This window comes from Dinoroseobacter sp. S124A (assembly GCF_049801015.1).
Lineage (GTDB): Bacteria > Pseudomonadota > Alphaproteobacteria > Rhodobacterales > Rhodobacteraceae > Dinoroseobacter.
The window spans coordinates 282997-506339 of the sequence record NZ_JBNAGD010000003.1 but is presented as its reverse complement, the minus strand read 5'-3'; the positions used below and the strand labels follow the sequence as shown (position 1 = coordinate 506339).

Below are 223343 nucleotides of genomic sequence, written 5' to 3'. Positions count from 1 at the left end.
CAGGCCGGTCGCGCCGATGAAACACAGGTCCGGCCGATAGCGATCCAGCCATTCGATCGTGGCGGCACCGCTTGTCACGATGGAATGGCGCAGAAGTCGACCGCCCACGATCTCCACCTCGAGATGCGTGTGGTTCAAAAGCTCCATGACCACATTCGGGCTATGGGTGATGACCGTCGCGTTCAGGGCATGTGGCAGGTGTCGGGCCAGCTGAAGTGCCGTTGTCCCACCATCGATGAACACCACATGGCCCGGCTCAACCATGGCCGCGGCATGCCGCCCGATCTCGATCTTCTCGGGCGTTGCCAACCCGATCCGGCGCGGAAAGGGCGCGTTTGCCGGTGCCACCGGGACAGCGCCCCCATGCACGCGCTTGAGGCGGCCCTCCTTCGCCAGCTCGCGCAGATCGCGCCGGATCGTATCCTCCGACACCCCGAGATCGCGGCTCACATCCCTCGCCACAAGACGGCCCTGTGACGCGAGAAGGGAGAGCAGGTGGGTCTTCCGTTCATGGCTCAGCATTGCACGACTTTTCTTGACTCTGCACGTTTTTGCACGATAACGGCAGGGCACAAAAGGATCAAGGTGATGCACACAGCAGACTGGTTTCGCCCCATTTCCCAAGAAATCCTCTCAGATGACTGGGGGGTTCTGACCAAACACGCATTTGAACTGCGGCGGCGGGATGGCCAGTGGCAGCGCCAGACACGCGAGACCTATGACCGAGGCAATGGCGCGACCTGCCTGCTCTATAATGCCGGGACGGACACCGTGCTGCTCACCCGGCAGTTCCGGCTGCCTGTCTTTGTCAACACGGGGCTGGAGGCTCTGATCGAGACCCCGGCGGGCTTGCTCGAAGGGGAAGGGGCCGAGGATCGAATGCGCGCGGAACTCTTTGAGGAAACCGGCTACCGGGTCCAGACGCTAACGCATCTGTTCGACGTTTTCATGAGCCCCGGATCCGTGACGGAATACCTCGCCTTCTTCATGGGGACCTATACCGCCTCGGATCAGGTGAGCGATGGCGGCGGCGCGTTCGACGAGGGCGAAGACATCGAGGTGTCCGAGATCCCCTTGGGCAAGGCGATGGAGATGATCGAGACCGGTGACATCCGGGATGCCAAGACGATCATCCTGCTACAAAGGCTCTGGATCGAGCGGCTGACGGCGCAGGCCGCAGGGTAGCGTCCCTCTGGTTTCCCCCTTGGAACAGGCGTTGCCGACCCACACCGCGCCCTACCCCGCAGGCGCGTCCTCGAGCGCATCCGCGACACGATTGAGAAGCCGCGACACGATCAGTTTGTGGGCTGGCCCGACGGGCAGCATGTAGAGGCGCCCGAATGCATTATGGGTCCGGACCGAAGAGGTGATCGCGAGGTTGCGACCCGTGCAGGACAGACAGGTCAGCACGTCGAGATGCCGGTCCCGAGCGGTCAAGCAGAGGCATGTGTCCGAGACATGCTCCACCAGAAAGAAATCCAGCTGGTCCCCCACCGCCACCTCGGACGACCGCGTGCCACTGAACCCGCCAATGGGCGCGACCCCGGAGGGCGCGCAAATTGCATCGCGGATCCGAAAGGCCAAGGGCAACAGGGGCAGCGGACGCTCCGTCGTCAGGTTCCAGGCTTCCAACGGCGTGACTGAACGCGGTAGCAGGATCGCACGGGTGTCGAAATAGTCCAGCGCCTCCATCGGGGCGAGGAGCAGCGCGTTGGCCTCGCCCAGAGGCACGAAGGTGGAGCCGGTCTCGGTCATGGGAACGTCCCTTTGTGACAGCGCGCCGCGCGCGGGGTCTGGGCACGTGCTTAGGGCAGGATCCGCTCCGAGGCGACTGTGCCTTGCACCCCGAACGGTTCCCCCCGGTTTGGCTCTCTCTGCGCCCTCACCCCCGCGTTTGCGTTCAGTGGCGCCGCCCTTAGCGCGGCGTGCAGATGGCCCCGTATTCCTGCGGTTCGCGATGCTTCTGAAAGTCGAAGATATTGGCCCGGATCTCCGTGCAGCGATCGAGATCGACCTCTGCCGTGAACACCTCGTCCCCCGCCGTTGCGGCACGTGCCACCACCTCGCCGGTCGGCGCGACGATCAGGCTGCCCGCGATCAGCTCGCAGCCTTCTTCCTGCCCGGCCTTGGCGACCCCCACCGCCCAGAGCCCGTTCTGATAGCAGCCCGCCTGCAGGGACAGATCGTTGTGGAAGTACTGCAGATGATCGTGTTCCGGCGCGGGCGGATAGTGGAGCGGCGTGTTATAGCCAAGCACCACCATCTCGGCCCCGCCCAGCCCGAGCATCCGCCAGGTTTCCGGCCAGCGTCGGTCGTTGCAGATGCACATGCCGAGCTTGCCACCCAGCGCGTCAAAGACCGGAAAGCCGAGATCGCCGGTCTCGAAATAGCGTTTCTCCAGATGCTGGAAGGGTCGCCAGGGCTCATGCTGATCATGGCCCGGCAGGTGGATCTTGCGGTACTTGCCGACAATCGCCCCTGTCTCATCCACAAGGATCGCCGTGTTGAAGTAGCGCCCATCCGGGGTTTTCTCGGCATAGCCCAGGTGAAACCCGATGCCGAGCTCGGCCGCGAGTTCAAAAAGCGGTCGGGTCTCGGCCGAGGGCATCTCGGTCTCGAACCACGCGTCCAGCGCGGGGCCCGGCTCCTGAAACCAGCGCGGAAAGAAGGTCGTCAGGGCAAGCTCCGGAAAGACCACCAGCCGTGCGCCCCGACCATGGGCTGCGCGCATGAGGGCCGCCATGCGGGCGACGGCGGAACTGCGCGGTTCGTCCCGGGCGATGGGCCCGAGCTGCGCTCCGGCCACGACGAATTTCCTGCTCATGCAACCGCTCCTGCGAGATCGAGGACAACATCGAGGAGGACCTGCGCCCCCGCAACGAGATCCGCCTCATCCGTATGTTCGTGAACATTGTGGCTCAGCCCCCCTGCGGAGGGCACAAAGACCATGGCCGCAGGGCAATTCGGGGCAAACATCTGCGCGTCATGCCCGGCCCCGGATGGCATCCGGCGCACCGTCAAATCCCGCGCCCTGGCCGCTGCCGCGATCCTGTCGACCAGCGCGGGGTCAAAGGTGACCGGACCGAACCGGGCGAGGCGGCGCGCAGTCAGCGCACAGCCCTCGGCCTCTGCCGCGGCCTCGGCAGCCGCCATCAGCCGCGCTTCGGAGGCGGCCAGCTGAGCCTCCTCCGTGTGACGCAGATCCACGGTCAGCCGGGCTTCGGCAGGCACGACATTGACGAGACCCGGCGTCAGTTCCAGCACGCCGACCGTCGCGACCTGGGGCGGCCCCGCATCCCCGGCAACGCGGCGCGCAGCAATGGCGATCTCTGCCGCGACAACCCCGGCGTCCCGCCGCATGGACATGGGCGTGGTGCCCGCATGGTTGGACTGCCCAGTGATGGTGAACTCGGTCCAGGAGATGCCCTGAACCCCGGTGACCGCCCCGATGGCCACGCCCTCGGCTTCGAGCACGGGTCCCTGTTCCACATGAAGCTCCAGATAGGCGCGCGGCGTCATCGAGGCCGCCGGGACGGGTCCGGCATAGCCGATCCGGTCAAGCTCGTCGCCGAGCACGGCGCTCCCATCCGTGGCGCGGGTTGCGCGCATCTCGGCCAGATCCAGCGCGCCCTGATGGACGCCGGACCCCATCATGTCCGGGGCGAAGCGCGCGCCCTCTTCATTCGTGAACGCCGCGACGGCGATTGGGTGTCGTGTCTGGATCTGCGCCATGTTCAGCGCCTCGACCAGCTCAAGCCCCGCCATCACCCCAAGCGTCCCGTCATAGAGCCCGCCGGTGGCGACCGTATCGATATGGGAGCCGATCATCACGGGCGGCCCCTCCTCCAGACCCGGGCGCAGCCCCCAGATATTGCCGATCACATCGATCTGGACCGTGAGCCCCAGCGCCTCGAGCCAGGCGACAAACTGGTCCCGCCCCTCGCGGTCCGCGTCCGATAGGGCCAGACGGCACACGCCCCCGCCCTCGAGCGCGCCGATCTCGCCCATGCGGCGCAGCCGCGCCATGAGGCGGGGGCCGGAAATGGATGGGGCGGTCATCAGCCCGCCAGCCGGACGGTATCAGCGCTCTTGCCGACCAGCTCTTCGTAGAGGACCGGGTCCGTATCCGCCTCGGTCCCGAAGACCAGCACCCGCGCCCCGACGCCGAGGCCAAGCGCGGCCATGGCATCCGGGTCGGACAGCACTGCGCGCATCCCGGCCAGACCGGCCACCGCGCTTTCCCCCGCCACGATGGGCGGATCACCGGGCAAGGGATCCGCGAGATCGCGCATGGAGGCCACGGCCGCCGCATCCGTCAGGGCGATCACTGCATCCCCGTGATCCCGCAGCACCTCCCAGGCCAGCATCGACACTTCGCCACAGGCCAGCCCCGCCATGAGCGTGTCGAGATCCCCCTCGACCGCGCGCGGCTCTCCGGCGCGGTAACTGTCAAGCCAGCAGGCGGATTTGTCGGGATCGGCCAGCACGATGGTCGGGCGCGCCGATTGCCAGCGTCGCTTGGCGAGGGCCGCAACGGCGGCGGCCATGCCACCAACCCCGGTCTGCAGAAAGATATGGGTGGGCGGGGTCTCCAGTTGGTCAAAAGCCTCCGCCGCCATTAGTTCATAGCCCTGCATCACGTCTTTCGGGACTTCGAGATAGCCCGGATAGGACGTGTCCGAGACCACGAACCAGCCCTCGCGGCTTGCAGTGTCCTGCGCCTCGCGAACGCTGTCATCGTAGTTGCCGACGCAGCGGCGCACCTCGGCGCCATAGGCCTCGATCGCGGTCTTGCGGCCCTCCGAAACGGTGGCGTGGATAAAGATCACGCAGCGGCAGCCGAAGGTCTGCGCGCCCCAGGCGACGGAGCGTCCGTGATTGCCATCCGTGGCGCAGCACACGGTGATGCCAGCGACGATCTCGGGATGGGCACCGCCGACAATCTCGGACATCTCGACCGCGCGCCCGAGGGTATCCGCGACCTGCGCCTGCAGGAGCCGCGCCACCGCATAGGCCCCGCCCAGCGCCTTGAAACTGCGCAGGCCAAAGCGCGGGCCTTCGTCCTTGTAATGGATTGCCGCCACCCCGACCTGCGCGGCCGTCTGGTCCAGCGAGACCAATGGTGTCTCGGCATAGCCCGGCCAGGACCCGATCGTGTCCCGGGCCGTCGCCAAGGCCCGGTCATTCAGGATGGCATCCTGCGCGTCGGTCCAAGGGTGATCCTTCGCGGCAAGCGGATTGATCAGAAGGGTGAAGTCGTCGGCGCGGCCTGTGGCGCGGCGAATTTCCGTGGTCATGCGGTCCTCGCAGGAACGACAGGGGCCTGTCCCCCGTCGTGGAAGTGTCGTCAATCGTCGTCGGGGTGCCGGGCGCACGCAGCGCCCGGCCTGTTCCGTGACAGCTTAGAACTCCGCCTTGGCGGCGGCCACGGAGTCCAGCATCGTTTCCAGCATGGCGATGCCCTCGGCGCCATATTGCTCTTCGATCAGGGCGCGGACCGCGGGCTGGGCGGCCTCGGCGAACTTGGCCAGTTCTTCACCGGAGACCACATTGACCTCCATGTTCTCGGCCAGCGCGGGCAGACCGGTCTCGGAGGCCTCGATCACGCGGTTCATGGAGCGCCCGGCTTCGGTTGCGACCTCGGCGGCCCAGCTGATCAGGGTCTGATGCTCTGGCGAGAGGCTGTCGAAGAAGGCTTCGTTCATGGTCCAGATATAGGGCGTGATCACGTGGTTGGTGATCGAAAGATACTCCTGCACCTCGTTGAACTTCGCAAAGGCGATGATCGGGATCGGGTTCATCTGGCCATCCGCCACGCCGGTCTGCAGCGCGGTATAGACCTCGGCCCAGGGCAGCGGTGTCGGCTGGCCCCCAAGCGACGAGATCATCGCCTCATGGGTGGGCAGGGTCATAGTGCGGATCCGCAGCCCGTCCATATCCTCCACCGAGGTGATCGGCTGCTTGGAGTTGGTGAAGGCAAAGAACCCGCCGGAATCGAGCAGGCCCAATACCTTGAGCTCGGTCTTGTCCTCAATATCCCCGACGAATTTCTCACCAAAGGCGCTGTCCTTGGTGATCACCCGACTGGCGACACCGATATTGGGAAAGGCGAAGGGGATGTCGAAAACGCCGACCAGCGGATAGTGCTGCGCCAGCCCGCCCGAAGAGGAGATCGTGCTTTCCACCAGCCCCGCGCGCACCTGATCGAGCACTTCGGCATCCTTGCCAAGCTGACCGTTGGGGAAGAGCTGCACCTCGATCGCGCCGTTGGAATTGGCCTCGACCAGGGATTTGAACACAGCCGTCATGGCGCCGGAATGGCTCTTGAACGGATCCGCCGGGTTGAGATGCGCCAGACGGATGGTGACATCCTGCGCAACCGCCTGTCCGGCGAGCAATGCAACCGCGGCCGCCGCGGCGAGAGGTTTGATCAGGGACATATGTATTTCCTTTCCTGTTGGTCTGTGAGGTGTCAGAGGCCGAGCAGTCTCGGCACGAAAAGCGTCAGATCGGACCAGAACGCCACCAGCGCGAGGATGAGGACCTCGGCGAGGATGAAGGGCCAGAGCTCCCTCGTGATGGATTCCACCTTCTCGCCCGTGACCGAGGCCAGCACGAACAGGCAGGCCCCGACTGGGGGCGTCATGAGCGAGATGTTCAGCGCGAGAATGATCATGATCCCGGCATGGACCGGATCCATCCCGATCTGCAGGGTCAGCGGCGCCAGCACCGGTGCGAGGATGATCAGCGTCGCGTTGATATCCATGACCATCCCGATGGCGAGGATCAGCAGGAGGATCAGCCCGATGATCACATTGGGATTGTCCGAGATCGACAGCATCGCCTCGGCCACCGCCTGCGGGATCTGGTTGAAGGTCATCCACCAGCCGAGGATCGTGGCCGAGGCGATGATGAGGAAGATCACACCGGTGATCCGGGTCGTGCGCACCGCAACCTCGTAGAGGTCCTGCCAGCTCAGCGCGCGATAGAGCACCCCGCCCACAAAGAGCGCATAGGCCACGGCGATGGCCGCCGCCTCGGTCGGCGTGGCAAAGCCCCCCAGGATCGAACCCAGGATGAAGATCGGCAGCAGGACCGCGAGCACGCCCTCTTTCAAAGCGGCCCAGACCGCGCAGAGGCTGGGCCCACCCTCGCCCTTGGGCAGGTTCTTGACCCGGGCGGTCAGCGCAATGATCGCCATGCAGACCACGCAGATCAGCAGCCCCGGCAGGATCCCGGCGGCGAAGAGGCCCGCAATCGACACCCCCATGATCGATCCGTAGATGATCGCCAGGGTAGAGGGCGGAATGGTCGGCCCGATGATTGAGCCTGCGGCGGTCACGGCACAGGCATAGGGGCGGCTATACCCCGCCCGCTGCATCGCGGGCACCAGCGTGTTGCCAAACGCCGCGGCATCGGCGGTGGCCGAGCCCGTGATCCCGGCGAACATCACCGAGGCCACCATGTTGGAATGCGCCATGCCCCCGCGCAGCCAGCCCACCAGCGCCTCGGCGAGCTTGACCAGCCCCTGGGTGATGCCCGAGCGGTTCATGATCTCGCCCGCAAGGATGAAGAAGGGCATGGCGAGAAACGGAAAGAGGTCCAGACCGGCAAAGACCCGGTCCGGGGCCATGGTCATGAAGCGCGGCCCCATATCGAGGATCCCGATCATCCCGGCAACGCCGATGGCGATCCCCACCGGAAGGCCCAGCGCGAGGAAGCCGAAAAAGGCGGCCGGTACGAGGAGCATCCCCATCACTCGTCCCCCATGCCCGCGATGGAGGCACCTGTCGCCTCGACCGGTCGCTCTGACAGGGCGTCGTGAATGCCCATCAGCAACAGCTGGATACAGGCGAGCGCGGCTGCGAGCGGCACCCCGGCAAAGGCATATCCCTTGGGCACCGCGTAGATCATCGTGAGCCGGGTCATCCCGCGCTCGACAAAGCCGAGGCCGTACCAGAACAGGGCAAAGAAAAAGAGGAAGCCCACCACGTCGAAGGCCACCGCCAGCCCCCGGCGCACCCCGGCAGGCAGGCGGACAAACACGAACTCGACGCCAATATGCTCGCGATGCGCAATCCCCGAGGATACAGCCAGAAGCGCCATCCAGATCATCAGGTAGCGGGCCAGCTCTTCGGTGAAAGTCAAAGGCAGCGGGATCACGTAGCGCAGCAGAACCCCCAGCCACACATCCAGCACCAGCAGGACCAGAAGCGCCACGCAGACACGCTCCACCACCCAGTTCACCCGCAGGCTCCAGCGTTTGGAGGTGGCAGCGATCGACGCCATGGGCTGAGGTCTCCGGGACGGGGTGACAGGGTCCCTTGACCGAAATCGCAGTTTCGCCGCATATCAATTAGTGAAAAGAATTTTTCATCTTCGCGGAGTCGCTTTGCCCAAGAATCCAGCAGAATCCCCGTCAAAATCCCTGAGTCTGCGCATTCATGGGGCCTATGACCACTTGCCCGAGCAGGAACGGCGCATTGCAGACGTGCTGCTGCAATATCCCGGGGATCTCGCAGCCCACACCGCGACAGAGCTCGCGCGACGCTCCGGCGTGTCCAATGCCACGGTCACCCGGTTCTTCAAACGGCTCGGGTTCGAGACCTTTGACGCCGCAAGGCAGGCCTCGCGTCGTTTGCAGATGCAGGGATCCCCGCTGCATACGGCCTCCCGCGTCACACCGGGGTCTGAGTTTCTCTCGGCCATCCTGCAAGAGGAGATCGCCGTCCTCGATTCCACGCTCTCTGCGCTGAACCCGGTCACATTGCGCGATATCGCAGAGACGATCGGCGCGGCCCGCATGGTGAAGATTGCCGGGTTCCGGAACAGCCACGCCCTCGCTCAGTATCTGGCGGCGGGCCTGTCACAGCTTCGACCCAACACCTCGCTCATGGCGGCCCCGGCACAATCCATGGCCGAGGATCTTGCCCAGCTTCGCGCCGGAGATGTGGCCGTATTCATGGGGCTGCGCCGCAGGCCCGCAGCCTTCACCGATCTGGTCAAAGTGGCCGCCGAAACCGGGGCAAGCGTCCTCTTGATCACGGATACCAGCATCCGCGCCGCCCCGGCCTTTGCACGCTGGACGCTGACCTCGACGGTCCAGACCAGCCAGGCCTTCGATTCCTATGTCGGCGCCATGGCAATCCTGCGGGCCCTCGTGCTCAGTGTGGCCACCCATAGCGGCGAGGACAATCGCGGCCATCTCGAGCGTGTCGAAGCCCTGCACGACACCTTGTCGGATCTCGAATGACAGGGTTCGCCGTCGCAGGCGCATAAACGAGGGGCACAGTGGGGACTGGACTTGCGTGGGGTACCCCGCTTCGGGTCGACGATGCACACCAGCGGCAACCCGGTCAGGGCAGAGACGCCAAGACCGCGCTGAGCGGGACGGTATGCTGCTCGCCTGCGGCGCGATCACGCTGCAGCTTTTCCGAAAGTGCACTTTGGCGCGCCAACGCGAAGCCTGCATACAATATACACTCAATGTTCCCCGAGCCGCGCCGGGTCGAGAATTGCCTGCAAGTTTCGGAGGGGTTAATCACCCGAAACGCCGCAAAGAAGGGCCCGCCACGCAAATCAATGCTTGCATTGCACCCAATCAAGAATCGTCTTATATGCCTTTTGTATGCATATTGCTTACGCGAAGGAGCCCACTGTGGAAGCGATCGAGCACGACATCCCCGCCCGGAATACCCGACAAGCGCTCAAGCGCGGGTTCCGCATGCGCTGCCCGAAATGCGGCGAGGGCAAAGTCCTGCACAGCTACCTGAAGGTGAATGAGCGGTGCGAGGCCTGCGACCTCGATCTGACCCATGCCCGGGCCGATGACGGACCCGCCTATGTGACGATCCTCATCGTGGGCCATCTGGCGGGGTTCGCCATGCATCTCATGTGGTCGATCTGGCAGCCATCGGCGCTCACCATGGCCCTAACGGTGTCCGTGGGGGTGATCGTGCTTTCTCTTGCGCTTTTGCCGCGCTTCAAGGGGGCGATGATCGGCCTGCAATGGGCCAAACGTCTGCACGGGTTCTAGGACCCGGCGGCGTCAGACCGCCATCCACGCGGCCTCTCCGGGGTTCTTTAACGCTTCGACAAGACCGCGCAATTCGCGGCGCAGATCCCCCAGCCGATCCGGAGAGCCCAGCGCGATCCGCACCGCATTCACCGGCGCGCCGCAGGCAAAGGCCTGCCCCGGCAGGATCCCGAGGCCGCTGCCGCGCAAGGCAAATGCCAGATCGGTCGCCGATTGCCCCTCCGGCAGGGGCATCCAGACATGGAACGCCCCGTCGCGCAGGGGGATGCCCGGCACGGCCTCCGCAAAGGCCGCTTGCCGCGCGCGGGTCTCGACCAGAATGGCCGATGTGATCTGTGCCGCGAGACCGGAGGACAGCCAGGTCGTCACCAACCCCGCCGAAATCGGCGAGACGACCCCGCCATTTGCCCGAATGGCGCGCTTGAGCCCTTCATTCGAGGCACCTTGCGGCGGCGTGACAAAACAGACCCGGAGGGACGGCGCGAGGCATTTCGACGTGGTGCAGATATGCCAGGTCCGCTCTGGCGCGTGGCGGGCCAGAGGCGGCGGAGCCTCAGCGGCCAGCGCGCCATAGGCGTCATCCTCCAGCACGGTCAGATCGTGCCTGCGGGCAATCTCGGCAATCCGCTGACGACGCTCGGAGCTCAGCGTTGCCGTGGTCGGATTGTGCAAGGTCGGGATCGTATAGAGCGCCTTGGGCCCATGGGTCTCGCAGACCGCCTCCAACGCATCGGGCCGCAGGCCTTCGGCATCCATCTCGACCGGCACGAGGTTGAGCCCGAGATACTTCGCCACCGCGAGAAACCCGGGAAAGGTAATCGCCTCGCAACACAGCGTGTCGCCGGGCTTGGCCAGCAGCGAGAGAATGGAGAGCAACGCCCCCTGCACCCCGTTGCAAAGCACCACCTGCGCAGCGCCCTCCAGGCCAAACTGCGCCTCGAGCCAGCCCCGCGCGGCATCGCGATCCTCGGCGCTGCCCCCGGGGCGCTGATAGCGCATGAGAAAGCTGTCGCCTTTCTCGAGCCCCAGATCGTGGAAACTGCCCCACATCTGCTGGACCAGCCCCGGATCGTCGAAGCGCGGCGGCATGTTCATGCTCATATCCACAGTGCGGTCCGGGGCGGCGCGCCCGCCCCCCTCCGAGATCCGCGGCTTTACATAGGTGCCCTGCCCGACCCGGCCCTCGACCAGATTCTGTCTGGCTGCGGCCGCATAGGCCCGGCTCACTGTCGTGAAATCGACGCCGAGCGCCTTGGCCAGCGCCCGCTGCGGCGGCAGGCGTTGCCCCGGTGTCAGGACACCGCTGCGGATGTCCTCGGCGATGACCTCCGCGATCGAGAGATAGAGCGGCCCGTCCGTCCTCTGCACCTTCGGCAGCCAGGCGCGTTTCTCCGTCTCAGGCGCCATGGCGCGTCTCCTCCGATCAATGCCGCCATAGTGTATGCAGATTGTCGCGACCGCAATGCCTGCCCCGACACGGAGCCCGCGCGCCTATTGGGACAATTGCCAGATCTGATTGTTCAGATGTGACAGCGTCTGGGGCAGTGTCTCGCGGGGGATCCGCCCGCCGAGGCAGATGCGCACGAAGCGATCCTCCCCCGCGGACATGCGGAAGGCGCTTTCGGGCGTGATGCCGATCTCGTGGTTCGACATTGCCGCCATCAGCGAAGCACTGGTCACGCCCCTCGGAAGACGCAGCCAGATGTTGAACGCGTGGGGCTTGGCGACGAACGCCGCCTCGGTGACAAGCTCGGCGGCAATCTCCTGCCGCAGCTTCGTCTCGCTGCGGATGAAGCGGCGGATCTGGTCCGCGGTCCCGTCCAGCACCCAGCGCGTGGCCAGCGCCATGGAGACCGGCGAAGACATGACCGAGGCGGCGCGGATCCCGTTTTCCAGCGCGAAGGCCGCCCGCGCCGTGGGCGTGACCGTAAACGCCAGACGCAGACCCGCCCCGATGCATTTTGCGAGCCCGCCGATATACCAGGTCTGCTCCGGGGCACTGGTCGCCATGGGCGGCGGCGCATCCGGCAGCACGAACCCATAGGCATCATCCTCGATCAGCGGTAGGTTGTGTCGCCGGATGACCTCGGCGATCTCGAGCCGGCGGTCCTGCGGCACGATCATGGTCGTCGGATTGTGCAGGGTCGGGTTGAGATAGAGCGCCCGCGGGTGGTGTTCGGCGATGGCCGCCTCCAGCGCATCCGGCTGCACCCCATCCGCATCCATGGGCAACCCGACCAGCTTCAGCCCGAGCTGGGTGCAGATCTTCTTGAACCCGGCATAGGTGATCTCCTCGCAGAGGACGCAATCGCCCGGCCGGGCCAAGACCGTCAGGATTGCGAGCATCGTGGCATGGGCCCCGGGCGTGACCGCGATCCGTTCGAGATTGGGCACCAGACCCCGCATCGACAACCAGATCGAGGCGGCCTCCTTGTCGACACTGCCCCCGACCGGATCCTGATAGCGCAAGAGATGCACCAGATCGTCGGACACCGCCGAGAGCCCGGCCCGCATCCTCTCCAACAGTTCGGGATCGGTCGGCTCGGGCGGGGCATTCATGGTCAGGTCATTGGCCAGCGCCCGCCGCTCGTCACTGCTGCTCAGGCTCTTTTGCGGCAGCACGAAGGTGCCACGCCCCACATGGGACGCGATGAGCCCGCGATTGATCGCCTCGGTATAGCCGCGCGACACGGTCGTGAAATTCACCCCGATGATATCGGCCAGCTGGCGCTGCGGCGGGAGCTGATCCCCGGGCAACAGCACCCTGTCCTTCATGTCCTGCGCGATGCAGTCCACGATCGCCAGATAGCGGGGACGACCGGATTGTTTGATTCGCTGGGGCCAGTTCTGCATCGGACACCTCGGGGATTTGACAGCAAAACCCTTATTGTATGCATATTATGTAGACAATCCTGCAGGTGCTATCTGGCGCTAACATCGGCCTCTTGAGCCTATGCTCGCCCATTTTTCGAACAACCGGTTCGATCCACGCCCATCCGCTCAGCACATTCGTACAATCAATACAATTGCATTACCTGCAAAATTGTATGCATCAATAGCCCACTCCTGATCACCGCGCCTAGCTAAGTGAAACCCAAAAGCGCATGACAGGAGAATGCGATGCCAGAAGTCACAACCCCCGCTCACAAGGACGGAGACTTTTTCGTAGACTACGAACACAAGGTCTTTGAGGACGTCCAGGCCGAGGAGGGCCAGAAAGCCCTCGTGACCTTCCATACCGTGGCCTTCGAAGGCTCCATCGGGCTGGTCAATATCCTTCAGGCGATCCGCCTGCAGCGCAAAGGATTTGAAACCTCGGTCCTGCTCTATGGTCCCGGCGTGTCGCTGGGCGTGCAGCGCGGCTTCCCCACCCTTGGCGACGAGGCCTTCCCCGGCGCGCAGAACTATGCCGCGAACCTGACGAAGTTCATGAAGGAAGGCGGCAAGGTCTATGCCTGCCGCTTCGCGCTCCAGATGCTGATGGGCCATGGGGAGCCGTCGCTCCTGCCGGGGATCACGCCGATCGCGCCGCAGGATGTGCTCGACCTCAAGCTGCTGCATGTGCGCGACAACGCCCTGATCCTCGATACCTGGACCCTCTGACCCAGGCCTCGGCCGGGGCGGCAACGGCGTTGCCCCGGCCTCTTGATCCCCCACCAACCTTCCCGGGCGGCAACGGCGTCGCCTCTCGCGCCTGAAAGGATGCCTTCATGCCTGATGCCGACCCCAGCCGGATGGTGCGTGCCGCCGCCGTGCAAATCGCCCCGGATCTGACAAGCCGTGCGGGCACGATCGAACGGGTTCTCAACGCCATCGCCAAAGCCGCCGAGAAGGGCGCCGAGCTGATCGTCTTTCCCGAGACCTTCGTGCCCTACTATCCTTATTTTTCCTTTGTCCAGCCGCCCATGCTGCAAGGGGCCGAGCATCTGCGTCTCTATGAAGAGGCGGTTGTCGTCCCCTCGCCGGAAACCCAAGCGGTGGCCGATGCGGCGCTGAAACGGGGCGTCGTGATCGTGCTGGGCGTGAATGAGCGCGACAACGGCTCGCTGTTCAACACGCAGCTGATCTTTGATGCCGATGGATCGCTGGTGCTGAAGCGGCGCAAGATCACCCCGACTTATCATGAGCGCATGATCTGGGGCCAAGGGGATGGCGCCGGCCTCAAGGTCGTGGAGACCAAGCTGGGCCGGATCGGCGCGCTGGCCTGCTGGGAGCATTACAACCCGCTCGCGCGCTATGCCCTGATGGCCCAGCACGAAGAGATCCATGTGGGGCACTTCCCCGGTAGCCTTGTGGGACCGATCTTTGGCGAGCAGATCGAGGTGACCATGCGCCACCACGCGCTGGAAGCAGGCGCCTTCGTGGTCAACGCCACCGGCTGGCTGACCGAAGAGCAGATTGCCAGCATCTCGCCCGACCCCAAGCTTCAGAAAGGTCTGCGCGATGGCTGCATGACCTGCATCATCTCGCCCGAAGGCCGCCATGTGGTTCCGCCCCTGACCGAGGGTGAGGGCATTCTGATCGCCGATCTCGACATGCGCCTTGTGACCAAGCGCAAGCGGATGATGGACAGTGTCGGCCACTATGCGCGGCCCGAGCTTCTGCATCTGGTGCATGATGCGCGCCCTGCCCAGCCGGTCCACCGGATCGAGACGCCCCAGGGTCTCGTGCCCCAGTCCGAGACGGAGGTCGAAGATGTCTGAAGCCGACCTGATCAACGAATTGCAGACCCGGGGCATGCGGCTGGTCGATCCCACCGCCGGGATGGAGAGCCGCCGTGGCGGTGCGGGTCCGACCGACCACAAGGCCGTGACCTTGGGCGGCAGTACCGTCATGGTGCCGGTCCATACGGCCCCCGCCTTTGACAGTCCCTATCTGGTACAGGCTCCGGGCGCGGATGGGCTGGCCGAGGTTACGAAATCCGGCGTCCCCCTCGGCAAGGTGCGGTTCCCGACCCGCCCGCGGTTCTACGATCTCAAGACGGCAGACGGGATTGAGTACAGCAAGATCGCGACACTGCATTCCAAAGACGTGCTGGCCACCACCGTTCTGCAGACCTGCATCCGGTATGAGAGCCGCAAGAAGACCTGCAAGTTCTGCTCCATCGGGCAATCGCTCGCCGCCGGGCGCACTATCGCCCATAAGACCCCGCAACAACTGGCCGAGGTCGCCAAGGCCGCGGTGGAGCTCGACGGCGTCAAGCATATGGTAATGACCACCGGCACCCCCGCGGGCAAGGACCGGGGGGCCGCGGTGATGACCGACAGCGCCGCCGCGATCAAGGCCGCCGTCGACCTGCCCATCCAGGCTCAGTGCGAGCCGCCCGAGGATGACATCTGGCATGAGCGCATGGCCGAGGCCGGGGTCGACGCGCTCGGCATGCATCTGGAGGCGGTGACGCCCGAGGTCCGCGCGCGGATCATGCCCGGCAAGGCGCAGGTCAGCCTCGAGAAGTATTTCAGCAGCTTCCGCGCCGCCGTGGCTGTCTTTGGCCGGGGGCAGGTCTCGACCTATATCCTCGCCGGGCTCGGCGACACACCGGAGGCGATCCTCGCCACCTCTGAGGAGCTCTGCAAGATCGGGGTCTATCCCTTTGTGGTGCCCTTCGTGCCGGTCTCGGGCACGCCGCTGGAAAGCCATCCGGCCCCCAGCTCGGACTTCATGGCACAGATCCTGAGGCCCCTGTCGGGGATGATCCTGCGCGCAGGGATGAGTGCCGAAAGCGCCAAGGCGGGTTGCGCCAAATGCGGCGCCTGTTCGGCCCTGTCGGTCTACGAAAAGCTGAGGGTGTCATGAGTTTCCAGAACGCCCGCGCCTTTCTGTCGCCGGACTTCATCATCCGCGCCGCCGCCCAACCCTGGGAGCTGGCCGGGGTGCGCGAGCTGCGCCACCGGGTCTTTGTCGAGGAACAACAGATCTTCGCCACCGATGACCGGGATGCGATCGATGCCATCGCCACGCCCCTGGCCGCGATCAGCACGCTGGCCTCGGAGGCCGATCAGGTGGTGGGCACCGTGCGCATCCATGAAGAGAGCCCGCGCGTCTGGCGCGGGTCGCGACTGGCCGTGGCCGAGAGCCACCGCCGCATGGGCCGTCTCGGGGCCGAGCTGATCCGGCTCGCAGTCTGCACCGCCCATGGCCGGGGCTGCGACCGGTTCCTCGCGCAGGTCCAGATGCAGAATGTGAACCTGTTCAAACGTCTCCACTGGACCCCGCTGCGCGAGATCGAGGTGCATGGCGTCCCCCATATGGAGATGCAGGCAGACCCTGCCGCCTATCCGCCCATCCCGGACCCGTTCATCGGCTGGAAAACCCTGTCGCCCAAGCGGAGGCGCAGGTGATGAAACCCCATCTCCCCCTGCGTCAGATCGTGCGGGACCTGCGCGACCACCCCTCGATCCGCAGCAAGCTCGACATCGCCCAGAGCACGGGCACCCTGGGCCTGACGGCGCAGAGCACGGGTCAGCCCGGTGATGATTGCGCCGTGCTGCCAGGGCAGGAGGGCCATGACCTCTTTGCCTGCGAAGGGTTCATAAACGCCTTCGTAGAGGCCGATCCGTGGTTCGCGGGCTGGTGCGGGGTGATGGTGAACATCTCGGACATCCTGTCCATGGGCGGCCGCCCCCGGGCGGTGACCAACGCGATCTGGGCGCCCAGCGCCGAACAGGCCCAGCCCGTGCTGGCCGGGATGAAAGCCGCCGCGCAGGCCTATGGCGTGCCCATTGTCGGCGGGCATACCAATCTGCGGACCGAGGCGCTCCAGCTTTCGGTTTCGATCCTGGGGCATGCCCGCAAGGTGATCTCTAGCTTCACCGCGCGCCCGGGCGATGTGCTGATCTGTGCCACGGATCTGCGCGGCAGCTATCGCGAGCCGTTCGACAACTGGAACGCCGCGCTCACCACGCCGCCCGCCGCCTTGCGCGCTGCGCTCTCGATCCTGCCGGAGGTCGCCGAAGCCGGGCTGGTCACCAGTGGCAAGGATATCAGCCAGGGCGGCATCGCGGGCACCGCCCTCATGCTGGCGGAGGCCTCCGGCGTCGGGATCGACATCCAGCTGGAGGCCCTGCCCCGCCCGGAGGGCGTCGACATGGGCCGCTGGCTGCGCAGCTTTCCGAGCTTCGGCTTTCTGCTGACCGCACAGGCGAGGGATGCGGACGCGGTCTGCGCCGCCTTTCACCGCCACGGCATCTCGGCCACCCCCTGCGGCGATGTCACCGAGGGTACGACCGTGCACCTGACCAGCCGCGAAGGCTCTGCCCCGTTCTGGGACTATGCCCGCACCCCCTATCTCAACCTGACATCGCCGGAGCCTCGCCATGCCTGAAACCCGCTTCACCGTGCGATGGCCCGATGGCCGGACCGAAGAGCTCTATTCCCCCTCGACCGTGATCCGCGACCACCTGAGCGCGGGCACGGCCTATCCGCTCGAAGAGTTCACCGCGCGCTGCCGAACCGCCCTCGAACAGGCCAGCCTGCGGGTCGAGGCGAAATACGGCTTCCGCTGCACCAGCGCCGATGCCCAGCTCGCCCAGATCGAGCAGACCCTGCGCAGCTTCTCACCGCCGGCAGATGTTGTCTGCCTCACGATCTCATAAGGACCCATCCATGGCTCATCGCGAACATATCCCTGTTGTCATCGTCGGCGGCGGTCAGGCCGGCCTCTCCGTCAGCTATTACCTCGCCCAGAAAGGGCTCGACCATGTGGTTCTGGAGCGGCACGAGAAGTTCCATTCCTGGCGCGTGAACCGCTGGGACAGCTTCTGTCTGGTGACCCCGAACTGGCAATGCCGTCTGCCCGGCTTCCCCTATGCGGGCGATGATCCGGACGGGTTCATGGTCAAGGAGGAAATCACCGACTATCTCGACGCCTTCGCCGAGACATTCGCGCCGCCCATCATGGAGCATTGCACGGTCACCCGGATCGCCGAGCGGCCCGGCGGCGGGTATCTGGTCGACACCAGCCAGGGCCATTACGCGACGGATCAGGTGGTGATCGCCACGGGCGGCTATGACAATCCGATCGTGCCGCCCTATGCGGATCAGCTCGACCCGGCGATCCGGCAGATCCATTCCGTCGATTATCGCCGCCCGGATCAGATGCCCGAAGGCGCCACACTGATCGTCGGGACGGGGCAGTCCGGCGTGCAGCTCATGGAGGATATGCACCTCGAAGGCCGGGACGTGCATCTCGCCGTGGGCCCGGCCCCGCGCTCGCCGCGCAAGTATCGCGGGCGGGATGCCACGGACTGGCTCTATGATATGGGCCATTACGACATCACCATCGCCCGGCACCCGGACCCCCATCACGCCCTGACCAAGACCAACCACTACATGACCGGCCGCGATGGTGGGCATGAGATCGACCTGCGCAAATTCGCCACCGAAGGCGTGTCGCTCTATGGTTCGGTCAGCGGGATGGAGGGCACCAAGATCTCGTTCCTGCCGGATCTCGAGACCAATCTCGACGATGCTGATAGCAGCTATCTCGGCATTCGCACGGCCATCGACGCCTATATCGCCGAGACCGGGATCGACGCCCCCGAGGAGCCGCCCTTTGCCAAGCTGTGGCGGCCGGAGCGGGAGATCACCGAGATCGATTGCGCCGCCGAGGGGATCACCTCGATCCTTTGGGCGATCGGCTTCCGCCCGGATTACAGCTGGATCGATGTGAATGTCTTCGACGCCCAGGGCCGCCCGCAATTCGATCGCGGGATCTGCAAGCAGGACGGCTTCTATTTCATCGGTCTGGGCTGGCTGAACACCTGGGGTTCCGGGCGGTTTCTCGGGATTGACGAGGATGCGGGCTATCTTGCCGATGCCATCTTCGCGAAATCCAAACGGGCGCTTCAGGCCGCGTCATGACCGCGGCGCCGTCCCTGCATCCCGGCCCGGTCCGGCGCGAGACGCGCCTGACCCTCGGCATGGCACAGCTGGCCTATCGCGGTCTCGCAGAGGACTGGTGGCTGCGCCATCTGGGCGATGTGCACTGGCAGCTGATTGCCGATGCCGTCGGCCAGCACAGCACCGTGTTTCGGGATGCGGCAGGGCGTCAGATCTACGCCGCCTTCTGCGCGACGGAGTTCGAGCAACTGGATCCGGAGGCGGCAGCGCTCGGATCCGAGACGACCCTGTGTTCCGAGTTGTGGGCGGTCGCCAGGAGCCGCCTGCAATCGGTCCACAGGCTCGTCATCGGCGGGCAGGAGGTCGCGCGGATGCGCCTGATCTCGACCTTCGTGACCCATCTCGAGCAGGGTGTGAATGCCAGCGTGTGCCGGGCGAACCCCTACCTTCTGCCGGTCCTGCCGCAAGCCCCGGACGGCTTCGCAGAGCGTTCGAGCGCGCTCGCCAAGGCCCAGCGGACCGACCCGCGCATTGGCTCGCCGAAGCTGGAGCTGCACCCCTGCACGGGCAGCGATTTCAACGCGGTGGGGCTGCTCTATTTTCCGAGCTACACGCGCCTCTTCGAACAGGCCGCGCAGCGTCTCGACCCGCGCGCCGACTGGCGTCCGGTGCGACGGCGCTGCGTCACCTATTTCACTAATATCGAGACCGGCGAGACGGTCCATGCCGCGCAAATGCCGGATGGTCCCGGGCATCTGGCCCTTTGGCGGCAGGGCTCAGGGGAGCACCCCGCGCAGAAAATGGCGCAAAGTCTCTGCGAAAGGTTCTAGACAAAGCAGCGTCCGCCCGATCCCGGGCAGACGCGGATCGGGTGCAAGATCAGAGCGTGACCCAAGTCGCATTGCGTTGCGAGCTGCGCACGCAGGCATCCACGAATTGCACGCCTTTCAGCCCGTCGGACACGGTCGGATAGACCACATCCGCCGGGGCCGCCTCGCCCTTGCGATGGGCGCGAATGGCCTGCGCGGCCTCGGAATAGATCGTCGCAAACCCCTCCAGGTACCCTTCGGGATGGCCTGGCGGGATGCGGCTGACCCGGGCAGCGGCATCGCCCGCGCCGGCCCCATTGCGGGTGATCAGACGCTTGGGCTCGCCAAAGGGCGAGTGCCAGAGGTAATTCGGATCCTCCTGCGCCCATTCGAGCCCGCCTGTCTCGCCATAGATCCGGATCCGAAGAGCGTTCTCGTTCCCCGGCGCGACCTGACTGGACCAGAGCATCCCCTTTGCCCCGCCCTTGAACCGCAGCATCACATGGGCGTTGTCATCCACCCGCCGCCCCGGAACAAAGGCGTCGAGATCGGCGGCAAGCTCGCTCGCCTCAAGCCCCGAGATGAAACAGGCGAGGTTATAGGCATGGGTGCCAATATCCCCCGTGGAGCCTCCGGCACCCGAGCGCGCAGGATCGGTACGCCACTCGGCCTGTTTGAAGTCTTGCTCGATGGTCAGCCAGTCCTGCGGATACTCCACCTGCACCACGCGCACCGCCCCGATCTCGCCGGCAGCGACCATGGCGCGGGCCTGCCGCACCATCGGGTAACCGGTGTAATTGTGGGTCAGCACAAAGAGCGCGTCAGAGGCCTCGGCCGCTTTCACCAGCTTCTTGGCATCGGCCAGCGTCGAGGTCAGGGGCTTGTCGCAGATGACATGGATCCCCCGCTTGAGGAATTCGCGGGCCGCTGCGTAGTGGACATGGTTCGGGGTGACGATCGAGACCGCCTCGATCCCGTCCTTGCGCCGGGCCTCGCGGATCGCCATCTGCTTGAAGTCGTCATAGACCCGCGTCAGTCCGAGCGCCGCGCCGCTTTCGCGGGACTTTTCCGGTGTCGAGGACAGCGCCCCCGCAACCAGCTCATACTGGTCATCAATGCGCGAGGCGATGCGATGGACGGCCCCGATAAAGGCGTCATTGCCGCCGCCCACCATGCCCAGCCGAATACGATCCGTCATCCGTCGATCCCCAGCATCTTGCGGTTGGCCGCCTCATCCGTGCCGCCATCGGCGAAATCGTCAAAGGCCACCTCGGTCGGGCGAATGATATGATCGCGGACAAAGGCCGCGCCCTCGCGCGCGCCATCCTCGGGATGCTTGATCGCGCATTCCCACTCGACCACGGCCCAGCCGTCAAACCCATTTGCCGTGAGCTTCGAGAAGATCGCGCCGAAATCCACCTGCCCGTCGCCGAGCGAACGAAACCGCCCGGCCCGGTCGACCCAGCTCTGATAGCCGGAATAGACCCCCTGCCGCCCGGTCGGATTGAACTCCGCATCCTTGACGTGGAACATCCGGATCCGGTCCTTGTAGATGTCGATATTGTCGAGATAGTCGAGGCATTGCAGCACGTAGTGGGACGGATCATAGAGCATGCAGGCCCGCGCGTGGTTATCCACTCGCTCGAGGAACATCTCGTATGTCACCCCGTCATGGAGGTCCTCGCCCGGATGGATTTCGTAGCAGACATCCACCCCGCAGTCCTCGGCGTGATCGAGGATCGGACTCCAGCGCGCGGCAAGCTCGTCAAAGGCCGTCTCGATCAGCCCTGCGGGGCGCTGCGGCCATGGATAGACATAGGGCCATGCCAGAGCGCCGGAAAAGGTCGCATGCGCCCCGATGCCGAGATTGCGGGAGGCTGAGAGCGCCTTTTTCACCTGATCAACCGCCCAGGCCTGCCGCGCTGCGGGATTGCCGCGTACCTCTTCGGCGGCGAACCCGTCAAAGGCCGTGTCATAGGCAGGATGCACGGCGACCAGCTGCCCCTGCAGATGGGTCGAGAGCTCGGTCACCGCGACGCCATTGGCCGCCGCCACACCCTTGAACTCGTCGCAGTAATCCTTGCTCTCGGCGGCGGTGGCCAGATCGATCAGGCGGCCATCCCAACTGGGCACCTGCACCCCGACATAGCCGCAATCCGCCGCCCATTTCGTGATCGCGTCCCACGAGTTGAAGGGTGCCTCATCCCCCGCGAACTGCGCCAGAAACAGCGCCGGTCCCTTGATCGTTTTCATCCGCATTCCTCCCTAAAATGCTTATTCCATCGATGGCAGATTCTCGCGGATCACGATGTCGATCCGGATTGTCTCCTGCGATTTGATCACCGGGGTCTTGTCGCATTTGGCGCGCAGCACGCGCAGGGCGCTGCGGGCGAGATGCCCGGTATTCTGGGTGATGACCGCATCCACCACACCCGCGCGCAGCAGGCTGGCGGAATTCTCGGTCAGCTCGTGATCGATCAGTACCGGACGCACGGGCAGGCCCGCCGCCGTGATGGCGCGGGCGATCCCCTGCACGCTGGCCCCCACGGAATAGACGCCGATCACATCCGGGTTCTGCTCCAACGCGCGCAGCGTGACCTTTTCGGTATGGGCCGGATCCTCCTGCCCTTCGACGCTGGGCAAGGGCTCCAGATGGGGAAACTCGGCGCTGACGATCTGGTCAAAGCCATGGCGCCGCTCGATCATGTCGCGCGATTGCTTGTTGGTGATGACCACCACCACCTTGCCCTGCCGCCCGCCGGTGAACCGACCCAGCAGCGTGCCCGCCGTCCGGCCCGCCGCCACGTTGTCGATGCCGACGAAATGGTCCCGATCCGAGTTCGGCTGGTCCGAAACCAGCGACACGACCGGGATCCCGCGTTTGCGCAGATCGGCGATGGCATCGCGCACCAGCGGGGTCTCCTTGGCCATGATGGCGAGCCCGTCGATCTCGTCCGGGCTCAGCTCAGACAGGGTCTTGGCAAGCTGAGTATGGTCGTGGTTCGGCACCCGGATCGTGCGCAGCTCGGTGCGGTCATGGCGCGCGTTCACCACCGTTTCGGCGATCCCGCGCTCGAGACTGGCGAGGAACTGCCCCTTCCAGTCCGGCAGCACGAAGGCAAAGCGGTAGGTCTTCTGCCGCGCGAGATTGGCCGCCGCCGTGTCGCGCACATAGCCGAGCTTGTCGATGGCCGCCTGCACCTTCTTGATCGTCACGGAGCGAACGCCCGGGCGCTCGTTGAGCACCCGGTCCACGGTCGCAAGGCTCACGCCAGCCACCCGGGCAATGTCATTGACCGTTGGTTTTGCGACGATTGTGAGGCGCGGCTTGCTCAGTTTAGGTCACCATTTCTCTGGCGAGCGCATCGAACAGAAGCGCCACGGCTTCTGCGCCCGGATCATTGTGGCCCCGGAGGTTTTCCTCGGGCACATAGGCCGCCCGCCCGGCCTTGGCCCGGTGGATGGCGGCGGTGCTGTCGGCGCCGGTGCGGGCGGCTGCAGCGGCGGCCGAGATCCCGCTTGGCAGCGCGTCCAGCGCCGGGGCGAGCGCGTCGATCATGGTTCGGTCCCCGACCGAGGCCCCGCCCACCTGGCTGACACGGGTCAGACCATCGACCAGCGCTTTTTGCACGGTCGCACCATTGGCGCAGGCATCGCCCGCGGCGTTGAAATAGATCGCGAGGATCACGCCGGACGATCCGCCCATGGTCTGGCTCAGCTCATTGCCCAGGGCCGGGAAAAGCTGCGTCAGATCCGCAAGCGGCATCCGGTCGAGGCTCGATTGAAGCGCCCGCGCCGCCGTGGCCAGGGTGCTGCCGGTGTCCCCATCGCCGGACTTGGCGTCGAGCGTGTTCAACTTGGTTTCGGACGCGATCAGCAGGTCGGTGACCTTCTGGATGATCTCACGGGTCTTGGGGTTCTGCGAGGGGATCGGCTCGATCGGGGTGAGCCCATCGGGCAGCGGCACGACCGGCGGCGTCACCACCTGTGCCATGCCGGGCCAGGCGGGCATGGGTACCGGCGCGCCGAGCGCGGCCAGTTCCGCCGGGGTCACCGCCATGATCGAGACCGAGAAGCCATGCATGTCCAGCGAGGTCATCAGCGGCGCGGGCCCGATCAGGTGGTCTACCAGCCCGGCCTCGGTCAGGGCATGGGTCAGTACCGACATCTCGAGCGGTGTGGTCGAGCCGAGATTGTTCACGATGGCCACGGCCTGCCCCTCGGCATGGCCGCGCAGCTTGTCGACCACGGTGCCCATGGCGCTCATGGCGGTGGAGAAATCGACCTGCTCCACCCCCGGCTCACCATGGATGCCGAGCCCCAGCTCGGCCTTGCCCGCCCCGATCCGGTTCTCCTTGCTGGAACCGGGAATGGTGCAGGTATCAAGGCTCATCCCGATCGAGGCGACCTTGCCGATCACGGCCTTTGCTGCCGCCGTGACCGTGTCGAGATCCGCGCCCTGCTCGGCCATGGCCCCGGCGATCTTGTGCACAAACAGCGTGCCTGCCACGCCGCGTGGCTGCGGCAGGTCCGGCAGGGCGATGTCGTCATCCACCACGACCATCTCGACCTTGCGGCCCAGCGCCCGGGCCCGCTCGGCGGCGAGCCCGAAATTCAGCCGGTCGCCGGTGTAGTTCTTGACGATCAGGAGACACCCGGCCTCGCCGGTCACGGCCAGAATGCCGGCCAGCACGGCCTCCACCGAGGGGGAGGCAAAAACCTCGCCGCAGACCGCCGCGGTGAGCATCCCCTCGCCCACGAACCCCGCATGGGCGGGTTCATGCCCCGAGCCCCCGCCCGAGACCAGCGCGACCCGGGACTTGTCCCAGTCGGAGCGGAACACGACCTTGATATGCGGATACCCGTCGAGCCGCGACAGCGCCCCGCCCGCAGCGGCGAGCACCCCGTCCAGGGCCTCCGTGACCAGATCCTCTTTGGCATTGATGAATTGAGCCATGGTGGTCCTCCCTTACACGACCCGCGCGCCAGAGGCGTCGAAATAGAGTGGATTTTGCGGGCTGATTTTTATCGTTTCATGGGCTGCGTAATCCTGATGCGGATCCGTGAGCGTGGTGATCGCATGGCCCTCGACCTCGAGATGGAGCCGGGTCTGATCCCCCAGATGCTCGGACCGCAGGACGGTCGCGGCAATCCCGTCGCCCTGCCGGATATTCTCGGGGCGCAACCCGATGCTCGGGCCCTTATGGCTGCCGGGAAAGAGCGACGAGGGCAGGATGTTGATCCGCGGCAGGCCAAGGCGGCTGGCGACATAGATGCTGCTGGGGTTCTCGTAGATCTCTTTCGGCGTGCCGTATTGCACGAGGCGCCCTTCCTCCAGCACGCCGATATGGGTGGCCATGGTCATGGCCTCGATCTGGTCATGGGTGACATAGAGAAGCGTCGAGCCGAGATCCGCATGGATGCGCTTGAGCTCCACCCGGAGATCCGCGCGCAGCTTGGCATCGAGCGAGCTGAGCGGCTCGTCCATCAGGTAGATCGCCGGATCGCGCACCAGCGCCCGCCCGATCGAAACGCGCTGCATCTCGCCGCCCGAGAGCTCCGTCGCCTTGTTGTCGAGCTTATGCGGAATCTGCAGCACTTCGGCGATCTTCTGGACCTTCTGGGCGATCACATCCTCAGGCGTCTTGAGGATGGGCGAGCGCAGGGGGAAGGCCAGATTGTCCCGCACCGACATATGCGGATAGAGCGAGTATTGCTGAAACACCATCGCCACGTCGCGCTGCGCCGGGGTCTCATCGCCGACATCGCGCCCGCCGATATGGATGCTGCCCGCATCGAGCTTTTCCAGCCCCGAGATCAGGCGCAGGGTCGTCGTCTTGCCCGCCCCCGTGGGCCCGAGGAGCACGACGAACGCCCCATCCTCGATGGTCATGGAGATATCCGAGACGGCCTGGGTCTTGCCAAAGGCCTTGGACACGTTCTTGAGCGAAACCTCAGCCATGGAGCACGCCCTCATTCAGTTCCGATTTCAGAGCCCGGCCCGATTGCCGGTCAAAAAGCGTGACCGTGCCGGGATTGAAGGCGAGGCCCACGGTCTCGCCGGTCTTGGCGACCTGCTTGGCATCGACCCGGGCCTTCACCTCGCCCGCTGCCGTGTTCAGCGTGACGATCTGGGTGGTGCCGAGATACTCGCTCGCCAGCACTTCGGCCCGGAAGGGCGCATCATCGGCGAGCCGGATATGCTCGGGGCGCACGCCAAAGGCCATATCCCCCTCGAAAGGCTCGCGGGTCCGGGGCACCGCGAAACTGTTGGCGTGCATCGCGACTTCCGCATCGCCGGTCCCGACCTTGCCGTGGAACTTCAGGAAGTTCATCGAGGGCGAGCCGATGAAATCGGCGACAAACATGGTGGCGGGCTTGTCATAGATCTCTTGCGGGGTGCCGAACTGCTCGACCACGGCATTGTTCATTACAACGATCTTGTCGCCCATCTGCATCGCCTCGAGCTGGTCATGGGTCACGTAGACCGTGGTCGCCCCCATCCGGTCATGGAGCGCCCGGAGCTCCTCGGCCATATGCTCGCGGAACTCGGCATCGAGCGCGCCGAGCGGCTCATCCATCATGAACGCCTTGGGTTCCCGCACGATGGCGCGACCCAGCGCGACCCGCTGGCGATCCCCGCCCGAGAGGCCACCGACGGGCTTCTTGAGGATGTCGGTGATGCCGAGAATGCCCGCCACCTCGTCGATCTTGGTCCGGATCTGCGCCCGGGGCATGCCCTGGCTTTTCAGGGGATAGGCGAGGTTGTTGTAGACATTCATATGTGGGTAGAGCGCGAACATCTGGAAGACGAAGGCGATGTCACGCTGCGAAGGGGCGCGTTGCGCGATCTCTTCGCCGTCGAGAAAGATCTCGCCCGAGGTCGGCAGCTCCAGCCCTGCGATCATCCGCAGGGTCGTGGTCTTGCCGCAGCCCGAGGGGCCGAGCAGCATGAAGAACTCTCCATCCTCGATGGTGAACGAGCTCTCGCGGACGGCGGTGAAATCCCCGAACTGCTTCTTGAGGTTCTTGATGACGATCTGCGCCATGCTTACTCCGGGAAGTGGCTGACGATGATGAACATCACCGTGCCGATCAAAGTTGTGATGAAGGAATAGGTGAAGGCCCAGATCGCAAAGGGCTGCATCAGCATGAACACCCCGAGCGCGATGATGATGGTGGCCAGCATCTCCCACGGGCCGCGCCGCAGCCGGAGAAGGCCGTTGAAGAACTTGCTCATTTGCGGACGGCTCCGAATGTGATCCCGCGCAGCAGGTGCTTGCGCAACAGGATGGTGAAGATCATGACCGGCAGGAGGAAGATCGTGGCCCCCGCCGCCACAGCCGGCCAGTCGAGACCGCCAATGCCGATGATCGTCGGGATGAAGGGCGGTGCGGTCTGCGCCGTCGCCGAAGTCAGAAGCACCGCAAAGGCATACTCGTTCCAGGCAAAGATCAGGCAGAAGATCGCGGTGGAGGCGATGCCCGTCGCCGCCTGGGGCAGCACCACCTTGTAGAAGGCCTGAAACCGTGTGTAGCCGTCGATCAGGGCCGCTTCTTCATACTCGCGCGGGATCTCGTCGATGAAGCCCTTCAGCAGCCAGACCGCGAGCGAGATGTTCACCGCCGTGTAGAGCAGGATCATCCCGAGATGCGTGTCCGACAGCCCAAGGTTGCGGTACATCAGGAAGATCGGGATCGCGACCGCGATGGGTGGCATCATCCGCGTACTGAGGATGAAGAACAGCAGGTCATCGGCCAGCGGGATCTTGAACCGGCTGAAGGCATAAGCGGCCAGCGTGCCAAGGAAGATGCTCAGGAAGGTGGAGCCGAACCCGATGATCACCGAGTTCATGAAGCGCTCGCCGAACTTCGACGGGCCGACGATGACCATGTCGTATTTGCGCACGATCTCATCCGCCCAGTTCTCGGGCGGGTTCGCCTCGAGGAATTCCTGGGTCTGGCGGGTCCGGGTGGTGAAGAGGTTCACATAGCCTTCCAGCGTGGGCTGGAACCCGGCCTCGCTCTCGCTGCCGATGATGTATTTCGGCGGATAGCTGATCGCGTCCGCAGGGCTCTTGAACCCGGTAAAGCCGATCCAGACCAGCGGGATCATCGTGATCAGCGCATAGAGGATGACCAGCGTCCCTGCGAACCACTTGGTCCGGTTGGAGGGTTCGGTGATGGAATACCCGCTCATCTCTCTTTTACCTTGTTCAGGGCTTTGACGTAGATGCTGGCGAGGCCGAAGACGGTCACGAAGAGGATGATCGCATAGGCCGATGCATAGCCCGTGCGCCATTTCTCAAAGGCTTCGCGTTTGAGGTTGATCGAGGTGAGCTCGGTGACCGAGCCGGGCCCGCCCCCCGTGAGCTGCACCACCAGATCGAACATCTTGAAGTTCTCGATCCCGCGAAACAGCACCGCCAGCATCAGGAAGGGCAGGACCATGGGGATCGTGATGGTGAAGAACTGCCGCAGCTTGGAGGCGCGGTCGATCTCGGCCGCCTCGTAGATATAGTCGGGGATCGAGCGGAGCCCCGCGAGACAGATCAGCATGACAAAGGGCGTCCACATCCACGTGTCCACGATCACGATCGACCAGGGCGCGAGATTGACGCTGCCCAGCATTTCGAAGCTCGACGGATCCTTGCCGGTGAAGAAGCTGACGATGTAATTGAAGAGGCCAATTTGCGGCTGATAGAGGAACTTCCAGAAGTTGCCGACCACCGCCGGGGAGAGCATCATCGGCAGCACGATGATCGTCGTCCACAGGTCGTTGCCCTTGAACTTCTTGTTGATCAGCCAGGCCAGCGTGAACCCGATCAGGACCTGAAAGAAGATCGTCCAGAACAGGAAATGCGCCGTGGCCTGCATGTTCAGCCAGATGTCGCTATCGGTCAGGATCCGCTCGTAATTGCGCAACCCGATGAACTCGGGCTCGCGGTTGATGCGGTTGGCCTTGTAGTTGGTAAAGCTCAGCCGGATCGTCCAGATCAGCGGGAAGATGTTGATCGCCAGCAAGAGGAAAATCGTCGGGGCCACGAAGATCCAGGCGATGGCCCGGTCCGACAAACCCTTGATTTTGCGCGCAACTGGAGTGGGCGTTGCCGCCGCAACGCGATCTATTGTCCGGTCAGACATGTGATTGGCCTGTGTCCTGGAAAGATACGCCGGGACCGGGGGTCCCGGCGCGAGGGGGTGCTGGTGCGCGACGGGATCGCGCACCCGGCGGGGAGTTAGAGCTTGCCTTCGTCCTCGAAGACCTCGGTCCAGTCCTCGATCAGCTTGTCGAGCGCCTCTTTCGCGCTGCCCTGATCGGCGACCACGTAGTCATGGACGCGCTTCTGCATCGCCAGCAACAGCTCGGCATAGGCCGGCTCCTGCCAGAAGTCCTGCACAGCGCCCATCGCCTCGAGGAAGTCCCCGGCAAAGGGCTGGCTGTCGACAAAGCCCGGATCGTTCAGCACGGAATTGTGGGCCGAGTAGCCGCCCAGCTCCCACCACTTGGCTTGCACGCCGGGATCGGCGAACCACTTGATATACTCAAGCGCGGCATCCTGTTTGTCAGAATAGGCGACCACCGAGATCCCCTGCCCGCCCAGCGTCGAGCCTGCCTGGTTCTGCGGCGGGTTCACGAAGAAGTCGATCTTGTCGCCGCCCGTGGACGGATCCGCATAAAGACCCGGGAAGAACGCGAACCAGTTCATGGCCATGGCGACCTGACCGGATTTGAACGCATCGAGGCTCTCACCCATATAGGAGTTCGTATAGCCCGGCGGGGTCGCGGTCGCATAGAACTCCTTGTAGAATTCCAGCGCTTCGACGGCCTCCGGCGAGTTCACCGCGCCTTCCATGTCGTAAGATCCCGGGGTGTTTTCATACTTGAACCCCCACGGATAGAGCGCCGAGGTCACCCCCATGGTGATCCCTTCCGAGCCGCGCTCGGTGAAGATCGCCGCGCCATAGACGGTCTTGCCGTCGATCTCGCGCCCCTGGAAGAACTGCGCAATCTGCAGCATCTCGCGCTGGGATTGCGGCTCCCGCAGGTCCTCGCCCGTGGCTTCCTTATAGGCGGCCTGGATGTCCTCGCGCTCGAACCAGTCCTTGCGATAGAACCAGCCATTCGCATCCCCCATCGCGGGCAGCGCGTAATAGTTCGGCGTGCCCTTGGGCCATGTGGAATAGGCATAGACCGTGGCCGGTGCGAAGTCGTCCATCGAGATGCCCTCGGCATCGAAGAAGTCGTTCAGCTTGACGTAATGGCCGTTCTCGGCACCCCCGCCGATCCACTGGCTGTCCCCGATCAACAGATCGCAGAGCTTGCCGCCGGAGTTCAGCTCGTTGAGCATCCGGTCCGCAAAGTTCGGCCATGGGATGAACTCGAAGTTCATGCTGTGGCCCGACTGGGCCTCGAATTCTTTGGACAGTTCGACCAAGGCATTGGCCGGATCCCACGCGGCCCAGCACAGGGTCAGATCCTCGGCTTGCGCCGTGTTCGCGACCCCTGTGGCCGCAAGTGCAATGGCACTGGCCGTTGCCAGTTTTGAATATGACATTCATTCCTCCCGTTTTTTTGCCACCAAGCCCAAGGACGAATCGCGGCATGCTGTCACGCTATCTGAGGTACGCACCTCAGGTCTACATATTTTTGAGGTGCGTACCTCTAAAATATGATAATTACATATTTTTCAGTAACTTACGAGAATTCGGCTTTCTGAAAAACGCCAGGCCGCAGCGATTCGCCAGCAGTACCGGGTGCGATTCTCTTGGTCACGGCACAGCGTTTTCCGCCCCCGGCCGCCGGTGTTTCAGCCCATTGAGCGGATGCCCCGCACACACCGCCCGACATAAAAAAGCCGCCCGCGCCGAAGGAAGCGGCGCAGGCGGCGAGGCCCGGGGTCAGGCAGAAAGAACGCGGTGTCAGGCGGCGGTATAGAGCTTGGCAGACCGCCCGCCCCCGACAATTCCCTGATCGTAGAGATGGGCGATCTCGGTGTCGTCGAGGCCGGTGACGCAGCTCAGCACCTCCTCGGTGTTCTCTCCCAGCAAGGGGGCCGGCTGCGGTGCGGAGCGCGCGTATTCCGAGAAGGCCGCCACATGGCCCGGGACCGGGAATTGCCCGAGCCCCGCCTGCGCAAGCTCGGTGAAGACCGGGTTGTCGGGGCTCAGATCCGGGTCCTCGGTCACAGCCTCTTTCACCGTGCGGAATTGCGACCAGGTCAGCTTGGCCGCCTCGAAGATCTCGCCGATCACATCCGCCGGGCGCGCCGCAAACCACGGGCGCAGGATCTCTGTGATCTCCGCGCGCAACTCCCAACGGGTGCCCTCGTGCGACAGATCGCGGCGCGTGCGACGCGCCAACGCGTCCATCTCGTGCTCGGTGCCCGTGACCTTGACCAGCCCGGACCATTGCCGCCCGGTCAGACCGATCACCATGATGCGCTTGCCATCCGCGCAGAGGAAGTCCTGCCCATAGGCGCCGTAGAGCGCATTGCCCGATTTGCCCCGCTGGGTCTCGTTCAGCACCGCGTCGCCGATCATGCCGAGATGGCCAAGCGTGGCGGCGGCCACATCCTTGAGGGTCAACGCCACCTCCTGCCCCGCCCCATGCCGGAGCCGGTGGCGCTCGGCCGCCAGCACCGATGAGACGCACATATGCCCCGCCATCAGATCCCATGCCGGCAAGGCATTGGCGACCGGCGCATCATGGCCCTCGGGGCCGGTGATGTCGGGAATGCCGAGCGCGGGGTTCACCGTGTAATCCACCTGCGGACGGCCATGGCGATCGCCGAGCAGGGTGACCATGATCAGGTCTTCGCGCTGCTGGCGCAGGGTCTCGTAATCCATCCAGCCGCGCACCCGCAGATTGGTGAGCAGAATGCCCGCATCCTCGCCCGGAGCGGCGATGGTCCGGGTGACCAGCTCGCGCCCCTCGGGGCGGCTGAGATCCACCGCGATGGAGCGTTTGCCCTTGTTCAGCCCGGCCCAAAAGAGGCTCTGCCCCGAAGGCGCCAAGGGCCAGCGCCCGGCATCAAGGCCGCCTTCGAGCCGGTCAAAGCGGATCACATCCGCGCCCATCTGCGCCAGCGTCATCCCCGCGAGCGGGACAGCCACAAAGGCCGAGCTTTCCACGACGCGCATCCCGTTCAGAATTCCGGTCATCTCATTCCTCCCATTCGGCTGTGGCGGTCATGCCCCTGTGGCCACCATCGGCGGTGGTGCACATCTCGAGGCAGCCTGCGCCGCTTTGTTGCGCGCAGAGGCGCATGTCACTGTCGTGGAACATCGGGTGCACCCCGCGGAACCGGAACCGATCCGGGCGCCGCCCCCGCCAGGCGCAGGCCTCGGCCATCAGCAGGTTCGCCTGCAGGGGCCCGTGGACCACGAGGCCGGGGTAATGCTCGATCTCTTGCGCATAGGGCAGGTCGTAATGGATCCGGTGCGCATTGAAGGTGATCGCCGAGTACCGAAAGAGCAGCGCGGTCGAGACAGGCTGGTAAGTGTCGATCACAAGCTCCCCTGTCAGGCCGGGCTTTTTCGGGGGCGGCGTAAACTGCGGCGCGATGGGCAAATAGACGATGGTCTGGCTCTCGTGGATCGCGAGCCCGCCTGCGCCGCGCAGCTCATGGGCCAGTTCGACAAAGACCATGCCCCCGGTGGAGCCGTGCTTTTCATCCACGCGGGTGATGGTCGAGGTCTTCTCGATCTCTTCGCCGACGCGCAGATCGCCGTGAAAGCTGAGCGCTCCGCTGGCCCACATGCGCCGCTCATAGGGCACCGGGGGCAGGAAGCCCCCGAGCTTGGGATGCCCGTCTTCGGCGAGATCCGCCATGCCCACCGCGGGCGGAAAGGCGTACCAGTGCCAGAGCGGCGGCAACACCTCCCTCGGCCCCGGGCAGGTCAGATCCGCGCGCGCAAGCGTAGCATGGATGGTCGTGACCACGCCGTGGGGCACACAGCCCGTCACGGTTTCCGAGCGGCCCACCCAATCCGTCAGATCCACGGTCGGATCGGCCCCTGCGCCAAGGTGTGTCTGGGATCCGTCCATGGCGCTGTCACGCTGCCGAGCGGTCGGGCGACAGGATCCGCGCCACGGTGGCACCCATGGCCGAGGGGTTCGGCGCAACCTCGATCCCGCAGGAACTGAGCAGCGCGACCTTTTCCTGCGCGCTCTCTCCGAAGGCCGAGATGATCGCCCCCGCATGGCCCATCTGCCGCCCTTTGGGCGCGGCCAGACCGGCGATATAGGCGGCCACCGGCTTGGTCATGTGATCGCGCACATAGGCGGCGGCCTCGGCCTCTTGCGGGCCGCCAATCTCGCCGATCATGATCACCGCGTCGGTGTCCGGATCCGCCTCGAAGAGCTCGAGGATATCGCGGAAGGACGAGCCATTGATCGGATCGCCACCGATCCCGATGGAGGAGGAAATCCCGATCCCCATGCCCTGCATCTGCGAGGCGGCCTCGTAGCCCAGCGTGCCGGAGCGACCGACAATGCCCACGCGCCCGGGGGTGTAGATATGCGGCGGCATGATCCCCATGAAGCCCTTGCCCGGGCTGATGATGCCCGCGCAGTTCGGCCCGATAAGGCGCATCTTGCGCTCACGCGGGAAGCGGCGGAGGAAGCGTTTGACCCGCATCATGTCCTGCGCCGGGATCCCGTCGGTCACACAGACGGCGGTGCGGATGCCCGCCTCGGCGGCCTCCATCATCGCGTCCGCGGCGGCGGGGGGCGGCACGAAAAGCAGGCTCGCCTCGGCCCCGGTCGCCTCCACCGCCTCGCGGACGGTGTTGAACACGGGCCGGTTCAGCACGCTGGTGCCGCCTTTGCCCGGGGTGACCCCGGCAACGACCTTGGTGCCGTATTCGATCATCTCCTGCGCGTGGAACTGGCCGATCCGTCCGGATAGGCCCTGCACCACGACGCGGGTGGTCTCATCAATCACGATAGCCATGGGGGCCTCCTATTCAGCAGCGATGGGATGGGGGCGGGCCGAGACCGCGGCGTCGGCGGCTTCGGCAAGGGTGTCGGCACTGATGATCGGCAGACCGCTCTCGCGGATCAGCTTCTGGCCGGCCTCCACATTCGTGCCCGACAGACGCACCACGACCGGGACCGTGATGCCCACATCCTTGTAAGCCTGGATCACCCCGTTCGCGATCCAGTCGCAACGGTTGATACCGGCGAAGATGTTCACAAGGATCACGCTGACATTCGGATCCGAGAGGACCGTGCGGAACGCCTGACAGACCCGCTCGGGGCTCGCACCACCGCCGATATCAAGAAAGTTCGCAGGCTCCCCCCCGGCAAGCTGGATCATGTCCATGGAGGCCATGGCGAGCCCGGCCCCGTTGATGATGCAGCCGATATCCCCGTCGAGGCCCACATAGGCGAGCCCGTGATCGGCGGCGAAGCTTTCGCGCGGATCCTCTTGGCCCGGGTCGCGCAGGCTCGCGACCTGCCCGCGCCGGAACAGAGCGTTGGTGTCAAAGGACATCTTGGCGTCGAGCGCGACCAGCGACGCATCCTTGCACACGACCAGCGGATTGATCTCGACCATCATCGCATCGAGGTCGCGATACGCCCGGTAGCAGGCCTTGAGGACGGTGATCATCTCGGCGATCTGCGCCCCTGCGAGGCCCAGCTTGAAGGCCAGCTCGCGGGCCTGATACTCCGCCAGACCGACCGCCGGGTCCAGAACCATGCGGATCAGGCTGTCGGGATCCTCATCGGCGAGATCCTCGATCTCCATGCCACCATGGCCCGAAGCCACGATCATGATCCGCTCGGATTTGCGATCGAGGACGAAGCCGAGATAAAGCTCGCGATCGATCTGCGAGGCCTCCTCGACCCAGATCCGGTCGATGCGCTTGCCATTCGCGTCGGTCTGCTTGGTCACAAGGTTCGTGCCCAGCAGCTCGCCCGCAAAGCGGCGCACCTCCTCCTCGCTGTCGCAGAGCTTGACGCCCCCGGCCTCGCCGCGCCCACCGGAATGGACCTGCGCCTTGACCACGCAGCGACCACCGCCCAGCTCGCGACAGCGAAACGCCGCCTGTTCGGGGGTGAACGCGATGCCGCCGCGCGGGACGGGCACACCGAGATCCGACAGGATCTCCTTGGCCTGATACTCATGAATATCCATGGTTTCTCCTCCCTGCTGCGGCTTATTCGGCGGCCACGGCCTTGGCCGCGATGGCATTGGCCGTGTCGATCAGGTTGCGGGCCATCTTCTCGCTGGCCGCGTCGATCATCTTGCCATCGAGGCTCGCGGCGCCTTTGCCCTCGGCCTCGGCGGTGCGCAGCTCGGTGATGATCCGTTCGGCCTTGGCGACCTCGGCCTCCGGCGGGCTGAAGACATCATTGGCCATGTCGATCTGGCTCGGATGGATGGCCCATTTGCCCTCACATCCAAGGGCTGCCGCGCGCTGCGCCCCGGCGATGTAGCCATCCGGGTCACTGAAATCGCCGAAGGGACCGTCAATCGCGCGCAAACCGTAAGCCCGGCAGGCGATGACCATGCGGGAGATCGAGGCGTGCCACTGATCGCCGGGGTAGTTCGGGTTGAGCCCGCCGATATTCACCGTGCGCGCCCGCATGCTGGCGGCGTAATCCGCCACGCCGAAATGCAGCGCCTCAAGCCGGCAGCCGAACTGCGCGATGGCCTCGACATTTGCCATGCCCAGCGCGGTTTCGATCAGAGCTTCGATCCCGACCCGGGTCTGCAGCCCGCCTGCCTGCTCGGCCTGATTGACCATGGCATCCACCATGTAGAGATCCGCAGGCACACCGACCTTGGGCACGAGCAACGTGTGCACGCGGTCGCCCGCCTGTTCCATGATGTCGACCACGTCGCGGTACATATACTGCGTGTCGAGCCCGTTGATCCGCACCGAGACCGTCTTGCCCTTGGCCGCCCAATCGACGTCGTTCAGGGCCTGGATCGCGTTCTTGCGGGCCTGCAGCTTCTCGGGCGGCGCAACCGCATCCTCCAGATCGAGAAAGACGAAATCTGCGGCACTGTCGGCGGCCTTGTCGATCATCGCCGGGTTCGAAGCGGGCACGGCCAGCTCGGAACGTTGCAGTCGCTGGTGACGCAAAAGGTGCAAGGTATGTGACATGGGAAATCCTCGGGGTCGGAAAAAGGGAATGGACGAAGGGGGGGGGCGGTTACTCCGCCGCCACCCGCAGGGCCGGGCGCGCTTCACCCTGGGTGGCGAACCACGCCTGGGCGGCGCTGACACCATGGCCCAGCTGGATCGAAGCGCCCGCACGGTAGAGCGACATCTCGGCAATCGAGAGCGCGGTCAGGCACATCCCCTCGTTCAGATCGCCCAGATGGCCAATCCGAAAGACCTTGCCCGCAAGCGGCCCAAGGCCACTGCCGAAGGAGGCGTTGAACTCCTCATAGGCGATGCGCAGGACGTCGCGCGCATCCACATCCGCAGGCACCCGGATCGCCGAGACCGTGTCGGAGTAGAGGCTGTGATGCTCGGCCACGAGGCACAGCCCCCAGGCCGCGATGCCCCGGCGCACGCCCTCGGCCAGACGGTGATGGCGGGCGATGACCTGATCGAGGCCCTCCTCGTTGATCAGGTTCAGGGATTGCCGCAACCCGTGAAAGAGCTGCGTCGGCGGCGTGTAGGGAAAGTACCCGCCAGCATTCATGTTCAGCATATCCGTGAACTCGAAATAGGCCCGGCGCATGGTCGCGCTCTTGGAGGCCTCCAGCGCCTTTTCGCTGACACCCAGAATGCCGAGCCCGGCGGGCAGCATCAGACCCTTCTGGCTGCCGGTGACCACGAGGTCGACCTCCCAGCGGTCCATCTCGAAGGCGAGCGAGCCCACCGAAGAAACCCCGTCCACAAAGAGCAGTGCGTCATGGAAGTTTTCGTCCAGCGCACGGCGCACAGCCGCCACATCCGAGGCCACGCCGGTCGCCGTCTCGTTATGGGTGACGAAGACCGCCTTGATCTCGTCCTTGCGGTCCTGACCCAGCAGGCGCGAGAACTCCTTGACCGGCGTGCCTGCGCCCCAGGGCACATCGACAACCTCGACATCCAGCCCGAGCCGCTGGGCCATCTCGACCCAGAGCGTCGAGAACTGCCCGAGCCGCGCCATGAGCACCTTGTCGCCGGGGTTGAGCGTGTTGGTGATCGCCGCTTCCCATGCGCCGGTACCGGAGCCCGGAAAGAACATGACCTTGCCGGTCTCGGTGCCGAGGATCGGTTTCATATCCTCGAACAGGCTCAGGGTCAGGTCGCCGAAATCCGACGCGCGCATGTCCTGCATCGGGACATTCATCGCCCGCCGCACGGGTTCGGGCACATTGGTGGGGCCGGGAATGAAGAGGTGAGTATGGCCAGTTCGCATGGTGAATCCTCCGTTGTGCAGAGGGTCGTAACGCGGCCTATTGCGATGCTGCAAAGGCAACCGGGTCCTGCTGTGAATGCGAAACTTCACAAACTCATAATTTGTGAAACTGTGAACTTCATGTTAACAGAACTGATGAAGACCTTTATCGGACCCCGTCTGCGCCGCCTGAGAAACGAGGCCGGGCAGACCCAGGCAGAGATGGCCAAGCTGCTCGGGATCAGCAATTCCTACGTGAATATGCTGGAAAAGAACGAGCGCAGCGTCTCGGTGCAGGTGTTGCTCAGGCTCTTCGAGGCCTATGGCGTGGACTGGCGCGACATCGCCGAAGAGGCGGATACCGCGACGCTCGGCGACCTGCGCACCATGTTTCAGGACCCGCTGTTCGAGGCCAACCGCCCGGACCTGCCCCAGCTGCGGGCGCTGCTGGCCCATTGTCCGGATGTGGCGCAGAGCTTCCTGCAGCTGCATCGCTCGTACCTTGCCAATACCGACCAGCTGCTCAACCTGGCCAATGCGAGCGAATCCGATCTCGGCCTGTTGCGCGCCTCGCCCGAAGCGGTGGTCCATGACTTCTTTCGCAACAACAAAAACCATTTCCCCGAGCTGGAGGAAGCCGCCGAGGCCTTCTGGGACGGCAAGACCGTGCGCAGCGATGACGTCTACAGCGCGCTCAAGGCGCGGCTACGTGACAAGCTCGATGTGAAGACCGAGCTGGTGCCGGTCGCCGAGATGCCCGACACCCTGCGCGAGTATGACGAGGTCCGGCAGGAGCTGCGCCTGTCCGAAGGGCTCGACCATCCCAACCGCACCTTTCAGCTCGTTCACATGACCGCGTTGATCGAGCATAGCGACCTGATCGACACGATCCTCGAACGTGTGAACCTGAGTGATCCGGCAGGCCTGAACCGCTGCAGGGTGGAGCTGGCGAACTACTTCGCCGCCGCCGTGCTCATGCCCTATGACCTCTTTCTCGCCGAGGCCCTGCGCAGCAAGTATGACTTTGCGCATCTGTCCCTGCGTTTCGGCGTCAGTTTCGAGCAGGCCTGCCACCGGGCCACCACTCTGCAGCGCGAGACCGCCAAGGGCGTGCCCTTCTTCTTTCTGCGGGTGGACAAGGCCGGGAATGTCACGAAGCGGTTCAATTCCACCGGCTTCCATCTGGCCGAATATGGCGGGGCCTGTCCGCGGCTGGACGTGCACACCTCCTTCCGGACCCCCGGCGCCATCGTTCCGCAATTTGTCGAGATGCCCGACGGCCGGCGTTTCTTCGTCTTCGCGCGCACGGTCAACCGCCCGCGCTTTACCCGGCATACACAGGACAAGCGGCTCTCGATCGCCATGGGCTGCGGGACCGAACATCTGGAGGTGATCGGCTATGCGGATGAATTCCAGCAGAGCAATCCGAAGATCACAGAGGTCGGGATCAACTGCCGGATCTGCCCCCGCGCCAATTGTGACCAGCGCGCCCATAACGCGATGATCCTGAACGAGCCCGTGGACATCCGCCGCCGCGGCCCCACGCGCTATGCGACCTGACCGGTCGCTGGGCTGCTAGATCGCGATCATCTGGCGACCGCAAGCACCCCTGCGAGAAGAATTTCAGCAAGGATCGCCAGCCAGATACCCGGGCCAACCCCATCCTGCAGCCACTCCGCAGCGCCCAGAACCGCCATGGCGCAGAGCATGACGGCGCCCGCCTGTTGCACCGCCTTGCGGGTGGGATTGGGTCCATGGGCTTGCGTCAGAAACAGGACAAGCGCGAGACCGAGGAAGAGGATCCCGGCCCGCTTGGCCAGCACCTCTGCCGAGGCGGCGCCGGCCAGATCAAACAGCCAGAGGATGACCTCCGGCACAAGGATCAGCGTCGCGCAAAGCACGGCAAACACACCCCCGGCGATCCGGGCGGCAAGACGGTAGGACAGCACCATCATGTCAGCCCCCACCCCGCCGCCGCGAGCGCCAGCGCAAGGTGAAAGAACACCACCCAGGACAGGTGCCGCCCCCGGCTCGCGATCAGGGCAGTGGCCCCACAAACCCCGAATTGCGCGGCCAGGGTCAGCAGGAAGAGCTGCGGGAACCCGGCCGCGCTCATCTCAAGCCGCAGCAGCAGCGCCGCGAGCACCAGCCAGATCAGCGACAGGAAATGCCAGCCGAATTTCAGGGTCAGCACGGCATTGCGCCGGCTCCCCAGGATCACCGGCACATCCGGCAACCGACAGATCGGGTCGATCAAGTCGCGGCCTCCGAGCCAGGAATGCATGGCGGACACAAGAACGAGACAGATCGCGGCAAAACTGAGCATGAGCGCCCCCTAGGTCAGGGCCAGCAGCGCAACGCAGATCGCCCCGAGACCAAGGATGAGTGGGTTGAAAACCCGGCGATTGAGGGTCCGAAACGGTTCCAGCGGGGCCGCGCGCTCCATGGACGGGCTGTAGCCATAACCGCCGCGCAGCACGAAGACACCGGCTTCGGCCATCAACGCCCAGCGCAGCAGAGGATCCGGAACGCCGGTTTCGAGCAGGCCGCCAACGGCCAAAGGGATCAGTCCCGCCATCAGGATCGCTCCGGCAGCCATCAGTGTCAGCGCGACCTTGCGCGGGCGGGGCAGGTCAAACGGCGTTCCGATCACGCTGCGGGCGAGATGCGCTTCGGAGCGAAAGGGCCAACTCACACCCGTCGCCCAGAGCAGGTGCAACGCTCCGATCGGCAGCAGGATCAACGCGGCGAGCACGGCCAGATAGCTAGGCATCGGCGCCCCCATTGGTCAGGGTGTCGAGCAGGCGCAAGCGCGGCTTGTGCCGGGCCCTGTACATCACCCGCGCCCAGAGCAGAAAGAGCGGCGTGGCCAGACCGGCCCCGATCTCGATCTGCTCCTCGATCCGGCTGCCGGTCCCTGTCGGCACCACCTGCAAACGATGACGCCAGACCGTGACCCCTGCGCCGGTCTCGTCCGATTGAAACCACATCGCCGCGTCATCCAGCGCCTCAACGGTCATGCGGTAGGGCTGGTAGGGCAAACGCCCGAACAGCGAGACCTCGACCTCCAGCACCTGCCCCGCATGGATCCGGCCCGAGGGGAGGTCGCGGAAGGCCAGCATCCTCTCGGTCACGCGGCGCAGGTGATCGAGATCGGTTGCGACCTGCCAGACCCGATCCGCCGGAAAGGGATACTCATGGGTCAAGCGCAGGATCCGGGTCATCGGGATCAGATCTCCATCCGTGTGAGGGTTTGTATGCGCAGCGCGGCGCGCCCGGACCAGAACATCCCCGCCGCCTCGGGCGCGCCCCAGTCCTGCCAGATCACAAAACTGCCATCGGCCGTGCGCAACGCGCTTGCACTGATGCAATCGGGGCAGCGCCGCAGCGCGGACAAAACCGCCACCACATCCGCCTCGGAGCCGAGACAGGTCCGGCGGTGCGACACACCCGGCGATGCTGGCTGCGCCGCGGCGGGCCAACCGGCGCAGCTCATGGTGGCGCAACTCGCGGCGGCGATGCCCTTGAGAATGTCCCGGCGGTCCGGGTCTTGCGGCGCCGTCATCACATTACCAGCCGGTCATAATACGTGACTTCGGGCGCCCCCTCCATGAAGCTCAGCAGCTCGGCCATCACGCCGCGCTCCTCGATGAAGGCGAGATAGGCCGCGTGGTGATCACGGCTCAGCCACTCCTCATGGATGAGAAAGGCGCGGGTCTCCGCGTCGTGGTAGAGCGTCACGCTCAGCGCACCGTCAAAGCGGCGTACATTGGCCAGATTGGCCCGCAGAAAGGTCGAGAGCGCGTCGAACGCCCCGGGCTTCACGGTCATCTCAAGGGTCACCCAGATGGTCATCTTATCCTCCTGTCCTGGATGCGCGGAGGGTGCATCGACGCGAGGCGAGGGCCATAGAACGCGGGCCCCAAAAATCGGGTTTCCGCGTCGGAAAGCGGGCTCACCGGCTGAGGTCTTGCCGAAGCTGCTTGGGCGTCGTGCGGAAACTGGCCTTGAACTGCCTGATGAAATGCGAGCTGTCGGCGAACCCCGCCGCATGGGCGATCTCGGCAATCGGCTTGTCCGAGTGCGTGACCAGCGCATGGGCATGGTCCATCCTCGCCTGCCGCAGCCATGTGCCCGGCGGCATCCCGAAGGCGCGCTTGAAATCCCGCTGAAACGCCGAGAGCGAGCGCCCCGAGAGCTTGGCGTAATCCGCGATGGTCATATCATCGAGCGCATGGGCCCGCATGATCTGTCGGATGTTGCGGCGGCTGGTGTCCTGGCTCTGATGCCGGAGAAAACCGTGGAGATGATGCCCCCGGTCCTGCAGGTGCAACAACATCAGAAGCTCCAGAAGCTTTGCCTGCACCAGCGCAGCCGGGGCGGTGATTGCGCCATAAACCTGCGGCAGGGCCCTGACGAAGGCATCGAGGCAGGCCGACCCGGCAAAGAGCGCCGCGCGCCCCTCTGACGCCGACGGAGCGGGCGCCGGGCGCGCCACGCGCAGGAACTCGGCAATCACCGGTGCATCGAAGAAAAAGAGCCAGGCCTCCAGCGGGCCGTCCGCGTTACGAAAATCGGACAGCATGTGCTGGTGGCGGGGCAGGAACAGCATGTCTCCGGGTCCGACAATCGTCTCGCCCCCGTCCGCATCGGTGAAGGTCTCGCGCCCCCGCGCCACATAGGCGAGACAGGGCGCATTGGTGAAAAACGCCACATCCTCCATGTCATTGCGAATACGCTTGTGAAAGATCCCGGAGCGGCCATGGGTCATGATCGCACGGGCATCGGCGAAGCCGTGCAGATCCTCGGGGATCAACAGCGTGTTGTCGCGCACATGGCATTCGAGCGTTTCGACGGGTCGGTCTTTCAGGCGCATCACTCTCCGGGGGCGGCGGGTCTTGCCCGGTTGACTACGCTGTTCTCCGGAAACATAGAATTCGTTATGGTGACGCAGGATATGAGGTTTGGATGCGTCCGAGCTCGGGATCAAAGACCAAGCGGTTTGGCAAAGACGACTGGCTGGCCTTTGGCCTGTCGCGGCTGGCCAGCGATGGTCCCGAGGCGCTGAAACTGAACGCGCTGGTGGGCGCGGCGGGCAAGACCATCGGGTCCTTCTACCACCATTTCGAGGACCAGTCGGAGTTCTTCGAGGCCCTCGTGTTTCATTGGCGCGACACCAACACACGCCCGATCATCGCAGCTTTGGAGGCGGTTCCCGATCCGGCGCAGAAGGCGGACCGACTGGCGGATCTGGCCACAAGGCTCGATGCCGCCGTGGAAATGGGCGTGCGCAGTTTCGCCAGTCAGAACCCCGTGGCCGCCGCAGCCCTTGCGGAGGTAGACGCCTTGCGGATCGACTATGTGAGCGGGATGTACCAACAGCGCTTTGCCCTGCCCGCGTCAGAGGCGGACACCATCGCCCGGCTCGAATACGCCGCCTTTGTGGGCACGCAGATGCTATTTCGCGACCAATATGCCGAGATGGCCCCGACCCTTGCGGCGGCCTTTCAAAAGCTTCTTCAGGTCGGTGTCCCCGCCCTCCGATCCTAGCCGTCCAAAGGCCACAGGTCGCGCGCGCAGCGGCCCTGCCCCCATGGCCGGCGGGCTGTCCGGGCGCGGCCCGTCACGCCAACTGCAGGCACTTTAACAGGTCCGGGGGAACCTGCTCCCCCTTGCGGATGATCACCAGAACCTTGCCATCGGTTTCGTAATCCGCCGTCACCCCGTCCGGCACTGCCGCCGCCAAGGGCGCATGCCCCAGCACCTGATAGGCAGTGCTGTGCGCCACCTGCCGGGCCAGAAGGTGCCGCGACATGTCAACCTTGGGGTCGATATCATGCAAAAGCACCGGCAGATGGCTGTAATACTTGATCGCGATCTCCTCGTCTTTGCTGATCGCACCGAGATGGATCCCAGCCCCCATATCCCACCAGCGGATATACTCGCGCGCGCGAAGCGATCCGGGCATCTGATGCGCGCTATCCGCGGGAACACCCGCGAGGTAGAGCTCGGAAATCGGCGGAGTGCTCTGAAGCAGAAGAGTCAGGTAGCGGAGAAACCCGATCTCGTCATGGGTGAAGGTCACGTTGCGATGCCAGCCGAGATGCGCCATCAACCCGGCCCCGCCCCACCGGTCATAGAGGATGACATTGACCGGTTGCGGCAGGTGCAGATCCGTCTCCCCAGGATAAACGGTGAAGGGCCCCTCCGCCGCCTCGCAAGCGGATTGGTAGCTGTCACGCGGCAGGAGCGGGCCCACATGGCTGTTCAGCACGAAAAAGTAGAGAAGGTTGGAGCCGAGAAAGACCAAGGCCGCCAGCCCCGTGACCTGCAGGCATTTCGCCGCAAAGGACCGCTCGCTCCGTCGCCAGATATAGAGCCCGGAGAGCAGGGTGCAGAGGCCAAGCAGGATGACCGCGAAGTGATCCACCATGACTGGCACCACATGGTTCAGAACCTGCGCGCCGAGCGCCCCGTAGACCAGAAACTGCCCGACACCCAGGACCACCCCGAGGCCAGAGGCCGGCAGAAACACCCGCCACGGCATGCTCAGACTGCCCGCCAGAAACGGGGTGACCCAGGCCACCGGGCCGAGAAACCGCGCCGCCACGACAAAGACCGCACCACGCGTGGCCAGCTCGGTCCTGGCCCTGCGCCAGGCGCGCCGCCGCTTGTGATGTCGCAGGAACGGAAGCGTCAGGCGCGGACCGTTGCGCGCGCCGATCGCGTAGCTCATCACATCCCCCGCCCAGGCAAAGACCAGCACCACAATCGCGGGCCAGAGGGATCCGCCCGCCGCGACCAATAGCATGACAAAGGGCGCCGTGACCGAGGATGTCCCGCGGATGGGCTGGCCTGCCGCGGCGGGCGAGATACTCCGTTGAGGCGACGACAGCCATGGCCAGTTCCGGCCCGACCGCGACCGCATGGGTGTCCGGCCCGAGCAACGGGCTCGACCGGATCGCCGCATCGATCCCCGAGGTCAGCAAGTCGACCTTTCGGTCATCAAAAATCAACTCCACATCCACCGCCGGATAAGCCTCGGCAAAGCGGGCCACGAGCGCGTCGAGAAAGAAGGGCCCCGCGCTATAGGGGGCCGAGAGGCGCAGGACCCCGGTCACCTCATGCTTCTGGTCATCGAGATCGCGCAGGGCTGCCTCAAGCTCGACAATCGCGGGCAGGCTCTTGGCGTAGAATGCCTCCCCGATCGGGGTGAGCCGCACGGAGCCAGAGGAGCGCTCGAACAGCCGCACGCCCAGCCGGTCCTCGAACCGCTGCACCGCCTCGCTGACCGAGGCTGTGGCCTGGCGCAATTGCGCCGCAGCCGCGCGAAATCCCCCCTACCGGGAGACTTCGCAAAGGACACGCAGGGCGCCACGCGCTGCGCCTTTGCCGCCAATCTGGAGAGATCCCATGACATCCCCTATCGCCCAACGTCCCGGCGAGATCGCCCAATGCGTCAGCGCCAGTCTCGCGCGGAAATCTGGACGGCATCACCGGGCTCTTCCATCCCGACTGCACGATCTTCTTTCCGCCGGACGCGCCTCCGAGGATCGGTCATGCCGGTGTGCGTGCGGTCTTTGCCGGGTTCCTCGGTCAGACACCGACCATCCAGAGCAGACTTGTGTCCGAGGTCATCGTCGGAGACATTGCCTTGTTGCAGGCCGACTGGCAGGTGATCGCGCCCGATGGCAGCGTGCTGGCCAAGGGACGCTCGACCGAGGTTGCCACACGGCTGGCACATGGCGGCTGGGGCTACCTGATCGATTGCCCGAACGGCCATCCACCCTGTTCCTGAGCCCTTTGGCCCGCGCTGCCCCCCGCACGCGCCCCATGGCTCGCCCGGATCCGGTGTTAACAAGGGCTTTGCGCTATGCCATAAAAATCAAGGACGGGGAGTGAGGGATACACGGAGCCAGTGACGTCAGGGTGGCCAGCGCAGGCCACAGGGTGTCGCGGGCGCGTGCTGGATGGATGCAGGACACAGCCACACTGAGTTTCGAGCCGGATGATGCGGCGACCATCGAGGACCCCTATCCGGTCTATGAACGGCTGCGCGCCCGGGACCCGGTCCACTGGAACCCCAAGGGGTTCTGGTTCATCAGCCGCTATGAGGACGTGCTCGCCTGCCTCAAGGATCCCCGGTTCAGCAACCAGCCCGCCCCCTTTGCCCTGGTCCATGCGCGCAACAGGGCCAAATTCGTGGCCGCCGATGTGGCCAACAACCTGATCGCCTTCAAGGATGGGCCGGAGCACAGCGCGCTGCGCGGCTGGCTCGCGCGGAGTTTCGTGCGGCACACGCAGCGCCATCAGGATCGGTTCGGGGCGCTTGCGACGACCTGCGCCGCGCGTCTGCGGACCCAGCAGAGAGCCGACATGGTCGCGGATTACGCCCTGCCCTTCGCCAGCCGTGCGATCTGTGCCGTGCTGGGGGTTCCAGACAGGGACGCACCGCAGATCGCCGCCTGGAGCAATGATTTCTTCCGACTGTTCCACGCCATTCCCGACGCCGATGAGTTCAGCAGGCTCAACCAGAGCCTCGACGCCTTCCGGCAACATGTGATGGATTTGATGGCGCAGCGACGCGCGGCACCTGAGGATGACCTGATCTCCGAGCTGGTCGCGCATATGGACGGGGCGGTCTCTGAGCACGAGGTGGCCGACAACCTCATGCTTCTGGCAGCCGATGGCATCGGCAATGTGCAATCGGGACTGACCAACTGCCTAAGCATCCTGCTCGCGCAGGCGCGTCTGCCAGAGCCGCTTATTGGCACGACACGGGACATCGCAAGGCTCGTGGATGAGTGCCTGCGCCTGGAAAGCCCAGGCCAGTATCAGGGCCGCATCACCCGCGAAGCGGTCGAGATCGGCGGCAAGACCCTGCGCGCGCGCTCGATCGTTTTGCTGGGGCTCGCCTCGGCCAATCGGGACGCAACCGTGTTCGCGGACCCGGAGGCCTTTCGCCCCGCCGACCAGCGCCCCCAGCATCTGGCCTTCGGCGCCGGGGCGCATATGTGCCTCGGCAGCGCCATGGTGCGCGCCGAGATCGTGCAGGCCTTGCGCGCCCTGTTCCCTGCGGACGGGCCACGGATCAGTTCCGCGCCTGACCGCGTCTGGATGGCGCGGCCCGGGCATCGCTGGTTGGACCGACTGGATGTGGAGATTTCGGCATGAAGGATACCGAGGACACGGCCATCCGGACCATCGCAGAGCTGATCGCCTTTCAGGCAAGGCAACGGCCTGACGCCCCGGCCCTGCTGGATCCCCGTGGCGGGTCCCTGAGCTACCGCGAGCTGCAGCAGGAGGTGACCGCGCTGGCGAAGGCCATCGCCACGGCTGCTGGCCCGGTATCGACCGATGCGCCCTCCCGCTATGGGCTGGTGTTTCCCAACGGGCTGGACATGGCCGTCCTGCTTCTGGCGATCACGACGGGGGCCGTGGCCGCACCCTTCAACCCGACCATGACCGTCCCGGAATTCATCCGGGAGTTCTCGGCCACCGGGATCGACGCGGTGGTGCTGCCACGGGGTGCGCAGGACGCGGCGGCGGAGGCGGCGCGACAGCTCTCTCTGCCGATTGTCTGGGTGGACGCGCAGCGCGAGGTGACATCGGAAAGTCCAGAGCCCCCCGCGCAGCGTCTCGCGTCACCGGATCAGGTCGCGCTCTTGCTGATGACGTCCGGATCCACCGGTCGGCCCAAGATCGTGCCGCTGACACAGCGCAATGTCTGCTGCTCGGCCTTCGACGTGGCCCGGTCGTTGCATCTCACGCCGGGCGACAGCTGCCTCATGATGTGGGAGCAGTTTCACATCGGCGGGCTCGTCGATCTGCTGCTTGCGCCGCTGGCGGCGGGCAGCCGTGTGATCGCAGCAGGCAGCTTCGATGCCGAGCAGTTCTTTGCCCTGCAACGCCAGCACGCCGCGACATGGTTCCAGGGGGTTCCGACAACGCTCGCCGAGCTTGAACTGCAGGCCGTCCGACAGGCGCAGCCTGCGCCGTTTGCCGGGCTGAGGTTCCTTCGCTGCGTCGCTGCCGCCTTGTCGCCTGCCATGCAGGCCAAGCTGGAGGATCGGTTTCAGGTCCCGGTCGTGCGGACGCTCGGCATGACCGAGGCCGGCCCCCTCATCACCTCGACCCAGTTGCCGCCCGCGCCGGACAAACCCGGCTCGGTGGGCCAGAGCGCGGGCCCAGAGGTCGCGATCCTGTCACCAGAGGGCGCGGTCCTGGCACCGGGCGCGCGCGGGCAGATCGCGGTGCGCGGCGAGAACGTGTTCGGCGGCTACGAGGCCAATGACGAGGCCAACCGGCTGGCCTTTGTCGGGGACTGGTTCCTGACCGGTGATCTGGGATATTTCGACGAGGACGGCTTCCTCTTCCTGACCGGACGCGCCAAGGAGATGATCAATCGCGGCGGCGAGAAGATCAGCCCGACCGAGGTGGACGAAGCCCTGAGCGCCTATCCCGGGATCCGCGAGGCGGCCTCCTTCGCCCTGCCCCATGCGAGACTGGGGGAGGACATCCATTGCGCCGTCGCGCTTGAACCAGAAGGGGATATCGCGGAGCTGCGCGCGTTTTTGTCCACACGGCTGGCGCCGCACAAGATCCCGCGCCAGATCATCCCCCTCGACACCCTGCCCAAGACGCCGGTCGGAAAGGTTGACCGCCAGCGCCTCGCCGCTTTGGCCGCAAAGGACGAGATGGCGGAACCCGTGGCGCAAAGCGCCCCGCAAACCCCGCTCGAACTGCTGCTGGTCGAGATCTGGAAACGGGAGCTGTCTCTGGTCTCTGTCGGCCTCGACGATGATTTCGCGAGCCTCGATGGCGATTCCCTGTCTGCGGTGCGCGTCATGGTGGAACTGGAATCCGTGCTCGATGCGCAGATGCCCGATGATGTGGTGGAGAATTTCACCACGATCCGCGACATCGCCCAGCGGCTGGAGGATCACGGGCTCGTCCCCAAGGATGAGCCGCGCGACACCGAGGCGGATCAGGTCACGCGCGCCGTTTTGTCAGAGCAGTTCATCTTCTCGGGCGATTTCGATGAGGCGCGGCAGCTCATTTCCGAGACGAAGGGGCGCTCGGACCTCAAGCTCAAGCTTGACTTCGTCTTCACCCATCTGGCCCCCGGGGACGTCCTGCCCCATGCCGAGGCATTGGAACAGCTCAACCTCGACGAGACGCACAGCACCCTCGGCTTCATCGAACGCTTGAGGATGAAGGCCGAGTTCAAGGAGCGGCTCACGAATACCAAAGGCTATCTCGACCTCAACGCGCAGATCAACCGCTGGCAGCGCGAGGTGCTCGTGCCGTCTGCCCTCTATTTCAGCGACCCGACGGTCCCGCCCGAGGGCAAGACCCTGATCGTCGGGTTTGCTGGCAACCGGATGCGCCTGTCCATGCCGACCTATCGGTTCCTCGCCGGGATGGACGTGGCGCGCACGGATCTGCTCATGTTCATGGACTATTCGCAACGCGTGTTCCTGCATGGCGTGCCCGGCATCGGAGAGGACGTGCCCGGCTTGGCCGCGTATATACAGCGCTTCGTGCGCGAACGCGGGTATCGGCGCGTGACGGGTGTCGGCGTCAGTGGCGGCTCTCTCGCGGTGCTCTATGCCGGCCATTGCGCCGCCTTCGATGCCATCGTATCCGTGGACCCCTCCAGTCTGATCAAGCACCCGGAATGGCGTCCGCTCTTTGCCGAGATGGGCGCCGCGCATGACCCGGATCGTCAGAGCGTCAAGCTGATCCATGGCCGCCGCCGCCGCCACAAGGACTGCGCCGACATGATCGGGGAGCTGATCCCCCATGCCACCCGGATCCGGTATCCGCATGCGGGCAAGAACATCCTTCCGGAGGCGCAGGACCGCGGCGAGTTCGAAACCCTCTGGGAGAAATGGAGCCACTAGCCCCCTCCCCGGCGCCCCTTCGGCCATGAGGCCGCGCGCGACGGGCAGAACGAGACATCTCCGGCAAGCCGCGCGGGGCCATCAAGGACACAGTGATTTGGACAGAGACTTCAAGACCTCCTTTCTATCGGATCTGCACGCCGAGATCATGGCTCTGGGTGGGATGTTCAACGCCCATCTCCATCTGGACCGCGCCGAGACGCTGCAACCGACGCTCGACATCATGCGGGCTCTGGGGAGCGGGTCGGATTCCGCGCTCGCCATCGCGCAAAAGCACGCGCTGATCCCGCTGATCCATGACAGCGAATGCTACGATCCGGACGCGCTCGAAGAGCGGGTCGAAGGCTGCGTGATGAAGATGGCCGGCCTGGGCACGACCCACGCCCATAGCGTCGTGGACGTGACCACGGACCGCGTCGGCACGTCGGCGATGGAGCGACTGTTGCGGATCGGCGACCGGGCGCGACCGCGCATCGATTTCCGGGTGGGCGCCTACTCCCCCCTGGGGTTTCGCGATGATGACCCGGATCGCTGGGCGCTGATCGAGGCGGCCGCCCAGCAGGCGGATTTCCTCGGTGCCTTGCCCGAGCGGGACGATGTGGCCGACTACCCCGAGCATATCGGGTTCGACACCTGTTGCCGGCGCATCATCGCGCTGGCGCGGGATCTAAACAAACAGGTCCATATCCATGTCGACCAGAAGAACCACAGCCGCGAGCACCAGACCGAGCGCGTCATCGAGATCGTTCGCGAGGCTCACTGGGGTCATGACGGGGCCGAGCCGAGGATTTGGCTGATCCATGTGATCTCTCCTTCGGCCTATGATGACGCCCGGTTCGATCGCTTGGCGCGAGACCTCGCAGAGCTGAATATCGGCGTGATCTGCTGCCCGTCCGCGGCGATCAGCATGCGCCAGATCCGCCCGGTCGCCGCGCCGACCCATAACTCCATCGCGCGGGTGCTCGACCTGCTGGCGGCGGGTGTGTTCGTGCGGCTCGGGACAGACAATGTCTGCGATATCACCTCACCGGCGGGAACACTCGACCTGATGGACGAGCTTTTCGTTCTGTCGAATGCGGTGCGCTATTACGACCCGGCGTGTCTCGCCTATCTGGGCGCGGGTCGGCGGCTGCCTGCGGATGCAATTGACCGCCTGAAGGCGCATCTCGAAGAAGACCGAGACCAGTGCCGCAGGGCCGAGATCGCCTACAACCGCGCGCCCGGCTCCTGATCTGATCCGCGATAGCGCCCGGGTGTGACGCGTCGCGCCGGTCCCCATCTGCGCGATGGCGTGCCCGAGGCCAAAGACCCGCGCCGCAGGGGTTTCGGACCCTCGTCCTTACCCCTTGCCGTACCACATCCGCCAGATCAGCCCATCCCGCTTGACGAAGTGATGATAGAGCGCAGCCCCGACATGCAGCGCCAAGAGCCCCAGCATCAGACGCGCCCCGAGCCCGTGAGGCATGCGGGGCGGGAGCTGCGAGAAGTCGGGGAGCGGTCCAGCACTCTGCCCGGACAGGATTGCCCCGGCACCGGAGACCACCATCAGGCCCAGTCCGCTCAGCCCCATTCCGATGAGCACAACGTAAAACAGAACATGGACCGCCTTGGCCGTGACGGTCTGCCATAGCGGGTCACCAGAGACCGGCGCGGGTTTGGTGTCGACCAGCCACCACCAGACAGCCCGCGCAACCATCAGAACCAGAATGACCATGCCGAGGGGCGCATGCAGCGTCAGCAGCGCCTGCTTCGCCGCGTCGTCGAGGGAGGCGGCCGCGCGAAACCCGGAGCCGAGCTGCACAAGGATGAGACCTGCGCAGAGCCAATGTATGCTGATCGCAGCAGTGCCGTATCTGGTCGAGGTGCTTTTCATTGCGATGCCCATTTGCTGGCGCGTGCAGGATCAGGCGGACAGAGCCTCAGCCGGCCTGATCCTGCACGACGTCACTTTCCGGCCAAGGCCGCGCGATACGCCCGGTTGACGATGTATCCTGTGAGGAACTCCTCCTCGCTCAGAAAGGCATCGCCATTGATATCGGCACTTCGGAAATCCGCGATCATCGACTTGTGGTATTCCGAGCTGTCAATGTCGCCGTCCCCGTCACGATCCCAGAAGGCAAAGAGGATCATCTGCGCGGTTTCATAGGCGCGCTGCTGCGTTTCGTCCTCGGCAATGAAGGTGAAGCCGAAGTCCCAATCCGTGAATTCATCGAAGGTGATGGTGTTGCTTCCATCCGCATCCATCGAGACAAAGATGTCATTGCCGAATGCGGTGAACTCGCCCATATCGGCAAGCCCGTTGGGTCTGGCTTCGATCGAACCAAAAACGAGCTTGGCCAGTTCCTGACCTGGTCCGATCTCCTCCATGTCCGCAATGGCGGGCGCCACAAGCAAAAGGTTGGACGCACAGATGGCGGCAAGGGTCTTCATTTTGGTCTCTCCTGGGATGTCGGGTGGGGGTTCGGGGCTTGGGGGTCGGCCTTGTCGGACCAGGCGACCTCTGCGTGGGATCCGTCGCAGAACGGCTTGTTTCGGGACGCACCACAGCGGCACAGCACATATTTGTCGGGCGACGCACCCTCGGCATGCGCATCGCTGGCCAGCCGGAGACCGGTGACTCGGTAGGGTCCGTCGCGTTCAATCGTGATGCCGGGATCTGTGCCGATTTCGTGCCGCGCCACCGCGCTGCCGGAGGGGCTCCAGGACAGGGCGCCAGACGGGCAGGCCCGCACGACATCTTTGATTTGATCCCGCGTGCCATTGTCGGGGGTGATCCAGGGACGCAGGCGGGTGTCGAAGACAGAATTCAGCCGGGCCTCGCACTCGCCAGCATGGGAGCATAGGAGCCGGTTGTAGTGGATATGGATCTGCTGGCCTTCGAAGACCTTGATTCCATCGGGCGTGCGATCCGGGCTGGGCTCGGTGTCGAACGCGGTCTCTGTGTGAGAGCCATCGCAAAAGGGCTTGTTCTGCGAGCGCCCGCAACGGCAGAGCGCCATGACAGCGCGCGGCGCGATCTCGGCGCCCTCGACGCTTGTCAGCCTCGGAACGGACTTGGCCACAAGCGGTCCGGCAGGCCGCTCCTCGATGACGGGATCTTCCGGCCCGGCGGACCGGGCCCGCGCCCCGCCGATCCGTCCGGTCATGGTCAGACCGTCGCGGATGTTCAGGCCCATCATCGTCAGGTTGGCGGCGCCACCGACCAGTTCCACGATCTGGATCAGATAGAACGCGCGGTCGAACTCTCCGGCGGCGGCCTTGCCCGCCAGAAACCACGCAGAGGGCAACAGGATCAGCAATCCGTTCACCGCGATCAGAGGCATGCGCCTTTTCTTGGCGCTCGCCAGGGCATCCGTCCGGTGCCTGCCCAGCACGGTGCCGCTGCCCCCCGCGATCGCCATGGCCGGAATGAGAATGACCATGCCCTGCAGTATAAGCGCCTTGACCGCCGCGACTGTCTCATGGGGTGCGAAGAGCTCTGTGATCGCGGTTGCTGTCCAGAACAGCAGGATCATCACAAAGCCGATGCCACCTGCAATTGCGTGAATACGTGTTTTCATCTAGGAACCCTCAGGACTGAGCTTTCGCAAAAGGCAACGTCAGGCCGTGCAACAATTGGAAACGGCCACCTTTTCGAAGAGGTGCGGCGCCGTGACAGCGCTTGAGGGGTAATGGCTGAGGGCCTGTTTGAACTCTGGGTTCGAGAACGCTGCGCGGAAGTCGGCAACCGTGTCCCAGACGGCGTAGTTAAGGTACATGCTGCTGTCACCGACGGCCTTATGCATCTGCGTGCTGATATAGCCCGGCTGTTTTTTCATATAGAGCGCATCCGCTTTCCAGGCCTCGAGCAGAGCCTCCTGATCGGCGGGATCAATGGTGAACAGGTTGATCAAGACCACCGGACCGGCCTCGACACTCAGCTGGTGTTCGATCGGAAACTCGGGATCGAGAGGTTCGAAGGTGACCATCTGTCTTGCTCCGTGGGCAGCTCAATAATTGGTGACATGTTGTCAATTTTGGAAAATGACCACTTTGACAACACATTGTCAAATAAAAGATGGATCAGACATGGCTGAAGAGCAGTGGACAGAGGCAGGCGCAGCGGTGACCACGCTCATTCTGGATGTCTTCCGACTGAGTGGGCGGTTGCAGCTCGAGGGCGATCGGCTCGTCGAAGGGCTTGGCCTGACCAGCGCCCGCTGGCAGATTCTGGGGGCGATCGCCTATGCGGACCAACCGGAATCCGTCGCCTGGCATGCCCGCACCATGGGGGTTCACCGACAGGGGGTTCAGCGCATCGTGAACGAGCTCAAGAAGGAAGAGATCGTCGCGTTTCGCCCGAACCCCCATCACAAGCGGGCCCAGCTCGTCGTGCTCACTCCCAAGGGGCAGAAGCTGTTTGCGGATGCCGTCGCCCTGCAGGTTCCCTGGGTCAACGAGATCTCTGAGGGCATGTCGGCGGAGGACATCGCGACCACGCTGAAGGTCATCGGCACCCTGAAAAAACGTCTGTTGGAAAAGTCCAACGCTCAGGACAGCCCCCCGTCCTAGCGGCGGCCATCTCGCCTCTGCCGGCCCCGCGCCGGAGGGAAGCCGCCGGGCAGAGCGCCCTTGCTGCCGGACCGATGCGCGGCTGAGGATCGGTCGCTGCTCCCGCGACCTCCGGGCACGCGGTCCGGAGGTCACGGGGTTCGGACCGCGTGCCCGACGCCCCTCAGAGGTTCAGGCCCGCCGCGATGGCCGCGATCAATTGATCATGGATGACTGCGCGATCCACGCCTTCGGGATCAGTGCAGATCGGGTCATCCTTTTCGTCCTCCAGCAGGGCAACCGCCCCCGGTTTGCAGGTGCCCAGAAAGGTGAAATGGTTGGCCGGTGCGAGCTCGACATAGGTCGTCTGAGGAAGGCGCTGCGCCAGAGCGTTGCCATCGGGCCCGACATCGGCGGCGCCAAGACGGTCGGCATCACCGAGATTGATCAGCGTGATCCCCGCCAGCGCCTCTGCCAGGCTCTGCGGGTCAGCCGACCCGCCAAAACCGGGATCAACGGCCACGGACCGGGTGATCCGGGCATCACGCGCATCGGCCTCATATCCGGGATGATCGGCGAACCGGACGCCCCCAAGACGGAAGTACACGCAATCCGCAGCCTCCGGCCCCGTCGCGCAGTTTGCATCCTGAACCGCACCGTCAAAGCGCACGCCTGCCATGCCCAGCGCCGTCGTCCCGCCCAGAGAGAACCCGACCACAGAGACCCGGTCTCGATCCACGAAGCGCGCGAAAGACGGGTCGGCAAGCACCATGTCAAGCGCGGCCGACAGGTCCTGCGCCCGCGCCCCCAGATCCACCGAACGTCGTGGAGAGCTGTCCCCGCTGGTGGACCCGGGATGATCGACCGCAAGGACCATCGCGCCCTGCGCCACCAGCCCGCTGGAGAGCCACCCGAGGCTATCGGCATTGCCGCCCGACCCATGGGACAGCAGCACGAGCGGATGCTCACCTTCCGCAACCGCGGGACCGACATAGGCAAAACTCGGGTCAAAGATCGGGCCATCCCCGACCGGGGCGCGATAGGTCGGGGCGGCGGCCGGATACCAGATCGAGGCGGCGATGGGCCGCGCCCGATGGTCGGCCCTCAGGTCGAACCGGTCATAGCCGGGCAGCATGTCTGCCGCTGCGGGAACGGCCTGGGACACCGCCATCAGGGAAAGAAGAGCAAGGCGTTTGATGGGAACCTCCGTTTTTGAACGCTGGGGGAACGGGTGCTGGAAAATGCGTCTTGCCGCGTCCTGTTTTCGGGATTCAGGTCGTCACGATCCGGATTTCGGACAATACTCGCCAGATGCCCATGCTTCCGATCCCTGCTTTCGTGGCCCTCGTGCTTGGCTATCTCGCACTGCGCTCCTTCCTGTCCGGGAGGCGCCCTCTGCTGGTGGCCTTTCTGGCGGCTTGCGCTGTGCAATCCGGCCTCGTCACCCTGGTCGGGGGCTATGGCCTGGATGTCCTGCGCCCGATCCTGCCAGTCAGTGCGACCCTCATTCCACCGCTGGCCTGGATCACGTTTCAGGATGCGCTGGTTCGCCGCCTCTCGCCGCGCGCCATGGCGTTTCACGGGGCGGCGCCCGCCTTCACCCTGTTCTGCCGCGTCTTCGCGCCCGAGACCACGGATGTCGTGGTGCCGCTCGTCTTCGCAGGCTACGGCATCGCGATACTCGCCCAGCTGCGTGGCACCTCGGATATGCCCCTTGCGCGCCTCGAGGCCGAGCGCGTTCCAGCGGTGATCTGGCAGGTCCTCGGCTGGGCGCTGATCGTATCGGCGATCAGCGATGTGTTGATCGCCATCGCCTTCGCGACCGGCCATGCGGGCTGGGCGGGCTGGATGATCACGGCGTCCTCCTCTCTTGTGCTGCTCTTTGTGGGCATGCTCAGCGGCAGCCCCTCCGCCGCTGGTGCGGAGGGCCCAGAGCGGGACGCAGCGCCCGACGCGGCAGCGCCCCCCCGCGAAACCCAGCAGGAAGATGTGGAGATTGTCGCACGTCTGGAGGCCTTCCTTCGGCGGGAACCGTTGCATCTCGACCCCAACCTGACGCTGGCCCGCCTCGCCCGCCGCCTGCATCTGCCGGAAAAGCGCTTGTCCACGGCGGTCAACCGGGCCACCGGTAACAACGTGTCGCGCTACATCAATTCATGGCGCATCCGGCATGCCTGCACATTGATCGACGCCGGGGCGAGCGTCACCGAGGCGATGCTGGACAGCGGTTTCAACACCAAGTCGAATTTCAACCGGGCGTTCCTGCGGGAAACCGGCATGGCGCCCAGTCAGTGGCGCGTCCGGGCCCGGGAGGATGCAAAGGTCACGCCGATCGCCCAGGTCGGCACGCCGCCCTGAGCAGGTCGCATCCGAGGTTGCGCCGTGGATGGCCGGACCCGCCGACCGCGGCACCAGCGCAGAGCTTGAGACCGCCTGCCTGGCGCGTGCAGCCAACCGTTGCGCTATCCATCCGGTCTGATTTGCGCCAACCATTTGAACTGGCGCAGTCGGAACAGAGCCATCGCCTGTCGCGCAGTTTCCTCGCTGTTGAAGGCGAGGAACACCCATGGGAAGGGCAGCGCGAACACCACGACGCAAGCATAGGAGAGCGGGATCGCGACCAGCCATTGCGCCGCGAGATCCATGAGGATGGGCGAGGTCGTGTCGCCGCCAGCGCGCAGGACCCCCACCACCATCGTGACGTTGAGCGCCCGGAACATCAGGACCGCCGCCAGCACCGTGAACACGCTCTCTGCCACATCCAGGACGTCGGGCCCGGCACCGGCATAGAGCGTCAGAAGCGCTGGCGTCAGGGCCAGTAACAGCAGGCTCATCGCAAGCGACGCCATGGCGGTCCAGAGCACAAGCGCGATTGCGTCAATTGTGGCGCGGCGGAAATCGGCGCGCCCAAGAGCTTGCCCCACGATGACATTGGTCGTGGAAGACAGCCCGATCAGGACCGCAATGGCCATGGACTCCACCGGCGTCACAAGCGCGAGCACCGCCAGCGGCACGGTGCCCGCCATGGCGGAGACGATGCTGTAGACGAAGATACCGATGGCCCAGACCGCAGAGCCGAGCGCAATCGGCACCCCGATGCGCAGGATTTTCCGCACCGTGTCGCTGTTCAGGTAGGCGGCGATCCTGCGCGGCGCGAAAAGGTGATGGTCGTGGAACAGCACCGCACAGACCGCGACCACCCCAGCCTCGATCACGAAACTCAGCGCAGAGGCATAGGCCGCCCCCGTCACGCCAAGGGCGGGCGCGCCCAGATTGCCGAAGATCAGCGCAGAGTTCAGGACGACATTGCTGATCAGACCGATGACCGACGCCCAGGTTGCCAGACCCGGCCGCCCGATGCTGCGCAGCCCCACCGCGATGGCAAATCCGACCGAGAAAGGGAGCACGATGGCGCTGGCGGGCAGCAGATAGTCCAGCGTCAGCCTCTGGAGCGCGGGATCATCGCTCGACCAGAGCGCAAGCGTCCCGGACAGCAGGATGATCAGGCCAAGGCCCAAAAGCGAGATCGCGAAGGACAACAGCATGGTGGTCCCGACCGCGTGTTTGGCCCGCGCGCGCGCCGCCTCCATGGAACTGCGCGATGACTACGCCCGCGCGTTGCAAATCCCCAGCACCAGCAGGATCAGGATAAACACGATCCGGCTGCCATAGCCCACGACCGCGACCTCCTCGGCGCCAAGGCTGGAGGTCATGAACACATCAAAGACCGTGCGGGACGACGCCATGAGCGCCTGCGCGGTGGTCGGCAGGGCGGTCCAGAGAAACAGGCGCACGAAGTCACGGGACCGGGCCTGCCGCGCGCCCTGAGACAGGAGGTGCCAGCGGTTCTCTCGCCACGCCCGGATGACTTCTGCCGGGTCGGGATGCGCTTGATTATCCATCGGAGCGCCCGCGCTCGGCCACGGGGCGGTCCGAGCTGTCCGGCCCTCGGGTCTGCCGCTGATAGAGAATGATGGATCCGATGATCGCCAGAGCAGCAAGCCCCGTCAGCCCGGACAGGTGGTCCCCGAACCACACGGCCCCGAAGACCGCCGCGAAACCGATGGATGCGTAATTGGCAAAGGAAACATAGGTGGCCCCGTAATCTCGCGTGATCCTGAGATAGACCACAAGCGCGAGACCCTCGCCGATCACGATGAGAAGCAGCGCCGGAACGTTCAGCCCCGCCAGGGTCCAGGCGCCGGTCGTACCTGTGGCAACACTCCCCGTCAGTGCCGCCAAAGCCACGATCAGAGCCTGAGCCTGGGCGACATTGACCGGGCTTGCATGGGGCGGCCAACGCGAGGCGACAAACACCGTGTTCAGCGCATAAAGGAGCGGCACCCCGAACGCCGCCAGGATCCATCCGCCCTGCGCCGCGCCGACAGAAGATCCGCGCGAGACATCCCACAGGATCGCCACCGCGCCGACAAAGCCGAGCGCGATGGCCATCAGGGGCCCGGCTCGCATCCTCTCGCGTCCGACAAGCGCCGCCAGACCGAAGGTGAAAAGGGGCATCGTTGCGATGATGACGACGAAGACAAACACCGGCAGATGCGGGCCAACCGCTGTTTCCAGGATAAAGGGCGCGAGAAAGCCGAGCAGCCCACTCAGCCCATAAAACCCGAGCGTTCCGCGATCCAGCGGCGGCCAGTCGCGACGCAACAGAGCCACTCCGGTGAAGAACAGGGCTATGCCAAAAGCAGAGAGGGTCACGACCACATGCACCGGAATACCAGACATGCCCGCCGCCTTGATGGCCGACAACCGGAGGCTCCAGAGGAGCCCGAGAACAATGAGAAGACCCGTTTTCAGTACCATACCCGCCCTCGCCTAAATGGCCGGTTTCGGCACTTTGGATTGCTTGACTTGCCCTCGGATACGGCCTCAACCTTGGTTGAGGTCAAGCAATGAAATGGGAAGTGATGCCATGCCGGCGACGTATCTGAGTATCGGACAGCTGAGCCACCGCAGCGGGGTGCCCATCTCGACCCTGCATTTCTACGAACGCAAGGGTCTGATCGCTTCGGAGCGGAATGCGGCAAACCACCGGATCTACCGCCGCGAACTGTTGCGCCGCGTGACAATCGTGAAAGTCGCCCAGCGCGCTGGGCTCACACTGGCCGAGATCGCGAAGGCCTTGTCGCATCTGCCCATGGACACCGTGCCGAACACGGCGGAATGGGCACGTCTTGCCGATATCTGGCATGACGACCTGACGCGGCGCATCGAAACCCTGACGGCGCTGCGGGACAAAATGGCTATCTGCATCGGCTGCGGCTGCCTGAGCGTCGAGCGCTGCGCGCTGGCCAATCCCGATGACAGGCTGGGCAAGGAGGGCCCCGGGGCCCGCTACATTCCGGACATGTCGATCTGAGATCAAAGGCGATCGCAGTCCAATGCGCCGATATGTGCAAGCCTGACATCCCCGGCATTGCCGCGCCCATGCCTGTGGGCACAAGACTGGGCTGGTTCAGGACCCGAGACGCCCGATCATGCCCCTTTGCCAGCCGGGCTCGCGAGCGCATTGACGCGCGCCGCCATGCCCGTCCCCTTGGCACGCAACACGCTGCCCTCTGGTCGCAGCCGGTGACACGCCAGCGTTTCTGACCCGGTACGCAAGCGCGAAACCCCGAGGCCTGCGGCTCTCATTCTTTGGAAACAGTGGTGAGCCGTGCAGGATTCGAACCTGCGACCCACTGATTAAAAGTCAGTTGCTCTACCAACTGAGCTAACGGCCCACTCTGGCGGCCCGTTTAGCCATCGGGCCCGGAGGGGTCAAGGGTGGAATGTAGAGTTTTCTGCGCCTTCTGGATTATGTCGCAGTTCGCGCGTATATGGCCGCCATGACCACGCAGGATCAGACCTCTTTGCCCTTCTACAAGATGCATGGGCTCGGCAACGACTTTGTCGTCATCGACAGTCGTGCCCAGGGCCATGCCGTGCCAGCGGCACTGGTGGCAGCGCTGGCCGACCGCCATCGTGGGGTCGGGTTTGACCAGCTTGCGGTCGTGACCCCGGGCGAGGGCGTGGATGCGCATCTGACCTTCTACAACGCCGATGGCTCGACCTCGGCGGCGTGCGGGAATGCCACGCGCTGCATCGCGCGGATGATGCTGGATGAAACCGGGGCCAGCGCGCTGCGGCTGTCGACGGACCGGGGGCTACTGCTGGCCAAAGAGGCCGGTGGCGGCCAGACCCGGGTCAATATGGGCCAGCCCCAGACCCTCTGGTCCGAGATCCCGCTGGCCGAGGCGATGGACACGCTGGAGCTGCCCATCGAAGGCACGCCCGTGGCCACGGGCATGGGCAACCCCCACTGCACCTTCTTTGTCGAGGATGCCGACGCGATCGCGCTGGAGAGCTTCGGACCCCGCTATGAGCATCACCCGCTCTACCCGGAGCGCACCAATGTGCAGGTCGCGCAGGTGATCGGCCCCGACCATTTGCGGATGCGGGTCTGGGAGCGGGGCGTGGGGATCACGCTGGCCTCGGGGTCCTCCTCTTGCGCGACCGGCGTGGCCGCCGCCCGGCGGGGCCTGACCGGGCGCAAGACGCGGATCGATCTCGATGGCGGGACCCTCTGGATCGACTGGCGCGAGGACGGGGTCTGGATGACCGGCCCCACCATGACCGTGTTCTCGGGGGTTCTGACCCCGCAATTCATGGCCGCCCTATGAGCGCGCCGCGGTTCACCACCCTGGGCTGTCGGCTCAACGCCTATGAGACCGAGGCCATGAAAGAGCTGGCCGAGGCCGCCGGGGTGCGCGATGCGTTGGTGGTCAACACCTGCGCCGTGACCTCCGAAGCCGTGCGCAAGGCGCGGCAGGAGATCCGCAAGCTGCGTCGGGAAAACCCCGATGCGCCGCTGATTGTGACGGGCTGCGCGGCACAGACCGAGCCCGAGACCTTTGCCGCCATGCCCGAGGTCACCCATGTGATCGGCAATACCGAGAAGATGCAGGCAGAGACCTGGGCCGGGCTTGCGCCCGATCTGATCGGCGAGACCGAAGCCGTACGCGTCGATGACATCATGTCAGTCACCGAGACCGCCGGGCATCTGATCGACGGGTTCGGCACGCGCAGTCGCGCCTATGTCCAGGTCCAGAATGGCTGCGATCATCGCTGTACGTTCTGCATCATTCCCTATGGCCGGGGCAATTCGCGCTCGGTGCCCGCGGGCGTGGTGGTGGACCAGATCAAGCGGCTGGTGGATCGGGGCTATAACGAGGTGGTTCTGACCGGTGTGGACCTGACAAGTTGGGGGGCGGATCTGCCCGGGGAGCCCCGGCTGGGGGATCTGGTCATGCGGATCCTGCGGCTGGTGCCGGATCTGCCCCGGCTGCGGATCAGTTCGATCGACAGCATCGAGGCGGATGAGAACCTGATGCTGGCCATCGCCACCGAGACGCGGCTGATGCCCCATCTGCATCTCAGCCTGCAGGCCGGGGACGACATGATCCTCAAGCGGATGAAGCGGCGGCATCTGCGCGATGACGCGATCGCCTTCTGCGAAGAGGCGTTGCGGCTGCGGCCCGAGATGACCTTTGGCGCGGATATCATCGCCGGGTTTCCGACCGAGACCGACGCGATGTTCGCCAACTCCCTGCGCCTGGTGCGCGACTGCCATCTGACCTGGCTGCATGTGTTTCCCTATTCGCCCCGTCCCGGCACGCCGGCGGCGCGGATGCCTGCGGTGGCGGGGCCGGTCATCAAGGCCCGGGCGGCCGAGCTGCGCAAGGCCGGTGACGCGCAGGTGGCAGAGCATCTGGCCGCGCAGGTGGGGCGGACCCATCAGGTCCTGCTGGAGAACCCGCGCATGGGCCGCACCGAGCAGTTCACCGAGGTGCAGTTCTCGGAGGACCAGCCCGAGGGGCAGATCGTCTCTGCCAGGATCCACGGGGTGGCCGGGCGCCAACTGGCCGCCTAGCGATCTGATCCGGGCCGGCGCGCGGGGGGCACGGGTGGGAGCCTCCGGCGGGGATATTTTCGGACTTAAGTTGGGGCGTGGCGCAGCGAGCCTTTGGGCGCGCGGGTGGATCGACTCTGGCCGCGACTCACCCTAAGATGAGAACAAAGTGAGAACGATATGAGCTGCCCATGCCGTCCCCACGCCGTATTCTTGCCCTGTGGTTTCCCCGTCTGGGGGCCGAACGCGCCCTCCGCCATCTCCGTCTGGCGGAGCCCGGGCCCTTTGCGACCGTCGCGACCCATGGGGCGGCGCAGGTGCTGGCCTCCCTCTCTGCGGGGGCAAGCGGGGAAGGGCTGCAGGTCGGGCAGGCCCTGCGGGATGCTCAGGCGATCTGTCCCGGGCTGGTGACCCGGGCGGCCGATCCGGTGGGCGAGGCCGGATTTCTCGATGCCCTGCGCCGCTGGGCGGGCAAGGTATCGCCCTGGGTCGCGGCCCAGGAGGACGACACGCTGGTGATCGACCTGTCGGGCTGTGCCCATCTGTTCGGGGGAGAGGCCGGGGTGGTCGCCCTGCTGGATCAGGATTGCGCCGATATGGGGCTGAGTCTGCGGATCGGGCTGGCAGATACGGTGGGCGCGGCCTGGGCGCTGGCCCATTACGCCGGGGCGCGGGCCGGATCCACGCGCAGCGGCGATGCCATCGATCAGGAGGCGCGGGCCACGCGGTCGCGCGCGCGCAAGCGGCGCCATTGGACGCGGGGCGGGGATGCCCCGCCGGCGGGGCGAGCCCTCTCCACCATCCCGGTGGAGCGCATTGCCCCGCCGGGCCAGACCCGGCAGGCTCTGGCGCCCCTGCCCGTGGCCGCCCTGCGCCTGCCCGCCGATACTCTGGACGGGTTGTCCCGGGTCGGGTTGCGCCGGATCGACGATCTGGCCGGGTTGCCACGGGCTGCCCTGGCCCGACGCTTTGGGCTGGAGGTCGGTCGGCGGCTCGATCAGGCTCTGGGGCGGGAGCCGGAGCCGGTTTCGCCCGTAGCGCCGGATCTGGTCTGTGCCGTGCGGCTGACCCTGCCGGAGCCTATCGGGTTGCGCGAGGATCTGGAGGCCGGGATCGACCGCTTGCTGCCGCCGCTGGGCGCGCGCCTGGCCAAGGCCGGGCGCGGGGCGCGGCGGATCCGTCTGGAGTTGCTGCGCTGCGATCACACGCGCCAGAGCTTCGATCTGGGGCTGGCGCGGCCCTCGGCGGATCCGGCGCGGTTGCGGCCCCTGTTGTTTCGCAAGCTGGATGAGGCCGATGCGGGGTTCGGCATCGATGTGATCCGCCTGGAGGCGGTTCAGACCGAGCCTGTGCATGCGGTACAGCATAGCGGGCATGTGGAGGCCGCGCGCGGCGCACAGAGCGCGCAGGACAGCACCGCTCTGGATGATCTGATCGGCACGCTGGGGGCGCGGATCGGGCTGGAGGCGATCACCCGCTGGCATCCGGCGGACAGCCATATTCCGGAAAAGACCGCCAGCATTCAGGCCGCCGCCTGGAGTGCGCCCCATGCGGGGGACTGGCCGCAGATGCATGCGCCTCGGCCCTTGACCCTGTTCCGGCCCGAACCGGTACAGGCCCCGGATCAGGCGATACCGCCCACGCGGTTTCGCTGGCGCGGGCAGGATTTCAAGCTGGACAATGCCTGCGGGCCAGAGCGGTTGGCGCCGGAATGGTGGCTGGATGATCCCAATTGGCGCAGCGGCGTGCGGGATTACTGGCGGGTGGAGACATCAGTGGGCCAGCGGCTGTGGCTGTATTATGCCCATGGGGCTGGACTGTCTTCGGGCTGGTTCTGTCAGGGGCGCTTCGCGTGAAAGAGAGGGTGCGGGGAGACCCTGAGAGAAAGCAAGACAGCCTGCCCCTGCCCCGCGGGGATGGCCGACCGGCGGGATGGTGAGATCCGCGCGGAAGACCCAAGCTCAGAGCCGCTATCGGCTCTGCTCTGCTTCCGCGGGCACATGCTGGCCCTGCACCTGTCGCGACGCACCGCGAAAGACCGCGACCACAGTCTCCCCCTGGGTCACCGTCACGTCATAGATCCCCGAGCGCCCGCTGCGCGATACCTCGACCGCTTCGGCGATCAGCTCCTCCCCCGACCGCGCCGGCGCGAGGTAGGAAATGCTGTTATGCTGCGCCACCACCCGTTGATTGTAGCTGTTACAAGCCACCGCGAAGGCCGTATCCGCCAGGGTGAAAATCACGCCTCCGTGGCAGATCCCGTGCCCGTTCAGGTGGTCAGCCCGCACCATGAGGCGGCAGCGCGCCGCCCCCGGACGCACCTGCACCAGCGCGATGCCCATGCCCCGGCTCGCGGCATCCTCGTCCAACATTGCGGCGGCGCTCGCCTCGGCAAGGGTTTGCGGATCCATCTCGGCCCTCCAGATCGCGTCTCGACCCGACCATGTGATCCGACCCATCCATGCCGCGCAACCCCGCGCGGCCGCACCGCCCCTCCGCACGGGAAAACGCCCCGCCTGTGAGGACGGGGCGTCTGGAGTATTCAGTCCCCCCGGAGTGGTAATCTGGGTGGGGGCAATGACGATCGCCTACTCCGAGGGACAAGAGCGTCACCACTCTCGATGCATTGACTATCGCCGGTGCAGATGGCGCGGGTGCGGGCGGTGTGAGGAAGCACTGAGGTGATTTCGCGGCGAGAATGAGGCCAAGCCCCGTGCAACCGCCCTTGATTTGCGGTGCGTTCCGGCTCACCATCCGGGACATGGTCATTCAAACCCCGATCCCGTTCCGCAAACCCGACCCCATCCCGGAGCAGGTCGCATTCGACCGGCGCGAGCTTGGGGTGATCCTGTCGCTCTATGGCCGCATGGTGGTGGCGGGAGAATGGCGGGATTACGGGATCTCCTGCCAACGCCATGTCGCCGTCTTCTCGGTGTTCCGGCGCACTGCGGAACATCCGCTCTACCGGATCGAGAAGCGCCCGAAACTGGCACAGAAGCAGGGATCGTATGCGGTGATCGGCATGGATGGGCAGATCCTGAAACGGGGGCACGACTTGAAAACCGTGCTCCGCGTTCTGGAAAAGAAGCTGATCCGGGCCGTCGACTAGGCGCGCCGCATCACGCGAGGCGGCGGATGGTCGTCACCTCCCCGTATTCATAGGCACTGATGCGCTTGAGGGCGGCCTCCAGAGGTTCGATCGCGACGGCCATATGGTGGATATTGGCATGGAGCAGCCGATCCGCATCGAGCATCAGACCCACATGGCCGTGCCAGCAGATCACGTCTTCGGCCTGCAGGGCCGCCCCCTCCGGCAGACCGACCCCGATCTCGGCAGCCTGCTGGTCACTGTCGCGGGGGCAGGCATGTCCCGCCAGACGGAAGGCCAGCTGCACAAGGCCCGAGCAATCGGTCCCCGCCGCACTGTTCCCGGCCCAGAGATAGGGCGTGTCCACAAGGCTCAGCGCGGTTTCGAGGATTGGTTTGGGTACATCGCGCTCGGCAACATGCTGCATCGGGACGAACCCGTCAGGGGTTTCGAGAAACCCGTCGCGGATGCGGGCCCCGGCCAGGGCACTGCCCAGGGACAGGGTCTGCAACGGCCGGGATTTGAAATGAGGCTCGGAATAGAGATGGCTGGCGCGCGCCACCAGATGGTGCGTGGTCTCGGCCGCGCCCCCAAGCGCGTCGGACGTCACATAGCCCACATAGCCATCCCAACCGGATTGCACGAAGGCATGCCCAGCGCTCTCGGAGATCACGGTCACCGGCTCACCAAAGAGCAGCGCCTTGTCCGCGCCCCCGGTCGTCCTGCGGGTCAGCGGGGTCTCGGGCACGGTCACACGGGCGGCCCGCCCGGGCACAAAGCGGGTGGCGTCGACCTGACCGCGCAGGGCCTCCAGCGCGGTCTCGCCGTCAAACCCGGTGCGGCGACGGTCCAGGGTGTCGGGTGCCTCTGCCACGCTCATAGGCCCAGAAGCTCCGGCAGGGCCTCGAGCACGGCGCGCGCGCCCTGTCCCACACCGCCCTTGGGGCGGGCCGGTGCGGCACTGGGCTGCCAGCCATAGATGTCGAAATGGATATAGGGCGTCGCCTCCACGAAGCGGCGCAGGAAAAGGGCGGCGGTGATCGACCCCGCAAAACCCCCGGCGGGCGCGTTGTCGAGATCGGCGATGCCCGGCTCGATCATCTTCTCATAGGGCGCATGGAAAGGCAGTTGCCAGACCGGATCGGCCACACGCCCCGCAGCGGCCTGCAGCGCTGTCGCCTGTTCCGGGGCCGTCGCATAGAACGGCGCCAGATCAGGGCCCACCGCCACCCGGGCAGCGCCGGTCAGTGTCGCCATGGACAGGATCAGGTCCGGAGCCTCCTCATCCGCGAGCGCGAGGGCATCGGCCAGCACGAGACGCCCCTCGGCATCCGTGTTGTTGATCTCCACCGACAGTCCCTTGCGCGAGGTCAGGACATCGCCGGGCCGAAAGGCAGTGCCGGACACCGCGTTCTCCACCGCCGGGATCAGGACCCGCAGCCGCAGGGGCAGACCCAGCGCCATGATCATATGCGCGAGCCCCAGCACCGTGGCAGAGCCCCCCATATCTTTCTTCATCAGGGCCATGGATCCGCCGGGCTTGAGGTTCAGCCCGCCGGTATCAAAGCAGACCCCCTTGCCCACAAGCGTCAGCGCCGGCCCCTCGCTGCCCCATCGCAAATCGATGAGCCGGGGACGACGCGCCGAGGCGCGGCCCACCGCGTGGATCATGGGGAAATTGGCGCCGAGCAGATCCTCGTCCAGCGTCACCTCGCAGGAGGCCCCATGGGTGTCGGCGAGCCTGCGCGCCGCCGCTTCGAGCTCATCGGGCCCCATATCGTTGGACGGCGTGTTGATCAGGTCGCGGGTCAGCCCCTCGCCCTCGGCCATGGCCAGAACCCGCGCAGCATCCAGCTCGGGGGACGGGCGCAGGCGGGACGGGGTCGGTGCCTTTCCGGCATAGCGCGTGAACCTGTAGCCCGACAGAAGCCAGCCCAGGGTCTCTTCGGCCAGCGCCTGCGGGTCGGTCAGCCCTTCGAAATGGTAGTCACCCGCAGGCAGGGACAGGGCCAGCGGGCCGAGGGCAAAGCGCATGCGCGCCCGGTCCGACGCGCTGCCATAGCCTGCGACCACATCACCGGCGGTGCCATCCGGATTGGGCAGCACCAGATGCGTGCCCAACGTGGCCTTGAATCCCTGCGCGGTGATCCAGGCACGCTCGGGCTCCGGGCGGCCAGCGCTCCACGTGTCGAGATCAGCAGCCTCGATCACATGGATCGGCCGGGTGGGCGCACCTTCCGGTGCGAATTCGCAAGTGAACGCGGACATGGGCACCTCTCTGGGGTCCGGGGACGGGCCAATAGGGGCAAGCCTAGAGGGTCCGCGCCCAGCTGCAAGATCAGAGCGCAAAATACCGGGCCGCGGCGGGCATAAGCCTGCGGCAGCCATGAAAGATGTGAATTCAATTGCCGCGCACGGGACTTCGGCCCGCCCGCGCCCTTGGCCCGGGACGGACAGGCCCTAGCCGGAAATCCCCTGCGAGCCCCAGGCCGTGGGGCGCGGCATGGCGCAGACCCGGTCGAGCCGCGCAATCACGGGCGGGATGTCATTGGCACTATGGGCCTGGGCACAGACCGCCACGTGCTGGGCCGCTGTCTCACAGGAGATAAAGCCGATGGAGGCGGCAAGCGCGGCCACTTCCTGCGCCAACCCCTCGAGCCCTTCCCAGGTCCCCCGCGCGTATTCGATCGGCAACAGGCCGACCCGGTCGCGGATATCGCTGAGCGTCGAAGAGACCGTGCTCTGCGCACCGATCTCGCCCAGATCCACGAAAAGTTCCACCACACGGTCCTGATCCAGGACCACAGGTTCCTGCGGGGCGAGGACAACCACATTCGGTTCCCCGCTCAATTCATGCTGCGTCGATGCGCTTGACTGTTGCATCTTACCCTCGTTCTTTCGTCGTCCACCACGGGCAAGAGACTGCCGGGCCAAAGTGAACACTCCGTTGCCCCGCGCCAATTTACTCCATCGTTTTTTAGTGAAACTCGCGCTATGCGGGAGGTCAGACGATCCCCGGAGGCCCCCCATGATTGCAGCAAAACCCCTGCCCTCATATCTCGCCCAGCGCTATCACGGCTGGCGTGCAACGACCTATGACGAGAACAAATACTGGTACCGACGCCTGGCCGAAGAAGGCCAGCGCCCGCGCGCCATGCTGGTGGCGTGTTGCGACAGCCGCGTGCATGTGACGAACATCTTCGGCGCCGATAGCGGCGAGATTTTCATCCACCGCAACATCGCAAATCTTGTCCCGCCCTATCAACCTTCGGGCGATCACCACGGCACCTCGGCGGCCATCGAATACGCGGTCAAGCATCTGAAGGTCGCCCATGTCATCGTCATGGGCCATTCCGATTGCGGAGGCGTGCGGGGCTGCATCGACATGTGCAGCGGCCACGCGCCCGAGATGGATGAAGGCGACAGCTTCATCGGACGCTGGCTCGACATTCTGCGCCCCGGCTATGACCGCATCAACACCAGCCCCGAGAACAACGCACAGGCAGAAAGCCTTGAAAAAGAAGGTGTTGTGATCTCGCTCGAGAACCTCATGAGCTTCCCCTATATCCGCGAATCGGTGGAGCGCGAGGAGCTGACCCTGCACGGGCTCTGGAACGATATCGGCGAGGGCACGCTCTACGCCTATCACGGCGAACCGGGCGTCTTCAAAGCCGTCTGACCCAAGAGATATGCGGTGCCCCAGCCTGACGGGGGGCCGCGCCATACCCCCGCGGGACGGGCGCACACCGTTTGCGCTGGTCTCTTTTCCTCATCGCGGATATTCTGCTGCGGCGCAGCGAGGCGGCGAGTGAAACGGGGTGCCCATGGACAATATCTTTGCATTGGCGATCAACAATCTGGGCTCGCCGATCATCCTGTGCTTTGCCTTGGGTCTCGCGGCGGCCTTCGCCCGCTCGGATCTGACCATTCCCGAGGCGGTGGCCAAGGGGATGTCTATCTACCTGCTCTTTGCGATCGGCTTCAAGGGCGGCGCGGCCGTGGCGGCCCACGGGCTCGATACGACCCTGATTCTCGCCCTGATCGCGGGCGGCATTTTGTCCTTCGCGATTCCCTTTATCGCCTTCGCCCTGCTGCGCTTCATGACAAAGCTCAGCATTCTCGACGCCGCAGCGGTGGCCGCCCATTACGGTTCGATCTCGATTGTGACCTTTGTCGCCGCGACCTCGGTCCTGAACAGTCAGGGGATCGCGTCCGAAGGCTACATGGTTGCCGTGGCCGCCGTGATGGAGGCACCAGCCATCCTCGCCGCGCTCTGGCTCGTGAGCCGCGCCACCGCCGGGAGCGGGGAGGACGACCGGATGGATGCGGAGCTCTGGCGCGAGATCCTGCTCAACGGCTCCATCGTGCTGCTGGTCGGGTCCTTCCTGATCGGCTGGATCACCGGGGAAGACGGGCTGACCCAGATCTCGAGCTTCATCATCTCGCCCTTCCAGGGGGTGCTGTGCCTGTTCCTCTTGGATATGGGGCTGGTGGCCGGACGGGGCCTGCGACAGGCGCGCGGTGTGATGACCGCCCCGGTCTTTGCCTTCGGTGTGATCATGCCGCTGGTGGGGGCGACGCTGGGCCTGTGCACCGGGTTGCTGCTGGGCCTGTCGACCGGGGGCGTTGTGCTCTTCACGACGCTGGCGGCCTCGGCCTCCTATATCGCGGTGCCGGCAGCCATGCGGGTCGCCCTGCCCGAGGCGAACCCGTCGATCTATCTGACCCTGTCGCTCGGGGTGACCTTTCCGTTCAACCTGACACTTGGTATCCCGATCTACGTCGCCGTCGCCTCGGCGCTTTCTGGGGGGTAATCACATGGAAACACACAAGGCCAAGCGGGTCGCGATCATCATCGAGGCCCCGATGGAGCGGCGTTTGACAGACGCGCTGACCGGTGCGGGCGTGACCGGGTTCTCGATCCTGCCGGTGCTTGGCGGATCCGGGCGCTCGGGCCTCTGGAGCCGCGAAGGTCAGGTGAGCCGGGCGGGGGGCATGATCCAGGTGGTCTGCATCATTCGGCCGGACCGGCTGGACGCGCTGCTCGACGCTGCTTTCAAGGTCGTGGACCGCCATATCGGCGTGGTCACGGTCAGCGATTGCGAGGTCCTGCGGGCGGAGCGGTTCTGACCCGCCCTACGGCGACCCCGAACACAGCAAAGGCGCAGGCATCCAAGGATGCCCGCGCCTTTTTCGTGTTCACCGGTTGGGTCTGCCGAACCTAGCCCTTCTTGAGGACCCGCTTGCCCAACGTTTCGGCGATCTGGACCGCGTTCAGGGCCGCCCCTTTGCGCAGGTTGTCCGACACGCACCACAGGTTGATGCCGTTGTCGATCGTGCTGTCCTGACGGATCCGGCTGATGAAGGTCGCGAAATCGCCCACGCATTCGATGGGCGTGGTGTAGCCGCCATCCTCACGCTTATCGACCACCATGATGCCCGGGGCCTCGCGCAGGATATCGCGGACCTCGTCCTCGTCGATGAACTCCTCGAACTCGATATTGATCGATTCGGAATGCCCGACGAAGACCGGCACGCGCACGCAGGTCGCGGTCACCTTGATCTTGGGATCGACGATCTTCTTGGTCTCGGCGACCATCTTCCACTCTTCCTTGGTGGAGCCGTCATCGAGGAACACGTCGATATGCGGGATCACGTTGAAGGCGATCTGCTTCTGGAACTTGTTGACCTTCACATCATCGGTCGGGTTGTAGACGGCCTTGGTCTGATCCCAGAGCTCGTCCATCCCCTCCTTGCCCGCGCCGGACACGGATTGATAGGTCGACACGACCACCCGCTTGATCTTCGCGCGGTCATGGAGCGGCTTGAGCGCCACCACCATCTGCGCGGTCGAACAGTTCGGGTTCGCGATGATGTTCTTGTTGGCGTATTGCTCCACGGCCTCGGGGTTCACCTCCGGCACGACCAGCGGGATCTGCGGGTCATAGCGATAGAGCGAGCTGTTATCGATCACGACACAGCCCACCGCCGCGGCCTTGGGCGCATAGTCCTTGGTCGCCGCCGACCCCACGGCAAAGAGCGCCATGTCCCAGCCGGTGAAATCGAACGTGGCGAGATCCTGGGTCTTCAAAGTTGTGTCGCCAAAGCTCACCTCCGTCCCCAGGGAACGGCGGGATGCCAGAACGGCAATCTCGTCCACCGGGAACTGGCGCTCGGCCAGGATGTTCAGCATTTCGCGGCCCACATTGCCCGTGGCCCCAACGACGACGACTTTATAGCCCATTTTGGGTCTCCTTTGGGTGTCAGCGCGCTCTCTATCCCAAGGGAACGCGATGGGAAAGGGGGGCAAAGTCGCAGCTCACGCGCGGGCGAGCAAATCCCGGTAGACCGCGATCAGGGCCTTGGCCTCGCGTTCGATACTGAAGGCCGCTTCGACCCGGGCGCGGCCAGCGGCTCCTTCGGCTGCGAGATCCCGGGACAGCATCTCTGCCGTGGCCGCTGTGAGGGCCGCGAGATCATCTCGCGGCACCAGAAGCCCCACATCCGGCGGATCGAGCAGTTCGGAGAACGCCCCCACATCCGTGGCCACCACGGGCACGGCGCAGGCCATGGCCTCGATCGGGGTGAGGCCGAACCCCTCCCACCGTTGGGGTGCCACGAAGAGGTCGAGCGCCTGATACCACCTGGCGACCTGATCTGGAGGCACCTCGTCGGGGAAATGAATGCGATCTGACAGGCCCGCCGCCGCGATCCGCGCCTTCAGATCGGCGAGGAAAGAGACGTGTTTCTCGGTGGCCCGCCCCAGAACGATGGCTTGTGCCTCGGGCCGATCCGGCAGAAGCGCCAGCATAGCGTCCACGAAGACATCCGTGCCCTTCTGCGCGCGGATCCGCCCGATACAGCCGATCAGAACCGCGTCGGGATCCATCCCGAGCGCGCGACGCAGGGCAGCCTTGTCCTCGGGCGGCGTGAACTCCTGCAGGTTGATGCCATGCAGGATGACCGTCGCCTCACGTTCCAGATAGGCCGCGGATTTTTGCGACACGGCCACCACATGTTCCATCTGCCGGATCAGCCATTTGGTGTAGCCGGAATGGGCGCGCTGGGAGGCGGTCGTGAAGAGCAGTCGCAGCTTGCGTCGAAACACATGGCGCAGCACGAGACCCAGCAGCATCTCGGTATTGCGTCGGGCATGCCAGACCCGCCAGCGATCCCGCGGCAGGGCAAAGAGCGCTGTCAGCGGCACATGGGGCACATGCTCCGGCAGGCCCGGCCCCGTGGCCGCGATCCCGATCTCGCGCGCCTGCAAGGGCACCAGTCGGATGATCGTCGAGGTGACCCCCGACAGCCGCCGTTTGAGGTTCGGCGCGATGACATCAAGATCGGCAAGGCGGGGCGTGCTGGACATACTCCCTCCTAGGTCACCGGCACCGCCATTGCAAACCGCCGGAGCCTGCGGGGGCCAGACATGAACTGCCCGCTTTCCGGGCACCGCCGCGAGTGGAACCTCCCGGCAGTTAACACCCGTTAACAGGGCTATTGCAGGTTATACGGAATAGGTTAGCCTCACTTTTATGACAGTTACAAAGCCCTTTGACGAAATGACCGGTCTGGGCGACGGCCATGTGCGCGCGCCCTACTCAGATTTTGACAGCTGGTTCGGGAGCGAAGACCCGGCGCGATTACGCAAGAAGGCCCGCGAAGCCGAGGACGTTTTTCGCCTGACGGGCATCACCTTCAACGTCTATGGGCGCGAAGAGGCTGCCGAACGGCTCATCCCCTTCGACATTGTGCCGCGCATCATTTCGGCCCGCGAATGGTCCCGGCTGGCCAAGGGCATCGAACAGCGGGTGCGGGCGATCAACGCCTTTCTCTATGACATCTATCACCGGCAGGAGATCATTCGCGCAGGCCGCGTCCCCGCCGAGATGATCGCCCGGAACGAGGCCTTCCTGCCGCAAATGATTGGCATGACCCCACCGGGCAACGTCTACACCCATATCGTCGGCATCGACCTCGTTCGGACAGGCGAGGATGAGTTCTACGTCCTCGAAGACAATGCCCGCACGCCCTCGGGCGTCTCCTACATGCTCGAAAACCGCGAGACGATGCTGCAGATGTTCCCGGAGCTTTTCGCCCGGAACTCCGTCCGCTCGGTCTCGGAATACCCCCAGAACCTGCGCCGTTCGCTGAGCGATTGCATGCCCCCGGCCTGCACGGGACGTCCGGTGGTGGGCGTGCTGACCCCGGGGATCCACAACTCGGCCTATTACGAACACGCGTTTCTCGCCGACAAGATGGGCGCGGAGCTGGTGGAGGGCCATGACCTCAAGGTGGTGGATGGGCGCGTGGCCATGCGGACCACGCAGGGCTATACGCCGATCGATGTGCTCTACCGCCGGGTCGATGACGATTTCCTCGACCCGCTGAATTTCAACCCCGACAGCCTGCTGGGCGTGCCGGGGATCATGGATGTCTACCGGGCGGGCGGCATCACCATTGCAAATGCCCCGGGCACCGGGATTGCCGACGACAAGGCGATCTATTCCTACATGCCCGAAATCGTCGAGTTCTATACCGGCGAGAAGGCCATCCTGAAAAACGTGCCCACCCATCGCTGCAACGAGCCCGAGGCGCTGTCCTATGTGCTCGACAATCTCGCGGATCTGGTGGTCAAGGAAGTCCACGGGTCGGGCGGCTACGGCATGCTCGTGGGTCCCGCGGCCAGCAAGAAAGAGATCGCCGCCTTCCGCGACAAGCTCAAGGCGCGCCCAGACAACTACATCGCGCAACCCACGCTGAGCCTGTCCACGGTGCCCATCTTTGCCAAGTCCGGGCTCGCGCCACGCCATGTGGATCTGCGGCCCTTCGTGCTCGTTTCGCCCAAGAAGGTGCATATCACGCCGGGCGGGCTGACCCGCGTGGCCCTGCAGAAAGGGTCGCTGGTCGTCAATTCCAGTCAGGGAGGCGGCACCAAGGACACCTGGGTGCTGGAGGAGTAAGGCCATGCTGGGAAAAACGGCAGGCGGGCTGTTCTGGATGTTTCGCTATCTCGAACGCTCGGAAAACATTGCGCGGCTGGTGGATGCCGGGCACCGGATCGCCCTGACGCGCTCGGGTGCGGCGGAAAACGAATGGGCCTCGATCCTCGCCACGGCAGGGGCGCGGGACGCCTATCTTGAGAAATACGAGGAGTTCGAGGGCTCGAATGCCATCGATTTTCTGCTGCGCGACAAGGACAACCCGTCGAGCGTGCTGTCGGTGATCTCGGCCGCGCGGGACAATGCCCGCATGGTGCGCACCGCGCTCACGCGCGAGGTCTGGGAGGCGGTCAACGAGTGTTACCTGACGCTCAAGAAACTGCTCGCGCGCAAGGTCCCGGCCCGCGATCTGCCCGATGTGCTCGGCACGATCCGCCAGCGCAGCGCCTTCGTGCGCGGCGCGCTGCACGGCACGATGATGCGCAATGACATCTATGACTTCGCGCGAATCGGCACCTTTCTGGAACGGGCGGACAACACCGCGCGGATCCTCGATGTGAAATACTATGTCCTGCTGCCCTCGGCGAATTTCGTGGGCAGCTCGCTCGACAATGTTCAATGGGAGACGATCCTGCGCTCGGTATCGGGCGAGGGTGCCTTCCGCCATGAATACGGCCCCGATGGCAGCCCCGTGGACATCGCCGAGTTCCTCATGCTCGACAAGCGGATGCCGCGGTCACTGGCCTTCTGCTATAGCAAGCTGCGGGACAATCTCGGCTATCTCGAGACCGATTACGGCGACCGCCATGCCTGTCACGACACCGCCGACGCGGTCTGTGCGCGGATCAAGGCGAGCACGGTCGACATCATCTTCGAGGGAGGGCTGCACGAATTCCTCCAGGACTTCCTGCGCTTCAATGCGATGCTCGGTCAACAGATCGAGCAGGACTACCGCTTTTACGGATAAACTCATGCTTTTGAAGATCACCCACCGGACGACCTATACCTATGACACGCCGGTGGCCTATGGCCTGCAGCAGGTGCGCCTGACGCCGAAATCCCGCGACACGCAGAAGGTGCTGAGCTGGACCATGTCGCTGGAGGGCGCCCAGTCCCAGGTTGTCTATGAAGACGCGCATATGAACGAAACCCATCTGATCAGCTTTGATCAGGACGTCACGCAGGTCACGATCCATTGCGAGGGCGAGGTGGATGTGACCGATACCAACGGGGTGACCGGCAGGCATTCGGGCTACATGCCGCTCTGGATGTTCCAGCGCCCCACCCCCCTCACCAAGGAGGGGCCCGGCCTGCGCAAGCTGCTGCGGGAGTTCGAGGGCGAGGGCACGCCCTTGGACCAGATGCACGCGCTCTCGGCCCATATCGGGCAGGCGGTCACGTATCAGCCCGGCGAGACCCATGCCGGCAGCACGGTCGAAGAGGTGATCGCGGCCGGCAAGGGGGTCTGTCAGGACCATGCCCATGTCTTCGTCACCGCGGCCCGCGCCCTGGGGATGCCCGCGCGCTATGTCTCGGGCTATCTGATGATGGAAGACCGGGTTGAGCAGGACGCCACTCATGCCTGGGCCGAGGTCCATGTGGACGGGATCGGCTGGATCGGCTTCGATGTGTCCAACGAGATCTGCCCCGATGCGCGCTATGTCCGGGTGGCGACGGGTCTCGATTATGCCGATGCGGCGCCCGTTTCGGGCATGCGGTTCGGTGACGGGACTGAAAAGCTGTCCGTCGCGCTGCAGGTCCAGGCCCAGCGCACCGGGCAGGCGCAGAGCCAGAGCCAGGCCCAGAACCAGGCGCAATAGGTCAGGCGGCGGGGCCTTGCGACCTCATTGCGGGTGACAGGCCCGCCAAAGGCCAGTATGCGAGACGGCGTTTGCACATCCTCGGGCCAAAGGACGGGTCCGGGGCGCGCGTAGGTGGGAAGAGAAGATGACGTATTGTGTGGGGCTCCGGATGGCCCAGGGCATGGTGTTCATGTCGGACACGCGCACCAATGCGGGCGTGGACAATATCTCCACCTTCCGCAAGATGGTCAGCTGGGAACAACCCGGAGAGCGCGTGATCACCCTGATGACGGCGGGAAATCTCGCGACGACCCAGGCCGTGATCAGCCTGCTCGATGAGCGAATGAAGGCCCCCGGTGAGCGGACGCCATCCGTGTTCGAGGCCCCATCGATGTTCCAGGTGGCCCGCATGGTCGGCGCGACCCTGCGCGAGGTGATCCAGTCCAACGCCGATACGGGCGCGCGGGCGGACAGCACGTTCAACGCGACGATTCTTGTAGGCGGTCAGATCAAGGGCAGCCCGCCCCGGCTCTTTATGATCTACCCGGAGGGGAACTTCATCGAGGCCAGCGAGGACACCCCGTTCTTTCAGATCGGCGAGACAAAATATGGCCGCCCGATCCTGGTGCGCGCCTTTGATCCCGAGATGAGCTTCGAGGACGCGATCAAGCTTCTGCTGGTGAGTTTCGATTCGACCATCAAGGCGAACCTGTCCGTGGATCTGCCGCTCGATGTGCAGGTGATCGAGACGGACGCGCTGAAACTGGGCTATGCCGCGCGGATCACCCGCGAGGACAGCTATTTCCAGACGATCTCCAGCGGATGGGGCGAAGCCCTGAAAATGGCCTTCGACAGCCTGCCCAATTACCGCATGGATGACAGCCGCGAGACCTAGACGAGCCCTGCGCCCCCCGGCTGCGGCGGGAAGAGGCGGCGCAGGATGTCATAGCTATCGGCAATGGATCCGGTTTCGACCCGGGCAAGAAAGCGTTCCAGCTCCGCATGGGCGATGATCGCCGCGTCGATTTCCGGATCGCTGCCCTGGCTGTAGAGCCCGGACTGGATCATCAGCTTCGATCTTTGGTAAACGCCCATGGTCCGGCGGGCCTGCAAAAGCAGCCCATTTTCCTCGTTGGTCGCGGCCTCCGGCAGGCTCCGCGAGACCGATTGCAGGACATCGACCGCGGGGAATCGTCCACGCTCGGCAATCTCGCGGGACAGCACCACATGCCCGTCGAGCACACCGCGCAGGATATCCGCGACAGGCTCATCCATATCCGACCCCGCAACCAGAACACTGAAGATCCCGGTGATGTCCCCGACCCCCTCGGGACCGGGCCCGGCCCGCTCTGCAAGGTCCATGATCATCTGTCCGGTGGACGGCGGAAAACCCCGCATGCTCGGTGCCTCGCCCGCGGTCAGGGCCACCTCGCGATGGGCCTCGGCAAACCGCGTCACCGAGTCCGTGAGGAACAGAACATGCCCGCCCAGATCGCGGAAATATTCCGCGATGGACATGGCGAGCCAGGCCGCACGACGCTTGAGCAACGGGGCCTGATCGGAGGTTGCGGCGACCACGATCGCGCGCTTCATCCCGGCCTCCCCAAGGGTTTTGTCCACGAACTCGCGAACCTCGCGCCCCCGCTCGCCGATCAGGGCCACGACAGCGATATCCGCAGAGACACTTCGCGTAAGTTTCCCCAATAGCGTGGATTTTCCGACCCCCGACCCGGCAAAGAGGCCCAGACGTTGCCCTCGCACGATCGGCAGAAAGGTGTTGAAGACGGCCGTTCCGGTCTCAAGCCGCGCCCCAAGCGCCTTGCGCGTGATGGCCGAGGGCGGCACCCCCCGCAGGGGATAGGGCTTGGGCCCCGGCGCGGGCGTGCTGCCATCATAACAGCGCCCGAACGGATCGATCACCTTGCCAATCCAGTCCTCGGAGGGACGCACCTCGCTGCGCCCCTGGAAATAGGCGCGATCATGCAGGGCAAACCCCTGCATCCGCGCCTCGGGCAAGACCTCGATATGAGAGCTCGAGAGCGTCACCACCTCGCCCCCGACCTGCGAGCCGTCGGCCCCGGTGAGCAGCACACGATCCCCGAGGCAGGCGTGGCGGTTCAGGCCCGTCACCTCGACCACCGCCTCGCGCAATGCGGAGACATGTCCAGAGATCCGATGGAAGCTGTGACCGTCGATCGTCGCGGCGAGGCTGGAGAAGTCGGTCTGCATGGGCGGCCTTTCTGTGCCGGGGAATGTTCACTTACTGTTTCTAAAGGAATCGGGGTTAAGCGTTGGTTGAAGCCATCGAGGGAGAAGCCCCGATATGAAAAATTTGACGATCCTTAACACTGCGAGCGCAATGGCGGCCCACGCCACCGAGCGCCACGGTGCCATCGCTCGAAACATTGCCCACGCGGACACGCCGGGCTACCGCGCGCAGGACCTGCGCAGCTTTGCCGAGAGCTTTCGCGAGATCTCGTCCTCGGGATTGCGCACCACGCGAGACGGCCATGCCTTTGGCGTCCACCGCGATCTCGATCTTACCCTGTATGACATCACCGACACACCCATTGCCCCCAATGGAAACTCCGTGTCGCTTGAGCATGAGATGGTACGCATGGCCGAGAACCGGCATCAGCACGAACTGGCGCTTTCGGTCTATCGCAGCTCGATGAATATCCTGCGCACCAGTCTGGGTCGGGGGTGATCGATCATGAGTGACCTTCTGAAATCCCTCTCCGTTTCCGCCACGGGCCTGATTGCGCAGGCCCATCGCCTGAACGTGGTGTCCCAGAACATCGCGAATGCCGACACGCCCGGATATCAGCGCAAGCAGTCCGAATTCGTTCAGATGCTCAACGGGTTCGATGGCAGCGATGGCGTGAAAATGGCGCGCATCTCGCTCGACGATAGCGCGCTGCGCAAGATCTATGACCCCGCCCACCCGCTCGCGGATGAGACGGGCCATTACAACGGCTCGAATGTCGACGTTATGGTCGAGGTGGCCGACGCGCGCGAGGCGCAACGCAGCTACGAGGCCAATCTTCGCAGCTTTGACAACGCACGGCAGATGTCGCGCTCCCTGCTTGAACTCCTGAAACGCTAAGCCCCGAGGACAGAATGGACATCACCTCCAGCACCGCTGCCCAGTTATACACCCGCTCCAAGGATGCCATGGCACCGCAAGGCTCCGGACCCGATTTTCTCGGTGCCGCACGCAGCTTTGCCCAGACCATCCAAGAGGGGGAGGCCGCAGCCCAGGCCGCCATGACCGGCGGTGCAGACCCCCACGCCCTGGTTGAGGCCCTCGCCCAGACCGAACTGGCTGTTGAGACCGCCGTGACCGTCCGGAACAAGGTCGTCGAGGCCTATCAGGAAATTCTGCGGATGCCCGTCTGATGACCGAGATCATCTTCTTTGACACCTTGCGGCAAGGGCTCTGGATTTCGGTCCTGATGTCCGCGCCGATCCTCACCGTGGCCCTTGTCACAGGTGTGATTGTGGGCCTGTTTCAGGCGCTGACCTCGGTGCAGGAGATGACCCTCACATTCGTGCCCAAGGCCGCCCTGATGCTGGCGGTGTTCTGGGTCAGCATGAGCTTCATGACCGAGACCCTGACCGATTTCTTCCACGCGGAAATCATCCCGACAATCGCGTTGTTCTAGGAGGCGCGCATGGACAGTACGCAATATACAACCCTCGCGCGCCAGAGCGGCCTGAAACGGGAAATGGCGATTATCGCGAACAATATCGCGAACATCTCTACGACCGGGTATCGCGGCGAGGGCCTCGTATTCTCCGAGTTTGTCCAGACGACCGGTCTGGGACAGCCGTCGATCTCGATGACCGATACGGGCGCGAAGAACACGAATTTCTCCCAAGGGGTGCTGCGCGAGACCGGTGGCACCTTCGACATGGCAATCGAAGGCGAAGGCTTCTTTCAGATCGCCGCCCCCGAAGGCGTGCGCCTGACGCGGGCAGGCGCGTTCGAGCCGAATGCAAATGGCGAGCTGGTGACACCGGATGGCTATGCACTGCTGGATGCGGGCGGCGCCCCGGTTTTCATCCCGCCCGATGCCCGCTCCATCGCGCTTGCGGCGGACGGCACGCTGAGCGCGGACGGCCGCCCCCTGACCAATATCGGAATGGTCGTGCCCGTGGAGCCCGAGTTGATGGAACGGGCCAAGGGCGTATCCTTTATTCCAAATGGCGAGGTCGCCCCGGCCGAGAACGCCACGGTGCATCAGGGCTTTGTCGAAGGCTCCAACGTCAACCCCATCGTTGAGGTCGCCCGCATGATCGAAGTGCAGCGGCGCTACGAATCCGCGAAGTCCTTTCTCGAGAAGGAAGACGACCGGGTGAAAACAGTGATCCAGACCCTGGGCCGATAGGCGGCCGGAAAGAGAGGCAGAATGCGTGCTCTGAAAATTGCAGCGACCGGGATGAGCGCCCAGCAGATGCGGGTCGAGGTGATCTCGAACAATCTCGCGAACATGAACACGACCGGGTACAACGCCCGTCGGGCTGAGTTCGCGGATCTGCACTATCAGCAGGTCAAACAACCCGGAACGATCAACGCCTCGGACGGGACCGCCCTGCCGACGGGTGTTCAACTGGGCCTGGGTGTCCGGGCTGCAGCCGTGACCGTCGAACTGGCCCAGGGCACGCTCAGTCAGACCGGCGGCGATCTGGACCTCGCCATTGAAGGCAAGGGCTATCTTGAAGTCACATTGCCCTCCGGTGCCTCGGCCTACACCCGGGACGGGGCGCTGAAACGCTCCGCCGAAGGCCTGATCGTGACCTCGGATGGCTATTCGGTCGTCCCCGAAATCGTCATCCCCGAGGGCACCACCCGCATTTCCGTGGACGGCGAAGGCGAGGTCTACGCCTATTTCCGCGACACGGTCGAGCCCGAATTGCTGGGGCAGTTCTCGCTGGCCGGTTTCACCAATGCCAAGGGTCTTGAGGCGATCGGCAGCAACCTGTTCATGGAATCCAACGCCTCTGGCCCCCCCCTCGTGGGGACACCGGGTGAGGACGGGCTTGGCACGTTCCGGCAAGGCTATCTCGAAGCCTCTTCCGTGGACGCTGTCCGCGAGGTGACCGAACTGATCGAAGCCCAACGCGGGTATGAGCTGAACTCCAAGGTGATGAGTGCCGCCGACCAGATGATGGGCGCAACGTCGCAGATCCGATGACCCGGTTGATCGTCACTCTTCTTGCCGCCCTCGCCTCGACACCTGTTGTGGCAGACACGCTGGTCGCCGCGCGCACCATTCGCGCGCAGGCCGTGCTGACCGCAGACGACTTCAAGATCGTACCGGGTGCCACGCCGGGCGCGGTATCATCCGCGGCCGAGGCGCTCGGCAAGGAAACGCGTGTGGTTCTCTATGCAGGGCGCCCGATCCGGTTGGATCAGATTGGCTTGCCCGCGCTGGTGGAACGCAATGCGCTGGTGTCGCTGGTCTATGCCACGCCCGTCATGCGGATCAGCACCGAAGGTCGCGCCCTGGGGCGCGCAGGCCTCGGGGAGACGATCCGCGTGCTCAACATTTCCTCCCGGACCACGGTCTTCGCGACCGTCACAGGCCCGGGTGAAGCCACCGTCAAAGCGCCCTGAGCGGAAAGGATCTCCGATGCGGATCACAACAGGCCTGATCGTCTGCCTCTCCATGCTGACCGCTTGTGCGCGGATTGGCGATGTGGGCAAGGCGCCAGATTTCACTTCGTCCTCTGGCGGGAGCGAGTACCAGGCCATGGTGTCCGCACCGCTGCCCAATGACCGCGTCTTGCTGCGTGCACCGGATTCTGCTTCTCTCTGGAGCGGGACCCGCAATTCCCTGCTCGGAGACCGCCGCGCCGGACAGAACGGCGATATCCTGACGGTTGTCATCGAAATCGATGAGCGGGCCGAGATCTCGAACAGTACCGAACGTTCGCGCGCCGGCAGCGAAAGCCTCGGCATCGACAGCTTCTTCGGCCTGCCCGAACGGATCAACGAGGACCTGCCCGAAGGCGCAAGCCTTGGCTCCGCCGTCAGCACGAACTCAAGCAGCAGTTCCGAAGGGGACGGATCGGTAAAGCGCCGTGAGAAACTGACCCTGCGGGTCGCGGCCACCGTGATCGGTGTCATGCCGAACGGCGTGTTCCAGATCCAGGGCACGCAGGAAGTGCGCGTGAATTTCGAGCTGCGAGAGCTCATCGTCACCGGGTTTGTACGGCCTGAGGATATCTCGCGTCAGAACGAGATCACCTATGACAAGATTGCCTCCGCCCGGATCTCCTATGGCGGTCGTGGACAGATCACCGATGTGCAGCAGCCACGCTATGGCCAGCAGATCGCAGACATCATCCTGCCCTTCTGAGGTCGACCATGGCGAAGCTTCTTCCAGTTATCCTGTTGATCATCGGCCTCGCTGGAGGGGGTGCGGCTGGCTATTTCCTCCGTCCGCCGCCGCCCCCTCCGCCAGAACCGGACACGGCTGAGGTCGAGGAAGAGCTGCCCAAGCTCACGACCGAGGAAACCTACGACCAGAACGCCAATTACGAATACGTCAAGCTGAACAACCAGTTCGTCGTACCGGTTGTGCGGGATGGACGAGTGGCGTCGCTGGTCGTGATGTCGATCACGCTGGAGGTCACAAATGGCGTCCGTGCGGACATCTATGCACGCGAGCCCCGGATCCGCGACGCGCTGCTGGCGGTTCTGTTCGACCATTCGAATTCCGGCGGCTTCGACGGTGTTTTCACCGAGAGCTTCACACTCAAGACACTGCGCGTCGCCTTGCGCGAAGCGGCCCGGTCAATGATCGGCGAAGACATCAAGGATGTCCTCGTGATGGACATCGTGCGTCAGGACGTCATCTGATTGGACAGCGCAATCCGGGCCTCTTCCCGGGATTTGCGCTGATCCTTCTCGGCCCGATCCAGCAGCGTTTCAGCGACATCATTGCGGGCGCTCGCCTGTGCCAAGGCCGGTGAGATTTGCGCGATCCTGGCCTCCACCTGGCTGAGATGCACAAGGCGCTGCTTGAGCTTCTGCTCCAGTAGGTCTTTGTGGGCCGTATCCTGCAGCATGAGAACAGGGTCCGAAGGATCCGAGGGCGGTGCAGAGAGCCGCTCCCGAAGGCTCGCGATATCGCGAGAGATGGCCTGACGCAGGCTCAATTCCGGCTGCATCCGACCAAGCTCTATCTGCTTTTTCAGCTCTGCAAGCTTTGCAAGATCACGCAACTCGTCCGGGGTCATTGGGGTCGTCCTTTGGCTTTCTTGCGCATGGCCTCGGCAAATCGGATGGCTGCCGCCACGGCCTTGAACTGCTCGCGCGGGATTTCGTCGCCGAGCTTGCAGGTTGCATGAAGCGCGCGCGCTGTCGGTGGATCGCGATGGATCGGGACACCCGCCTCCTGCGCACGCTCACGAATGGCGGCCGCGACATGGTCCACCCCCGAGGCCACGACAATCGGGGCATGGGGAGAGAACCGGTCCCATTTCAGGGCCACTGCATAATGGGTCGGGTTGACGACCACGACACTAGAGTCTGGCACATCCGCCAACATCTGCTGCGTCGCGATCTCGACCGCGCGCTGTCGCCTGTATTGCTTGGATTGGGGGTCACCCTCGGACGCTTTCGCTTCGTCCATCATCTCCTGCCGGGACATGCGGTTCTTTCTGAGATGCGACGCGCGCTGCCAGAGGTAATCGACAGCCCCGATCACCGCCGTGACGACCAGAGTGAGGGCGAGAAACTCCAGCAAAAGAAAGAAAATGAACACGATGATCGCGCTGATGGGTTGCGCAGCGAGCGCGACGATCTCATCAAGTTCCCAGAGGAGAAGAAGGCTGAGCAAGATGGTGAAGATCACCAGCTTTATCGCGCTTTTCAGGAACTCGAACAAACCGTCGCGCCCGAACTTGTTCTTGGCATTCGACAGGATGGAGATCCGGTTCAGCTTTGGCTCGAGCTTGGTCGGGGCGAAAACGAGCGCGCGCTGCAGCAATATGCTCATGAGCGCACCCGCCATGGGTATGAGAAACCACAGACCGAGCGCACCAACCGTGCCGATAATCAGCGACAGCGAGACGGTCGTGCCCCCTCCTGAGAAAAGCTCTGTCGACAGAGTATCCGCGTTGCGCAAAAGCGCCTGCATTGTCCCTGCGGCCTGGGACAATGTCCCCGCGCCGATGGCCAGAAGCCCAAGGGTCAGCCCGCCATAGCTTCCGGCTGCGATCAAGTCGGTGGACTTGACCAGCTCCCCTTTCTTGCGCGCATCGAGGAGCTTCTTCTCAGAGGCCTCGAACGGCTTGTCATCGGGATCCTCTTCGCTCATCTCACCGGTCCAAAGGGCGCAAAGAGCGATGCTTCAAACAGCTCCCACCAATGGGCCAACAGGAATGGCACGCTCAAGGCGGCGAGGGCGAGGCCCCCAGCCGTAAGTGCCGGTGCGCCCACGAATGCCACCATGAGTTGCGGCATGGCACGATTGATGGCGCCCAGAGCGAGATTGTAGAGCATTGCCGCGGCAACGAAGGGCGCCGAGAGCGAGAATCCGATCACGAACATGCGACTGACATCGGAGATCGCCCAGGCGCTTAGGGTCGTCGGGTTCGGTAGGGTCCCCAGAGGCAAAAGCGAGAATGACAGCAAGAACGCCTCGGTGAGGTGGACGTGGAACCCCGAAAGTGCCGCCAGAGCGAGGCCGGACATAAGGAAGATATTGCCAAGGGCCGGCTGCGGATCCGGTGTGACCCCCCCACCGAATACCTGCGCAAGGGAGGTCGATTGGGCCGCAATGGAGCCAGCAACCTGCAAAGCAAAGACCATCAACCGGAACGTGAACCCGAGGAAAATCCCGCTCAGAACTTCGGCGCTGCCGCGGGTGACCCAGTCTCCTGGCCCCGAGATGGGCTCAAACGGGGTCGCCAGCAAGACCGGGAAGACAAGGGTCACTAACGCCAATGTCAGCACCAGCTTGATGCGCACCGGTACAGCGCGCTCTCCGAATGCCGGCAGGAACGCCATCGCGGCCCCGATCCTCAGAACGGCAAGGACGAGGATCGGGAAGGCCTCTCCGACCAGATCCAACAGAGCGGCTGTCATACGCCAATCACGCCCACGAGCGCCGGGCGGCTGGTTTTGCCAAGTTCCTCGAAAGACAGCACCGGGACCTGAACACTTTTGCTCGCAAGAACGGTGGACAGGAACCGCCTGCGGCGCACCGAGGTGACGATGGCCGGGCTGACGCCAGTTTCGCTGGCTTTCAGAACCTTCTCGGTCGCGTTCTGGACAAGCGTCTGGAAAAGATCAGGGGGAAGCGCGACATCGGATGCTCCATCCTCACGCCCCACCGAGTTCGCGGCGAATATCGGTTCCCAGTCCGGGGCCAGCTGGATCAGGGGAATAGAGCCATCCGGCCGCTTGATCCCCGCGACGATCTGAAAGGCCAGACGCTGGCGAACATACTCATGAATGCCGTCGATTGAGCTGCTGATTTGCTTGGCTTCGGCAATGGCCTCGAGGATGAGCGGAAGGTTGCGGATGGACACCCGCTCTTCCAAGAGGAGCCGCAGGATCGCGATCAGAGTGTCATTCGTCACCCGCTCCGGAATGAGCTCTTCGATGAGCATGCGATTGCCTTCGTTCCGGGCCGGATCCGCGGTATTGGTCAATTCCGAGATCAAACGGCGCAACGCCTTCAGGCTCATCAATCGTGCGAGGTTCGCCTTCATCACTTCGAGCAGGTGGGTTGCCAGAACCTCGGTCGCCGCCACTGTAGTCATTCCGAGAAGCGACATCTCCTCCCTGTCTTTTTCGTCGATCCAGCGGGCAGGCGCCCCGTAGACCGGCTCTTTGACATCCATCTCGGTTGGCTCGCCGAACCCTTCCTCGGGGAGAAGCAGAAGAATGCGTCCCGGGTGCAGAACGCCTTGTGCCTCCTCTACGCCATGCATGTGGATCGCATAGGAAGAGGCCGGAAGCGTCGGATCATCTGTCAACCGGATCTCCGGCAGAATGACACCAAACTCGGTCGCAATATGGTTCCGCATGCTTTGAATACGGCTGTCCAGTCCCCCGGCTGAATCCAGAATTGCCGAGACGAGATCGGTCGAGAAGGTGACATGGATATCATCCACGTCGAGCACATCCCCCATGGTCTCCGGCTTGACCGAGTCTTCGGTCGGGGCTTCGAGGGCGTTCTCGGGCTCTGCCGCGTCCTCGGAGCGATAGAGCAGAAGCGCTGCCACCCCCAGAAGAGCGGCCCCAAGCATGAACGGCACAAATGGCAGGCCAGGGACAAGCGCAAACAGAAACATCATGAAGGCGACAGTTGCCAGGGCTGCGGGATGCTTGCCAAACTGCGCCGTGATCGCAATGTCGGCCTTTTCCGATGACCCCCCTTTCGCCAGTAGGAGCGCGGCTGCGATAGAAATGATAACAGCCGGTATCTGCGTCACCAAGCCATCGCCGACCGTCAGGATCGAATAGCTCCGGAACGCTTCACCAAAGGGCATGTCGTGCAGGGTCGTCCCGATGATCAGGCCCATGACAAGGTTGAGAGCAGTGATCAGAAGACCCGCGATCGCGTCCCCTTTTACAAACTTCGACGCCCCGTCCAGCGATCCGAAGAACGTCGTTTCGGCCTGCTCGATTTCGCGCCTTTGCTTGGCCTCCGCATGATCGATCGCCCCGGCGGACATATCCGCGTCGATCGCAAGTTGTTTGCCGGGCATCCCGTCCAAGGCAAATCGCGCACCCACTTCGGCCATCCGGGACGCGCCCTTCGTGATGACGATGAAATTCACGATCAGCAGGACCAGGAAGACGACGAGGCCGAGGAAAACACTGCCGCCCATAACGAAATTGGCGAAACCTTCGATCACGCCACCTGCGGCACCGGTCCCTTCATGACCGTTACCGATAATCAGCTTGGTGGAGGACACGTTCAGCGAAAGGCGCAGCATCAGCGATGCGAGCAAAACGGTGGGAAACGCCGAGAAGTCCAAAGGTCTCTGGATAAAAAGCGTCACCGTGAAGATCAGAATGGCGAGAGCGAAGGAGAGCGCCAGCCCGACATCAAGGACGAAAGATGGCATTGGGAGGATCATCATGATGATGATGCCCATCAGCAGAACGACAAAGAAGATCGTCGGTTGTACGATCTTTCGTCCTTCTCCTTTTTGCGCTGCAAGGCTTTCTGCACTCACAGGAATTCCTCCTACCCGGCGTCGAGTGTGACGAGCACCCCGGTTTTTCGATCTGACAGACGGGTTCTAAGTTCGTCCACGACAGTGCGGTCGCGCAAACTGCTGCGATCCAGCAGTGTTTCGGCGACTTTAAGAAGCCCGCTATCTATGAGCCTTGTAACGACGGCCCCAAAAACCTCGGCGCTTGCGGTGCGTGCTTCCAGCCGGTTTGCAAGGGCAAGTGCAAAGCGACCGAATACGATTTCGGTTCCGGTCTCGGATGCAAGATCCAGAAAAAGATCCAGCTCCTGGTCACTCAACTTCCTCTCGCTGCTTTGAAACCGGTCCATGACATCCAAGGCATCGTTGAGTTGGCCCGCACGGATAAGAAATTCAATCTCGCGCAGCGCCAGTTGAGCACCCGTAGATGTCCCCTGGAGCTCGAAACTGTAGCTGGAGATCAAAGCCATGAACTTGTCAGGAGGTTCCAATCCATTGCGGCTATAGGCATCGAACAGCCTCAGAAGGGCTGTTGGCGCGTCGGCCGTGTCTTGAAGAACCAGTTCTTCTAGATGTTGAACACCATGCTGGGTTTCTTTGATTTCCAGGGCCATGGAAGCATCAATGCTTCGGAGCGCCGCGAACTCATTGGTCTCTGCACGCACGAGACTGTTTCGAATGACCTGAGCCACTTCCACATAGCCCGCTTCGGCAAGTTTGACGCCGAGTTCTGGCCCGATCCGTCGCCGTAGCTGTTTTGGCAACTCCAGAAAGTGCAGCTGGATCCCGCGAAGATGCTCTTCGTCAAGCCGGCTGGCGGTTTCGCGCGACAGCACTTCCCAGATCACGTAGCCGCCACGGCATTCGATCTGACCCCAGAACGGGTTCGCAGAGGTAATGGGTCGTTGTTCGAGAATGGCACCGATCGCTTTGAACGCCGGCGTACGGGTGTCCTGCTGGTCCACAAGCTCGAGAATCTCGAGGGCTTCGGCACCGAAACCGAGAGAGAGATATGCAATAGCCAGATCAAACGCCGACCTCTGTGACAGGCGGCCCATGGGATCGTAGAGGCGCGCGCGTTCTGTACGCACACCGCTGAGGGGATCAATGTTGTCGAGCGTAAACTCCAAATCCTGGAACTTGGCGCATTGTGACGTGTTGCGCTCAGGGTCCGACAAAAACCGCCGTAAGCGATCAAGTTCCACCTGCGTCAGCGTCGTGCGGCCAACCGAGTTTGGCGCAACCTCCTCTTCGGGATCGGAACTTGCAGTCACATCCGGGTTTGGCTCATCTACTGGTTTCTTGGCAGCTTCCTCCAATGAGAACCCCGGCGAAATCAACCCTTGCGTCATAGCCTTCGACAGCCCTTCAACAAGTTCGGAACGGAACAGATCGCGATCGAGGTTGACGGGCAGAGGCGGAGGTATCTCAGCCTGAGGAGCAGGTGAGGGAACCTCCGCAACGGGTCGCTTTGCGTCCTTTTTCTCCGCAATCGTGCGGGATTTGAGCGGTTCTTCAAATCTTGCTGTGTCCGGCGCGCCCCCGGCTTTCACGTCGATCACAACGCGCCCCCCGCGGAGCTCAAAAGCATCCGCATGGCAATCACATGCCAGATCAAGCCAAAACTGTGATGTCGAGGGGTCGTGCCGCACACGAGCGATCCGCGTGCGCGGAATGAGCCTGAACACCTCCGTCAAGTCCATCGGGGTCCCAAGCCCCGCTGATCGCATGACATATCCTGTATCTGAGCGCCCCAACTCCCAGTCGGTGGCTTCATCAAACTGAATAACCAGACGAGAGAAATCCGCGTGCTCTCCTGACCGGATGTTCGCGGCAAGCAACGGCGTGGCGAGCGTCATCGCCAGAAGAACTGCGACGAAGCGGATCATGCCGCCTCCTGCTTCAACTGCTTGAGCGCTTCTTCAAGATCGCTGAACGACGGCCGGATGTGGCTCGGAGTGTTTTGGCGCCCGACTTCGATACAGTTGTTGACGGCGTGTTTATGGAGGTTCGCCACGAGCACCTCTCGAATGAGAAGGTAGAAATGGGAATCTTCCTCAACAACCGTTTTCACCTTGGTAGAGAACGGCCCCACCAGGCCATAGGCAAGAAACACCCCAAGGAATGTACCGACGAGGGCGCCGCCGATCAGCTTACCGAGAATCTCAGGGGGTTGATCAATGGATCCCATCGTCTTGATCACCCCGAGAACCGCCGCAACGATCCCGAGGGCAGGCAGCCCGTCAGCCACAGTCTGAAGCGCATGGCTCGAATGCAGCGCATGCTCGAGATTTGCGTCAATTCTCTTGTCGAGCACTTCTTCGACTTGATGGGGATCGTCATAGTTCATCGATGCGCTGCGCATGGTATCTGCGATCAGATCGATGGCTTCACGATCTTCCAAGATTTTCGGGTACTTCGAAAAAATATTGGATTCCGGCGGGTTCTCGATGTGTTCTTCCAACCCCACAGGGTTTTGCCGCGCAAGGCGAATCAACTCGAACAGCAAACACAAAAGGTCGCGATAGTCTTCCGGTGCCCAGCGCGGTCCCTTGAAGACTTTCTTGAGGTCTTTCAGGGTGTGCTTGATCCCTCCCATATCGTTGCTGATGACAAAGGCGCCGACCGCGGCACCGCCGATCATCGTCATCTCGAAGGGCAGCGACTTTAGGATGATCCCCATCTTCCCGCCCGCGGCGAGATACCCGCCAAAGACCATGACGAAGATGACAACGATACCGATAATACCAATCACAGTCTTACCCTTTTCAGGTCGGATGCCGCTATGCGGCGCTCAGGTTAGTTGGACGCGCTCATCCCGGCGCTATGACCGGCCATGAGAACACTGACGGAATAGGCGAAATCTGGAGACAGACCTGCGAGGATGGAGGCAGCCGTGTCAGGCGGCATCTCGCGCAGGAAGCCAGATGCAAATTCAGGTGACATGGCCTCGAAGACTTTGGCCGCGTCTTTCGGCTTCATCGCCTCATAGACCGCGATCAGCTGCAATATGTCGGTCTCGCTGGCCTTCTCGACCTTCTTCACGCGCGCCGCAAAGTCCGCTTCGGCCTGAGCAAGGGCAGATTGGCCAGCGTCAAGTTCGGCACGTAGCTTCGCCATGTCTTCCTCAGCGGCACGGACGGCCGCCTCTCGCGCGACTACTGTTTTTGCCTGCTCCATAAGCTCGGCTTCACGCGACAGAAGCGATTTTTGCAGAAGGTCCAGTTCAGGCTCAGTCGGGCAACTGGCGATTTCATAGTCTTCCGCTGCCATGGCGGTTTTGGAGTCTGCCATGACCGGGCCGATCCCTTCGGTGATACGAATTGCCGCCGAGCCAACGAGCATCAAAGCCACAACGATCAGAGGCCGGCTGAGGGTACGGCGTGAGGGGGGTGTTTTCGTCATCACATTGCGCCTCCAACGGGGCGACGCGTGCGCCACTGGATTGCCCCATCCGCTGGCTCCGGGCCAGATTCTGGCGCCTGTGTCGCTGACACGGGGGGCGCGGCAACCTGGGCCCGGGCGGTCGGGGCCGCGGGCACGCTTGCAGCAGGAGCCGGCGGAACTGGCGCTGGAAGATCGTGCATGGATGCCAACAAGAGCTCGAGCCGTTGAGCCGCCGCCTCCGCCCGTGCAGAGACCGCATCAAGATCCGTTTGCGCGGTACTTGCGGTGCCTTGCGCTTTGGACAAGGCCTTCGTCATGTCGTCGACCTGAACCGACAACACGGCAATGGCACCGCCCATGCCTTTCTCGAGATCAGAGAAGCGCGCAAGCCTCCGCGACAGCACGAGGCAGTAGATCGCTGCGCCAAGAGCTCCGGCAGCAAGGAAAATATCGGCGATCAAAGTCATTGCGAGCCCTCAGTTCAGTACAAATTCAGTAACAAGAAGATCCCGCACGCGGCCTTCACCGGTCACGATCTGAACCCGATGCAGCATCTGCGACCGCAAGCGCATCAACGCGGCCGGCGCTTCGATATCCTGAGCCTGCAGCGCGCGAAGGTAGCCATTCAGCACGTCGAGCACGCGCGGACGCAGATGCGAGACCTCGGACTCGTAGCGACTTTCGACTTCGAGCTCGGCTGTGAACCGCAGATACGAGTTGCTCCCATCCGCGCCAAGCGACACGACGAGCGGATCCAGCGGAACAAAGGCGACATCCGGCGCGTCATCCTTCACTTCCGGAGCCGTATCCTCCGCATGCTCAGCCGGTGCGAGAATCATTCCCGAATACACCGCAAAGAACGCGCCGCCACCGCCCGCAAGCAATAGAACCAACCCTATGATCAGAAACAGCTTTCCGCCCTTCTTCTTAGGGGCGTCTTCTGTCTCTTCCGTGTCTGTCTGTGCCTCGTCCGCCATGGAACCTTTCCCGCTTCGTTCTCCTTTTGGATTAGCCCAACAGCACTAACCGATTATTAAGACCGACTGCTCTAGCTTGAGTTCAGCGACGACCAGAAGGTCAGAAGGGAAAGAACAGTCATGGAGCAATTGCGCGCAACCTGGACCGGGATCGGTTTGCGGAACCAGATGATTGCTGCGGCTGCGGTTATTGGTGTGTTCGGGGCGCTTATTGCCCTGTCGAGAACAGCCATGGCCCCAGACTACGCGCTTCTTTATTCGGGGCTTGAGCCTGCGGCGGCGGGAGAAGTCGTCGCGAATCTCGAGCAACGCGGCGTACCATTCGAGGTGCGCGGCAATGGAATCTACGTGGATCGCGCCCAGCAGGACCTGCTGCGAATCGCGCTTGCGAATGAAGGACTCCCCGCGGCTGGAGGCGGCGGATACGAGCTGCTCGACAATATCAGCGGGTTCGGAACGACATCCCAGATGTTCGACGCAACATATTGGCGCGCCAAGGAAGGCGAGCTTGCACGGACCATCGCTTCCAGCCCGTCAATCCGCACCGCGCGGGTCCATGTCTCTGCGGCCAGCGCGCGCCCATTCGAGGCCCGCAAGGCGCCAACCGCCTCGGTTTTCCTGACCCCCGCGCGCGGCGCCCTCAGCGCCGGGCAAGCGGACGCACTTCGGTATCTTGTTTCCTCGGCGGTGGCCGGGATGACACCTGAAAACGTGTCCATCATTGATGCGGTCAGTGGCACGATGCTGACCGGTGACGGTCCGGTTTCCGCCGCGGCTGAGCAGGCGACGCGATCAGACGCGTTGAAACTGCGGATTGAACGGCTGCTCGAAGCGCGAGTCGGCCCCGGCAACGCGATTGTCGAGGTCAATCTCGACACGGAACTGGACCGGGAACGCATCTTCGAACGCACCGTTGATCCGGACGGCGCTGTTGCGGTGAGCACGGAAGTTACTGAAAGCCTTCTGCAAAGCAGTCGAGATGCCGAGGGTGCCGTGTCCGTGTCCAGCAACCTCCCCGATGGGGACGCTACTTCAAATTCGGCGAATGATTCCCAGAACGAAACCGAGACGCGCGAGCGCGTGAACTACGAGGTTTCGGAGACAAAGCGCGAGATTGAGCGCAATCCCGGTGCCGTCAAACGCGTGACGGTCGCCGTGCTCGTCAACGGCATGCAGACCGTCGGCGAGGATGGAGAGGTTTCGTTCGCGCCGCGCCCTGAGGCTGAACTGATCGCGCTCGAGGATCTGGTTAAGTCGACGGTTGGGTTTGACGAGACCCGCGGCGATGTGATCACAATCAAATCCATGGAGATGCCGGGGGCTCCTGTGGGGCCACCTCTGGAACAGCCTGCGTGGTTCGCGCCTCCGCAGCTCGACATCATGTCCCTGGTGCAGATGGGGGCACTGGCTCTGGTCACCCTGTTTCTCGGGCTTTTTGTAATCCGCCCCATCCTGCGCCCTGCAAACGCACCCGCGCAACTCGCCGCTGCTCCTGAAACAGGGCTCCCTGCCCCGGCGCCGGAAAGCCGCGCAGCTGCGCGCGCTGCCGGTGGCCCGAGCTATGCAGCCGCACCCGCAATCGCAGCCCCCGCCTCGACCGCCAGCGCAGAGGCGCCCCGGGTCCTGACGGGGGAGGTCAGCGACAGTTCGGACCTCCAGTCGACCAACGCCGCCGCTCTGGCCGCGCCGGAACAGGAGCTCGATCCGGTGACCCGGCTGCGCCAACTCATCAAGGATCGCGAAAGCGAAACGATCGAAATCCTAAGCTCGTGGATCAATGACAGCGAGGAGGTACGCTAACATGAATGTCCTGTCTCTCGAGGACTTCCTCGACACGCCCCAATCGACCCATCACACGGCGGCTGCGAGCCAAGCCGCCCAGAATGGCGACCTGGAAAGCTCCCGGCTTGCGGGCTACGAATCCGGGTATCAGGCCGGTTGGGATGATGCCCTGAAGTCCAGCGAGATGGAGCACACGCATATCTCCGCTGAGTTTGCGCGAAATCTCGAAGAACTGTCCTTCACATTCCTCGAGGCCCGGCGGCAGGTTTGCCTCTCGCTGAAGCCTCTCGTCGAAACACTCGTACGGCAGGTCGTTCCGGAGTTGATGCAATCCAACTACAAGGAATTGCTCGAAGAACTTCTGCTCCCCATCGTCGAAGCGCAAAGTCAGGCGACGGTCGATCTGATCTGCGCGCCCGAGGACGAGGACATGATGAAGCGCCTCCTCGCGGGGCAGGACCGCTTGCCGGTCGTGCTGCGGACGGAGTCGTCCTTCAGCCAGGGGCAGGTCCGTTTCTGCCTGGGGCATGAGATCCATGATGTGGATGCCTCGGGTCTGCTGACCCAGATCAAAGACGCGGCAAGCGCCTTCTATGCCAACCTGGACACGGAGCAGGCCCATGGATGATCTTCCCGCACGCGCCGACAGCCCGCTGGTGGGCGTTCCGATTGCTCTGAGCGTTTCCGTGGGGCAGGCCCACCCAACCGTTCGGGAGCTTCTCGCGCTGGAAAAGGACGCGGTGCTTTTGCTCGACAAGAAAATCGAAGATCCGGTGGAGCTCTATGTCGGCTCTCATCTGATCGCGCGCGGGGTCCTCGAAGAGGATACCGAAAGCCATCGTCTCTCCGTGCGCCTGACCGAGGTGATCTCCCCGGAGCGCGTCGTCTGACCATGCGGTTTTGCCTGATCCTGAGCGTCCTGGCGGTGCTGGGCCTGGCAACCGGTGCCTCTGCGCAGGAACTGGCGATCAACCTCGGGGATGAGACGTCCCTTTCGGCGCGCACATTCCAGATCATTGCCCTGATCACGGTGCTCAGCATCGCGCCGGGGCTCGCAATCATGATCACCTGCTTTCCCTTCATGGTCACGGTCTTGTCCATCTTGCGGCAAGGCATCGGGCTGCAACAGTCTCCGCCCAACATGCTGATCATCAGTCTGGCGCTGTTTCTGACCTATTTCGTGATGGACCCGGTTTTTCGCGAAGCCTGGAGTGTCGGGATCCAGCCTCTGGTGGATGGGGAGCTCGATTGGGAGACCGGGTTTCAGCGCGGGATCGAGCCCTTTGTCCGCTTCATGCAAGCCCGTACCGAAGTGGAAACACTGGAACGTCTCGGAAATCTGAGGATGGAGACACCCGGTGTCGCGCCCTTTGATCCCAGCGAACCTCCCCTGTCTGTTCTGGTGCCCTCGTTCCTGCTGAGCGAAATCGAGAAAGCATTTCAGATCGGTTTCCTCATCTTCCTGCCCTTCCTGATCATCGACCTGATCGTGGCCGCGATCCTGATGTCCATGGGCATGATGATGGTCCCTCCGGCCATCGTCTCTCTGCCCTTCAAACTGGCCTTCTTCGTCGTGGCAGATGGGTGGACCCTTATTTCAGAGGCCCTACTGCGCAGCTATATGTGACGCGCCAAGTGTAAACTTTGATTGACATTCATTGTCGTTCCGGCAGTCTGAACTCTCAGACAGACACGGATCTTACATGCTCGATTCCACACCTCCCGCCATTTGGGCGCCTACTCCAGGCCCGGCGCTGCCCCGGAGCCTCTGCACGGATTGCGGTTTGTCCCGTGGCAAACGCGCGGGCCAATGCGGTGCCGCCTGCCAATTCATCAAACCCGACTACCCGACCATGGAACTTCAGGTCCATGGACGGGCCCGCGATGCAAAGCGCGCGGATGAAGCCTTCTTCGGTCCGTTCCACGCCATGTACAGAGCCGCGTTGAAGGACCCCAAACCCGGAGCCCAATGGACGGGGCTCACCACGCGACTGGCTCAAAAACTGCTGGAGACCGGCAAGGTGGATGCGATCCTCGGAATCGGCCCGCACCCGGACGACACATGGCGCCCGCAACCCGTAATCGTCACAGACCCGGCGGAAGTCCACCAGCTTCGCGGTATGCGCATGGGCTACGCGCCCTTGCTGTCACTTCTGGAACCCGCTGCGGAGCAGGGCCTGACCCGACTCGCAGTCATCGGCATCCCGTGTCAGGTCTACGCCCTCAGGTCGATAGAGCGGGACCTGGGCCTCGATGCTCTTTACGTCATCGGCACCCCATGCTCCGACAACACGACGACCGAGAACTTCCACGAATTTCTCGCACGGCTTTCGGACCGACCTGAGCGGATCACATATCTCGAGTTCCGCGCAGATTACCATGTGGAGCTTCGCTTCGACGATGGCTCCGAGCGAGACATCCCGTTTCTGAAACTGCCACTTTCTGATCTGCCATCGGACTTCTTTCCGATGACCTGCCGCACATGCGTCGATTACACCAATTCGCTCGCGGACATCACGGTCGGGTATATGGGTGGTGAGGGCGACCAATGGGTGATCGCGCGCAACAAACGGGGCGAGGATCTGCTTGCCGCCCTAGGCGATGAGGTTCGACTGGCGGAACCCGGGTCGTCGGGCAAGCGTGCAGGCTCCGTGAAAGGGTTCGCGCAGAACACGGCCCGAGCCGCAGGCGGATTGCCCTTGCGCAAGATGCCAGATTGGGCGCGCGGGATTGTCGGCTGGCTCATGCCCCGGATCGGCCCCAAGGGGCTCGAATTCGCCCGCGCCCGGGTCGAAATGAAAGCGGTCGAGAGCATCCTTCATCTCCGGCGCGCCCACCCGAAACGCATGCGCTACATGATCCCGAAACACGTGTGGGACCTCGCCGCACCCTATGACCTGACACCCGACCCCGGCGAAACCCACAAGGACTAGCCGCGGGGCAAGACCGGCGCGGATCGGTCGAGCGCCAAATCCGCGTCCGAGAACCGCCACGGCCCGCGCACGCCGGGCACGCCTTCGGGGGAGATTTCCAAACCGCGCGCCAGAACCTGTGGGTCCGCAAACACCTGATCCAATCGATTGATGGGGCCGGCGGGAACGCCCTGCGCTTCCAACGCCGTCAGCAGCGGATCGGAGCCCCACCGCGCAATCCGACCGGACAGAAGCTCGGTCAAGACCTCCCGGTGGGCCACCCGCGCCGCATTCGATGCAAAGCGCGGGTCCGCAGCCGTCCCCGGCAGATCGAGCACAGCACAGAGCTTTGCGAACTGGCCATCATTGCCCACGGCAATGATCACATGGCCATCCGAAGTCGCAAAAACCTGGTACGGCGTGATATTCGGGTGGGCATTGCCCTGCCGCACCGGCGGCTGACCGGTCACAAGCTGGTTCATCGCCTGATTGGCCAAAAGCGCCGTCGCGCAATCGAGCAGGGACATATCCACATGCTGCCCACGCCCGGTGCGGTGCCGTTGTTCCACCGCCGCCAAAACCCCGATGGTCCCGTAAAGGCCAGTCACGATATCCGTCACTGCCACGCCGACCTTTTGCGGCATCCCCTCGGCCTCGCCGGTGATCGACATCAGACCGCTCATGCCCTGGATCATGAAGTCGTAGCCCGCACGGTGCGCATAGGGCCCGTCCTGCCCAAACCCGGTGATGGAGCAATAGATCAGTCGTGGGTTCAGCTCGGCCAGAGACGCGTAATCGAGCTGGTATTTCGCCAAACCGCCGACCTTGAAGTTCTCGATCAGGATATCCGCCTCCGCCACCAGCGCCCGCACCTTCGCGAGCCCCTCGGGCGTCCGGAAATCGGCGACCACGCTTCGTTTGCCCCGATTCGCACTGTAGAAATAGGCGGCACTCCGGTCCCCATCCCGCTCGACAAAGGGTGGCCCCCATTGGCGGGTGTCATCCCCCGAGGGTGCCTCGACCTTGGTGACCTCAGCGCCGAGATCCGCAAGGCTCTGCCCGATCCAGGGCCCCGCCAGAATCCGTGCAAGCTCAACGACTTTCAAACCGTTCAATGGTGTCATGATGGCCCCCTCACATCCGAGGGTAGCGCAGGCCTGCCCGAGCGCAAGCGCGTCTGTCAGGCGACCCGGCGCAGGCCCGCCGCGAGCGTTTCCAGGGCGGATCGGCTTTCGATCACCAGACGGCTCGGCGAGCGCTGCGAAATGGCCCCCTCGGAGACCAGCGCCTTGATCTTGCGGCTCAGAGTTTCCGGCTGCATGCCCAGATAGCGTGCCAGATCGTAGCGCCGCATGGGCAGATCGAAGCCTAGGCTGGCCTCTCTGGCGCCGGTCACCTCTTCGAGCCAGAGAAGGAACGCCGCAAGTCGTTGGTCCGGCGCCTTGATATAGAGCTCGGCGGCGTGCTCCCGCAGGTTGAAGGACTGCCGCTTGAGATTGGCACAGGCGATCAGGGCCAGCTCCTTGTGACGCTGCATCGCAGCATCAAAGCCCTGAGCGGAGAATACCACCGCGCGGGTGGGCCGCAGCGCGACCAGACGGTCCATCGCATCGTATGGCCCGGGGTGCAGATCGACCAGATCGCCGACCAGATAAAGCGCCGTGACCGCGCTCCGATCCGCATCCGCGCCGCGCATGACGCCGATAAGCCCTTCGGAAACAATATAAGTTCCATCACCCAGAACGTCATCCTGTGCGAAACTCTGGATCGAGGCGAGTTGGGCAAGGTCCTGCAGACATGCATCCGTCAATCCTTGCCATTCCGCCCCTGGAAGGAAGCGGGCAAGTTGCAGAGCAGATACGAAGGACATGGACAGGCCTCTATTGGGGACAGCAACATTATAAATGCTGCATGTGCAAAGTTCCCTTGACCTGTATCAATTTTGTGACTTTGTCGAACCACGACATTGGTCGTGAGACAGCATGCCGCGCCGCAGCATAATCAATCGTCGAGAGATCCGTGGATTGCAAACTGATCGAGACCGGCCGCATCCGGTTTGATCACCCGATAGGCTTCGCGCACGCCGCTCTCGCTGAGGTCCCGCGCGACGGTCAACAACGTGTTGGGGTCGTGATCTTCGCAAAGCTCGATCATCTGCGCGATCTCTTCGGCCGCCACGCTGCGCGCTACTTCGAAAGAAGGCGCGCCATAGAGGTCCACGAAGTGCTGGGCGAGCGCCGTCTCGAGCCCGTCGATCTCGGCCTGCTCGACCTGCGTGACGGCCACGAAGGTCACCCGCCCAAAGGTCTCGAGCCCCAGCCAGCCATTGGCAAAGGCCTGCCGCGCCTTGCCTACCAGATCCGCTTCACCCCAGTTCGAGAATTCGAACCCGCCGCTCAGACACCATTCGCCGGTGCGCGCGGGGGAGTGATAGACACGCTGGTCGCTCTCATCGAAATGGATCGCTCTGGCCAGTTTCACGGGGCGTCTCCTGTGGAAAGGATGCTGCGCAAAGGCAGAGATGTGGTGACATCTCCGACCCGCAGCAGCATTCCGAAATGCTCATCGACACCCAGAAAGGTGCCCTCATGGGCGGCATCGCCCAGATGGACGGTCACATCCTCGCCGAGATTGCGCGCAAGCCCCCGCCATTCCCCATGCAGGGCGCGCACGCCATCCTCCTCAAGGCGGCTGATCCAGACCAACGTGTGCCGGGCCCACGCCTCCAGCAAGAGGGTCTGATCGACCTCGGCGCAGCCTTCCTCATAGAGCGAGGTGGAATCCGGCGTGGCGCCGGGCGAATCCGGGTTCTCAGGCAGAAAGGGGATTTCGAGGCCGACCACGATCCAGTCCGGTTCCGCATCGCCCTCCTGATGGGACGCGGCCACCTGCAACCCGCCGCAGCGCGCACCATTCACGAAGAGGCGGCCATCCCAGTCCAGGTGGACCGCGACCTCAGGGGGGGCAAGGGCCCCCAGCGCGTTCTGAAACCCGACCCCGCAGGCCGGAAGGATCGCCATCGCCTGATCCAGCGAGCTCTCAGGCGCAAAGACGATCGCCGCCCGCAGCCGGTCACTGCCCTCGGCATAGACGATAAGACCGGAGTCGCAGCCCAAGGTCGCCTCGGCAATCGCCTTGGCAAACGGGTCGGCCTGCGCGGCGACAGGCATGCCGACAAAGAGCGGCGGGAAGCTGGGCGTCGGCGCGTTCATGCGTTTCCGTCTGCGATCAACTGGCGTGCCACCTTGCGAAAGGCTTCGGCCTGGGGCCCGTGGGGGGTCGAGACAACGATCGGCGCGCCACCATCGGCAGCCATGCGGATCGACATATCCAGCGGGATCTCTGCCATGACCGGCACGCCCAGCTTGGCAGCCTCGGCACCGACACCGCCATGGCCGAAGACATGCTCTTCATGGCCGCATTTCGAGCAGATATGTGTGCTCATATTCTCTATCATCCCGAGGATCGGCGTGCCCAACTTGTTGAACATATCGATCCCCTTGCGGGCATCGAGCAGGGCGATGTCCTGCGGCGTCGAGACGACGATTGCCCCGGTGACATCGGCCTTCTGGGCCAAGGTCATCTGCACGTCCCCGGTCCCGGGCGGCAGATCCACCAGAAGCACGTCGAGCGCACCCCACTGCACTTGGCTCAGCATCTGCTGCAACGCCCCCATCAACATTGGTCCGCGCCAGACCACGGCCTCGTCCTCGCCCATCATCAGACCCAGCGACATCATCGTGACGCCATGGTTCCGCATGGGCAGGATCGTCTTGCCATCCGGGCTTGCCGGGCGGCCGGAGACCCCCAGCATACGCGGCTGGCTGGGTCCGTAGACATCGGCATCCAGCAACCCGACCCGCCGCCCTTCGGCGGCCAGCGCCGTGGCGAGATTGGCGGCCACGGTGGATTTGCCCACCCCGCCCTTGCCGCTCGCGATGGCGACAATCCGGTCGATCCCGGGGATCTTCTGCGGGCCCTTCGGCTCGGAGGCCTTGGCGGCATTGCGCGGCTTGAGGTCCGGCGGCGCGGCGGGCGCGGAATGGGCCGTCATCACCGCCGAGACACTGGCAACCCCGGCCAGCGCCTTGAGCTTCTCTTCCGCCTCGAGCCGTGCGGGTTCGATCTCGGCGGCGCGTTTGGGATCCACCTCGATCACGAAGCGGACCGCCCCGCTATCCACGGTCAGCGCGCGCACCATGCCAGCCGAGACCAGATCGCCACCGCCCAGCGGATCCTTGACCTGCTTGAGCGTGTCCAGAACATCATCCCGTGTCAGTGTCATGTGCTCGGTCCTTCGATTGTGCCCGTCACCGTATGTTCTAGGTCGACGCCTTCGATCGTCAGGACCATCTTGGCCTCGAAGCTTTTGCCAGCGGTGTCTTCGGCGTTGCGCATCGCCTCCTCGATGGCCTGCTGCGAGGTCACGCCCACCTGTTTGAGAAACTTGCGCATCGTCATGTTGAAGTCATCGCTCATGGCTTCGGTCCTTTGCTTTGGCCGGTGACGGCCCTGTTGTTGACGGATCGCTCAGTGCCCGTCTAGGCTGGCACTCCGCGCAGCCATAACGGGAGGTTCCGGATGCTGACCCGCACACAAGCACGGTGTTTTGTGCTTTTGTTCTGGATAGTTGGGGCGGCGGCAAGCGCCAGCGCCCAAGAGAAGCGGTTCACGCTCCATGCGGATCCGGCACTGGTCGAGGCCGGTCTGATCAAGTTTCTGCTGCCGCGGTTTTCCATGAAAACCAACACCCGCGTGACCCTGTCCGAGACCGCCGAGACGGGCGCGGCGCAGCTTGTGCCCGGCGGGGCGGCGGGCGCGCAAGACGTGATCGCCTCGGGCGATGAGGTCTGGTCCCTGTCGGTCCCCGAAGGTGATGCAAACGCGGCGCGGTTTGCGGATTGGCTGACATCCGATGTCGGAAAGCGCACGATTGCGAGCTTTGCGCCCGAGGGGCGCGCGGGGTTCACCGCCGCCGCGGACCGCCCAGTTGAGGTCGTGGCCCGTGATCTGAGCCGCGACACGACCGAGGGGATCAGCCTGTCGCTGGTCCATTGCGGGCGTTGCCACGTGATCGGGCCGCAAAACCGCCATAACAGCATCGGCTCCACGCCGTCCTTTGGCCTCCTGCGGAGCTTCCCCAACTGGCAAGAGCGGTTCGAGACCTTCTATGTCCTCAACCCGCACCCGGCTTTCACCCAGATTGCGGAGGTCACCGCGCCCTTCGATCCGGGCCTGCCCTCGCCGATCCACCCGCTGAGCATGACCCTCGAGGAGCTCGACGAGATCCTGGCTTATGTCGCCACCATGGCGCCAGCCGATCTGGGGGCTCCGATCCGGCATCAGTGATCCTTGCGGTCGCTGTAATAGTCAGCCGTGGTCCGGGGCTTGGGGCGTTCATTACCCGCGAAGGGATTGTTCTGACTGTGGAACTGGGCATTGACCCGGCAGTCATCGCACATCCGGATCATCTTCGCGGCGTCTGAGTTGGCGAACATGTGGTGCTTGCCCTCGAGCTTCTCGACGATCTTCTCGATGGTCGATTTCACCCCGAAAAGCGCACCGCATTCGATGCAGGCGGCGGGCTCTTCTTCATGCTTGACCACTTCGCTCAGGGCGCTGTCGCCCAGATTGAACTGCGGCTCCAATGTGATCGCCTTTTCCGGGCAGATATTGGCGCAGAGACCGCATTGCAGGCAGGCATCCTCCTGAAACTTGAGCTGCGGCATGTCCGGATTATCCGTCAGCGCCCCCGAGGGGCAGAGCGAGACACAAGACAGGCAAAGGGTGCAGCTGTCGGTATCGACCAGCACGGCCCCGTAAGGTGCGTTCTCCGGCAGGGGCAGGACCGCATCGCTCTCGGATCCGTGCAAGGCCTTGGCCGCGAGCCGCGTGATCTGCCGCCGGTCGCCCATGGGCAGGACCGGCTGGACCGCGTTGGCGGCGACATCGGCGCCATAGAGGTGATCGGACAACGCATCCGGATCGGCCACATCGATCAGCCCCATCCGCGGCGTGTCGCTCAGCGCATTGGCCAACGCCACCTCGCGATCCAGTGCCTCCCGTTCGGTTGTCGGGGCGATCAGGACATCGACCGCCGCGAAACCGCTGGCCAGCGCGCCAAGCGCTTCGGCATGGCCAAAGCCCGACACCTTTTCCAGCGACATCGGGATTACATCCGCAGGCAACCCGCGTCCGAACCGCGCCGAGAGCGCGATCATCTCGGCCCCGTGCCCGGCATCATGGACCAGAAGCCGCGGCGCGGTTCCGCCCGCCTTGGTATAGGCCTGCACCATCGCCCCCACGCGCCGCATCAGGTACGGCACCGGCGGATCCTGCGCCGTGATTGCGCCGGAGGGGCAGAGCGCAGCACAGGCCCCGCAGCCCGCGCAGATCATCGGATCAATGGTGACGTGATCGCCATCGGGGCTGATTGCGCCCGTGGGGCAAATGTCGAGACAGTTGCGGCACGCCTCCTGCCCGGCGCGGGAATGGGCGCAGAGCGGTTGGCTCAGCCCGACATGGAGCGGCTTTTCGTAAGTTCCGACCATGTGGCTCGCGGCCAGCACGGCCCCCGCCACCAGGTTCGGCGCGCCTGGATCCGCGCGCAGATAGCCGTCGCGCTTTTCCGGCGCAGGAAAGAGCGGCGCACCGCCGCGCAGATCGAGGACCAGATCGCACTCGGTGCGCGCCCCGTCTTGCGGTGGTGTCAGGGCAAAGGCCCCGCGCCCGCCTGGCTGCACCTGTTGCAGGGCATCCAGCGTGATCGCGAACTGACCCAGCGAGCCCGTCGCATTGCGCAGCTTGCCAACGACAACATCAAAGCCCCGATGCAGCGGCAGATCCTCAGCCGTCTCCAGCAGGACCGTGACACTCAGATGCTCGGCCAATTGCTCGGCTGCGGCCAGCGCAACCTCCGGGCGACCGAGGATCAGACATTGGCCCGCACTCGAGATATCTACAGCCGGGGTCGCCGGGGCTTCGATCAACGCATCCGCGACCAGCGCGGCCATCTTGGGGCCAGCCTCCGAGCCCTGCTCAGACCAACCCGCACGGTCCCGCAGATCGAAGGTCAGAGGGGCCTCGACCCCCAGATCCTCGGCCAGTTCCTCGAAAAGCTGGGTCTCCTGGGCGCAGGCCACAGCCGTCTCACCGGTGGCAATCGCGGTGGCCAGAGCCTCCGTCTGATGCATGCAGAGCCCGGTATGCACCTTGCTGCAGGCCATCCCGGTCGCCTCGGAGAGCGCATCGGCATCCACCGTTTGCGTGCCGAGACAATCGCATAATAACAGCGTCTTGGGCATGCCGCCTTCCCCCTCCTCCCGCGAGCGCGCCCGGTTTGGCGGCTCGAACGGCCTCACAAAGTCACGAATTCCCGGGATGGTAAAGGCGAATCGGACCGAGACCTTTGCACAATGCAAACAGCACGCAGCCGGGTCGCTGTCAGCGCCGCGCATTAAACCCATATACAACAATCATCTTTTCCAGCAAAACCAGTTTCTTGCGCAAAAACATCGACCAAAGTCCTGCGCGCCCTGGCCTCCGCGAGGTCGCGGTGCCGGTTTTTTGCTTTGCAGTTGCCCCGAAATCGTTTCATCCTAGAGGCGAGGGCGCAGAAAAACCGCAACAAGAAAACGCCCTCGGAGTCGGGAGGACTCATGGACACATCGGAGCGATCGCTCACCATTCCCCTCGGAGTGGTTGTACGGCGAGTGCCGGGGGTCACCCGGTGGGCCAAGTGGTCCTGGCGCGCTGTTGCCGTGCTGCCCGGTGCGCCGGAGGCCGACTGGCGCGAGATGCGCCGCGAAGGCGAGAGTGTCGAGTATCATGCCGCCACCCTGCCGCTTGAGCTGTGGCGCACGGACACCGAAGCGTATCAGACCGGCCTGAATGTGGACGAGCCGTCGATTTATGTGATCATGCGCGCGACCGAGGATCCCGAGGCCGAGCATGAGCTTGACCTGCTGCTCGTGACCGCCTCGCCCTACGAGGCTCAGGATTACACCGATAGCGGCGAAGAGATTGTCGAGCGGGTTCCGACCCCGCCTGCCCTGATCGCCATGATCCGCGACTTTATCAGCGCCCATCACGAGGACGAGGTCTTCGTGAAGCGCCGCCGGGACAAGAAGCGCATCGACCTGAGCGAGGATGGCAAGGGCGATTCCCGGATCCAGCAGCTCTCGGATGTCTACCGCGCGCCCCGCCGGGCCGGGCGGGTCCATTGAGCGATACCGGGGATTTCTGGTCGCGGCGCAAGGCCCGCGTTGCCGCCGAGACCGAGGCCGAGGTCGCGGAGGAACTCCGCTCCGAGCGCGCCGCCGAAAAGGCCGCGATGGAAGAGCAGCCCGATGAGGTCGTCCTGCAAGAGCTTGGCCTGCCGGATCCGGACACCCTGCAGCCCGGCGATGACTTCTCGGCCTTCATGCAGTCGGCCGTGCCGGACCGGATCCGCCGCCGCGCCCTGCGCAAGCTTTGGCTGAGCAACCCGCTTCTGGCCAATGTGGACGGGCTGCTGGATTACGGTGAGGATTTCACCGACAGCGCGATGGTCGTCGAGAACATGCAGACCGCCTATCAGGTCGGCAAGGGCATGCTGAAACATGTCGAGGAAATGGCTCGCAAAGAGGCCATCGCCAATGGCGAGATCGACCCGGAGGCAGAGGCCGAGGCGCCCCCACCGGTGGAAATGTCGCAGGCGATCCCTGCGGAAACCCCTGATTCCGAGACCGAAACGACCGCCTCTACGACCTTCGTCGCAGAGGCCCCTTCGGAACCTGCTGATACAGTTGCCGGGACAGACACGGATCCCGGCGTGACTTCATCGACAGAAACACCGCCCTCGCGGCGGCGTCTGCGTTTTCAGTTTGATACGTGAGCGCAGAGAGCAAGACATGACAGATGACGCCGAGAGGACACCGATGACCGCCACTGCCCAGAGCCTGCAGATTGCCGAAGAAGACAAGCTGCGCGCGGATCTCTACGACTTTCTCGGAGTGTTGCTGGCAGGCCCGCCCAATGCCGCGCTACTCAAGCAGGCCGCGAGCCTGTCAGGGGATGACAGCGAGCTCGGTCAGGCGATCGGGGCCCTGTCGCGGATCGCCAAGGTCACCTCGGCCCGCGCGGTCGAGAGCGAGTTCAACGCCCTGTTCATCGGGCTCGGGCGCGGCGAGCTTCTGCCCTATGCGAGCTACTACCTGACCGGGTTCCTGAATGAAAAGCCGCTGGCGACCCTGCGCGGGGACATGGCGGCGCTTCAGATCACCCGTGCACCGAATGTTTACGAACCCGAGGACAACATCGCCTCCATGATGGAGATCATGGCCGGGCTGATCACCGGACGCTTCGGCGAACCGGCCCCGGTGACGAAACAAAAAGAGTTTTATAACAAGCATATCGGCCTCTGGGCCGGTCATTTCTTTGCCGATCTCGAGGCTGCCAAGAACTCGGTGCTCTATGCCGCCGTCGGCGCCACCGGCAAGGCCTTCATGGCCATCGAATCCGAAGCCTTTCGCATGACGAGCGACTGACAAGGCTCCCAGCCAGGGCGATTGCCCAAGCCAGACCACCCAGCCGGGGCCGTCACCCCAGCCAGGACACACGGAGGAGACACATGTCCAAGCAAAGCAAAGCCGGCGAAACCGCCAGCCGCCGCGACTTCCTGAAGCTCGCGTCGACCTCGGTTCCCGCTGCTGCGGCTGCCGTGGCGCTCGCGCCCGATGCCGCCGAGGCGGCAACGCCCGACGCTGCTGGCGAAGGCCTGCGCGATACGGCGCATACCCGCGCCTATCTCGACAGCGCGCGCTTCTAGGCGCGACATCTGCTGCCGCCCGGGGTTTCTCGGTCGGAGGCCAAAAACCGTTCCAGCGACTGGTTGCGTGACGCCCGACTGACTGGAGCCAAAGCCAACCCAAGCAAGCTCACGTGCAGACCGCGTGGCGCGAGCAAGGAGAACGAAAATGCTCAGGAAAAAGACCAACGGGGTTGCGCGACGCCCCCAGCGGACGACGCTCCTGTCAAACCTCGCGGAGAAGACCGTCGACAGACGTAGCTTCCTGCGCACATCCGGCCTGGCCATTGGTGGCCTCGCTGCGATCGGCGCAACCGGAGGGACAGTAACGAAAGCAGATGCAGCTACCGCCGTGAAAGGGGCCGTCGAGACCGTCAAGTCCGTCTGCACCCACTGCTCGGTCGGCTGTACCGTGATCGCCGAAGTGCAGAACGGTGTCTGGACGGGTCAGGAACCCGGCTGGGACAGCCCGTTCAACCTCGGGGCCCACTGCGCCAAGGGCGCCGCGGTGCGCGAGCACGCCCATGGCGAGCGCCGCCTCAAGTACCCGATGAAAAAAGAGGGTGGTGAGTGGAAGCGCATCAGCTGGGAACAGGCGATCAACGAGATCGGCGACGGCATGATGCAGATCCGGGACGAAAGCGGTCCGGACAGCGTCTACTGGCTCGGCTCGGCCAAGCATAACAACGAACAGGCGTACCTGTTCCGCAAGTTCGCGGCCTACTGGGGCACGAACAACGTGGATCACCAGGCGCGGATCTGTCACTCCACCACCGTTGCGGGTGTTGCGAACACATGGGGCTACGGCGCCATGACCAACAGCTACAACGACATCCACAAGTCCAAGGCCATCTTCATCATCGGCGGCAACCCTGCCGAGGCGCACCCCGTCTCGCTGTTGCACCTTTTGAAGGCCAAGGAGCAGAACAACGCCCCCGTCATCGTCTGCGACCCGCGCTTCACGCGCACCGCGGCCCATGCCGACGAGTATGTCCGCATGCGTCCCGGTTCGGACGTGGCGCTCGTCTGGGGTATCCTGTGGCATATCTTCGAGAACGGCTGGGAGGACAAAGAGTTCATCCGCACCCGCGTCTGGGGGATGGACCAGATCAAGGAAGAAGTGGCCAAGTGGACGCCCGAGGAAGTCGAGCGTGTCACTGACGTGCCCGGCAGCCAGCTGCAGCGCGTGGCCCGGACCCTGGCCAATAACCGTCCCGGCACCGTGATCTGGTGCATGGGGGGGACCCAGCACACCACGGGTAACAACAACACCCGCGCCTATTGCGTGCTCCAGCTTGCGCTGGGCAACATGGGCACCTCCGGTGGCGGCACCAACATCTTCCGCGGCCACGACAACGTGCAGGGCGCGACGGATCTCGGCGTTCTCAGCCACACCCTGCCGGGCTATTACGGCCTTGCAGCCGGTTCCTGGGCCCATTGGGCACGGGTCTGGGGCGAGGATATCGATTGGCTCAAGGGTCAGTTCCAGACGGTCAAGGCGGCCGATGGCAAGGACAAGAACCTGATGAACCTGACGGGCATTCCGGTGTCCCGCTGGATCGACGGTATCCTTGAAGATCCCGAGAACATGGATCAGCCGAACAACGTGCGGGCCATGGTGCTCTGGGGCCACGCCCCGAACTCCCAGACCCGTATGAAAGAGATGAAGACGGCGATGGAGAAACTCGACATGCTTGTCGTGGTGGACCCGTTCCCGACGGTCTCTGCAGTTCTGCATGATCGCGAGGATGGCGTGTACTTGCTGCCGGCAGCCACGCAGTTCGAGACCTATGGCTCGGTCACCGCGTCCAACCGGTCGATCCAGTGGCGTGACAAGATCATGGACCCGCTCTTTGAGTCCAAGACCGATCACGAGATCATCGGCCTCTTCGCGAACAAGTTCGGCTTCGCCGACCGGTTCTTCCGCAATATCGAGATGGACGACGAGAACACGCCGAACATCGAGAGTGTCACGCGCGAGTTCAACGCAGGCATGTGGACCGTGGGCTACACGGGCCAGTCGCCGGAGCGGATCAAGCTGCATATGGCCAACCAGCATACGTTCGACAAGACGACGCTGCAGGCTGTGGGTGGTCCAGCGGATGGCGATTACTACGGTATGCCGTGGCCATGCTGGGGCACGCCGGAGATGAAGCATCCGGGCACCCCGAACCTCTATGACATGTCCAAGCCGGTTTCCGAGGGGGGTCTGACCTTCCGCGCCCGGTTCGGCGTCGAGCGGGATGGCGACAACCTGCTGGCCGAAGGCGTCTACTCGGCGGGCTCGGAGATCCAGGACGGATATCCCGAGTTCACCTATCAGATGCTCAAGGACTTGGGCTGGGATGGTGACCTGACACCCAACGAGCGGGCGTATATCGCCAAGGCTGCGGGCGTCGAAGGCTTTGCCGACTACACCGCCGAAGTGGGCGAGGCGGGCATGTCGCCCTTCCCGTCCGACTACGACGACAAGGTGGCCAAGGTGAACTGGAAAACCGACCTGTCGGGCGGCATCCAGCGGGTCGCGATCAAGCATGAGTGTGCGCCCTTCGGGAACGCCAAAGCCCGTGCGGTCGTCTGGACCTTCCCGGATCCGGTGCCGGTGCACCGCGAGCCGCTCTACACCAACCGTCGTGACCTGGTGGCGGATTATCCGACCTATGAGGACCGGAAATTCTACCGTCTGCCCACCATGTACGCGTCGATCCAGAAGAACGACTACTCCAAGGACTATCCGATCATCCTCACCTCCGGCCGTCTGGTCGAATATGAGGGTGGCGGTGACGAGACCCGGTCGAACCCCTGGCTTGCCGAGCTTCAGCAGGACATGTTCGTCGAGATCAACCCGCGCGATGCCAACAATCTCGGCATTCGGGACGGGGCACAGGTCTGGGTCGAAGGCCCCGAGGGCGGCAAGGTCAAGGTTATGGCCATGGTCACCGAACGGGTCGGCTCCGGTGTGGCGTTCATGCCCTTCCACTTCGGCGGGCATCTCGAGGGCGAGGACCTGCGGTCCAAATACCCCGATGGCGCGGACCCCTATGTCCTTGGGGAAAGCACCAACACCGCCCAAACCTATGGCTATGACAGCGTAACCCAGATGCAAGAGACGAAAGCCACTCTCTGCAAAATCTGGTCGGCGTAAGGAGAGCGACCTATGGCAAGAGCAAAGTTCCTTTGCGACGCTGAACGCTGCATTGAGTGTAATGCCTGCGTCACAGCGTGTAAGAACGAGCACGAGGTGCCCTGGGGCATCAATCGTCGCCGCGTGGTGACCATCAATGATGGTCAGCCCGGCGAACGGTCGATCTCCGTGGCCTGCATGCACTGTTCCGACGCGCCCTGCATGGCCGTGTGCCCTGTGGATTGCTTCTACCAGACCGATGACGGTGTGGTGCTGCACTCCAAGGATCTGTGCATCGGCTGCGGCTACTGCTTCTACGCGTGCCCCTTCGGCGCGCCGCAGTACCCGCAGGCGGGCAATTTCGGATCCCGCGGCAAGATGGACAAGTGCACCTTCTGCGCCGGTGGACCGGAAGAAACCCACTCCACCGCCGAGTTCGCCAAGTATGGGCGCAACCGCGTCGCGGAAGGCAAGCTGCCGATCTGCGCCGAGATGTGCTCCACCAAGGCGCTGCTGGCCGGTGACGGCGACGTCGTCTCGGGCATCTACCGCGAGCGCGTGGTGGCCCGTGGCTTCGGCTCCGGCGCCTGGGGCTGGGGCACGGCCTATGAGCAGAAGGGCGGCTGACGCCCCTCTGATCACGATCTGATGAACGCCCCGGGCTCACCGCCCGGGGCGTTTTTCTTTGGCCAATGCGGGGCTTTACAGCCCGCGCGCGGCAGGCCACATCTAGAGCGGCCCCCGACGCAGGACTTTCTCCGTGGCACTGAGTTTTACCCGTTTCAAAGACCGGATCTGGTTTCTCTTCGATGGCGGATTGCGCCGGATGCGCAACGCGCCCCATTGGGTCGAACGGGCGGGCTATGGCGGGTTCGGGTTGATGTTGCGGATCGCCTACCACCTGCCCGGGGCCCCGATGAAACCCACCAACACCGCGTTGGCCCGGATCCTCGGCAATCCGAACCCCACCGCGATGCACCACGCCTGGGTCAACCGCATGCAGCTGGGTCTCGAACGGATGGAGATGCTGCGCAATGGCGAGACCGAGGCGCTCGACGCGATGCTCAAGATCCCCGAGGCCGCCAAGCTGGACGCTGCCCTCGCCCAAGGGCGGGGCGCGGTGCTGGTCATGCCCCATTGTCAGGCCTCGATCGCGATGGTTCGGGGGCTCGCGGCACGCTATCCCACCCTGATGCTCGTACGCGAGAGCAAGAAGGACGCGCGCGCCGAGACCCAGCACAGCTACTATGTCCATCTGGGATGCGACTGCATCGACGTGCGCCGCACGCCCGAGGCATCGGTCGCGCGGGCAGTCCTCAAGGCATTGAAATCAGGGATGCTTGTGGTCGGTGTTGTCGACCGGATCCAGCGCCCACCCCCGGATGGGGTGTCCTATGACAAGACCCGCGATCGGGTGCGCGTGGAGGTTTTCGGCCAGCCCGTAAGCATGGCAGGGTGGCCTGCGCGGTTTGCCGGCAAGCTCAAGAGCCCGATCCTGCCGGCCATGGCCGTGCAGACCGAGACCACCATCTCGCTGGAGCTTGCGGACCCCCTCATACCGCAGAGCATCGAGACCACGACACAGGATATCGCATCCGGGCTCGAAACCTTCCTGCGCAGCTCACCGCAGGACTGGCTTTTCCTGTATGACAAGCAGTGGACGCGGGTACTCAAGGCCGCCGCAGCGTCGGATTCCTAAAATGCCGATCGCATTCATGAAAAAAATCTCTGGCAGTATTTGATTTTTTCAATGGATTTTTCGCGGATTGCTTCATTATTGTCATAGGAGAACACCGTACCGAAAATAGGTCCCTATGCAACGCACCGATCGTGTGCCCTCTGAGGCACGCGTACCCGATCCCAGATTGCTGACCCGGCTCGCCTGGGAATGCAGATGGACAGACCGCGTGCGCAGCGAGGAGCTGGCGCGTCAGGCGCTGGCGCTCGTTGAGCAACAGACGAGCGGTGACCTGCTCGCCCGGTGCAGCGCGTTGCGCACGCTGGCATGGCAGGCCAAGTGGCGCGGGGATTTCGAGAAGACCGCCTCCTACTGCCTGCAGGCCAAGCAGGGAATGGACCGGCAGATCGCAAAGCATCTTCTGGTGGATGTCTTCTCCCTGCTCGGCGTCGTCCATTACAGCGCCGGGCGCAGGGATTTCGCGAGCCGGATGGTGCGCAGGGGGTTCGAGCTCGTGGATGACACGATCCCGGACGAAACCATGGTGGATCTCTACATCACGCAATCGACCATTCAACGCTATCGCGGGCGGGTGGAGGAATCCCGGCACGCGCTGGAGAATGCTCTGAACCTTGCCAAGGGCGCCGAGCGCGCCCGGGTAGAACATAACTACGCCCGCGCCCTGCATTACGAGACGCAATACGACGAGGCCGCCGCCCGCGCCGAGCAGGCGCTTGCGCTTGCAAGGCAGTTCAAGAGCCGCGTGATCCTGCCCTATACCCACGAGGTCCTGAGCGCCGCCTATATCGCCCTGGATCGCCCGGTGGAGGCCCTGCCCCATCTCGAAGAGGGGCTCGATGTTGCGCGGACCGACGGCGATCAGCGTGCCATCTGTCAGCTTTTGCACCAGCTTGGCATCGCACAGCACAAGCGCGGCGAGATGGACTACGCCAGCGCAGCCCTCACCGAGGGTCAGCGTATCGCGCAAAGCATCGGCTATCCGATCTGGGTCGCGCGCTTCACCGAGGCCCTCGCCCAGTTTCACGAGGCCCGCGGTGAATTCCAGAAGGCCGCCACCGCCTATAAGGAAGTCGTGCGGATCAAGGATTCCATGCGCGACTAACCCGGCACCAAAGTCGCGTCTTTCGCGGCCGCTGCCCCCTAACGCCCCCCAGCCCGAGCGCCTATAGTCGCGACCGGAATTCGATGGACAGTCGGCTCAAAAAACCTACTCTTCAGTACATATTTGCGGCTTAGAACCGCATCAAAATGGGAGGCCACGATGATTTTACGCAGCTTGCTTGCGCTCGTGCTGTCGCTGACCCTTGTTAGCATGGCACCAGCCCAGGACACCCCAACCGCAACCGAGCCGGACCGCTCCTCCACGGGCGGCGCCCCCACGCTGGAAGACATTCTGGCCCGGCAACGCGGCGAGAATGTCGACCTTTCCTACCGATTGGACAGCACGGGCAACAATGCCGCCGACATGGCCGCGCAGCTGGGCACGCTGGGCGGGGCGTCAGATAGCGATGTGTATCTCGCCCTGCGCTACGGCACGGCGGATGTGACCGTTTCGGCCCGGGGCCCGGCCACGGGCGTCCTGATCCAGGATCGCGGCATGTGGTGGCTGGAATTCCGTCAGGGCCCCCTTCTGAAATACGGCGGTTACCTGCTCCTGGGGACCCTTGGCGCGCTCGCTCTGTTCTTTCTGCTGCGTGGTCGGATCACCATCGACGGGACCAAGACCGGGCGAACGATCCAGCGCTTTGCATCGATCGAGCGCTTTGCACACTGGCTCCTTGCGGGCAGCTTCATCGTGCTGGGGATCACCGGCCTCGTCTCGCTGTTTGGGCGGCTCTACCTGATCCCGGTCTTCGGCAAGGACAGTTTTGCCGTGCTCGCCGGGGCTTCGAAATGGGTGCATAACAACATCTCATGGGCCTTCATGCTGGCCATTCTGATGATCCTCGTGCTCTGGATCAAAGAGAACATCCCCAACAAGACCGACCTGAAATGGATCGCCGTGGGCGGCGGGATCTTCAAGAAGGGCGTTCACCCGCCCGCCAAGAAGTTCAATGCCGGCCAGAAGGTGATCTTCTGGTCCGTGATCCTGCTGGGCGGTTCGATCTCGATCTCTGGTCTGTCGCTGCTGTTCCCCTTCGAGATGCCGATGTTCGCCAAGACCTTCGCGGTGCTGAACAGCACGGGCGTCCCGGAAATGCTCGGGTTCGGCATCCTGCCGGAGCAGCTCGCCCCCCACGAAGAGATGCAATACGCGCAGCTCTGGCACTCCATCGTCGCCTTCGTGATGATGGCGATCATCCTCGCCCATATCTATATCGGGTCCGTCGGGATGGAGGGCGCCTATGACGCCATGGGCTCCGGCCAGGTCGAAGAGCAGTGGGCCCGCGAGCACCACTCCCTCTGGGTGGATGAGGTGAAGGCCAAGGAAGCGGCCGCGCCAAAATCCCCGTCAGCGGCCCCTGCCGAGTAGCCCGATGCGGCTGTGGATCGCGCTGTGTTGCGCACTCTGGCCGGGCCTCGCCCCGGCCGGGGAATTCTATACGCTCAAGGGGCATGGCGGCCCGATCATGGGGGTGGCGGTGTCCCCCTCCGGGACGGTTGCCACGGCCAGCTTCGACAACGCGGTCGGGCTCTGGCAGGCGCGCGAGCCGCGTTGGCTGGATGGCCACGAGGCGGCGGTCAAGACCGTGGCCTTTGTCGATGATCAGACCCTGGTCTCTGCGGGGGACGACTTCGCCGTGCTGCTCTGGGATGTCGAGACGGGCACGACCGAAGAGCTCGGGCGTCATCTGGGCAAGGTGTCGGACTTGGCGGTCAGCCCGGACGGGCGCGTCATCGCCTCGGCGAGCTGGGACGGCACCATCACCCTCTGGTCCCGCGACGGGGCCGCACCCCGCGAGCTGAACGGGCATGATGCCGGAGTAAACGCCGTGGCCTGGATCGAGGGGGGCGCGACGCTGCTCTCGGCCTCTATCGACGGGACCTTGCGCGCCTGGGACGTGGTCGAGGGAACCGAGAAACGGATCCTGCTGCGCCACGGCTTCGGGATCAACCGGATGGTCGTGAACGAGGCGGGGGGATGGCTCGCCTATGGCTCCGTCGATGGGGTCACCCGGGTCCTCGATCTGGCCAGCGGGGCCGAGATCGCCGATATCACCCTGGGCCGCCGTCCGATCCTTGCATTGGCGCAATCGCGCGATGGCAGTCTGCTGGCGATGGGCGATGGCGAAGGCTACATCTCGCTGCTGAACACGGCAGACTGGTCCATCGGCTCGGACTTCCGCGCCACGACGCGCGGTCCGATCTGGGCGCTGAGCTTCTCGCCCGATGGCGAGAACCTGCTGGCGGGCGGGCTCGACGAGGCGCTCTATAGCTGGCCCACGGACCGCCCCTCGGACGCGCCGCAGATGGATGTCAGCGGCAAAAAATTCCTGAACGGCACCGAGACCGCCTCGAATGGCGAACGCCAGTTCAACCGGAAATGCGCGATCTGCCATACGCTGGCCCCCGACGGGCAACGCCGAGCGGGGCCGTCGCTCTATGGTCTGTTCGGGCGCGAGGCCGGGGCGCTGCCCGATTACAGCTATTCCGAGAGCCTGCAGAATTCGGACATCGTCTGGTCCGCCGAAACGGTCGACAAGCTCTTCGATCTCGGGCCGGACAACTACACACCGGGCACCAAGATGCCCATGCAACGCATCACCAAACCGCAGGATCGCGATGACCTGATCGCCTTTCTGCAGGCCAATACAACACCCAAGGGAGAGACAGAATGAAACCCATGCTGCTGGCCTTCGTGGCGACCGCCGTGATCACCTTCGCCGCACCCTATGTGCTCGACAATTTCGGCTTCTCTACCGAGAGCCAGACCACCAGCCCCTGGGTCCGGGGCGGCTGAGCGCGCGCTCAGCCGATCTGACCGCGCAGACCCTCGCCCACCTGGCCCCGGTGGAGCAGCAGGTGATCGAGCAGGACGCAGGCCATCATGGCCTCGCCCACGGGCACGGCGCGGATGCCGACACAGGGGTCGTGCCGGCCCTTGGTGATGATCTCGGCCGGGGTGCCGGATTTGGTGATCGTGCCGCGCGGGGTCAGGATCGATGAGGTCGGCTTGACCGCGAAGCGCACGACCACATCCTGCCCGGTAGAGATCCCGCCAAGGATCCCGCCCGCATGGTTCGAGCTGTAGATCGGGCCGTCCGGCCCCATGGAAATCTCATCCGCATTGGCTTCGCCCGTCAGGGCGGCTGCGGCCATCCCCTCCCCGATCTCGACGCCCTTGACTGCATTGATGCTCATCATCGCCGCGGCGAGATCCGTGTCGAGCTTGCCATAGATCGGCGCACCGAGGCCCGCGGGTACGCCGCGCGCCGTCACTTCGATCACCGCCCCGACGGAGCTTCCGGATTTCCGCAGCCCGTCGAGATAGCCCGCCCAGTCCTCCGCCGCTTGCGGGTCCGGGGTCCAGAACGGGTTCTGCTCGATCTGGTCCCAGTCAAAGCGCGCCCGGTCGATCCCGTGCGGGCCCATCTGGGTCATGTAGCCGGTGATCTGCAGCCCCGGGACCAGCGCCTGAAGCGCGGCACGGGCCACGCCGCCCGCAGCGACCCGCGCGGCGGTCTCGCGCGCGCTGGAGCGTCCACCGCCCCGGTAATCCCGGATGCCGTATTTCTGCCAATAGGTGATGTCCGCATGGCCCGGGCGGAACTTCTCGGCGATATCCCCATAATCCTTGGAGCGTTGATCCGCGTTCCGGATCATCAGCTGGATCGGCGTGCCCGTGCTCTGCCCCTCGAAGACACCCGAGAGGATCTCGACCGCATCCGGCTCGCGGCGCTGGGTGGTGTATTTGTTCTGCCCCGGCTTGCGCTTGTCGAGCCAGACCTGCAGCGCCTCTGGCGTGACCGGCACGCCCGGAGGGCAGCCATCCACGGTCGCCCCCAGGGCGGGTCCGTGGCTCTCTCCCCAGGTCGTGACGCGGAAGAGGTGACCGAATGTGTTCATGGACATGGGGTATGCTCCTGAGCCTTGGCCTGCCTCATGTACCGGCCTGTCGGGGTCCGCTCAAGCGGTCATTGGGGGATGGGGGTCTACAACAGAAAAGCGCGCCCCGGATGGGACGCGCTTATATCGGTTTTGATCTGACTTACTCGGCGGGGGATGCCTTGGCGCGGGCCTTGACCGGCGCCCAGATCCGCTTGTTCGTCAGGTAGAGCAGCACGGACAGCACGATCAGGAACGTGACCGCGATGAAGCCGGTTTGCTTGCGTGCGTTCTGCTTGGGCTCAGCCGTCCACATGAGGAAGGCCGCCACGTCCTGCGAGATCGCTTCGAGCTCGGTGGAGGCGCCGTCGGCAAATTCCACGTCATCGCCATAGAGCGGCGGTGCCATCGAGATCCAGCCACCCGGGAAGGTCACGTTCTCATAAAGAACGGTGCCCGCTTCCTCTTTCTCTTCGCCGGTATATCCCGCCAGCAGGGAGGCGATGTATTCCGCGCCACCCATGCCGTTGAAGAGCTGTGCCAGACCGGTGCCGTAGGGCCCGTGGAAGCCGGCCCGGGCCTTTGCCATGAGGCTCAGGTCAGGGGCGTTTTCCAGAGAGCTCTCCGGGAAGTGGTCGGTGGGACGCGCTGCGCGGAAATCGTCGATCTCCGGGTCGAAGACCTCGTAGAACTCCGCATAGGCGCGCACCTGATCCTCGGGCAGGGCAGGACCGCCCTGATCGCCGAGCATCCGCAAGGGCACGAACTTCAGGCCGTGACAGGCCGCGCAGACCTCGGTGTAGACCTGCAGACCGCGTTGCAGCTGCATCTGGTCATAGGTGCCAAACGGACCTTCAAAGGAGAAGTCGTAGTCGTCCACATGTCCAGCGCCGCCTGCCGCCAGCGCCGCGCCCCCGGTGAGGGAGAGCGCCGCCGCAACGGTGAGTGCGAGTTTCCTGATCATGATGTGATCCTTTCTCTCGCCCGTTATTCGGCAGGCGAAGCTGCGGGTGCGGAACCTGCGGCGTCGTCGGCTTTGCCGTAATGGGCGTTGAAGTCGTCTTCGATGGTGGCGGGCTGTGCCGTCGGTTTCTCGATCACACCGAGCAGCGGCAGCAGCACGAGGAAGTAGGCGAACCAATAGACCGACGCGATCAGAGCGATGTAGGGATAGATCCCTTCGGCCGGCATTGCGCCCACCCACATCAGCACGAAGAAGTCGACAATCAGCAGCGCGAACCACCACTTGAACATCGGGCGATACTTGCCGGAGCGGACCGACGAGGTGTCCAGCCACGGGGCCAGCGCCATCACGGCAATCGCCCCGAACATCGCCAGAACCCCGAAGAACTTGGCGTCAACGATACCACCGGTGATCCAGTCCACCGCAATCACGAGCCACACTTCGGTGTCGAAGGCGCGCAGGATGGCGTAGAAGGGCAGGAAGTACCATTCCGGAACGATATGCGCAGGCGTCGCCAGCGGGTTCGCCTCGATATAGTTGTCCGGGTGGCCCAGATAGTTCGGCATGAAGCCCACGATCGCGAAGAAGACGACCATGATCAGCGCCAGCGCGAACAGGTCCTTCATCACGAAGTAGGGCCAGAACGGCAGGGTGTCCCGCTCGGCTTCTTCCTTCGAGGTGCGGCGCACTTCGACCCCGGTCGGGTTGTTGTTCCCGGTGGTGTGGAAGGCCCAGATATGCACGATCACCAGACCGGCAATCACGAAGGGCAGCAGGTAGTGCAGCGAGAAGAAGCGGTTCAGCGTGGCGTTGTCCACGGCGGGCCCACCCAGCAGCCAGGTCTGCAGCGCGTCGCCCACGAAGGGGATGGCGCCGAAGAGGCCGGTGATCACGGTCGCGCCCCAGAAGGACATCTGACCCCAGGGCAGAACGTAGCCCATGAAGGCCGTGCCCATCATCATCAGGTAAATCAGCATCCCGATGATCCAGGTGATCTCGCGCGGCGCCTTGTAGGAGCCGTAGTAGAGACCGCGGAAGATGTGCAGGTAAACCGCCACAAAGAACAGCGAAGCGCCGTTCGCGTGCAGATACCGCAGCATATAGCCGCCATTCACGTTGCGCATGATGTGCTCAACAGAGGCGAAGGCCAGATCCACATGGGGGGTGTAGTGCATCGCAAGGATGATGCCGGTGACGATCTGCAAGGCGAGGCAGAAGGTCAGGACGATGCCCCAGATCCACATCCAGTTCAGGTTCTTGGGTGTGGGGATCATGATGGTGTCGTAGATGAGACCGATCACCGGGAGACGGGAGTGAACCCACTTCTCACCGCCGGTTTTCGGCTCGTAATGGTCGTGCGGGATGCCAGACATGTCGTTCTTCTCCCTTAACCCAGTTTAATGGTTGTTTCGTCGACGAATTCCGACACCGGAACCGGCAGGTTCTCGGGCGCGGGGCCCCGGCGGATCCGGCCGGAGGTGTCATAGTGCGAGCCGTGGCAGGGGCAGAACCAGCCGCCAAAGTCGCCCGCATCGCCCAGCGGAACGCACCCCAGATGGGTGCAGACGCCCATCTGAACCAGCCACTCGCCGGTGTTCTCACCGCCAAATGTGGTCATCGAGCGGTTTTCATCGGTCGCCTCGACATCGCCGAGGTTGTTGTTCCGTGCAATCGGATCGGGCAGATCGCTCAGATCCACATCCCGCGCCGCGGCGATCTCTTCTTCCGTCCGGCGACGGATGAAAACGGGCTTGCCGAGCCATTTCACCGTGATCTGAGTGCCAGGCTGCACATCGCCCACATCCACCCGGATGGAGCTGAGGGCCTGCACGTCGGCAGACGGGTTCATTTGATTCACAAGCGGCCAAACAGCGGCACCCGTGGTGACGACACCTGCGCCGGCCGTGGCATAGTACAGAAAGTCGCGGCGTGTGCCGGTCTGATCCTCTGCGTGGGACACGTGGGTTCTCCTTACTCCGGGCGCAAATAGGCGCCAGCGATGACGCGGAACCTGCAAGGCAGGCCCAACTCCATTGGGGTTATAGGGGGGTTGCCCGGACCGTCGAGGGGACATAGGAGCGCAGTTTTGTCGCAGTCTGCAAACTTCTTAACGCTGACGGGGAAATGGGGGCGCTAACGGGCGAGATGCCGCAGCGCAGCACGACCTATCCCTGCGGAAAACTCCGCGTTTTTGCGCCCCGCGCCCCCGGTCTCGTGCGACTCAGTCCGTGGGCATGGTGGCGCGCATCGCCTCGGTTGCCAGGATCTTGTCCGCCCAGTCCGACAGCGCGGGTCGCGTCCCGCGCCAGTTGCGCGCGTCGTGGCGGAAATCGAGATAGCCCAGCGCACAGCCAATCGCGATCTGGCTCATATCCATCGGCCCGCTCAAATGGCTCATCCAGCGCGCCTCGATCACGTCCAGCGCCCGGTCGATCTTGGTCCACTGCCCTTCGACCCAGCCGTCGAACTGCTTGTCCTCGGGGCGAAAGCGCGCCTCGTAGACCATCAGCACCCCGGCCTCCATGAGCGCATCCGCCGTCGCCTCGAGGGTCAGAACCTCCCACAGACGGGCCTCCGGATAGGCGTCGAGCTGCAACCGCGCGTCCAGATAGCGGCAGATCACCCGGCTGTCGTAAATCGCAGGCCCATCCGCCCGCAGCAGCACCGGGATCTTGCCCAGCGGGTTCGCCGCCGTGAGGGTCGTGTCGGCCTGCCCCACCGCGGCTGCCGTGACGGGTGTGAAGGTCACCTCATCTGCGTAGCCTGTCACCTCAAGCAACGTGCGGACCTTGCGGACAAAGGGCGAGGCGGTCGCGCCGAGCAGCTCCATCCTCAGATCCGCCGCAAGCGGACGCGGCCCAGCAGGCTCATGTCTAGCTCGACCCCGGTGCCGTTCGGCATCCGCACGGCGCGGCGATAGCGGCCCGTTCCATTGACCTGGTGCCCGTCCGGGGCGCGGGTGAATTCCATCCCGTCCGAGACATCATCCATCAGGTCCTCGGCGGTCTGGTTAACCGCCCGTGGCTTGGCACGAGCATAGGCGACGGTGGCCAGAGCGGCCGCCGCAAGCGGTCCGTATTTCAGGACCGCGCTGGCAATCGGAACAACGGGAATGGGCATGGCGTCCTCCTTGATGGCTTAAAGGTAGGGGCTCCCCCCGGTCCTGCAAAGCTTAAAACCGCAAATCCCGAGACGGTGCGGTCTCGGCCGCTCTCAGGTCGCGCCGCCCTCACGGGCGCGGTAGGCCGCCAGAAGATCCTCCACCGGGATCCCGTCGATGGTCGCGCCGGTCAGCCGACACTCAGAGATCGCCAGCCCCGACAGGTTCGCATTTTCGATCTGCGCCCCGGACAGGTTCACGTCATTGATGACCCAGCCGGTCATGTTGCTGTCATTGAACCGCGCGCCGGAGAATTCGATCTGGTTGAAGCTGCACCCCGACATGTTGGCGTTGTTGAACCGCGATCCGGACAGGTTGGCGTTTTCGGCATCGAGTGTTTCCGTAACGTCATGCAGCTTCATGCGGTGCCCTCCTCGGCATCAGACATCGAAAAGGGGCCACGGATGCGGCCCCTTTCCCGGACAGATGTGCCCTCAGATGAAGGCAATATCATCCGCATCGGTGATGCCGACCACCCGGATCAGGTCCACCGTGTCGGTCTCGAGGCGAATCGTGGTGCCCCGCGCGCCCTCGGTGATCTCGCGAATCTCGAGCCCGCCGAGATCGATCACATCCTCACCGGCGGTGTAGTCGGTGATGCGCAGGCGGTTGTTCAGACCCTCTTCATCGGTGAAGACGAAGACGTCATCGCCGCCATTGCCGGTCACGATGTCGATGATGCCGCCCTTGCCGTCGATCCGGTCATCCTCGTCGGTGCCGCGCAGGACGTTAATGCGCACATTGCCGACGATCTCGTTGATCCGGTCACTGTCCAGATCGAGCCCGATGATCACCGGGTCATGGTCCGAGTTGCGCGCCGGGTTGGACCCGTCGAACAAAGCCTGATCCTCGGGGCGCAGGGTTGGCGAGCCGAAGGTCGATTCCTCGTTGTAGTCATAGACCACGAACTCGTCGGAATTGATGTTCCACTCGGTAGCACCGGTGACCTGCTCTGTCAGGCTCTCGGAGCCCATGGCATAGTCGAGGGTGCCCACTGCACCGCTGAAGCGGTAGCCATAGGTGTCCTCGCCTGCCTTATCCGCCACGAGGTTGGTATAGCCGGCCTCTTCGAGGATCTGGATCGGCTCTTCCTTGGCATAGGAGTTGAGGTCCCCGAGGATCACCACATCCGGATCATCCGATCCGGTCGGGTTGGTCTCGAGCCAGGCCGCGAGCTCCGCCGCCGCCGCGGCCCGCGTGGCGTTGTTGTTGCCCGCACCATCCCCCTGATCCGCATCCTCGGCCGCGCCGGTCAGCGAGCCCTTGGATTTGAAGTGATTGACCACGGCGGTGAACTCGCCACCGCTTTCGATCTCGACAAAGGTCTGGGCCACGGCGGCCCGGTTGAAGCTGTCGCCGCCCGGGGTCTCGTCGCCATTGCTGTCATCGCCATCGTCCAGCGGGTCGAGGAAAGCCTGGGTGTCGAGAATGGCGGCATCGCCCACCAGCTCCACCGTATTGGTGTTGTAGATGAAGCCCACGGCAATCGCGTCCGTGCCGACAAACTCCTGCCCCGGATCAACCACGGCATAGACCTCGGAGCCGAGCTCCGCATTGATCCGGTTCACCAGATCCTGGATCGCGGTGACATCGGCGGGGTCCGTCGGGTTGCCGGCGAAGTCATTCTCCAGCTCGATCAGGCCGTAGACATCCGCGTCCATCTCGAGGAAGGCGGTGACCAGTTTCTCGGCCTGCCGCTCCAGCTCTTCGGGGCTGTCAGCGCCGCGCGGGTTGCTGCCATTGTCGGTCTGACCGTCCAGCGTGGTGAAGTAGTTCAGCACGTTGAAGCTGACGACCTTGAGGCTGCCACCCACATCCTCGGGACCTTCGGGGCGCGGGTTGCTGTCCTCGATGGCCTCGAATTCGCCCGATTGCGGCACGCGCAGCTTGTACTCGCCAAAGCCGAAATCCATGACGCCAACGAGGGGTTCGATCTCCTGCCCGTGGCGCGGACCGTCCGCGACCCCGCCCAGCAGATCGCCATCGGGCTCAAAGAGCGGATCGAAATCACTGCGCGCCCCGTCAGTGCCGTCATCGATCTGGATCGTGTTATCCGCGATGAACGCCTGATAGGCCTCGTTGCCCTCCACATCCGGTGCGTTGAGCTGGCTGTATTGATAGATGATGCCCTCGGAAGACACCGTGATCTCGCCGAACTGCTCGTAATCGAAGCTCTCGGTGATGGTCAGGGTGTCCGTAATCTCGATCAGCATGGATTCGAACGCTTCGCGCTCATCCAGCCCGGGCAGTTCGGTTGCCACCGCAAGATCGGAGACATCCGGATAGGCACCGGGCTGCTCGACACGGATCTGGCTGGCCTCCAGAACCGTGCGACCGAACTCCTCGCGGACGATACCCACCACGCGGATGATATCGCCCTCGGCCACGTCGAGCCCGCTTGCGACACCGCTGTCATCCACGAAGATGCCCTCGGAGGTGGAGGTGTCGGCGTCGAAATCCTCCGGCTCTTCCATGGCGAAGAACCCGCCGAGATCGCGGAACGTGTCATCATCGCCATTCTGGTAGTCGCCGGTGACCACCACCTCGATCACCACTTCGGTGCCTGCGATGGGGCTGTCATCGCCGCTGCCCTGAATTGTCGAGAGCAGGGTCGGCTCATCGTCGAGAGAGACATCGCCCCCTCCGGTGGACCCACCGCCGCCTGCAGTCGGGGTATTGGGCGGCGAGTCGTTGAAGAAGTTGAGGAGGTCCCAATCCTCGACCGTATCTGTATCGACACCGTCCTCGACCCGGCCGACACCGGCGGGCAGGAAGGTTCCGTCCGGGCCAACGGTCGGCGCGTCGAAGAAGGTCACATCGCCATCGTCACCATCGGAGACCCCGACCGCATCCACGACCATCTCGTTGCCGGTGACCGCACTCCCCTCGATCGACGCGGTCTCGACAAGCGCAATCGTGTAGGTGGAATTCTCGAGGAAATCCTCCGGCAGTTCGAGGTCCGGGGTCACGGCATAGGTGCCTGCGGCTGTTGCGTTCGCCACGAGGAAGAAGCCATTATCGCCAATCGTATCGCCGGGGCCGAAATCGAATTGTGCGTCAATGGTGCCTTGGGGCGAACCCGCATCCCCTTCGACCACGATGATCGACAGCCCGTCCAGCGATGCGCCGGGCGTCCCGACAAGCTCGACATATTCACTGTCGGCGCCGGTGGTGGAGCCCAGCACCTCGTTGAGCAGGATGGTTTCCCCGAGGGTCGGGTCGTTGGGCGCGCCATTGTTGAAATCGAGAATTTGCCAATCCGCCGGATCGCCGGTGTTCACACCATCCTGCACAAGGCCCACGCCCGCAGGCAGAAAGTCACCCGACGGGCCGACGACCGGCGCATCGAAGAAGAAGGTGTCGCCATCGTCACCATCCGTCACGCCGACCGCATCAATCACGACCTCGGCCCCGGTGACCGCGCTGTCGGTGATCGAGGCCGTCTCGACCAGTGCCAGCGTATAGGAGGAGTTCTCGAGGAAATTGTCGGGCAGTTCGAGATTCGTGCCGACCTCGTACACGAGCTGGGCCTGCACGCTGGCCGCAAGGAAAAACCCGTTGCCGAGGATCGCATCACCGGGACCGAAATCGAGCCGCTTGTCGATAGTGCCGGTGGACGAGCCCGCGTCCCCTTCGACTACGATCAGGGACAAACCATCGAGTGACGCGCCGGGTGTCCCGATCAGCTCGATATACTCCGCATCGGGGCCGGTGGTGTTGCCCACCACCTCGTTGATCAGAATGCTCCCCGCCAGCGCAGCCTGCAGCGTGTCGTCCTGGGTGAAATCGCGTGCCATGGTCTCAATATCCCTGTTGTCCGTTATTGCCGCGCCCAGCCAAAGCATGACTGCCGCGAGACAAGCTGCGAGAGCTTGCCCGATCACGAAACAGTCCTGACGCGTTGGACTAACAACAGCATGACACGACACAAACGCATAGGGGTTTGTTAACCATTTTTTAACTGACCCTACGGCACGGCCGCCGCCTTGACACTTGGCGCCGGGCTGGCGCAACTGATCGGTGGATATCCTCTCCTGTTTTGCAGGCCCGTCGGACAAAATCCGGGCGGGAATACGGCAGGTTGCGGGATCAGCGGAGGATCAACGGACCATGGCGGCGGAAAACAGCACCGACGACTATCTGATCGCGCCGGATCCCGGGCGCGCGCGTCTGACCCGGGCGGTCACCGGGGTCGACCAGACCGGGGCCGCCGCCGAGATCTCGGTGGTCGAGGAACGGCCTCTGACGATCTTCCTCAACAGTCGCGAAATCGTCACGGCCATGACCATCGGGGATTACCCGGAATACCTGGCCATGGGATTTCTCAGCAATCAGGGGATGCTGTCGGACGCGGATGTGATCACCGGGGTCGAGTATGACGAGGATCTCGACGTGGTGGTGGTCCGCACGGAAACCGAGACCGACTACGAGGACAAGCTCGCCAAGAAGACCCGCACCTCGGGCTGCGCAGTGGGCACGGTCTTTGGCGACATCATGGAGGGGCTCGAGGGGCTGACCCTGCCCGCGACGCAGGTCCGGACCTCCTGGCTCTATGATCTGGCGGCGCGGATCAACACGACGCCGAGCCTCTATCTCAGTGCGGGCGCGATCCATGGCACGGTGCTCTGCCAGGGCAATCGCCCGCTGGTCTATATGGAGGATGTGGGCCGCCACAACGCCGTGGACAAGGTTGCGGGCTGGATGCGGGCCGAGGGCGTCTCGGGGACGGACAAGATCCTCTACACGACCGGGCGACTGACCTCCGAGATGGTGATCAAAACCGCGCTGATGGGAATCCCGGTGCTGGCCTCGCGCTCGGGCTTCACCGCATGGGGCGTCGAGATCGCACAAGAGGTCGGGCTGACCGTCATCGGGCGGATGCGGGGCAAGCGCTTCATGTGCCTTGCGGGCGCGGACCGGCTGATCTGGGACGCGGATCTGGCCAGCATCGCCGAGGAGGACCCCAAGACCCGTCGCAAGAGCGCCCGCGCATGAGCGGGGCGCGCTATCCGGCGGTGATCCTTGCGGGCGGTCAGGCCACGCGCATGGGTGGCGGCGACAAGAGCCTGCACGATCTGGGCGGGCAACCGATCCTGGCGCATGTGATCCAGCGGCTGACCCCGCAGGTCGGGCCGATCGCGCTCAACGCCAATGGTGACGCGGCACGGTTTGCCGATCTCGGCTTGCCCGTGATCCCCGACAGCATCGAGGGCTTTGCAGGACCACTGGCAGGCGTGCTGGCGGGGCTCGATTGGGCGGCTGAGAAGGGCGCCGAGACGCTGGTGAGTGTCGCCGCCGACACGCCTTTCTTTCCGACGGATCTGGTCGCCCGGCTGGATGCCGCGCGGGCCGAGACCGGGCATCCGATTGCCATGGCCGCCTCCCCCGATGGCGGCCGCAAGAGCGGACTGGGCCGTCACCCGACCTTTGGCCTCTGGCCCGTGGCCCTGCGCGATGATCTGCGCGCGGCCCTGACGGACGGGTTGCGCAAGGTCGTGCTCTGGACCGACCGGCATGGCACCGCCATGGCCCTGTTCGAAGGGCCCGGGCCGGATCCGTTTTTCAATGTGAACACGCCCGACGATCTCGAAACCGCCCGGGCCCGCCTGCGCGAGACCACGACATGAAGCTCTTTGGCGTCGTCGGCTGGAAGAATTCCGGCAAGACCGGGCTGATGGAGCGTCTGGTCGCCGAGATCACCGGACGCGGGTTTCGCGTCTCGACCCTGAAACACGCCCATCATGCGGTGGATGTGGACCAGCCGGGCAAGGACAGTCACCGCCACCGGCTGGCTGGCGCGGTCGAGGTCGTGCTGGCCTCGCGCAAACGCTGGGCGATGATGCATGAGCTGCGCGATACGGCCGAACCGGAGCTCGAAGCCCTGCTGCCCAAGCTGGAACCCGTCGATCTGGTGCTGGTAGAAGGGTACAAGCGGTCCCGCCACCCCAAGGTGGAGGCGCACCGGGTCGAGACCGGCAAGGACCTGATCGCACGCGGGGATGATACGGTGCGGGCCGTGGCCTCCAATGGCGCGCCCGAGGGTCTGCAGGTGCCGGTACTCGATCTCGATGACACCGCCGGGATCGCCGATTTCATCCTCTCCGAGAGTGGGCTGACCGCTGCGAGTGCGCCGGACCAGCCGCCCTCGCAACTCCGCAATGATTGTTTTGCCCTGCCGCCCGGTGTCGATTGGACCCCGGTCGATACGGCGCTGGATCTGCTGCGCGACGGGCTTGACCCCGTGACAGGGATCGAGACCTGCGCGAGCGAGGCGGCCCTTGGACGGATCCTCGCGGCCCCGGCCCTTGCCGCGCGCGACAATCCACCCGCCCCCAACGCGGCGGTAGATGGCTATGGCTTTGCCCATGGCGCGCTCGGGCCCGGCGATGTGATCCTGCCCCTGGCAGAGGGCCGTGCCGCCGCAGGCGTGCCCTTTGAGGGGGCCGTCCCCCATGGCGCGGCCCTGCGGATCCTGACCGGCGCCACCCTGCCGGCGGGCGTGGATACGGTCGTTCTCGAAGAAGACGTGACCCTGGCAGAGGGCGAGATCCGCTTTGCCGCCGGGCTCAAACCCGGCGCGAATACCCGCAAGGCCGGCGAGGATATGCGACGCGGCCACCCGGTTCTACCTGCGGGACATCGGCTGCGCGCGCCGGATCTGGCGCTGCTGGCCTCGGTCGGGGTTTCCGAGGTCGCAGTGCATCGACCGTTGCGGGTCGGCGTGCTGTCGACCGGGGATGAGCTGGCCCATCCGGGCGAGACCGAGGACCCGAACCGGATTTACGACGCGAACCGCCCTATGCTGTTGGGGTTGGCCGAGGGCTGGGCCTATGACGCCACGGATCTGGGCCGCGCGCCCGATGATCGCGACGCCCTGCGCGAGATCCTGAACGCGGCCGCCCGGCGTTGCGATGTGATCCTGACCTCGGGCGGGGCCTCGGCGGGGGATGAGGACCACATGTCCGCCATCCTGCGGCGGGAAGGGACCATGACATCCTGGCGGATCGCGCTGAAACCGGGCCGCCCGCTGGCGCTTGGCCTATGGCAGGGCGTGCCGGTCTTCGGCCTGCCGGGCAATCCGGTCGCCGCGCTGGTCTGTGCGCTGATCTTTGCCCGGCCCGCCCTGTCGCGACTGGCCGGGGGCGATTGGTGCGCGCCGCTGAGCTTTGAGGTCCCCGCGGCCTTTTCCAAGCGCAAGAAACCCGGGCGGAACGAGTATCTGCGGGCAAGGCTCGACGACCAGGGACGGGTTGAAACCTTTGGCTCCGAGGGATCCGGGCGCGTCTCGGGGCTTTCCTGGGCCGAGGGGCTCGTGGCGCTCGGCCCCGAGGCACAGGAGATCGTGCCCGGCACGCCGGTGCGCTTCCTGCCCTATGCCGGTCTGCTCAGCCCGAGTTAACGGACCCGGGCGAGCTGCACCGCGAGGATCCCGGCGGTGACGATCGCCACCCCGAGCACATCGCGCCCGCCCAGCGCCTCCCCCAGCAGGAGCGCCGCAATCGCGACCCCGAACACCGGGTTGAGGAAGTGGAAGGTGGCCGCGCGCACGGCCCCGATCCGTTCCACCAGCAGGAACCAGACCCAGGTCGCCGCGAGCCCGGGCACCAGCGTGGTATAGGCAAAGGCGGCGATGAGCTGCCAGCTCCAGGTCACGCTGAGGGTCTCCGTCGGCAAGCCGATCACCGCGAGGGCCGCCGCCCCCACCAGCATCTGCAGCCCGATCACCATCAGCAGGTTGCCCCCCGACGAGGCGGTGCGCAGGGCCATGGTCGCAAAGGCCAGCGCCAGCACGCCGATCCCGCAGTAGAGCACCCCGAGCAGGTCGACCCCCGCCTGCAGACGCGCGCCCATGATGATCGCAACCCCGGCGATCCCGGCAAACAGGCCGAGAATGGCAAGCGGCCGCAATTTCTCTCGTAGTACGATCCACCCGCCCAGCGCCACCACGAGCGGCATGGTCGAGGCGATGATCGCCGCCAGCGAGGCCTGCACCGTCTGCATCGCCACGAAGTTCAGGCCAAGATAGAGCGCGTTCTGGCAGATCCCGAACAGCATCGTCGCCCGCCATTGCGCGCGGGTCAGCTTCCAGGTCTGGCCCAGCGCCAAAGCGATCCCGATGGCGAGCAGCCCCGAGATGAGAAACCGCAGGGACAGGGTCGTCAGAGGCGGCGCCGCCGAGACGATGATCCGGGCCGAGGTGAAGGCGCTCGACCACATGAGGGCAAAGGCCATCCCCATGCCCAAGGCGCGCCAATCCATCTGCATCCTGCTCCCTTCCCGGCGTTCTGACCGCCGACGAAAAAGGGTCGCCAGCGGCGACCCTCATGACCTTGCGAAAGCGGTCCGGCGATCAGCCGTTCACGCTGTCCTTGAGCGCCTTGGCGATGGTCACTTTCACCACCTTGTCGGCGTCTTTCTTGATCTGCTCGCCCGTTGCCGGGTTCCGCACCATCCGCTCCGGGCGTTCGCGGCAATAGACTTTGCCAATGCCGGGCAGGGTCACAGCGCCACCACCGGTCACTTCGCGCGTGACGATGTTGGTCAGCGTGTCCAGCGCCGCGGAGGCCGTCTTCTTGTCGAGCTCTGCGCCTTCTGCGAGGGCTGCCACGAGTTGGGTCTTGGTGAGCGGCTTTTGGGCCATAGGTATCTCCCTGTTCCTGTACGCCCCTTTTTCAGGGGCTCACCGGCAAGGTAAACAGCGGATTGACCAGATGGACAAGAGTCTGCGCGCAAAATCCCCATAAAAAAAAGGGTTTGGCCGAGGCGAGTGCCCCTCGCTTGGGCAGGCCCGTCCGACGGGGAACGTCACGGGACTGGGACCGGCCCTTTTTCGCCCCGTCGATTTCGCGCCCCCATGCCGGTGGTCGCGAGACAGACACCGCTTTCCTTTGACACAGCCCGGAACGTCCTAGACACTGGATGAGTGCAGTCCGCACCCAGGAAGGACTTTTCAAGTGCTTAAGAAATTTACGTTTTTTCTACTCTTCACCATTTGCGCCACCTCGGCGCACTCCGCGATCGTAGCCGCGTTCGAAGAAACCGGTTCAGATGTCGCCCTCACGGTATCGGGCAGTCTGGACGTTGACGGGCTGCCCTTTTCGAGCGGGGGCGCCTCGAGTGACGGCACAGCCGTCATGTCGCGGAGCCCGGACAGTTTCGAGATCATTGCGAATGGCGGGCCCGCCCGCCTCTTTGCATTAACCGAAGCAAACTACCCGGTGACACCCAGCGTGACGAGCACCATCGTATTCGGGACGGGTACGGGCGATCTCTTCGCTCAGGTGAGAAGCACAGATGGACGGGATCTGTTGTTCCTGCCGCAGGCGTATGCGTCGGGCGAGGCGCTGTCGTCGCGTGCGACCTTCGTGAACGAGAGCTTCGCGACGCTCGGGCTGACCACCGGAACCTTCGAAAGCAAGGTCGGCACCGGCGACACGGTGACCTTCTATGTGGGGGTGGCGCCGCCCATGGCGGTGATCCCGCTGCCGGCGACCCTGCCACTCGCGCTGGTCGGTTTCGGGGCGCTCGGACTGATCAGAAAGCGCCGCCGCGCCTAGAGGAACGCGGTTTCCTCGAAACTGCGCAGTTTTCGGGAATGGATTCGTTCCAGCGGCATATCGCGGAGCGTCTCCATCGCCCGGATCCCGATCAGCAGGTGGCGCGCCACCTGCGTCGTGTAGAACTCCGTGGCCATACCGGGGAGCTTCAGCTCCCCATGGAGCGGCTTGTCGGACACGCATAAAAGCGTGCCATAGGGCACCCGAAAGCGGAAGCCGTTCGCCGCGATGGTGGCGCTTTCCATGTCGAGCGCGACAGCCCGCGACTGGCTCAGCCGCTGCACCGGGCCGGACTGGTCGCGAAGCTCCCAGTTGCGATTGTCGATGGTTGCGACCGTACCCGTCCGCATCACCCGCTTGAGGTCATACCCCGAAAGCTGCGTGACCTCGCCAACGGCTTGTTCGAGGGCGATCTGGATCTCCGCAAGCGCCGGGATCGGCACCCAGATCGGCAGATCATCGTCCAGTACATGGTCCTCGCGCAGATAGGCATGGGCCAGTACGTAATCCCCGAGGCTCTGGGTGTTCCGCAGGCCCGCACAATGCCCCAGCATCAGCCAGGCATGGGGCCGGAGCACGGCGATATGGTCCGTGGCGGTCTTCGCGTTTGACGGCCCCACCCCGATATTGACCAGCGTGATACCCCCCTGCCCTTCGCGGGTCAGGTGATAGGTGGGCATTTGCGGCGCCTTGGCGGGGGGCGGCAGTTCGGCCTCGGGATCTGTGATCTCGAGATTGCCGGGCGCGACGAAGCTCGTATAGCCGCTCTCGGGATCGGCCAGCGCCTCGCGGGCGAACTGGATGAACTCGTCCACGTAGAACTGGTAATTCGTGAACAGGACGTGGTTCTGGAAATGCTCGGCGGCGGTGGCGGTGTAATGTTGCAAACGGGCCAGCGAGTAATCGATCCGCTGGGCCGTGAACGGGGCGAGCGGGGCTGCGCCATCCTCATGGGTGAAGCCAAAACCGTTGACGATCTCGTCATGGGTCGTGGACAGATCCGGCACATCGAAGACATCGCGCAGGGTGAAGGCCAGCACGCCCTCTTGCGGAACGGCGGCGGCGGGCCCGTTGGTCATGGCGAAATGCAGCGGGATGGGTGTCTCGGACGGGCCAATCTCAACCGGCACCCCGTGGTTCTTGATCAGCAGGCCGATCTGCTGGGTCAGGTAATTCTCGAACAGGTCCGGGCGGGTCACGGTCGTGGCATAGGTCCCGGGCTCGGCCACATGGCCGAAAGACAGACGGCTGTCCACCTGACCGAAGGACGTCACCCGCACGCGGATCTCGGGGTAATAGGCCCGGAACCGCGTCATGGGCATGGGCCCCTGCACCGCCTCGGCAAAGCTCGACTGCAGAAAGGCGATGGCCTCGTCATAGATCCGGCGCAACTCGGCCACCGCCGCTGTGGCATCCTTGAAGGAGCGGCTTTCCGTCAGTGGCGGTGTTTTGAGCGGGTGGGTCACGGCGTCAGGAAGCTCCGATAGATCTCAAAGGTGCAGCGACCATGGGCGCGACCTGTCCGCGCCGCAAGACCGAAGTTGCCTCCGCGCGGATTTTATGTCAGCAATACTGACATAGATGGAGGAGACTCACATGGATTACGAGACCACCGACGCCGATTCCTTTGGCAAACACCTGACCGGGTTGGGGGTGAACCTGCTGGTGCGCGACCTGCCCGCGCGGGCGACCTTTCTGTCCGAGGTCTTTGACATGAAAGTGTTCCAGCCGACCGAGGATTTCGCGATCCTGACCTATAGGGACAGCGTGTTTCAGCTGCATTCGGACGGAACCTATCATGCGCACCCCCTGCCCAGCCTCCTGCCCGAGGCCGGAGCGCGCGGCGGCGGAATTGAGCTGCGGCTTTATGGCTGCGATCCGGATGAGGCCGTGGCCCGCGCGAGCGCCCGAGGGGCGGTGATCCTGCAAGCGCCCATGGACAAGCCCCACGGACTGCGCGAGGCGTTCATTCTGGACGCAGATGGCTACGCCTGGGTGCCGAGCAACGCGCTCGCCTGAGGACGCGGCCCTCGGCCTTGCATCCGCTGGATCCCATCGGCACCTTGCGGGCATGACACAGACACTTCTTTCCTTTGGCCATGGATATTCGGCCCGCGCGCTGGCCCGACGGCTCTTGCCCCAGAACTGGCGCGTGATCGGCACCACCCGCAGCGCGGAGAAGGCGGAAGCCCTACGCGCCGAGGGTGTCGAGCCCCGGATCTGGCCGGGGTCGGACCTCTCGGAGGAAATCGCGGCGGCGACCCATATCCTGATCTCTGCCGCACCGGGGGCCGATGGCGACCCGGTATTGGAAACCTATCGAGACGCGCTCGCCTCTGCAGCGCCGGGACTGGCCTGGGTCGGGTATCTGTCGACCACCGGTGTCTATGGCGATCATCAGGGGGCCTGGGTGGATGAGGACACCCCTCTTACCCCGGCGACCCGTCGCGGCCAGGCCCGGGTGGCGGCGGAAACCGCGTGGCGGACCTTGGCCGCCGAGACGGGACTGCCCCTGCATATCTTTCGGCTCGCCGGGATCTATGGCCCCGGGCGCGGGCCGTTTTCCAAGGTGCGCAACGGCACGGCGCGACGGATCATCAAGCAGGGGCAGGTCTTCAGCCGGACCCATGTGGAGGATATCGCGCAAATCCTCGCAGCCTCGATCGCGCGGCCCAATCCGGGCGCGGCCTATAACGTGTGCGACGATGATCCTGCGCCGCCCGAGGATGTGATCGCCCATGCCGCCGAGCTGCTGGGATTGCCGATCCCGCCCGCAGTGGCCTTCGAGACGGCCGAGATGACGCCCATGGCGCGCAGCTTTTATGCGGAGTCCAAGAAGGTGCGGAATGACCGGATCAAGGACGAGTTGGGCGTGACGCTGCTCTATCCGAGCTACCGGGACGGGTTGGCCGCTTTGCTGGCCGAGGAGACCGCACGCGGCTGAGCTTTGCGTTCGTGGGAGATGTCGCTCTGCGCGGGTCAGGGTCTGGGACAAGAGCCCCGCACGCGGCATTTGGCGCGCGTGTCGGCAAGCGGTGTACGGCGCGGGGCGATGTCTGTCGCTTAGAACAGACCAATGAACCGGTCTGGCAGGATCCGCAGATCCCCGTCCACGAACCAATCGGTGGAATAGAACCCGGTCTTGCCCTTCACATAGGAGCGTTTCAGACGTTCCCGTTCCTGCGTGAAATCGAACCCTGTGCCCTTCTTCTCGATCGTGAAGCGCAGGTAGTCATTGCTGATCCGCTGATACTCGAATTTCGACCAGCCCCAGGAGCCCGCTCCGAAGACCAGCGCGCTGCCATCCTCGTTGGTGCCGCGCATGTTCAACCGGTCCTGATGGCGGTCGATATGGAACTGCTGGTCGAACCACTTGAGGTGAAACAGGTAGAGGTCCTCGCTCAGCGTGTAGACCTCATGCTCGGATCCGTGCCCGTCCGGGCCCCATTGCAAGGGGATCTGCGTGAGGCAGGGTTTGCAGTACCAGGCATTGACCCGCATGTATTTGCGCTGCGCGAGCATGGCGCGGCTCGGGTCATAATCGCTCTCGAGATCGACGCGGTGCAGCACCTCGACGCCCAGCGGCGAGACGACCCTGGTCCGGCGGTCGATCCCCTCGATATAGCCGATCAGGTCCTCGCCCAGCGCCGGATCGAGCACCAGCAACTCGTCCACATCGTTATAGACCACCCAGTCGAACATGTAGTTCAGGCCCGAACAGAGGTGATTGACCAGCTGGAACCGGTCCTGATCCATGGAGCGATAGGGCGCGCGGCGGTTCACCTCAATGATATTGCAACCTGCCGCGATCTCATGGGCGTAGTCCTGCGGCCCATGGGTGATGACATAGAGGTTCCGACGGTCCGTGAAGCGGCTGTAATACCGCACCCAGAGATCCAGAAAGAACGCATCGTCATAGACCATGGTGACGAAGGCGACGGACATGGGCCTAGCCTGCCGCGCGCACGTAGAGATACAGCTTGGGACCCACCGCCTGATGCTCATATCCGAGGCCACCGAGCAGGTCGGCGATCTCTTTCAGATCCCGACCGGTCTTGTCACACAGGATCACCGGGCTGTCGCGTTGGATCGTCTCGAGCGCGCCGCGCAGGGCCGGGATCTTGGAGCCGTTGAAGCACAGATGCAGCAGCCCGACCGCGCCCAGATCCTCGGCATCCAGTGTGGTGGCCGGATAATCCCCCTTGGCGCGGGCCACGAAGATCGTCTCGCCCAATCGCGCGGATTTCTGGGTGCCCAGCGCCATGCGTGCGCCGTCCTCGGTCACGACGGACCTGTGGATCTGCGCGCTGAGCCCGTTGAGCGCGAGCGTTTTTTCCAGCGGCTCCTGCAAGCAGGTCTGCGGCTCGAACACATGGATTGGTCCGGGGGAGGCGATCTGGGCGAGCGCCACAGTCGAGACTCCGACATAGCCGCCGACAACCACCAGACTGCGCCCGGGCGGGACAATGTCATGCTCGGCCAGTTGGAAAAACGACAGCTCATCCTCGTGGCGCGCGGTCATGGCGAGGCGTTTCTGCCCCTCGTCAAAATCGGCATAGGGCAAATGGGCCTTGATCACCCGATCGCGAAAAAACACCGAGCCCACACGCTCCGGCCCCATGGCCGAAAGACGCGCGCTGACCGCGACCTCGCGCAGGGTGGCGCGCATCTCTGCCAGAACCGCATTGAGATCCCCGGCGGCGATGGCGCCATGTTCGGGGTCGGTGACCGCCTTGGTCAAAGGGGTCTGGTCGGTCATGGTCAGGCTCCGGTTAGGATTTCGCGCGTACCTCCAGTTGTGCAACACCAAGGGTTGCCAAAACCTTAGCCTCGATATCCTCGGCGTTCAGCCCGGCAATATCGTACATGTCCCGGGGGCTCGCCTGATCGATGAACTGATCCGGCAGCACCATGGAGCGGAACTTGAGGCCCGTGTCGAACACGCCCTCATCGCTCAGAAGCTGCGCCACATGGGAGCCGAACCCGCCGACCGAGCCTTCCTCGATGGTGATGAGCGCTTCATGCTCCGCCGCCAGCCGCAGGATCATGTCGCGGTCGAGCGGTTTGGCGAAGCGGGCGTCGGCAATGGTTGGGGTGATCCCCTTCGCGCTGAGCCGTTCGCAGGCCTCGCGCACTTCAGCCAGCCGTGTGCCGAAGGACAGGATCGCGACCCGCGCGCCCTCGGCAATGATCCGGCCCTTGCCGATCTCGAGCACCTCGCCGCGCTCGGGCAAATCCACGCCCACCCCTTCACCCCGGGGAAACCGGAAAGAGATCGGGCCGTCATCATAGGCCACGGCGGTCGCCACCATATGCTTGAGCTCGGCCTCATCGGCGGCCGCCATGACCACCATGTTCGGAAGGTTCGCGAGATAGGCCGTATCATAGGCCCCCGCATGGGTAGCACCATCCGCCCCGACCAGCCCCGCCCGGTCGATCGCGAAACGCACCGGCAGGTTCTGCAGCGCCACGTCATGGACCACCTGATCATAGCCGCGCTGCAAGAAGGTCGAATACATGGTGCAAAAGGGCTTCATCCCACCCGCCGCGAGACCGGCGCAGAAGGTGACCCCGTGCTGCTCGGCAATGGCCACGTCGAAGGTGCGACTGGCATAACGCTGCGCAAACTTGTCGAGCCCGGTCCCCGAGGGCATGGCCGCCGTGATCGCCACGATCCCGGGATCCCGGGCGGCCTCGTCAATCAGGCTCTCGGCAAAGACATTGGTATAGCTGGGCGCATTGGAGGGCGCTTTCTTCTGCGCGCCGGACACCACGTCGAATTTGGCCGTGGCATGGCCCTTGTCGGCCGCCCCTTCGGCGGGGGCGTAGCCCTTGCCTTTCTTGGTGATCGCGTGGATCAGGATCGGCCCCGTAGCGCGGGCCTTGACGGTGCGGAGCACGCTCAGAAGCTGCTCCATGTCATGGCCGTCGATGGGCCCGAGATACGAGAACCCCAGCTCTTCGAACAGCGTCCCGCCCACGGTCATATGCTTGAGCATATCCTTGGCGCGCTTCGCCCCTTCCTGAAAGGGCGGCGGCAGCAGGCTGACCGCGCCCTTGGCGGCGGCCTTGAATTCCTGAAACGGCGCACCCGCATAGAGGCGGCTGAGATAGCTCGACATGGCCCCCGTGGGCGGGGCAATGGACATCTCGTTGTCGTTCAGAATGACGATCAGGCGCTTCTTCAGGTGGCCTGCATTGTTCAGCGCCTCGAAGGCCATGCCCGCGCTGATCGCGCCGTCCCCGATGACGGCAATCGCGTCGCCGATCCCGTGCTCGGGCGCGCCGCCCAGATCGCGGGCCACGGCAAACCCCAGCGCCGCAGAAATCGAGGTGGAGGAATGCGCGGCCCCAAACGGGTCATAGGGGCTTTCCGAGCGCTTGGTGAAGCCCGAAAGACCGTCCTTCATCCGCAGGGTGCGGATACGGTCACGCCGCCCGGTCAGGATCTTGTGCGGGTAACATTGGTGCGAGACGTCCCAGATGATCCTGTCCTTGGGGGCATCGAACACCGCATGGAGCGCCACGGTCAGCTCGACCACCCCGAGCCCCGCGCCCAGATGCCCGCCGGTCACCGAGACCGCGCTGATCGTCTCGGCGCGCAAGTCGCGGGCCAGCGCCACAAGCTCGGCATCGCTCAGCCGCTTCATGTCGGCGGGTGTATCGACCCGGTCGAGTACCGGGGTCACGGGGCGGTCTTGGGTTGGGGCGCTCATGGGCGGTCCCTCCTCGGGTCTCAGGTGTCCCGTGCGATAACGAAGCGGGCCAGATCGCACAAGGTCTCGGCCTGCTCGCCGTAAGGCTCCAGTGCCGCTTCGGCCTCGGCGACGAGGTCGCGGGCCCGGGCGCGCGCGCCCTCCAGCCCCAGCAGCGAAACAAAGGTGGCTTTGCCCGCCTCCGCATCCTTCTGCAGCCGTTTGCCGGCCTTTTCCGCATCGCCCGTGACGTCCAAAATGTCGTCCGCGATCTGGAAGGCAAGGCCGATCCGCTCGGCATAATGGCGCAGCGGGGCGGGATCGCCGCCCCCCAGAACCGCACCGGCCTCGGCGGACCAGCGGATCAGTGCGCCGGTCTTGCCCGCTTGCAGGGCGGTGATCTGGTCCAGCGTCAGAGGCGTGGCCGCGGTTTCCGCGGCAATGTCGAGCGCCTGCCCCAGCACCATGCCCGCCGCGCCCGAGGCCTGTGCCAGACTGCGTGTCAGGGTCAGCGCGATGGCCGGATCATCCGTCAGGCGCGGATCGCTGAGCGCCTCGAAGGCCAGGGTTTGCAGCGCGTCGCCCACCAGGATCGCCGAGGCCTCGTCCCATTTGATATGCACCGTGGGTTGCCCGCGACGCAGGTCATCGTCATCCATCGCCGGAAGGTCGTCATGCACCAGCGAGTAGGCGTGCAGGCACTCGATGGCCGCTGCCGCATAGACCGCCCGCTCGGGCCCGACCCCATGGAGCCGCGCGGTCTCAAGCACGAGCACACCGCGCAGGCGCTTCCCGCCCCTCGTGGCATAGGCCATGCCATCGCGGATCGCGCTGTCGGGCTGTGCGCCGATCAGGTCTTCAAGACAGGCGGCAATCTGCGGCAGCCCCGCCGATTGCGCCGCGGCGAATCCCGTCTTCGTCGTCAGCAAGGGTCAGAGTCCTTCGGCGGCCTTCAGCCCTTTGGGCTGGCCTTCGGCATCGAGGGTGATCTGGGCGACCTTCTCCTCGGCTTCCTTCAGCTTGGCCTCGCAGCGCGCCTTCAGAGCCGCGCCGCGTTCATAGAGCTTGATCGATTCCTCGAGCGGGACATTGCCCCGTTCCAGATCGCCCACGACCTTCTCCAGCTCGGCCATGGCGGCCTCGAAACTCATCTCGGCTACGGGGGTGTCGGTCATCGGGCATGCTCCATCAGGGTCGTGACATGGGCGGCAACGCTGGCCCCCAATGCAGGCAGATCATAGCCGCCTTCGAGCGTGGACACCACGCGCCCATCGCAGAATTCATCGGCAATCTCGCAGAGACGCGCGGTGACCCAGGCGAAATCCTCTTCGACGAGGGCCATCTGGGCGAGCGGATCCGCACGGTGCGCGTCAAAGCCCGCCGAGATCAAGATGAGCTCAGGGCGGAAGTTCTCGAGCGCGGGGAACACCTCGGCCTCGTAATGCCGCCGGAAGGAGGGCCCGGCCGTGTCAGGCGGAAAGGGCAGGTTGAAGATATTGCCGTGGGCGCCGGTCTCATGGCGCGCGCCAGAGCCGGGATAGAGCGGCATCTGGTGGGATGAGATGAAGAGCGCGCGCGCCTCATCCCAGAGCAGATCCTGAGTGCCGTTGCCATGATGGACATCGAAATCCACCAGCGCCACCCGGGACAGACCATGATGGTCCAGCGCCCGTTTCGCCGCGATGGCGATATTGCCAAAGAGGCAGAATCCCATGGCGGTGTCGGTCTCTGCGTGGTGACCCGGCGGGCGACAGGCCACAAAGGCGTTGCGTGCCGCGCCTGCCATGACCGCGTCCAGCGCGGCACAGATCCCACCCACCCCGCGCAGGGCCGCATTCCAGGAGCCCGAGACCACATGGGTGTCGCCATCCAGCGAGACGTAGCCGTCCTCCGGAATCGCCGCCCGTACCCGGTCGATATAGGATTGTGGGTGACAGCGCAGAACCTCTGAGAGATCGCCGAGCGGCGCGGCATGACGCTCCAGCGCGTCGAACGCGGGTGTATCCAGGGCTTCGGCAATGGCAACGAGGCGGGCGACCTGCTCCGGGTGACCCGGCGGGGTCACGTGAGAGAGGCAGTCGGAATGGGTATAGACACGGGTTGGCATGCCACAGGGCTAGAGGAACAGCCTCTCGGAGACAAGGCGCAGGGGCGGGTGGCGGGGTCGACATGTCGACCCCGGAGGACGCGCCATGATCCCATCGGCGGTCGGATTTGGCAGGACGTTGCACAGAGGCGCGACCGCGCGGTCCTCATGAGGACCGCGCACGTTCTGAGGATGCACGAGGTGAAACTGCCGAGCGCGGAACACCACTCGACAGCTCCATGCGTTACTGGACACGCGCGCCGATGACCCCCCGGCCTCGAAACACACGTGCGACCCCTTTATCCGCATGGCGGTGAACAACCGCACCCACTCTGTACCTCACACAGCTCGGGTAAAGCACAGCGCAGCCAGCGGCGCATTTAACTATGACATAGCACCCTGCGACAGGGCGGCTCAGTCCACCGACAGCATATAGCCTGCCCCGCGCACGGTTTGCAGGAAGCGCGGCTGCTTGGGATCAGTCTCGATCTTGCGCCGCAGACGGGTGATCTGCACATCCACCGCGCGCTCTTGCGCCTGTCCTCCGTCACGCCCGCTGCCGCGCCCCAGGTCATCGACCAGCTTCGACCGGCTCAAGGCCTCGCCCGGGCAAGTGGCAAAGATCCGCATCAGGGCGCTCTCGGTGGCGGTCAGCCGCACAGGCTCATCGCCGCGCCACATCTCGCCCCGCTCCACATCGTAGCGCACGGGTCCGAGATTCAGCACCTTGGGACGGGAGGCAGGCTCATCCGCCTTGGGCACCCGCCGCAGCACCGCGTTGATACGCAGCAACAGTTCCTTGGGCTCAAACGGCTTGGCGATATAGTCATCGGCCCCGGCCTCGAGCCCCTCGATCCGATCCGATGCCTCGCCCTTTGCGGTCAGAAGCAGGATCGGCGTCTCGTTCGTCTCGCGCAGGGACTTGGTCAGGGCGATCCCGTCCTCGCCGGGCATCATCACGTCGAGCACGATCAGGTCGAAATCGAGCCCGCCCAGCAAGCGCCGCGCCTGGGCCGCATCCTTGGCCGCCGAGACCCAGAATCCATTGCGCATCAAAAACTTCTGCAACAGCGTGCGAATACGCTCATCGTCATCCACGATCAGCAGATGGGCATCTTCATCCTGCATCAAGGACCCTCCTTGAGCGCATTGAACAACGCCCGGCTGTCCGCGTCCATCATTTGTTCGAGCACGCGGCGGAACCCGGCAACGGCCTCGGGCCCGGCCTCGCGGAAGGCGGCCCGCATGCGCGCCCGCTGCGCCTCCGACAGCTCACGCTCCAACGCCGCCCCCGCCGCGGTCAGATGCAGATGTCGCTCGCGCTTGTCCCGCGTACCCACACGGCTTTCGACCAGCCCATCCTCGATCAGGCTGCGCAGCACCCGGTTCAGGCTCTGCTTGGTGACCCCGAGGATATCCAGCAGGTTGTTCACCGTGGTCCCAGGTGCACGATTGATGAAATGGACCGCCCGGTGATGGGCCCGCCCATAGCCATGCTCCAGCAGGATTCGGTCCGGGTCCGCCGTGAACCCGCGATAGGCGAAGAACATCGCCTCGATCCCCTTGCGGAGCTGCTCATCCGTTAGAAACAGCAGGTTTTCGCCCTGCACGGCACGACTGCCGGTCTCGGCCATCTTGGCGTCTCCTCAATTCTTCGGGGTATTTTATGTCAGCCTTGTTGACTTTCCAAGAGCCGATTGGTATCGAATCGCAGCTTTGACGCAATATTGTGACCGGTTCGGCCCTATCTTGCGCAACTTTTGAAAATCCCACTGGGAGATGGAGGGGACGACCATGGCTGGAGCCTATAACGACCGGGACGGAACAATCTGGATGAACGGCAAACTGGTGCCGTGGCGGGACGCCAATGTCCACATCCTGAGCCATGCGATGCACTACGCCTCGAGCGTCTTCGAGGGCGAGCGCGCCTATAACGGCAAGATCTTCGAAAGCCGCAAGCATTCCGAACGGCTGCACTTTTCCGCCGGGGAACTGGATATAGAGATCCCCTATACCGTGGATGAGATCGAAGCGGCGAAATACGAGGTGATGAAGGCCAACAACCTCAGCGACGCCTATGTGCGCGCCGTGGCCTGGCGCGGCGCGGGCGAAGACATGGGTGTCGCGTCGGCGCGCAACCCGGTCCAGCTCGCCATCGCCTGCTGGGAATGGGGCAGCTATTACGGCGACGCCAAGTTCAAGGGCGCCAAGCTCGACATCGCCAAGTGGAAGCGCCCCTCGCCGGAGACCATTCCGGTCCATGCCAAGGCGGCCGGTCTCTACATGATCTGCACCACCTCCAAGCACGCCGCCGAGGCCAAGGGCTGCTCGGATGCGCTCTTCATGGATTACCGGGGCTACGTGGCCGAGGCGACCGGCGCGAATATCTTTTTCGTGAAGGATGGCGAGGTGCATACGCCGGACCCCGACTGCTTCCTCAACGGGATCACGCGGCAGACCGTGATCGGAATGCTGAAGGATCGCCAGATCAAGGTGCATGAGCGCCATATCATGCCCGAAGAGCTCGAGAGCTTCGAGCAGTGCTGGCTGACCGGCACCGCCGCCGAGGTCACGCCCGTGGGTCAGATCGGCACCTATAATTTCGAGGTCGGCGGCATCACCCGCGAGATCGCCGAAAGCTACGAAACCCTCGTGCGCAGCTGATCGCCAGCGCCGGAAAGACAGAAAGGGCCGTCCATCGGGGCGGCCCTTTTGCGTGGAAACGCTCTCGTCCTTGCGGATCTCTGTGCTAGGCTCGGGGCATGGATCCCGTTGCGCTTGCCTTTTACGCCGCCATTTGCGCCCTGCTGAGCCTCTTTGCCCCGCAACTCGGGGGGCGCATGACGCGCCTCGCTGTCGGGGCGGGCGTCGGCGTGGTGGCCGCTGCGCTGCTGCCGATCCTGCGGACCGCGCTGCTTGGCGGCTGAGCGCGCGTCAGAAGAACACCCGTTCCACCGCCCAATAGGCCCCGACAAAGGCGATGGCCGCCGAGACCGGGATGGCGATCACGCGGCGGTACCACTCCTTCTTGCCGAAGGGCAGCCCGATCAGCACGAAGGCGAGCGCGATCACCGCCAGCTGGCCCAGTTCGACCCCGACATTAAACCCGATCAGGCTGGTCACGAATTGCCCCGGATTGAGCCCGACATCGCCCAGCACGCTGGCAAAGCCGAGCCCGTGCAGCAGGCCAAAGGCAAAGACCACCGCGGTCCTGCGCCACCCGATGGTGCCGCCGATGATGTTCTCGACCGCCACATAGACGATGGATGCCGCGATCAGCGGCTCCACGACCGAACCGGGCAGGCTCACGATCCCGAGCGTTGCCATGGCGAGCGTGACCGTATGGGCCAGCGTGAAGGCCGTGACCTGAATCAGCAGCGGCTTCAGCGCCAGGCTGAAGAAGAACAGCCCCAGGACAAAGAGGATATGGTCGAGCCCCTTGGGGATGATGTGCTCGAACCCGATGACCACGTAATTGGCGAAAGCCGCCCCGATGGACTGGGAGGCCACGCCGTCCCGGGGCAGGGGATCGCTGAGCGCGCCACCGGTGAGATAGGCGGAATAGCCGTCGCCCCCGGCCTCGGCTGCCTGCCGCACAACCAGCGGGCCATTCGCCGCGTCCCAGCCCAGGGTCAGCGGTGCAGCCCCCTCGGGCAGGACGATCTCGGCGGTGACTAGTGTATCGCGCGGCAGCTCGATCGCGGCCTCGCCAGAGACCGTGACGGTCCCCAACTCCCAATCGAGCCGAGTGCCATCGACCTCGGCGATCAGCCCCTGCGAGACCTCGGGCCAGGCGGCGCGAAACGTCTCGGCCATCTCTTCGGGCGACAGCGCGCGCAAGGCGTCATAGGCGGCGGCCTCCGGCGCGTCATCGGTATTCTCCAGCGCGCTGACATCAATCCCCGCAACAAGTGTCTCGGCGGTGAGCTGGATCGAGACCTGAGCCCGGTCCGGGCCAACCTCCACATCCGCGACGGCAGGGCGGATCTCATGGGCCTGCGCTCCGGCGGTCCACAGCAGCGCGCACAGGGCCTTGATCGCCCAAAGCGCCCCCATTGACAGGCCGGGCCAACTGCGCGCCCTATGTTGCACTCTGCCCTGAAGGTTCTGGTCCATGCGCATTTATGCCCCCTTGCTCCTCGCTCTGACCCTTGCGCTGCCTGCGCGGTCCCATGAATTCTGGATCTCTCCCGACGCCTACCAGGTGCCGCCCGGAGGTCAGATCATTGCCGAGTTGCGGGTAGGAGAAAAGCTCAAAGGCGCAGGCTACCCCTATATTCCCGCGCGGACCGCACGGTTCGACATCCTGCAGGGGGACCAGCGGATCGACCCGGAGGCGCGGATGGGGGATCGGCCCGCCCTGACCCGCGAGATGCCCGCGCCGGGGCTGGCCATCGTGGTCCATGAAACGGCGGACAATGTGCTGAAATACACCGATTGGAAGAAGTTCGTCGCCTTCACCGATCACAAGGATTTCGCCTGGGCGCAGGCAGACCACCGGACCCGCGGCTTGCCCGAGACCGGCTTCCGCGAAACCTATCGCCGCTATGGCAAGGCACTGGTCGCCGTGGGCGACGGGACCGGGGCAGATCGCCCTGTCGGGCTCGAGACCGAGATCGTGGCGCTGGCGAACCCCTACACCGACGATCTGGAAGCGGGCCTGCCGGTGCGGGTGCTCTATCGCGGTGCGCCTCGCCGTGATGTTCAGGTCGAGCTTTTCGGCCGCGGACCCGATGGCAAGGTCGCCGTCAGCCTGCACCGCACGGATGATGCGGGACGGGTCGTTCTGCCCATGGCGCCGGAGACGGAATACCTGGTGGATTCGGTGATCATCGAGCCGCTCGATCCCGCCGAAGAGGGGGATCCGGTGTGGCACACGCTCTGGGCTTCGCTGACTTTTCAGACGCCCGCGCGCTAGCCCGGATCAGTCGGGGCGCATGGGGCGGGCCTTGCCCCGCGCCAGGGCCAGCTGCCGCTCGCGCCAGATGATCGCCACGCCCGAGGCCATGACCAGCAGCGCCCCCGCCAGCATCGGCACGGTCGGCACCTCGGCAAAGATGAAATACCCGACGATCAAGGCCAGCAACATCGAGGCGTAGTCGAACGGCGCGACCACCGAGGCCGGCGCATAGCGATAGGCGGATGTCAGCATGATCTGCCCCGCCCCGCCACACAGCCCCGCCGCAATCAGCAGCGCTGCGACAGTCGGGCTGGGCCAGACCCACCCGAACGGCACGGTCAGCAGGGACAGGCTCGTCGAGGTGATCGTGAAGTAGAACACGATGGCACTGGTGGTTTCGGTCGCCACCATCTTGCGGATGAAGACATGGGCCAAGGCGGCAAGCCCCGCCGAGAGCAGGCAGAAGATCGCGCCCAGCGCCGCCGTATCGGCCCGCAGGTCAGCCACCCCGCCCAGACGCGGCCAGAGCACGACCACCACCCCCAGAAGCCCGACCAGCACGGCCGTGGTCCGAAAGAGCCGGATCCGCTCGCCCAGCATCAGCGCGGCCAGCACCACCACGAAAATGGGCGAGGCAAAGCGCAAGGCGGTGACTTCAGGCAAGGGCAGAAGCCCCAGCCCCGCAAACCCGAAGGCCATGGCGCTCGTACCCACGAGCCCGCGCCAGACATGGGAGATCGGATGCTTCGCCTTCAGCCCCGTGCGCAGCTCCCCGCGCAGGGCCAGCCAGCCGAACAGGACCGGAAAGGCGAAGAAAGAGCGGAAGAACACGGCCTGCCCCGGTGGCACGGCCTCAGCCGTGGCTTTGACCAGAGAGGCCATGACCATGAAGGCGGTCACAGCGCCCAGTTTGAACAGAATTCCGCGGATCGGGGACATTCCCAGTGCGGTATCCGATTTTCAGGGGCTTGGCCAGTTCAGGGCCCGATCCTTGCCGCGCACCCCCGCAGCGCCGCTCCGCGCGCAGGGGTGGGTAGGGCCCTAGGCCTCGATGCCCCGTTCGATCCGAAGATAGGCCCGCATGGCGGTGGGCACGCGCTTGGCGCGCCGATACACCGCCTTGGTGTTGCGATTGGGCCGGGACTGACGTTCGAGAGCCAGAAAACGGCGCAGCCGGTTGGCGGGTGGTTTGGTCATGAAATCCTCCTCCAAAAGCTTCATGGGGCTCCGACACTAGCACAAACTCCCCCGATCACCTATCGCGCCCGGGAACCCGAGGGGGCAATCTGTTTAGAATGCAACCTAATCCGCCCGACACGAACCGCAGCAAGGGCTTAAAAACGCCCGGTTTTCTCAAGTATGCGGGCCTTCGCTCGAATTTTGGGAAAAATTGACTCGATCCGGCTGCGAAAACTTAAACCTTCCTCAAACACGACCACGGACTCTGGCATCACAAGCACCCGGAGAACCGCGCGTGGATACAACTCGTCGCTATACCCTTTTGACCGCGATCATCCTGTTTGCTGCCTTGCCAGCAACCAGTGCCTATCTGGCCTATGAGTTCACGCAGAACCCGGCCCTGCGCCCCCTGGGGATCACCAAGGAGAAACTGGCCCTCGCCAAGGAGCAGACGAATTCCGTTTCGATCCTAGTTGACGTGGATTGGGGGGAGGACCTGCCGGAACAGGCCAGCCAAGACGAAATGCGCGCCCTGATCTCGGGCGCCCTGTCCAGCCAGACCGATGACTATGTCTTCCGGTTCAACTCCGTTCCCGGGGATGAGGTCGATATACGCTTCCGGGTCGGCGCCAACCGCTACGGACCCTTTGCCCCCGAGGAGATGGTGCGCGGCATCATGCTTTCGCTGATTGCACTGGAAGTGACGCAGAAGGCCCGACAGTAGCCCCGCAAGGCTCTGGGCTGTGCGATGCCCTTTCCCTCCGCCGCCCGGTTTGCCAAACAGGCGTCATGACACCCAATCCGACACTGGCCGCCCTCGCCGTGGTGCTGCGCGGCGACGAGGTGCTGCTGGTTCAGCGACGCAATCCCCCGGATGCCGGGCTCTGGGGCTTTCCCGGCGGCCATGTGGAGCTTGGGGAAACCGCGCTTGAGGCTGCAGTCCGGGAATTGGCCGAGGAAACCCGGGTCACGGCAACCGCGGATCGGTACCTCACCAATGTCGATGTGATCACCCGGTGTCCGGAGGGGACGGTGGAGTTTCATTTCCTTCTGGCGGCGGTGCTTTGCACCTATGTCAGCGGAACGCCCCAGGCCGATGATGATGCCCGCGATGCGGCCTGGTGGCCCGTATCCGACATTCTCGCGGGTCACCTGCCCTGCAGTGATCGGGTGGCACTGGTGCTGCGCCACGCGCTTGCGCCCGGACATGCTGAGTAACCGACCCTGAGGAATGATCGCCGTTGACCGCTCGTCTCCGGATACCTCTGTTACCGACGCGCAAGACAATCTCCGAAGCCCTTGGCTCATTGACGCTTCGGTCGAGCAGGAGCGACGCGCCAAAGCAAACTGCCTTGGAGATCCCGGCACGCCTCTATCGCTAAGGCAAGGATTGCGCACCGCGAGGGGCCTATCGCCCAGCACCCCCGTGTTAGAAGAGATGCCACCCGCCAAAATGCCGCTGATCATGAAGTCCGGCTGCGTGGCGAGTGCCGCCTGGCGCGACTGTCTAGGCCAGCCTCGCAAAGCCGCCCTCAGTCCCGGCGCAGCCAATCCGCCTCAGGACAGTCGCGCAAACGCCCAGCGCGCCGCATCGGCCACGGTCGGATCCGCGTCTTCGCAGAGGCCCTGGGCCACGTCGCGCAGGCGCGGATCGCCCGAATTGCCCAGCGCGTAACACACATTCCGGACAAAGCGGTCTCGCCCGATGCGCTTGATGGGCGAGCCGGAGAACCGCGCCCGGAACGCGGCGTCGTCCAGCACGGCGAGCTCGGCCAGCGCCGGACCGGTCAGGTCCGGACGCGCGTGGTATTTCGCCTCGCGCGCCTCGACCGCGAACTTGTTCCACGGGCACACCGCAAGACAATCGTCGCAGCCATAGATCCGATTGCCGAGCCCCTCGCGCAACCCGACGTCCACGGGTCCCTTATGCTCGATGGTCAGGTAGGAGATGCAGCGCCGCGCATCGAGCTGAAACGGGGCCGGGAAGGCCTGCGTCGGACAGATGTCGAGGCAGGCGGTGCAGGACCCGCAATGATCCCGCTCTGCCGCGTCCCGGGGCAAATCGAGCGTGGTGAAGAGCGCCCCGAGAAACACCCAATTGCCAAAGTCGCGGCTCAGCAGGTTCGTATGCTTGCCCTGCCAGCCGAGCCCCGCCGCCTGTGCAAGCGGTTTCTCCATCACCGGCGCGGTGTCGACAAAGACCTTGATCTCGCCCCCGGCCTCGGCCAGCAGCCATCGTCCGAGCGCCTTGAGTTTTTTCTTGAGCACGTCGTGATAATCGCGGTGGCGCGCATACACGCTGATCGCCCCCCGATCGCGATGGTCCAGCGCATCGAGCGGATTGTCCTCGGGCGTATAGCTCTCGGCCAGCATCACCACCGAGCGGGCCTCAGGCCAGAGCGCGGCAGGGTTGCCCCGCCAATGCATCCGCTCGGCCATCCAGCCCATCTGGCCCTGCCGTCCGGCCTCGACAAAGGTGGCCAGCCGACCGGCAGCCTCGGGGATCGCATCCGGCGCGCAGATCCCGCTGGCCGCAAAGCCGAGCCGGGCCGCCTCGGCCTTGAGCGCGGCCGCAAGCGTCTCGTTCAAAAATCGAGATCCGCGTAATGGGGCGGCTGGATGAACCCGGGGATCTGGTCCGCGAGGATCGAGCGGAAGGCCGGGCGCGACTTGATCTTGGCGTACCAGTCCTTCACCGCGGCGTTCCGGTTCCAATCCACATCGCGGATATAGTCGAGGCAGGACAGCTGCGCAGCGGCGGTGAAATCGGCGATGGTCATCACGTCACCCGCGAGCCAGCGGCGCTGCTCCAGAAGCCAGCCCATATAGTCGATATGGTACTTGATCTTCTGGGCGCCCATCTTGACGTTCTTGCTGTCGGGATAGCCGGCTCCGGTGATCTTCTTGTTCACCCGCTCATAAAGCAGGTTGCGCGTCACCTCGTTGTGGAACTTGTCGTCGAACCACATGGAGAGCCGCCGTGCCTCGTAGCGCTCCTGGGGTGTTCCGGGCAAAAGCGACGGGGTTGGGTGCATCTCTTCGAGAAACTCGACGATCGCGTGGCTCTCGGTCAGGAAGGTCCCGCCCATCTTGAGCACCGGCACCTTGCCCGCCGGATTGCGGCGCAGGAAATCCGCAGAGGGCTCCCAGTATTTCTCGTCCACCAGCTCGACCTCGACCTTCTTCTCGGCCAGCACGAGGCGGACCTTGCGGCAGAAGGGGGATAGCGGAACGTGGTAGAGACGATTCATGGGCGCAGCTCGATCCTGTTTGGTCCTTTGTGCCTTGGGGCGCGGATGGCTTCAATCCTCGAAACAGGCCGCACGCCCGTCCCGGCGGATTGTCTCTGCCCCGTCGGCCACCCGTGCGGCCCGCCGCTGGAGCGTCGGCGTCGGGCGCACCGCCGAGCGGGCCTTGGGGTTGGGCAGCACGACGGCAAGTGCGGCGGATTGCGCGCGGCTGAGATCCGAGGCGGGCACCCCGAAATACCAGGGCGCTGCCGCGCCTGCCCCGAAAACACCCTCATCGAACTCAGCGATGTTGAGATACACCTCGAGGATCCGCTGCTTGGACCAGAGCGCCTCCATCACCGGGGTCATCAGCGCCTCGAGCGCCTTGCGCGGCCAGGACCGGCCATGCCAGAGGAAAGCGTTCTTGACCACCTGCTGCGACAGGGTCGAGGCCCCGCGGGTTCCGCCGGCCTCGATCGCGGCCCGGATCGCCGCCATGTCGAACCCCCAATGGGCACAGAAATTCGCATCCTCCGCCGCCACAACAGAGCGGGCAAGCTCTGGCGTGATCTGGTCCAGAGGAACCCAGGTCTGGCGAATCTCGCCCAGCCGGGCCGCCTCGGCGCGCATATAGGGCGTGGTCGGCGGATCGATCCAGCGATAGGCCGCGATCCAGATCACAAGAAGCAGCGAAACCCCCAGCACCGCCCACCCGAACCAGCGCAACGCACGCCGGAGCGTCCCGCCAAGGGACAGGCGGGCACCCCCCTCCCCGGAGGGGGAGGATTTGCGCGATGTCTTGGCCGGGGTCTTTTTCGCCGCCATGCTCTGCTCTTAAACCTGCTCGTCTCTGGTGAAACCGGGCGCACCCTGCCCTGTCAACCCGCAGGGCGGCTCTGGCGCGTCACACGCGGGCGAAATAGGCGTCCAGCGCCCGTTTTGTGGCCTCGGCGGCGGGGGCTGCGGCTTCGAGGATCTCTTCGGCTTGCCAGATGTCAAAGACGCCATAAGCACGGGAATCCGGGCGGATCAGCGCATCCGGTGGCGAGGACGCGAGCCGGGTTTCCAGCATGGCCTGGATCATGATCCGCATGGAGCCTGCCACCGCTTCGAGCGGTCCGGGCGGATCGCGTTCCATGCTGTCGGGCTCAGTGGCGACATCCACGGCCAGCTTGAAACTGTCCGCGGGCAAGAGATCATAGGGCAGGTTGTTGGTGAAACCGCCATCCACGAAGGTCCGCTCGCCGATCTTGACCGGCGCGAAGGCGCCCGGGATCGCAATGGAGGCGGCCAGGGCATCCCGGACCGGTCCGGTTTTAAACACCACGGGTTCGCGCGCCCGGTAGTCCGTGGCCACGATATGCAGAGGGCAGATCATCTCCTCGAACTGTTCAGGGAAATCATCGGGCAGCATGGTGGACACCGCCGCCTGCGCCGCCACGGGCTGCAAAAGCTTCAGGCCTTTGGAGAGATGGGTCCGCCAATAGGTCACCGCCGCCTCGAAAGGGCTATCGATCAGGTCGAGAATATGATGCCGGATCTCGACCCCCGCCATGCCGGAGGCATAGGCCGCCCCCATCAGCGCCCCCATGGAGGTCCCGGCAATCGCGCAGGGCATAACGCCCAGCTCGTCCAAAGTCTCGAGCACGATGACATGCCCGATCCCGGCGGCCCCGCCACCGCTCAACGCAAGAGACAGCTCCGCCATCCTGTGTCAGCCCAACCCGGTTTCAGCCGCAATCTGGGCGCGGGACTTGCGCGCGCGCTCGGTCGCGGATTTGAGCTGCCCGCAGGCAGCCATGATGTCCTCGCCACGGGGGGTGCGGATCGGGCTCGCGTAGCCCGCCTTGTAGATGATGTCCGCAAAGGCCCGGATGCGGTTGTTCGAGGACCGCTCATAGGGCGCGCCGGGCCATTCGTTGAAGGGGATCAGGTTGATCTTGGCCGGGATGCCCTTGATCAGCTCGACCAGACGTCGCGCATCCTCGTCGCTGTCATTCACCCCTTTGAGCATCACGTATTCAAAAGTGATCCGCTCGGAATTGCTGGCCTTGGGATAGGCCTTCAGCGCCTCGAGCAGTTCTGCGATGTTCCAACGCTTGTTGATCGGCACCAGCTTGTCGCGCACGTCGTCGGTGGTGGCGTGGAACGACACGGCCAGCATGCAGCCGATCTCATCGGCGGTGCGGGCGATCTCGGGCACCACGCCGGAGGTGCTGAGCGTGATCCGGCGGCGGCTGAGGCTAATGCCCTCGGGGTCCATCGCGATCTTCATCGCGTCGCGCACGGCCTCGAAATTATAGAGCGGCTCGCCCATCCCCATCAGCACGATGTTGGACAGAAGCCGGGTCTCATTCTTGGGGTTGCGTCCGGGCTCCGGCCATTCGCCCAGATCGTCCCGCGCCACCATGATCTGGCCGACGATCTCGCCCGCCGTCAGGTTGCGCACCAGCTTTTGCGTGCCCGTATGGCAGAAGGAGCAGGTCAGCGTGCACCCCACCTGCGACGAAACGCAGAGCGTGCCGCGATCCTCTTCGGGGATGTAGACGACCTCGACCTCATGGCCCCCGGCGATCCGCACGAGGTATTTCCGGGTCCCGTCGCTCGAGACGTGGCGCGACACCACCTCGGGGACGGCCACGGTAAAGTGCTCGGCCAGCAACGCACGATAGGGCTTGGAGAGGTTGGTCATATCCGCGAAATCGCGCACGCCCCGTTCATAGATCCAGGCCCAGACCTGGTTGACCCGCATCTTCACCTGTTTCTCAGGCGTACCGGCGGAGCGCAGGGCCTCGGCCAGCTCGGGGCGGGTCAGGCCGACCAGATTGCGCGGCCCGCCCTCGGCCAGCTTGCGCGGCAGGGTCAGGACGTCTTGCGTGATCGGGGCCTGCGGGCTGGGGTCGCTGGCGGTCATGGGCGTGCTCCGGTGTGGGATAGGGCCATATATAGCGCGATTCGCGAGGGCGGAAGAGGTTGTGTCCTGCGGCACCGCAACAGAACACGCTGCAACGCGGTATTGTGGATACAAAACCGATCTGCCGTAACGTCACACGCTCAATTCAATAAGAACGGCGCTGATTATGCTCCATCAATTCCTGTCGCGTTAACCATCTGTGAACTTGTTCATAGAGTTTTAGACGGTTTTTTCGTTAATCGGAGGCACGGAACGCGGGACTGTAACCCGCACTAGGAGCCTGAGTACATGTACAAGACATTAACGATCGCTGCCGCTCTCACCTTCTCTGCTGTTGCTGCGAATGCAGCAATTCTGGACTTCGAGACCGGCTTTTCTGGCGACGAAACCCCTATTGTCGGCAACGAGTTTGTCGGCGGTTTCGACGTGACCTTCTCCAGCCCCAACGGCCTGAACATCGTCGAAGTCGGTGGCAACACCGACGGTTTCGTCCCGAACGACACGCCGAACCCGCCCGACGCGTTTGGTGACTACTTCCTGACCTCCGATTTCGGCACGGTCACCTCGCTGACGATCAACTACGGAACCGCAGTGGCCGCAGCGTCCTTCGACGTGGCTGACATTGACGGCAGCGGCAATGACCTCGAGGTCTTCACCTTCATCGCGCGCGATATGGGTGGCAACGTCCTCGACACGCAGGTTGTGGATGGCAACGACCCCCTCGCGGGCGACGCAGCCGTGACCCGCATCGGGTTCAGCGGCCTCGCAGGCCTGATCTCCGAGATCGAAATCAGCGGCACGACAGCCGGTGGCACACGCTTCATCGGCATCGCGTTCGACAACTTCGACACCATGGCCGACACCACGTCGCCGATCCCGCTGCCCGCTGGCGCACCGCTGGCCCTGCTGGGTCTCGGCGCTCTGGGCGCGCTGCGCGCACGTCGCAAGGCCTGATCCAGACCGGATCCCTGCACAGTTCGAGAAAGGGCCGCCCCGCGGCCCTTTTTTGCGTTTTGCCCTTTCACGCTCAGGGGTTTCGGGGAAACAGGTACAGGGGTGGCGTGGCCACCCGAGAGCTAGAGGATATCACCCCGCGGACCGATCCAATGACCTCGACGGTGGTGCCCCGCGGTGCGCCCCAAGACCTTGCAATTGACGCTGGCGGTAACGCCTATCTCACGAGCCATACCGCAGATCTGTTCGATAAGGACATGGTGCCGGTCGCGAAGATACCGCGCCCGCAGAGCCGTATCCGCCTGACGCCTAGCTGGCGCAGCGGCGCTCGGCCTCTTCGAGAGCGGCGGTAAAGCCCAGCAGGCTGAACGTGTCCTTCGTGGTCGTGCCGGACCGCTGGGACACCCCTGTGACAACAGCCTGCGCGCCGCGCTTCATGGCCGTGATCACTTTCGCGTCATCCTCGGCCGAGGCGGGCCATGCATTGCCACCCTCGGTGAAAAACTCGAAGGTCGACTCGCCGATCTCCACCGTCACGGTCGAGCCCTCGCGGAAATCATAGCCGCCTTTGAAGGACACTTCGCCCGTCACGCTCTCTGAGGGGCGATAGGCCACGAACATCAGAATGTCGCCGCGATTGACCGCCACGGGGCGCCCGTCGCGGGTGTTCACGGTCTCTTTCGGGATCGAGACGCTCCAGCATTCCGTTGGATTGTCTTCGACAAAGACATTCCAGTCGGTTTTCACGGCTACCCGGTTGTCGGACACCTCCTGCGCCAGCGCCGGTGTCATCACCACGCTCAAAAGCGCCGCCAATGCGCCGCCCGCAATCGCCCGTCTCATACCTGTAGCCTCTACCCGCATACCCAACTTCACGACCCCTGTCCTGACATGGCAAATTCGCTGGCCCCTTCGCGGAGCGTCTGACACATCTTATACGTAACGTTATCTAACCAGACCCCAAGGGCAATCAAAGACCCTGCGTCATTGGTTTGAGCAAAACTTTGCCGGAGGATATGCCATGACTGCATCAGGGATGGAAGGGGTCCGCCTCGTAGAGCTGTGGCGCGGCGGGATCCTGGAGTCGCTTCACTGCGGCCATGTGGTGATCTGCGGACCTGATGGAGAGATCGAAGAGGCCTGGGGCAATCCCGATCAGGTGATTCTCCCGCGATCGTCGGTCAAGATGCTGCAGGCCTTGCCGTTGGTTGAAAGTGGCGCTGCGGCCCGGGCAGGGCTGGGCCCGCAGCATCTGGCGCTGGCCTGCGCCTCCCATGAAGGGACAGCGCGCCATGCGGGGTTGGTTTCTGACTGGCTCGCGGATCAGGGCATGGGCCCGGGGGACCTGCTCTGCGGCGCGCAGTCACCGTGGGACCGGGCGGAGCGGAACCGGATGATCTGCGCAGAGGCCGCGCTGAGCCCGTTGCACAACAATTGCTCGGGCAAACATGCGGGCTTTCTCACCCTGTCACGGGATCTCGGGGCCGGGGCGGATTACATCGACATGGCCCACCCGGTACAAGCGGCGGCGCTGGCTGCCCATGAGGAGGTCACGGGCGAGACCAGCCCGGGATACGGCATCGATGGCTGTGCCGCGCCGAACCATGCCACCACGCTCCACGGTCTGGCACGCGCCATGTCGCGCTACGCGACGGCCAGCGGACGCGCCGATGCCCGGTCCCGCGCGCAAACGGCCCTGACCGAGGCCATGATGGCGCATCCGGATCTGGTCGCGGGCGACGGGCGCCCTTGTACCGAGCTGATGCGCGCAACTACCGAGCCTGTAGCGATCAAGTTCGGCGCGGATGGTGTCTTCATCGCAATTCTGCCCGCGCAGGGCCGGGGCGTCGCGATCAAGATCAGTGATGGTGCCACGCGAGGCGTGGATTGCGTGATTGCGGCGGTGCTCGTGCGGCTCGGCGTATTGGATCCGTCCCATCCTTCGGCGCAACGGTTCCTCACGGGACCGATCCGGAACCGGCGCGGCGATGCGGTTGCGCGCCTCACCCCCGTGCGCGACCTGATCGGTGCCGCGAATTTTACCAAGATTTAGGAAAACTGCGGCAGGATCAGGGGTGACGGGATCTGCCCCCGGTCTATCTGCTCGGATCATCACCCAATCGTGTTGGAAGGCGCACCCATGCCTCGGATTTTTGCTGCCCTGATCTGCCTGACCCTGCTTGGCCATGCGGGCCCCGCCTCTGCCGGGGACGGGCCGCTTTTGCAGATCCTCAGCTGGACCGAGGAGGCCTGGGAACGGCTGCGCTCTCTTGACGAGGCCCCCGAACGGGTGGACCGGCGGGCGCAAACCCCCTCGGTGCCCTTTGCGGTGACCGAAGACGGGGCTGTGGTGCGGGCCCAGATCGCGCAATCCAACCTGCGCATCCCCGACGAATCGGGCCCGGAGGCCCGCACGGCGCTGGAATTCTGATCGGGAGCGTGTCGCGGCGCGTGCCGGCTCAGCCCTGCGGCGGGATCACGAACTCGGATTTGGCATATCCCTGCAGGTAGAGCAGCGCGGAGAGGTCTCCGTGATTGATGCGTCGATCGCATTCCGCGGCCACGACCGGCTTGGCATGCAGCGCGACGCCCGCCCCGGCCCGCCCCAGCATACCCAGATCATTGGCCCCATCGCCCACGGCCATCACATCCGCCTCGGAAATCCCGAGCTTGGCGGTGATCTCTTCGAGCGCGGTGACCTTGGCCGCCCGCCCGAGGATCGGATCGATGACCTTGCCGGTCAGCGCGCCCTCGGCGATCTCAAGGCTGTTCGCGCGGTTCTCGTCAAAGCCCAGCCGCCCGGCAATCCGCGCGGTAAAGGCCGTGAAGCCCCCCGACACCAGCGCCGCATAGGCCCCGGCCGCCTTCATCGTCGCGAGGAGTTCCGGCCCACCGGGCATCAGGGTGATCCGGTTGGCAATGACCTGATCGATCACCCCCGCATCCAGCCCCTCAAGCAAGCCGACCCGCTCGCGCAGCGCCCCCTCGAAATCCAACTCGCCATTCATCGCGCGCGCGGTGATCTCGGCCACGCGGGGGCCAACCCCGGCTTCGGCGGCCAGCTCGTCGATGCATTCCTGCTGGATCATGGTGCTGTCCATGTCGGCCAGCAGCATCTTCTTGCGCCGCCCCACCTCTGGCTGAACCACGAGATCGACCTTCTGCTCCTGCAGATCGGCCCAAACCTCCCACAGGTTCTCCGGCTGTGCCTCCAACGGGAACTCCGCAGCCTCGCCCTCGGACAGCCAGCGCGCATCACCGCCGCCCCAGGCGTTGCGCAGTGAGGTGACCATGGCCTCGTCGAGGCAGGGCGCAGCGGGATTGGTCAGAAGCGTGGCGATATACATGGGCGCGGGTCCTTTGGCAGCTCGCCGCGCTTTACCCCAGCCGCCCGCCCGAGACCAGCGCCCTAGCGATAGGCCGCAGGCACGGACCGCCCGATATTGCGACTGACAAGCCCGGGGTCCCAGCCGGTCATCTAGACGGTTGTCTTAGCTTCCTCTGCCAACCGCTCCCTGGTTGCGGCGATATACGTCTCGGCAGCCTCACATTGCATCGGCCCGTCAAACGGGTGACGGATCACATAGCGTCCCTGGAAATTGTCGCGATTCTTCGTGGTTTTGAACATGATGTCCCGGGGCATCTGCTCCTTGGTGTAGCGCGCCCGGTAGCGGGTCACGTAGACCCCCTCCCCGGGGAAATCGGAGGGTTCGAGCCAGCGCGCTCCGAGGATCCGCAGATCCTCATTGGGTACCGGATCATCCGCGCAAGGGTCACACCACCCCATGTCCCAACCATATTCCAGAACAAGCCCGCCACGGTCGCCTACGGCTTTCTGGAACACACTCGTGTAGAAAAGTGGAAACATCTGCTCGATGAAGGCCGGGACGTCGACATTGGTTGGCAACTCGGTGGCAGTATAATTCGCCACCTCCACCCGGCCCGAGCTTGTGAGCATGTAGAACACCGCCGTTTGCGGCGCCTCGGCATTGAGCTTGCCAAGCTGGATCGGAAGCATGAAATCCCGCGAGCGGAACCGGATTTGCAGCGGCTGAAGCTCCTGCGCGGCCCCCGCGTCATGGCGCGCCAGGTTCACCTTCGCGACGAAAAACTTCATCCCCGCACCGATATAATCACCCAGAACAGGGGTCGCGCCATCCGGCAGTTTGTAGCCCTCCTGAGTGAGATAAGTGACCAGCCCATCCGAGCGCTTGGCCGACAGGATCTCGATATCGTAGCTGCCCACCGCATAGGAGGCCTCGACCGTCACGCCCAGCGCGCGCGGCCCGCTCTTTGGCTGCACAGCGGGCGTTTGACCGCCGTCGCTGGTGATGACCGGCATTGCCATCATAGGCTCCACCCCATCGAATAAGCACGGATCCTCATCAAAATACTCCACCAGCCGCGGCGCAGTGTAGCGGTCGAGATGGGCGATGATCTTTGGGTCTACGGTGCGGATATCGTCCCGTTCCAGCACCGATGGCGTTGGAACCACCAGTGCGAACTCGGAGGCAGGTCCCTGGTAATCCGAGGACATGGTGATCGTCGAAAAGACACCATTGCGCGTGTAGACCACCTTGGAGGTTTCGTTCAGGAGCCGACCGTCGCTGCGCGCGACGTAGAATCCGCAAAAGGCCTGGGCCAGACCCGGCAGGCAGAGCAATACCAAAACCATAAGAACCCTGCGCATGGACGCCTTCCAACTCAAAACCGATGGGTCAGCCTAGGACTTACGCAGCGCCGCTGTCACCTGCGCGTTTCCGCCCGGGGCAAGTCAGCAAGATTTGTGCAGTCGCCCCATGTCATGCAGAGATCGGACCTGACCAAGAGGGGCTCCATGACTGCCAGCTACGAAGACCGCATGCTCCGCGTGCTCGACTATATCCACGACAACCCGCGGGGGGATCTCTCCCTTGACGCGCTCGCCGATGTCGCCGCCATGTCGCGGTTCCATTGGCACCGGGTGTTTCACGGCATGACCGGCGAGACCGCCGCGCAGGCCGTGCGTCGCATCCGGCTCCATCGCGCCGCGTGTTGGCTGGTGCAGACCGAGGAGAGCGTCGCCGAGATCGCGACTCAGGCGGGGTATGACACCCCGCAGAGCTTCTCGCGCGCCTTCCGGGATGGCTTTGGCATGACCCCGACCCGGTTCAGGTTCCGCGGTGATCTCACCGCGCCTCTACTGAAACCGGACAAAGGATCCAGACCCATGTTTCCCGTACAGATCGAAACCCTGCCTGCCATGCGCCTTGCGGTGCTGCCCCATACCGGCGCCTATATGGAGGTCAGCCGGGTCTTCGAGCAGGTGTCGACCCTCGCCACCTCCCGCAACCTCTGGCCCCATGCCACAGGGATGCTGGGCCTCTATTATGACGACCCCAACGCGGTGCCCGCCGCCGAGTTGCGCAGCCATGCGGGTCTGTCCCTCGGGCCGGATGCCGAGATTGCATCCCCGCTCGAAGAGATCTCCCTGCCCAGCCGGAGCTACGGCGTGCTGACCTTCAAGGGGCCCTATGCAGGATTGCGGGCGGCCTATGACCACCTCTATGGGACGTGGCTGCCGAGCTCGGGGCGCGAACCTGCGCATCAACCGGCTTTGGAGATCTATCTCAACGCACCGCAGGACACCGCGCCCGATAACCTGTTGACCAAGGTTTGTGTTCCGCTCAAGGCCGAGACCCGCGCCAAAGAGCCCGCATAGCAAGCTATCTGACCGGGGGCGGGTTTCGGATCGGAAACCCGTCCCTGACGGCTTGCGGCGATTGCGACAGAAAAGCCGCATTTTACGACTTGCCGGATATCCGTCCTGCCGCTTATACGCGGCGGCGGGACACCCTTCCCCAACGAAGGGCAGATATCTGGAAGGATACCAGCAATGGCTATCGAAGCTCCGGCCACGCGGCCGGCCAACCCGCGTTTTTCCTCTGGCCCCTGTGCCAAACCCCCCACCTGGACTCTGGATGCACTTGCCGACGCCGCCCTTGGCCGCTCGCACCGTGCCGCCATCGGCAAGGACAAGCTGAAGGCCGCGATCGAGACCACCCGTGAGGTGCTCGGCGTGCCGGCCGACTACAAGATCGGCATCGTGCCCGCCTCCGACACCGGGGCCTATGAAATGGCCATGTGGAGCCTCCTAGGTGAACGCCCGGTCGAGATGCTCGCATGGGAAAGCTTCGGCTCCGGCTGGGTCACCGATGCGGTGAAACAGCTCAAGCTCGACGCAGTGACCCGGACCGCCGAATATGGCGAGATCGTAGATTTCGCGCAGGTCGATTTCGACAAGGATGTCTGCTTCACCTGGAACGGCACGACCTCCGGCGTGCGCGTGCCGAATGGTGACGCGATCCCCGCGGACCGCGCGGGGCTGACCCTGTGCGACGCGACCTCTGCGGCTTTTGCCATGGACCTGCCCTGGGACAAGCTGGATGTGACGACCTTCTCCTGGCAGAAGGTGCTGGGCGGTGAGGCGGCCCATGGCATCCTGATCCTGAGCCCCCGCGCCGTCGCCCGGCTCGAGAGCTACACGCCCGCGTGGCCCCTGCCGAAAATCTTCCGCCTCACGAAGGGCGGCAAGCTGATCGACGGGATCTTCACCGGGGCGACGATCAACACGCCGTCGATGCTCTGCGTCGAGGACTACCTCTTCGCGCTGGACTGGGCGAAATCCGTGGGCGGGCTCAAGGGCCTGATCGCGCGGGCGGATGCGAATACCGCCGCCGTGACCGCCTTTGTCGAGGCCAATGACTGGATCGATTTCCTCGCCGTGGACCCGGCGACGCGGTCAAACACCTCTGTCTGCCTGAAGTTCTCCGACGAGCGGATCCTCGACGGCGCGAGCTTCGCCAAGGCCGTTGCCAAGCGGCTCGAGGCCGAAGGCATCGCTCTCGATATCGGCGCCTATCGCGACGCCCCTGCGGGCCTGCGCATCTGGTGCGGCGGCACGGTGGAAACCTCGGATGTCGAGGCCATGCTGCCTTGGCTCGCATGGGCCTTCGAGGCTGAGATTGCCGCACAGAAAGCCGCCGCCTGAGCGACGCGCGTCCGCCCGGTCGTGACAGCGACCGGGCCACCCTTCCCTGAATTCCGGCCCGCCCCAACAGACAGGGCGCGTGGCCAGCACCGCATAAAGGAGCCCATCATGGCCCCCAAAGTACTCGTCTCCGACAAGCTCTCGGAAACCGCCGTCCAGATCTTCCGCGACCGTGGAATCGAGGTCGACTTCGAACCCGCCCTCGGCAAGGACAAGGACAAGCTCGCCGAAGTGATCGGCCAGTATGACGGCCTCGCCATCCGCTCGGCCACCAAGGTCACGGAAAAGCTTCTTGAGAATGCCGATAACCTCAAGGTCGTCGGTCGCGCCGGGATCGGCACCGACAATGTGGACAAGGTCGCGGCCTCCAAGAAAGGTGTGATCGTCATGAACACGCCCTTCGGGAACATGATCACCACCGCCGAGCATGCCATCGCGATGATGTTCGCCGTGGCCCGCCAGATCCCCGAGGCCAGCGCCTCAACCCATGCGGGCAAGTGGGAGAAGTCGAAATTCATGGGGGTCGAGCTGACCGCCAAGACCCTGGGCGTGATCGGCGCGGGCAATATCGGCGGCATCGTGTGCGAGCGGGCCGTGGGTCTGAAAATGAAGGTCGTGGCCTACGACCCCTTCCTGAGCGAAGAGCGCGCCGCCAAGCTCGGCGTCGAGAAGGTCGAGTTGGACGAGCTGTTGACCCGCGCGGACTTCATCACGCTGCATGTGCCCTTCACCGAGCAGACCAAGAATATCCTGAGCCGCGAGGCGCTGGAGAAAACCAAAAAAGGCGTTCGGATCATCAACTGCGCCCGTGGCGGTCTGGTCGATGAAGAGGCGCTCGCAGAGCTGCTGAAATCCGGCCATGTGGCCGGCGCGGCCTTCGACGTCTTCGCCCAGGAGCCAGCGACAGAGAACCCGCTCTTCAATCTGCCCAACGTGGTCTGCACGCCGCATCTGGGCGCTTCGACCACCGAAGCGCAGGAGAACGTTGCCCTGCAGGTGGCCGAGCAGATGTCGAACTACCTGCTGAGCGGGGCTGTGGAAAACGCGCTGAACATGCCGTCGGTGACGGCTGAGGAAGCCAAGGTCATGGGCCCTTGGGTCAAGCTCGCCGGTCATCTCGGCACCTTCGTGGGGCAACTCACCGAAGAGGCCATCGACAGCATCGAGATCACCTATAACGGCACCGTATCCAAGATGAACCTCGAGGCGCTGAACTGCGCCGCCGTGGCGGGGATCATGCAGGCCACGAACCCGGACGTGAACATGGTCTCTGCCCCCGTGATCGCCAAGGAGCGCGGCATTGGCATCTCGACCACCACGCAGGACAAATCCGGTGTGTTTGACGGCTACATCAAGCTGACGGTCAAGACGGCGGATCGCGAACGGTCCATCGCGGGCACGGTCTTCTCGGATGGCAAGCCGCGTTTCATCCAGATCAAGGGCATCAATATCGATGCCGAGATCGGCGAGCACATGCTCTATACGACAAACAAGGACGTCCCCGGCATCATCGGGACGCTGGGCATGACCATGGGCCAGAACAGCGTGAACATCGCGAACTTTACCCTTGGTCGCGACGAGACCAATGGCGACGCGATTGCGATGCTCTATCTCGACGCGCCCTGCCCGGCCAATGTGCTGGACAAGCTCACCGAGACCGGTCTTTTCCAGCAGGTCCGGCCCTTGCAATTCAACGTTGCCTGAGGTCGAAACGATCTGAAACAGTGACATGGCCCCGCTGATTTCGGCGGGGCCTTCTTTTTTTTGGATAGATCATGCGATTTTATGCGATTGGCGATATTCACGGCCATCTGGACCAGCTCATCGAAGCCCATCGGTTGATCGACGAGGACCGGAGCCGCGTCCGGGATCCGGACGCGGCGGTCGTGCATACGGGCGACCTCGTGGATCGTGGCCCCGACAGCAAGGGTGTCATCGATCATCTGATCGCCGGGCGCGCCCGCGGCGCACCCTGGGCTGTGCTTCTGGGCAACCATGACCGCATGTTCCTGCGTTTCGTTCGGGACGGGGCGAGCCATGATCCGGCGATCAAATCCGGCAAGAGCTGGCTCCACCCGGCACTGGGAGGGGCGACCACACTGGCCTCTTACGGTGTCGCGGCCGAGGACGGAGATTTCGCCCCCGCAAGGGAGGCCGCCGCACAAGCCGTGCCCGCTGCACATCTCGATTTCGTTGCGAGCCTGCCGCTCTGGATCGAAACCGAGGCGCATATCTGCGTCCATGCGGGGATCCGGCCCGGCATCGCCCTTCAGCAGCAGACCGAGGAGGATCTCCTCTGGATTCGGGACGACTTCCTGCGCGAGACCGCGGATCACGGCAAGCTCGTGGTCCATGGTCACACGGCCCTGAAGATGCCGACCTTCTACGGCAACCGCCTGAACATCGATGCCGGCGCGGGCTATGGACGCCCCCTGTCTCCGGTTGTGGTCGAGGGGCGCAAGGCCTGGATGTTGACGGAAACGGGCCGGTTTCTGTTACCGGCGCCCTAGGTCAGGTCTTTGCGAGGGCCAGGGCCGCGCGCAACGCCTCCAGATCCCCCACATGATTGGCGAGGATAAGAACGAGCCGCGCGTTCAGGGCATGGCTTTCGGCTTCCGACAACCCGCGATGGGCGTCTAGCAGCTCCGCGTAGAACGTGTCATGCTCCGGCAGGTTCGGGGTCGTTGTCAGCGGCATCAGCCCCCCTCCCAGACGACCCGGATGGCATCAGCGATCTGCGTCGCGTCCCCCTCTGTCCAGCGTGCGGCGATGACCTGATCGGGACGGATGAGATAAAAGCCAGCCTTGGCCTCGCCGAGATAGCGCGCCTGAAGCTCCGGCGTGACCGGCAGGTTCAGAACGCGGCAGTCGAGGCCGCCCGGCGGCGCCGCGCCGATGGCGAGCAGAACAAGATCGCGCCCGAGCTCGGACAAAAGCCACCCTTCGGCGACCGGCGCATCCGGCGCCACCGCGCCGGGGCACGTGCCCTCGGGCATGGATGGCGCATCGGGGCCCTTGGACGGATAGGTGCAAGGCCGCGACAGCCGCCCGGAATTCACCCAGCCCCGCGCGAAGGCTGTCTGCCCGGCAAGATGCAACACCTGATCGCGGAACATCCGTTCGACCCCGTCTCCGGGGGTCATGAACTTCGTGGCGCGGGCGGAATTGGCTATGTTCTCATCCGCGCCGAAGCCACGCTCCCGATCATAACTCTTGAGCAGGCTGTCCCCGGCCCGCCCTTCCAGCACTGCAGCCAGTTTCCAGCCGAGATTGTCCACATCCTGCAGCCCGCCATTGCCGCCGCGCGCGCCGAACGGGCTGACCACATGGGCGCTGTCCCCGACAAAGATCACCGGTCCGTGGACGAACTCAGCCAGCCGCCGACATTGGAAGGTGTAGACACTGACCCAGTCGAGGCGGAAATCGTCATGGCCAACCACCTTGACGATGCGCGGAATGACGATCTCGGGCTGCATCTCATGCTCGGGATTGGCGTCCCAGCCCAGTTGCAGGTCGATCCGGTATATATTGTCCGGCTGCTTGTGCAGCAGCGCCGACTGGCCGGTGTGAAACTCTGGTTCGAACCAGAAATGCCGCTCGGAGGGGAAATCCGCCTGCATCTCGATATCGGCAATCAGGAAACGTTCCTCGAAGACCTCGCCTTCGAACTCCAGCCCGAGCATGCCGCGGATCGGGGAGCGTGCGCCATCGCAGGCCAGCACATAGGACGCCTCCAGCGCATAGGGGCCGTCCGGCGTCTCGATATCCAGGATCGCCCCCGCAGCCCCGGGATCAACGCCCACGACCCTGTTCTTGAAGCGCAGATCGATCAACGGGATCTCTTGCGCGCGCTCCACGAGGAACTGTTCCACATAGTATTGCTGCAGGTTGATGAAGGCCGGCATCTTGTGGCCCGCCTCGGGCAGGAGGTCGAAATTGAACACCTCCTGATCGCGGTGAAAGGTGCGCCCGACCTGCCACGTGACCCCCTTGTCGAGCGCCTTCTCAGCGATGCCGAGCCGGTCGAAAATCTCAAGCGAGCGCTTGGACCAGCAGATCGCCCGACTGCCCACCGACACCACGTTGTTGTCGTCAAGCACAACCGAGGCGACCCCGTGCTCCGCCAACTCGATTGCCATGGCAAGCCCGATCGGACCTGCGCCAACAATCACCACGGGCTTCTTCGCCTCCGGCGCCGTCAGCCCCGGGGGCGGCACATAGTCGAACGGTTGGTAGTCATAGGCCATCACGTCTCCTCCCGCGTTGCCCAAAGCCGTCGCGCCGCCCAGATCGCGGTACCGCCAAAGAACGCGCTGGCGATCAGGACGACCTCAACCCAGGCGATGCCGCCAAACCCCCGCGTGGCCAATGCGCCCCCCATCAAAGCCAGCCCCACGAGGCTGAAGCCGAGCCGGAACCACAGCTCGCCACGGGTCGGGCCGAACTTGCTCATCCGCGCGGGTCCCGGGCCGCCGAAGCGGCGGAGACGATTGCGATATGGCGTGGCATGGCGACCCTCCTCAGCCCTGCAGGGCGGCCCACATCTCCTTGTCCCGCGCAGCGGTCCAGATGCGGGGTGTCTCGATCCCGCGCGCCTCGTCATAGGCCCGCGCGACGTTGAAGGGCAGGCAGTGTTCATAGATCGCGTAATCGGCGAATTTGGGATCACATTCGGCGCGCACCGCCTCCCAGGCGTCCTTGAGGCTGCCGCCCCGGGCGGCCACCCGCGCAGCCGGGCGATAGGTGCTTTCGACAAAATCGCGAGTGCTCTCGATCGCGGCTGAGACCATCTCTTCGCCAATCAGCGCATCGCCCCGCCCCGGCGCGATAGCGCGCGGCTCATAGGCGGCGATCTGATCCAGTGTTTCGCCCCATTCGGTCAGGTGCCCGTCCCCGCAATAGCAGGCGGAGTGAAACTCGACGATGTCGCCGGTGAACATCACCTCCTCATCCGGCACCCAGATCACCGCGTCCCCTGCCGTATGGGCGCGGCCCAGATGCATGATGTCCACCCGCCGCTGGCCGAGATAGACGGTCATCCGATCCGAGAAGGTCGTTGTCGGCCAAGTCAGGCCCGGGATGCTCTCATGCCCTTCGAAAAGGCGCGGGAACCGGTCGAACTCGCTATCCCAATCCTCCTGCCCGCGCTCGGCCACCATGGCGCGCGCCGTGTCGGACATGATGATCTGTTCGGCACCATAAGCGGAGGCCCCAAGCACCCGCACCGCGTGGTAATGGGTCAGCACCAAATGCGAGATCGGCTTGTCCGTCACCTTGCGGATCTCGGCAATCACCGTCTCGGCCAGACGCGGCGTCGCCTGGGCCTCGATCACCATGACGCTGTCGTCCCCGATGATCACACCGGAGTTTGGATCGCCCTCGGCGGTGAAGGCCCAAAGCCCCGCACCGACCTCGACAAAGCTGGTCTGCTTCTCGCTCAGATCCCCTGCCGACGCGAACGCCTTGCTCATGCCCTCTCCTCCCTTCGGGCATAGGCCCGTATCTGTGCGCGACTGTGCGCAACGCCCCGCTAGGGGTCTTCGCCACCTGAAAAATGGGCACCTTCCTGCCGCCGCCCCGGCATGTCCCTAAATTCCCCGGGATATTTCCGCGATCGCTTGCCCCGGCCGGACCAGATGACCAGCGCCACAATCGCGACGAACACCCCAATAACGATGTAGCCCGGATCCATCAGGTCCCCTCCGGCGTGCCGTTGAACTTCTTCTCCAGATCGGCCCAGCAGTCGATGTAATCGTCCTGCAGAGGCGCCTCTTGGGCTGCAAACCGGGTCAGGTGCTGGGGAAACCGCGTCTCGAACATGAAGCTCATAGTATTGTCGAGCTTTTCTGGTGCCAACTCCGCAGTTGACGCCCCCTCGAACGCACCGCGATCCGGGCCATGGGGCAGCATCATGTTGTGCAGGCTCATCCCGCCCGGGACAAAGCCCTGCGGCTTGGCGTCATACTGGCCGTAAATGTTGCCCATCAACTCGGACATGACATTCTTGTGGTACCAGGGCGGACGGAAGGTGTTCTCCGCCACCATCCAGCGTTCGCGAAACAGCACGAAGTCGATATTCGCCGTCCCCTCCACCCCCGAAGGCGCGGTCAGGACCGTGAAGATCGATGGATCCGGGTGATCGAACAAAACCGCCCCCACCGGACAATAGGTCCGCAGGTCGTATTTGCAGGGCGCGTAATTGCCGTGCCAAGCCACCACGTCGAGCGGGCTATGCCCGATCTCGGTCTCATGGAACTGGCCGCACCATTTCACGGTCACCGTCGAGGGCACCTCCCGATCCTCATAGGCCGCCACGGGTGTCTTGAAGTCCCGCCGGTTCGCCATGCAATTCGCCCCGATCGGACCGCGCCCGGGCAGATCGAACTTCTGGCCGTAATTCTCGCAGACAAAGCCCCGTGCCGGTCCCTCGAGCACCTCGACCCGGTAGAGCAGGCCCCGCGGCAGGATCGCGATCTCCTTCGGGGCGAGGTCGATCACGCCGAGCTCGGTACAGAACCGCAGCCGCCCCTCCTGTGGAACGACGAGAAGTTCGCTATCGGCGGAGTAGAAATACGCCTCCTCCATGGAGGCCGTAACCAGATAGATATGGGCCGCCATCCCCACTTGCGTGTTCACATCCCCCGCCGTGGTCATGGTCCGCATGCCTGTCAGCCAGGTCAGCGGCGCGTCCGAATGGGGCACCGGGTCCCAGCGATACTGCCCGAGACTGATCACATCCGGATCCACATGGGGCGCGGTTTTCCAATAGGGCAGGTCGATCTTTCGGTAGCGCCCGGAATGCTTCACCGAGGGCCGGATACGGTAACACCAAGTGCGCTCGTTCTGATGACTAGGCGCGGTGAACGCCGTCCCCGAGAGCTGTTCACCATAGAGCCCATAGGCGCAGCGCTGGGGGCTGTTCTGCCCCTGCGGCAGCGCGCCGGGCAAGGCTTCGGTCTCGAAATCATTGCCGAAACCGGGCATGTAAACCGCACCCGTGGCGCTCACGGCCTGCTGCATCCGAACCTGTCGCTCTTGCTTGTTCATGGGCTCCCCCGTCCCCGGACGCAATACTGTTGCACATGCAACGAGTTGAGGCAACGTCTCTTGCCAATCCGCGCCGGGCACGGAACCCTGCGCCCGGACCACGCGTTGACCTGCCAAACCGGAGACCTCCATGCATCGCCTTCTTTGCGCCGCCACCCTGTGCCTCGCCCTTCCCTCCCATGCCGAACAGGTCGGCAATGTGGATGTGGACTGGGTGGGCAATGATATCATCATCGAGGCGATTCAGGACCCCGACGTCACCGGAGTGACCTGCCACATCGCCTATTTCGAGCGCGGCCTGCTCGACCGGCTGTCCAAGGGGAACTGGTTCGAGGATCCGTCCAATGCCTCCATCGCCTGCCGCCAGACCGGGCCGATCACCATCGGGGATATCGACCGCGATGACGAAGGCGAAGACGTGTTCAACGAGCGCCGCTCCATCGTGCTGAAATCCCTGCGGATCAAGCGGATCTTCGACGAAGCAAACCAGACGCTGATCTATGTGGCCCATGCCCGCGAACTGACCGATGGATCCGCGAAAATGGCGATCTCCACCGTGCCGCTCTATCAGCCGTAACTCTGACTGACCTCGGCAAGGCCTGCGGCGCAACGCTACGACTGGGCCGGAGCTCCCCGGCATCGCTATGGGTTGGGCACGCGGGGATCTGGTTAAAAATGCGAACCGCTCAGGCATGCATCAGGCGGCCGAGACAAGCGCATCCGGGCAAAGCTCTGCCAAGGATCAGGGTGTACGGGACATCACCGGACGGCCATGCCTTAAACGACAAGGCCCCCATGGCCCGCTCCGCCGCACGACAACTCCGCTCCGCATACGTCCAGCACACCTGCACAGACGTAATCCGGCGATCGACGCATATCCCATCCGCTGCACCATAGAGCGCGACAGGAAATCTTAAGTCTGAAAATATCCTCGCCGAAGGCCCGCCCCGGCAGGGGCGCTTACCCGGTCCGCATCGTATCGCCGGGTTCGAGCACCGGCGCGAGGGTGATCGTCTCCCCCGGCAGGTCCGCATCCATCCGCGCCACGATCATCTCGGCCGCCGCCCGCCCGATCTCGCGTCGGCAGGAATCGATGGTCGCCAGCTTGATCGGCAACCCGCGCAAAAGCTCCACACCGTTGAACCCGGCCATGCCGAACCCGTTGGGGATATCCAGCCCCTGTTCCTTGCAATAGAGCAACCCGCCCGCGCCGATCAGGTCGTTGGAATAATACATGAAGTCGAGATCCGGAGCCTTCTCCAGCATCGACGCCGTCAGCTCGCGCCCCTTGGCCAATGCCGATCCGCCCTCGTAGAATTCCCATTCCGCAAGCTCGACACCGCCCTTGGCCAGCGCCTCGACAAAGCCCTCGTAGCGTTTGCGCGCCCGGTGATCGAGCGCCATCTTGGTGCCCATGAACCCGATCCGGCGATACCCCGCCTCGAGGATCGCCTCGCCCATCTCGCGGCCCGCGCGCCGGTGCGAGATCCCCACGGCGCAATCGGTCGGATTGCCATCCGTATCCATGATCTCGACCACCGGAATGCCCGCATTGCGCAGCATGGCACGCGCAGCCTCGGTATGTTCCAGCCCGGCGATGATGATGCCCGAGGGACGCCAGCTCAGCATCTCGTAGAGGACCTTCTCCTCCTTCTCCGGCAGGTAATCCGTGATCCCGACCACGGGCTGCAGGTCGGTCTCTTCCAGCACGCTGGAGATGCCGCCCATCACCTCGGGAAAGACCATGTTCGACATGGACGGGATGATCACCGCCACCAGGTTCACCCGGTTCGATGCGAGCGCGCCGGCAATCTTGTTGGGCACATAGCCCAGTGTCCGCGCCGCCTCCTGCACCTTGGCGCGGGTGGCGTCTGACACATCACCCCGATTCCGCAACACGCGACTGACGGTCATTTCGCTCACGCCGGACGCCTCGGATACATCCCGAAGGGTCAGAGGGCGTCGCGTGCCACTGTCGGTCGTCTCGGTCATGCAGGTTCCTCGCGCGCGGGTGAGTGGAGGTCGGATCCACTGCCGCGTCAGACTGGATCCTGCCCCAATGCTACGTTAGCGCTCCCAAGGGTGGCAAGGGCTGGCACGTGCGGTCGCTTGACATGGAACAAGAGATTTCGACTTTAATCCGCGGGGTTTGCCCGTTTTCGCGCGATCCGTCGCCGCAGCGGGCCGGATCAGGCCATCCGCGCCTTCAACGCCGTGAACTTGTTGGCCAGATGCGCGGCGAGCCGCTGGCCCAGCTCCGCGCCGTCGCGCGCCTCGAGTGCGGCGATGATGCCTTCGTGTTCCTCGACCGCCTGCTGCCAGCGCTCGTCCGAGATATTGGCCAGAAACCGCGCACGCTTGACCCGGCTGGCCAACACCTTGTGGTGCTGGCTGAGCACCTCGTTTCCGGCAGCGGCGAGGATCCCCTCATGGATGTCCTGATTGGCCCGGAAATACTCCTGCCGGTTCCGCGTCGAGAAACAGGCCACCATGTCTTCATGGTGGCTGCGGATCTCGGCGATCTGGGCATCGGTGGCCGCTGCACAGGCCAGCTCGCCCGCCAGACGCTCCAACGAGGCAATCACCGGAAAGGTCGCCTCCAGCTCTTCCATCGTCACGGTCGACACCCAGGCGCCCCGGTTCGGCTCGAGCACCGCGAGCCCCTCGTTAGCCAGAACCTTGAGCGCCTCGCGCATCGGCGTCCGGGACACGCCAAAGCTCTCGCAAAGGTCCTTTTCCGGGATTTTGGTCCCGGGCTCGAGCGTGCCCTCGATGATCAGTTCGCGCACCCGGTCCACGAGTTCCGCATGCAGAGACGGGCGGGAGATCGGCTTGGCAAGGTTCATCTCAGGCTCCTGTCCCGGCGCCATCCAGCGCCATTTCCAACACCCGCGCCACGTGGATTGCCTCGCGCGCGGCTCCGTCCTTGATCTGGTGGCGGCAGGAGGTGCCATCCGCCACGACAATCGCATCTGCCGGGGCCGCCCGCACCGCGGGTAGCAGGTCCAGCTCGGCCATTTTAAGCGAGGTTTCTACCGTATCTTTGCCATATCCAAAAGCCCCGGCCATGCCGCAGCAACTGGTCTCGACCATCTCGACCTCGGTCCCGGGGATCTGCGCCAGCACCTTTTGCACCGACCCCATGACGTTATGGGCCTTCTGGTGGCAATGACCATGGAGCAGGATCGGCCGCCCCAAGGGCTTGAGCGGCAGGGCAATCCCGGCTTGCGCGAGGTATTCTTCCAGCATCAGCGCCTTGGCCGCCACGGCCTCGGCTGCATCGCCCGGAACAAGCACCGGGATCTCGTCCCGCAAGGTCAGAAGCGACGAGGGCTCCAGCCCGACAATGGGCACGCCCGCTTCGGCATGGGGGCGCAGGGCGTCGAGGGCGCGGTGCGCCGACGCGCGCGCCTCCTCCACCAGGCCGACGGCCAGATAGGTCCGCCCACAGTCGAGCACGCCTTTGCCGTCGACCGGGCGCGCCACGGCAACCTTGAGCCCCGCGGCCTGCAACACGCGACCCGCCGCGCGCAGGTTCTCCGGCTCGAAGTAGCGGTTGAAGATATCCGCCCAGAGCACGACATCCGGGTTCGCATCCTGAAACTCATCGTCGCGGAACGGCCGCGACGACCAGCGCGGCAGATCGCGCCCGGCGGCAAAGCCGGTCAGCCCTTCGGTCAGCTTCGCCACCCCCGGCAACCAGTTGCGCGCATTGGCAAGCCACGGCAGTTTCGACGCAAAGGGCGCGTATTTGGGCATATAACCCACCAGCTTGTCATGCAGGCTCAGCCCGTGTTTCTGCGCCCGGGCCGCCAGCACCTCGATCTTCATCTTGGCCATGTCCACGCCCGTGGGACATTCCCGTTTGCACCCCTTGCACGAAACGCAGAGCTTCATGGTCTCGGCCATGGCATCCGACGCGAAGGCATCCGGTCCGAGCTGACCGGAAATGGCCAGTCGCAGGGAGTTCGCCCGTCCGCGCACCACGTCCCGCTCGTTGCGCGTCACCCGGTAGGAGGGGCACATCACCCCGCCCTTGAGCTTGCGGCAAGCGCCGTTGTTGTTGCACATCTCGACCGCGCCTTGAAATCCGCCGCCCGCGCCGGGCCATGCGGACCAGTCGAGCGCGGTCTTCATGGGCTTCACCGCGTATTCGGGCCCATAGCGAAAGAGGGTCCGGTCATCCATCTTGGGCGGGCGGACGATCTTGCCCGGGTTGAAGAATCCGGTCGGATCGAAGCGGTCCTTCACCTCGCCGAAACTTTCGACCATGCGCGGGCCAAACATCTTTTCATGGAATTCGCTCCGCACGATACCGTCGCCATGCTCCCCCGAATGGGAGCCCTTGTATTTGGCGACGAGGTCAAAGCATTCCTCGGCAATCGCGCGCATGGTTTTGACGTCCTGATCGAGCTTCATGTTCAGAACGGGCCGGACATGCAGGCAGCCGACCGAGGCGTGGGCGTACCATGTGCCCTTGGTGCCGTTCTTTTCAAAGATCTCGGTCAGGCCCGCGGTGTACTCGGCCAGATCCGGCAACTCGACTGCGCAATCCTCAACAAAGGAGACCGGCTTGCCTTCGGATTTCATGGACATCATGATGTTCAGGCCGGACTTGCGGACCTCGCCGATCTCATTTTGCAGTTTCGCGTCCGTGACGGCGACCGAGCCGCCCCAGTTCTTGCCGCTGCGATCAAAGGCGAAGCCGAGCTCCGACATTTTGTCTGACAATTCTTCGAGCTTGGCGGCATTCGCCGCGTCCGATCCCTCGGCAAACTCGACGAGCAGCAATGCGGCTGGTTCGCCCTCGACAAATTGACTGATTGTCTGACGAAACATTGGAATGTCCCGCGCCAGAGCGATCATGGTGTCATCCACAAGCTCCACGGCGGCCGGTTTCAGGGGCACCAAATGCTGCGCAGCATCCATCGCAGCGTGAAAGCTCGGGAAGTGGCACGCGCCAGTGACCTTGGTCGTCTGCAAGGGAGACAGCTTGAGCTCGATTTCGGTGAAATAGCCCAGCGTGCCTTCGGATCCGACCAGCAAATGCGCCATGTTGTTCTGCGCGTGATCCGGGGTCAGGGCATCGATGTTGTAGCCGCCGACTCGCCGGATGATGTTCGGGAAACGCGCTGCGATCTCGGCCTGCTCCCGCTCACCGAGGGCGAGCATGTCCGAGGTCAACGCGGACAGCGCATCATTCCCAAACGGAGCCCCGCGCGACACGGGCCCGAACCGCGCCCGGGTGCCATCCGCGAGAATCGCCTCGATCGAAAGGACGTTGTCGCGCATCGTGCCATAGCGCAGGGACCGCCCACCGCAGGAATTGTTCGCCGCCATCCCGCCGATCGTGGCGCGGGACGCGGTGGAGACATCCACCGGATACCAGAGGCCATGTGGCCTCAGCGCCCGGTTCAACTCGTCCAGCACGATGCCCGGCTGAACCACACAGCGCCGGTTCTCAACATCCAGTTCGATGATCTTGTTGAAGTATTTGGTGTTGTCGAGCACGAGCGCGGTGTTCACCGTCTGCCCGCATTGCGAGGTCCCGCCGCCGCGCGGCAGAACGCTGGCGCCCAACTCGCGCGCCGCACCGAGGGCCGTTTCGATATCCTGCAGGCCACGCGGCACCACCGCGCCCAGCGGGGTCATCTGATAGATCGAGGCATCCGTCGCGTAGCGTCCGCGCGAGAAGGCATCGAACAGAAGGTCTCCCTCGATCTGCCCTTGCAGACGCGCCGCCAAGGGCGACTTCTCCATCATCCCCATCTGCTTCTCCCTGTTTTTCGATCCCGGAAAAAACCGGGTTGACTGAATTATGAATTCATAATTGTGTATGCACAACACAAAACCGGCTGTGCGCCCGACAAAAACCCGACCGACGTCCGGGTCCGTGCCATCAGCCCAGAACAAGCAGTGGAGGGGACCCACCCAATGCGTAAAGCCGGACGCCATTTTCTGCAGATCCCAGGCCCGAGCGCGGTACCAGACCGCATCTTGCGGGCGATTTCGATGCAGACCATCGACCATCGCGGCCCGGATTTCGCCGCGGTTGGGCAAAAGGCGCTGGAGGGGATGAAATCCATCTTCCAGACCCAGCAGAACGTCTTCATCTTCCCATCCTCCGGGACCGGCGCCTGGGAAGCCGCGCTGGTGAATACCATGTCACCCGGCGACACCGTGCTGATGTACGAAACGGGTCATTTCGCAACGCTGTGGCAGAAGATGGCCAAGAAGATCGGGCTGAACCCGCAGTTTATCGAGGGGGATTGGCGCGGTGGCGCGGACCCGCAAGCCATCGAGGATCGGCTGCGCGCCGATACCGCCCACGAGATCAAGGCGGTTTGCGTGGTCCATAACGAAACCTCGACCGGGTCGGTCTCACCGATTGCCGAGGTGCGCGCCGCCATCGACGCGGCCGGTCACCCCGCGCTGCTGATGGTCGATTCGATCTCGGGTCTCGCGTCTGTGCCCTTCGAGTTCGATGCCTGGGGCGTGGATGTCTGCGTTTCCGGATCGCAGAAGGGTCTGATGCTGCCGCCGGGGCTGAGCTTCAACGCCGCTTCGGACCGCGCCCTCGAAGTCTCGAAAAGCGCCACGATGACAAGGTCTTATTGGGATTGGCAGGATATGCTGGGCCCCAACAACACCGGCTATTTCCCCTACACGCCCGGGACAAACCTGCTCTATGGCCTAAATGAAGCAATCGACATGCTTCATGAGGAGGGGCTGGAGAATGTCTTTGAGCGTCATCGCCGTCACGGCGCGGCCACCCGCGCGGCTGTGCGGACATGGGGGCTGGAGGTTCTCTGCGCCCGGCAGGGGCAGGAGAGTGGCGTGCTCACCGCGGTTCTGATGCCCGAGGGGCATTCCGCAGATGCGTTCCGCGCGACAACTCTGGCCCATTACGACATCTCGCTCGGCAACGGCCTGAGCAAGGTCGCCGACAAAGTGTTCCGCATCGGGCATTTGGGCGATTTCAACGATCTGATGCTCGTTGCGACCCTTTCGGGCGTGGAGATGGGCCTCGCCAAGGCGGGTGTGCCGCACAGCACCGGAGGGGTGCAGGCGGCCATGGAACATCTCAAGACCCATGACGCGGTGCCGCTCGCCGCAGAATAAGACAAACTGACAATCAGACAATTTAGGGAGGAAAATCTGATGAAACTTAAGACAGCTCTTCTGGGTGCTGTGGCCGCGGTCTCGCTGCCGGTGACAGCATCCGCTGCGGACCTGACCCTGCGCTTCGGCCATGTGGGCGCGCCCGGGTCCCTGTTCGAGGCATCCGTGAACGCTTTTGCCCAATGCGCCAACGACAAGCTGGGCGATGCGGCAGAGGTCCAGACCTTTGGCGCAAGTCAGCTCGGCAATGACCGGGAAATGCTGCAGAAGCTGAAGCTGGGCCAGGTGCACCTGTCCCTGCCCTCGTCCGTGATGTCCTCGATCGCGCCGGAGTTCGGCATCTTCGAGATGCCCTATATCATCCGTGACCGCGACCACATGAAGCGCGTGCAGGCCGAGCTGGGCGACACCTTCCAGGAGGCGGCGCTGAGCCAAGGCTACCGGATCATCGGCTATTTCGAGAATGGCTTCCGGCACATCACCAACAATGTGCGCCCGATCAACACGCCCGAGGATCTGGCCGGTGTAAAACTGCGTACGCCGAACGGCGCATGGCGCGTGAAGATGTTCCAGGAGTATGGCGCGAACCCGACGCCCATGTCCTTCTCGGAGGTGTTCACGGCCCTGCAGACCAAGGTCATCGACGGGCAGGAGAACCCCTACGCCCAGATCGCCTCGGCCAAGTTCCAGGAAGTGCAAAGCTATCTGTCCATCACCGGCCATGTCTATACGCCGGCTTATGTGACCGTTGCCGAGAACCAGTGGCAGAAATGGCCCGAGGACGTCCGCGCGGCGCTTGAGGCCTGCGGCACCGAAACTCAGGACACGGTCTATGAGATCGCAGCCAATCTCGAGACCGAGCTGCTGGGCGTGATCAAGGACGCCGGTGTCGCTGTGAACGAGGCGGACAAGGTGGCCTTCGTGACCGCGTCCTCCCCGATCTACGACGCCTTCGCGGCCGAGGTCGAGGGCGCATCCGCCATGATCGACACGGTGCAGTCCCTGGCCGACGGCTCCTGATCCGAACGTAGGCGGGCGGCGCGTCCTCGCGCGGCCCGCCCTTTCGGTTTCTCCGACAAATCAACCGCTTGCCCGGCACCATCTTTGGTGCCCCGGGCGCGCTTTGCCCTACGATACGGATAGCCCATGCTCGCCACGTTCCGAAAGGTCCTCGAGACCGCTCTGGAATGGTTCGTCATCTTCCTGATGGTGTTCCTGACCGTCATCGTCATTGTCGCCGTCCTCTGGAGGCTCGCCGGATCGAGCTTCAGCTGGTACGACGAGGTGGCTGCGATCCTGCTCGCATGGATCACCTATTACGGGGCCGCACTGGCCGCGCTGCGCCGTCGCCATATCGGGTTTGACAGCGTGCTTCTCGCCATCCCGATGCCTGCGCGCATGTGGGGCGTGGCCTTTGCCGAGGCGGTGACCGCGGGCTTCTTCCTCCTGCTGGCCTGGGCCGGGTTCACGGTTCTGACGGTGATGACCGGCATGAACCTGATCTCGCTCACCTGGGTTCCGATCACCTTTACCCAATCCGTCATTCCCATCGGCGCGGTTCTCTTCCTGATCTGTCAGGCGCTGAGCCTGCCGGAGTACTGGGCCAAGACCGCCGCCGGGATCTCGCTGGAGCATGCCGAGATCGAGGAAGAGGTGGAAACCGAGATGAAGAAAGCGGGGAACGCCTGATGCTGATGCTTGGTATTTTCGTGGCGATGGTGGCGATGATCTGTCTGAACATCCCCATCGCCGTGGCGCTCGCCGTGTCCGCCATTCTCGGCCTTCTGGTGACCGAAGGCACGGGCGCGCTCGTGACGGTGGCGCTGGACATGTATAACGGGTCCACCAAATTCTCGCTGATCGCCATTCCGATGTTCGTGCTGGCCGGTGCGATCATGAATGCAGGCGGCATTACGGACCGGCTGATCAACTTCGTGGCGGCCATCATCGGGTTCGTGCGGGGCGGTCTCGCCCATGTGAATATCGGTGTATCGCTGTTCTTTGCCGAGATCTCCGGTTCGGCGGTGGCCGATGTGGCCGCGATGGGCTCTGTCATGATCCCGCAGATGAAAAAGCGCGGCTATTCCGGGGCACTGTCGGCGGCGGTCACGTCCTCCTCCGCCTCGCTGGCGATCATCATTCCACCCTCGATCCCCATGATCCTCTATGCCACCTCGGCCAATGTCTCGGTGGAACAACTCTTTGTGGCTGGCATCGTGCCCGGTCTTCTGGGCGCTGCGGGGCTGATGGGCGTGGCCTATGTCTTTGCCCGCCGCTACGACCTGCCCCGCGAAGAGGCGTTCTCGGGTCGCAGGCTGTGGGAGACATTTGTCGACGCGCTGCCGACCTTCGCCCTGCCGATCATCATCCTCGGCGGTATCTTTGGCGGCTTCGTGACCGCAACCGAGGCTGCCGGTTTGGCCGTTCTCGCGGCCATCATCGTCAGCCTCTACTACCGTCAGGTGGATCTGCGCCGTCTCAAGAGCGCGATGCTCGATGGGGGCATGCAGACCGCCGTGGTCATGGTGCTGGTGGCGGCCTCGGTCGTGATGGGCGGGTTCCTGACCCGGGCACAAGTCCCGCAGGACATTGCCCAGGGCATCCTCAACGTCACCGACAACAAGTGGCTGATCCTTCTGATCCTGAACTTCTTCTTCCTGATCATCGGCTTCTTCCTGCACTCGGCGGCGGCCATCATCCTCGTGGTGCCGATCGTCATCCCGCTGATCGTGGCGGCGGATATCAACCCGATCCATTTCGGACTGGTCGTGACCCTGAACCTCGCCATCGGGCAGCAGACGCCCCCGGTCGCTTCGGTCCTGATCACCGCCTGTGCAGTGGCCCGGGCCAATATCTGGGAAGTGTCCAAGGTCAATATCTGGTTCATCATGGTGCTGCTGACCGTGCTGCTGATGTGCACCTACATCCCGTCCATCCCACTGTTCCTGGTGGAGTATTTCTACGGATGAGCGAACTTCTGACAGAAGCCAAGAACGGCACCCTCTGGGTGTCGTTCAACCGTCCGGAGGCCCGCAACGCGCTGACCTTCGGGATGTATGAGGGGCTCGCCGAGCTCTGCCAGTCCGTGCCGACCGACGGGTCGGTGCGGGCGGTTGTCATCAAGGGCAATGGCGGCAAGGCCTTTGCCGCAGGCACCGACATGACCCAGTTCCGCGCCTTCGAGACCGCACAGGATGCGCTGGACTACGAGGCGCGGATCGAGGCCGTTCTGACCGCGATTGAGACCTGCCCCTTGCCGACCATCGCAGCCATTCACGGCGCCTGCACCGGCGGAGGAGCCTCCATCGCGGCGGTCTGTGACCTGCGGATCGCCAGTGAAACGCTGAAATTCGGCTTTCCGATCGCGCGGACCCTAGGCAACTGCCTCGCCGCCGGGAACCTTGCGCGATTGTCGTCACTGATGGGCGCTGGCCGTGTCCGCGAGTTGATCTTTACCGCCCGCCTCATGGAGGCGGATGACGCCTTATGCGTGGGCCTCGTGTCCGAGGTGCTGACGGATGAGGCCGCCCTGCTCGACCGCGCCGAAGAGCTCGCAGCCCAGATCGGTGCCATGGCCCCGCTGACCCTGCGCGCCACCAAGGAAGCCATGCGCCGGACCCGCGCGGCGACACAGGTCGACGATCACGACCTGATCGAGCTCTGCTACATGAGCGCCGATTTCCGCGAGGGGATGGAGGCCTTCCTCGGCAAGCGCAAACCGAACTGGAGCGGCACATGACAGCCCAAGGTCCCCTCGTCGGCATGAAGGTCATCGAGCTCGCCCATATCATGGCGGGCCCTGTCTGCGGCATGATGCTGGCGGATATGGGCGCGGATGTGATCAAGGTCGAAAAGCCCGATGGCGATGACAGCCGCCGCTTCCTGCCCCCGGATATCAACGGCGAAAGCGCCGCTTATATGATGATGAACCGGGGCAAGCGCGGGATATCCCTGAACCTCAAGGATCCTGAGGCGGTCGACATCCTGCACGCCCTGCTGCGCGACGCGGATGTGGTGATCGAAAACTACCGCATGGGCACGATGGAAAAGCTGGGGCTCGGCTACGAGAAACTGCGCGCCGAGAACCCAAGGCTGATCTATTGCGAGATCTCGGGCTTTGGCCGCACCGGGCCCTATGCCCATCGCGGCGGGTTCGACCTGATCGCGCAGGGGATGTCGGGCCTCATGTCGATCACCGGCGAGGGGCCGGGGCGGCCCCCGGTCAAGCCCGGCGCGCCGATCTCGGACATCACCAGCGGGATCGTGGCCGCCATGGGCGTGAACGCGGCCTATTCCCATGCGCTCCAGACCGGGCAGGGCCAGAAGGTCGACACCAGCCTGTTCGAGGCCGCCATCACCCAGACCTATTGGCAATCGGCCATTGCCTTTGCCACGGGCCACGCGCCCGAGCCCGAAGGCTCCGCCCATCCGATCAACGCGCCCTATCAGGCGTTTCATACCGCCGATGGCTGGATCAATATCGGCGCGGCGAACCAAAAGAACTGGCTGCGGCTGCTGGAGGTGATCGAGGCGGATGAGCTGCGCGAAGACCCGCGCTTTGCCACCAATCGCGACCGGCGCGTGAACCTGGCCGAGCTCGTACCCTTGCTGGAGGCGCATTTCGAAACGCGCACCACCGAGGACTGGCTCACACGGATGGAGGCGGCGGGCCTGCCCGCAGGACCCGTGCTCAGCATTCCCGAGATGCATGCGGATCCGCAGGCCCGCGCGCGGGAAATGATCGTCGAGACGGATCATCCTGTCGCCGGTCCGGTCCAAGCGCTCGGCCTGCCCGTGAAGTTTTCCGAGACCCCCGGCGGGGTGCAGGGGGCCGCGCCGCTCCTTGGGCAGCACAGCCGCACGGTGCTCGAAGATCTCGACTACAGCGCCGAGCGGATCGACCAGCTCATCCGCTCGGGCGCGGTGATCACACCCGACGCCCCATCCGCCACCGCCCGCGCGTCCTGAACCCTATTCCGCCGCGTGATCCAGCGCGGCGGGCGCGCCGTGGAACCGGTTGGCCGCCTCTCCGGTCAGATGGATCAACCGGCCGGCTGCAATGGTCGCCTCGACCCGGCGGGTTGCCGCATCCACCACCACCAGATCCGCGCGGCGGCCATAGTCGATCACCCCGCGATCGGGCAGGCGCATGATCTCGGCCGGGTTGCGGGACACGAGGTTCCACGCCTCCGGCAGGCCCAGCCCGCCCCGCTCGGCCAGATGGAATGCCGCCTGCGCCAGAGCATCAAAGGCACCATCCGAGGCCAGCGCGGTGCAGTGCCCGTCCCGGATCGCCGTCATGGCACAGAGCCCGCTCGCCCCGGCAGGCTTGGCCGCCACATCCCGCGCGGCGAGCACGACCGGATCCCCCACCGCCCGCGCCAAAGCCGCTGCCGCGCGCACCCGCGGCTTGAGGCAGAGCTTGGCCCCGATCATCGAATACATCTCACGCGTCTCGCCATCGGGATCACCCTCCGAGCCATAAATCACCCCGCGCCGGTCAAACGCTTCGGCCAGTTGGCACAAGAAGCGCGGCACCTCCCGCGCTCTTTTGGCAAGCATGCGCAGATCCTGCAGATGCTGATCGGGGGTCACACCCGCCAGGGCCGCCTGGCGGCAGATCTCTGCCCGGTAGAGCTCCGCCTGAGACAGAAGCGGTGTCAGCCGGTCGGTGAAGATCACCTGATCCACGTCCGCTGACCGCAGGGTTTCGATGAGGTGATCCCGCGTATCCATCATATGCACCTCGCAGATCACACGACTGCGCAGATCGGTGCCGGTCTGCCCACGCCGGGCGGCCACGGTCTTGGCAACATCCTGCGCTAGGGACGGTGCAGCACAACCAGTGGCCCAGCTCCAGTCCCGAGCGCTCCAGAGTGTCGTGACACCGCAGCGCGCTGCTGCCCGGTCGAGCCCGCGCAGCGCATCCACCGGCCCCGGCACGCCTGGGCTCACCGATCCCGCCGCCAGATCGATGATCCCCGGCAAGACGAGATAGCCCCGCAGATCGACCTCGGGCAGCGGCCCTTTCGAGATCACGCCATCCTCAATCGCCACGGATCGCGCTTGCATGTCTCCGTCCCGCAGCACTTCGGCGCCAACCAGACGGATCGGAGGAAAAAACTGAGTCATCTCACGGCTCGGACCCCATATACGAGGCCCGATCTAGCAGCGGCATGTATCGCTTGCGTGACGGCGACCGGGCCGGGAGATCGGCACGCGACGGGTCGCAAAACGGCGCGACCGCGACAAAACTCTCCCGCAGGGCCGCGACCGGCCCACCCGATGGGCGCGCCAACCGGCGGGTGGCGGAACAGTAACGATCAACGCCTCGCGCACCCGCAACTCGGCACGAGGATGGCCGGATGCGCAAGCCAACGGTCCGGGTACGCGGCGCTCTTGCCCCCTCGCCCGATTGACCGCTATGACACGGGTATGGCCCCGTGGCTCAACTGGATAGAGCAATCCCCTCCTAAGGGATAGGTTGCAGGTTCAAGTCCTGCCGGGGTCACCATTCGCAGCCGCCGTGACGGAGGCCCTTTGACACAGAGCGATTTCAACCTCGACAGCTTTCTGCCCTACCAGTTCAACGTGGTGGCAGGGCGGCTCAGTCGCCAGTTTGCCCGCCGGTATCGCGAGCGTTTCGGGATCAGTGTCGCCGAGTGGCGCGTCGTGGCCCATCTCAGCCAATCCGGCACCGTAAGCGTGCGCGAGATCCACGAGCGTGTGGATATGGACAAGTCCAAGGTGTCCCGCGCCGCGGCCCGGTTGGAGGCGGCGGGGTATCTCACGAAGTTCCGCTCCGAGACCGACAAGCGTCTCGTGGATCTGACCCTGACCGAGAAGGGGCGCGCGATGATGACCGAGCTGGCGGAACTGGCGAATGCCTATCAGGCCGAGGTTTTGGCCCAGCTTGGGCGCGATGCCGCTCCGTTGCAGCGCCAATTGACCCGGCTCGCCAAGCCCGGCGAGGGCTGATCCCCGCCGTGTGACGCAGGGGCGTGGCTTGATCCGCCTGACCGGACTTGTCACCAATGACGCACGCAGTTTCGCGCGAGGGGAGGATCATCATGTCCACTGATCAGGATATCGTCATTTTGGATGGCGCACGCACGGCCATCGGTACGTTCGGAGGCAGCCTGGCTGCCGTGCCACCGATCACGCTCGGGGCGACCGTGGCCAAGGCCGCGCTGGCGCGCTCCGGTGTCGAGGGCGCGCAGATCGGCCATGTGGCCTATGGTCATGTGATCAACACCGAACCGCGCGACATGTACCTCTCGCGTGTGGCGGCGATGGAGGCGGGCGTGCCCGAAACCACCCCGGCGATGAATGTGAACCGTCTCTGCGGCTCGGGGGCACAGGCGCTGGTCTCGGTGATCCAGGCTCTGATGCTGGGGGATGCCCAGTTCGGTCTGGCCGGAGGTGCCGAGAGCATGAGCCGCTCGCCCTATATCCTCCCGGCGACCCGTTGGGGCCAGAAGATGGGCGATACCAGGTCCCAGGACATGATGCTGGGTGCGTTGAACTGCCCGTTCGGGACCGGCCATATGGGCGTAACCGCCGAGAATGTCGCCGCCGAGCATGGGATTTCCCGCGCTGATCAGGACGCCTTCGCCCTGCAAAGCCAGACCCGCGCCGCCGCTGCGCAGGAGGCCGGGTATTTCGACAGCCAGATCACCCCGGTTCCGGTGAAGGTCAAACGCGAGATGGTGGATTTCATCCGCGACGAGCACCCCAAGCCGACCTCGGCCGAGGCTCTGGCAGGCCTGCGCACGGTGTTCCAGAAGGATGGCACTGTGACGGCGGGCAATGCCTCGGGGATCAATGACGGCGCGGCGGCTCTGGTTCTCGCGCGGGGCGCGGCGGCCGAGGCTGCCGGGCTGAAACCCCGCGCCCGGGTGCTCGGCTACGCCCATGCCGGCGTGCGCCCCGAGGTGATGGGGATCGGCCCCGTTCCGGCGGTCGAGGCGCTGCTGGCGCGAACCGGATTGGAGGTCGGCGATTTTGACGTGATCGAGAGCAACGAGGCCTTCGCGGCCCAGGCGCTTGCAGTGAACAAGGGCCTCGGGCTCGATCCTGCCAAGGTCAATCCCAATGGCGGGGCCATCGCCCTGGGCCATCCGGTGGGGGCGACCGGCGCGATCCTCGCCATCAAGGCGCTCTATGAGCTGGAAAGGACCGGCGGCTCCCGCGCGCTGGTGACCATGTGCATTGGTGGCGGACAAGGTATCGCACTGGCGTTGGAGGCGCTTTAAGCTCAGATTCACCAATTGCGTCCAGTGTCACCCGGGACCGCGCGGAGATTAGGCTGCGCGGCCCAGGGGACCAAGCAGGACGCCGCGCATGCAAATCGCCGAGATCGAGCACAAACTCGCTGCTGAACGCCGCGCGCGTTTGACCGCAGAGCGGCTGCTCGCACAGAAACAGGAAGAGCTCTTCGCTGCCAATGAAAAGCTTTCAAAACATGCCTTTACACTCTCCGACAAGATCGTTGAACAACGCCACCATGCCGAGGAACTGAAGGACGAGAATTTCCAGGTCCGCTCGGATCTGCGGCGCGCCGAGCAACGTCTCTGGACCTCTTTCGAGACCATCGAAGACGGCTTCGCGGTGTTTGATTCTTCGCGCCGGCTGGTGCTCGCAAACCCCGCCTACATGTCGATCTTCGACGGTATCGAGTCGGTCGCACCTGGCGCGGAATACACCGAACTGCTAAAACTCTGCGTCGAAGAGGGCATCATCGACACCGAGGGGCTGAGCCGGGCGGACTGGTGCGCGATGATGCAAGAGCGTTGGAATGGCACCCAGATCGAGCCCGCGGTGGTGCGGCTCTGGAACGGGTATTCCATCAAGCTGGTCGAGCGGCGCGGCGAGGATGGCGATATCGTCAGCCTCTGCTTGAACATCACCGACACGATCCGCCGCGAGAAGGATCTCACGATCGCCCGGACCCGGGCCGAGGCCGCGAACCGCGCGAAATCCGCGTTTCTCGCGAATATGACCCACGAGCTGCGCACGCCGATGAACGGCGTGGTCGGCATGGCTGAACTTCTCTGCGACAGCCCGCTTGATGAAGAGCAACTGCTCTATGTCGAGACGATCCGGAAGTCCGGCGAAGCCCTTCTGGTGATCATCAACGACGTGCTCGACTACTCCAAGATGGAGGCCGAGAAGTTGCAGCTGCATCCGGGTCCGATCGATCTGGAGCATCTGATGCATGACGTGGTCATGCTCGCCAAGCCCACCGCGCAGGAGAAGAATGTCGACCTGATGCTCGACTATGACATCTTCCTGCCGAGCAAGTTCATCGGCGATCAGGGCCGGATGCGGCAGGTGATGACGAACCTGCTGGGCAATGCGGTCAAGTTCACGCTCGAGGGCCATGTGCTGTTGCGGGTGATCGGGATGCCGCCCGAGGATGGCGCGCAAGAAATCATCATCAGCATCGAAGACACCGGCATCGGTATCGCCCCCGAGATGATCGATCACATCTTCGGTGAGTTCAATCAGGCCGAGGACGAACGCAATCGTGCCTTCGAAGGCACCGGTCTCGGTCTCGCCATTACAAAGCAGCTAATCGAGCTGATGGGCGGCGAGATCTGGGTCGATTCAGAGCTGGGCGAAGGCTCCTGTTTCTCCTTCCGGATCACTCTGCCCTTGAATGAGGAGGACGGTGAACCGCCTCTCGCGATTACCTCCGATCTGCGGCGCGTGTTGATCGTGGATGAAACCGAGATCAACCGCTCGATCCTCGAGCGGCAGCTCGCCCCGCTCGGCGTTTCGGTCTCTGTTGCCAATTCGGTGGAAGACGCGCTTGAGTATCTCGATGGTCACCAGGATATCGACGCGGTGCTGACCGATCTCGTCTTGCCCGGGCTCTCCGGCAGCGATCTTGCCCGAAAGCTGCGCGACCGGCCCGATGGCCCGCCGGTGATCCTGCTGAGCTCGGCGATGATGGGCCAGTTGAATTCCGATGATCGCGACATGTTCCAGGCCACCCTGAGCAAACCCGTGATGCGCGCCGATCTCTACGCCGCGTTGAACGCCCTGACCAAGCCAGCGGGCGCCGCGCCCGCTGCGATGCCTTCCGCGGCTGCGGAACAGGCGCTTCCGCCCGTCGAAACGCCCCCTGCCCCAGAACAGGCCGCGCCCACCGCGATTGCAGAGGTCCCTGTCGCAGCCCCGGAGCCTGCTGCGCAGACCGCGCCTCCCGAAGTCGCCGCGCGTATGCCGGATCCGGGACCGGAGCCAGCGGCGAAAGTGGTGGAACCCGGGCCGTTCATGTCCGCCCGGCGTCGCGCGCAACAGGCCGAAGCGGCGGCGACCCCCGCACCTGTGCAACCTGTACCGGCCCCCGCGGCGGCAGCCTCCCCAGCACCGCAAGCCGCACCGGACCCCGAAGCGCCGAAATCCAATGTCGTCACGCTTGCCCCGGCAGCCGAGCCGGTCGCAGAACCTGCTCCGGCCGCCGCACCCGTCGCGCCGGAACCTGCGGCCGCCGAAACCACGCCCACCCGCAAGATCAGCATCCTTGCCGCGGAAGACAACAAGACCAACCAGCTGGTCTTTCGCAAAATGGTGAAGACCCTGAATATCGAGCTGCGGTTCGCGAATAACGGCGAGGAGGCCGTGGCGGCCTACAAGGACGCGCGCCCGGACATGATCTTCATGGATATCTCAATGCCGAAAATGGATGGCATGGAGGCGACGCGCACGATCCGCGCGCTGGAGGAGGAAACCGGGGCGCCACGCGTTCCGATTACCGCCCTGACGGCCCACGCCATGGATGGCGATGCCGATCGCATTCTGGCCGCAGGTCTGGATCACTACCTGACCAAGCCGCTGAAGAAGGCCGAGATCATGGGCCGGATCGAAGAGCTGGTGCCCGAAGGCTGTCAGCCCCTGCATTTAGAGGGGTAGCGCTCAGGCCGCCTGCCGGGATTTGGGCTTTTTCGCGGGCTCCGGATAGGGGCGCACGAAAACCGGGCTCTGCGCCGTGCTTCGATCGGGATCAAACGCATAGCCCCCGATCTCGAAATCCTGTAGCCCGGCCGTCTCTGTCACCCGGTTCTGAACTACGTAACGCGCCATGGCGCCGCGCGCCTTCTTGGCAAAGAAACTGACGGTTTTTGCCGCGCCGTCCCGATCCTCAAGGAAGACCGGTGTCAGAACCGGCACGGTCAGCGCCTCGAGATCGACCGCCCCGAAATACTCTTGCGAGGCGCAGTTGACGATCGCCCGGCTTCCGGTCGCGGCGGCAGCCTCGTTCAAGGCCCGCGCGATCCGATCCCCCCACCAGTCATAGAGGTTCTTTCCGCGCTCGGTTTTCAGACGACTTCCCATCTCGAGTCGGTAAGCCTGGATCAGGTCCAGCGGGCGCAGGATCCCGTAAAGGCCCGACAGGATGCGAAGATGGTCCTGCGCATAGCGCATTTCATCCTCGGACAGGGTTCCCGCCTCGAGCCCGACATAAGTGTCCCCGGCAAAGGCAAGGGCGGCCGGGCGGGCCGCGTCCGTGTCCGCATCGGCCTCGAAAGCTGCAAAGCGTTCGGTGTTCAGCCGCGCCAGATCCTCGGACAGCCCCATGAGTTTCTGCAACTCAGCCAGCTTGAGCTTGCGCGCGACCGCCGCCAGCTCCACAGCGCTGTCTTGAAAGTCAGGCAATGTCGCCTCGGCTGGCACCGGCACGGTCCAGTCCAGACGCTTCGCAGGGGAGATGACAGTCAGCATGGGATCCACTCCGTCTCGGGTTTAGGGACATCTAGGCAGCGCCGCCGCGCCGTCCAGCATCAGGTGTCGCGCAGCACTTCGAGGAAGGCCTCGCCGAACCGCTCCGCCCGGCGATCCCCGAGAAGCTGGGTCAGGCCGTCCGTGTCCGAGGGCCGGGTTTCCGCCACGCGCGAGAGCACCGCAGCGGAACAGGTCAACGGTTTCTCGGTCCCCATCGGCCCCCGGATCAGATCCGCCTGAGCTTCGAGCAGTTTGTCATAGGTCTCGCCCGCCGAGCGCCCTGCCAACTTGCGCCGCGCAGGCGAGACGGGCGCGGTGGCCTCTCCGGAAATCACCTCGAGAAAGGCCGCGCCATACCGCTCGAGCTTCTTCGCCCCGACACCGCTGATCCGCGCAAAGGCGTCGAGGCTGTCGGGCCGCCGCTCGGCCATCTCGATCAGGCTGCGGTCATTGAAAATCACATAGGCCGGCACACCGGCGGCCTCGGCCAAGGCACGGCGTTTGGCCTTGAGTGCCGACAACATCGGCGCGTCCTCTTCCGAAACAAGCGCGCGGACCGCCGGACGCTGCGCCGCCTTGCGGAGCGTGTCGCGCCGCAGCTCGATCCCCGCCTCGCCGCGCAGGATCGGACGGGCCGCCTGGGTCATCACGAGCGCGCCGTGTCGTTCCACATCTGGGCGCACCAGATCATGCCCCATCATCTGCCGAAACACCCCCTGCCAGGTCCGTTTATCCAGATCACGCCCGACCCCGAAGGTCGGCAGATCCTCGTGCCCGCGCTGACGCACCTTGTCCGTGGCATTTCCCACGAGAATGTCGATCAGATGCCCGGCCCCGAAATTCTCGCCCGTCCGTAGCGCCGCCGAAAGCGCCTTGCGCACCGCCTCGGTGCCGTCGAACACATCGGGCGGGCTGTCGCAGAGATCGCAGGAGCCACAGGGCCCACTCTCTTCGCCGAAATAGGACAGCAGGCTTTGCCGCCGACAGCGCAAGGCTTCGGCCAGCCCCAGCAGGGAATTCAACCGACCGTGATCGGCATTCTTGCGTTCGGGCGGTGCGAGCCCCTCATCGATCTGGCTGCGCCGCAGACGAATGTCATCGGGACCAAACAGAGTGAGCGTCTCCGCCGGGGCGCCATCGCGGCCCGCGCGCCCGATCTCCTGATAATAGGCCTCGATGCTCTTGGGCAGATCCGCATGGGCGACCCAGCGGATATCCGGCTTGTCGATGCCCATGCCGAACGCGACCGTCGCCACGACGATCAGGCTGTCTTCCTGTTGGAATCGGGTCTCCACATGGCGGCGATCCTCGGCCTCCATCCCGCCATGGTAATGGCAGGCCGCGTGCCCGGCCTCGCGAAGCGCCTGCGCCAGCCCTTCGGTCTTGGCGCGCGTTCCGCAATAGACGATGCCCGACTGGCCTTTGCGCGCCGCGGCGAAATCCAGGATCTGGCGGCGCGGACCGTCCTTGGGGGCGAAGGCCAAATGGATGTTGGGCCGGTCGAAACCGCGCAAGAAGACACGCGGCGGCGCGCCCGGAAAGAGCCGCGTGATGATCTCGTCACGGGTTTCCGCATCCGCCGTCGCCGTGAAGGCCGCGACCGGCACATCGAGCGCGCGGCGCAGCTCACCAATCCGCAGGTAATCGGGTCGGAAATCATGGCCCCATTGGCTGACGCAATGGGCCTCGTCCACGGCGATCAATCCGACCCCGGCCCGCGACAACAGCCGCTGCGTGCCCGTATGCGCCAACCGTTCCGGAGCCATGTAGAGGATCTTGAGCGCGCCCTCTTCAATCGCATCAAAGACCGCGTCCGTTTCCTCGGGCGTGTTGCCAGAGGTCAGCGCCCCAGCCGAGACCCCGGCCTCGCGCAATCCCCGCACCTGATCCCGCATCAAAGCGATCAGCGGCGAGATCACCACGGTGAGGCCGGGCCGCGCCAGCGCGGGCAATTGGAAACACAGGGATTTGCCACCGCCCGTGGGCATGATGGCGAGCACGTCCTCGCCCGCACAGACGGCATCGACCACCTCGGCCTGACCCGGGCGGAACTGGGAGAATCCAAAAACGGACGACAGAAGGGCGTCGGCTGCGGGCATAATCGGAAATGGCTGCTCTTTTTTCAGAGCATCCCACACTCCCTGTCGTGGGGCAAGGCGGCGTGACCGCTATATCTCAGTAAAACGCCGCGATGTTGTTGGTCAGGATGATCCGAAGGGCATAGACCCCGATCAGCACCACGAGCGGCGCCAGATCCAGCCCACCCATATTCGGCAAAACCGCCCGCACCCGGCTGTAGATCGGGTCGAGCAACCGCTCGAGCCCGTACCAGATCTGCGCCACGAGTTGCTGGCGCAGGTTGAGCACCTGGAAGTTGATGAGCCAGCTCATGATGATGTGGACGATGATGATGAACCATACGATATCAAGGATCAGCATCAGGATCTGAAAGAGCGACTGCATGGGGGTCTCCGCGCTGGTTTTCCAAGACCTATGCGCCGGGCGCGGCCAACGCAAGGCATGGACGTCGGGTCATGGTTGACGCGGACGTCAAGTGGACCATCCTCCGGCGCAAAGGAGTTCTCCGATGTATCCCTTCCTGCGCCTGTTCTATCAGCTCTTTCTCGCCCGGCGGATGCCGCCGCTGAGCCCAACCGATATCCATATCAGCCACCATCTCTGCTGGCCCTGGGACATCGACCTGTGGATGGAGCTGAACAATGGCCGCACCCTCACCCTGTTCGATATGGGGCGGATCCCCATGGCCCAGCGGGTGGGCCTGATCGCGCTGCTCAGGCGGAAACGCTGGGGGCTGACCATTGCCGGGTCGGTCGTACGCTATCGCCGCCGGGTGCGGATGTTTGACCGGATCGAGATGCGGACACGGACCATCGGCTGGGACAATCGCTTCGTCTATATCGAGCAGATCATGATGGTGCGCGGCACCGTGACCAGTCAGGCCGTGTTCCGATCCGCCGTCACGGACCCGGATGGGATCGTCGCCCCCGATCGACTGCTGGCCGAGCTCGCGCCCGACCACCCGCCGATTACCCTGCCCGACTGGGTCCAGAGCTGGATCACCGCCGAGGCGGAGCGTCCCTGGCCACCGGAACTTGGCGCCTGACAAAGGGCCTTGCCCTTCGCCCGCCCCCCTGACCTAATCGGCGCGAAGTCGGAGGGCCCCATGACACCGGAACGCAAACGCATCCGCGGTTGGATGATGTTCGATTGGGCCAGCCAGCCCTATAACACGCTGCTCCTGACATTTGTGTTCGGACCGTATTTCGCGACCGTGGTTGGCGATCCGGTCGAGGCACAGGCGCTCTGGGGTTATGCGCTGACCCTGTCCGGGCTCAGCATCGCAGTGCTGGCCCCGATCCTGGGGTCTCTGGCGGATCAGGCCGGGCGGCGGATGCCCTGGATCATCGGGTTTTCGCTGCTGTATGTGGCCGGGGCGAGCACGCTCTGGCTGGCGGCACCGGGGACGGACCTTGTCTGGGTCGTGCTGATCGCCTTCGGGCTCGGCCTGATCGGGATGGAGTTCGCGACGATTTTCACCAATGCCATGCTGCCGGATCTGGGCCCACCGGCCGAGATCGGTCGCATCTCGGGCACCGGCTGGGCCGTGGGCTATGCGGGCGGGGTGGTCGCGCTGCTGATCATGTTGCTCTTTCTGGCAGAGAACGAGGCGGGCGTGACCCTGCTGGGCCAGCCCCCAGCACTCGGTCTCGACCCGGACACCCGCGAGGGCACGCGCAGCGTCGGCCCCTTCACCGCCCTCTGGTTTGTCGTCTTCATGATCCCCTTCTTTCTCTGGGTACGGGAAACCCCGGCAAAGACACGAGGTCGGACCAGTCTTCTCAAGGGCTTGCGCGACCTTGGCGCGACCCTGCGCAGCCTGCCGTCGCAACCGAGCCTGAGCGCCTATCTCGCCTCTTCGATGCTCTATCGCGACGCGCTGAACGGGATGTACACCTTCGGGGGGATCTACGCCCTCGGCGTGCTGGGCTGGAGCGTGATCGATATCGGCGTCTTCGGGATCATGGCGGCGATCACCGGGGCGATCTTTGCCTATCTGGGCGGGTTCGCGGACAAGGCCTTTGGCCCGAAACCGGTGATTGTGCTGTCGATTGTCATCCTGTCGCTGGTGGGCGTGACCATCGTGTCGGTCTCGCGTGAGGCGGTGTTCGGCATGCCCGTCGCCCCGGACTCGGCCCTGCCGGATATCCTGTTCTATATCTGCGGCGCGCTGATCGGCGCGGCGGGGGGCACCGTACAGGCGGCGAGCCGGACCATGATGGTCCGGCAGGCCAACCCCGACCGGATGACCGAAGCCTTCGGGCTCTATGCGCTGGCGGGCAAGGCGACATCGTTCCTCGCCCCCCTGACCATCGCCATCGCCACCGATCTCAGCGGCACCCAGAGCGCGGGGCTCATTCCGCTCATCCTTCTCTTCCTCTGTGGCCTGCTTCTGCTAAGGTTCGTGCATCCGGACCCTGAGATGAGCAGACCATGATCCGCGTAGTATCCCGACTTCTCCTCTGTGCGGCACTGGCCCTGCCCGGCCTGAGCACCCCAAGCCTCGCCCAGCAAAAGGCCAATGCCCTTTTCGGGGCCAAGCCCAGCGGGTCGCTACAGGCCCCGGCGGCCTTCGGAACCTATGCCAAGGGCTGCCTCGCGGGCGGCATGCAACTGCGCGAGACCGGCCCCACATGGCAGGCCATGCGCCTGAGCCGAAACCGCAACTGGGGCCACCCGGATGCCATCGACTTCGTCGAACGGCTCAGCAAGTTCGCCGCCCGGCAGCCCGGCTGGAAGGGGCTCTATATCGGCGATATCAGCCAGCCCCGCGGCGGGCCGATGACCTCGGGGCATCAAAGCCACCAGATGGGGCTCGATATCGACATCTGGATGCTGCCGCCCAAGCGGCTGAACCTGAGCCGGGCCGAGCGCGAGAAGATCAGCTCGATCTCCGTGCGGTCCAAGGATCAGCGCTCGGTCAATGGCAACTGGACGGCGCAGCATATGGCCATCCTCAAGGCCGCGGCCAAGGACCCCGCCGTGGACCGGATCTTTGTCACCGCCCCGGCGAAAATCGCCATGTGCAACGCCGCCAAGGGCAACAAGAAGTGGTTGCAGAAGATCCGCCCGCTCTGGGGGCATCACTATCACTTCCATGTGCGGCTCAAATGCCCATCCGGCGCGAGGGGCTGCAAGACCCAGACGCCCAGCGTGCGCGAGCTGTCAAAGGGAGGCACCGGCTGTGATGCGAGCCTGAATTGGTGGGTGACCGATGCGCTCGCCCCGCCGAAGAAGACCGCGAAACCGGCCAAGCCTGCCAAACCCGCCCCCAAGAGGCGCAACGCCCGCGACTACGTCATGGCCGATCTGCCGCAGCAATGTCAGCAAGTGCTCGTCTCGCGCTGATCGCGCATGCGCTCGCCACCTGCCTCGCGCTCGAGGCCGGAGCGGCAGAGCTGACGGGTGCGCTCACGCTGACCCATGTGGATCCGGACTTCGGCGGGCTGTCGGCCCTCTCGCTCAGCGCCGATGGGCGCAGCTTTCACGCCATTGGCGATCGGGGGCTCTTCGTCCGCGGAGACATGCTGCGCGCGCCGAATGGCGATCTGCGCGAGGTGACCCTCACCACGGTGATGCCCCTCGACACAGGGGATGACGCCCCTGTGCGCCCCGAGTTGCAGGATGCCGAGGGCAGCGCGGTGACCCCGGAGGGCGATCTGCTCGTATCCTACGAAGGCTTCGCGCGGATCGAGCGGTTCTCTGCCGAGGGTCGGCATCTCGCCCGCCTGCCGCGCCCGGCGATCTTCGACCGGTTGCAGCGCAATTCCAGCCTCGAGGCGCTGGCCACGGATGCACGCGGCTGGGTCTATACCGTGCCGGAACGCTCCGGCCAGCTCGACCGCCCGTTCCCCGTCTACCGTTTCGATGGACAGCGCTGGGACACGCCCTTTGCCCTGCCCCGGCGGGGGGATTACCTCGTCGTCGGGCTGGATTTCGGCCCGGACGGGCATCTTTACCTGCTCGAACGGGCCTTGCGCGGGGTGTTCTTCTCGACCCGGGTCCGGCGGTTCGAGATCGCCCTCGAGGGGCGGGTGACCCGCGAAGAAACCCTGCTGGAGACCCGGACCGGCACCCATGAGAACCTCGAAGGGCTCGCGGTCTGGCGCGATCCGGAGGGTCGGCTGCGCCTGACCATGGTCGCGGATGACAATTTCAACCTCTTCCTGCGCAACCAGATCGTGGAATACCGGCTGGACTAGACTTGCGATGGGCGCGCCAAGGCGTTATGCGGGCCGCCTCTGCGCTCCAGCGGCGCCAAGTCTCCGCGACCTTGTAAAAACGGACCACATACATGACCCGCATCCACCTGCCCGGCATCCTTGCCATGGCGGCCATTGTCGTCGCCTCCAATGTCCTCGTGCAATTCCTGTTCGGCCAATGGCTGACTTGGGGCGCGTTCACCTATCCCCTCGCCTTTCTCGTCACCGACCTGATGAACCGCATCTATGGCAGCGCCGCCGCGCGCCGGGTGGTGGTGATCGGATTCGCCGTGGGCGTTCTCTGCTCGCTCATCGGCAGCCAGATCCATGGGGAGTTCGGCCCGCTCGTCACCCTGCGGATCGCGATCGGTTCGGGCCTTGCCTTCCTGACCGCTCAGCTGGTGGATATCGCCGTGTTCGACAAGCTGCGCTCGGGTGCGTGGTGGCGCGCGCCGCTGGCTTCGACGCTTGTGGGGTCATCGCTGGACACGGCGATCTTCTTCACCATCGCCTTCTCGGCCAGCCTGACCATGATCGAGCCTGGAAACGATGTCTCCTGGGCCGCCGAAGCGCTGCCCCTTCTGGGTGTCGGACCGGTCGTGCCGCTCTGGGTTTCGCTCGCCGTGGCGGACTGGATGGTCAAGCTGAGCCTCGCTTTGCTCGCTCTCATCCCCTTCCGCCTGATTTTGCGGCAGGTCCGCCCAAACCTAGCATAAAAGGTTTTGACAAACACAAAATCTGTGGCAGCATCTCCCTAGGTTCAATAATCGAAAGGAGGTGATCCAGTGTCTAAAAAGGTATTGGAGAGAGGTGTCGGGACAACTGGAGTGGCGCGCTTCTGAGGCAGCCCTTGGCGGTGAAGACCGCTCCAGCGGATCGGTTGCATTGCAACGCATCTAACCGACCCCACCTCCGAAACTTTCGGCTGGGCCGCCCCGAACCGGGCGGCCCTTTCGTTGTTCTGGCGGCGAGATCCCGCCACCCCGACAGAGGACCCTGCGGCCTGCCCGCCCAGAGGCCGGGAAACCTCTCGCTTGGACCGGCGCGCTTGTGTATCACCGTAGAACCAGCGACCGAGACAGCACCCCATGTTGCAGATCAGCGAGACCATCACCTTGCAGGACTGGGAGATGACGGAAACCTTCATCCGATCCTCCGGGCCGGGCGGTCAGAATGTGAACAAGGTCTCGACGGCGGTCGAGCTCCGGTTCGAGGCCGCGCGGAGCCCGAACCTCCCCGAGCCGGTCAAGGCCCGGCTCAAGCGGCTGGCCGGACGACGCTGGACCAAGGACGGCGCGCTGATCCTGCAGGTGGACGAAACCCGCAGCCAGGCCCGCAACCGCGAGATTGCGCGGGAACGGCTCGCAACCCTGATCCGCGATGCCCTGAAACGCCCGACCCGGCGCATCCCGACCAAACCGACCCTCGGATCGAAACGCCGGCGGCTCGACGCCAAGACCCAGCGCGGGCAGGTCAAGGCCCTGCGCGGTCGGGTGCAGGATCGCGAATGACCGACCTGCTGGAGCGCCGCGCACGGCTAATGGGGCCGAATGTCCCGACCTTCTACGACCCGCCCCTGCATATCGTGCGCGGCGAGGGGGTCTGGCTCTGGGATGCGCGGGGTCGGCGCTATCTCGACGGCTACAACAACGTGCCCCATGTGGGCCATTGCCACCCCCATGTGGTTGCGGCCATCGCGCGGCAGGCGGGCGTTCTGAACACCCACACGCGCTACATGCATGACGGGGTGCTGGACTATATCGAGCGGCTGACCGGGCGGATGGGTCACGGTCTCGACCAGGCGATCATGGTCTGCACCGGCTCCGAAGCGGTCGATGTCGCCCTGCGCATGGCCCAGGCGGCGACCGGTGCGCGCGGGTTGATCGCGACGGACAACACCTATCACGGCAACACCACAGCGGTCGCGCAGCTCAGCACGCGGCGCCCCCCGGTCGGCGGTTACCCGGATCACGTCCGCCTCATCCCCGCCCCGGATGCGCGCCAGCCTGTTGGCGGCACGGCCGACGGACAAGCCGCCGCCTTTGGCGCGGAGGTGGCGCGCGCCGCCACCGGGTTAGAGGCCGCCGGGCACGGGGTCGCGGCCCTGATCATCTGCCCGATCTTCGCCAATGAAGGGTTGCCATGCCTTCCGCACGGATTTCTCGACCCCGCACTGACAGCCCTGCGCGCGGCAGGGGGGCTGGTGATTTCCGACGAGATCCAACCCGGTTTCGGGCGGCTGGGCGATGTCTTCTGGGGGCATGAGGCGCTGGGGTTTGCCCCGGATATCGTCACCCTCGGCAAGTCCATGGGCAATGGCCATCCGGTGGCCGCCACCGTGACCCGGCCCGAGATCATGGGCGCGTTTCGCGAGGCCTTTGGCTATTTCAACACGTTCGGCGGCAATCCCGTCTCGGTCGCCGCGGCGGATGCGGTGCTGGACGTGATCGAGACCGAAGGCCTGATGGAGAACGCCGCCCGCGTCGGGGCCTATACCCTTGAGCGCCTGAAGGCGCTGCGGCATCCGGCGATTGCCGACATTCGGGGGCGCGGGCTTGCCTTTGCCATCGAGCTGGTCGATGAGACAGGGGCCCCGGACCCGGCGCTGGCCAACGCGATCACCGAAGAGACCAAGCGCCGCTGTGTGCTGATCAACCGGATCGGGCGACAGATGCATATCCTCAAGATCCGCCCGCCTCTGCCCTTTGCCCCCGAACACGCGGACCGCTTGGCGGACGTTCTGCAGTCGAGCTTCGACACATGCCCGCGCTGATCGCAACCGAAGCCCAGGCCGCCTGGGGCTGTATCGGCACGCCCGAATTGCTCAGCCATCGCGAGAATGCGGTCTTCGCCGTCACCCTGCCTGATGGCGCGCGCGCGGCGTTGCGGGTGCACCGGGTCGGATACAAGACCATCGACGAAATCGCCGCAGAGCTGGCGCTTTGCGATGCGCTCGCGGCTGCGGGATTTCCCTGCCCACGGGGTCAGCGCACCAAGGCTGGCGACTGGATCTGGCAAGGCCCAGGCGCGGCGGTGGCCAGCGTGGTGACCTGGGTCGAGGGCGCGCCACTTGGACAGGGCGACGCGCCTCTGCCCTCGAATGCTCCCGCGCTTTACGAAGCCCTGGGCGCATTGCTGGCCCGGCTCCATACCGCGTCTCCGGCGCTGGACCGCGCGCCAGGGCGAAAAGGCTGGGATCTCGACGGTCTGACCGGGCCCGAACCGATCTGGGGACGCTATTGGGAAAGCCCGATCCTGTCAGAGGCCGAAGCCTCCATGATGGTGCGCGCCCGGGACGTTGCGCGCGACCGGCTTCAAGAGCTTACCCCGGCCGCACAGGTGCCGCTGATCCATGGCGATGCCCTGCGCGAGAATGTGCTTGTGACCGAGCAGGGGCTGGCCCTCATTGATTTCGACGACTGCGGCCCGGGCTTCCGGCTCTATGATGTGGCGACGGCGCTGACCCAGAGCCTCGACGAGCCCTGTCTGCCGGATCTGCGCGACGCGGTTTTGCGCGGCTATGAAGACGTGAGCCCCCTCGGCGCGGCGGAACGCGCAGCCCTGCCGCTGCTGTCGATGCTGCGCAGCTTCTGTGCCCTTGCATGGGTCATGCCGCGCTATCCGTCGGGCCATCCCAAGGGTCCGCTTTACAAGGCGCGGGCGCTCCGCGCCGCGGAGGCCGTTCTGGCAGGCGAGGATTTTCTGAGCGTCAGACGATGACGTCCATCGCCTCCTGCGCGCCCATCTCGAACACCCGCTTGTAGCGCGCGATCTCGTCCTGGGGGCCCATGGCCTTGTTGGGATTGTCGCTCAGTTTTACGGTCGGACGGCCATTCGCCGCCACCGCCTTGCACACCAGCGAAAACGGCGCGAGGCGGTCCCCCTCCACAAGTCCGCGGAAGTCATTGGTCAGCAGGGTGCCCCAGCCGAACGAGACACGCACCCGGCCCGTGAACTGCGCCTGCAGCTCCGCGATCTTGTCCACATCGAGCCCGTCCGAGAAGATGATCAGCTTGTCCCGGGGGTCTTCGCCCCGCTCGGTCCACCAGGCAATGGCTCGCTCGGCCCCAGCCGCCGGATCCCCGCTGTCGATACGGATCCCGGTCCAGCCGGTCAGCCAGTTGGGGGCCTCGCGCAGGAAGCTCTCGGTGCCGTAGGTGTCAGGCAGGATGATCCGCAGGTTGCCGTCATGCTCTTCGTGCCAGTCGGCGAGAACCTGGTAGGGCGCCGTGCGCAGCTCCGCGTCGTTTTCCGCCAGGGCAGAATAGACCATCGGCAGTTCATGAGCGTTGGTGCCGATGGCTTCGACCTCGCGCCGCATGGCGATCAGGCAGTTCGAGGTGCCGACGAACTTCTCTCCCAGCCCCTCGATCATGGCCTGCACGCACCGATCCTGCCACATGAAGGAGTGACGCCTGCGGGTCCCGAAATCGGCAAGCCGCAGATCGGGGATCTCGCGCAGGCGCTCGACCTTTTCCCAGAGCCGGGTCATCGCGCGGGCATAGAGGACCTGCAGCTCGAATTTGCCCATGTCATGGAGCACCGCCCGGGAGCGCAGTTCCATCAGCACAGACAGGGCCGGGATTTCCCAGAGCATAACCTCATGCCATTGCCCCTCGAAGGTCAGCTCATACTGGCCGTCACGCTTGGTGAGATTATAGGGCGGCAGCTTGAGGCCCTCGAACCACTCCATGAAATCCGACCGGAACATCTGACGTTTGCCGTAGAACATGTTGCCGCGCAGCCATGTGGATTCCCCGCGGCTGAGCGACAGGGACCGGATATGGTCGAGCTGCTCGCGCAATTCGCCCTCATCGATCAACTCGGCCAAGCGGACATCCTTGGATCGGTTGATGAGGCTGAAGGTGACCCGCGTGTCCGGCCGGTTCCGAAACACCGACTGGCACATCAACAGCTTGTAGAAATCCGTATCAATCAGGGATCGGATGATCGGGTCGATCTTCCAATTATGGTTGTAGACCCGTTCCGCGATATCGACCACGCATCATCCTCCGCAAGCACGCCAGGTCAGGACGAGCGGCGTTTTGTGCGGTGATAGCCGATCTGTGCCCGGGACGCAAAGTTGCTAGAGCGCGACCGTCTTCAACGTATCAGAAGCCGCAGGCGCCTGCAGATGCGCCGGTGCGAAATCCGCAATCGCGGCAAAGAGGTCGCGCCGACGGATCGGTTTCGTCAGGAACCCGTCCATGCCCGCCTCGAGGCACCGGTCTCGATCCGATGCGAAGGCATTCGCCGTCAAAGCCAGGATCGGAACCGGGGGCGCCGTGCCCAATGCCTCGATCTCGCGGATCAGTCGGGTGGCCTCGATCCCGTCGCAGCGCGGCATGGACATGTCCATCAGGATCAGATCGGGCGCTTCGGTGCGGAACTTATCGACCGCCTCAATCCCATCCACCGCAAAGATCAGCCCCGGTTTGACCCGGTCCAGAAGCTTGCCCAGCAGCAGGCGGTTGGTGCGGTTGTCATCCGCGACGAGGATGCGGATGTCCGGCGGGATCTCGGCGATGCCACCAGTTGCCTTGCAAGTACTGGCTGTGGGCGCGGCGTCCACGGGCCGGGTCAGAAAGCGCAGGGTGAAACAGGAGCCTTCCCCCGGGATGGAGGCCACATCGATATCGCCGCCCATTTGCCGGGCAAGCTGTCTCGAGATGGCCAGACCAAGCCCGGTTCCCCCGAAATGTCGGGTCGTCGCCCCATCCGCCTGGGCAAAGGCGGCAAAGATATGCGCGAGCCTGTCCTCGGGGATCCCGATGCCGGTATCCTTCACGGCGATCCGGATCTCGTCGCCCTGAGGGCCGGGCACGGCGGACACCCGGGCGCTCACACCTCCGGACTTGGTGAACTTGATGGCGTTGCCCATCAGGTTGAGAAACACCTGCCGCACCCGCCCGGGATCGCCCATGAACTGGTCTGCGGGCAGATCCTCGAACGTCAGAGAAAGAGACAGCCCCTTTTCCTCGGCCAGCGGATGGATAAGCGCCAAGGCCCCCTGCAATTGGGCGCGCAGATCGAAGGGGATGGTCTCGATCTCCATCTTGCCTGCCTCGAGTTTCGACAGATCAAGAATGTCGTTTATGATCGTCAGCAACGCCTCCCCCGAAGACAGGATCGTCTGGACCGTCTCGCGTTGATCCCGTTGGAGCGCCCCGGACAGGAGAACATCGGACATGCCGATGATCCCGTTCAAGGGTGTGCGGATCTCATGGCTGACCATGGCGAGGAATTGCGCCTTGGCGCGGGCGCCTTCCTCGGCCGCAGTCTTGGCATCGGCCAGCTCTTTCTCGCGCTGCTTGGCCTGGGTAATGTCCCGCTCGATCGCCACCTCGCCCTGCACGATGCCATCATCATCGACCATGGGGGTGATATTGGTCTCGACCCAGATATCCTTGCCGTCCTTGGTCCGGTTGATCAGCTCCATCCGGACGGGTTCATGGATATCCCGCGCCTTGAAGATCGCGGCGATCGCCTCGGTGTCAGTGTTCGGCGAATTCAGCAGCTCGGCCGGAAGCTTGCCCAAGGCCTCCTCCGCCGTATAGCCGGAAACCCGGGTGAAGCTTGCATTGGTGTATTCGATCCGCCCCTCACGGTCTGTCACGATCACGCTGTCATTGGCATTGGCGGCGACCATCGCCAGATGGCGCGCCTCGCGCGTGCGCGCTTCGAGGGTTTGGAAGGACTGGTCCAGCATGTCCTGGCGGTGGATCAGATCCCGCTCCATGGCGATCCGCTTGGTATGGCTGCGCAGAACGAAGCGGATGAAGGTGTAGACCATGTAGCCCAGCATGAGCGTCGCCAGAAAGTCGAAGACCAGCTGCCCATGGCTGCCCCGTCCGGCAAAGCCGTCCAGCGCGAACAGAGACGCAATCGCAATGATATAGATGACGAGGCGTGCCTCAGTCGCCCGCCGGTGAAACGGATAGACCAGCCCTGCATTGATCACCGCACCACACATGTAGACGACCGCGAAAAACCGCGCCTCGGGCCCCGCCGTAGCGCCCCATCCCAGCCAAACGCAGATGGAGATGCTGATCGCCTGGATCGCCGCCGTTCCAACCGACGCGGCCCGGGCCCGCGGCCCGTAGTTTCCGCGCCGCACAAAGGCCCGCAGGGTCAGGCAATCCACGGCCTCCCCCGCAAGGGCGACGAGCAATGCGACAAAACCCAGTTTCGGACTGACAAGCACCCCGAGAATCGCGGCCCCGATGATCGTGAGGACCTGACGTCCGAGAAAATAGGTTAACCGCCCCCGCGCATAGCTCGCGAAACGGCCTTCCGCGCTGATGCGGTCCTCGAATTTCTGACGCGTGTTCAGCGTCTCGCGGGCTGGTAAGAACATGGGCTCCGCCGTTCAGAGCGATCGTGAGCCTTCTTCATCACAGAGAAGAGTTAACAATTTCTGCACGGGTCCCCCCGTCTCAGCCCTCGCTGAGAGTAACGCCTGCCGCCGCCATGGCGCTGCGCGCCGCCGCAAGGGATCCATCGAGATCGATCGCCCGGCACAGGTCCATCCGCACCGTCGTCGCAAAGCCCAGCCGCGCGGCATCGAGGGCCGAGAATTGTACGCAAAAATCGGTTGCAAGCCCGACCAGCGTGACCGCGTCAATACCGCGGGTTTTCAGATACCCGTCCAGCCCGGTGGGCGTCGTCTTGTCATTCTCGAAGAAGGCGGAATAGCTGTCGATGCCCGGGCGAAACCCCTTGCGGACGACCATCTGCCCGGCCTCTACGGCCAGATCGGGATGAAAGGCCGCGCCCGGGCTGCCCTGAATGCAGTGATCCGGCCAGAGGACCTGCGGACCATAGGGCATCTCGATCATGGAGAACGGATCGGCCCCGGGATGGCTGCTCGCGAAAGAGCTGTGCCCCGCCGGATGCCAGTCCTGCGTGAGGACGACCGCCTCGGCGTCTGCCATCAATCCGTTGATCCCCGGCACAATCGCATCCCCGTCGGCCACGGCCAGTGCGCCCCCGGGACAGAAATCGTTCTGAACATCGATCACGATCAGCGCATGGGACATGAGGTTCTCCGGGTTGAGCCACATCCTGCGTAGAAAAGCCGCTGGGCTCCGTCAAGGCGCAGCGCTTGGCAAGCCGCCGTGCAAGGCGCTATAGCCCGCGCCATGTTTGTTGTTGCCGCTCTCTATCATTTCACCCGCTTCGAGACGCCGGATGCCCTGCGTCCGGGGTTGCGTGCGGTTTGCGAGGCGGGCGGGGTCAAGGGCTCGCTCCTGCTCGCGCCCGAGGGGATCAACGGCACCATCGCCGGGCCCCGCGCCGGGATCGATGCGGCCCTTGCCGCAATCCGCGCGCTGCCGGGCTGCGACGGGCTGGTCTGGAAGGAAAGCCAGGCCCCGGAGATGCCCTTTGGCAAGCTGAAAGTCCGCCTCAAGCGCGAGATCGTGACCATGGGTCAACCCCAGGTCGACCCGACCGCCGCCGTGGGCCGCTATGTGCGCCCGGAGGACTGGAACGACCTGATCAGCGCCGAGGATGTGGTCGTGATCGACACGCGCAACGATTACGAGGTCGAGATCGGTACGTTTCGCGGGGCCATCGACCCCAAGACCGAGAGCTTTCGCGACTTCCCCGCCTGGTGGGAAGAGAACAAGACACGCTTTGACAACAAGCGCGTCGCGATGTTCTGCACCGGGGGGATCCGCTGCGAGAAATCGACGAACTACCTGCTTGGCGAGGGGGTCCGCGAGGTTTTCCACCTGCAGGGCGGGATCCTGAAATACCTCGAGGAGGTGCCCGAGGATCAGAGCCTCTGGGATGGCGAGTGCTTTGTCTTCGACAAGCGGGTGAGCGTGGGACACGGGCTGAAACCCGGGCCCTATGGGCTCTGCTATGCCTGCCGCCGACCACTGGCCGCAGATGCGAAATCCCACCCCGCCTATGAAGAGGGCGTGACCTGCCCGCGCTGCGTGGATGAGTATAGCGAGGCCGACCGCACCCGGTTCCGCGAGCGCCAGAAACAGATCCAACTGGCCCGCGCCCGGGGCGAAGAGCATCTGGCCTGAGGGCTTTTCGCGCCCGCCCCCCTGCGCTAGGAGGGCGGCATGGCCCTGACCCTGACCTCTCTGGCGACCCTGCAAGGCGCGGATTTCGACGAGATCATCGATGTACGCTCGCCCGCCGAATACGCCGAAGACCATGTGCCCGGTGCCGTGAGCCTGCCGGTTCTGTCCAATGCCGAACGTGCCGAGGTGGGCACCGTCTATGTGCAGGACAGCCCGTTTCGCGCCCGCAAGATGGGGGCCGCCATGGTCGCGCGCAACGCCGCCCGGCATCTGGAGACCCATCTGGCCGGCAAGGGCGGCGGCTATCGCCCGTTGGTCTATTGCTGGCGCGGCGGGCAACGCTCGGGCTCGTTTACCGGCATTTTGCAGCAGGTCGGCTGGCGCGCGGATGTCCTCAAGGGCGGGTATCAGAGCTATCGCCGCCTGGTGCAGAGCGCGCTTTACGAGGCGGCCTTTCCCTGCCCGGTGCTGCTGCTCGACGGGGATACGGGGTCGGGCAAGACGGACCTTCTGAACCTGCTGCCGCAGGAGGGGTTTCAGGTCATCGATCTCGAGGGGCTCGCCCATCATCGCGGCTCGCTTCTGGGGGCCTATGCCGACGCGCAACCGGCCCAGAAAGGGTTCGAGAGCGAACTCGCTGCCGCGATCACCGCGCTCGACCCGGCGCGCCCGGTGGTGGTGGAGGCCGAAAGCTCCAAGGTCGGGCGGATCAACCTGCCCCCCGCGATCTGGCAGGCGATGAAATCCGCGCCCCGGCTGGTTCTCTCCGTGCCCCGTGCGGCCCGGGCGCGCTACCTGATGCGCAGCTATGCCGACCTGCTGGCGCGGCCCGAGGATCTCGCCGCGCGGCTGGAACCGTTCCGCAAGCTGCACGGCCATGCGCAAGTGGATGACTGGCAGCAGATGGTCACCGAGCAGGCTTTCGAGCCCCTCGCCGACAGCCTGATGGCGGTGCATTACGACCCGCTCTACCGCCGCAACCGCAAGGCAAAGCCCGGCGCGGCGCTGGATCTGGCGCTCTCGCAAACGGCGCTGGACCCCGCAGAGATCGCAAACACGGCGCGTCAGGTCGCGGACGCCTTGCGGTCGCTCAACCGCTAGTCGGACAGGCGCAGACCCGCCTCCGCCGTGATCTCGCCGATCTCGACCACACCCGGCAGGTTCAGCCCCGCAGGCACCGCAGCCAGCAGCCCGCCCGCCGTCTGCGGATCAAAGAGAAGCTTCTGCCGCGCTGTCTGATCGGGCAGATCGGGCAAGAGCGCACGGTTCTCCGGATAGATGGTTGAGCGATAGCCCTGCTCTGCCAGCGCCTCGGCCCCGGCAAAGACCGGCACCGTCGCGAGCGACACGGTGGCCCCCACGCCCGACGCCGCGCAAAGCCGCGCCAGATGCCCCGCCAGCCCGAAGCCTGTTACATCCGTCATGGCATGGGCATGGCGGGCAAGGGCGCGGGCGGTCTCGGCCTGACCCTCGTCGAGCGTGGCCCAGAGCGCGGCGATATCCGCCCCGTCCGCCGCGCCTTGCATCTCGGCGGCCAACAGAACACCGATCCCGATCGGGCGGCTCAGGACCAGACGATCCCCGGGTCGCGCCCCGGCGAGCCCGATCGCGGCGCGGCCTTCGGGGACAAGCCCCGTCACCGTGAACCCCAGTGTCAGCTCGGCGCCGATGCTCGTATGCCCGCCGACAAGATCCGCGCCCACGGCGCGCACGCCCTCCTGCGCTGCGGCAGTGATCTCGGCCAGCATCCCCGCATGCAGCTCGGGCGTGGCGCGGGGCAGGATGATCTGCGACAGCACTGCCTGCGGCTCCGCCCCCATGGCCCAGACATCGCCCAGCGCGTGTTGCAGGGTGATCCGGGTCATCAGGTAGGGATCCTCGACAAAGGCGCGCAGATGATCGGTCGAAATCACCTGTTGGCCCGCTCCGTGACGCAGCAGCGCCGCATCATCCCCGGGGCCGGACAGGGTGTCGGGATGCTGGGGAGCGGGCAGCGTCGCAAGGGCCCCGTCCAGCGCCGACGCCCCAACCTTGGCCCCGCAACCGCCACAGAGCGGCGTATCGCCCAGTGCTGCGCGCAGACTGGGGGGCGCATCCCGGGGCAGGTCCGGCGCGGACATGGCGGGCAAGGTATGGAACTTGTCCATGAACTTGCGGTCGATCCGATCCTTCAACCGCCAGAGCCACCCGCCAGAGCTGCGCATCCCGGCCTTGTCGGCAATCGCCGCCTTGCGCCCGGTGGAGATCAGCTTGAGGTAGTCCTTTTGCGGGCTGTAGCGTTTGCGGGTCTTGCCAGTCAGATCCGCGCGCAGATTGGCCAGCAGGATCGGGGCTTGGCGTACCGCGTACACACCTGCCTTGGGCCGCGGGGCAAAGCCCATATGGGCGCAATCGCCAGCGGCATAGATCCGGTCGTCGGACAGAGAGCGGAGCTGGGTGTCCACGGCGATGAACCCCTCGACCAGCGCCAGCCCGGTCTCGGTCAGCCAGCCCTGGGGCCGCGCCCCGGTCGCCCCGATCACCACATCCGCGCGCAACACCCGCCCATCCTCAAGCGCCACGTGATCCGCCGCGATACGCGCCGCGCGGGCGTTCAGCTCCACGGTGATGCCCTGCGCGGCCAGCTCATCGGCCAGCGCCGCCCGCGTGTGGGGGGTCATGCCCGCGAGGATGTCGACCCCGGCCTCCACCACCGTGACGCGCGCCTCTTCGCCCAGCCGGTGGGCGCAGGCCATGGCCAGTTCGACCCCCGCCACCCCCGCGCCCAGCACGACCACATGGGGCTCGGCGGGCGGATTGGCGGCGAAGCTTTCCCAGTGATCCGCGAAACGCCCCAGGGGCTTGGCCGCCAGCGCATGTTCAGCAAAGCCCGGCAGCTGTGGCAGGCGCGAGGTCACGCCGATATCCAGCGCCGCGATGTCATAGCGCACCGGCGGACGGCCCGGCACATGCACTTCGCGCGCGGCCATATCCAGCCCCTCGGCCCGCCCGAGGATCAGGCGCGCCCCGGCGAACCGTGCGAGTTTCACCAGATCAATCTCGAGATCCCTGCGCGCGTAATGCCCCGCGATATGCCCCGGTAGCATCCCGGAATAGGGCGCGCTGGGATGCGGGTCGATCAGCGTCAGCCGCACCCCCGGTAGCGGGTTCATCCCCCATTGGCGCAGCACCAGCGCATGGGTATGGCCCCCACCGATCAGAACCAGATCACGCGTCAGGGGAAGAGGGCTTTGCATCGGGGCGGGCTCCACTACATTGTCGCGCCAAGGCGTAGCAGCCCCACCGCATCCGTGCGAGGGGCCGAGGTGCCGCAAGAGAGGATCCTCACGATGAATTGGTTGCGCTGGCTGGTCCTGATCCTGTCGGTTTGTGCGGTGGGCCTCGCGGTCTGGCGGCTCGAAGGGGCGCGCGCCGGGCTCGAGATCCGGCACGATGTGGTGGGCGAGACCCCGGTGACAGTCTATCGCACCGCCGGTGCGGATCCGGCGCCGGCCGTGGTGATCGCCCACGGCTTTGCCGGGTCGCGCCAGTTGATGGAGGCCTTCGCCCTGACCCTCGCCCGGGCGGGCTATGTGGCGGTGAGCTTTGATTTCGAGGGGCACGGCCGCAATCCGGTGCCCATGTCCGGCGACGTGACCCGGATCGACGGGACGACACAGCTTCTGATGGCCGAGACAGGGCGGGTGACGGATTACGCCCTGTCCCTGCAAGGGGTGGATGGGCGCGTCGCTCTGCTGGGCCATTCCATGGCCTCGGATGTGATCGTCCGCCAGACGCTGGCCGATCCCCGGGTTTCGGCGACCGTTGCGATCTCGATGTTCAGCCAGGCGGTCTCGGCGAGCGAGCCCCGGCGACTGATCGCCATTTCCGGCGCGTGGGAGGCCGCGCTCCGGGCCGAGGCGCTCCGGGTGCTGCGTCTGGTCGATCCGTCCGCGGAGGAGGGCGAGACCGTGGCATCCGGCGATGTCACCCGGCGGGCCGTGGTCGCCCCGCATGTAGAACATGTGGGCGTGCTCTATGCCGCGACCAGCCTTCAGGCCGCGCGGGATTGGCTCGACGAGAGCTATGGCCGGACGTCCTCAGCGGCTTTGGCAACCACGGGCGGGTGGATCGCGCTCTTGTTGGCGGGACTGGTCGGGTTGGCCTGGCCCCTCTCGCGGCTGGCACCGAAGGGGCTCGCGCAGCCCGCCCCACTGCCCCGGCGAGACTACTGGATGGCACTGGGAGCGGCGAGCATCGTGACGCCGCTGGTCCTGTGGCCCGTGGACCTGAAGATCCTGCCGGTTCTGGTGGCAGACTATCTCGCATTGCATCTGCTCGTCTTTGGCGGGTTGGCGGGCGGCGTGCTGTGGTTGCGCGGCTATCGGCCCGGCGGATGGCATCCATGGGTCGGGCTGGCACTGCTGATCTACGGGATTGCTGTTTTCGGAGGCGCGCTGGACCGCTATGTGGCCTCCTTCATGCCCCATGCCGGACGGATGGTGATCATCCTCGCCATCGCTCTGGGCGCCGTGGCCTATATGCTCGCCGATACCTGGCTGAGCGGTGGCGGAACCGCAGCGCTCTGGCGTCGGATCGTGGCGAAGCTGGGCTTCTTCGTTTCCCTGGCCATCGCGGTTGCGCTGGATCTGGAAGGGCTGTTCTTCCTGTTGATCATCCTGCCGGTGATCGTCCTCTATTTCGTGGTGTTCGGCACGATGGGGGCTTGGCTGGGCCGCCGAACCGGGGCCGTCGGCAGTGTCGGCGTCGCGCTCGGCCTGATCCTCGCCTGGTCCCTCGGGGTGAGCTTTCCGATGTTCGCCCTCTGACAGCCCTCAGGGCGCGCGCCAGGATCCGACCCAGTCCTCGTCACGCCGAAACCGGGCACGCCGATGCAGCTCACGGCCCAGATGCAAGGTCTCGATTTCGGTGATGTCACAGCGCAGGCGCGCTAGATCCGCCGGGTCCGGGCGGATACCAAACTCCGAGGGATGCGCAAGCAACATTCCCGGAGCAGGCACACCGCCATAGACCCGGCGGGCGGCCTCGGACATCGATTGCCACAAGGACAAAACGTCAGGACCGCTGGCTACAGTAGCTATCGTTTTAATACGCACCTGTAAATCAGCTTTTGGCAGCCAGGCGCAAAATGTTACCAGCGGGCAGGATTCTAAGTCTTTGACTTTCTTTGATCTCCGATCGGTGTGGACCTCAAGGACACCCGCACTACGTGCAGCATCACGCAGCACCACAACCCGCGCATCCGGGTGACCATCAGCCCCCACCGTGGCCATGACAGGCGTGCGCAGGGGGCTTTTCGGATCTCGGGTCGCACGGCCGAGCAGCTGCCAGACTTGGTCAAGCGTGCTGTCCAATTCTGTGTACCAATCACTCATATCCTGTCATCTCCAGATAGCCCTGACCGCGATGGCTGCCCTCAAACCGGATCGGGCCTTCCCAATAGGGAAAGAGCGTGTCCATCCAGCTCTGGGCATTCAGCGGCCGGGTTACGATATCGAGCCCACGGCTCGGGATCTGCACGCGCCATTCCGTGGGCACCTGTCGCCCGGCGACCTCGGTGACGCTCTGTTCGGTGACCTGAAACGCGCCATTGGGCAGGGGGGCCGGCGTACCATCCGGCGCGATCCACGTGGCCGCCGTGTAATCGGCCCCCGCCCGATCCCGCAGGCGGAAGCCCATGACCTCGTCACCACCGTCGAGGTGGAGCGAGAACCAGTCCCACCCGGTCTGCCCCTCATCCAGGGGCTGGCTCGACCATTCCCGGTCGAGCCATGCGGTCCCGCTGACCTCCACCGGACCGTCGGGAAGGGTGAGCGTGCCCGTGAGCCGATAGAAGGGCTGCGAATAGTAGTAGCTGGCCTGCCCGCTTGCGGATTTCACCGAGTAGCCCCCCGCCCCTTGCGGCACCAAGGGCCCCTCCGCGTTCAGGGTCATGTCATAGGCGAAGTCGCGCCCCGATGCCGTCAGCCGCAGGGCCGAGATCGCATCGGCCCCCACCGGCGCCAGTCCGGTCATCTGCCAGTCATCGATCCACGCGGCAAAGGGCTCGGCGGTGACCCCGGCCTGCCCGGTGCCATCCCGGGCAAAGCGTTCGGCCACGAAATGACGCTCGGGTGTCGTAAGCCCCGCATGGCCCATCCAGATCTGCGGACTGTCCCAGCCCTCGGTCCGGCGCGGCTCCAGCGCCGAACGAAAGAGCGTCCATTGCAACCCGTAGTCGCGCCCATCCGCGCCGCGCAGATTCGCGGTCAGGTACCACCATTCGATCCTGTAATTCGGATGCGGCCCGTGATCTGTCGGAAAATCAAAGACCGGGTCGGGCGCGGGCTGGGCAAAGCCATCCGCTGTTGTCGACCCAAGCCCGGCGAACCCCTGTCCCAGCGCGGCAACGGGCGCAACGAGCAGGGCAAGGGCCATCCAGAGCGCGCTAACGTTCATTGGCAAACACCTTCAACAGATCCGAGGGCGCCGTGCGCGCCAGCCGCAGCACCGGCCAGGCTGAGGCGAGCAGCGCCGCGGCCAGCGCCAGCACCGCGAGGCGTAGCCAGACGGCGGGGAAGAGATGCATGGGCAACCGCCAGCCAAAGGCCTCGACATTGACGACCGCGAGCAAGGCCCAGGCCAGCACGAGGCCCACGGGCAGGGCCAGCACCGCCGTCAGCGCCGCAAGGAGCGCAGCGCGCATCAGTTCCAGCCCAGCGAGCCGTCGCCGGGTCAGGCCCAGCGCCCAGACCGGCGCCAGCTGGGGCACCCGCATCCGCGCAAGCGTCAGCAGGCTGGTGAGCATGGCAATCGCCGCCACCCCGAGGGTCAGCACATTGAGCGCGGCGGTCACCGTAAAGGTCCGTTCGAACACCGCGAGCGAGATCGCCTTGACCGTTGCCTGATCGATCATCGTGCTGGAGGGCAGGCCGAACTCGCGCTGCAGGGCGGTCATCACCGCCTCCGTCTCGTCCGGCGGCAGGCGCACGGCGTAGCGCAGTTGCGCGGCCTGCGGGAATTGCGCCTCGAAGCGGCTGAGCCCGACCATGACCTGCCCCTGCGGGTTGCCGTAGTCGGAATAGACCCCGACGATCTCGGCCTCCCACGGGCCCGGCAGTGCGAGCCGGTCCCCGGGGCGGAGCCCTTCGCGGCGCGACAATTGCTCGTTGATCAGGATGCCGGACCCATTGGCCACGCGGTTCCAGACCTCCGGGACCGCCGTCAGCAGGGGCCAGTTGTCCCGATAGGTTGGGTGATCCGCCACGCCAAAGATCTCGCCGGGTCCTCCGGGCAGGGCGGCCTCGACGCTCCAGATCGGCAGGATTGCGGTGCTGCGCGGGGCGAGAAAGGCGCGCAGCTCTGCTGCCTCGGCCTCGGAGCGGGCGGTCACGTAGAGCTCGGAGGCGAGGCGTTGATCGAGCCAGCCGGTGAAGGTCAGGCGAAAACTGCCCACCATGGTCCCCACCCCGATATTGGCCGACAACGCCAGCAGCAGCGCCATCAGGGCCAGCGACAGGCCCGGCAATTGCTGCCGCGTATCAGCCCAGAACCACTGGCCCAGTACGGAGCGCGCCCCACGCGCGCCCAATCCCAGCGCGGCCGAGAGAACAACCGGCAGGGCCAGGGCCGCCCCCAGCAGCAGCAGCGCCAGCATCGCAAAGGCCGCCACCAACCCCTGCCCGGCAAAGAGCAGGATGAGACCCAGCAGTATCATCCCCGCCGCCACGCCACCCTGCACCCGCATGGACCGGGCCGAGGCGCGCGCCCAGGCCCGGGGTTGCGCCGGGGCCAGCACCGGCAGGTGCCAGAGCCGCCAGAGGCTCTGCGTCGCCGCCGCGATCGCGCCCAGTACCGAGATGGCGAGCCCGGCAATCCACCAGCTGGGCCGCAGGCTGAGCGCGCCATCCACGCTCGCCCCGTAGAGCCCTTGCAAGGTCGCGGCCACATCCGGCAGAAGCGCCGCCGCAATCGCATAGCCCAAAGCGACACCGATCACTCCGGCCACCAGCGACAGCACCAGCACCTCCGCCGCCAGCAGGCCAACCAGCGTGCGGGCGGGCACGCCCAGCGCGCGCAAGGTGCGAAAGGTCGGTCGCCGCTGCTCGAAGGCGAGGCCGATCGCGGCATGGACGATGAACAGCCCGACCGCAAAGGACAGAAACCCGAAAGCCGTGAGGTTGAGGTGGAAACTGTCCGTGAGCCGGGCGACATCTCCGCGATCCTCGGGCGTGGCCTCCTGCAGGGCGGGGGCAATCTCGGCGAGCGGGCGGCGGGTCAGGGGGTGCTCGGCCCAGACCAGCAGGCGCGTGACCTGCCCCGGACGGTCGAGCACGCGCTGAGCCTGCCCCACATCCATCATCAACGTCCCGGCGGGCAGGCTGGCGGCCACCCGCACCTCCTGCCCCTCGAACCGCGGCCCGAGCTGGGCGGCGAGTTCCGGTGGCGCATAGGCGCGCCCGGCCATGAAGGCCAGCAAGTCCCCCGGCGCGCTCAGATCGACCATCTGGGCCTGGGGCGGCGCGGTGATCGGGTCGATCCCCAGCACCCGGATCACCCCGAGATCCCGGGTGATCCGTCCCTCCAGTACCGGCGACACGCCCCAGCCAGCCCGGCGCAGGGCGATATAGGTCGCCTCGGGGATCGGGCCCGATGGATCCACCAGCTGGTTCAGCTCGTCCTGACCAAGCGCGGCGGCCGCGGTGGCATAGCTCGACCGCGCCTCCGCATTGATCGCCTGCACCCCGGACCAGAGCGCCGTGGCCAGCGCAAGCCCGAGGATCAGGGTCAGGAACTGCCCCGGATGACGCCGCCAATGGGCCATCATCCCCGAAAGCGCGGTGCGCCGCATCAGCTTGTCTGCCCGCGACGCAGATGAACCCGCCGCGCCATCCGGTCGGCCAGACGCTCGGAATGGGTGACCATGAGCAGCGCCGCCTCGGTCTCTTCGACCAGCTCGAGCATCAGCGCCAGCACCGCATCCGCCGTCCCCTCGTCAAGATTGCCAGTCGGCTCATCCGCCAACAGGATCGCCGGGCGCGTGGCCAGCGCGCGTCCGATGGCGACGCGTTGCTGCTGCCCCCCGGACAGCTGTTCCGGATACCGCTGCAGATAGGATGCGAGACCCAGACGCTCGGCGAGTTGCGCCTGCCAGTCCGGATCGTGCCGCCCGGCAAGCCGCGCCTGAAAGGACAGATTGGCCGCCACATCCAGTGCAGGGATCAGGTTGAACTGCTGAAATACGACCCCAACCGTCTCGCGGCGCAGGGCCGCGCGGGCGGTGTCATCCATCCGCGCCACATCCGCGCCCGCGACCTCGATCACCCCCGCATCCGGGGTGTCGAGACCGCCCACCAGATGCAAAAGCGTGCTCTTGCCCGACCCGCTCTCGCCGGTCAGGGCGAGCGTCTCGCCTGCGTTCAGGCCCAGATCGACGCCGCGCAAAACCGGCAGCGGTCCATCGGTGGTCTGATAGGATTTCGTGACACCGCGCAGTTGCAGAACCATGGGGGGTTTCTCCTTCCTCGGCCTACCTAGGGCGCGGTGACCGCTTGTCGCCCGCAGAGCCGGTACGGCCCCGTGATGGCGACCTGTCGCCACGGCGGCAAGCCCCACCCCCGTCAGCGGCCCGGCGGCCCGGGCCAAAACCGCTATATCTTGTTGCAACCGCGTGACATCCCCCCCCAAGGCTTGTATAAACTTAAAGAAAACAACAGGAAGGCTCTCATGGCAGAGACCGCGCAGGCGCCCGAGGATTATGGTGCCGATTCCATTAAGGTTCTCAAGGGCTTGGAGGCTGTGCGAAAGCGTCCGGGCATGTATATCGGTGACACCGATGATGGCTCGGGCCTGCACCACATGGTTTACGAGGTCGTGGATAACGGCATCGACGAAGCGCTGGCCGGTCACGCGGACGCCGTAACGGTCAAAATCCACGCGGATTCGAGCGTTTCCGTGAGCGATAATGGACGCGGAATTCCCGTCGGTCTGCATGAGGAGGAAGGCGTCAGCGCCGCCGAGGTCATCATGACCCAGCTCCATGCGGGCGGGAAGTTCGACAGCAACTCCTACAAGGTCTCGGGCGGTCTGCACGGGGTGGGCGTGTCGGTTGTGAACGCCCTGTCGGACTGGCTGGAACTGCGGATCTGGCGCGACGGCAAGGAGCATTACGCCCGCTTCGAGGGCGGAGTGACCACCGAGCATCTGCGCGTGGTTGGTGATGCCGAGGGCCGCAAGGGGACCGAGGTCCGCTTCCTCGCCTCGACCGACACGTTCTCGAACCTCGAATATGTCTTCAAGACGCTGGAAACCCGTCTGCGCGAGCTGGCTTTCCTGAATTCCGGGGTGCGGATCATCCTCGAGGATGAGCGCCCGGCGGAACCGCTCCGTTCGGACCTGTTCTACGAAGGTGGCGTGCGCGAGTTCGTGAAATATCTCGACCGCTCGAAAACCGCCGTGATGGACGCGCCGATCTTCATGGAAGGTGAGAAGGACGGGATCGGGGTCGAGGTCGCCATGTGGTGGAACGACAGCTATCATGAGACGGTTCTGCCCTTCACCAATAACATCCCGCAGCGCGATGGCGGCACCCATCTCGCAGGTTTTCGCGGTGCGTTGACCCGGACGATCAACTCCTACGCACAATCCAGCGGCATCGCGAAGCGCGAGAAGGTGAACTTCACCGGCGATGACGCGCGCGAAGGACTGACCTGCGTGTTGTCGGTGAAAGTGCCGGATCCGAAATTCTCGAGCCAGACGAAAGACAAGCTCGTCTCCTCCGAGGTTCGGCCCGCCGTTGAGGGTCTCGTCAACGAGAAGCTCGGCGAGTGGTTCGAAGAGAACCCGGCACAGGCCAAGCAGATCGTCGGCAAGATCATCGAGGCCGCGCTCGCCCGCGAGGCCGCCCGCAAGGCGCGGGAACTGACCCGGCGCAAGACGGCGATGGACGTGGCCTCCCTGCCCGGCAAGCTCGCCGATTGCCAAGAGAAGGATCCGGCGAATTCCGAGATCTTCCTCGTGGAGGGGGACAGCGCCGGGGGCTCGGCCAAACAGGGACGCTCGCGGCACAATCAGGCGGTTCTGCCCCTGCGCGGCAAGATCCTGAACGTGGAACGTGCGCGGTTCGACAGGATGCTGTCGAGCCAGGAGATCGGGACCCTGATCACCGCGCTCGGCACCGGGATCGGGCGGGACGAGTTCGACATCTCGAAGCTGCGCTACCACAAGATCGTCATCATGACGGACGCGGATGTGGACGGCGCGCATATCCGGACGCTGCTGCTGACCTTCTTTTTCCGGCAGATGCCTGAGATCATCGAGGGCGGCTATCTCTACATCGCGCAGCCGCCGCTCTACAAAGTCGCGCGTGGCAAGTCCGAGGTCTACCTCAAGGACCAGGCGGCGCTGGAGGATCACCTGATCGCCCAAGGGATCGAAGGCGCCGTGCTGCGCCTGCCCGCAGGCGAAGAGATCGCCGGACAGGACCTTGCCCGGGTGGTCGAGGCTGCACGGCAGTTCAAGCGCATCCTTGACGCCTTTCCGACCCATTACCCGCGCCCGATCCTCGAACAGGCCGCGATTGCCGGGGCGTTCGACCCGGGTCGCGCCGATGACGACCTGCAACAGGTGGCCGATTCCGTGGCCAAGCGGCTCGACCTTGTGGCCGTCGAGTATGAACGCGGCTGGCAGGGACGCATCACGCAGGATCACGGCATCCGGCTGAGCCGCGTGCTGCGCGGGGTCGAGGAGATCCGCACGCTGGATGGCGCGGTGCTCCGCTCCGGCGAGGCGCGCAAGCTGTCCTCGGTCTCGCGTGAAAGCCGCGAGGTCTATCGCGACCCCGCACGCCTGACCCGCAAGGAACGGGATCAGATGATCCATGGCCCGCTCGCCCTGCTCAAGGCGATCCTCGACGAGGGGGAGAAGGGCCAGTCCCTGCAGCGGTACAAGGGTCTGGGCGAGATGAACCCGGATCAGCTCTGGGAAACGACCCTAGACCCCGAGGCGCGCACGCTTCTGCAGGTACAGATCGAGGATGTGGCCGATGCCGATGACATCTTCACCAAGCTGATGGGGGACGTGGTCGAACCGCGCCGCGCCTTCATCCAGCAGAACGCTCTGAGCGTCGAGAATCTCGACTTCTAGACGCAGGTCCGTCGCCACCGAACAGACCCCGCAGTTTCGGCTGCGGGGTTTCTCCTTGCCCGCCCGCTTGAACGTTAAACTAAAGCATTGACCCGACTCGGATCGCGAATTTAACGTTCAAGCAAGGGGCAGCGTATGGTCAGTATCAAGGATATCGCAACGGAGATCGGGGTCACCGCGACCACAGTGTCCAACGCGCTCGGCGGCAAGGGGCGCGTGTCCGAGGACCTCGCCCAACGCATCCGCACCCGCGCGCGCGAGATGGGTTATCGCCCGAGCCTCGCGGGCCGGGCCCTGCAAAGCGGACGCACGGGGATCCTCGGCCTTATCATGCCGGATCTGACCAATCCGCTCTTTCCCCGGATCGCGCAGACCCTGTCGATGATGGCCGATGCGCAGGATATGGGGATCCTGATTGCCGATAGCCGCGGCAGCCCCGCTGAACAGAGCGAGGCCCTGCGCCGCTTGCTGCATCTGGGTGTGGACGGGATGCTTGTCGTGCCTCAGAAAGGTACCTCGCCCGATCCGATGCCCGTCCCGGTGGCCGTGATCAACACCGCCTCGGACCCGCAGAACGCCGTCTCGGCCGACCATATGGGCGGGGGCGCGCTGGTCGCCCGGCATATCCGCGAGATCGGGCATCGCAAGGTGGTCATCCTCGGGGCCGATCCCGTCTCGGAGGTGCAGCGCGACCGCATCGCGGGCATGACCGGAGCCCTGGGCGATGTGGAGCATACCACTGTCTGGGGCGATGCCGGGATCGCGCGCATCCTGCCCCTGATCCGCGACGGGGCGACGGCGATCATGACCACGTCGGATCTGCTCGCCCTGCGGGTGCGGTCCGAGCTCATGCGCGCCGAGCTGTCCGTGCCGGAACAGATCAGCCTGACCGGGTTCGACAATATGGCCTTTTCCTCGGCCATGCATCCAAGCCTGACCACCGTGGCCCAGGATGTCGAGGACATTGCCCGCCGCGCCATCGCCATCATCACCGCGCAGATCGACGGCCAACCGGCCCCCGAGCATGGCGAGACCGTCCCCATGCGGCTCGTTCTGCGCGCCTCGACCGGCATTCCCGCCCTTCCGTCCAACAGGAGACCCTTCCCATGACCAAGACCTTGACCCTCGCGGCCCTGACCGCAGCGCTCGCCGCGAGCAGTGCATCGGCTCAGGACACCCTGACAATCTCTGTCTATTCCTTCGCTCAGGACGCCTACAAAGAAGCGCTCTACGACCCGTTCGAAGAGATCTGCGGCTGCGAGCTGGTGATCGAGACCGGCAACAGCGTGGAGCGGATGGCCAAGATCGAGGCCAATGCCGCCGACCCGGTGATCGACATGGCCGTGATCTCGTCCCATGACGCGCTCAGCCTTGCGCGCAAGGGTCTGCTGGCACCGCTGGACACCACACGGATCAGCAGCTTCGACCGGCTCTACCCGGCCGCGCAGGACCCGATCGGCGACAACATGGCTGTAGGCTATACGTTCTATGCAAGCTCGATCGTCTATCGCTCGGATCTGGTCGAGATCAACAGCTGGGGCGATCTGCTGGGCGAGGAGCTGGCCGGTAACGTCTCGCTGCCGAACATCACCGGGACGCAGGGGCCGCTCACCCTGATGATGCTCGACAAGGCCGCGGGCGGGGATGCCAGCGACTTCACCGCGACGATCTCGGCCATCGGTGAGAGCGCGGATGACATCGTCACCTTCTACTCCCGCTCGTCGGAGCTCGCGCAGCTGATGAACCAGGAGGAGGTGATCGCGGCCCCGGTCGGACGCTTCGCATGGAGCCGGTTCAAAAGCTCGCCCCTGCCCTTTGCCTGGGCCGAGCCTGCAGAAGGTCAGGCGGGCGGCATGAACGTGATGATCATGACCAAGGACAATGGCAACGAAGAGCTGGCCTATAAGCTGATGGATTACTGGCTCTCGGCCGAGGTGCAGACCCGGATCGCCGAAGCCCTGATCGACAGCCCGGCCAATATGGATGTCACGGTCAGCGACGAGGTCGCCTCGAACCTGACCTATGGCGCGGATCTGATCAACTCACTGAACATCCTGCCCCCCGCCGAGATCATCACGAACCGCGATGCCTGGGTGGACCAGTGGAACAGCGAAGTCATCCGCTAAGCACCGCAGGGGGCCGGGCCATGCCCGCGTCCCCTGACCACCCCTGACAGGACGCCCCGCCATGTTTCTCAACCGCACCGAAGGATTGGCCCTCGCCCTGCCGGCGGCCCTCTTCACCTTTCTGGTGTTTCTGGTGCCGGTGGGGATCCTGCTGTCCATCGCCTTCCAGACCGAGGGCGGGGCGTGGAGCCTGCAGGGATACGTGGATTTCTTTGCGCAACCGCTCAACCGAACAGTCTTCCTGCGGACGTTGAAACTTGGCGTGCTGGTGGCGGGGACGGCCGCCGTGATCGGATACGCGGCCGCCTTCTGCATCGTGAACCTGCCCAAGACCGCACGGGGGCGCATCTTTGGCCTCGTGGTGCTGCCGCTGATGATCTCGCCGGTGGCGCGGACCTATGCATGGATCGTCATCCTGGGCCGCACCGGGATCGTGAACGACACGATTGTCGGGCTTGGCCTCTCGGACACACCGATCCGACTGCTTTTTACCGAGACCGCGGTGTTCATCGGCCTGCTGCAACTGTTCCTGCCGCTGATGATCATCTCGCTGGTCTCGGCGATGGAGAACATCCCCAAGGACGTCATCCCAGCCGCACGGGTCCTCGGCGCAAGCTGGTTTCAGGTGTTCTTTCGGATCATCCTGCCGCTGACCCGCGAAGGGCTGGTGATCGGTGGCACGCTGGTCTTCACCGGAGCCCTGACGGCCTATATCACCCCGGCCATCCTCGGGGGGTCCAAGGTCCTGATGCTTGAGACGCTGCTCTATCAGCGGGTGAATGTTTCCAACGATTTCGTCTCGGCCAGCGTCATCGCGATGATCCTGATCGTCATGTCCTTTTCAGCCAATCTGCTGCTCAAGCGGATTGCCTCGCCGGGGAAATAGCCCATGCCGCGCCTTGCCATCTGGCTGATCCTCGGGGTCACACTGACCTTTCTCATCGGCCCCTTCCTGATCGTGATCCTCGCCGGGGCCTCGGCGGGCGAAGCGCTGGCCTTCCCGCCCCAGGGTCTGTCCCTGAAGTGGTACGCCAAGGTCTTCACGGTCGAGAGCTTCCGGGCCAGCTTTGCGCTGTCCATGTTTCTCGCGATCTTCGGCACCCTCGCGGCGCTGCTCTTGGGGATCCCCGCCGCCTATGCGCTGCACCGCTATGACCTGCCCGGCGCCGAGACGATCAAGACCATCGTGGCCGCGCCGATCATCGTGCCGGGCATCATCGTGGGCCTTGCCTTACTGAGGTATTTCGTCGTGCCGCTGAACGTCTCGATCACCCTGGCCCTCTTTGTGACGCACACGGCGCTGGTCATGCCATATGCCGTGCGCGTGGTCTCGTCGAGCCTGAACAACCTGCGCGCGGATATGGAAGAGGCCGCGGTGATCCTCGGCTGCACGCGGCTGCAGGCCTTCACCAAGGTCGTGCTGCCCAATATCCGCGGCGGCATTCTGGCCGCGTTCATCCTTGGCTTCGTGGCAAGCTTCAACGAGGTCCCGGCCTCCCTCTTCCTGTCGGGGCCGGGGGTGCGCACCCTGCCCATCGACATGCTCTCCTACATGGAAATCACCTTCGATCCGTCGGTCGCAGCACTCTCAGCGCTGCTGGCCTTCATGTCCGTTGCCATTGTCTTTATCGCCGAACGGCTGCTGGGGTTCTCACGCTATGTCTGACGCTTTCGTTTCACTTCGGGATCTGACCCTGTCCTATGGGGACACCGTGGCCGTTCCGGACCTCAACCTCGATATCCGCGAAGGAGAGCTGATCGCCCTGCTCGGCCCCTCGGGCTGCGGCAAGACCACGACCATGCGCGCCATTGCCGGACTGCTCAGCCCCAGCGGGGGCCGGATCGAGATTGATGGCCGGGACGTGACGCGCGTGGCCGCGAACAAGCGCGGGATCGGGCTGGTCTTTCAGTCCTACGCCCTCTTCCCCCATCTCAACGCCTTCGAGAACGTCGCGTTCGGACTGCGCCTGCAAAAGCGGCCCGAGGCCGAGATCCGGAGCCGCACCGAGGCCGGGATGGCCACGGTCGGACTGAGCGGGTTCGAGGCCCGCAAACCCGCCGAGATGTCCGGGGGGCAACAGCAACGTCTGGCTCTCGCCCGGTCGATGGTGATGGAGCCCAAGGTTCTCTTGCTGGACGAGCCGCTTTCGAACCTCGATGCGCGGCTCCGGCTCGAGATGCGCAACGAACTGCAGAGGGTGCAAAAGGAGACCGGTGTGACCATGGTCTTCGTCACCCATGATCAGGCCGAAGCGCTCGCGCTGGCGGACCGGATCGTGCTGATGAAGGATGGCGAGATCGAGCAATTGGGCACCCCGGCAGAGCTTTATGCCGCCCCGGCCACGGCCTTTGCCGCTGACTTCATGGGGTTCGAGAACATCTTCGCTGCCCGCGACGGGCGGCTGACCTCCGAGACCGGCGCGCTGCCGCTCGGGTTCGAGGCCCCTGCCCCGCTTCTGGCTTGGCGCCCAAGCGGGGTGCAGGTGGGCAGCGGCCCGCATCAGGGGCGCGTGCGCGCCAGCAGCTTCGCCGGCGGGCACCGGGAATACGTCCTCGACAGCGAGATCGGGGCCATCACGGCGGACGCGCCCATCGAACAGGCCGAGATCCCCATCGGCGGCATGGTTGCCTTCGACCTGCCCCATGCCACGGCCCGGGCGCTCAGCCAATGAGCGCGATCTGGGTGGATACGGATATGGGGTTTGATGATCTTTGGGCGCTCTTGCTCCTGCGGACCCACCGGATCGCCGTGGCCGGGGTTTCGTTGGTCGCCGGGAACGCCCCTCTGCCCCAGGTCGAGGCCAATGCCAGTGGCGCGCAGGAGGCCTACGGTCTGGACATGCCCGTCTTCTCAGGCGCGGACCGCCCCCTGAAGCGCACACCGGAAACCGCCGCGCGCATCCTGAGCCCACTGGGCATGCGCAGTCGGGGACAGACCCTGGCCAAGCCCGCGCGCCCGCCGGTCTTTCCGCCCGCGGGCCCGGCATTGGAGCAGTGGCTGCGCACCCCGCGCCGCGCACCCGAGCGGGTGATCCTGGCCCTCGGCCCGCTGACCAATATCGCGCATCTGCTGAAATCCTCCCCCAAGGCTGCCGCTCGGATCACCCGGCTGGTCTGGATGGGCGGCAGCGACGGGCCGGGCAACCATTCGCCCCGCGCAGAATACAATGCCTTGGCGGATCCCGAGGCGCTCGACACCGTTCTGAACGCGCAGCTGCCCTTGGATGTGGTGGATCTGACACAATGCCGCCAGCACTGCTTTGGCCCAGAGGATGTGCCGGACACTGACCCGCTGAGCCGGGATTTGTTGCTGGGATATCTGGACATTGCCCTGGAACGGGGTCGCAAGGCGATGGCCATCTACGACCCGATTGCCGCCGCAGCGCTGATCTGGCCCGAGCGCTTTCGCTTCGCACCCCGCGCCATGAATGTGTCCCTCTGCAGCGATGACAGCTATGGCGAAACCTCCTTCGCAGAGACCCCCATGTCGCGCACGCGGCTGGTCTCGGGGGGACATGGCCCTCTCGTCAGGGACTGCCTCGCCGCCTTCGAAGGAGGCCCCGCCCATGCCCATTGACGCAGACCTGAACGACCCCGCCTTGCGCCGCCGCGCCGTGCGGGCCGCGCGGCAGGAGGTTCCCTTCGATCTGCTGATCACCGGGGGCACGGTGCTTGATCTGGTAACGGGTGAAGAGCGCGCGGCCGATATCGGGATCGTCGGTGCCCTGATTGCATCGGTTCATGCACCAGGCTCTTCCCCGAAGGCAGAAACCTACGAGGATGCAACGGGTAGGGTCCTGCTGCCCGGGTTGATCGACACCCACATGCATGTGGAAAGCTCGATGGTCACGCCGATGGAATACGCCGCGCATATGGTGCCGCGCGGTGTGACCACGGCCCTCTGGGATCCGCACGAGCTGGCCAATGTCGCCGGGCGTGCGGGCATGGATTATGCCTTTGCCGCCGCGCGCGCGGCGGCGCTGCGGTTCTTGCCGCTTGTGCCGACCTGCGTCCCGTCGGCCCCCGGTTTTGAAACCAGCGGAGCGGATTTCGACGCCGAGACCATTGCCGAGCTTCTGGCCCGGCCCGACACCCATGGCGCCGCAGAGCTGATGACGATGTATCCCCTGCTGACCGGGAACCAGCGCGCTCAGGATATCGTGGCCGCAGGTCTGGCCAGCGGCAAACGGGTCTGTGGGCATGCACGGGGTCTGTCGGGGCGAGACCTGAACGCCTTTGTCGCGGCAGGGGTTGCGACAGATCATGAGTTGATCTCGGGCGAAGATCTGATCGAAAAACTGCGTGCTGGTCTGACGATCGAGCTGCGCGGATCGCATAAACATCTCTTGCCGGAGTTTGTGGATGCGTTGCTGAACCTTGGACACATGCCGCAAACGGTCACGCTCTGTACGGACGATGTGTTTCCCAACGACCTCTATGAACGAGGGGGGCTCGATGACCTTCTGCGCAACCTGATCGCACTCGGGTTGCCACCATTCTGGACCTATCGCGCCGCCTGCTTGAACGCCGCCCTCAGTATTTCGCGGCCTGATCTGGGCCTTCTCGCGCCCGGCCGCCGAGCGGACGTCCTTGTTCTCTCCGACCTGAAGTCCGTCGCCGTGGAGTCCGTTTTCATGGACGGGAAACCTGTCGCAAGGGAGGGTGCGTTTTCAGGAGATCAGAAAAAAGTGGTGCTCCCCGTCGCTCTGACCAACACGGTCAGAGCGCGGGAAACCGTTCCGCGTGATTTCGAGATACTTGCGAGCGGCCCCCAAGTCGATTTGCCAACACTCCGCAAACCCCGGTTTCCGGAACGGGGGCAGCGCCGCTTTGACGTTGCCGAGGGGAACGTGCAGATACCTCCCGATATTCTGCGAATGGCCGTGATCCAGCGGCACTGTCCCGACGCAGAAATTCAAAATGCGCTCCTGGAAGACTGGGGTCCTCTGCGCGGCGCAGTGGCAACATCCGTCTCCCACGACAGTCACAATCTAACGATCTTCGGGCAAACTCCGGAGGACATGTCGATCGCGGCAAATGCAGTTATCGACCAGCAAGGAGGCCTCGCTGTCGCAAGCGCAGGCAAGCTTCTGGCGCGTGTTCCGTTACCTGTTGCAGGACTGCTCAACGAATGTAGCCTGTCAGAGATCGCAGAGTATTTCGTGACTTGGGAAAACGCACTCAACGAGATCACGGAATGGCGGCCTCCGTACTTTGTACTCAAGGCGCTCTTTGGTGCATCACTTGTCTGCAATCCGGGACCGCGTTTGAGTGATCTTGGTATCGTCGAACCATTCTTGACAGCTCGCGAGTAGTTGAGCCCAAGAGGGACCTTTTCTCCGCGACTACGTCTCCGACGATGGAGATCACTTTAAGGCTCAGTGATCCGGCGCCGTAGGGCCATCAGACTTTATCTCAGAAAGCACCCGTAGCGCCTATTGGAGCAAAGCCAGCGCGATGGCCGCCGGGGATGACGTTGCCTCAAAGCTTTGAATGTCGGATTGAACCAGGAATTGCTGAACCAGCCGTTCCGTCAAGTCGTCATCCGAAAACTGCGAAATCGTTGCCGCGCCGAAACTGCTTTCCACGCGATCTTGCAGAGTTTCGACTTGCTTATCGATATCAAGTGTCGCGAAAGCACTCGGCAAGCGAAACGCGGTTTCGAATGCGGTGCGGAGAGGAGGGTTGCCAAGTACAGTATAGAATTTTGCCGTCTCGGACATGTCGTCTGTCGCGATTTCCGAAAGCTCACGCCTGAGATTCAATGCAATGCGCAGATCACCGTCGACATTCCCAACCGCTTCCTCAAACAGGCTATCTTCATTCTTGGCGACGATCTCATCAGAGAAGAAGCTGAGTTGGTTTCTCGGAAATTGGCCCGCACCAAAACCAAAAGCATCGGAAAACTCTTTGTATCGCTTGTCCGAAAGCCTATTCGACAACGCCGCGGCATCTTCGGTGCCGTCTTCCAGAACTTTCTGGATGAAGTACTTGTTGCCGATATCGTCACCAAGGCCGAAGGCGTCCAACGCAAAGGATAAGAGCCTGCGATCCTCGACCAGCTCTTCAGCCGATCTGATACCGCCAATGTTCGCGCGAAAATAGTCTTCGTCGCGTTGATAGCTTTCGGTTTGAGTGAAGGCAGCGCGCTGTGCCTCCATCGTGCGGTTCAAAAAATTCCAGCCCACCACACCACCCGTGGGCACGACAGGTTGAAACGGCATCAGTGACTCGTCGCAAGAAGACGCTCTTCCCGGGGGAGAATGCACCGCAGGGACTTGAGAGCGTGGTAGAAGTTCTGGCTCAGCACACTTTCCGTGGCCTCATTGAGCCGCGCGCGACTATCGCTGTCGCGAAACACTTGGCTGAGCTGTTCGATGCCGCGCAGAAGCTGGGGCGCGCCCTCTTCCGGAGGCACATCACCGGACAGAACCAGTTGTACGATGTAGCAGACGCGGCGCACGGGAGTTGTCACCTCATCCGGGTGGATGGCATCACGCAAACGCAGGATATTGGCATTTGGCGTGATGATGCTCAGACGGCTACGACGATCGCCATTCTCAACAACGGCACCATTTACCAGAACACGTTCTTTGGGAGAAAGTTTCAGTACCAAACCGGTCATTTCACACCTCTCTGGGAAAACAGACCCTTCATTATGCTCCGGTTGATCTCAATCAACGGATCCACGGTCTCCGTTCCGTTCAGAACGTGAGAGGTGTGCAATCGCGTGAATTCCGCAAGATACACGATCTGCCCTCTAAGCATGACAGGGAGCATGTTGCCATCCTCGAGAACATCACTTGCCAGGGTCAACCAAAGACGCCGGTTATCATGTAAGGCGGTCACAAATTCTGAGTAATTCTCTTTGGCGGTCTCGCGATAGCGCACTAACGCACTGGTGATATTGGCAAACAGCTCATACTCGATACTTTGCGGTGTTCGAGTGGCGCTCTTGCTTTGTGTGTAAGCCATTTGGCTGCGGGCGTAAGCGTTCATCGTGATCTTCCGGCTAGAGACAGGAATTGGGTCAGAAATGGCCCCGCAGCATTCCTACTGCGAGGCCATCGGACTTATCTGAAGAGCGCCAGAATGTTCTGCGGCGCCTGGTTCGCAATCGACAGCGACTGCGTACCGAGCTGCTGTTGCACCTGCAGCGCCTGCAGTCGGGCGGATGCCTCTTCCATATCCGCATCGACCAGCGACCCGATCCCGGACTGGAGAGAGTCGGTCAGGCGGCCGATAAAGTCGGACTGGATTTCCACCCGGCTTTGCACGGAACCGAAGGCCGAAGCAGCGTCAACAGCGGTGTTGATCAGGCTCTCGATGTTGTCGAGCGCATTTGCAGCGCCTTCCTTCGTGGTGACATCAATGCCGTCCAGACCGACCAGACCACCAGACGCCGTGCCACCGGAACCATCATCAACAGTCAGGGACACATTGGTGGAGCCACTGTTATCAATCTGGATACTGGGAGGAGACGTGGTCGGGTCATCCGACAGATTGACCTGAACCGAGATCCCGGCAACGCCACCTGCATCCACAACCCGCTTCAGGCCGGTTGCAACGTCATTCAGAGTATCACCGTCCTTGGCAACATAGTTGAATGTCTTGCCATCCAGAGCAATCTGGAAGCCATCGCCTTCATTCACGACACCGCCAGTATTGCCCGCGCCACCGAGAGAGATGGTTTCAGCGCGCGCCACAAGGGTTGCCGCATTGCCGGCACCTGCAGCGGACTGAGCGCCACCTGCGTCAGGGTCAACATTGACCGTGGTACTCGGCGAGGAGCCCTGGATCGTGATCGACTCGAACGCATTGGTCGACGAAACCGTCACCTCACCCGCGCCAGTCACGCTCGTGGTCACGCCCTCGACACCGAGATTGGCCAAGCCAGCCGCAACGATATCGTCAAGGTCGCCAACCGCGAGGGCGGAACCGCTGTTATTGGTGTAAGTGAACTGCTCGTCACCGAAGTCGATGGTAATGGTGTCACCATTCGCGAGGTCGGTTGCGAGCGTGAGCGTCGCGTCATTGGCGGCATTCGACAGAGTTGCACCGGCGCCAACCGAATAGGTCCCATCATCGGCAACGGAGCCGATCCGGCTCAGAGCGTCCGTGGTTGACAGGGTCCCGCTATCGGAGGTCAGGTTCTGACCATTGAAAGCGATGCTGCTCGCGGTGACATTTCCGGAGGAGTCGCGGTCGAGAGACGACAGGATCGACGTGGCATCAAAGTTGTCGACCAGGTTCTTGCCGTTGAACTGAGCCGCGCTGATGACCGAATTGATCTGCTCTTTCAGAGCGTCGATGTCAGTTTGGATCTTGTCGGCAGGGACGCTGTCTTCCTGCGAGGCAACGATCTTGCCTTTGATCTCCGTCAGCAAGTCGCTGACAGTCTCAGCAGCGTTCCGGGCCACCGCCACGGTGGATTCACCGAGAGACAGGCTCTCAGAGATCGCCTTGAAGCCTTTCACATCAGCTTCCATGACCTTGGAAATTGCCCAGATCGCGGCGTTGTCTTTCGCAGTTGCAACGGATTTACCCGTCGAGATTTCGTCCTGTGTCTTGCTCAGGTTGGAGTTGATTGTCTTCAGGGTCTGAAGTGCAACCATCGCACTGTTATTGGTCAGAATACTAGACATCTGCGTTCCTTGGTTAGGTGGCGCTTTTGCGCCTTGTCTTTGCTAAGGCCTGTTGGCCAACGGACACGTCTTTCTGACGTAGCGGCTGTTACCCGCGTCACCTTGTGGGTGCTCCATGACTGTGACGGCGACTCAATAAGACAGGCTTAATGCGCTCCCCCAAGACCGCGTAATATCGCTACAATTTTCAGAGCTTTTTAGAATGACCACGCGCATTCGCACCGATGTTCACGGCACCGCCAACCGCCGTATAACTGGAAAAGGCGCGATCCGGCTTTTCGGCCGACCGGATCCGAGCGGACACGTCCTTCAAGGCACGCATCACCTCGCTCATCAGACTGCGGTTGCGATTGGCCAATTGCCCAATCGTCTGGGCTGCAGCCGGTTTCAACGTCTTCGGATCGAGCCCCCTGAGCAGAGTTTCCTTCTTCGCCGACAATGCGGCGATATCGTCAAACTTCCCGGTTTTGAGAATCTCGTATTCGCGCTCGAGGCATTCAACGATCTGCTTCGACGGATTCGGTTTATTCCACATCTTTGACTTCCTTCATGGCGTTGAAGAGCGATTCTGCCAGACCGATCAAGCCTGTCTCAGCCACCGATTTTGCATGGGCGTCTCGCAGAAATGAGGCAAACTGGTCCTCGCCAATTCCGCCGCCCATCGTACTCGGCGTCTCGCCAAACTTGGCGGCCTTGAGCATTTCCGACAGGAAAACAGCTTCGAGGTTTTGCGCGGCATCCCGGAGAGCCTTGTCCTCCGCAGAGGGCTGTGGGGTCTGTCCAACCGCGCCATTAATCGGGGTGAGAGCGATTCTATCCATGCCCCAGTCATGCGTAGCCAGGGTAAAGAAGTAGTAAGGAATGATCGCTAGGGATGACCGAATACCAGTGCCCAGAAGGTCACCATGCACCTAGAGATATCCCGTATACTTCCTGCCCCGCCCGCAACCGATGGCGCGCCCAAGTCTTTCGCAAGGACCGGTGGCGACGCGTCACGTTCAGAGACCGAGGCGGACAGGAACAGCTTTCTCGAAACCTTTCAGGCGGAAGACCCTCGCACGAATGCCAAGAGCGCAGCAGGGACACCGGCGCCTGGCGAAGACGGCCCGAAATCAGAGGGCGCTGCCACGAAACCAGCTGATGATGGGGACGCAGTTGACGCCCAATCCGACCCAGCCCGTCCAATGGAAACCGACGCCGGCAAGACCGCGGCGGCGGCTCCGGACATGCGTATCGACGCGGAGAACACGACTGCGACTGGGGGGAGCGATGCGGAGAAAGGGCTACAGAATACAAGCTCGTCGATCTCTGCCGGCGCTGTTTCCGAAAGACCGTCGAAAAGCGTTGAGGCATTCCCAGTGCTCGGAGCCCCAAAGCAACTGGTCGAGACGGGCGCGGTAAACGCCGAACCGCTGGCAGGTCAAATGGACCGCCCGGAAACCTCGGTCAGACCTCCGCTCATGACATCGGCATCTCCCGGTGCTTTGGAGGCCATGGGCGCACCCT

The 223343-nt window shown here is 64.5% G+C and carries 225 protein-coding genes, 2 tRNA genes and 3 pseudogenes (2 of these 230 only partly in view); 105 read left to right on the top strand and 125 right to left on the bottom strand.

All coding sequences use genetic code 11. From position 1 onward, the window contains the following. Positions 1-522, bottom strand: partial view of a DeoR/GlpR family DNA-binding transcription regulator gene (locus ACP15I_RS10295; protein WP_424974995.1) — the 5' portion only. The gene continues 246 nt to the left of window position 1, outside the view; the window shows 522 of its 768 coding nt (coding positions 1-522); it begins with the start codon at positions 520-522; its stop codon lies off the left edge, out of view. A gap of 66 nt (positions 523-588) precedes the next feature. On the opposite strand from ACP15I_RS10295, the gene ACP15I_RS10290 reads away from it, so the two are divergent. Beyond that, the gene (locus tag ACP15I_RS10290; protein ID WP_424966522.1) at positions 589-1185 is read left to right on the top strand and encodes an NUDIX domain-containing protein; all 597 of its coding nucleotides are present in this window, start codon (positions 589-591) and stop codon (positions 1183-1185) included. Positions 1186-1236: 51 nt separating this feature from the next. Here ACP15I_RS10290 and ACP15I_RS10285 read toward each other — a convergent pair whose 3' ends face one another. From ACP15I_RS10285 to ACP15I_RS10255, 7 genes are all read right to left on the bottom strand, one after another. After that, a complete protein-coding gene (locus tag ACP15I_RS10285) occupies positions 1237-1755 on the bottom strand; it encodes a DUF2867 domain-containing protein (RefSeq protein ID WP_424974994.1) in 519 nt (172 codons plus the stop codon). A 160-nt stretch (positions 1756-1915) separates the two neighbouring features. After that, positions 1916-2824 carry an N-carbamoyl-D-amino-acid hydrolase gene (locus tag ACP15I_RS10280; protein ID WP_424966520.1) on the bottom strand — a complete coding sequence of 303 codons (909 nt, stop codon included), beginning with the start codon at positions 2822-2824 and terminating at the stop codon, positions 1916-1918. Further along, positions 2821-4059 (bottom strand): Zn-dependent hydrolase, encoded by a 1239-nt coding sequence (locus ACP15I_RS10275; RefSeq protein WP_424974993.1) that lies wholly within the window; start codon positions 4057-4059, stop codon positions 2821-2823. The genes ACP15I_RS10280 and ACP15I_RS10275 overlap by 4 nt, the downstream gene beginning before the upstream one ends. Further along, positions 4059-5297, bottom strand: a complete 1239-nt coding sequence (locus tag ACP15I_RS10270; RefSeq protein WP_424974992.1) for a diaminopropionate ammonia-lyase — start codon at positions 5295-5297, stop codon at positions 4059-4061. Before ACP15I_RS10270 ends, ACP15I_RS10275 begins: the two co-directional genes overlap by 1 nt. 105 nt (positions 5298-5402) lie before the next feature. Next, positions 5403-6440, bottom strand: a complete 1038-nt coding sequence (locus tag ACP15I_RS10265) for a DctP family TRAP transporter solute-binding subunit (RefSeq protein ID WP_424966517.1) — start codon at positions 6438-6440, stop codon at positions 5403-5405. A gap of 32 nt (positions 6441-6472) precedes the next feature. Next, positions 6473-7750 carry a TRAP transporter large permease gene (locus tag ACP15I_RS10260; RefSeq protein WP_424974991.1) on the bottom strand — a complete coding sequence of 426 codons (1278 nt, stop codon included), beginning with the start codon at positions 7748-7750 and terminating at the stop codon, positions 6473-6475. A gap of 5 nt (positions 7751-7755) precedes the next feature. Next, complete coding sequence (locus tag ACP15I_RS10255) at positions 7756-8289, bottom strand: TRAP transporter small permease (RefSeq protein ID WP_424966515.1); 534 nt, start codon at positions 8287-8289, stop codon at positions 7756-7758. Positions 8290-8392: 103 nt separating this feature from the next. Here ACP15I_RS10255 and ACP15I_RS10250 point away from each other — a divergent pair, with 103 nt between their 5' ends. Both ACP15I_RS10250 and ACP15I_RS10245 read left to right on the top strand, forming a co-directional pair. Continuing rightward, positions 8393-9253, top strand: a complete 861-nt coding sequence (locus ACP15I_RS10250; protein WP_424974990.1) for a MurR/RpiR family transcriptional regulator — start codon at positions 8393-8395, stop codon at positions 9251-9253. Between the two features lie 405 nt (positions 9254-9658). After that, positions 9659-10036: a DUF983 domain-containing protein gene (locus tag ACP15I_RS10245; RefSeq protein ID WP_424974989.1), complete on the top strand. Its 378-nt coding sequence runs from the start codon at positions 9659-9661 to the stop codon at positions 10034-10036. 12 nt (positions 10037-10048) lie between these two features. Here ACP15I_RS10245 and ACP15I_RS10240 read toward each other — a convergent pair whose 3' ends face one another. Both ACP15I_RS10240 and ACP15I_RS10235 read right to left on the bottom strand, forming a co-directional pair. Then, positions 10049-11443, bottom strand: coding sequence for a PLP-dependent aminotransferase family protein (locus ACP15I_RS10240; RefSeq protein WP_424974988.1), 1395 nt, complete (start codon positions 11441-11443; stop codon positions 10049-10051). A gap of 84 nt (positions 11444-11527) precedes the next feature. Then, positions 11528-12889, bottom strand: a complete 1362-nt coding sequence (locus tag ACP15I_RS10235) for a PLP-dependent aminotransferase family protein (RefSeq protein WP_424974987.1) — start codon at positions 12887-12889, stop codon at positions 11528-11530. 267 nt (positions 12890-13156) lie between these two features. Here ACP15I_RS10235 and ACP15I_RS10230 point away from each other — a divergent pair, with 267 nt between their 5' ends. From ACP15I_RS10230 to ACP15I_RS10195, 8 genes are all read left to right on the top strand, one after another. After that, a complete protein-coding gene (locus tag ACP15I_RS10230) occupies positions 13157-13639 on the top strand; it encodes an MSMEG_0572/Sll0783 family nitrogen starvation response protein (RefSeq protein ID WP_424966511.1) in 483 nt (160 codons plus the stop codon). A gap of 107 nt (positions 13640-13746) precedes the next feature. Next, positions 13747-14739, top strand: coding sequence for a Nit6803 family nitrilase (locus ACP15I_RS10225; protein WP_424974986.1), 993 nt, complete (start codon positions 13747-13749; stop codon positions 14737-14739). Then, positions 14732-15832 carry an MSMEG_0568 family radical SAM protein gene (locus ACP15I_RS10220; protein WP_424974985.1) on the top strand — a complete coding sequence of 367 codons (1101 nt, stop codon included), beginning with the start codon at positions 14732-14734 and terminating at the stop codon, positions 15830-15832. Before ACP15I_RS10225 ends, ACP15I_RS10220 begins: the two co-directional genes overlap by 8 nt. Next, entirely contained in the window at positions 15829-16377 is a 549-nt protein-coding gene (locus tag ACP15I_RS10215) for an MSMEG_0567/Sll0786 family nitrogen starvation N-acetyltransferase (protein WP_424974984.1), read from the top strand. The genes ACP15I_RS10220 and ACP15I_RS10215 overlap by 4 nt, the downstream gene beginning before the upstream one ends. Next, a complete protein-coding gene (locus ACP15I_RS10210) occupies positions 16377-17360 on the top strand; it encodes a sll0787 family AIR synthase-like protein (RefSeq protein WP_424974983.1) in 984 nt (327 codons plus the stop codon). Before ACP15I_RS10215 ends, ACP15I_RS10210 begins: the two co-directional genes overlap by 1 nt. Continuing rightward, the gene (locus ACP15I_RS10205) at positions 17353-17631 is read left to right on the top strand and encodes an MSMEG_0570 family nitrogen starvation response protein (protein WP_424974982.1); all 279 of its coding nucleotides are present in this window, start codon (positions 17353-17355) and stop codon (positions 17629-17631) included. Before ACP15I_RS10210 ends, ACP15I_RS10205 begins: the two co-directional genes overlap by 8 nt. Before the next feature lie 10 nt (positions 17632-17641). Continuing rightward, positions 17642-18898, top strand: coding sequence for an MSMEG_0569 family flavin-dependent oxidoreductase (locus ACP15I_RS10200; RefSeq protein WP_424974981.1), 1257 nt, complete (start codon positions 17642-17644; stop codon positions 18896-18898). Continuing rightward, positions 18895-19707 carry a Pnap_2097 family protein gene (locus tag ACP15I_RS10195; protein WP_424974980.1) on the top strand — a complete coding sequence of 271 codons (813 nt, stop codon included), beginning with the start codon at positions 18895-18897 and terminating at the stop codon, positions 19705-19707. Before ACP15I_RS10200 ends, ACP15I_RS10195 begins: the two co-directional genes overlap by 4 nt. 49 nt (positions 19708-19756) lie before the next feature. Here the strand turns inward: ACP15I_RS10195 and ACP15I_RS10190 are convergent, their stop codons facing one another. From ACP15I_RS10190 to ACP15I_RS10115, 16 genes are all read right to left on the bottom strand, one after another. After that, complete coding sequence (locus ACP15I_RS10190) at positions 19757-20884, bottom strand: Gfo/Idh/MocA family protein (RefSeq protein WP_424974979.1); 1128 nt, start codon at positions 20882-20884, stop codon at positions 19757-19759. Further along, a complete protein-coding gene (locus ACP15I_RS10185; protein ID WP_424974978.1) occupies positions 20881-21939 on the bottom strand; it encodes a sugar phosphate isomerase/epimerase family protein in 1059 nt (352 codons plus the stop codon). Before ACP15I_RS10185 ends, ACP15I_RS10190 begins: the two co-directional genes overlap by 4 nt. Before the next feature lie 21 nt (positions 21940-21960). Further along, positions 21961-22974, bottom strand: coding sequence for a LacI family DNA-binding transcriptional regulator (locus ACP15I_RS10180; protein WP_424966575.1), 1014 nt, complete (start codon positions 22972-22974; stop codon positions 21961-21963). 49 nt (positions 22975-23023) lie between these two features. Next, the gene (locus ACP15I_RS10175; RefSeq protein ID WP_424974977.1) at positions 23024-24643 is read right to left on the bottom strand and encodes a dihydroxyacetone kinase subunit DhaK; all 1620 of its coding nucleotides are present in this window, start codon (positions 24641-24643) and stop codon (positions 23024-23026) included. A gap of 12 nt (positions 24644-24655) precedes the next feature. Beyond that, the gene (locus tag ACP15I_RS10170) at positions 24656-25648 is read right to left on the bottom strand and encodes an ABC transporter ATP-binding protein (RefSeq protein ID WP_424974976.1); all 993 of its coding nucleotides are present in this window, start codon (positions 25646-25648) and stop codon (positions 24656-24658) included. Then, positions 25641-26735: an ABC transporter ATP-binding protein gene (locus ACP15I_RS10165; RefSeq protein ID WP_424974975.1), complete on the bottom strand. Its 1095-nt coding sequence runs from the start codon at positions 26733-26735 to the stop codon at positions 25641-25643. Before ACP15I_RS10165 ends, ACP15I_RS10170 begins: the two co-directional genes overlap by 8 nt. Before the next feature lie 2 nt (positions 26736-26737). Further along, positions 26738-26926, bottom strand: coding sequence for a hypothetical protein (locus ACP15I_RS10160; protein ID WP_424966497.1), 189 nt, complete (start codon positions 26924-26926; stop codon positions 26738-26740). After that, a complete protein-coding gene (locus tag ACP15I_RS10155; RefSeq protein ID WP_424966496.1) occupies positions 26923-27885 on the bottom strand; it encodes a carbohydrate ABC transporter permease in 963 nt (320 codons plus the stop codon). Before ACP15I_RS10155 ends, ACP15I_RS10160 begins: the two co-directional genes overlap by 4 nt. Further along, a complete protein-coding gene (locus ACP15I_RS10150) occupies positions 27882-28829 on the bottom strand; it encodes a carbohydrate ABC transporter permease (RefSeq protein ID WP_424966495.1) in 948 nt (315 codons plus the stop codon). The genes ACP15I_RS10155 and ACP15I_RS10150 overlap by 4 nt, the downstream gene beginning before the upstream one ends. A 95-nt stretch (positions 28830-28924) precedes the next feature. Beyond that, a complete protein-coding gene (locus ACP15I_RS10145; protein WP_424974974.1) occupies positions 28925-30244 on the bottom strand; it encodes an ABC transporter substrate-binding protein in 1320 nt (439 codons plus the stop codon). A gap of 364 nt (positions 30245-30608) precedes the next feature. Continuing rightward, the gene (locus tag ACP15I_RS10140) at positions 30609-31850 is read right to left on the bottom strand and encodes a CoA transferase (protein WP_424974973.1); all 1242 of its coding nucleotides are present in this window, start codon (positions 31848-31850) and stop codon (positions 30609-30611) included. A gap of 1 nt (position 31851) precedes the next feature. Further along, on the bottom strand, positions 31852-32736 hold the full coding sequence (locus ACP15I_RS10135; RefSeq protein ID WP_424974971.1) for an FAS1-like dehydratase domain-containing protein: 885 nt from the start codon (positions 32734-32736) through the stop codon (positions 31852-31854). Between the two features lie 7 nt (positions 32737-32743). Beyond that, positions 32744-33643: a succinate--CoA ligase subunit alpha gene (gene sucD / locus ACP15I_RS10130; protein ID WP_424966491.1), complete on the bottom strand. Its 900-nt coding sequence runs from the start codon at positions 33641-33643 to the stop codon at positions 32744-32746. Positions 33644-33652: 9 nt separating this feature from the next. After that, a complete protein-coding gene (locus ACP15I_RS10125) occupies positions 33653-34831 on the bottom strand; it encodes a malate--CoA ligase subunit beta (protein ID WP_424974970.1) in 1179 nt (392 codons plus the stop codon). Between the two features lie 22 nt (positions 34832-34853). Then, the gene (locus ACP15I_RS10120) at positions 34854-35807 is read right to left on the bottom strand and encodes an HpcH/HpaI aldolase/citrate lyase family protein (protein ID WP_424974969.1); all 954 of its coding nucleotides are present in this window, start codon (positions 35805-35807) and stop codon (positions 34854-34856) included. A 49-nt stretch (positions 35808-35856) separates the two neighbouring features. Beyond that, positions 35857-37059, bottom strand: coding sequence for a pyridoxal-phosphate-dependent aminotransferase family protein (locus ACP15I_RS10115; protein WP_424974968.1), 1203 nt, complete (start codon positions 37057-37059; stop codon positions 35857-35859). A 135-nt stretch (positions 37060-37194) separates the two neighbouring features. Between ACP15I_RS10115 and ACP15I_RS10110 the strand changes: the two genes are divergently transcribed. Continuing rightward, on the top strand, positions 37195-38598 hold the full coding sequence (locus ACP15I_RS10110) for a helix-turn-helix domain-containing protein (RefSeq protein ID WP_424974967.1): 1404 nt from the start codon (positions 37195-37197) through the stop codon (positions 38596-38598). 26 nt (positions 38599-38624) lie between these two features. On the opposite strand, the gene ACP15I_RS10105 is transcribed toward ACP15I_RS10110, so the two are convergent. From ACP15I_RS10105 to ACP15I_RS10075, 7 genes are all read right to left on the bottom strand, one after another. After that, on the bottom strand, positions 38625-38993 hold the full coding sequence (locus ACP15I_RS10105; RefSeq protein ID WP_424974966.1) for a hypothetical protein: 369 nt from the start codon (positions 38991-38993) through the stop codon (positions 38625-38627). After that, positions 38990-39364, bottom strand: a complete 375-nt coding sequence (locus ACP15I_RS10100) for a hypothetical protein (protein WP_424974965.1) — start codon at positions 39362-39364, stop codon at positions 38990-38992. The genes ACP15I_RS10105 and ACP15I_RS10100 overlap by 4 nt, the downstream gene beginning before the upstream one ends. A 9-nt stretch (positions 39365-39373) precedes the next feature. After that, entirely contained in the window at positions 39374-39811 is a 438-nt protein-coding gene (locus tag ACP15I_RS10095) for a DUF3995 domain-containing protein (protein ID WP_424974964.1), read from the bottom strand. Then, positions 39804-40262, bottom strand: a complete 459-nt coding sequence (locus ACP15I_RS10090; protein WP_424974963.1) for an SRPBCC family protein — start codon at positions 40260-40262, stop codon at positions 39804-39806. The genes ACP15I_RS10095 and ACP15I_RS10090 overlap by 8 nt, the downstream gene beginning before the upstream one ends. 5 nt (positions 40263-40267) lie before the next feature. Further along, a complete protein-coding gene (locus ACP15I_RS10085) occupies positions 40268-40603 on the bottom strand; it encodes a hypothetical protein (RefSeq protein ID WP_424974962.1) in 336 nt (111 codons plus the stop codon). Next, complete coding sequence (locus tag ACP15I_RS10080; RefSeq protein ID WP_424974961.1) at positions 40603-40893, bottom strand: putative quinol monooxygenase; 291 nt, start codon at positions 40891-40893, stop codon at positions 40603-40605. Before ACP15I_RS10080 ends, ACP15I_RS10085 begins: the two co-directional genes overlap by 1 nt. Positions 40894-40993: 100 nt before the next feature. Then, the gene (locus ACP15I_RS10075) at positions 40994-41914 is read right to left on the bottom strand and encodes a helix-turn-helix domain-containing protein (RefSeq protein WP_424974960.1); all 921 of its coding nucleotides are present in this window, start codon (positions 41912-41914) and stop codon (positions 40994-40996) included. A gap of 92 nt (positions 41915-42006) precedes the next feature. Between ACP15I_RS10075 and ACP15I_RS10070 the strand changes: the two genes are divergently transcribed. Continuing rightward, positions 42007-42588, top strand: a complete 582-nt coding sequence (locus ACP15I_RS10070) for a TetR/AcrR family transcriptional regulator (RefSeq protein ID WP_424974959.1) — start codon at positions 42007-42009, stop codon at positions 42586-42588. Between the two features lie 73 nt (positions 42589-42661). Here ACP15I_RS10070 and ACP15I_RS10065 read toward each other — a convergent pair whose 3' ends face one another. After that, positions 42662-43849: an LssY C-terminal domain-containing protein gene (locus ACP15I_RS10065; RefSeq protein ID WP_424974958.1), complete on the bottom strand. Its 1188-nt coding sequence runs from the start codon at positions 43847-43849 to the stop codon at positions 42662-42664. Positions 43850-43862: 13 nt separating this feature from the next. Continuing rightward, positions 43863-44366: pseudogene (locus ACP15I_RS10060) on the bottom strand (LysR family transcriptional regulator); the annotation flags it as partial. A 149-nt stretch (positions 44367-44515) separates the two neighbouring features. On the opposite strand from ACP15I_RS10060, the pseudogene ACP15I_RS10055 reads away from it, so the two are divergent. From ACP15I_RS10055 to ACP15I_RS10040, 4 genes and pseudogenes are all read left to right on the top strand, one after another. Then, positions 44516-44836 (top strand): annotated as a pseudogene (locus tag ACP15I_RS10055) (YybH family protein); the annotation flags it as partial. Between the two features lie 176 nt (positions 44837-45012). Then, positions 45013-46212 carry a cytochrome P450 gene (locus tag ACP15I_RS10050; RefSeq protein ID WP_424974957.1) on the top strand — a complete coding sequence of 400 codons (1200 nt, stop codon included), beginning with the start codon at positions 45013-45015 and terminating at the stop codon, positions 46210-46212. Further along, a complete protein-coding gene (locus ACP15I_RS10045) occupies positions 46209-48944 on the top strand; it encodes a non-ribosomal peptide synthetase (RefSeq protein WP_424974956.1) in 2736 nt (911 codons plus the stop codon). Before ACP15I_RS10050 ends, ACP15I_RS10045 begins: the two co-directional genes overlap by 4 nt. 97 nt (positions 48945-49041) lie before the next feature. Continuing rightward, a complete protein-coding gene (locus ACP15I_RS10040) occupies positions 49042-50175 on the top strand; it encodes an amidohydrolase family protein (protein WP_424974955.1) in 1134 nt (377 codons plus the stop codon). Positions 50176-50283: 108 nt separating this feature from the next. Here the strand turns inward: ACP15I_RS10040 and ACP15I_RS10035 are convergent, their stop codons facing one another. From ACP15I_RS10035 to ACP15I_RS10020, 4 genes are all read right to left on the bottom strand, one after another. Next, positions 50284-50817: a cytochrome b gene (locus tag ACP15I_RS10035; protein WP_424974954.1), complete on the bottom strand. Its 534-nt coding sequence runs from the start codon at positions 50815-50817 to the stop codon at positions 50284-50286. A 71-nt stretch (positions 50818-50888) separates the two neighbouring features. Continuing rightward, a complete protein-coding gene (locus tag ACP15I_RS10030) occupies positions 50889-51374 on the bottom strand; it encodes a signal transduction protein (protein ID WP_424974953.1) in 486 nt (161 codons plus the stop codon). Then, positions 51371-52504 carry a CDGSH iron-sulfur domain-containing protein gene (locus tag ACP15I_RS10025; RefSeq protein ID WP_424974952.1) on the bottom strand — a complete coding sequence of 378 codons (1134 nt, stop codon included), beginning with the start codon at positions 52502-52504 and terminating at the stop codon, positions 51371-51373. The genes ACP15I_RS10030 and ACP15I_RS10025 overlap by 4 nt, the downstream gene beginning before the upstream one ends. Positions 52505-52543: 39 nt before the next feature. Beyond that, positions 52544-52912 (bottom strand): antibiotic biosynthesis monooxygenase family protein, encoded by a 369-nt coding sequence (locus ACP15I_RS10020; protein WP_424974951.1) that lies wholly within the window; start codon positions 52910-52912, stop codon positions 52544-52546. Between the two features lie 100 nt (positions 52913-53012). Between ACP15I_RS10020 and ACP15I_RS10015 the strand changes: the two genes are divergently transcribed. Continuing rightward, the gene (locus tag ACP15I_RS10015) at positions 53013-53495 is read left to right on the top strand and encodes a MarR family winged helix-turn-helix transcriptional regulator (protein ID WP_424974949.1); all 483 of its coding nucleotides are present in this window, start codon (positions 53013-53015) and stop codon (positions 53493-53495) included. 163 nt (positions 53496-53658) lie between these two features. On the opposite strand, the gene ACP15I_RS10010 is transcribed toward ACP15I_RS10015, so the two are convergent. After that, a complete protein-coding gene (locus ACP15I_RS10010; RefSeq protein WP_424974948.1) occupies positions 53659-54645 on the bottom strand; it encodes an alpha/beta hydrolase family protein in 987 nt (328 codons plus the stop codon). Positions 54646-54722: 77 nt separating this feature from the next. Between ACP15I_RS10010 and ACP15I_RS10005 the strand changes: the two genes are divergently transcribed. Further along, positions 54723-55832, top strand: coding sequence for a helix-turn-helix domain-containing protein (locus tag ACP15I_RS10005; RefSeq protein ID WP_424974947.1), 1110 nt, complete (start codon positions 54723-54725; stop codon positions 55830-55832). A 104-nt stretch (positions 55833-55936) separates the two neighbouring features. On the opposite strand, the gene ACP15I_RS10000 is transcribed toward ACP15I_RS10005, so the two are convergent. From ACP15I_RS10000 to ACP15I_RS09990, 3 genes and pseudogenes are all read right to left on the bottom strand, one after another. Next, positions 55937-56566: an MATE family efflux transporter gene (locus ACP15I_RS10000; RefSeq protein ID WP_424975039.1), complete on the bottom strand. Its 630-nt coding sequence runs from the start codon at positions 56564-56566 to the stop codon at positions 55937-55939. A 213-nt stretch (positions 56567-56779) separates the two neighbouring features. Beyond that, positions 56780-57376: pseudogene (locus ACP15I_RS09995) on the bottom strand (MATE family efflux transporter); the annotation flags it as partial. Further along, positions 57369-58295: a DMT family transporter gene (locus ACP15I_RS09990; protein ID WP_424974946.1), complete on the bottom strand. Its 927-nt coding sequence runs from the start codon at positions 58293-58295 to the stop codon at positions 57369-57371. The gene ACP15I_RS09990 and the pseudogene ACP15I_RS09995, both read right to left, overlap by 8 nt. Before the next feature lie 109 nt (positions 58296-58404). On the opposite strand from ACP15I_RS09990, the gene soxR reads away from it, so the two are divergent. After that, positions 58405-58851, top strand: coding sequence for a redox-sensitive transcriptional activator SoxR (gene soxR / locus ACP15I_RS09985; RefSeq protein ID WP_424974945.1), 447 nt, complete (start codon positions 58405-58407; stop codon positions 58849-58851). Positions 58852-59139: 288 nt separating this feature from the next. On the opposite strand, the gene ACP15I_RS09980 is transcribed toward soxR, so the two are convergent. Next, positions 59140-59215 (bottom strand) — tRNA-Lys (locus tag ACP15I_RS09980). A 96-nt stretch (positions 59216-59311) separates the two neighbouring features. On the opposite strand from ACP15I_RS09980, the gene dapF reads away from it, so the two are divergent. From dapF to ACP15I_RS09965, 3 genes are all read left to right on the top strand, one after another. Further along, entirely contained in the window at positions 59312-60154 is an 843-nt protein-coding gene (dapF, locus tag ACP15I_RS09975; protein WP_424974944.1) for a diaminopimelate epimerase, read from the top strand. Beyond that, positions 60151-61404 carry a tRNA (N(6)-L-threonylcarbamoyladenosine(37)-C(2))-methylthiotransferase MtaB gene (gene mtaB / locus ACP15I_RS09970; RefSeq protein WP_424974943.1) on the top strand — a complete coding sequence of 418 codons (1254 nt, stop codon included), beginning with the start codon at positions 60151-60153 and terminating at the stop codon, positions 61402-61404. Before dapF ends, mtaB begins: the two co-directional genes overlap by 4 nt. Positions 61405-61574: 170 nt before the next feature. Next, on the top strand, positions 61575-63239 hold the full coding sequence (locus tag ACP15I_RS09965) for a Y-family DNA polymerase (protein WP_424974942.1): 1665 nt from the start codon (positions 61575-61577) through the stop codon (positions 63237-63239). 114 nt (positions 63240-63353) lie between these two features. Here ACP15I_RS09965 and paaI read toward each other — a convergent pair whose 3' ends face one another. Further along, a complete protein-coding gene (paaI, locus tag ACP15I_RS09960; protein ID WP_424974941.1) occupies positions 63354-63794 on the bottom strand; it encodes a hydroxyphenylacetyl-CoA thioesterase PaaI in 441 nt (146 codons plus the stop codon). Between the two features lie 350 nt (positions 63795-64144). On the opposite strand from paaI, the gene ACP15I_RS09955 reads away from it, so the two are divergent. Further along, positions 64145-64492, top strand: a complete 348-nt coding sequence (locus tag ACP15I_RS09955; protein ID WP_424974940.1) for a DUF2794 domain-containing protein — start codon at positions 64145-64147, stop codon at positions 64490-64492. Between the two features lie 10 nt (positions 64493-64502). Here the strand turns inward: ACP15I_RS09955 and ACP15I_RS09950 are convergent, their stop codons facing one another. From ACP15I_RS09950 to ACP15I_RS09940, 3 genes are all read right to left on the bottom strand, one after another. Beyond that, positions 64503-65351, bottom strand: a complete 849-nt coding sequence (locus ACP15I_RS09950) for a C40 family peptidase (protein ID WP_424974939.1) — start codon at positions 65349-65351, stop codon at positions 64503-64505. Next, positions 65348-66739 carry a leucyl aminopeptidase family protein gene (locus tag ACP15I_RS09945; protein WP_424974938.1) on the bottom strand — a complete coding sequence of 464 codons (1392 nt, stop codon included), beginning with the start codon at positions 66737-66739 and terminating at the stop codon, positions 65348-65350. Before ACP15I_RS09945 ends, ACP15I_RS09950 begins: the two co-directional genes overlap by 4 nt. A gap of 192 nt (positions 66740-66931) precedes the next feature. Further along, positions 66932-67354, bottom strand: coding sequence for a hypothetical protein (locus ACP15I_RS09940; RefSeq protein ID WP_424974937.1), 423 nt, complete (start codon positions 67352-67354; stop codon positions 66932-66934). Positions 67355-67499: 145 nt separating this feature from the next. On the opposite strand from ACP15I_RS09940, the gene ACP15I_RS09935 reads away from it, so the two are divergent. The 3 genes from ACP15I_RS09935 to ACP15I_RS09925 all read left to right on the top strand — a co-directional run bounded on the left by ACP15I_RS09935 (position 67500) and on the right by ACP15I_RS09925 (position 69601). Further along, positions 67500-68150 (top strand): carbonic anhydrase, encoded by a 651-nt coding sequence (locus ACP15I_RS09935; protein ID WP_424974936.1) that lies wholly within the window; start codon positions 67500-67502, stop codon positions 68148-68150. 145 nt (positions 68151-68295) lie between these two features. Further along, positions 68296-69285 (top strand): sodium-dependent bicarbonate transport family permease, encoded by a 990-nt coding sequence (locus ACP15I_RS09930; RefSeq protein WP_424974935.1) that lies wholly within the window; start codon positions 68296-68298, stop codon positions 69283-69285. A 4-nt stretch (positions 69286-69289) separates the two neighbouring features. Beyond that, positions 69290-69601: a P-II family nitrogen regulator gene (locus tag ACP15I_RS09925; protein ID WP_424966455.1), complete on the top strand. Its 312-nt coding sequence runs from the start codon at positions 69290-69292 to the stop codon at positions 69599-69601. 91 nt (positions 69602-69692) lie between these two features. Here the strand turns inward: ACP15I_RS09925 and ACP15I_RS09920 are convergent, their stop codons facing one another. Both ACP15I_RS09920 and ACP15I_RS09915 read right to left on the bottom strand, forming a co-directional pair. Beyond that, positions 69693-70715, bottom strand: coding sequence for an aspartate-semialdehyde dehydrogenase (locus tag ACP15I_RS09920; RefSeq protein ID WP_424966454.1), 1023 nt, complete (start codon positions 70713-70715; stop codon positions 69693-69695). A 75-nt stretch (positions 70716-70790) separates the two neighbouring features. Beyond that, on the bottom strand, positions 70791-71840 hold the full coding sequence (locus ACP15I_RS09915; protein ID WP_424974934.1) for a glycosyltransferase family 4 protein: 1050 nt from the start codon (positions 71838-71840) through the stop codon (positions 70791-70793). Positions 71841-72006: 166 nt separating this feature from the next. Between ACP15I_RS09915 and ACP15I_RS09910 the strand changes: the two genes are divergently transcribed. From ACP15I_RS09910 to ACP15I_RS09895, 4 genes are all read left to right on the top strand, one after another. Next, positions 72007-73434 carry a circularly permuted type 2 ATP-grasp protein gene (locus ACP15I_RS09910; RefSeq protein WP_424966452.1) on the top strand — a complete coding sequence of 476 codons (1428 nt, stop codon included), beginning with the start codon at positions 72007-72009 and terminating at the stop codon, positions 73432-73434. A 4-nt stretch (positions 73435-73438) separates the two neighbouring features. Continuing rightward, positions 73439-74380, top strand: a complete 942-nt coding sequence (locus ACP15I_RS09905) for an alpha-E domain-containing protein (protein WP_424966451.1) — start codon at positions 73439-73441, stop codon at positions 74378-74380. Between the two features lie 4 nt (positions 74381-74384). After that, positions 74385-75233 (top strand): transglutaminase family protein, encoded by an 849-nt coding sequence (locus ACP15I_RS09900; protein WP_424974933.1) that lies wholly within the window; start codon positions 74385-74387, stop codon positions 75231-75233. Between the two features lie 127 nt (positions 75234-75360). Then, on the top strand, positions 75361-76110 hold the full coding sequence (locus tag ACP15I_RS09895) for a peptidase (protein ID WP_424966449.1): 750 nt from the start codon (positions 75361-75363) through the stop codon (positions 76108-76110). Here ACP15I_RS09895 and ACP15I_RS09890 read toward each other — a convergent pair. Beyond that, entirely contained in the window at positions 76107-77444 is a 1338-nt protein-coding gene (locus ACP15I_RS09890) for a FliI/YscN family ATPase (RefSeq protein WP_424966448.1), read from the bottom strand. The genes ACP15I_RS09895 and ACP15I_RS09890 overlap by 4 nt on opposite strands. A 130-nt stretch (positions 77445-77574) precedes the next feature. On the opposite strand from ACP15I_RS09890, the gene ACP15I_RS09885 reads away from it, so the two are divergent. The 9 genes from ACP15I_RS09885 to ACP15I_RS09845 are packed head-to-tail and all read left to right on the top strand — an operon-like array spanning position 77575 to position 82083. Next, a complete protein-coding gene (locus ACP15I_RS09885) occupies positions 77575-77922 on the top strand; it encodes a FlgB family protein (protein ID WP_424974932.1) in 348 nt (115 codons plus the stop codon). 6 nt (positions 77923-77928) lie between these two features. Continuing rightward, on the top strand, positions 77929-78321 hold the full coding sequence (flgC, locus tag ACP15I_RS09880) for a flagellar basal body rod protein FlgC (RefSeq protein WP_424966446.1): 393 nt from the start codon (positions 77929-77931) through the stop codon (positions 78319-78321). 14 nt (positions 78322-78335) lie between these two features. Continuing rightward, positions 78336-78614 carry a flagellar hook-basal body complex protein FliE gene (fliE, locus tag ACP15I_RS09875; protein WP_424966445.1) on the top strand — a complete coding sequence of 93 codons (279 nt, stop codon included), beginning with the start codon at positions 78336-78338 and terminating at the stop codon, positions 78612-78614. Continuing rightward, entirely contained in the window at positions 78614-78880 is a 267-nt protein-coding gene (locus tag ACP15I_RS09870; RefSeq protein ID WP_424966444.1) for a flagellar biosynthetic protein FliQ, read from the top strand. The genes fliE and ACP15I_RS09870 overlap by 1 nt, the downstream gene beginning before the upstream one ends. A 9-nt stretch (positions 78881-78889) precedes the next feature. Then, positions 78890-79606, top strand: a complete 717-nt coding sequence (locus tag ACP15I_RS09865) for a flagellar hook-basal body complex protein (protein ID WP_424966442.1) — start codon at positions 78890-78892, stop codon at positions 79604-79606. Between the two features lie 21 nt (positions 79607-79627). Further along, on the top strand, positions 79628-80413 hold the full coding sequence (flgG, locus tag ACP15I_RS09860; RefSeq protein ID WP_424966441.1) for a flagellar basal-body rod protein FlgG: 786 nt from the start codon (positions 79628-79630) through the stop codon (positions 80411-80413). After that, entirely contained in the window at positions 80410-80835 is a 426-nt protein-coding gene (gene flgA, locus ACP15I_RS09855) for a flagellar basal body P-ring formation chaperone FlgA (protein ID WP_424966440.1), read from the top strand. Before flgG ends, flgA begins: the two co-directional genes overlap by 4 nt. A gap of 16 nt (positions 80836-80851) precedes the next feature. Then, entirely contained in the window at positions 80852-81580 is a 729-nt protein-coding gene (gene flgH, locus ACP15I_RS09850; protein ID WP_424974931.1) for a flagellar basal body L-ring protein FlgH, read from the top strand. 8 nt (positions 81581-81588) lie between these two features. Further along, positions 81589-82083 (top strand): flagellar basal body-associated FliL family protein, encoded by a 495-nt coding sequence (locus tag ACP15I_RS09845; protein WP_424966438.1) that lies wholly within the window; start codon positions 81589-81591, stop codon positions 82081-82083. Here ACP15I_RS09845 and ACP15I_RS09840 read toward each other — a convergent pair. From ACP15I_RS09840 to ACP15I_RS09800, 9 genes are read right to left on the bottom strand one after another with little or no spacing between them, the layout of a single operon-like run. Then, positions 82068-82463 (bottom strand): hypothetical protein, encoded by a 396-nt coding sequence (locus ACP15I_RS09840; protein ID WP_424974930.1) that lies wholly within the window; start codon positions 82461-82463, stop codon positions 82068-82070. The two genes, ACP15I_RS09845 and ACP15I_RS09840, sit on opposite strands and share 16 nt — an antisense overlap. Further along, positions 82460-83545: a flagellar type III secretion system protein FlhB gene (gene flhB, locus ACP15I_RS09835; RefSeq protein WP_424966436.1), complete on the bottom strand. Its 1086-nt coding sequence runs from the start codon at positions 83543-83545 to the stop codon at positions 82460-82462. The genes ACP15I_RS09840 and flhB overlap by 4 nt, the downstream gene beginning before the upstream one ends. Beyond that, positions 83542-84315, bottom strand: coding sequence for a flagellar biosynthetic protein FliR (locus tag ACP15I_RS09830; RefSeq protein WP_424966435.1), 774 nt, complete (start codon positions 84313-84315; stop codon positions 83542-83544). The genes flhB and ACP15I_RS09830 overlap by 4 nt, the downstream gene beginning before the upstream one ends. Continuing rightward, a complete protein-coding gene (gene flhA / locus ACP15I_RS09825) occupies positions 84312-86420 on the bottom strand; it encodes a flagellar biosynthesis protein FlhA (RefSeq protein ID WP_424974929.1) in 2109 nt (702 codons plus the stop codon). The genes ACP15I_RS09830 and flhA overlap by 4 nt, the downstream gene beginning before the upstream one ends. An 11-nt stretch (positions 86421-86431) precedes the next feature. Further along, positions 86432-88288 (bottom strand): hypothetical protein, encoded by a 1857-nt coding sequence (locus ACP15I_RS09820; RefSeq protein ID WP_424974928.1) that lies wholly within the window; start codon positions 88286-88288, stop codon positions 86432-86434. Continuing rightward, a complete protein-coding gene (motA, locus tag ACP15I_RS09815; protein WP_424966432.1) occupies positions 88285-89154 on the bottom strand; it encodes a flagellar motor stator protein MotA in 870 nt (289 codons plus the stop codon). Before motA ends, ACP15I_RS09820 begins: the two co-directional genes overlap by 4 nt. A gap of 44 nt (positions 89155-89198) precedes the next feature. After that, positions 89199-89804, bottom strand: a complete 606-nt coding sequence (locus tag ACP15I_RS09810; RefSeq protein WP_424966431.1) for a MotE family protein — start codon at positions 89802-89804, stop codon at positions 89199-89201. Continuing rightward, the gene (locus tag ACP15I_RS09805) at positions 89804-90253 is read right to left on the bottom strand and encodes a hypothetical protein (RefSeq protein WP_424974927.1); all 450 of its coding nucleotides are present in this window, start codon (positions 90251-90253) and stop codon (positions 89804-89806) included. The genes ACP15I_RS09810 and ACP15I_RS09805 overlap by 1 nt, the downstream gene beginning before the upstream one ends. Positions 90254-90262: 9 nt before the next feature. After that, entirely contained in the window at positions 90263-90763 is a 501-nt protein-coding gene (locus tag ACP15I_RS09800) for a flagellar basal body-associated FliL family protein (protein WP_424974926.1), read from the bottom strand. A gap of 120 nt (positions 90764-90883) precedes the next feature. Here ACP15I_RS09800 and fliF point away from each other — a divergent pair, with 120 nt between their 5' ends. The 5 genes from fliF to ACP15I_RS09775 all read left to right on the top strand — a co-directional run bounded on the left by fliF (position 90884) and on the right by ACP15I_RS09775 (position 95478). Then, positions 90884-92563: a flagellar basal-body MS-ring/collar protein FliF gene (gene fliF, locus ACP15I_RS09795; RefSeq protein ID WP_424974925.1), complete on the top strand. Its 1680-nt coding sequence runs from the start codon at positions 90884-90886 to the stop codon at positions 92561-92563. A 1-nt stretch (position 92564) separates the two neighbouring features. After that, positions 92565-93173: a hypothetical protein gene (locus tag ACP15I_RS09790; protein WP_424974924.1), complete on the top strand. Its 609-nt coding sequence runs from the start codon at positions 92565-92567 to the stop codon at positions 93171-93173. After that, complete coding sequence (locus tag ACP15I_RS09785) at positions 93166-93435, top strand: FliM/FliN family flagellar motor switch protein (protein ID WP_424966426.1); 270 nt, start codon at positions 93166-93168, stop codon at positions 93433-93435. The genes ACP15I_RS09790 and ACP15I_RS09785 overlap by 8 nt, the downstream gene beginning before the upstream one ends. Positions 93436-93437: 2 nt before the next feature. After that, positions 93438-94172, top strand: coding sequence for a flagellar type III secretion system pore protein FliP (gene fliP / locus ACP15I_RS09780; RefSeq protein WP_424974923.1), 735 nt, complete (start codon positions 93438-93440; stop codon positions 94170-94172). A gap of 76 nt (positions 94173-94248) precedes the next feature. After that, on the top strand, positions 94249-95478 hold the full coding sequence (locus ACP15I_RS09775; protein WP_424974922.1) for a Coenzyme F420 hydrogenase/dehydrogenase, beta subunit C-terminal domain: 1230 nt from the start codon (positions 94249-94251) through the stop codon (positions 95476-95478). Here ACP15I_RS09775 and ACP15I_RS09770 read toward each other — a convergent pair. The 6 genes from ACP15I_RS09770 to ACP15I_RS09745 all read right to left on the bottom strand — a co-directional run bounded on the left by ACP15I_RS09770 (position 95475) and on the right by ACP15I_RS09745 (position 99936). Then, positions 95475-96581 carry a CaiB/BaiF CoA transferase family protein gene (locus ACP15I_RS09770; RefSeq protein ID WP_424974921.1) on the bottom strand — a complete coding sequence of 369 codons (1107 nt, stop codon included), beginning with the start codon at positions 96579-96581 and terminating at the stop codon, positions 95475-95477. The genes ACP15I_RS09775 and ACP15I_RS09770 overlap by 4 nt on opposite strands. Before the next feature lie 56 nt (positions 96582-96637). Continuing rightward, positions 96638-97267 (bottom strand): Crp/Fnr family transcriptional regulator, encoded by a 630-nt coding sequence (locus tag ACP15I_RS09765; protein ID WP_424974920.1) that lies wholly within the window; start codon positions 97265-97267, stop codon positions 96638-96640. A 191-nt stretch (positions 97268-97458) separates the two neighbouring features. Continuing rightward, on the bottom strand, positions 97459-97938 hold the full coding sequence (locus ACP15I_RS09760; RefSeq protein ID WP_424974919.1) for a DUF6505 family protein: 480 nt from the start codon (positions 97936-97938) through the stop codon (positions 97459-97461). Then, entirely contained in the window at positions 97935-98669 is a 735-nt protein-coding gene (locus ACP15I_RS09755; protein ID WP_424974918.1) for a DUF4444 domain-containing protein, read from the bottom strand. Before ACP15I_RS09755 ends, ACP15I_RS09760 begins: the two co-directional genes overlap by 4 nt. After that, positions 98666-99742 (bottom strand): Mrp/NBP35 family ATP-binding protein, encoded by a 1077-nt coding sequence (locus ACP15I_RS09750; RefSeq protein ID WP_424974917.1) that lies wholly within the window; start codon positions 99740-99742, stop codon positions 98666-98668. Before ACP15I_RS09750 ends, ACP15I_RS09755 begins: the two co-directional genes overlap by 4 nt. Beyond that, positions 99739-99936 carry a DUF6494 family protein gene (locus tag ACP15I_RS09745; RefSeq protein ID WP_424966418.1) on the bottom strand — a complete coding sequence of 66 codons (198 nt, stop codon included), beginning with the start codon at positions 99934-99936 and terminating at the stop codon, positions 99739-99741. Before ACP15I_RS09745 ends, ACP15I_RS09750 begins: the two co-directional genes overlap by 4 nt. A 102-nt stretch (positions 99937-100038) precedes the next feature. Between ACP15I_RS09745 and ACP15I_RS09740 the strand changes: the two genes are divergently transcribed. Next, positions 100039-100806, top strand: coding sequence for a hypothetical protein (locus ACP15I_RS09740; RefSeq protein ID WP_424974916.1), 768 nt, complete (start codon positions 100039-100041; stop codon positions 100804-100806). Here ACP15I_RS09740 and ACP15I_RS09735 read toward each other — a convergent pair. Then, a complete protein-coding gene (locus ACP15I_RS09735) occupies positions 100800-102761 on the bottom strand; it encodes a 4Fe-4S binding protein (protein ID WP_424974914.1) in 1962 nt (653 codons plus the stop codon). The two genes, ACP15I_RS09740 and ACP15I_RS09735, sit on opposite strands and share 7 nt — an antisense overlap. Positions 102762-103115: 354 nt before the next feature. Here ACP15I_RS09735 and ACP15I_RS09730 point away from each other — a divergent pair, with 354 nt between their 5' ends. The 11 genes from ACP15I_RS09730 to ACP15I_RS09680 all read left to right on the top strand — a co-directional run bounded on the left by ACP15I_RS09730 (position 103116) and on the right by ACP15I_RS09680 (position 113968). Next, the gene (locus ACP15I_RS09730) at positions 103116-103682 is read left to right on the top strand and encodes a DUF3305 domain-containing protein (RefSeq protein ID WP_424966415.1); all 567 of its coding nucleotides are present in this window, start codon (positions 103116-103118) and stop codon (positions 103680-103682) included. Further along, entirely contained in the window at positions 103679-104332 is a 654-nt protein-coding gene (locus tag ACP15I_RS09725; protein ID WP_424974912.1) for a DUF3306 domain-containing protein, read from the top strand. Before ACP15I_RS09730 ends, ACP15I_RS09725 begins: the two co-directional genes overlap by 4 nt. 43 nt (positions 104333-104375) lie before the next feature. Then, on the top strand, positions 104376-104984 hold the full coding sequence (locus ACP15I_RS09720; RefSeq protein ID WP_424975038.1) for a TorD/DmsD family molecular chaperone: 609 nt from the start codon (positions 104376-104378) through the stop codon (positions 104982-104984). 83 nt (positions 104985-105067) lie between these two features. Next, positions 105068-105265, top strand: a complete 198-nt coding sequence (locus ACP15I_RS09715; protein ID WP_424966413.1) for a ubiquinol-cytochrome c reductase iron-sulfur subunit N-terminal domain-containing protein — start codon at positions 105068-105070, stop codon at positions 105263-105265. A gap of 148 nt (positions 105266-105413) precedes the next feature. Beyond that, on the top strand, positions 105414-108389 hold the full coding sequence (locus tag ACP15I_RS09710; protein ID WP_424966412.1) for a formate dehydrogenase subunit alpha: 2976 nt from the start codon (positions 105414-105416) through the stop codon (positions 108387-108389). A 12-nt stretch (positions 108390-108401) separates the two neighbouring features. Continuing rightward, a complete protein-coding gene (gene fdh3B, locus ACP15I_RS09705) occupies positions 108402-108995 on the top strand; it encodes a formate dehydrogenase FDH3 subunit beta (protein ID WP_424966411.1) in 594 nt (197 codons plus the stop codon). Positions 108996-109128: 133 nt separating this feature from the next. Continuing rightward, positions 109129-110067: a hypothetical protein gene (locus ACP15I_RS09700; RefSeq protein WP_424974911.1), complete on the top strand. Its 939-nt coding sequence runs from the start codon at positions 109129-109131 to the stop codon at positions 110065-110067. A gap of 208 nt (positions 110068-110275) precedes the next feature. Next, positions 110276-111169, top strand: coding sequence for a hypothetical protein (locus ACP15I_RS09695; RefSeq protein WP_424966409.1), 894 nt, complete (start codon positions 110276-110278; stop codon positions 111167-111169). Positions 111170-111331: 162 nt separating this feature from the next. Beyond that, positions 111332-112540 (top strand): formate dehydrogenase subunit gamma, encoded by a 1209-nt coding sequence (locus ACP15I_RS09690; protein WP_424975037.1) that lies wholly within the window; start codon positions 111332-111334, stop codon positions 112538-112540. A 4-nt stretch (positions 112541-112544) separates the two neighbouring features. Continuing rightward, on the top strand, positions 112545-113846 hold the full coding sequence (locus ACP15I_RS09685) for a c-type cytochrome (RefSeq protein WP_424974910.1): 1302 nt from the start codon (positions 112545-112547) through the stop codon (positions 113844-113846). After that, complete coding sequence (locus ACP15I_RS09680; protein ID WP_424966407.1) at positions 113843-113968, top strand: hypothetical protein; 126 nt, start codon at positions 113843-113845, stop codon at positions 113966-113968. The genes ACP15I_RS09685 and ACP15I_RS09680 overlap by 4 nt, the downstream gene beginning before the upstream one ends. 8 nt (positions 113969-113976) lie before the next feature. On the opposite strand, the gene aroC is transcribed toward ACP15I_RS09680, so the two are convergent. From aroC to ACP15I_RS09640, 8 genes are all read right to left on the bottom strand, one after another. Further along, on the bottom strand, positions 113977-115080 hold the full coding sequence (aroC, locus tag ACP15I_RS09675) for a chorismate synthase (RefSeq protein ID WP_424974909.1): 1104 nt from the start codon (positions 115078-115080) through the stop codon (positions 113977-113979). 136 nt (positions 115081-115216) lie between these two features. Further along, positions 115217-116017: a cytochrome c1 gene (locus tag ACP15I_RS09670; RefSeq protein WP_424974908.1), complete on the bottom strand. Its 801-nt coding sequence runs from the start codon at positions 116015-116017 to the stop codon at positions 115217-115219. Positions 116018-116040: 23 nt separating this feature from the next. After that, a complete protein-coding gene (gene petB, locus ACP15I_RS09665; RefSeq protein WP_424966404.1) occupies positions 116041-117390 on the bottom strand; it encodes a cytochrome b in 1350 nt (449 codons plus the stop codon). Positions 117391-117404: 14 nt separating this feature from the next. Continuing rightward, the gene (petA, locus tag ACP15I_RS09660) at positions 117405-117977 is read right to left on the bottom strand and encodes a ubiquinol-cytochrome c reductase iron-sulfur subunit (RefSeq protein ID WP_424974907.1); all 573 of its coding nucleotides are present in this window, start codon (positions 117975-117977) and stop codon (positions 117405-117407) included. 261 nt (positions 117978-118238) lie between these two features. After that, positions 118239-118847 carry a glutathione S-transferase family protein gene (locus ACP15I_RS09655; RefSeq protein WP_424974906.1) on the bottom strand — a complete coding sequence of 203 codons (609 nt, stop codon included), beginning with the start codon at positions 118845-118847 and terminating at the stop codon, positions 118239-118241. 2 nt (positions 118848-118849) lie between these two features. After that, positions 118850-119137, bottom strand: a complete 288-nt coding sequence (locus ACP15I_RS09650; protein ID WP_424974904.1) for a hypothetical protein — start codon at positions 119135-119137, stop codon at positions 118850-118852. 93 nt (positions 119138-119230) lie between these two features. Continuing rightward, positions 119231-119539: a pentapeptide repeat-containing protein gene (locus tag ACP15I_RS09645; RefSeq protein ID WP_424974903.1), complete on the bottom strand. Its 309-nt coding sequence runs from the start codon at positions 119537-119539 to the stop codon at positions 119231-119233. A 72-nt stretch (positions 119540-119611) separates the two neighbouring features. Further along, positions 119612-122974, bottom strand: coding sequence for an ExeM/NucH family extracellular endonuclease (locus ACP15I_RS09640; protein WP_424974902.1), 3363 nt, complete (start codon positions 122972-122974; stop codon positions 119612-119614). 313 nt (positions 122975-123287) lie between these two features. On the opposite strand from ACP15I_RS09640, the gene ACP15I_RS09635 reads away from it, so the two are divergent. Genes ACP15I_RS09635 through ACP15I_RS09625 form a run of 3 tightly spaced genes read left to right on the top strand, consistent with a single transcriptional unit; the run spans position 123288 to position 126576 of the window. Continuing rightward, a complete protein-coding gene (locus ACP15I_RS09635) occupies positions 123288-124172 on the top strand; it encodes a formate dehydrogenase accessory sulfurtransferase FdhD (RefSeq protein ID WP_424974901.1) in 885 nt (294 codons plus the stop codon). Then, positions 124169-124804, top strand: coding sequence for a molybdenum cofactor guanylyltransferase MobA (gene mobA / locus ACP15I_RS09630; protein ID WP_424974900.1), 636 nt, complete (start codon positions 124169-124171; stop codon positions 124802-124804). Before ACP15I_RS09635 ends, mobA begins: the two co-directional genes overlap by 4 nt. Next, positions 124801-126576, top strand: coding sequence for a bifunctional molybdopterin-guanine dinucleotide biosynthesis adaptor protein MobB/molybdopterin molybdotransferase MoeA (locus tag ACP15I_RS09625; RefSeq protein ID WP_424974899.1), 1776 nt, complete (start codon positions 124801-124803; stop codon positions 126574-126576). The genes mobA and ACP15I_RS09625 overlap by 4 nt, the downstream gene beginning before the upstream one ends. Here the strand turns inward: ACP15I_RS09625 and ACP15I_RS09620 are convergent. Both ACP15I_RS09620 and ACP15I_RS09615 read right to left on the bottom strand, forming a co-directional pair. Beyond that, a complete protein-coding gene (locus ACP15I_RS09620) occupies positions 126573-127436 on the bottom strand; it encodes a DMT family transporter (protein ID WP_424974898.1) in 864 nt (287 codons plus the stop codon). The two genes, ACP15I_RS09625 and ACP15I_RS09620, sit on opposite strands and share 4 nt — an antisense overlap. Before the next feature lie 91 nt (positions 127437-127527). Continuing rightward, the gene (locus ACP15I_RS09615) at positions 127528-127818 is read right to left on the bottom strand and encodes an HU family DNA-binding protein (RefSeq protein WP_424966395.1); all 291 of its coding nucleotides are present in this window, start codon (positions 127816-127818) and stop codon (positions 127528-127530) included. Positions 127819-128311: 493 nt separating this feature from the next. On the opposite strand from ACP15I_RS09615, the gene ACP15I_RS09610 reads away from it, so the two are divergent. Continuing rightward, on the top strand, positions 128312-128734 hold the full coding sequence (locus ACP15I_RS09610; RefSeq protein WP_424974897.1) for a VPLPA-CTERM sorting domain-containing protein: 423 nt from the start codon (positions 128312-128314) through the stop codon (positions 128732-128734). On the opposite strand, the gene ACP15I_RS09605 is transcribed toward ACP15I_RS09610, so the two are convergent. Next, positions 128731-130200, bottom strand: coding sequence for an AMP nucleosidase (locus tag ACP15I_RS09605; protein WP_424974896.1), 1470 nt, complete (start codon positions 130198-130200; stop codon positions 128731-128733). The genes ACP15I_RS09610 and ACP15I_RS09605 overlap by 4 nt on opposite strands. A 130-nt stretch (positions 130201-130330) precedes the next feature. On the opposite strand from ACP15I_RS09605, the gene ACP15I_RS09600 reads away from it, so the two are divergent. Together ACP15I_RS09600 and ACP15I_RS09595 are read left to right on the top strand one after the other, a co-directional pair. Further along, positions 130331-130753, top strand: coding sequence for a VOC family protein (locus ACP15I_RS09600; RefSeq protein ID WP_424974895.1), 423 nt, complete (start codon positions 130331-130333; stop codon positions 130751-130753). 52 nt (positions 130754-130805) lie between these two features. Continuing rightward, entirely contained in the window at positions 130806-131678 is an 873-nt protein-coding gene (locus ACP15I_RS09595; protein WP_424974894.1) for an SDR family oxidoreductase, read from the top strand. 119 nt (positions 131679-131797) lie between these two features. Here ACP15I_RS09595 and ACP15I_RS09590 read toward each other — a convergent pair whose 3' ends face one another. The 8 genes from ACP15I_RS09590 to ACP15I_RS09555 form a co-directional block, all read right to left on the bottom strand. Further along, the gene (locus tag ACP15I_RS09590) at positions 131798-132679 is read right to left on the bottom strand and encodes a glycosyltransferase family 2 protein (RefSeq protein ID WP_424974893.1); all 882 of its coding nucleotides are present in this window, start codon (positions 132677-132679) and stop codon (positions 131798-131800) included. A gap of 4 nt (positions 132680-132683) precedes the next feature. Beyond that, complete coding sequence (locus tag ACP15I_RS09585; RefSeq protein ID WP_424974892.1) at positions 132684-133493, bottom strand: hypothetical protein; 810 nt, start codon at positions 133491-133493, stop codon at positions 132684-132686. Positions 133494-133506: 13 nt separating this feature from the next. Then, positions 133507-135450, bottom strand: a complete 1944-nt coding sequence (gene dxs, locus ACP15I_RS09580; RefSeq protein ID WP_424974891.1) for a 1-deoxy-D-xylulose-5-phosphate synthase — start codon at positions 135448-135450, stop codon at positions 133507-133509. Positions 135451-135470: 20 nt separating this feature from the next. After that, complete coding sequence (locus ACP15I_RS09575) at positions 135471-136304, bottom strand: polyprenyl synthetase family protein (protein ID WP_424975036.1); 834 nt, start codon at positions 136302-136304, stop codon at positions 135471-135473. 57 nt (positions 136305-136361) lie between these two features. Continuing rightward, positions 136362-136604, bottom strand: a complete 243-nt coding sequence (locus ACP15I_RS09570; RefSeq protein WP_424966386.1) for an exodeoxyribonuclease VII small subunit — start codon at positions 136602-136604, stop codon at positions 136362-136364. Further along, positions 136601-137536, bottom strand: coding sequence for a histone deacetylase family protein (locus tag ACP15I_RS09565; protein WP_424974890.1), 936 nt, complete (start codon positions 137534-137536; stop codon positions 136601-136603). The genes ACP15I_RS09570 and ACP15I_RS09565 overlap by 4 nt, the downstream gene beginning before the upstream one ends. A 393-nt stretch (positions 137537-137929) precedes the next feature. Further along, positions 137930-138643: a response regulator gene (locus ACP15I_RS09560; protein ID WP_424966384.1), complete on the bottom strand. Its 714-nt coding sequence runs from the start codon at positions 138641-138643 to the stop codon at positions 137930-137932. Beyond that, on the bottom strand, positions 138643-139149 hold the full coding sequence (locus tag ACP15I_RS09555) for a MarR family winged helix-turn-helix transcriptional regulator (RefSeq protein ID WP_424966383.1): 507 nt from the start codon (positions 139147-139149) through the stop codon (positions 138643-138645). Before ACP15I_RS09555 ends, ACP15I_RS09560 begins: the two co-directional genes overlap by 1 nt. Positions 139150-139309: 160 nt before the next feature. Between ACP15I_RS09555 and ACP15I_RS09550 the strand changes: the two genes are divergently transcribed. Continuing rightward, positions 139310-140179 carry a branched-chain amino acid aminotransferase gene (locus ACP15I_RS09550; RefSeq protein WP_424966382.1) on the top strand — a complete coding sequence of 290 codons (870 nt, stop codon included), beginning with the start codon at positions 139310-139312 and terminating at the stop codon, positions 140177-140179. A gap of 98 nt (positions 140180-140277) precedes the next feature. Then, a complete protein-coding gene (locus tag ACP15I_RS09545) occupies positions 140278-140442 on the top strand; it encodes a hypothetical protein (RefSeq protein WP_424974889.1) in 165 nt (54 codons plus the stop codon). Positions 140443-140449: 7 nt separating this feature from the next. Here ACP15I_RS09545 and ACP15I_RS09540 read toward each other — a convergent pair whose 3' ends face one another. Further along, positions 140450-141571, bottom strand: a complete 1122-nt coding sequence (locus ACP15I_RS09540; protein ID WP_424974888.1) for a HupE/UreJ family protein — start codon at positions 141569-141571, stop codon at positions 140450-140452. A gap of 58 nt (positions 141572-141629) precedes the next feature. On the opposite strand from ACP15I_RS09540, the gene ACP15I_RS09535 reads away from it, so the two are divergent. Continuing rightward, positions 141630-142433: a DUF4198 domain-containing protein gene (locus ACP15I_RS09535; protein ID WP_424974887.1), complete on the top strand. Its 804-nt coding sequence runs from the start codon at positions 141630-141632 to the stop codon at positions 142431-142433. 6 nt (positions 142434-142439) lie between these two features. Here the strand turns inward: ACP15I_RS09535 and ACP15I_RS09530 are convergent, their stop codons facing one another. Further along, the gene (locus tag ACP15I_RS09530) at positions 142440-143354 is read right to left on the bottom strand and encodes a DMT family transporter (protein WP_424974886.1); all 915 of its coding nucleotides are present in this window, start codon (positions 143352-143354) and stop codon (positions 142440-142442) included. Between the two features lie 102 nt (positions 143355-143456). Next, complete coding sequence (locus ACP15I_RS09525; protein ID WP_424966375.1) at positions 143457-143612, bottom strand: hypothetical protein; 156 nt, start codon at positions 143610-143612, stop codon at positions 143457-143459. Positions 143613-143889: 277 nt separating this feature from the next. On the opposite strand from ACP15I_RS09525, the gene ACP15I_RS09520 reads away from it, so the two are divergent. Further along, a complete protein-coding gene (locus ACP15I_RS09520) occupies positions 143890-144318 on the top strand; it encodes a hypothetical protein (protein ID WP_424966374.1) in 429 nt (142 codons plus the stop codon). Positions 144319-144383: 65 nt separating this feature from the next. Beyond that, entirely contained in the window at positions 144384-144812 is a 429-nt protein-coding gene (locus ACP15I_RS09515) for an NUDIX hydrolase (RefSeq protein ID WP_424974885.1), read from the top strand. 339 nt (positions 144813-145151) lie between these two features. On the opposite strand, the gene queG is transcribed toward ACP15I_RS09515, so the two are convergent. From queG to rlmN, 5 genes are all read right to left on the bottom strand, one after another. Beyond that, positions 145152-146183, bottom strand: a complete 1032-nt coding sequence (gene queG, locus ACP15I_RS09510) for a tRNA epoxyqueuosine(34) reductase QueG (protein WP_424974884.1) — start codon at positions 146181-146183, stop codon at positions 145152-145154. Then, positions 146180-146845, bottom strand: coding sequence for a glutathione S-transferase family protein (locus ACP15I_RS09505; protein WP_424966371.1), 666 nt, complete (start codon positions 146843-146845; stop codon positions 146180-146182). Before ACP15I_RS09505 ends, queG begins: the two co-directional genes overlap by 4 nt. A gap of 51 nt (positions 146846-146896) precedes the next feature. After that, a complete protein-coding gene (gene mtgA, locus ACP15I_RS09500; RefSeq protein ID WP_424974883.1) occupies positions 146897-147649 on the bottom strand; it encodes a monofunctional biosynthetic peptidoglycan transglycosylase in 753 nt (250 codons plus the stop codon). 79 nt (positions 147650-147728) lie between these two features. Continuing rightward, complete coding sequence (locus ACP15I_RS09495) at positions 147729-148532, bottom strand: patatin-like phospholipase family protein (RefSeq protein ID WP_424974882.1); 804 nt, start codon at positions 148530-148532, stop codon at positions 147729-147731. 6 nt (positions 148533-148538) lie between these two features. Next, positions 148539-149738, bottom strand: coding sequence for a 23S rRNA (adenine(2503)-C(2))-methyltransferase RlmN (rlmN, locus tag ACP15I_RS09490; protein WP_424966368.1), 1200 nt, complete (start codon positions 149736-149738; stop codon positions 148539-148541). A gap of 288 nt (positions 149739-150026) precedes the next feature. Here rlmN and ACP15I_RS09485 point away from each other — a divergent pair, with 288 nt between their 5' ends. Further along, complete coding sequence (locus tag ACP15I_RS09485) at positions 150027-150692, top strand: hypothetical protein (RefSeq protein ID WP_424966367.1); 666 nt, start codon at positions 150027-150029, stop codon at positions 150690-150692. A 309-nt stretch (positions 150693-151001) separates the two neighbouring features. On the opposite strand, the gene ACP15I_RS09480 is transcribed toward ACP15I_RS09485, so the two are convergent. Further along, positions 151002-151535: an invasion associated locus B family protein gene (locus ACP15I_RS09480; protein ID WP_424966366.1), complete on the bottom strand. Its 534-nt coding sequence runs from the start codon at positions 151533-151535 to the stop codon at positions 151002-151004. 178 nt (positions 151536-151713) lie between these two features. Between ACP15I_RS09480 and ACP15I_RS09475 the strand changes: the two genes are divergently transcribed. Together ACP15I_RS09475 and ACP15I_RS09470 are read left to right on the top strand one after the other, a co-directional pair. Then, entirely contained in the window at positions 151714-152745 is a 1032-nt protein-coding gene (locus ACP15I_RS09475) for an asparaginase (RefSeq protein WP_424974881.1), read from the top strand. Positions 152746-152832: 87 nt separating this feature from the next. After that, complete coding sequence (locus ACP15I_RS09470; protein ID WP_424974880.1) at positions 152833-153123, top strand: hypothetical protein; 291 nt, start codon at positions 152833-152835, stop codon at positions 153121-153123. 28 nt (positions 153124-153151) lie between these two features. On the opposite strand, the gene serB is transcribed toward ACP15I_RS09470, so the two are convergent. Next, positions 153152-154039 (bottom strand): phosphoserine phosphatase SerB, encoded by an 888-nt coding sequence (gene serB, locus ACP15I_RS09465; RefSeq protein ID WP_424974879.1) that lies wholly within the window; start codon positions 154037-154039, stop codon positions 153152-153154. A 131-nt stretch (positions 154040-154170) separates the two neighbouring features. Further along, the gene (locus ACP15I_RS09460) at positions 154171-155382 is read right to left on the bottom strand and encodes a DUF2330 domain-containing protein (RefSeq protein ID WP_424974878.1); all 1212 of its coding nucleotides are present in this window, start codon (positions 155380-155382) and stop codon (positions 154171-154173) included. Positions 155383-155529: 147 nt separating this feature from the next. On the opposite strand from ACP15I_RS09460, the gene ACP15I_RS09455 reads away from it, so the two are divergent. The 4 genes from ACP15I_RS09455 (at position 155530) to ACP15I_RS09440 (ending at position 160232) form a co-directional block, all read left to right on the top strand. Beyond that, positions 155530-156393 carry an AraC family transcriptional regulator gene (locus tag ACP15I_RS09455; protein WP_424974877.1) on the top strand — a complete coding sequence of 288 codons (864 nt, stop codon included), beginning with the start codon at positions 155530-155532 and terminating at the stop codon, positions 156391-156393. Positions 156394-156567: 174 nt separating this feature from the next. Then, the gene (locus ACP15I_RS09450; protein WP_424974876.1) at positions 156568-157722 is read left to right on the top strand and encodes a phosphoserine transaminase; all 1155 of its coding nucleotides are present in this window, start codon (positions 156568-156570) and stop codon (positions 157720-157722) included. A 108-nt stretch (positions 157723-157830) separates the two neighbouring features. Next, positions 157831-159426 (top strand): phosphoglycerate dehydrogenase, encoded by a 1596-nt coding sequence (gene serA, locus ACP15I_RS09445; protein ID WP_424974875.1) that lies wholly within the window; start codon positions 157831-157833, stop codon positions 159424-159426. A 71-nt stretch (positions 159427-159497) separates the two neighbouring features. Beyond that, on the top strand, positions 159498-160232 hold the full coding sequence (locus ACP15I_RS09440; RefSeq protein ID WP_424974874.1) for a metallophosphoesterase family protein: 735 nt from the start codon (positions 159498-159500) through the stop codon (positions 160230-160232). Between the two features lies 1 nt (position 160233). On the opposite strand, the gene ACP15I_RS09435 is transcribed toward ACP15I_RS09440, so the two are convergent. The 6 genes from ACP15I_RS09435 to hmgA form a co-directional block, all read right to left on the bottom strand. Further along, positions 160234-160419 (bottom strand): DUF2783 domain-containing protein, encoded by a 186-nt coding sequence (locus ACP15I_RS09435; protein ID WP_424966357.1) that lies wholly within the window; start codon positions 160417-160419, stop codon positions 160234-160236. Further along, positions 160419-161969 (bottom strand): FAD-dependent oxidoreductase, encoded by a 1551-nt coding sequence (locus ACP15I_RS09430; protein ID WP_424974873.1) that lies wholly within the window; start codon positions 161967-161969, stop codon positions 160419-160421. The genes ACP15I_RS09435 and ACP15I_RS09430 overlap by 1 nt, the downstream gene beginning before the upstream one ends. Then, positions 161969-162175, bottom strand: a complete 207-nt coding sequence (locus tag ACP15I_RS09425; protein ID WP_424974872.1) for a hypothetical protein — start codon at positions 162173-162175, stop codon at positions 161969-161971. The genes ACP15I_RS09430 and ACP15I_RS09425 overlap by 1 nt, the downstream gene beginning before the upstream one ends. Positions 162176-162242: 67 nt before the next feature. Further along, the gene (locus ACP15I_RS09420; RefSeq protein ID WP_424974870.1) at positions 162243-163193 is read right to left on the bottom strand and encodes an MBL fold metallo-hydrolase; all 951 of its coding nucleotides are present in this window, start codon (positions 163191-163193) and stop codon (positions 162243-162245) included. A 59-nt stretch (positions 163194-163252) separates the two neighbouring features. Continuing rightward, a complete protein-coding gene (locus tag ACP15I_RS09415) occupies positions 163253-163414 on the bottom strand; it encodes a hypothetical protein (RefSeq protein WP_424974869.1) in 162 nt (53 codons plus the stop codon). After that, positions 163414-164769 (bottom strand): homogentisate 1,2-dioxygenase, encoded by a 1356-nt coding sequence (hmgA, locus tag ACP15I_RS09410; RefSeq protein WP_424974868.1) that lies wholly within the window; start codon positions 164767-164769, stop codon positions 163414-163416. The genes ACP15I_RS09415 and hmgA overlap by 1 nt, the downstream gene beginning before the upstream one ends. A 130-nt stretch (positions 164770-164899) precedes the next feature. On the opposite strand from hmgA, the gene ACP15I_RS09405 reads away from it, so the two are divergent. Continuing rightward, positions 164900-165346 carry a CreA family protein gene (locus ACP15I_RS09405; protein ID WP_424974867.1) on the top strand — a complete coding sequence of 149 codons (447 nt, stop codon included), beginning with the start codon at positions 164900-164902 and terminating at the stop codon, positions 165344-165346. 383 nt (positions 165347-165729) lie between these two features. Here the strand turns inward: ACP15I_RS09405 and ACP15I_RS09400 are convergent, their stop codons facing one another. From ACP15I_RS09400 to ACP15I_RS09390, 3 genes are all read right to left on the bottom strand, one after another. Next, complete coding sequence (locus ACP15I_RS09400) at positions 165730-166761, bottom strand: LacI family DNA-binding transcriptional regulator (RefSeq protein ID WP_424974866.1); 1032 nt, start codon at positions 166759-166761, stop codon at positions 165730-165732. A gap of 197 nt (positions 166762-166958) precedes the next feature. Next, positions 166959-167615 (bottom strand): GntR family transcriptional regulator, encoded by a 657-nt coding sequence (locus ACP15I_RS09395; protein WP_424966349.1) that lies wholly within the window; start codon positions 167613-167615, stop codon positions 166959-166961. 1 nt (position 167616) lies between these two features. Then, positions 167617-170538: an FAD-binding and (Fe-S)-binding domain-containing protein gene (locus ACP15I_RS09390; protein WP_424974865.1), complete on the bottom strand. Its 2922-nt coding sequence runs from the start codon at positions 170536-170538 to the stop codon at positions 167617-167619. A 165-nt stretch (positions 170539-170703) separates the two neighbouring features. Between ACP15I_RS09390 and ACP15I_RS09385 the strand changes: the two genes are divergently transcribed. From ACP15I_RS09385 to ACP15I_RS09360, 6 genes are all read left to right on the top strand, one after another. Beyond that, positions 170704-171891, top strand: coding sequence for a pyridoxal-phosphate-dependent aminotransferase family protein (locus ACP15I_RS09385; RefSeq protein ID WP_424974864.1), 1188 nt, complete (start codon positions 170704-170706; stop codon positions 171889-171891). A 39-nt stretch (positions 171892-171930) separates the two neighbouring features. Further along, positions 171931-172911, top strand: coding sequence for a TRAP transporter substrate-binding protein (locus ACP15I_RS09380; RefSeq protein ID WP_424974863.1), 981 nt, complete (start codon positions 171931-171933; stop codon positions 172909-172911). A 126-nt stretch (positions 172912-173037) separates the two neighbouring features. After that, positions 173038-173580, top strand: coding sequence for a TRAP transporter small permease (locus tag ACP15I_RS09375; protein ID WP_424974862.1), 543 nt, complete (start codon positions 173038-173040; stop codon positions 173578-173580). Further along, positions 173580-174860, top strand: a complete 1281-nt coding sequence (locus tag ACP15I_RS09370) for a TRAP transporter large permease (protein WP_424966344.1) — start codon at positions 173580-173582, stop codon at positions 174858-174860. Before ACP15I_RS09375 ends, ACP15I_RS09370 begins: the two co-directional genes overlap by 1 nt. Beyond that, positions 174857-175630 carry an enoyl-CoA hydratase/isomerase family protein gene (locus ACP15I_RS09365; RefSeq protein WP_424974861.1) on the top strand — a complete coding sequence of 258 codons (774 nt, stop codon included), beginning with the start codon at positions 174857-174859 and terminating at the stop codon, positions 175628-175630. The genes ACP15I_RS09370 and ACP15I_RS09365 overlap by 4 nt, the downstream gene beginning before the upstream one ends. After that, positions 175627-176859, top strand: a complete 1233-nt coding sequence (locus ACP15I_RS09360) for a CaiB/BaiF CoA transferase family protein (RefSeq protein WP_424974860.1) — start codon at positions 175627-175629, stop codon at positions 176857-176859. Before ACP15I_RS09365 ends, ACP15I_RS09360 begins: the two co-directional genes overlap by 4 nt. A 3-nt stretch (positions 176860-176862) precedes the next feature. Here ACP15I_RS09360 and ACP15I_RS09355 read toward each other — a convergent pair whose 3' ends face one another. Continuing rightward, positions 176863-178023 carry an amidohydrolase family protein gene (locus ACP15I_RS09355; RefSeq protein ID WP_424974859.1) on the bottom strand — a complete coding sequence of 387 codons (1161 nt, stop codon included), beginning with the start codon at positions 178021-178023 and terminating at the stop codon, positions 176863-176865. A 305-nt stretch (positions 178024-178328) separates the two neighbouring features. Here ACP15I_RS09355 and ACP15I_RS09350 point away from each other — a divergent pair. The 4 genes from ACP15I_RS09350 (at position 178329) to ACP15I_RS09335 (ending at position 182811) form a co-directional block, all read left to right on the top strand. Further along, positions 178329-178405: transfer RNA gene (locus ACP15I_RS09350), tRNA-Arg, on the top strand. Positions 178406-178431: 26 nt separating this feature from the next. Beyond that, positions 178432-178869, top strand: coding sequence for a MarR family winged helix-turn-helix transcriptional regulator (locus ACP15I_RS09345; protein ID WP_424974858.1), 438 nt, complete (start codon positions 178432-178434; stop codon positions 178867-178869). Between the two features lie 92 nt (positions 178870-178961). After that, a complete protein-coding gene (locus ACP15I_RS09340) occupies positions 178962-180146 on the top strand; it encodes an acetyl-CoA C-acyltransferase family protein (protein ID WP_424974857.1) in 1185 nt (394 codons plus the stop codon). An 88-nt stretch (positions 180147-180234) separates the two neighbouring features. After that, a complete protein-coding gene (locus ACP15I_RS09335) occupies positions 180235-182811 on the top strand; it encodes a response regulator (protein WP_424974856.1) in 2577 nt (858 codons plus the stop codon). A gap of 3 nt (positions 182812-182814) precedes the next feature. Here the strand turns inward: ACP15I_RS09335 and yaaA are convergent, their stop codons facing one another. The 3 genes from yaaA to ACP15I_RS09320 form a co-directional block, all read right to left on the bottom strand. Beyond that, a complete protein-coding gene (yaaA, locus tag ACP15I_RS09330; RefSeq protein WP_424974855.1) occupies positions 182815-183621 on the bottom strand; it encodes a peroxide stress protein YaaA in 807 nt (268 codons plus the stop codon). Between the two features lie 59 nt (positions 183622-183680). Continuing rightward, positions 183681-185720, bottom strand: a complete 2040-nt coding sequence (gene recQ / locus ACP15I_RS09325) for a DNA helicase RecQ (RefSeq protein ID WP_424974854.1) — start codon at positions 185718-185720, stop codon at positions 183681-183683. Between the two features lie 76 nt (positions 185721-185796). Continuing rightward, complete coding sequence (locus tag ACP15I_RS09320) at positions 185797-186084, bottom strand: YggT family protein (protein ID WP_424966335.1); 288 nt, start codon at positions 186082-186084, stop codon at positions 185797-185799. Between the two features lie 124 nt (positions 186085-186208). Here ACP15I_RS09320 and ACP15I_RS09315 point away from each other — a divergent pair, with 124 nt between their 5' ends. The 8 genes from ACP15I_RS09315 (at position 186209) to ACP15I_RS09280 (ending at position 193622) form a co-directional block, all read left to right on the top strand. Next, positions 186209-186745, top strand: a complete 537-nt coding sequence (locus ACP15I_RS09315) for an acyl-CoA thioesterase (RefSeq protein ID WP_424974853.1) — start codon at positions 186209-186211, stop codon at positions 186743-186745. Positions 186746-186805: 60 nt separating this feature from the next. Then, positions 186806-188137, top strand: a complete 1332-nt coding sequence (locus ACP15I_RS09310; RefSeq protein ID WP_424974852.1) for an MFS transporter — start codon at positions 186806-186808, stop codon at positions 188135-188137. After that, a complete protein-coding gene (gene mepA / locus ACP15I_RS09305) occupies positions 188134-189048 on the top strand; it encodes a penicillin-insensitive murein endopeptidase (protein WP_424974851.1) in 915 nt (304 codons plus the stop codon). The genes ACP15I_RS09310 and mepA overlap by 4 nt, the downstream gene beginning before the upstream one ends. Beyond that, a complete protein-coding gene (locus ACP15I_RS09300) occupies positions 189021-189902 on the top strand; it encodes an esterase-like activity of phytase family protein (RefSeq protein WP_424974850.1) in 882 nt (293 codons plus the stop codon). The genes mepA and ACP15I_RS09300 overlap by 28 nt, the downstream gene beginning before the upstream one ends. A gap of 92 nt (positions 189903-189994) precedes the next feature. Beyond that, on the top strand, positions 189995-190618 hold the full coding sequence (locus tag ACP15I_RS09295) for a queuosine precursor transporter (protein WP_424974849.1): 624 nt from the start codon (positions 189995-189997) through the stop codon (positions 190616-190618). A gap of 372 nt (positions 190619-190990) precedes the next feature. Beyond that, a complete protein-coding gene (arfB, locus tag ACP15I_RS09290) occupies positions 190991-191413 on the top strand; it encodes an alternative ribosome rescue aminoacyl-tRNA hydrolase ArfB (protein WP_424974848.1) in 423 nt (140 codons plus the stop codon). After that, a complete protein-coding gene (locus ACP15I_RS09285; RefSeq protein ID WP_424974847.1) occupies positions 191410-192675 on the top strand; it encodes an aspartate aminotransferase family protein in 1266 nt (421 codons plus the stop codon). The genes arfB and ACP15I_RS09285 overlap by 4 nt, the downstream gene beginning before the upstream one ends. Continuing rightward, complete coding sequence (locus tag ACP15I_RS09280; RefSeq protein ID WP_424974846.1) at positions 192663-193622, top strand: phosphotransferase enzyme family protein; 960 nt, start codon at positions 192663-192665, stop codon at positions 193620-193622. The genes ACP15I_RS09285 and ACP15I_RS09280 overlap by 13 nt, the downstream gene beginning before the upstream one ends. On the opposite strand, the gene pncB is transcribed toward ACP15I_RS09280, so the two are convergent. The 3 genes from pncB to pncA form a co-directional block, all read right to left on the bottom strand. Then, complete coding sequence (pncB, locus tag ACP15I_RS09275; RefSeq protein WP_424974845.1) at positions 193612-194904, bottom strand: nicotinate phosphoribosyltransferase; 1293 nt, start codon at positions 194902-194904, stop codon at positions 193612-193614. The two genes, ACP15I_RS09280 and pncB, sit on opposite strands and share 11 nt — an antisense overlap. Before the next feature lie 84 nt (positions 194905-194988). Continuing rightward, positions 194989-197259: an ATP-binding protein gene (locus tag ACP15I_RS09270; protein ID WP_424974844.1), complete on the bottom strand. Its 2271-nt coding sequence runs from the start codon at positions 197257-197259 to the stop codon at positions 194989-194991. A 79-nt stretch (positions 197260-197338) separates the two neighbouring features. Continuing rightward, positions 197339-197941: a bifunctional nicotinamidase/pyrazinamidase gene (pncA, locus tag ACP15I_RS09265; protein ID WP_424974843.1), complete on the bottom strand. Its 603-nt coding sequence runs from the start codon at positions 197939-197941 to the stop codon at positions 197339-197341. A gap of 102 nt (positions 197942-198043) precedes the next feature. Between pncA and ACP15I_RS09260 the strand changes: the two genes are divergently transcribed. Both ACP15I_RS09260 and mnmH read left to right on the top strand, forming a co-directional pair. After that, positions 198044-198943, top strand: a complete 900-nt coding sequence (locus tag ACP15I_RS09260) for a rhodanese-related sulfurtransferase (protein ID WP_424974842.1) — start codon at positions 198044-198046, stop codon at positions 198941-198943. Between the two features lie 39 nt (positions 198944-198982). Then, positions 198983-200044: a tRNA 2-selenouridine(34) synthase MnmH gene (gene mnmH / locus ACP15I_RS09255; protein ID WP_424974840.1), complete on the top strand. Its 1062-nt coding sequence runs from the start codon at positions 198983-198985 to the stop codon at positions 200042-200044. On the opposite strand, the gene selD is transcribed toward mnmH, so the two are convergent. After that, positions 200041-202179 (bottom strand): selenide, water dikinase SelD, encoded by a 2139-nt coding sequence (selD, locus tag ACP15I_RS09250; protein WP_424974839.1) that lies wholly within the window; start codon positions 202177-202179, stop codon positions 200041-200043. The genes mnmH and selD overlap by 4 nt on opposite strands. A gap of 93 nt (positions 202180-202272) precedes the next feature. On the opposite strand from selD, the gene ACP15I_RS09245 reads away from it, so the two are divergent. Further along, entirely contained in the window at positions 202273-203751 is a 1479-nt protein-coding gene (locus tag ACP15I_RS09245) for an alpha/beta fold hydrolase (protein ID WP_424974838.1), read from the top strand. Positions 203752-203757: 6 nt separating this feature from the next. Here ACP15I_RS09245 and ACP15I_RS09240 read toward each other — a convergent pair whose 3' ends face one another. From ACP15I_RS09240 to ACP15I_RS09225, 4 genes are read right to left on the bottom strand one after another with little or no spacing between them, the layout of a single operon-like run. Next, the gene (locus tag ACP15I_RS09240) at positions 203758-204318 is read right to left on the bottom strand and encodes a pyridoxamine 5'-phosphate oxidase family protein (protein ID WP_424974837.1); all 561 of its coding nucleotides are present in this window, start codon (positions 204316-204318) and stop codon (positions 203758-203760) included. After that, positions 204311-205360 carry a lipocalin-like domain-containing protein gene (locus tag ACP15I_RS09235; protein WP_424974836.1) on the bottom strand — a complete coding sequence of 350 codons (1050 nt, stop codon included), beginning with the start codon at positions 205358-205360 and terminating at the stop codon, positions 204311-204313. The genes ACP15I_RS09240 and ACP15I_RS09235 overlap by 8 nt, the downstream gene beginning before the upstream one ends. Positions 205361-205370: 10 nt before the next feature. After that, positions 205371-207773: an FtsX-like permease family protein gene (locus ACP15I_RS09230; RefSeq protein ID WP_424974835.1), complete on the bottom strand. Its 2403-nt coding sequence runs from the start codon at positions 207771-207773 to the stop codon at positions 205371-205373. Further along, positions 207773-208429 (bottom strand): ABC transporter ATP-binding protein, encoded by a 657-nt coding sequence (locus ACP15I_RS09225; protein ID WP_424974834.1) that lies wholly within the window; start codon positions 208427-208429, stop codon positions 207773-207775. Before ACP15I_RS09225 ends, ACP15I_RS09230 begins: the two co-directional genes overlap by 1 nt. A 219-nt stretch (positions 208430-208648) precedes the next feature. Between ACP15I_RS09225 and gyrB the strand changes: the two genes are divergently transcribed. The 8 genes from gyrB (at position 208649) to ACP15I_RS09185 (ending at position 218507) form a co-directional block, all read left to right on the top strand. Beyond that, a complete protein-coding gene (gene gyrB / locus ACP15I_RS09220) occupies positions 208649-211066 on the top strand; it encodes a DNA topoisomerase (ATP-hydrolyzing) subunit B (protein ID WP_424974833.1) in 2418 nt (805 codons plus the stop codon). 135 nt (positions 211067-211201) lie between these two features. Continuing rightward, complete coding sequence (locus ACP15I_RS09215; protein ID WP_424974832.1) at positions 211202-212176, top strand: LacI family DNA-binding transcriptional regulator; 975 nt, start codon at positions 211202-211204, stop codon at positions 212174-212176. Beyond that, positions 212173-213192: an extracellular solute-binding protein gene (locus ACP15I_RS09210; RefSeq protein WP_424974831.1), complete on the top strand. Its 1020-nt coding sequence runs from the start codon at positions 212173-212175 to the stop codon at positions 213190-213192. The genes ACP15I_RS09215 and ACP15I_RS09210 overlap by 4 nt, the downstream gene beginning before the upstream one ends. A 61-nt stretch (positions 213193-213253) precedes the next feature. Then, a complete protein-coding gene (locus ACP15I_RS09205; protein ID WP_424974830.1) occupies positions 213254-214078 on the top strand; it encodes an ABC transporter permease in 825 nt (274 codons plus the stop codon). Positions 214079-214081: 3 nt separating this feature from the next. Next, on the top strand, positions 214082-214858 hold the full coding sequence (locus ACP15I_RS09200; RefSeq protein ID WP_424966309.1) for an ABC transporter permease: 777 nt from the start codon (positions 214082-214084) through the stop codon (positions 214856-214858). Continuing rightward, on the top strand, positions 214851-215864 hold the full coding sequence (locus ACP15I_RS09195) for an ABC transporter ATP-binding protein (RefSeq protein ID WP_424974829.1): 1014 nt from the start codon (positions 214851-214853) through the stop codon (positions 215862-215864). Before ACP15I_RS09200 ends, ACP15I_RS09195 begins: the two co-directional genes overlap by 8 nt. Further along, on the top strand, positions 215861-216769 hold the full coding sequence (locus ACP15I_RS09190) for a nucleoside hydrolase (RefSeq protein ID WP_424974828.1): 909 nt from the start codon (positions 215861-215863) through the stop codon (positions 216767-216769). Before ACP15I_RS09195 ends, ACP15I_RS09190 begins: the two co-directional genes overlap by 4 nt. Next, complete coding sequence (locus ACP15I_RS09185) at positions 216759-218507, top strand: adenine deaminase (RefSeq protein ID WP_424974827.1); 1749 nt, start codon at positions 216759-216761, stop codon at positions 218505-218507. The genes ACP15I_RS09190 and ACP15I_RS09185 overlap by 11 nt, the downstream gene beginning before the upstream one ends. A 120-nt stretch (positions 218508-218627) precedes the next feature. On the opposite strand, the gene ACP15I_RS09180 is transcribed toward ACP15I_RS09185, so the two are convergent. From ACP15I_RS09180 to ACP15I_RS09150, 7 genes are all read right to left on the bottom strand, one after another. Beyond that, positions 218628-219416 carry a DUF1217 domain-containing protein gene (locus ACP15I_RS09180; protein ID WP_424974826.1) on the bottom strand — a complete coding sequence of 263 codons (789 nt, stop codon included), beginning with the start codon at positions 219414-219416 and terminating at the stop codon, positions 218628-218630. Beyond that, the gene (gene flbT / locus ACP15I_RS09175; RefSeq protein ID WP_424966304.1) at positions 219416-219817 is read right to left on the bottom strand and encodes a flagellar biosynthesis repressor FlbT; all 402 of its coding nucleotides are present in this window, start codon (positions 219815-219817) and stop codon (positions 219416-219418) included. Before flbT ends, ACP15I_RS09180 begins: the two co-directional genes overlap by 1 nt. Further along, positions 219814-220191 (bottom strand): flagellar biosynthesis regulator FlaF, encoded by a 378-nt coding sequence (gene flaF, locus ACP15I_RS09170; protein ID WP_424974825.1) that lies wholly within the window; start codon positions 220189-220191, stop codon positions 219814-219816. The genes flbT and flaF overlap by 4 nt, the downstream gene beginning before the upstream one ends. 74 nt (positions 220192-220265) lie before the next feature. Further along, on the bottom strand, positions 220266-221837 hold the full coding sequence (locus ACP15I_RS09165; RefSeq protein ID WP_424966302.1) for a flagellin: 1572 nt from the start codon (positions 221835-221837) through the stop codon (positions 220266-220268). 187 nt (positions 221838-222024) lie between these two features. Then, complete coding sequence (locus tag ACP15I_RS09160; RefSeq protein ID WP_424974824.1) at positions 222025-222372, bottom strand: hypothetical protein; 348 nt, start codon at positions 222370-222372, stop codon at positions 222025-222027. Next, the gene (locus ACP15I_RS09155) at positions 222362-222658 is read right to left on the bottom strand and encodes a rod-binding protein (protein ID WP_424974823.1); all 297 of its coding nucleotides are present in this window, start codon (positions 222656-222658) and stop codon (positions 222362-222364) included. Before ACP15I_RS09155 ends, ACP15I_RS09160 begins: the two co-directional genes overlap by 11 nt. A gap of 599 nt (positions 222659-223257) precedes the next feature. After that, a protein-coding gene (locus ACP15I_RS09150) for a hypothetical protein (protein WP_424974822.1) crosses the window boundary here: on the bottom strand, positions 223258-223343 show its 3' portion. Its footprint extends 112 nt past the window's final position; the window shows 86 of its 198 coding nt (coding positions 113-198); the start codon falls outside the window, past its right edge — the gene reads right to left on this strand; it ends in the stop codon at positions 223258-223260.

Coding starts and splice junctions, on each gene's coding strand:
- ACP15I_RS10290 (WP_424966522.1), top strand. CDS start 589: ATGCACACAGCAGACTGGTTTCGCCCCATTTCCCAAGAAATCCTCTCA.
- ACP15I_RS10285 (WP_424974994.1), bottom strand. CDS start 1,755: ATGACCGAGACCGGCTCCACCTTCGTGCCTCTGGGCGAGGCCAACGCG.
- ACP15I_RS10280 (WP_424966520.1), bottom strand. CDS start 2,824: ATGAGCAGGAAATTCGTCGTGGCCGGAGCGCAGCTCGGGCCCATCGCC.
- ACP15I_RS10275 (WP_424974993.1), bottom strand. CDS start 4,059: ATGACCGCCCCATCCATTTCCGGCCCCCGCCTCATGGCGCGGCTGCGC.
- ACP15I_RS10270 (WP_424974992.1), bottom strand. CDS start 5,297: ATGACCACGGAAATTCGCCGCGCCACAGGCCGCGCCGACGACTTCACC.
- ACP15I_RS10265 (WP_424966517.1), bottom strand. CDS start 6,440: ATGTCCCTGATCAAACCTCTCGCCGCGGCGGCCGCGGTTGCATTGCTC.
- ACP15I_RS10260 (WP_424974991.1), bottom strand. CDS start 7,750: ATGCTCCTCGTACCGGCCGCCTTTTTCGGCTTCCTCGCGCTGGGCCTT.
- ACP15I_RS10255 (WP_424966515.1), bottom strand. CDS start 8,289: ATGGCGTCGATCGCTGCCACCTCCAAACGCTGGAGCCTGCGGGTGAAC.
- ACP15I_RS10240 (WP_424974988.1), bottom strand. CDS start 11,443: ATGGCGCCTGAGACGGAGAAACGCGCCTGGCTGCCGAAGGTGCAGAGG.
- ACP15I_RS10235 (WP_424974987.1), bottom strand. CDS start 12,889: ATGCAGAACTGGCCCCAGCGAATCAAACAATCCGGTCGTCCCCGCTAT.
- ACP15I_RS10230 (WP_424966511.1), top strand. CDS start 13,157: ATGCCAGAAGTCACAACCCCCGCTCACAAGGACGGAGACTTTTTCGTA.
- ACP15I_RS10225 (WP_424974986.1), top strand. CDS start 13,747: ATGCCTGATGCCGACCCCAGCCGGATGGTGCGTGCCGCCGCCGTGCAA.
- ACP15I_RS10220 (WP_424974985.1), top strand. CDS start 14,732: ATGTCTGAAGCCGACCTGATCAACGAATTGCAGACCCGGGGCATGCGG.
- ACP15I_RS10215 (WP_424974984.1), top strand. CDS start 15,829: ATGAGTTTCCAGAACGCCCGCGCCTTTCTGTCGCCGGACTTCATCATC.
- ACP15I_RS10210 (WP_424974983.1), top strand. CDS start 16,377: ATGAAACCCCATCTCCCCCTGCGTCAGATCGTGCGGGACCTGCGCGAC.
- ACP15I_RS10205 (WP_424974982.1), top strand. CDS start 17,353: ATGCCTGAAACCCGCTTCACCGTGCGATGGCCCGATGGCCGGACCGAA.
- ACP15I_RS10200 (WP_424974981.1), top strand. CDS start 17,642: ATGGCTCATCGCGAACATATCCCTGTTGTCATCGTCGGCGGCGGTCAG.
- ACP15I_RS10195 (WP_424974980.1), top strand. CDS start 18,895: ATGACCGCGGCGCCGTCCCTGCATCCCGGCCCGGTCCGGCGCGAGACG.
- ACP15I_RS10190 (WP_424974979.1), bottom strand. CDS start 20,884: ATGACGGATCGTATTCGGCTGGGCATGGTGGGCGGCGGCAATGACGCC.
- ACP15I_RS10185 (WP_424974978.1), bottom strand. CDS start 21,939: ATGAAAACGATCAAGGGACCGGCGCTGTTTCTGGCGCAGTTCGCGGGG.
- ACP15I_RS10175 (WP_424974977.1), bottom strand. CDS start 24,643: ATGGCTCAATTCATCAATGCCAAAGAGGATCTGGTCACGGAGGCCCTG.
- ACP15I_RS10170 (WP_424974976.1), bottom strand. CDS start 25,648: ATGGCTGAGGTTTCGCTCAAGAACGTGTCCAAGGCCTTTGGCAAGACC.
- ACP15I_RS10165 (WP_424974975.1), bottom strand. CDS start 26,735: ATGGCGCAGATCGTCATCAAGAACCTCAAGAAGCAGTTCGGGGATTTC.
- ACP15I_RS10160 (WP_424966497.1), bottom strand. CDS start 26,926: ATGAGCAAGTTCTTCAACGGCCTTCTCCGGCTGCGGCGCGGCCCGTGG.
- ACP15I_RS10155 (WP_424966496.1), bottom strand. CDS start 27,885: ATGAGCGGGTATTCCATCACCGAACCCTCCAACCGGACCAAGTGGTTC.
- ACP15I_RS10150 (WP_424966495.1), bottom strand. CDS start 28,829: ATGTCTGACCGGACAATAGATCGCGTTGCGGCGGCAACGCCCACTCCA.
- ACP15I_RS10145 (WP_424974974.1), bottom strand. CDS start 30,244: ATGTCATATTCAAAACTGGCAACGGCCAGTGCCATTGCACTTGCGGCC.
- ACP15I_RS10140 (WP_424974973.1), bottom strand. CDS start 31,850: ATGACCGGAATTCTGAACGGGATGCGCGTCGTGGAAAGCTCGGCCTTT.
- ACP15I_RS10135 (WP_424974971.1), bottom strand. CDS start 32,736: ATGGACGGATCCCAGACACACCTTGGCGCAGGGGCCGATCCGACCGTG.
- sucD (WP_424966491.1), bottom strand. CDS start 33,643: ATGGCTATCGTGATTGATGAGACCACCCGCGTCGTGGTGCAGGGCCTA.
- ACP15I_RS10125 (WP_424974970.1), bottom strand. CDS start 34,831: ATGGATATTCATGAGTATCAGGCCAAGGAGATCCTGTCGGATCTCGGT.
- ACP15I_RS10120 (WP_424974969.1), bottom strand. CDS start 35,807: ATGTCACATACCTTGCACCTTTTGCGTCACCAGCGACTGCAACGTTCC.
- ACP15I_RS10115 (WP_424974968.1), bottom strand. CDS start 37,059: ATGCGAACTGGCCATACTCACCTCTTCATTCCCGGCCCCACCAATGTG.
- ACP15I_RS10110 (WP_424974967.1), top strand. CDS start 37,195: ATGAAGACCTTTATCGGACCCCGTCTGCGCCGCCTGAGAAACGAGGCC.
- ACP15I_RS10105 (WP_424974966.1), bottom strand. CDS start 38,993: ATGATGGTGCTGTCCTACCGTCTTGCCGCCCGGATCGCCGGGGGTGTG.
- ACP15I_RS10100 (WP_424974965.1), bottom strand. CDS start 39,364: ATGCTCAGTTTTGCCGCGATCTGTCTCGTTCTTGTGTCCGCCATGCAT.
- ACP15I_RS10095 (WP_424974964.1), bottom strand. CDS start 39,811: ATGCCTAGCTATCTGGCCGTGCTCGCCGCGTTGATCCTGCTGCCGATC.
- ACP15I_RS10090 (WP_424974963.1), bottom strand. CDS start 40,262: ATGACCCGGATCCTGCGCTTGACCCATGAGTATCCCTTTCCGGCGGAT.
- ACP15I_RS10085 (WP_424974962.1), bottom strand. CDS start 40,603: ATGACGGCGCCGCAAGACCCGGACCGCCGGGACATTCTCAAGGGCATC.
- ACP15I_RS10080 (WP_424974961.1), bottom strand. CDS start 40,893: ATGACCATCTGGGTGACCCTTGAGATGACCGTGAAGCCCGGGGCGTTC.
- ACP15I_RS10075 (WP_424974960.1), bottom strand. CDS start 41,914: ATGCGCCTGAAAGACCGACCCGTCGAAACGCTCGAATGCCATGTGCGC.
- ACP15I_RS10070 (WP_424974959.1), top strand. CDS start 42,007: ATGCGTCCGAGCTCGGGATCAAAGACCAAGCGGTTTGGCAAAGACGAC.
- ACP15I_RS10065 (WP_424974958.1), bottom strand. CDS start 43,849: ATGCTATTGGTCGCGGCGGGCGGATCCCTCTGGCCCGCGATTGTGGTG.
- ACP15I_RS10050 (WP_424974957.1), top strand. CDS start 45,013: ATGCAGGACACAGCCACACTGAGTTTCGAGCCGGATGATGCGGCGACC.
- ACP15I_RS10045 (WP_424974956.1), top strand. CDS start 46,209: ATGAAGGATACCGAGGACACGGCCATCCGGACCATCGCAGAGCTGATC.
- ACP15I_RS10035 (WP_424974954.1), bottom strand. CDS start 50,817: ATGAAAAGCACCTCGACCAGATACGGCACTGCTGCGATCAGCATACAT.
- ACP15I_RS10030 (WP_424974953.1), bottom strand. CDS start 51,374: ATGAAGACCCTTGCCGCCATCTGTGCGTCCAACCTTTTGCTTGTGGCG.
- ACP15I_RS10025 (WP_424974952.1), bottom strand. CDS start 52,504: ATGAAAACACGTATTCACGCAATTGCAGGTGGCATCGGCTTTGTGATG.
- ACP15I_RS10020 (WP_424974951.1), bottom strand. CDS start 52,912: ATGGTCACCTTCGAACCTCTCGATCCCGAGTTTCCGATCGAACACCAG.
- ACP15I_RS10015 (WP_424974949.1), top strand. CDS start 53,013: ATGGCTGAAGAGCAGTGGACAGAGGCAGGCGCAGCGGTGACCACGCTC.
- ACP15I_RS10010 (WP_424974948.1), bottom strand. CDS start 54,645: ATGGCGGTGTCCCAGGCCGTTCCCGCAGCGGCAGACATGCTGCCCGGC.
- ACP15I_RS09990 (WP_424974946.1), bottom strand. CDS start 58,295: ATGGTACTGAAAACGGGTCTTCTCATTGTTCTCGGGCTCCTCTGGAGC.
- soxR (WP_424974945.1), top strand. CDS start 58,405: ATGCCGGCGACGTATCTGAGTATCGGACAGCTGAGCCACCGCAGCGGG.
- dapF (WP_424974944.1), top strand. CDS start 59,312: ATGGCCGCCATGACCACGCAGGATCAGACCTCTTTGCCCTTCTACAAG.
- mtaB (WP_424974943.1), top strand. CDS start 60,151: ATGAGCGCGCCGCGGTTCACCACCCTGGGCTGTCGGCTCAACGCCTAT.
- ACP15I_RS09965 (WP_424974942.1), top strand. CDS start 61,575: ATGCCGTCCCCACGCCGTATTCTTGCCCTGTGGTTTCCCCGTCTGGGG.
- paaI (WP_424974941.1), bottom strand. CDS start 63,794: ATGGATCCGCAAACCCTTGCCGAGGCGAGCGCCGCCGCAATGTTGGAC.
- ACP15I_RS09955 (WP_424974940.1), top strand. CDS start 64,145: ATGGTCATTCAAACCCCGATCCCGTTCCGCAAACCCGACCCCATCCCG.
- ACP15I_RS09950 (WP_424974939.1), bottom strand. CDS start 65,351: ATGAGCGTGGCAGAGGCACCCGACACCCTGGACCGTCGCCGCACCGGG.
- ACP15I_RS09945 (WP_424974938.1), bottom strand. CDS start 66,739: ATGTCCGCGTTCACTTGCGAATTCGCACCGGAAGGTGCGCCCACCCGG.
- ACP15I_RS09940 (WP_424974937.1), bottom strand. CDS start 67,354: ATGCAACAGTCAAGCGCATCGACGCAGCATGAATTGAGCGGGGAACCG.
- ACP15I_RS09935 (WP_424974936.1), top strand. CDS start 67,500: ATGATTGCAGCAAAACCCCTGCCCTCATATCTCGCCCAGCGCTATCAC.
- ACP15I_RS09930 (WP_424974935.1), top strand. CDS start 68,296: ATGGACAATATCTTTGCATTGGCGATCAACAATCTGGGCTCGCCGATC.
- ACP15I_RS09925 (WP_424966455.1), top strand. CDS start 69,290: ATGGAAACACACAAGGCCAAGCGGGTCGCGATCATCATCGAGGCCCCG.
- ACP15I_RS09920 (WP_424966454.1), bottom strand. CDS start 70,715: ATGGGCTATAAAGTCGTCGTCGTTGGGGCCACGGGCAATGTGGGCCGC.
- ACP15I_RS09915 (WP_424974934.1), bottom strand. CDS start 71,840: ATGTCCAGCACGCCCCGCCTTGCCGATCTTGATGTCATCGCGCCGAAC.
- ACP15I_RS09910 (WP_424966452.1), top strand. CDS start 72,007: ATGACAGTTACAAAGCCCTTTGACGAAATGACCGGTCTGGGCGACGGC.
- ACP15I_RS09905 (WP_424966451.1), top strand. CDS start 73,439: ATGCTGGGAAAAACGGCAGGCGGGCTGTTCTGGATGTTTCGCTATCTC.
- ACP15I_RS09900 (WP_424974933.1), top strand. CDS start 74,385: ATGCTTTTGAAGATCACCCACCGGACGACCTATACCTATGACACGCCG.
- ACP15I_RS09895 (WP_424966449.1), top strand. CDS start 75,361: ATGACGTATTGTGTGGGGCTCCGGATGGCCCAGGGCATGGTGTTCATG.
- ACP15I_RS09890 (WP_424966448.1), bottom strand. CDS start 77,444: ATGCAGACCGACTTCTCCAGCCTCGCCGCGACGATCGACGGTCACAGC.
- ACP15I_RS09885 (WP_424974932.1), top strand. CDS start 77,575: ATGGCGGCCCACGCCACCGAGCGCCACGGTGCCATCGCTCGAAACATT.
- flgC (WP_424966446.1), top strand. CDS start 77,929: ATGAGTGACCTTCTGAAATCCCTCTCCGTTTCCGCCACGGGCCTGATT.
- fliE (WP_424966445.1), top strand. CDS start 78,336: ATGGACATCACCTCCAGCACCGCTGCCCAGTTATACACCCGCTCCAAG.
- ACP15I_RS09870 (WP_424966444.1), top strand. CDS start 78,614: ATGACCGAGATCATCTTCTTTGACACCTTGCGGCAAGGGCTCTGGATT.
- ACP15I_RS09865 (WP_424966442.1), top strand. CDS start 78,890: ATGGACAGTACGCAATATACAACCCTCGCGCGCCAGAGCGGCCTGAAA.
- flgG (WP_424966441.1), top strand. CDS start 79,628: ATGCGTGCTCTGAAAATTGCAGCGACCGGGATGAGCGCCCAGCAGATG.
- flgA (WP_424966440.1), top strand. CDS start 80,410: ATGACCCGGTTGATCGTCACTCTTCTTGCCGCCCTCGCCTCGACACCT.
- flgH (WP_424974931.1), top strand. CDS start 80,852: ATGCGGATCACAACAGGCCTGATCGTCTGCCTCTCCATGCTGACCGCT.
- ACP15I_RS09845 (WP_424966438.1), top strand. CDS start 81,589: ATGGCGAAGCTTCTTCCAGTTATCCTGTTGATCATCGGCCTCGCTGGA.
- ACP15I_RS09840 (WP_424974930.1), bottom strand. CDS start 82,463: ATGACCCCGGACGAGTTGCGTGATCTTGCAAAGCTTGCAGAGCTGAAA.
- flhB (WP_424966436.1), bottom strand. CDS start 83,545: ATGAGCGAAGAGGATCCCGATGACAAGCCGTTCGAGGCCTCTGAGAAG.
- ACP15I_RS09830 (WP_424966435.1), bottom strand. CDS start 84,315: ATGACAGCCGCTCTGTTGGATCTGGTCGGAGAGGCCTTCCCGATCCTC.
- ACP15I_RS09820 (WP_424974928.1), bottom strand. CDS start 88,288: ATGATCCGCTTCGTCGCAGTTCTTCTGGCGATGACGCTCGCCACGCCG.
- ACP15I_RS09810 (WP_424966431.1), bottom strand. CDS start 89,804: ATGACGAAAACACCCCCCTCACGCCGTACCCTCAGCCGGCCTCTGATC.
- ACP15I_RS09805 (WP_424974927.1), bottom strand. CDS start 90,253: ATGACTTTGATCGCCGATATTTTCCTTGCTGCCGGAGCTCTTGGCGCA.
- ACP15I_RS09800 (WP_424974926.1), bottom strand. CDS start 90,763: ATGGCGGACGAGGCACAGACAGACACGGAAGAGACAGAAGACGCCCCT.
- fliF (WP_424974925.1), top strand. CDS start 90,884: ATGGAGCAATTGCGCGCAACCTGGACCGGGATCGGTTTGCGGAACCAG.
- ACP15I_RS09790 (WP_424974924.1), top strand. CDS start 92,565: ATGAATGTCCTGTCTCTCGAGGACTTCCTCGACACGCCCCAATCGACC.
- ACP15I_RS09785 (WP_424966426.1), top strand. CDS start 93,166: ATGGATGATCTTCCCGCACGCGCCGACAGCCCGCTGGTGGGCGTTCCG.
- fliP (WP_424974923.1), top strand. CDS start 93,438: ATGCGGTTTTGCCTGATCCTGAGCGTCCTGGCGGTGCTGGGCCTGGCA.
- ACP15I_RS09775 (WP_424974922.1), top strand. CDS start 94,249: ATGCTCGATTCCACACCTCCCGCCATTTGGGCGCCTACTCCAGGCCCG.
- ACP15I_RS09770 (WP_424974921.1), bottom strand. CDS start 96,581: ATGACACCATTGAACGGTTTGAAAGTCGTTGAGCTTGCACGGATTCTG.
- ACP15I_RS09755 (WP_424974918.1), bottom strand. CDS start 98,669: ATGAACGCGCCGACGCCCAGCTTCCCGCCGCTCTTTGTCGGCATGCCT.
- ACP15I_RS09750 (WP_424974917.1), bottom strand. CDS start 99,742: ATGACACTGACACGGGATGATGTTCTGGACACGCTCAAGCAGGTCAAG.
- ACP15I_RS09745 (WP_424966418.1), bottom strand. CDS start 99,936: ATGAGCGATGACTTCAACATGACGATGCGCAAGTTTCTCAAACAGGTG.
- ACP15I_RS09740 (WP_424974916.1), top strand. CDS start 100,039: ATGCTGACCCGCACACAAGCACGGTGTTTTGTGCTTTTGTTCTGGATA.
- ACP15I_RS09735 (WP_424974914.1), bottom strand. CDS start 102,761: ATGCCCAAGACGCTGTTATTATGCGATTGTCTCGGCACGCAAACGGTG.
- ACP15I_RS09730 (WP_424966415.1), top strand. CDS start 103,116: ATGGACACATCGGAGCGATCGCTCACCATTCCCCTCGGAGTGGTTGTA.
- ACP15I_RS09720 (WP_424975038.1), top strand. CDS start 104,376: ATGACCGCCACTGCCCAGAGCCTGCAGATTGCCGAAGAAGACAAGCTG.
- ACP15I_RS09715 (WP_424966413.1), top strand. CDS start 105,068: ATGTCCAAGCAAAGCAAAGCCGGCGAAACCGCCAGCCGCCGCGACTTC.
- ACP15I_RS09710 (WP_424966412.1), top strand. CDS start 105,414: ATGCTCAGGAAAAAGACCAACGGGGTTGCGCGACGCCCCCAGCGGACG.
- fdh3B (WP_424966411.1), top strand. CDS start 108,402: ATGGCAAGAGCAAAGTTCCTTTGCGACGCTGAACGCTGCATTGAGTGT.
- ACP15I_RS09685 (WP_424974910.1), top strand. CDS start 112,545: ATGCGGCTGTGGATCGCGCTGTGTTGCGCACTCTGGCCGGGCCTCGCC.
- ACP15I_RS09680 (WP_424966407.1), top strand. CDS start 113,843: ATGAAACCCATGCTGCTGGCCTTCGTGGCGACCGCCGTGATCACCTTC.
- aroC (WP_424974909.1), bottom strand. CDS start 115,080: ATGTCCATGAACACATTCGGTCACCTCTTCCGCGTCACGACCTGGGGA.
- ACP15I_RS09670 (WP_424974908.1), bottom strand. CDS start 116,017: ATGATCAGGAAACTCGCACTCACCGTTGCGGCGGCGCTCTCCCTCACC.
- petB (WP_424966404.1), bottom strand. CDS start 117,390: ATGTCTGGCATCCCGCACGACCATTACGAGCCGAAAACCGGCGGTGAG.
- ACP15I_RS09655 (WP_424974906.1), bottom strand. CDS start 118,847: ATGGAGCTGCTCGGCGCGACCGCCTCGCCCTTTGTCCGCAAGGTCCGC.
- ACP15I_RS09650 (WP_424974904.1), bottom strand. CDS start 119,137: ATGCCCATTCCCGTTGTTCCGATTGCCAGCGCGGTCCTGAAATACGGA.
- ACP15I_RS09645 (WP_424974903.1), bottom strand. CDS start 119,539: ATGAAGCTGCATGACGTTACGGAAACACTCGATGCCGAAAACGCCAAC.
- ACP15I_RS09640 (WP_424974902.1), bottom strand. CDS start 122,974: ATGGCACGCGATTTCACCCAGGACGACACGCTGCAGGCTGCGCTGGCG.
- ACP15I_RS09635 (WP_424974901.1), top strand. CDS start 123,288: ATGGCGGCGGAAAACAGCACCGACGACTATCTGATCGCGCCGGATCCC.
- mobA (WP_424974900.1), top strand. CDS start 124,169: ATGAGCGGGGCGCGCTATCCGGCGGTGATCCTTGCGGGCGGTCAGGCC.
- ACP15I_RS09625 (WP_424974899.1), top strand. CDS start 124,801: ATGAAGCTCTTTGGCGTCGTCGGCTGGAAGAATTCCGGCAAGACCGGG.
- ACP15I_RS09620 (WP_424974898.1), bottom strand. CDS start 127,436: ATGGATTGGCGCGCCTTGGGCATGGGGATGGCCTTTGCCCTCATGTGG.
- ACP15I_RS09615 (WP_424966395.1), bottom strand. CDS start 127,818: ATGGCCCAAAAGCCGCTCACCAAGACCCAACTCGTGGCAGCCCTCGCA.
- ACP15I_RS09610 (WP_424974897.1), top strand. CDS start 128,312: ATGTCGCGGAGCCCGGACAGTTTCGAGATCATTGCGAATGGCGGGCCC.
- ACP15I_RS09600 (WP_424974895.1), top strand. CDS start 130,331: ATGGATTACGAGACCACCGACGCCGATTCCTTTGGCAAACACCTGACC.
- ACP15I_RS09595 (WP_424974894.1), top strand. CDS start 130,806: ATGACACAGACACTTCTTTCCTTTGGCCATGGATATTCGGCCCGCGCG.
- ACP15I_RS09590 (WP_424974893.1), bottom strand. CDS start 132,679: ATGTCCGTCGCCTTCGTCACCATGGTCTATGACGATGCGTTCTTTCTG.
- ACP15I_RS09585 (WP_424974892.1), bottom strand. CDS start 133,493: ATGACCGACCAGACCCCTTTGACCAAGGCGGTCACCGACCCCGAACAT.
- dxs (WP_424974891.1), bottom strand. CDS start 135,450: ATGAGCGCCCCAACCCAAGACCGCCCCGTGACCCCGGTACTCGACCGG.
- ACP15I_RS09570 (WP_424966386.1), bottom strand. CDS start 136,604: ATGACCGACACCCCCGTAGCCGAGATGAGTTTCGAGGCCGCCATGGCC.
- ACP15I_RS09565 (WP_424974890.1), bottom strand. CDS start 137,536: ATGCCAACCCGTGTCTATACCCATTCCGACTGCCTCTCTCACGTGACC.
- ACP15I_RS09560 (WP_424966384.1), bottom strand. CDS start 138,643: ATGCAGGATGAAGATGCCCATCTGCTGATCGTGGATGACGATGAGCGT.
- ACP15I_RS09555 (WP_424966383.1), bottom strand. CDS start 139,149: ATGGCCGAGACCGGCAGTCGTGCCGTGCAGGGCGAAAACCTGCTGTTT.
- ACP15I_RS09550 (WP_424966382.1), top strand. CDS start 139,310: ATGGCTGGAGCCTATAACGACCGGGACGGAACAATCTGGATGAACGGC.
- ACP15I_RS09545 (WP_424974889.1), top strand. CDS start 140,278: ATGGATCCCGTTGCGCTTGCCTTTTACGCCGCCATTTGCGCCCTGCTG.
- ACP15I_RS09540 (WP_424974888.1), bottom strand. CDS start 141,571: ATGGGGGCGCTTTGGGCGATCAAGGCCCTGTGCGCGCTGCTGTGGACC.
- ACP15I_RS09535 (WP_424974887.1), top strand. CDS start 141,630: ATGCGCATTTATGCCCCCTTGCTCCTCGCTCTGACCCTTGCGCTGCCT.
- ACP15I_RS09530 (WP_424974886.1), bottom strand. CDS start 143,354: ATGTCCCCGATCCGCGGAATTCTGTTCAAACTGGGCGCTGTGACCGCC.
- ACP15I_RS09525 (WP_424966375.1), bottom strand. CDS start 143,612: ATGACCAAACCACCCGCCAACCGGCTGCGCCGTTTTCTGGCTCTCGAA.
- ACP15I_RS09515 (WP_424974885.1), top strand. CDS start 144,384: ATGACACCCAATCCGACACTGGCCGCCCTCGCCGTGGTGCTGCGCGGC.
- ACP15I_RS09505 (WP_424966371.1), bottom strand. CDS start 146,845: ATGAATCGTCTCTACCACGTTCCGCTATCCCCCTTCTGCCGCAAGGTC.
- mtgA (WP_424974883.1), bottom strand. CDS start 147,649: ATGGCGGCGAAAAAGACCCCGGCCAAGACATCGCGCAAATCCTCCCCC.
- ACP15I_RS09495 (WP_424974882.1), bottom strand. CDS start 148,532: ATGGCGGAGCTGTCTCTTGCGTTGAGCGGTGGCGGGGCCGCCGGGATC.
- rlmN (WP_424966368.1), bottom strand. CDS start 149,738: ATGACCGCCAGCGACCCCAGCCCGCAGGCCCCGATCACGCAAGACGTC.
- ACP15I_RS09485 (WP_424966367.1), top strand. CDS start 150,027: ATGTACAAGACATTAACGATCGCTGCCGCTCTCACCTTCTCTGCTGTT.
- ACP15I_RS09480 (WP_424966366.1), bottom strand. CDS start 151,535: ATGAGACGGGCGATTGCGGGCGGCGCATTGGCGGCGCTTTTGAGCGTG.
- ACP15I_RS09475 (WP_424974881.1), top strand. CDS start 151,714: ATGACTGCATCAGGGATGGAAGGGGTCCGCCTCGTAGAGCTGTGGCGC.
- ACP15I_RS09470 (WP_424974880.1), top strand. CDS start 152,833: ATGCCTCGGATTTTTGCTGCCCTGATCTGCCTGACCCTGCTTGGCCAT.
- serB (WP_424974879.1), bottom strand. CDS start 154,039: ATGTATATCGCCACGCTTCTGACCAATCCCGCTGCGCCCTGCCTCGAC.
- ACP15I_RS09460 (WP_424974878.1), bottom strand. CDS start 155,382: ATGCGCAGGGTTCTTATGGTTTTGGTATTGCTCTGCCTGCCGGGTCTG.
- ACP15I_RS09455 (WP_424974877.1), top strand. CDS start 155,530: ATGACTGCCAGCTACGAAGACCGCATGCTCCGCGTGCTCGACTATATC.
- ACP15I_RS09450 (WP_424974876.1), top strand. CDS start 156,568: ATGGCTATCGAAGCTCCGGCCACGCGGCCGGCCAACCCGCGTTTTTCC.
- serA (WP_424974875.1), top strand. CDS start 157,831: ATGGCCCCCAAAGTACTCGTCTCCGACAAGCTCTCGGAAACCGCCGTC.
- ACP15I_RS09440 (WP_424974874.1), top strand. CDS start 159,498: ATGCGATTTTATGCGATTGGCGATATTCACGGCCATCTGGACCAGCTC.
- ACP15I_RS09435 (WP_424966357.1), bottom strand. CDS start 160,419: ATGCCGCTGACAACGACCCCGAACCTGCCGGAGCATGACACGTTCTAC.
- ACP15I_RS09430 (WP_424974873.1), bottom strand. CDS start 161,969: ATGGCCTATGACTACCAACCGTTCGACTATGTGCCGCCCCCGGGGCTG.
- ACP15I_RS09425 (WP_424974872.1), bottom strand. CDS start 162,175: ATGAGCAAGTTCGGCCCGACCCGTGGCGAGCTGTGGTTCCGGCTCGGC.
- ACP15I_RS09420 (WP_424974870.1), bottom strand. CDS start 163,193: ATGAGCAAGGCGTTCGCGTCGGCAGGGGATCTGAGCGAGAAGCAGACC.
- ACP15I_RS09415 (WP_424974869.1), bottom strand. CDS start 163,414: ATGGATCCGGGCTACATCGTTATTGGGGTGTTCGTCGCGATTGTGGCG.
- hmgA (WP_424974868.1), bottom strand. CDS start 164,769: ATGAACAAGCAAGAGCGACAGGTTCGGATGCAGCAGGCCGTGAGCGCC.
- ACP15I_RS09405 (WP_424974867.1), top strand. CDS start 164,900: ATGCATCGCCTTCTTTGCGCCGCCACCCTGTGCCTCGCCCTTCCCTCC.
- ACP15I_RS09400 (WP_424974866.1), bottom strand. CDS start 166,761: ATGACCGAGACGACCGACAGTGGCACGCGACGCCCTCTGACCCTTCGG.
- ACP15I_RS09395 (WP_424966349.1), bottom strand. CDS start 167,615: ATGAACCTTGCCAAGCCGATCTCCCGCCCGTCTCTGCATGCGGAACTC.
- ACP15I_RS09390 (WP_424974865.1), bottom strand. CDS start 170,538: ATGGGGATGATGGAGAAGTCGCCCTTGGCGGCGCGTCTGCAAGGGCAG.
- ACP15I_RS09385 (WP_424974864.1), top strand. CDS start 170,704: ATGCGTAAAGCCGGACGCCATTTTCTGCAGATCCCAGGCCCGAGCGCG.
- ACP15I_RS09380 (WP_424974863.1), top strand. CDS start 171,931: ATGAAACTTAAGACAGCTCTTCTGGGTGCTGTGGCCGCGGTCTCGCTG.
- ACP15I_RS09375 (WP_424974862.1), top strand. CDS start 173,038: ATGCTCGCCACGTTCCGAAAGGTCCTCGAGACCGCTCTGGAATGGTTC.
- ACP15I_RS09370 (WP_424966344.1), top strand. CDS start 173,580: ATGCTGATGCTTGGTATTTTCGTGGCGATGGTGGCGATGATCTGTCTG.
- ACP15I_RS09365 (WP_424974861.1), top strand. CDS start 174,857: ATGAGCGAACTTCTGACAGAAGCCAAGAACGGCACCCTCTGGGTGTCG.
- ACP15I_RS09360 (WP_424974860.1), top strand. CDS start 175,627: ATGACAGCCCAAGGTCCCCTCGTCGGCATGAAGGTCATCGAGCTCGCC.
- ACP15I_RS09355 (WP_424974859.1), bottom strand. CDS start 178,023: ATGACTCAGTTTTTTCCTCCGATCCGTCTGGTTGGCGCCGAAGTGCTG.
- ACP15I_RS09340 (WP_424974857.1), top strand. CDS start 178,962: ATGTCCACTGATCAGGATATCGTCATTTTGGATGGCGCACGCACGGCC.
- ACP15I_RS09335 (WP_424974856.1), top strand. CDS start 180,235: ATGCAAATCGCCGAGATCGAGCACAAACTCGCTGCTGAACGCCGCGCG.
- yaaA (WP_424974855.1), bottom strand. CDS start 183,621: ATGCTGACTGTCATCTCCCCTGCGAAGCGTCTGGACTGGACCGTGCCG.
- recQ (WP_424974854.1), bottom strand. CDS start 185,720: ATGCCCGCAGCCGACGCCCTTCTGTCGTCCGTTTTTGGATTCTCCCAG.
- ACP15I_RS09320 (WP_424966335.1), bottom strand. CDS start 186,084: ATGCAGTCGCTCTTTCAGATCCTGATGCTGATCCTTGATATCGTATGG.
- ACP15I_RS09315 (WP_424974853.1), top strand. CDS start 186,209: ATGTATCCCTTCCTGCGCCTGTTCTATCAGCTCTTTCTCGCCCGGCGG.
- ACP15I_RS09310 (WP_424974852.1), top strand. CDS start 186,806: ATGACACCGGAACGCAAACGCATCCGCGGTTGGATGATGTTCGATTGG.
- mepA (WP_424974851.1), top strand. CDS start 188,134: ATGATCCGCGTAGTATCCCGACTTCTCCTCTGTGCGGCACTGGCCCTG.
- ACP15I_RS09300 (WP_424974850.1), top strand. CDS start 189,021: ATGTCAGCAAGTGCTCGTCTCGCGCTGATCGCGCATGCGCTCGCCACC.
- ACP15I_RS09295 (WP_424974849.1), top strand. CDS start 189,995: ATGACCCGCATCCACCTGCCCGGCATCCTTGCCATGGCGGCCATTGTC.
- arfB (WP_424974848.1), top strand. CDS start 190,991: ATGTTGCAGATCAGCGAGACCATCACCTTGCAGGACTGGGAGATGACG.
- ACP15I_RS09285 (WP_424974847.1), top strand. CDS start 191,410: ATGACCGACCTGCTGGAGCGCCGCGCACGGCTAATGGGGCCGAATGTC.
- ACP15I_RS09280 (WP_424974846.1), top strand. CDS start 192,663: ATGCCCGCGCTGATCGCAACCGAAGCCCAGGCCGCCTGGGGCTGTATC.
- ACP15I_RS09270 (WP_424974844.1), bottom strand. CDS start 197,259: ATGTTCTTACCAGCCCGCGAGACGCTGAACACGCGTCAGAAATTCGAG.
- pncA (WP_424974843.1), bottom strand. CDS start 197,941: ATGTCCCATGCGCTGATCGTGATCGATGTTCAGAACGATTTCTGTCCC.
- ACP15I_RS09260 (WP_424974842.1), top strand. CDS start 198,044: ATGTTTGTTGTTGCCGCTCTCTATCATTTCACCCGCTTCGAGACGCCG.
- mnmH (WP_424974840.1), top strand. CDS start 198,983: ATGGCCCTGACCCTGACCTCTCTGGCGACCCTGCAAGGCGCGGATTTC.
- selD (WP_424974839.1), bottom strand. CDS start 202,179: ATGCAAAGCCCTCTTCCCCTGACGCGTGATCTGGTTCTGATCGGTGGG.
- ACP15I_RS09245 (WP_424974838.1), top strand. CDS start 202,273: ATGAATTGGTTGCGCTGGCTGGTCCTGATCCTGTCGGTTTGTGCGGTG.
- ACP15I_RS09240 (WP_424974837.1), bottom strand. CDS start 204,318: ATGAGTGATTGGTACACAGAATTGGACAGCACGCTTGACCAAGTCTGG.
- ACP15I_RS09235 (WP_424974836.1), bottom strand. CDS start 205,360: ATGGCCCTTGCCCTGCTCGTTGCGCCCGTTGCCGCGCTGGGACAGGGG.
- ACP15I_RS09230 (WP_424974835.1), bottom strand. CDS start 207,773: ATGCGGCGCACCGCGCTTTCGGGGATGATGGCCCATTGGCGGCGTCAT.
- ACP15I_RS09225 (WP_424974834.1), bottom strand. CDS start 208,429: ATGGTTCTGCAACTGCGCGGTGTCACGAAATCCTATCAGACCACCGAT.
- gyrB (WP_424974833.1), top strand. CDS start 208,649: ATGGCAGAGACCGCGCAGGCGCCCGAGGATTATGGTGCCGATTCCATT.
- ACP15I_RS09215 (WP_424974832.1), top strand. CDS start 211,202: ATGGTCAGTATCAAGGATATCGCAACGGAGATCGGGGTCACCGCGACC.
- ACP15I_RS09210 (WP_424974831.1), top strand. CDS start 212,173: ATGACCAAGACCTTGACCCTCGCGGCCCTGACCGCAGCGCTCGCCGCG.
- ACP15I_RS09205 (WP_424974830.1), top strand. CDS start 213,254: ATGTTTCTCAACCGCACCGAAGGATTGGCCCTCGCCCTGCCGGCGGCC.
- ACP15I_RS09200 (WP_424966309.1), top strand. CDS start 214,082: ATGCCGCGCCTTGCCATCTGGCTGATCCTCGGGGTCACACTGACCTTT.
- ACP15I_RS09195 (WP_424974829.1), top strand. CDS start 214,851: ATGTCTGACGCTTTCGTTTCACTTCGGGATCTGACCCTGTCCTATGGG.
- ACP15I_RS09190 (WP_424974828.1), top strand. CDS start 215,861: ATGAGCGCGATCTGGGTGGATACGGATATGGGGTTTGATGATCTTTGG.
- ACP15I_RS09185 (WP_424974827.1), top strand. CDS start 216,759: ATGCCCATTGACGCAGACCTGAACGACCCCGCCTTGCGCCGCCGCGCC.
- ACP15I_RS09180 (WP_424974826.1), bottom strand. CDS start 219,416: ATGCCGTTTCAACCTGTCGTGCCCACGGGTGGTGTGGTGGGCTGGAAT.
- flbT (WP_424966304.1), bottom strand. CDS start 219,817: ATGACCGGTTTGGTACTGAAACTTTCTCCCAAAGAACGTGTTCTGGTA.
- flaF (WP_424974825.1), bottom strand. CDS start 220,191: ATGAACGCTTACGCCCGCAGCCAAATGGCTTACACACAAAGCAAGAGC.
- ACP15I_RS09165 (WP_424966302.1), bottom strand. CDS start 221,837: ATGTCTAGTATTCTGACCAATAACAGTGCGATGGTTGCACTTCAGACC.
- ACP15I_RS09160 (WP_424974824.1), bottom strand. CDS start 222,372: ATGTGGAATAAACCGAATCCGTCGAAGCAGATCGTTGAATGCCTCGAG.
- ACP15I_RS09155 (WP_424974823.1), bottom strand. CDS start 222,658: ATGGATAGAATCGCTCTCACCCCGATTAATGGCGCGGTTGGACAGACC.